The 225,775-nt window shown below is 67.7% G+C and carries 215 protein-coding genes, 3 tRNA genes and 2 riboswitches (2 of these 220 running past the window's edge); of the genes, 119 read left to right on the forward strand and 99 right to left on the reverse strand.

The window, feature by feature from the left end; translation table 11 throughout:
• Both ASE58_RS11225 and ASE58_RS11230 read left to right on the forward strand, forming a co-directional pair.
• Nucleotides 1-20 carry the final stretch of a hypothetical protein gene (locus tag ASE58_RS11225; protein ID WP_235511812.1) on the forward strand. The gene continues 184 nt to the left of window position 1, outside the view, so 20 of the gene's 204 nt are visible here — the last part of the coding sequence; its start codon lies beyond the left edge, outside the window; it ends in the stop codon at nucleotides 18-20.
• Nucleotides 21-39: 19 nt separating this feature from the next.
• Entirely contained in the window at nucleotides 40-234 is a 195-nt protein-coding gene (locus tag ASE58_RS11230; RefSeq protein ID WP_055757897.1) for a hypothetical protein, read from the forward strand.
• A gap of 69 nt (nucleotides 235-303) precedes the next feature.
• On the opposite strand, the gene ASE58_RS11235 is transcribed toward ASE58_RS11230, so the two are convergent.
• Nucleotides 304-1,956, reverse strand: coding sequence for an aminotransferase class III-fold pyridoxal phosphate-dependent enzyme (locus ASE58_RS11235; protein WP_055821272.1), 1,653 nt, complete (start codon nucleotides 1,954-1,956; stop codon nucleotides 304-306).
• Nucleotides 1,957-1,991: 35 nt separating this feature from the next.
• On the opposite strand from ASE58_RS11235, the gene asd reads away from it, so the two are divergent.
• The 4 genes from asd to ASE58_RS11255 all read left to right on the forward strand — a co-directional run bounded on the left by asd (nucleotide 1,992) and on the right by ASE58_RS11255 (nucleotide 6,706).
• On the forward strand, nucleotides 1,992-2,903 hold the full coding sequence (gene asd, locus ASE58_RS11240; protein WP_235513599.1) for an archaetidylserine decarboxylase: 912 nt from the start codon (nucleotides 1,992-1,994) through the stop codon (nucleotides 2,901-2,903).
• A 97-nt stretch (nucleotides 2,904-3,000) separates the two neighbouring features.
• A complete protein-coding gene (locus ASE58_RS11245; protein ID WP_055821276.1) occupies nucleotides 3,001-3,825 on the forward strand; it encodes an amidohydrolase family protein in 825 nt (274 codons plus the stop codon).
• Nucleotides 3,826-3,947: 122 nt separating this feature from the next.
• Complete coding sequence (locus ASE58_RS11250; protein WP_055821279.1) at nucleotides 3,948-5,813, forward strand: M61 family metallopeptidase; 1,866 nt, start codon at nucleotides 3,948-3,950, stop codon at nucleotides 5,811-5,813.
• Nucleotides 5,814-5,818: 5 nt separating this feature from the next.
• Nucleotides 5,819-6,706 carry an ROK family protein gene (locus ASE58_RS11255; protein WP_055821282.1) on the forward strand — a complete coding sequence of 296 codons (888 nt, stop codon included), beginning with the start codon at nucleotides 5,819-5,821 and terminating at the stop codon, nucleotides 6,704-6,706.
• Nucleotides 6,707-6,790: 84 nt separating this feature from the next.
• Here ASE58_RS11255 and ASE58_RS11260 read toward each other — a convergent pair whose 3' ends face one another.
• From ASE58_RS11260 to ASE58_RS11275, 4 genes are all read right to left on the reverse strand, one after another.
• A complete protein-coding gene (locus ASE58_RS11260; protein ID WP_055757880.1) occupies nucleotides 6,791-7,123 on the reverse strand; it encodes a hypothetical protein in 333 nt (110 codons plus the stop codon).
• A 135-nt stretch (nucleotides 7,124-7,258) separates the two neighbouring features.
• Nucleotides 7,259-7,993, reverse strand: coding sequence for a GDSL-type esterase/lipase family protein (locus tag ASE58_RS11265; RefSeq protein ID WP_055821286.1), 735 nt, complete (start codon nucleotides 7,991-7,993; stop codon nucleotides 7,259-7,261).
• Complete coding sequence (locus ASE58_RS11270) at nucleotides 7,990-9,486, reverse strand: carboxylesterase/lipase family protein (protein WP_162233526.1); 1,497 nt, start codon at nucleotides 9,484-9,486, stop codon at nucleotides 7,990-7,992. Before ASE58_RS11270 ends, ASE58_RS11265 begins: the two co-directional genes overlap by 4 nt.
• Before the next feature lie 183 nt (nucleotides 9,487-9,669).
• Nucleotides 9,670-12,177 carry a glycoside hydrolase family 3 protein gene (locus tag ASE58_RS11275; protein ID WP_055822296.1) on the reverse strand — a complete coding sequence of 836 codons (2,508 nt, stop codon included), beginning with the start codon at nucleotides 12,175-12,177 and terminating at the stop codon, nucleotides 9,670-9,672.
• Nucleotides 12,178-12,402: 225 nt separating this feature from the next.
• On the opposite strand from ASE58_RS11275, the gene ASE58_RS11280 reads away from it, so the two are divergent.
• A complete protein-coding gene (locus tag ASE58_RS11280) occupies nucleotides 12,403-13,596 on the forward strand; it encodes an ROK family transcriptional regulator (RefSeq protein WP_055821292.1) in 1,194 nt (397 codons plus the stop codon).
• 3 nt (nucleotides 13,597-13,599) lie between these two features.
• Here ASE58_RS11280 and ASE58_RS17945 read toward each other — a convergent pair whose 3' ends face one another.
• Nucleotides 13,600-13,749 carry a hypothetical protein gene (locus ASE58_RS17945; RefSeq protein WP_156347716.1) on the reverse strand — a complete coding sequence of 50 codons (150 nt, stop codon included), beginning with the start codon at nucleotides 13,747-13,749 and terminating at the stop codon, nucleotides 13,600-13,602.
• A 75-nt stretch (nucleotides 13,750-13,824) separates the two neighbouring features.
• Between ASE58_RS17945 and ASE58_RS11285 the strand changes: the two genes are divergently transcribed.
• Nucleotides 13,825-14,274, forward strand: a complete 450-nt coding sequence (locus tag ASE58_RS11285) for a DUF4440 domain-containing protein (RefSeq protein WP_055821295.1) — start codon at nucleotides 13,825-13,827, stop codon at nucleotides 14,272-14,274.
• 99 nt (nucleotides 14,275-14,373) lie between these two features.
• Nucleotides 14,374-15,309 (forward strand): ROK family protein, encoded by a 936-nt coding sequence (locus tag ASE58_RS11290; protein ID WP_235513600.1) that lies wholly within the window; start codon nucleotides 14,374-14,376, stop codon nucleotides 15,307-15,309.
• A 59-nt stretch (nucleotides 15,310-15,368) separates the two neighbouring features.
• Here the strand turns inward: ASE58_RS11290 and ASE58_RS18145 are convergent, their stop codons facing one another.
• The 3 genes from ASE58_RS18145 to ASE58_RS11305 all read right to left on the reverse strand — a co-directional run bounded on the left by ASE58_RS18145 (nucleotide 15,369) and on the right by ASE58_RS11305 (nucleotide 18,632).
• Nucleotides 15,369-15,704: a DUF3060 domain-containing protein gene (locus ASE58_RS18145; RefSeq protein WP_055821298.1), complete on the reverse strand. Its 336-nt coding sequence runs from the start codon at nucleotides 15,702-15,704 to the stop codon at nucleotides 15,369-15,371.
• Nucleotides 15,705-15,777: 73 nt separating this feature from the next.
• Entirely contained in the window at nucleotides 15,778-17,127 is a 1,350-nt protein-coding gene (locus tag ASE58_RS11300; protein WP_055821301.1) for an MFS transporter, read from the reverse strand.
• Nucleotides 17,128-17,240: 113 nt separating this feature from the next.
• Nucleotides 17,241-18,632, reverse strand: coding sequence for a glutamate ligase domain-containing protein (locus tag ASE58_RS11305; protein ID WP_055821304.1), 1,392 nt, complete (start codon nucleotides 18,630-18,632; stop codon nucleotides 17,241-17,243).
• 48 nt (nucleotides 18,633-18,680) lie between these two features.
• On the opposite strand from ASE58_RS11305, the gene ASE58_RS11310 reads away from it, so the two are divergent.
• The gene (locus tag ASE58_RS11310; RefSeq protein ID WP_055821308.1) at nucleotides 18,681-19,496 is read left to right on the forward strand and encodes an LD-carboxypeptidase; all 816 of its coding nucleotides are present in this window, start codon (nucleotides 18,681-18,683) and stop codon (nucleotides 19,494-19,496) included.
• Nucleotides 19,497-19,500: 4 nt separating this feature from the next.
• Here ASE58_RS11310 and ASE58_RS11315 read toward each other — a convergent pair whose 3' ends face one another.
• Both ASE58_RS11315 and ASE58_RS11320 read right to left on the reverse strand, forming a co-directional pair.
• The gene (locus ASE58_RS11315; RefSeq protein ID WP_055821311.1) at nucleotides 19,501-20,139 is read right to left on the reverse strand and encodes a DUF3601 domain-containing protein; all 639 of its coding nucleotides are present in this window, start codon (nucleotides 20,137-20,139) and stop codon (nucleotides 19,501-19,503) included.
• Nucleotides 20,140-20,143: 4 nt separating this feature from the next.
• Nucleotides 20,144-21,337: a penicillin-binding protein activator gene (locus ASE58_RS11320; RefSeq protein WP_055757850.1), complete on the reverse strand. Its 1,194-nt coding sequence runs from the start codon at nucleotides 21,335-21,337 to the stop codon at nucleotides 20,144-20,146.
• 13 nt (nucleotides 21,338-21,350) lie between these two features.
• Between ASE58_RS11320 and rsmI the strand changes: the two genes are divergently transcribed.
• Nucleotides 21,351-22,187 (forward strand): 16S rRNA (cytidine(1402)-2'-O)-methyltransferase, encoded by an 837-nt coding sequence (gene rsmI / locus ASE58_RS11325; RefSeq protein WP_055822302.1) that lies wholly within the window; start codon nucleotides 21,351-21,353, stop codon nucleotides 22,185-22,187.
• A gap of 122 nt (nucleotides 22,188-22,309) precedes the next feature.
• Here the strand turns inward: rsmI and ASE58_RS11330 are convergent, their stop codons facing one another.
• The 3 genes from ASE58_RS11330 to ASE58_RS11340 all read right to left on the reverse strand — a co-directional run bounded on the left by ASE58_RS11330 (nucleotide 22,310) and on the right by ASE58_RS11340 (nucleotide 23,628).
• The gene (locus ASE58_RS11330) at nucleotides 22,310-22,507 is read right to left on the reverse strand and encodes a hypothetical protein (protein WP_156347717.1); all 198 of its coding nucleotides are present in this window, start codon (nucleotides 22,505-22,507) and stop codon (nucleotides 22,310-22,312) included.
• 144 nt (nucleotides 22,508-22,651) lie between these two features.
• A complete protein-coding gene (locus tag ASE58_RS11335; protein WP_055821313.1) occupies nucleotides 22,652-23,011 on the reverse strand; it encodes a GntR family transcriptional regulator in 360 nt (119 codons plus the stop codon).
• A gap of 38 nt (nucleotides 23,012-23,049) precedes the next feature.
• On the reverse strand, nucleotides 23,050-23,628 hold the full coding sequence (locus ASE58_RS11340; protein ID WP_055821315.1) for a nitroreductase family protein: 579 nt from the start codon (nucleotides 23,626-23,628) through the stop codon (nucleotides 23,050-23,052).
• A 217-nt stretch (nucleotides 23,629-23,845) separates the two neighbouring features.
• Between ASE58_RS11340 and ASE58_RS11345 the strand changes: the two genes are divergently transcribed.
• Entirely contained in the window at nucleotides 23,846-25,417 is a 1,572-nt protein-coding gene (locus ASE58_RS11345) for a peptide MFS transporter (protein WP_082457022.1), read from the forward strand.
• 94 nt (nucleotides 25,418-25,511) lie between these two features.
• A tRNA-Val gene (locus ASE58_RS11350) sits at nucleotides 25,512-25,587 on the forward strand.
• Nucleotides 25,588-25,862: 275 nt separating this feature from the next.
• On the opposite strand, the gene ASE58_RS11355 is transcribed toward ASE58_RS11350, so the two are convergent.
• From ASE58_RS11355 to ASE58_RS17560, 7 genes are all read right to left on the reverse strand, one after another.
• Entirely contained in the window at nucleotides 25,863-26,786 is a 924-nt protein-coding gene (locus tag ASE58_RS11355) for a winged helix DNA-binding protein (RefSeq protein WP_055894772.1), read from the reverse strand.
• A gap of 151 nt (nucleotides 26,787-26,937) precedes the next feature.
• Complete coding sequence (locus ASE58_RS11360; RefSeq protein WP_055821319.1) at nucleotides 26,938-28,446, reverse strand: NAD(P)(+) transhydrogenase (Re/Si-specific) subunit beta; 1,509 nt, start codon at nucleotides 28,444-28,446, stop codon at nucleotides 26,938-26,940.
• A 5-nt stretch (nucleotides 28,447-28,451) separates the two neighbouring features.
• Entirely contained in the window at nucleotides 28,452-28,730 is a 279-nt protein-coding gene (locus ASE58_RS11365; RefSeq protein ID WP_055757824.1) for an NAD(P) transhydrogenase subunit alpha, read from the reverse strand.
• Nucleotides 28,731-28,733: 3 nt separating this feature from the next.
• A complete protein-coding gene (locus ASE58_RS17555) occupies nucleotides 28,734-29,126 on the reverse strand; it encodes an endonuclease domain-containing protein (protein WP_082467985.1) in 393 nt (130 codons plus the stop codon).
• A gap of 158 nt (nucleotides 29,127-29,284) precedes the next feature.
• Nucleotides 29,285-29,653: a PH domain-containing protein gene (locus tag ASE58_RS11375; protein ID WP_055821325.1), complete on the reverse strand. Its 369-nt coding sequence runs from the start codon at nucleotides 29,651-29,653 to the stop codon at nucleotides 29,285-29,287.
• Nucleotides 29,654-29,670: 17 nt separating this feature from the next.
• Nucleotides 29,671-30,798 (reverse strand): Re/Si-specific NAD(P)(+) transhydrogenase subunit alpha, encoded by a 1,128-nt coding sequence (locus ASE58_RS11380; RefSeq protein ID WP_055821327.1) that lies wholly within the window; start codon nucleotides 30,796-30,798, stop codon nucleotides 29,671-29,673.
• Between the two features lies 1 nt (nucleotide 30,799).
• Entirely contained in the window at nucleotides 30,800-30,925 is a 126-nt protein-coding gene (locus tag ASE58_RS17560) for an aa3-type cytochrome c oxidase subunit IV (protein ID WP_082456971.1), read from the reverse strand.
• 190 nt (nucleotides 30,926-31,115) lie between these two features.
• Between ASE58_RS17560 and ASE58_RS11385 the strand changes: the two genes are divergently transcribed.
• Nucleotides 31,116-32,546 carry a sigma-54-dependent transcriptional regulator gene (locus tag ASE58_RS11385; RefSeq protein ID WP_055821329.1) on the forward strand — a complete coding sequence of 477 codons (1,431 nt, stop codon included), beginning with the start codon at nucleotides 31,116-31,118 and terminating at the stop codon, nucleotides 32,544-32,546.
• A gap of 236 nt (nucleotides 32,547-32,782) precedes the next feature.
• Here ASE58_RS11385 and ASE58_RS11390 read toward each other — a convergent pair whose 3' ends face one another.
• Entirely contained in the window at nucleotides 32,783-33,331 is a 549-nt protein-coding gene (locus ASE58_RS11390; protein WP_055821333.1) for a pseudouridine synthase, read from the reverse strand.
• A gap of 108 nt (nucleotides 33,332-33,439) precedes the next feature.
• Between ASE58_RS11390 and fghA the strand changes: the two genes are divergently transcribed.
• Nucleotides 33,440-34,279: an S-formylglutathione hydrolase gene (gene fghA, locus ASE58_RS11395; RefSeq protein ID WP_055821336.1), complete on the forward strand. Its 840-nt coding sequence runs from the start codon at nucleotides 33,440-33,442 to the stop codon at nucleotides 34,277-34,279.
• 123 nt (nucleotides 34,280-34,402) lie between these two features.
• Here the strand turns inward: fghA and ASE58_RS11400 are convergent, their stop codons facing one another.
• Nucleotides 34,403-35,113, reverse strand: a complete 711-nt coding sequence (locus tag ASE58_RS11400; RefSeq protein ID WP_055821338.1) for a FadR/GntR family transcriptional regulator — start codon at nucleotides 35,111-35,113, stop codon at nucleotides 34,403-34,405.
• A 101-nt stretch (nucleotides 35,114-35,214) separates the two neighbouring features.
• Here ASE58_RS11400 and ASE58_RS11405 point away from each other — a divergent pair, with 101 nt between their 5' ends.
• The 4 genes from ASE58_RS11405 (at nucleotide 35,215) to ASE58_RS11420 (ending at nucleotide 39,205) form a co-directional block, all read left to right on the forward strand.
• Nucleotides 35,215-36,795, forward strand: coding sequence for a sodium/sugar symporter (locus ASE58_RS11405; RefSeq protein ID WP_055821341.1), 1,581 nt, complete (start codon nucleotides 35,215-35,217; stop codon nucleotides 36,793-36,795).
• Entirely contained in the window at nucleotides 36,786-37,655 is an 870-nt protein-coding gene (locus ASE58_RS11410) for a 2-dehydro-3-deoxygalactonokinase (RefSeq protein ID WP_055821344.1), read from the forward strand. Before ASE58_RS11405 ends, ASE58_RS11410 begins: the two co-directional genes overlap by 10 nt.
• Nucleotides 37,652-38,290 (forward strand): 2-dehydro-3-deoxy-6-phosphogalactonate aldolase, encoded by a 639-nt coding sequence (locus ASE58_RS11415; RefSeq protein WP_055821348.1) that lies wholly within the window; start codon nucleotides 37,652-37,654, stop codon nucleotides 38,288-38,290. Before ASE58_RS11410 ends, ASE58_RS11415 begins: the two co-directional genes overlap by 4 nt.
• Before the next feature lie 120 nt (nucleotides 38,291-38,410).
• Complete coding sequence (locus tag ASE58_RS11420; protein ID WP_055821351.1) at nucleotides 38,411-39,205, forward strand: hypothetical protein; 795 nt, start codon at nucleotides 38,411-38,413, stop codon at nucleotides 39,203-39,205.
• Between the two features lie 7 nt (nucleotides 39,206-39,212).
• On the opposite strand, the gene nadA is transcribed toward ASE58_RS11420, so the two are convergent.
• The 5 genes from nadA to ASE58_RS11445 form a co-directional block, all read right to left on the reverse strand.
• On the reverse strand, nucleotides 39,213-40,208 hold the full coding sequence (nadA, locus tag ASE58_RS11425; RefSeq protein WP_055821354.1) for a quinolinate synthase NadA: 996 nt from the start codon (nucleotides 40,206-40,208) through the stop codon (nucleotides 39,213-39,215).
• 90 nt (nucleotides 40,209-40,298) lie between these two features.
• Nucleotides 40,299-41,015 (reverse strand): DUF4230 domain-containing protein, encoded by a 717-nt coding sequence (locus ASE58_RS11430; protein ID WP_055821357.1) that lies wholly within the window; start codon nucleotides 41,013-41,015, stop codon nucleotides 40,299-40,301.
• Nucleotides 41,000-41,857 carry an MBL fold metallo-hydrolase gene (locus ASE58_RS11435; RefSeq protein WP_055821360.1) on the reverse strand — a complete coding sequence of 286 codons (858 nt, stop codon included), beginning with the start codon at nucleotides 41,855-41,857 and terminating at the stop codon, nucleotides 41,000-41,002. The genes ASE58_RS11430 and ASE58_RS11435 overlap by 16 nt, the downstream gene beginning before the upstream one ends.
• Nucleotides 41,858-41,968: 111 nt before the next feature.
• Nucleotides 41,969-43,600 (reverse strand): M56 family metallopeptidase, encoded by a 1,632-nt coding sequence (locus tag ASE58_RS11440; RefSeq protein WP_055821361.1) that lies wholly within the window; start codon nucleotides 43,598-43,600, stop codon nucleotides 41,969-41,971.
• A complete protein-coding gene (locus ASE58_RS11445; RefSeq protein WP_055757777.1) occupies nucleotides 43,597-43,965 on the reverse strand; it encodes a BlaI/MecI/CopY family transcriptional regulator in 369 nt (122 codons plus the stop codon). Before ASE58_RS11445 ends, ASE58_RS11440 begins: the two co-directional genes overlap by 4 nt.
• Before the next feature lie 346 nt (nucleotides 43,966-44,311).
• Between ASE58_RS11445 and lgt the strand changes: the two genes are divergently transcribed.
• The 11 genes from lgt to ASE58_RS11500 all read left to right on the forward strand — a co-directional run bounded on the left by lgt (nucleotide 44,312) and on the right by ASE58_RS11500 (nucleotide 56,271).
• On the forward strand, nucleotides 44,312-45,211 hold the full coding sequence (gene lgt, locus ASE58_RS11450; protein ID WP_055821364.1) for a prolipoprotein diacylglyceryl transferase: 900 nt from the start codon (nucleotides 44,312-44,314) through the stop codon (nucleotides 45,209-45,211).
• Nucleotides 45,211-46,260 (forward strand): class I SAM-dependent methyltransferase, encoded by a 1,050-nt coding sequence (locus ASE58_RS11455; protein ID WP_055821368.1) that lies wholly within the window; start codon nucleotides 45,211-45,213, stop codon nucleotides 46,258-46,260. The genes lgt and ASE58_RS11455 overlap by 1 nt, the downstream gene beginning before the upstream one ends.
• Nucleotides 46,230-46,766, forward strand: a complete 537-nt coding sequence (locus tag ASE58_RS11460) for a GNAT family N-acetyltransferase (RefSeq protein WP_235515919.1) — start codon at nucleotides 46,230-46,232, stop codon at nucleotides 46,764-46,766. The genes ASE58_RS11455 and ASE58_RS11460 overlap by 31 nt, the downstream gene beginning before the upstream one ends.
• A complete protein-coding gene (gene pgeF / locus ASE58_RS11465) occupies nucleotides 46,763-47,530 on the forward strand; it encodes a peptidoglycan editing factor PgeF (protein ID WP_055821374.1) in 768 nt (255 codons plus the stop codon). The genes ASE58_RS11460 and pgeF overlap by 4 nt, the downstream gene beginning before the upstream one ends.
• A 92-nt stretch (nucleotides 47,531-47,622) precedes the next feature.
• Nucleotides 47,623-48,942 (forward strand): cystathionine gamma-synthase family protein, encoded by a 1,320-nt coding sequence (locus ASE58_RS11470; protein ID WP_055821378.1) that lies wholly within the window; start codon nucleotides 47,623-47,625, stop codon nucleotides 48,940-48,942.
• A gap of 77 nt (nucleotides 48,943-49,019) precedes the next feature.
• The gene (gene tgt / locus ASE58_RS11475; RefSeq protein WP_055821381.1) at nucleotides 49,020-50,153 is read left to right on the forward strand and encodes a tRNA guanosine(34) transglycosylase Tgt; all 1,134 of its coding nucleotides are present in this window, start codon (nucleotides 49,020-49,022) and stop codon (nucleotides 50,151-50,153) included.
• A gap of 23 nt (nucleotides 50,154-50,176) precedes the next feature.
• Nucleotides 50,177-50,371 (forward strand): hypothetical protein, encoded by a 195-nt coding sequence (locus tag ASE58_RS11480; protein WP_055757764.1) that lies wholly within the window; start codon nucleotides 50,177-50,179, stop codon nucleotides 50,369-50,371.
• 111 nt (nucleotides 50,372-50,482) lie between these two features.
• Nucleotides 50,483-53,329, forward strand: a complete 2,847-nt coding sequence (locus tag ASE58_RS11485) for a M16 family metallopeptidase (protein WP_055821384.1) — start codon at nucleotides 50,483-50,485, stop codon at nucleotides 53,327-53,329.
• 164 nt (nucleotides 53,330-53,493) lie between these two features.
• Nucleotides 53,494-54,471, forward strand: coding sequence for a cell wall hydrolase (locus ASE58_RS11490; protein WP_055821387.1), 978 nt, complete (start codon nucleotides 53,494-53,496; stop codon nucleotides 54,469-54,471).
• A 68-nt stretch (nucleotides 54,472-54,539) separates the two neighbouring features.
• Complete coding sequence (gene gshB, locus ASE58_RS11495) at nucleotides 54,540-55,493, forward strand: glutathione synthase (RefSeq protein WP_055821391.1); 954 nt, start codon at nucleotides 54,540-54,542, stop codon at nucleotides 55,491-55,493.
• Between the two features lie 172 nt (nucleotides 55,494-55,665).
• Nucleotides 55,666-56,271 (forward strand): DedA family protein, encoded by a 606-nt coding sequence (locus ASE58_RS11500; RefSeq protein WP_055821394.1) that lies wholly within the window; start codon nucleotides 55,666-55,668, stop codon nucleotides 56,269-56,271.
• A gap of 19 nt (nucleotides 56,272-56,290) precedes the next feature.
• On the opposite strand, the gene ASE58_RS11505 is transcribed toward ASE58_RS11500, so the two are convergent.
• Both ASE58_RS11505 and ASE58_RS11510 read right to left on the reverse strand, forming a co-directional pair.
• A complete protein-coding gene (locus ASE58_RS11505; protein WP_082467987.1) occupies nucleotides 56,291-57,244 on the reverse strand; it encodes a phytase in 954 nt (317 codons plus the stop codon).
• Between the two features lie 68 nt (nucleotides 57,245-57,312).
• Nucleotides 57,313-60,108 carry a TonB-dependent receptor gene (locus tag ASE58_RS11510; RefSeq protein ID WP_055821400.1) on the reverse strand — a complete coding sequence of 932 codons (2,796 nt, stop codon included), beginning with the start codon at nucleotides 60,106-60,108 and terminating at the stop codon, nucleotides 57,313-57,315.
• A 250-nt stretch (nucleotides 60,109-60,358) separates the two neighbouring features.
• On the opposite strand from ASE58_RS11510, the gene ASE58_RS11515 reads away from it, so the two are divergent.
• Complete coding sequence (locus ASE58_RS11515) at nucleotides 60,359-62,851, forward strand: TonB-dependent receptor domain-containing protein (protein WP_055821403.1); 2,493 nt, start codon at nucleotides 60,359-60,361, stop codon at nucleotides 62,849-62,851.
• A gap of 56 nt (nucleotides 62,852-62,907) precedes the next feature.
• On the opposite strand, the gene ASE58_RS11520 is transcribed toward ASE58_RS11515, so the two are convergent.
• On the reverse strand, nucleotides 62,908-65,292 hold the full coding sequence (locus ASE58_RS11520; protein ID WP_055821406.1) for a TonB-dependent receptor: 2,385 nt from the start codon (nucleotides 65,290-65,292) through the stop codon (nucleotides 62,908-62,910).
• 124 nt (nucleotides 65,293-65,416) lie between these two features.
• On the opposite strand from ASE58_RS11520, the gene ASE58_RS11525 reads away from it, so the two are divergent.
• Entirely contained in the window at nucleotides 65,417-67,063 is a 1,647-nt protein-coding gene (locus ASE58_RS11525) for an alkaline phosphatase D family protein (RefSeq protein WP_055821410.1), read from the forward strand.
• 146 nt (nucleotides 67,064-67,209) lie between these two features.
• Nucleotides 67,210-69,618, forward strand: a complete 2,409-nt coding sequence (locus ASE58_RS11530; RefSeq protein WP_082467988.1) for a ligase-associated DNA damage response DEXH box helicase — start codon at nucleotides 67,210-67,212, stop codon at nucleotides 69,616-69,618.
• Between the two features lie 277 nt (nucleotides 69,619-69,895).
• Here ASE58_RS11530 and gyrB read toward each other — a convergent pair whose 3' ends face one another.
• On the reverse strand, nucleotides 69,896-72,364 hold the full coding sequence (gene gyrB / locus ASE58_RS11535) for a DNA topoisomerase (ATP-hydrolyzing) subunit B (protein ID WP_055821413.1): 2,469 nt from the start codon (nucleotides 72,362-72,364) through the stop codon (nucleotides 69,896-69,898).
• Between the two features lie 250 nt (nucleotides 72,365-72,614).
• Between gyrB and ASE58_RS11540 the strand changes: the two genes are divergently transcribed.
• Together ASE58_RS11540 and ASE58_RS11545 are read left to right on the forward strand one after the other, a co-directional pair.
• The gene (locus tag ASE58_RS11540; RefSeq protein ID WP_055821416.1) at nucleotides 72,615-73,010 is read left to right on the forward strand and encodes a glycine zipper 2TM domain-containing protein; all 396 of its coding nucleotides are present in this window, start codon (nucleotides 72,615-72,617) and stop codon (nucleotides 73,008-73,010) included.
• A 173-nt stretch (nucleotides 73,011-73,183) separates the two neighbouring features.
• Nucleotides 73,184-75,691, forward strand: a complete 2,508-nt coding sequence (locus ASE58_RS11545) for a hypothetical protein (RefSeq protein ID WP_055821419.1) — start codon at nucleotides 73,184-73,186, stop codon at nucleotides 75,689-75,691.
• A gap of 118 nt (nucleotides 75,692-75,809) precedes the next feature.
• Here ASE58_RS11545 and era read toward each other — a convergent pair whose 3' ends face one another.
• Complete coding sequence (gene era / locus ASE58_RS11550; RefSeq protein ID WP_055757737.1) at nucleotides 75,810-76,712, reverse strand: GTPase Era; 903 nt, start codon at nucleotides 76,710-76,712, stop codon at nucleotides 75,810-75,812.
• A gap of 152 nt (nucleotides 76,713-76,864) precedes the next feature.
• Here era and ASE58_RS11555 point away from each other — a divergent pair, with 152 nt between their 5' ends.
• The 5 genes from ASE58_RS11555 (at nucleotide 76,865) to hslU (ending at nucleotide 81,699) form a co-directional block, all read left to right on the forward strand.
• Entirely contained in the window at nucleotides 76,865-78,472 is a 1,608-nt protein-coding gene (locus ASE58_RS11555; protein ID WP_055757735.1) for an alpha-N-arabinofuranosidase, read from the forward strand.
• A gap of 231 nt (nucleotides 78,473-78,703) precedes the next feature.
• Nucleotides 78,704-79,255, forward strand: a complete 552-nt coding sequence (locus ASE58_RS11560) for a glycoside hydrolase family 108 protein (RefSeq protein ID WP_055821422.1) — start codon at nucleotides 78,704-78,706, stop codon at nucleotides 79,253-79,255.
• Between the two features lie 31 nt (nucleotides 79,256-79,286).
• Nucleotides 79,287-79,694, forward strand: coding sequence for a holin family protein (locus ASE58_RS11565; RefSeq protein ID WP_055757731.1), 408 nt, complete (start codon nucleotides 79,287-79,289; stop codon nucleotides 79,692-79,694).
• A 144-nt stretch (nucleotides 79,695-79,838) separates the two neighbouring features.
• Entirely contained in the window at nucleotides 79,839-80,390 is a 552-nt protein-coding gene (gene hslV / locus ASE58_RS11570) for an ATP-dependent protease subunit HslV (protein WP_055757729.1), read from the forward strand.
• 10 nt (nucleotides 80,391-80,400) lie between these two features.
• Nucleotides 80,401-81,699 carry an ATP-dependent protease ATPase subunit HslU gene (gene hslU, locus ASE58_RS11575; RefSeq protein WP_055821425.1) on the forward strand — a complete coding sequence of 433 codons (1,299 nt, stop codon included), beginning with the start codon at nucleotides 80,401-80,403 and terminating at the stop codon, nucleotides 81,697-81,699.
• A gap of 289 nt (nucleotides 81,700-81,988) precedes the next feature.
• Here hslU and ASE58_RS11580 read toward each other — a convergent pair whose 3' ends face one another.
• The 7 genes from ASE58_RS11580 to ASE58_RS18210 form a co-directional block, all read right to left on the reverse strand.
• Nucleotides 81,989-82,384 carry a hypothetical protein gene (locus tag ASE58_RS11580; RefSeq protein WP_055821428.1) on the reverse strand — a complete coding sequence of 132 codons (396 nt, stop codon included), beginning with the start codon at nucleotides 82,382-82,384 and terminating at the stop codon, nucleotides 81,989-81,991.
• Between the two features lie 20 nt (nucleotides 82,385-82,404).
• Nucleotides 82,405-83,127 (reverse strand): hydroxyacylglutathione hydrolase, encoded by a 723-nt coding sequence (gene gloB, locus ASE58_RS11585; protein WP_055822311.1) that lies wholly within the window; start codon nucleotides 83,125-83,127, stop codon nucleotides 82,405-82,407.
• Nucleotides 83,124-83,543 (reverse strand): VOC family protein, encoded by a 420-nt coding sequence (locus tag ASE58_RS11590; RefSeq protein ID WP_055821431.1) that lies wholly within the window; start codon nucleotides 83,541-83,543, stop codon nucleotides 83,124-83,126. Before ASE58_RS11590 ends, gloB begins: the two co-directional genes overlap by 4 nt.
• A 61-nt stretch (nucleotides 83,544-83,604) precedes the next feature.
• Nucleotides 83,605-84,357, reverse strand: a complete 753-nt coding sequence (locus tag ASE58_RS11595) for a tetratricopeptide repeat protein (RefSeq protein WP_055821434.1) — start codon at nucleotides 84,355-84,357, stop codon at nucleotides 83,605-83,607.
• Nucleotides 84,357-85,067 carry an alpha/beta hydrolase gene (locus ASE58_RS11600; RefSeq protein ID WP_055822315.1) on the reverse strand — a complete coding sequence of 237 codons (711 nt, stop codon included), beginning with the start codon at nucleotides 85,065-85,067 and terminating at the stop codon, nucleotides 84,357-84,359. The genes ASE58_RS11595 and ASE58_RS11600 overlap by 1 nt, the downstream gene beginning before the upstream one ends.
• Before the next feature lie 39 nt (nucleotides 85,068-85,106).
• Nucleotides 85,107-86,066 carry a glycoside hydrolase family 5 protein gene (locus ASE58_RS11605; protein WP_055821437.1) on the reverse strand — a complete coding sequence of 320 codons (960 nt, stop codon included), beginning with the start codon at nucleotides 86,064-86,066 and terminating at the stop codon, nucleotides 85,107-85,109.
• 73 nt (nucleotides 86,067-86,139) lie between these two features.
• Complete coding sequence (locus ASE58_RS18210) at nucleotides 86,140-86,277, reverse strand: hypothetical protein (RefSeq protein WP_200909354.1); 138 nt, start codon at nucleotides 86,275-86,277, stop codon at nucleotides 86,140-86,142.
• A 112-nt stretch (nucleotides 86,278-86,389) separates the two neighbouring features.
• Between ASE58_RS18210 and ASE58_RS11610 the strand changes: the two genes are divergently transcribed.
• Nucleotides 86,390-86,464, forward strand: a tRNA-Thr gene (locus ASE58_RS11610).
• A gap of 89 nt (nucleotides 86,465-86,553) precedes the next feature.
• Here the strand turns inward: ASE58_RS11610 and msrB are convergent.
• Both msrB and ASE58_RS11620 read right to left on the reverse strand, forming a co-directional pair.
• Complete coding sequence (gene msrB / locus ASE58_RS11615; protein WP_055757715.1) at nucleotides 86,554-86,997, reverse strand: peptide-methionine (R)-S-oxide reductase MsrB; 444 nt, start codon at nucleotides 86,995-86,997, stop codon at nucleotides 86,554-86,556.
• 55 nt (nucleotides 86,998-87,052) lie between these two features.
• Nucleotides 87,053-87,763 carry a dienelactone hydrolase family protein gene (locus tag ASE58_RS11620; protein WP_055757713.1) on the reverse strand — a complete coding sequence of 237 codons (711 nt, stop codon included), beginning with the start codon at nucleotides 87,761-87,763 and terminating at the stop codon, nucleotides 87,053-87,055.
• Nucleotides 87,764-87,891: 128 nt separating this feature from the next.
• On the opposite strand from ASE58_RS11620, the gene ASE58_RS11625 reads away from it, so the two are divergent.
• Nucleotides 87,892-88,743 (forward strand): glycoside hydrolase family 16 protein, encoded by an 852-nt coding sequence (locus tag ASE58_RS11625; protein WP_055821440.1) that lies wholly within the window; start codon nucleotides 87,892-87,894, stop codon nucleotides 88,741-88,743.
• On the opposite strand, the gene ASE58_RS11630 is transcribed toward ASE58_RS11625, so the two are convergent.
• From ASE58_RS11630 to ASE58_RS11680, 11 genes are read right to left on the reverse strand one after another with little or no spacing between them, the layout of a single operon-like run.
• Nucleotides 88,725-89,264, reverse strand: a complete 540-nt coding sequence (locus tag ASE58_RS11630) for a histidine phosphatase family protein (protein WP_235511807.1) — start codon at nucleotides 89,262-89,264, stop codon at nucleotides 88,725-88,727. The genes ASE58_RS11625 and ASE58_RS11630 overlap by 19 nt on opposite strands.
• Nucleotides 89,261-90,034 carry an adenosylcobinamide-GDP ribazoletransferase gene (gene cobS / locus ASE58_RS11635; protein WP_235513602.1) on the reverse strand — a complete coding sequence of 258 codons (774 nt, stop codon included), beginning with the start codon at nucleotides 90,032-90,034 and terminating at the stop codon, nucleotides 89,261-89,263. The genes ASE58_RS11630 and cobS overlap by 4 nt, the downstream gene beginning before the upstream one ends.
• The gene (gene cobT, locus ASE58_RS11640) at nucleotides 90,024-91,028 is read right to left on the reverse strand and encodes a nicotinate-nucleotide--dimethylbenzimidazole phosphoribosyltransferase (protein WP_055821445.1); all 1,005 of its coding nucleotides are present in this window, start codon (nucleotides 91,026-91,028) and stop codon (nucleotides 90,024-90,026) included. The genes cobS and cobT overlap by 11 nt, the downstream gene beginning before the upstream one ends.
• Nucleotides 91,025-92,482: a cobyric acid synthase gene (locus tag ASE58_RS11645; RefSeq protein WP_055821448.1), complete on the reverse strand. Its 1,458-nt coding sequence runs from the start codon at nucleotides 92,480-92,482 to the stop codon at nucleotides 91,025-91,027. Before ASE58_RS11645 ends, cobT begins: the two co-directional genes overlap by 4 nt.
• A complete protein-coding gene (gene cbiB / locus ASE58_RS11650; protein ID WP_055822318.1) occupies nucleotides 92,470-93,339 on the reverse strand; it encodes an adenosylcobinamide-phosphate synthase CbiB in 870 nt (289 codons plus the stop codon). The genes ASE58_RS11645 and cbiB overlap by 13 nt, the downstream gene beginning before the upstream one ends.
• Complete coding sequence (locus tag ASE58_RS11655; RefSeq protein WP_055821451.1) at nucleotides 93,339-94,109, reverse strand: ABC transporter ATP-binding protein; 771 nt, start codon at nucleotides 94,107-94,109, stop codon at nucleotides 93,339-93,341. Before ASE58_RS11655 ends, cbiB begins: the two co-directional genes overlap by 1 nt.
• On the reverse strand, nucleotides 94,106-95,068 hold the full coding sequence (locus ASE58_RS11660) for a FecCD family ABC transporter permease (protein ID WP_055822321.1): 963 nt from the start codon (nucleotides 95,066-95,068) through the stop codon (nucleotides 94,106-94,108). The genes ASE58_RS11655 and ASE58_RS11660 overlap by 4 nt, the downstream gene beginning before the upstream one ends.
• Nucleotides 95,065-95,871, reverse strand: coding sequence for an ABC transporter substrate-binding protein (locus tag ASE58_RS11665; protein WP_055821455.1), 807 nt, complete (start codon nucleotides 95,869-95,871; stop codon nucleotides 95,065-95,067). Before ASE58_RS11665 ends, ASE58_RS11660 begins: the two co-directional genes overlap by 4 nt.
• Nucleotides 95,868-96,479, reverse strand: coding sequence for a cob(I)yrinic acid a,c-diamide adenosyltransferase (gene cobO, locus ASE58_RS11670; protein WP_055821457.1), 612 nt, complete (start codon nucleotides 96,477-96,479; stop codon nucleotides 95,868-95,870). Before cobO ends, ASE58_RS11665 begins: the two co-directional genes overlap by 4 nt.
• Nucleotides 96,476-97,429, reverse strand: coding sequence for an aminotransferase class I/II-fold pyridoxal phosphate-dependent enzyme (locus ASE58_RS11675; protein WP_055822324.1), 954 nt, complete (start codon nucleotides 97,427-97,429; stop codon nucleotides 96,476-96,478). Before ASE58_RS11675 ends, cobO begins: the two co-directional genes overlap by 4 nt.
• Before the next feature lie 4 nt (nucleotides 97,430-97,433).
• Nucleotides 97,434-99,362, reverse strand: a complete 1,929-nt coding sequence (locus ASE58_RS11680) for a TonB-dependent receptor plug domain-containing protein (RefSeq protein WP_055821460.1) — start codon at nucleotides 99,360-99,362, stop codon at nucleotides 97,434-97,436.
• A 132-nt stretch (nucleotides 99,363-99,494) separates the two neighbouring features.
• A riboswitch (cobalamin riboswitch) is annotated at nucleotides 99,495-99,696 on the reverse strand.
• A 25-nt stretch (nucleotides 99,697-99,721) separates the two neighbouring features.
• Here ASE58_RS11680 and cobU point away from each other — a divergent pair.
• Nucleotides 99,722-100,240 (forward strand): bifunctional adenosylcobinamide kinase/adenosylcobinamide-phosphate guanylyltransferase, encoded by a 519-nt coding sequence (cobU, locus tag ASE58_RS11685; protein WP_055822327.1) that lies wholly within the window; start codon nucleotides 99,722-99,724, stop codon nucleotides 100,238-100,240.
• A gap of 84 nt (nucleotides 100,241-100,324) precedes the next feature.
• On the opposite strand, the gene ASE58_RS11690 is transcribed toward cobU, so the two are convergent.
• The 3 genes from ASE58_RS11690 to ASE58_RS11700 all read right to left on the reverse strand — a co-directional run bounded on the left by ASE58_RS11690 (nucleotide 100,325) and on the right by ASE58_RS11700 (nucleotide 104,387).
• Nucleotides 100,325-101,206, reverse strand: coding sequence for an NmrA family NAD(P)-binding protein (locus ASE58_RS11690; protein WP_055821463.1), 882 nt, complete (start codon nucleotides 101,204-101,206; stop codon nucleotides 100,325-100,327).
• An 87-nt stretch (nucleotides 101,207-101,293) separates the two neighbouring features.
• Nucleotides 101,294-102,757 (reverse strand): hypothetical protein, encoded by a 1,464-nt coding sequence (locus ASE58_RS11695; RefSeq protein ID WP_055821466.1) that lies wholly within the window; start codon nucleotides 102,755-102,757, stop codon nucleotides 101,294-101,296.
• Between the two features lie 22 nt (nucleotides 102,758-102,779).
• Nucleotides 102,780-104,387, reverse strand: coding sequence for an inorganic phosphate transporter (locus ASE58_RS11700; RefSeq protein ID WP_156347718.1), 1,608 nt, complete (start codon nucleotides 104,385-104,387; stop codon nucleotides 102,780-102,782).
• 270 nt (nucleotides 104,388-104,657) lie between these two features.
• Here ASE58_RS11700 and ASE58_RS11705 point away from each other — a divergent pair, with 270 nt between their 5' ends.
• The 7 genes from ASE58_RS11705 (at nucleotide 104,658) to ASE58_RS11735 (ending at nucleotide 113,182) form a co-directional block, all read left to right on the forward strand.
• Entirely contained in the window at nucleotides 104,658-105,014 is a 357-nt protein-coding gene (locus tag ASE58_RS11705; RefSeq protein WP_055757689.1) for a hypothetical protein, read from the forward strand.
• Nucleotides 105,015-105,088: 74 nt separating this feature from the next.
• Complete coding sequence (locus ASE58_RS11710) at nucleotides 105,089-105,532, forward strand: DUF2147 domain-containing protein (RefSeq protein WP_235515920.1); 444 nt, start codon at nucleotides 105,089-105,091, stop codon at nucleotides 105,530-105,532.
• Nucleotides 105,525-108,149 (forward strand): bifunctional lysylphosphatidylglycerol flippase/synthetase MprF, encoded by a 2,625-nt coding sequence (gene mprF, locus ASE58_RS11715; RefSeq protein ID WP_055821472.1) that lies wholly within the window; start codon nucleotides 105,525-105,527, stop codon nucleotides 108,147-108,149. Before ASE58_RS11710 ends, mprF begins: the two co-directional genes overlap by 8 nt.
• Nucleotides 108,146-108,892: an AcvB/VirJ family lysyl-phosphatidylglycerol hydrolase gene (locus tag ASE58_RS11720; protein WP_055757683.1), complete on the forward strand. Its 747-nt coding sequence runs from the start codon at nucleotides 108,146-108,148 to the stop codon at nucleotides 108,890-108,892. The genes mprF and ASE58_RS11720 overlap by 4 nt, the downstream gene beginning before the upstream one ends.
• A 132-nt stretch (nucleotides 108,893-109,024) precedes the next feature.
• Entirely contained in the window at nucleotides 109,025-110,155 is a 1,131-nt protein-coding gene (locus tag ASE58_RS11725) for an HlyD family secretion protein (RefSeq protein ID WP_055821475.1), read from the forward strand.
• A 1-nt stretch (nucleotide 110,156) separates the two neighbouring features.
• On the forward strand, nucleotides 110,157-111,716 hold the full coding sequence (locus tag ASE58_RS11730; protein WP_055757679.1) for an MDR family MFS transporter: 1,560 nt from the start codon (nucleotides 110,157-110,159) through the stop codon (nucleotides 111,714-111,716).
• A complete protein-coding gene (locus ASE58_RS11735) occupies nucleotides 111,716-113,182 on the forward strand; it encodes an efflux transporter outer membrane subunit (RefSeq protein ID WP_055821478.1) in 1,467 nt (488 codons plus the stop codon). The genes ASE58_RS11730 and ASE58_RS11735 overlap by 1 nt, the downstream gene beginning before the upstream one ends.
• Here the strand turns inward: ASE58_RS11735 and ASE58_RS18445 are convergent.
• Nucleotides 113,124-113,705, reverse strand: a complete 582-nt coding sequence (locus ASE58_RS18445; protein WP_055821480.1) for a TetR/AcrR family transcriptional regulator — start codon at nucleotides 113,703-113,705, stop codon at nucleotides 113,124-113,126. The two genes, ASE58_RS11735 and ASE58_RS18445, sit on opposite strands and share 59 nt — an antisense overlap.
• Before the next feature lie 231 nt (nucleotides 113,706-113,936).
• Between ASE58_RS18445 and ASE58_RS11745 the strand changes: the two genes are divergently transcribed.
• The 4 genes from ASE58_RS11745 (at nucleotide 113,937) to ASE58_RS11760 (ending at nucleotide 118,467) form a co-directional block, all read left to right on the forward strand.
• Nucleotides 113,937-115,328 (forward strand): MATE family efflux transporter, encoded by a 1,392-nt coding sequence (locus ASE58_RS11745; RefSeq protein WP_055821483.1) that lies wholly within the window; start codon nucleotides 113,937-113,939, stop codon nucleotides 115,326-115,328.
• A 136-nt stretch (nucleotides 115,329-115,464) separates the two neighbouring features.
• A complete protein-coding gene (gene groES, locus ASE58_RS11750; RefSeq protein WP_055757672.1) occupies nucleotides 115,465-115,752 on the forward strand; it encodes a co-chaperone GroES in 288 nt (95 codons plus the stop codon).
• Between the two features lie 79 nt (nucleotides 115,753-115,831).
• Nucleotides 115,832-117,478 carry a chaperonin GroEL gene (gene groL / locus ASE58_RS11755; protein ID WP_055821486.1) on the forward strand — a complete coding sequence of 549 codons (1,647 nt, stop codon included), beginning with the start codon at nucleotides 115,832-115,834 and terminating at the stop codon, nucleotides 117,476-117,478.
• A 227-nt stretch (nucleotides 117,479-117,705) separates the two neighbouring features.
• On the forward strand, nucleotides 117,706-118,467 hold the full coding sequence (locus tag ASE58_RS11760) for an EAL domain-containing protein (RefSeq protein WP_235513603.1): 762 nt from the start codon (nucleotides 117,706-117,708) through the stop codon (nucleotides 118,465-118,467).
• Between the two features lie 3 nt (nucleotides 118,468-118,470).
• Here ASE58_RS11760 and ASE58_RS11765 read toward each other — a convergent pair whose 3' ends face one another.
• Together ASE58_RS11765 and ASE58_RS11770 are read right to left on the reverse strand one after the other, a co-directional pair.
• A complete protein-coding gene (locus ASE58_RS11765) occupies nucleotides 118,471-118,881 on the reverse strand; it encodes a DUF2147 domain-containing protein (protein ID WP_055821489.1) in 411 nt (136 codons plus the stop codon).
• On the reverse strand, nucleotides 118,878-119,159 hold the full coding sequence (locus ASE58_RS11770; RefSeq protein ID WP_055757665.1) for an ETC complex I subunit: 282 nt from the start codon (nucleotides 119,157-119,159) through the stop codon (nucleotides 118,878-118,880). Before ASE58_RS11770 ends, ASE58_RS11765 begins: the two co-directional genes overlap by 4 nt.
• Before the next feature lie 305 nt (nucleotides 119,160-119,464).
• On the opposite strand from ASE58_RS11770, the gene mdh reads away from it, so the two are divergent.
• The 9 genes from mdh to ASE58_RS11815 all read left to right on the forward strand — a co-directional run bounded on the left by mdh (nucleotide 119,465) and on the right by ASE58_RS11815 (nucleotide 130,910).
• The gene (gene mdh / locus ASE58_RS11775; RefSeq protein ID WP_055821492.1) at nucleotides 119,465-120,427 is read left to right on the forward strand and encodes a malate dehydrogenase; all 963 of its coding nucleotides are present in this window, start codon (nucleotides 119,465-119,467) and stop codon (nucleotides 120,425-120,427) included.
• A 100-nt stretch (nucleotides 120,428-120,527) separates the two neighbouring features.
• Nucleotides 120,528-120,815 (forward strand): GIY-YIG nuclease family protein, encoded by a 288-nt coding sequence (locus tag ASE58_RS11780; RefSeq protein WP_055757659.1) that lies wholly within the window; start codon nucleotides 120,528-120,530, stop codon nucleotides 120,813-120,815.
• 38 nt (nucleotides 120,816-120,853) lie between these two features.
• Nucleotides 120,854-121,738 carry a succinate--CoA ligase subunit alpha gene (gene sucD / locus ASE58_RS11785; protein ID WP_055821494.1) on the forward strand — a complete coding sequence of 295 codons (885 nt, stop codon included), beginning with the start codon at nucleotides 120,854-120,856 and terminating at the stop codon, nucleotides 121,736-121,738.
• Nucleotides 121,739-121,811: 73 nt separating this feature from the next.
• A complete protein-coding gene (locus ASE58_RS11790) occupies nucleotides 121,812-124,784 on the forward strand; it encodes a 2-oxoglutarate dehydrogenase E1 component (RefSeq protein ID WP_082467990.1) in 2,973 nt (990 codons plus the stop codon).
• 42 nt (nucleotides 124,785-124,826) lie between these two features.
• The gene (odhB, locus tag ASE58_RS11795) at nucleotides 124,827-126,083 is read left to right on the forward strand and encodes a 2-oxoglutarate dehydrogenase complex dihydrolipoyllysine-residue succinyltransferase (protein WP_055821501.1); all 1,257 of its coding nucleotides are present in this window, start codon (nucleotides 124,827-124,829) and stop codon (nucleotides 126,081-126,083) included.
• A 17-nt stretch (nucleotides 126,084-126,100) separates the two neighbouring features.
• Nucleotides 126,101-126,598 (forward strand): YfbM family protein, encoded by a 498-nt coding sequence (locus ASE58_RS11800; protein WP_055821503.1) that lies wholly within the window; start codon nucleotides 126,101-126,103, stop codon nucleotides 126,596-126,598.
• Nucleotides 126,599-126,613: 15 nt separating this feature from the next.
• Nucleotides 126,614-128,014 (forward strand): dihydrolipoyl dehydrogenase, encoded by a 1,401-nt coding sequence (gene lpdA / locus ASE58_RS11805; protein WP_055821507.1) that lies wholly within the window; start codon nucleotides 126,614-126,616, stop codon nucleotides 128,012-128,014.
• Nucleotides 128,015-128,163: 149 nt separating this feature from the next.
• The gene (locus ASE58_RS11810) at nucleotides 128,164-129,708 is read left to right on the forward strand and encodes a CpaF family protein (protein ID WP_235511802.1); all 1,545 of its coding nucleotides are present in this window, start codon (nucleotides 128,164-128,166) and stop codon (nucleotides 129,706-129,708) included.
• 32 nt (nucleotides 129,709-129,740) lie between these two features.
• Complete coding sequence (locus tag ASE58_RS11815; RefSeq protein ID WP_055757644.1) at nucleotides 129,741-130,910, forward strand: aspartyl protease family protein; 1,170 nt, start codon at nucleotides 129,741-129,743, stop codon at nucleotides 130,908-130,910.
• A 69-nt stretch (nucleotides 130,911-130,979) separates the two neighbouring features.
• On the opposite strand, the gene ASE58_RS11820 is transcribed toward ASE58_RS11815, so the two are convergent.
• Nucleotides 130,980-131,171 carry a hypothetical protein gene (locus ASE58_RS11820; protein ID WP_055821510.1) on the reverse strand — a complete coding sequence of 64 codons (192 nt, stop codon included), beginning with the start codon at nucleotides 131,169-131,171 and terminating at the stop codon, nucleotides 130,980-130,982.
• Between the two features lie 27 nt (nucleotides 131,172-131,198).
• Between ASE58_RS11820 and ASE58_RS11825 the strand changes: the two genes are divergently transcribed.
• Nucleotides 131,199-131,999 (forward strand): class I SAM-dependent methyltransferase, encoded by an 801-nt coding sequence (locus ASE58_RS11825; RefSeq protein ID WP_055821512.1) that lies wholly within the window; start codon nucleotides 131,199-131,201, stop codon nucleotides 131,997-131,999.
• A 37-nt stretch (nucleotides 132,000-132,036) separates the two neighbouring features.
• Here the strand turns inward: ASE58_RS11825 and phaR are convergent, their stop codons facing one another.
• Complete coding sequence (phaR, locus tag ASE58_RS11830) at nucleotides 132,037-132,630, reverse strand: polyhydroxyalkanoate synthesis repressor PhaR (protein WP_055821515.1); 594 nt, start codon at nucleotides 132,628-132,630, stop codon at nucleotides 132,037-132,039.
• A gap of 30 nt (nucleotides 132,631-132,660) precedes the next feature.
• On the opposite strand from phaR, the gene ASE58_RS11835 reads away from it, so the two are divergent.
• The 15 genes from ASE58_RS11835 to ASE58_RS11905 all read left to right on the forward strand — a co-directional run bounded on the left by ASE58_RS11835 (nucleotide 132,661) and on the right by ASE58_RS11905 (nucleotide 147,811).
• Nucleotides 132,661-133,728: an alpha/beta fold hydrolase gene (locus tag ASE58_RS11835; protein WP_235513605.1), complete on the forward strand. Its 1,068-nt coding sequence runs from the start codon at nucleotides 132,661-132,663 to the stop codon at nucleotides 133,726-133,728.
• Nucleotides 133,729-133,743: 15 nt separating this feature from the next.
• Entirely contained in the window at nucleotides 133,744-134,916 is a 1,173-nt protein-coding gene (locus ASE58_RS11840) for an acetyl-CoA C-acetyltransferase (RefSeq protein WP_055821518.1), read from the forward strand.
• Nucleotides 134,917-135,144: 228 nt separating this feature from the next.
• On the forward strand, nucleotides 135,145-138,342 hold the full coding sequence (locus ASE58_RS11845) for a TonB-dependent receptor domain-containing protein (RefSeq protein WP_055821521.1): 3,198 nt from the start codon (nucleotides 135,145-135,147) through the stop codon (nucleotides 138,340-138,342).
• 135 nt (nucleotides 138,343-138,477) lie between these two features.
• Nucleotides 138,478-139,743 carry a glutamate-5-semialdehyde dehydrogenase gene (locus ASE58_RS11850; protein ID WP_055821524.1) on the forward strand — a complete coding sequence of 422 codons (1,266 nt, stop codon included), beginning with the start codon at nucleotides 138,478-138,480 and terminating at the stop codon, nucleotides 139,741-139,743.
• Nucleotides 139,744-139,774: 31 nt separating this feature from the next.
• Nucleotides 139,775-140,035, forward strand: coding sequence for a hypothetical protein (locus ASE58_RS11855; protein WP_055821528.1), 261 nt, complete (start codon nucleotides 139,775-139,777; stop codon nucleotides 140,033-140,035).
• Complete coding sequence (locus ASE58_RS11860) at nucleotides 140,023-140,322, forward strand: type II toxin-antitoxin system RelE/ParE family toxin (RefSeq protein ID WP_055821531.1); 300 nt, start codon at nucleotides 140,023-140,025, stop codon at nucleotides 140,320-140,322. Before ASE58_RS11855 ends, ASE58_RS11860 begins: the two co-directional genes overlap by 13 nt.
• Nucleotides 140,319-140,942 (forward strand): nicotinate-nucleotide adenylyltransferase, encoded by a 624-nt coding sequence (locus ASE58_RS11865; protein ID WP_055757625.1) that lies wholly within the window; start codon nucleotides 140,319-140,321, stop codon nucleotides 140,940-140,942. The genes ASE58_RS11860 and ASE58_RS11865 overlap by 4 nt, the downstream gene beginning before the upstream one ends.
• 35 nt (nucleotides 140,943-140,977) lie before the next feature.
• Complete coding sequence (gene rsfS, locus ASE58_RS11870) at nucleotides 140,978-141,331, forward strand: ribosome silencing factor (protein ID WP_055759176.1); 354 nt, start codon at nucleotides 140,978-140,980, stop codon at nucleotides 141,329-141,331.
• A gap of 12 nt (nucleotides 141,332-141,343) precedes the next feature.
• Complete coding sequence (locus ASE58_RS11875) at nucleotides 141,344-141,766, forward strand: 23S rRNA (pseudouridine(1915)-N(3))-methyltransferase RlmH (protein ID WP_055757623.1); 423 nt, start codon at nucleotides 141,344-141,346, stop codon at nucleotides 141,764-141,766.
• Complete coding sequence (locus tag ASE58_RS11880) at nucleotides 141,763-142,917, forward strand: murein hydrolase activator EnvC family protein (RefSeq protein WP_082467992.1); 1,155 nt, start codon at nucleotides 141,763-141,765, stop codon at nucleotides 142,915-142,917. The genes ASE58_RS11875 and ASE58_RS11880 overlap by 4 nt, the downstream gene beginning before the upstream one ends.
• Before the next feature lie 104 nt (nucleotides 142,918-143,021).
• Complete coding sequence (locus ASE58_RS11885) at nucleotides 143,022-144,848, forward strand: methyl-accepting chemotaxis protein (RefSeq protein WP_055821534.1); 1,827 nt, start codon at nucleotides 143,022-143,024, stop codon at nucleotides 144,846-144,848.
• Nucleotides 144,849-145,010: 162 nt separating this feature from the next.
• Nucleotides 145,011-146,360: a S41 family peptidase gene (locus ASE58_RS11890; RefSeq protein ID WP_055821537.1), complete on the forward strand. Its 1,350-nt coding sequence runs from the start codon at nucleotides 145,011-145,013 to the stop codon at nucleotides 146,358-146,360.
• 4 nt (nucleotides 146,361-146,364) lie between these two features.
• Nucleotides 146,365-146,844: a disulfide bond formation protein B gene (locus ASE58_RS11895; protein ID WP_055821540.1), complete on the forward strand. Its 480-nt coding sequence runs from the start codon at nucleotides 146,365-146,367 to the stop codon at nucleotides 146,842-146,844.
• Nucleotides 146,841-147,380 (forward strand): demethoxyubiquinone hydroxylase family protein, encoded by a 540-nt coding sequence (locus ASE58_RS11900; RefSeq protein ID WP_055821543.1) that lies wholly within the window; start codon nucleotides 146,841-146,843, stop codon nucleotides 147,378-147,380. Before ASE58_RS11895 ends, ASE58_RS11900 begins: the two co-directional genes overlap by 4 nt.
• A 32-nt stretch (nucleotides 147,381-147,412) precedes the next feature.
• Nucleotides 147,413-147,811 carry a hypothetical protein gene (locus ASE58_RS11905; protein WP_055757614.1) on the forward strand — a complete coding sequence of 133 codons (399 nt, stop codon included), beginning with the start codon at nucleotides 147,413-147,415 and terminating at the stop codon, nucleotides 147,809-147,811.
• Between the two features lie 197 nt (nucleotides 147,812-148,008).
• On the opposite strand, the gene ASE58_RS11910 is transcribed toward ASE58_RS11905, so the two are convergent.
• Entirely contained in the window at nucleotides 148,009-149,301 is a 1,293-nt protein-coding gene (locus tag ASE58_RS11910; RefSeq protein ID WP_055821546.1) for a homoserine dehydrogenase, read from the reverse strand.
• 104 nt (nucleotides 149,302-149,405) lie between these two features.
• Nucleotides 149,406-150,359, reverse strand: coding sequence for an isopenicillin N synthase family dioxygenase (locus tag ASE58_RS11915; protein WP_055821551.1), 954 nt, complete (start codon nucleotides 150,357-150,359; stop codon nucleotides 149,406-149,408).
• 35 nt (nucleotides 150,360-150,394) lie between these two features.
• Here ASE58_RS11915 and ASE58_RS11920 point away from each other — a divergent pair, with 35 nt between their 5' ends.
• The 4 genes from ASE58_RS11920 to ASE58_RS11935 are packed head-to-tail and all read left to right on the forward strand — an operon-like array spanning nucleotide 150,395 to nucleotide 153,156.
• The gene (locus ASE58_RS11920) at nucleotides 150,395-151,732 is read left to right on the forward strand and encodes a multidrug effflux MFS transporter (protein WP_235513607.1); all 1,338 of its coding nucleotides are present in this window, start codon (nucleotides 150,395-150,397) and stop codon (nucleotides 151,730-151,732) included.
• Nucleotides 151,733-151,787: 55 nt separating this feature from the next.
• Entirely contained in the window at nucleotides 151,788-152,129 is a 342-nt protein-coding gene (locus ASE58_RS11925; protein WP_055821554.1) for a hypothetical protein, read from the forward strand.
• A complete protein-coding gene (locus tag ASE58_RS11930; protein ID WP_055821557.1) occupies nucleotides 152,126-152,761 on the forward strand; it encodes a hypothetical protein in 636 nt (211 codons plus the stop codon). Before ASE58_RS11925 ends, ASE58_RS11930 begins: the two co-directional genes overlap by 4 nt.
• Nucleotides 152,758-153,156 (forward strand): acyl-CoA thioesterase, encoded by a 399-nt coding sequence (locus ASE58_RS11935; protein ID WP_055821561.1) that lies wholly within the window; start codon nucleotides 152,758-152,760, stop codon nucleotides 153,154-153,156. Before ASE58_RS11930 ends, ASE58_RS11935 begins: the two co-directional genes overlap by 4 nt.
• Nucleotides 153,157-153,211: 55 nt before the next feature.
• On the opposite strand, the gene ASE58_RS11940 is transcribed toward ASE58_RS11935, so the two are convergent.
• The gene (locus tag ASE58_RS11940) at nucleotides 153,212-153,934 is read right to left on the reverse strand and encodes an SIMPL domain-containing protein (protein ID WP_055821564.1); all 723 of its coding nucleotides are present in this window, start codon (nucleotides 153,932-153,934) and stop codon (nucleotides 153,212-153,214) included.
• A 193-nt stretch (nucleotides 153,935-154,127) separates the two neighbouring features.
• Between ASE58_RS11940 and ASE58_RS11945 the strand changes: the two genes are divergently transcribed.
• From ASE58_RS11945 to pdeM, 4 genes are all read left to right on the forward strand, one after another.
• Nucleotides 154,128-155,336 (forward strand): efflux RND transporter periplasmic adaptor subunit, encoded by a 1,209-nt coding sequence (locus ASE58_RS11945; protein WP_055821567.1) that lies wholly within the window; start codon nucleotides 154,128-154,130, stop codon nucleotides 155,334-155,336.
• Nucleotides 155,337-155,340: 4 nt separating this feature from the next.
• Nucleotides 155,341-158,538: an efflux RND transporter permease subunit gene (locus ASE58_RS11950; protein ID WP_055821570.1), complete on the forward strand. Its 3,198-nt coding sequence runs from the start codon at nucleotides 155,341-155,343 to the stop codon at nucleotides 158,536-158,538.
• 140 nt (nucleotides 158,539-158,678) lie between these two features.
• Nucleotides 158,679-159,944 (forward strand): DUF445 domain-containing protein, encoded by a 1,266-nt coding sequence (locus ASE58_RS11955; protein WP_235513608.1) that lies wholly within the window; start codon nucleotides 158,679-158,681, stop codon nucleotides 159,942-159,944.
• 236 nt (nucleotides 159,945-160,180) lie between these two features.
• Complete coding sequence (gene pdeM / locus ASE58_RS11960; RefSeq protein ID WP_055821576.1) at nucleotides 160,181-160,843, forward strand: ligase-associated DNA damage response endonuclease PdeM; 663 nt, start codon at nucleotides 160,181-160,183, stop codon at nucleotides 160,841-160,843.
• Between the two features lie 249 nt (nucleotides 160,844-161,092).
• Here the strand turns inward: pdeM and ASE58_RS11965 are convergent, their stop codons facing one another.
• The gene (locus tag ASE58_RS11965) at nucleotides 161,093-161,923 is read right to left on the reverse strand and encodes a zinc-ribbon domain-containing protein (RefSeq protein ID WP_055821579.1); all 831 of its coding nucleotides are present in this window, start codon (nucleotides 161,921-161,923) and stop codon (nucleotides 161,093-161,095) included.
• Nucleotides 161,924-162,108: 185 nt separating this feature from the next.
• Between ASE58_RS11965 and ftsE the strand changes: the two genes are divergently transcribed.
• From ftsE to ASE58_RS11990, 5 genes are all read left to right on the forward strand, one after another.
• Complete coding sequence (ftsE, locus tag ASE58_RS11970; RefSeq protein WP_055821582.1) at nucleotides 162,109-162,795, forward strand: cell division ATP-binding protein FtsE; 687 nt, start codon at nucleotides 162,109-162,111, stop codon at nucleotides 162,793-162,795.
• Nucleotides 162,792-163,673, forward strand: a complete 882-nt coding sequence (locus ASE58_RS11975) for a cell division protein FtsX (protein ID WP_055821585.1) — start codon at nucleotides 162,792-162,794, stop codon at nucleotides 163,671-163,673. Before ftsE ends, ASE58_RS11975 begins: the two co-directional genes overlap by 4 nt.
• On the forward strand, nucleotides 163,670-164,209 hold the full coding sequence (locus ASE58_RS11980; protein WP_055757588.1) for a YdcF family protein: 540 nt from the start codon (nucleotides 163,670-163,672) through the stop codon (nucleotides 164,207-164,209). Before ASE58_RS11975 ends, ASE58_RS11980 begins: the two co-directional genes overlap by 4 nt.
• The gene (locus ASE58_RS11985) at nucleotides 164,209-164,928 is read left to right on the forward strand and encodes a lysophospholipid acyltransferase family protein (protein WP_055757586.1); all 720 of its coding nucleotides are present in this window, start codon (nucleotides 164,209-164,211) and stop codon (nucleotides 164,926-164,928) included. The genes ASE58_RS11980 and ASE58_RS11985 overlap by 1 nt, the downstream gene beginning before the upstream one ends.
• Nucleotides 164,929-164,973: 45 nt before the next feature.
• Nucleotides 164,974-165,048, forward strand: a tRNA-OTHER gene (locus tag ASE58_RS11990).
• Nucleotides 165,049-165,365: 317 nt separating this feature from the next.
• Here ASE58_RS11990 and ASE58_RS11995 read toward each other — a convergent pair.
• Nucleotides 165,366-167,453: a malate synthase G gene (locus ASE58_RS11995; protein WP_055821587.1), complete on the reverse strand. Its 2,088-nt coding sequence runs from the start codon at nucleotides 167,451-167,453 to the stop codon at nucleotides 165,366-165,368.
• Between the two features lie 195 nt (nucleotides 167,454-167,648).
• Here ASE58_RS11995 and ASE58_RS12000 point away from each other — a divergent pair, with 195 nt between their 5' ends.
• The 4 genes from ASE58_RS12000 (at nucleotide 167,649) to ASE58_RS12015 (ending at nucleotide 171,560) form a co-directional block, all read left to right on the forward strand.
• On the forward strand, nucleotides 167,649-168,575 hold the full coding sequence (locus ASE58_RS12000; protein ID WP_055821590.1) for a LysR family transcriptional regulator: 927 nt from the start codon (nucleotides 167,649-167,651) through the stop codon (nucleotides 168,573-168,575).
• Nucleotides 168,576-168,607: 32 nt separating this feature from the next.
• Nucleotides 168,608-169,666 carry a 4-hydroxyphenylpyruvate dioxygenase gene (gene hppD / locus ASE58_RS12005; RefSeq protein ID WP_055821594.1) on the forward strand — a complete coding sequence of 353 codons (1,059 nt, stop codon included), beginning with the start codon at nucleotides 168,608-168,610 and terminating at the stop codon, nucleotides 169,664-169,666.
• A gap of 248 nt (nucleotides 169,667-169,914) precedes the next feature.
• A complete protein-coding gene (hmgA, locus tag ASE58_RS12010) occupies nucleotides 169,915-171,204 on the forward strand; it encodes a homogentisate 1,2-dioxygenase (RefSeq protein WP_055821596.1) in 1,290 nt (429 codons plus the stop codon).
• Nucleotides 171,201-171,560 carry a Rieske (2Fe-2S) protein gene (locus ASE58_RS12015; RefSeq protein ID WP_055821599.1) on the forward strand — a complete coding sequence of 120 codons (360 nt, stop codon included), beginning with the start codon at nucleotides 171,201-171,203 and terminating at the stop codon, nucleotides 171,558-171,560. The genes hmgA and ASE58_RS12015 overlap by 4 nt, the downstream gene beginning before the upstream one ends.
• On the opposite strand, the gene ASE58_RS12020 is transcribed toward ASE58_RS12015, so the two are convergent.
• Nucleotides 171,557-172,591, reverse strand: coding sequence for a patatin-like phospholipase family protein (locus ASE58_RS12020; protein WP_055821601.1), 1,035 nt, complete (start codon nucleotides 172,589-172,591; stop codon nucleotides 171,557-171,559). The two genes, ASE58_RS12015 and ASE58_RS12020, sit on opposite strands and share 4 nt — an antisense overlap.
• Before the next feature lie 153 nt (nucleotides 172,592-172,744).
• On the opposite strand from ASE58_RS12020, the gene ASE58_RS12025 reads away from it, so the two are divergent.
• Nucleotides 172,745-173,362: a YbhB/YbcL family Raf kinase inhibitor-like protein gene (locus tag ASE58_RS12025; RefSeq protein WP_055821604.1), complete on the forward strand. Its 618-nt coding sequence runs from the start codon at nucleotides 172,745-172,747 to the stop codon at nucleotides 173,360-173,362.
• A gap of 135 nt (nucleotides 173,363-173,497) precedes the next feature.
• On the opposite strand, the gene ribH is transcribed toward ASE58_RS12025, so the two are convergent.
• The 7 genes from ribH to gltX all read right to left on the reverse strand — a co-directional run bounded on the left by ribH (nucleotide 173,498) and on the right by gltX (nucleotide 179,277).
• On the reverse strand, nucleotides 173,498-173,920 hold the full coding sequence (ribH, locus tag ASE58_RS12030; RefSeq protein WP_055757568.1) for a 6,7-dimethyl-8-ribityllumazine synthase: 423 nt from the start codon (nucleotides 173,918-173,920) through the stop codon (nucleotides 173,498-173,500).
• 1 nt (nucleotide 173,921) lies between these two features.
• Nucleotides 173,922-175,052 carry a 3,4-dihydroxy-2-butanone-4-phosphate synthase gene (gene ribB / locus ASE58_RS12035; protein WP_055821607.1) on the reverse strand — a complete coding sequence of 377 codons (1,131 nt, stop codon included), beginning with the start codon at nucleotides 175,050-175,052 and terminating at the stop codon, nucleotides 173,922-173,924.
• Complete coding sequence (locus ASE58_RS12040) at nucleotides 175,042-175,644, reverse strand: riboflavin synthase (protein ID WP_055821610.1); 603 nt, start codon at nucleotides 175,642-175,644, stop codon at nucleotides 175,042-175,044. Before ASE58_RS12040 ends, ribB begins: the two co-directional genes overlap by 11 nt.
• A 10-nt stretch (nucleotides 175,645-175,654) precedes the next feature.
• The gene (gene ribD / locus ASE58_RS12045; RefSeq protein ID WP_327196340.1) at nucleotides 175,655-176,674 is read right to left on the reverse strand and encodes a bifunctional diaminohydroxyphosphoribosylaminopyrimidine deaminase/5-amino-6-(5-phosphoribosylamino)uracil reductase RibD; all 1,020 of its coding nucleotides are present in this window, start codon (nucleotides 176,672-176,674) and stop codon (nucleotides 175,655-175,657) included.
• A complete protein-coding gene (locus ASE58_RS12050; RefSeq protein WP_055822379.1) occupies nucleotides 176,632-176,979 on the reverse strand; it encodes a hypothetical protein in 348 nt (115 codons plus the stop codon). The genes ribD and ASE58_RS12050 overlap by 43 nt, the downstream gene beginning before the upstream one ends.
• Nucleotides 176,980-177,034: 55 nt before the next feature.
• Nucleotides 177,035-177,709: a TonB family protein gene (locus ASE58_RS12055; RefSeq protein ID WP_055821614.1), complete on the reverse strand. Its 675-nt coding sequence runs from the start codon at nucleotides 177,707-177,709 to the stop codon at nucleotides 177,035-177,037.
• Nucleotides 177,710-177,957: 248 nt separating this feature from the next.
• Nucleotides 177,958-179,277, reverse strand: a complete 1,320-nt coding sequence (gltX, locus tag ASE58_RS12060; protein WP_055821618.1) for a glutamate--tRNA ligase — start codon at nucleotides 179,275-179,277, stop codon at nucleotides 177,958-177,960.
• Between the two features lie 121 nt (nucleotides 179,278-179,398).
• Here gltX and ASE58_RS12065 point away from each other — a divergent pair, with 121 nt between their 5' ends.
• Nucleotides 179,399-180,334 carry a ribose-phosphate pyrophosphokinase gene (locus tag ASE58_RS12065; protein WP_055759168.1) on the forward strand — a complete coding sequence of 312 codons (936 nt, stop codon included), beginning with the start codon at nucleotides 179,399-179,401 and terminating at the stop codon, nucleotides 180,332-180,334.
• Between the two features lie 200 nt (nucleotides 180,335-180,534).
• Here the strand turns inward: ASE58_RS12065 and ASE58_RS12070 are convergent, their stop codons facing one another.
• From ASE58_RS12070 to ASE58_RS12095, 6 genes are all read right to left on the reverse strand, one after another.
• Nucleotides 180,535-181,035: an Mpo1 family 2-hydroxy fatty acid dioxygenase gene (locus ASE58_RS12070; RefSeq protein ID WP_055821621.1), complete on the reverse strand. Its 501-nt coding sequence runs from the start codon at nucleotides 181,033-181,035 to the stop codon at nucleotides 180,535-180,537.
• A gap of 111 nt (nucleotides 181,036-181,146) precedes the next feature.
• Nucleotides 181,147-181,626 carry a hypothetical protein gene (locus ASE58_RS12075; RefSeq protein WP_055821624.1) on the reverse strand — a complete coding sequence of 160 codons (480 nt, stop codon included), beginning with the start codon at nucleotides 181,624-181,626 and terminating at the stop codon, nucleotides 181,147-181,149.
• A gap of 339 nt (nucleotides 181,627-181,965) precedes the next feature.
• Nucleotides 181,966-182,595 (reverse strand): hypothetical protein, encoded by a 630-nt coding sequence (locus tag ASE58_RS17950; RefSeq protein ID WP_156347719.1) that lies wholly within the window; start codon nucleotides 182,593-182,595, stop codon nucleotides 181,966-181,968.
• 114 nt (nucleotides 182,596-182,709) lie between these two features.
• Nucleotides 182,710-183,456 (reverse strand): sulfite exporter TauE/SafE family protein, encoded by a 747-nt coding sequence (locus ASE58_RS12085; RefSeq protein ID WP_443024662.1) that lies wholly within the window; start codon nucleotides 183,454-183,456, stop codon nucleotides 182,710-182,712.
• A 4-nt stretch (nucleotides 183,457-183,460) separates the two neighbouring features.
• A complete protein-coding gene (locus ASE58_RS12090) occupies nucleotides 183,461-183,844 on the reverse strand; it encodes a hypothetical protein (protein WP_055757546.1) in 384 nt (127 codons plus the stop codon).
• Nucleotides 183,841-184,395: a sterol desaturase family protein gene (locus ASE58_RS12095; protein ID WP_235511800.1), complete on the reverse strand. Its 555-nt coding sequence runs from the start codon at nucleotides 184,393-184,395 to the stop codon at nucleotides 183,841-183,843. The genes ASE58_RS12090 and ASE58_RS12095 overlap by 4 nt, the downstream gene beginning before the upstream one ends.
• A gap of 192 nt (nucleotides 184,396-184,587) precedes the next feature.
• Between ASE58_RS12095 and sucC the strand changes: the two genes are divergently transcribed.
• The 3 genes from sucC (at nucleotide 184,588) to ASE58_RS12110 (ending at nucleotide 187,664) form a co-directional block, all read left to right on the forward strand.
• Nucleotides 184,588-185,787, forward strand: coding sequence for an ADP-forming succinate--CoA ligase subunit beta (sucC, locus tag ASE58_RS12100; protein ID WP_055757544.1), 1,200 nt, complete (start codon nucleotides 184,588-184,590; stop codon nucleotides 185,785-185,787).
• A 201-nt stretch (nucleotides 185,788-185,988) separates the two neighbouring features.
• Complete coding sequence (locus tag ASE58_RS12105; RefSeq protein ID WP_055821631.1) at nucleotides 185,989-186,738, forward strand: electron transfer flavoprotein subunit beta/FixA family protein; 750 nt, start codon at nucleotides 185,989-185,991, stop codon at nucleotides 186,736-186,738.
• Nucleotides 186,735-187,664 (forward strand): electron transfer flavoprotein subunit alpha/FixB family protein, encoded by a 930-nt coding sequence (locus tag ASE58_RS12110; RefSeq protein WP_055821634.1) that lies wholly within the window; start codon nucleotides 186,735-186,737, stop codon nucleotides 187,662-187,664. Before ASE58_RS12105 ends, ASE58_RS12110 begins: the two co-directional genes overlap by 4 nt.
• Before the next feature lie 165 nt (nucleotides 187,665-187,829).
• Here the strand turns inward: ASE58_RS12110 and ASE58_RS12115 are convergent, their stop codons facing one another.
• Nucleotides 187,830-188,342, reverse strand: coding sequence for a hypothetical protein (locus ASE58_RS12115; protein WP_055821638.1), 513 nt, complete (start codon nucleotides 188,340-188,342; stop codon nucleotides 187,830-187,832).
• A gap of 86 nt (nucleotides 188,343-188,428) precedes the next feature.
• Between ASE58_RS12115 and ASE58_RS12120 the strand changes: the two genes are divergently transcribed.
• The gene (locus ASE58_RS12120) at nucleotides 188,429-189,661 is read left to right on the forward strand and encodes a dipeptidase (RefSeq protein ID WP_055757536.1); all 1,233 of its coding nucleotides are present in this window, start codon (nucleotides 188,429-188,431) and stop codon (nucleotides 189,659-189,661) included.
• A gap of 54 nt (nucleotides 189,662-189,715) precedes the next feature.
• Here the strand turns inward: ASE58_RS12120 and dapD are convergent, their stop codons facing one another.
• The 3 genes from dapD to mnmA form a co-directional block, all read right to left on the reverse strand.
• On the reverse strand, nucleotides 189,716-190,534 hold the full coding sequence (dapD, locus tag ASE58_RS12125) for a 2,3,4,5-tetrahydropyridine-2,6-dicarboxylate N-succinyltransferase (RefSeq protein WP_055757534.1): 819 nt from the start codon (nucleotides 190,532-190,534) through the stop codon (nucleotides 189,716-189,718).
• Nucleotides 190,531-191,193, reverse strand: coding sequence for a pyrimidine 5'-nucleotidase (locus ASE58_RS12130; RefSeq protein ID WP_055821642.1), 663 nt, complete (start codon nucleotides 191,191-191,193; stop codon nucleotides 190,531-190,533). The genes dapD and ASE58_RS12130 overlap by 4 nt, the downstream gene beginning before the upstream one ends.
• 174 nt (nucleotides 191,194-191,367) lie before the next feature.
• Nucleotides 191,368-192,462: a tRNA 2-thiouridine(34) synthase MnmA gene (mnmA, locus tag ASE58_RS12135; protein ID WP_055821644.1), complete on the reverse strand. Its 1,095-nt coding sequence runs from the start codon at nucleotides 192,460-192,462 to the stop codon at nucleotides 191,368-191,370.
• Between the two features lie 113 nt (nucleotides 192,463-192,575).
• Between mnmA and ASE58_RS12140 the strand changes: the two genes are divergently transcribed.
• The 3 genes from ASE58_RS12140 to ASE58_RS12150 all read left to right on the forward strand — a co-directional run bounded on the left by ASE58_RS12140 (nucleotide 192,576) and on the right by ASE58_RS12150 (nucleotide 193,608).
• Nucleotides 192,576-192,845, forward strand: coding sequence for a hypothetical protein (locus tag ASE58_RS12140; protein WP_200909355.1), 270 nt, complete (start codon nucleotides 192,576-192,578; stop codon nucleotides 192,843-192,845).
• A gap of 99 nt (nucleotides 192,846-192,944) precedes the next feature.
• Nucleotides 192,945-193,247 (forward strand): CtrA inhibitor SciP, encoded by a 303-nt coding sequence (gene sciP, locus ASE58_RS12145; RefSeq protein ID WP_055757528.1) that lies wholly within the window; start codon nucleotides 192,945-192,947, stop codon nucleotides 193,245-193,247.
• Between the two features lie 109 nt (nucleotides 193,248-193,356).
• Nucleotides 193,357-193,608 carry a GlsB/YeaQ/YmgE family stress response membrane protein gene (locus tag ASE58_RS12150; protein WP_055757526.1) on the forward strand — a complete coding sequence of 84 codons (252 nt, stop codon included), beginning with the start codon at nucleotides 193,357-193,359 and terminating at the stop codon, nucleotides 193,606-193,608.
• Between the two features lie 67 nt (nucleotides 193,609-193,675).
• On the opposite strand, the gene ASE58_RS12155 is transcribed toward ASE58_RS12150, so the two are convergent.
• Together ASE58_RS12155 and msrA are read right to left on the reverse strand one after the other, a co-directional pair.
• A complete protein-coding gene (locus tag ASE58_RS12155) occupies nucleotides 193,676-195,661 on the reverse strand; it encodes a GAF domain-containing protein (RefSeq protein WP_055821647.1) in 1,986 nt (661 codons plus the stop codon).
• A 107-nt stretch (nucleotides 195,662-195,768) separates the two neighbouring features.
• Nucleotides 195,769-196,311: a peptide-methionine (S)-S-oxide reductase MsrA gene (msrA, locus tag ASE58_RS12160; RefSeq protein WP_055821650.1), complete on the reverse strand. Its 543-nt coding sequence runs from the start codon at nucleotides 196,309-196,311 to the stop codon at nucleotides 195,769-195,771.
• 64 nt (nucleotides 196,312-196,375) lie between these two features.
• Between msrA and galE the strand changes: the two genes are divergently transcribed.
• From galE to ASE58_RS12185, 5 genes are all read left to right on the forward strand, one after another.
• Complete coding sequence (gene galE, locus ASE58_RS12165) at nucleotides 196,376-197,371, forward strand: UDP-glucose 4-epimerase GalE (RefSeq protein ID WP_055821652.1); 996 nt, start codon at nucleotides 196,376-196,378, stop codon at nucleotides 197,369-197,371.
• 69 nt (nucleotides 197,372-197,440) lie between these two features.
• On the forward strand, nucleotides 197,441-198,019 hold the full coding sequence (gene pdxH / locus ASE58_RS12170; protein ID WP_055821654.1) for a pyridoxamine 5'-phosphate oxidase: 579 nt from the start codon (nucleotides 197,441-197,443) through the stop codon (nucleotides 198,017-198,019).
• Nucleotides 198,016-198,972 (forward strand): cation diffusion facilitator family transporter, encoded by a 957-nt coding sequence (locus ASE58_RS12175; RefSeq protein WP_055757515.1) that lies wholly within the window; start codon nucleotides 198,016-198,018, stop codon nucleotides 198,970-198,972. The genes pdxH and ASE58_RS12175 overlap by 4 nt, the downstream gene beginning before the upstream one ends.
• Before the next feature lies 1 nt (nucleotide 198,973).
• Nucleotides 198,974-199,759, forward strand: a complete 786-nt coding sequence (locus ASE58_RS12180) for a PhzF family phenazine biosynthesis protein (protein ID WP_055821657.1) — start codon at nucleotides 198,974-198,976, stop codon at nucleotides 199,757-199,759.
• Nucleotides 199,760-199,825: 66 nt separating this feature from the next.
• The gene (locus ASE58_RS12185; protein ID WP_055757511.1) at nucleotides 199,826-200,812 is read left to right on the forward strand and encodes an LLM class flavin-dependent oxidoreductase; all 987 of its coding nucleotides are present in this window, start codon (nucleotides 199,826-199,828) and stop codon (nucleotides 200,810-200,812) included.
• A 115-nt stretch (nucleotides 200,813-200,927) separates the two neighbouring features.
• Here ASE58_RS12185 and ASE58_RS12190 read toward each other — a convergent pair whose 3' ends face one another.
• From ASE58_RS12190 to ASE58_RS12200, 3 genes are read right to left on the reverse strand one after another with little or no spacing between them, the layout of a single operon-like run.
• On the reverse strand, nucleotides 200,928-202,295 hold the full coding sequence (locus ASE58_RS12190) for a sensor histidine kinase (protein WP_055757510.1): 1,368 nt from the start codon (nucleotides 202,293-202,295) through the stop codon (nucleotides 200,928-200,930).
• 10 nt (nucleotides 202,296-202,305) lie between these two features.
• Nucleotides 202,306-202,995, reverse strand: a complete 690-nt coding sequence (locus ASE58_RS12195) for a response regulator transcription factor (RefSeq protein ID WP_055757508.1) — start codon at nucleotides 202,993-202,995, stop codon at nucleotides 202,306-202,308.
• Nucleotides 202,996-203,016: 21 nt separating this feature from the next.
• A complete protein-coding gene (locus tag ASE58_RS12200) occupies nucleotides 203,017-203,319 on the reverse strand; it encodes a hypothetical protein (protein WP_156347720.1) in 303 nt (100 codons plus the stop codon).
• A gap of 98 nt (nucleotides 203,320-203,417) precedes the next feature.
• On the opposite strand from ASE58_RS12200, the gene ASE58_RS12205 reads away from it, so the two are divergent.
• On the forward strand, nucleotides 203,418-205,184 hold the full coding sequence (locus ASE58_RS12205) for an ABC-F family ATP-binding cassette domain-containing protein (protein ID WP_055757503.1): 1,767 nt from the start codon (nucleotides 203,418-203,420) through the stop codon (nucleotides 205,182-205,184).
• A gap of 134 nt (nucleotides 205,185-205,318) precedes the next feature.
• Here ASE58_RS12205 and ASE58_RS12210 read toward each other — a convergent pair whose 3' ends face one another.
• The 5 genes from ASE58_RS12210 to ASE58_RS12230 all read right to left on the reverse strand — a co-directional run bounded on the left by ASE58_RS12210 (nucleotide 205,319) and on the right by ASE58_RS12230 (nucleotide 213,042).
• Nucleotides 205,319-206,128 carry a DUF815 domain-containing protein gene (locus ASE58_RS12210; protein WP_055757500.1) on the reverse strand — a complete coding sequence of 270 codons (810 nt, stop codon included), beginning with the start codon at nucleotides 206,126-206,128 and terminating at the stop codon, nucleotides 205,319-205,321.
• A 73-nt stretch (nucleotides 206,129-206,201) separates the two neighbouring features.
• Nucleotides 206,202-208,259: a tetratricopeptide repeat protein gene (locus ASE58_RS12215; RefSeq protein ID WP_055821660.1), complete on the reverse strand. Its 2,058-nt coding sequence runs from the start codon at nucleotides 208,257-208,259 to the stop codon at nucleotides 206,202-206,204.
• Entirely contained in the window at nucleotides 208,243-209,598 is a 1,356-nt protein-coding gene (gene prsR / locus ASE58_RS12220) for a PEP-CTERM-box response regulator transcription factor (protein WP_055821664.1), read from the reverse strand. The genes ASE58_RS12215 and prsR overlap by 17 nt, the downstream gene beginning before the upstream one ends.
• A complete protein-coding gene (prsK, locus tag ASE58_RS12225; RefSeq protein ID WP_055822385.1) occupies nucleotides 209,595-211,649 on the reverse strand; it encodes an XrtA/PEP-CTERM system histidine kinase PrsK in 2,055 nt (684 codons plus the stop codon). The genes prsR and prsK overlap by 4 nt, the downstream gene beginning before the upstream one ends.
• Before the next feature lie 4 nt (nucleotides 211,650-211,653).
• The gene (locus ASE58_RS12230; protein WP_055821667.1) at nucleotides 211,654-213,042 is read right to left on the reverse strand and encodes a TIGR03013 family XrtA/PEP-CTERM system glycosyltransferase; all 1,389 of its coding nucleotides are present in this window, start codon (nucleotides 213,040-213,042) and stop codon (nucleotides 211,654-211,656) included.
• Nucleotides 213,043-213,305: 263 nt separating this feature from the next.
• On the opposite strand from ASE58_RS12230, the gene ASE58_RS12235 reads away from it, so the two are divergent.
• From ASE58_RS12235 to ASE58_RS12250, 4 genes are all read left to right on the forward strand, one after another.
• A complete protein-coding gene (locus ASE58_RS12235) occupies nucleotides 213,306-214,772 on the forward strand; it encodes a S41 family peptidase (RefSeq protein WP_055821671.1) in 1,467 nt (488 codons plus the stop codon).
• Nucleotides 214,773-214,938: 166 nt separating this feature from the next.
• Nucleotides 214,939-215,247, forward strand: a complete 309-nt coding sequence (locus tag ASE58_RS12240; protein ID WP_055821674.1) for an alkylphosphonate utilization protein — start codon at nucleotides 214,939-214,941, stop codon at nucleotides 215,245-215,247.
• The gene (gene ung, locus ASE58_RS12245; protein ID WP_055821677.1) at nucleotides 215,244-215,975 is read left to right on the forward strand and encodes a uracil-DNA glycosylase; all 732 of its coding nucleotides are present in this window, start codon (nucleotides 215,244-215,246) and stop codon (nucleotides 215,973-215,975) included. The genes ASE58_RS12240 and ung overlap by 4 nt, the downstream gene beginning before the upstream one ends.
• 44 nt (nucleotides 215,976-216,019) lie before the next feature.
• Nucleotides 216,020-216,298, forward strand: coding sequence for a hypothetical protein (locus ASE58_RS12250; RefSeq protein WP_055757484.1), 279 nt, complete (start codon nucleotides 216,020-216,022; stop codon nucleotides 216,296-216,298).
• Nucleotides 216,299-216,574: 276 nt separating this feature from the next.
• Here ASE58_RS12250 and ASE58_RS12255 read toward each other — a convergent pair whose 3' ends face one another.
• The 5 genes from ASE58_RS12255 to dinB all read right to left on the reverse strand — a co-directional run bounded on the left by ASE58_RS12255 (nucleotide 216,575) and on the right by dinB (nucleotide 222,227).
• Nucleotides 216,575-217,486, reverse strand: coding sequence for a hypothetical protein (locus ASE58_RS12255; protein WP_055821679.1), 912 nt, complete (start codon nucleotides 217,484-217,486; stop codon nucleotides 216,575-216,577).
• 118 nt (nucleotides 217,487-217,604) lie between these two features.
• Nucleotides 217,605-218,150 carry a Swt1 family HEPN domain-containing protein gene (locus ASE58_RS17565; RefSeq protein ID WP_200909356.1) on the reverse strand — a complete coding sequence of 182 codons (546 nt, stop codon included), beginning with the start codon at nucleotides 218,148-218,150 and terminating at the stop codon, nucleotides 217,605-217,607.
• Nucleotides 218,151-218,178: 28 nt separating this feature from the next.
• The gene (locus tag ASE58_RS17955; RefSeq protein ID WP_156347721.1) at nucleotides 218,179-218,835 is read right to left on the reverse strand and encodes a DUF5343 domain-containing protein; all 657 of its coding nucleotides are present in this window, start codon (nucleotides 218,833-218,835) and stop codon (nucleotides 218,179-218,181) included.
• A gap of 138 nt (nucleotides 218,836-218,973) precedes the next feature.
• Entirely contained in the window at nucleotides 218,974-220,860 is a 1,887-nt protein-coding gene (thiC, locus tag ASE58_RS12260; protein WP_055821682.1) for a phosphomethylpyrimidine synthase ThiC, read from the reverse strand.
• A gap of 27 nt (nucleotides 220,861-220,887) precedes the next feature.
• A riboswitch (TPP riboswitch) is annotated at nucleotides 220,888-220,997 on the reverse strand.
• A gap of 141 nt (nucleotides 220,998-221,138) precedes the next feature.
• A complete protein-coding gene (dinB, locus tag ASE58_RS12265) occupies nucleotides 221,139-222,227 on the reverse strand; it encodes a DNA polymerase IV (RefSeq protein WP_156347722.1) in 1,089 nt (362 codons plus the stop codon).
• 52 nt (nucleotides 222,228-222,279) lie between these two features.
• Here dinB and ASE58_RS12270 point away from each other — a divergent pair, with 52 nt between their 5' ends.
• From ASE58_RS12270 to ASE58_RS12285, 4 genes are all read left to right on the forward strand, one after another.
• Nucleotides 222,280-223,710, forward strand: coding sequence for a tyrosine-type recombinase/integrase (locus ASE58_RS12270; protein ID WP_055821687.1), 1,431 nt, complete (start codon nucleotides 222,280-222,282; stop codon nucleotides 223,708-223,710).
• A gap of 131 nt (nucleotides 223,711-223,841) precedes the next feature.
• Nucleotides 223,842-224,909 carry a hypothetical protein gene (locus tag ASE58_RS12275; RefSeq protein ID WP_055821690.1) on the forward strand — a complete coding sequence of 356 codons (1,068 nt, stop codon included), beginning with the start codon at nucleotides 223,842-223,844 and terminating at the stop codon, nucleotides 224,907-224,909.
• A 185-nt stretch (nucleotides 224,910-225,094) separates the two neighbouring features.
• Nucleotides 225,095-225,301, forward strand: coding sequence for a helix-turn-helix domain-containing protein (locus ASE58_RS12280; protein WP_055821693.1), 207 nt, complete (start codon nucleotides 225,095-225,097; stop codon nucleotides 225,299-225,301).
• Between the two features lie 116 nt (nucleotides 225,302-225,417).
• Nucleotides 225,418-225,775 carry the 5' portion of a hypothetical protein gene (locus ASE58_RS12285; protein WP_055821695.1) on the forward strand. It continues 311 nt past the right edge of the window, so only the first 358 of its 669 coding nucleotides appear in the window; it begins with the start codon at nucleotides 225,418-225,420; its stop codon lies off the right edge, out of view.

The raw sequence follows: 225,775 nt of genomic DNA on the forward strand, positions 1-225,775 counted from the left end.
CGTGGGTGCGCAACGGCTGACCCGGCGAGCGATCCCCCGATGACCCGCGACACCCCCGCCCTTGCCCGCGCAGTCGAACTGGCTGCGTCCGGTGACTTTTCTTCGGTGAACCAGATTCGGCAGGCATTGCGCCGCGAGGGCTATGCCACGCTGGCGCAGGACCTGTCGGGCCATCAGGCGAACCGGGCAATCATCGAGGCGCTGCACGCGGCAGCCGACGCCCGGCGGGGGTAAGCAGCAGTCGCGATCGAGGTGCGGCCGGCAACGATCCGGCCGTCCCTTGGCCTATGGCGGGGGGAGCGGCTATCCCCGCCCCAGCCGCCGCGACAGGGTTTCCTTCAGCACCTGTCGCCGCAGCATCTTGTTGGTGGTGCCGGGCGCGGTCCACCACCAGCCGTCGCTCCGCATCGCCCGTGCCGCCTGCACGAACCGCGCGACCACTTCGGCGAAGGCGGCGTCGTCGTAATTCAGGCTGAAGATGAGGCGGCCGGTGCCGACCCAGCTCAATGCCAGCCCTTCGGCGCGGGCATAATATTGCAGCATCCAGTTGTAGCGCGACGGTATGGTGTAGGTGATCGTCCACACCGTTTGCATGCCGGCCGCGCGTACGGGCAGGTCGGCGGCGGCCATCGCCGCGTTGAATTGCGCCAGCCGCGCATCCCAGCGGGCGTCGACGCACGAATACATCGCCTGCACCTCGGGGCTGTCGAGCCGTTCGAGGAACACGTCCATCGCCCCCATCACATAGGGGTGCGCGTTGAAGGTGCCGCGCGCGAAGCAGATGTCGGCGGGGTTTTCCGGGCGGAAGCGCCGCATCAGGTCGGCGCGGCCGCACACGACGCCTACGGGCAAGCCACCGCCCAGCGTCTTGCCATAGGTTACCATGTCGGGCTGGACGCCGAACGCCTCGGCCATGCCGCCCTTTGCCAAGCGGAAGCCCATGAACACTTCGTCGAAGATCAGGACGATGCCGGCCCGCGTGCACACATCGCGCAGCCTGACCAGCCAGTCGCGGTAGGCAGCGCGGTCGAGATGCGCGGTGCGGCTGCTGTCGATCATCGTGCCGTCGGACGGCGCGCCCTTGTTCGGGTGCATCGCCTGTAGCGGGTTGACGAGGACGCAGGCGATATCCTTGCGCGTGGCGAGGACGTGGAGCGTGCGGTCGGACAGTTCGGACAGGGTGAGCGTATTGTCGGCCGGGGTTGGGTTGCCGATGCCCGGCTGCACATCGCCCCACCAGCCATGATAGGCCCCGGCGAAGCGCACGACGCGGCGGCGGCCAGTGTGATAGCGTGCGAGGCGCACCGCCTGCATCACCGCTTCGGTACCGGACATGTGGAACGACACCTCGTCCATGCCGCTGATCGCCTTCAGCCGCGCGACATTGGCAGCGATGACCGGGTGGTAGCTGCCGAGCACCGGGCCGAGATCGGCGACGCGCGCGCTCCCTTGCGCAATGCAGTCCTTGTAGAAATCATGGCCGAACAGGTTGACGCCGTAGGAGCCGGCCAGGTCGTAGAAGACATTACCATCGAGGTCGGTGACGGTGACGCCCGCCGAGGATCGGTAGAAGGCGCCGGTCGACAATTGCTCGCGGACCTTCGCGCTGAACTGGAACGGTACGCGGTAGCGGCCGGTGAATTGCAGGTCGGACAGCCCCTCGCGCAGCTCTTTGGTCGCGGCGACGGTGTTGGGAAAGCGGGTGGCGTAGAGCGCGGAGAGGCGTTCGAAGCCGGCGCGGCGCTGTTCGGCGATGTCGGCGGGGGCATCGTCGGCGGCGAAGAAGCGGGCGTCGTCATAGTCGTAGAACGCGATCTGGCGCGCGATGCGCTGGCCCCAGCGGACATGGCCGGTCAGCGAGCCGTGCTTGGCGCGGCTGAGCGCCAGGCGGGCGCGGCCCTTGGTGGCGGCAAGACCGGCGACTCCGGCGGCGAATGCGAGGGCGAGAGGCATCATGGCTGACGCAAATATGACCCGATAAGGAAATATTGATGACGGTCATGGACCGCACCGCCCCCTCGCCCACACCCTCCCGCCTCAACCGCGTCATCGCCCGGCTGACCGATATCGAATCGCTTAACTATGCCGCGACCAACTGGCTGCCGCGCCGGACGCTGACCCGCGCGATGGGGTGGTTCAGCAAGGTCGAACAGCCATTGGTGGCCAAGGCGTCGATCGCGGTGTGGCGGAGCTTTTGCGATGTCGACCTGTCCGATGCGGCGGAAACGCGCTGGCCATCGATGCATGCCTGCTTCATCCGGCGGCTGCGGCCCGGTGCGCGGACCTTTGCGGCGCGGGGGCATCAGGTGGCGTCGCCGTCCGACGGGATCATCGTCGCCAGCGGAAGCGTAACCGGCGATTCGATCGTGCAGGCCAAGGGGAAGCGCTATTCGATCGCCGAGCTGACCGGGGGCGAGGGCGAGGCGTATCTCGGCGGGAGCTTCGTCACGCTGCGGCTGACCGCCGGCATGTACCACCGGTTTCATGCGCCGCAGGACGGGCGGGTCGAGCGGGTGCGCTATTTCCCCGGCGATTGTTTCAACGTGAATCCGCCGGCGCTGAAGCGGGTCGACCGGTTATATTGCCGCAACGAGCGGGCAACGGTGCGGATGCGGCTGGGCGACGGGACGCCGATCCTGCTGGTGCCGGTGGCGGCAATTCTGGTCGCGGCGATCCGGCTGACCTTCCTCGATACGGTCAAGCTGTTGCGCGAACGGGCGGAGCCGGTGGCCGATATCGATGTGGCGGTGCGTCAGGGCGAGGAGATGGGGTGGTTCGAACATGGTTCGACCATCGTGCTGCTGACGTCGGCGCCGTTCGTGCTGGCGGAGGGCATGCAGACCGGCGACCGGGTGCGCGCGGGCGACGTGTTGTTCGAGCGGGTGGTGATCGAGGATATTTAGCGGCCGGCTGCAATGCGTCGGGCTTGATCCGGGGTGACGCGTGGGGTTGCGTTGCGCCCCTACCCCGCGCCACTCTGTCGGCGAAAAGGGAGACGGGATGAGCGGCATCGTCGATGCGCATCTGCATGTGTGGCGGATCGGTGCACCGTTCCATGGCTGGCCGGCGGTGACCGATGGCGCACTGTATCGCAGCCAAAGCCTGGCCGATGCGCGCGCGGCGATGGGGGATGCGCCGGTCGAGCGGGTCGTGCTGGTGCAGGCGCAGACCGATGACCGCGAAACCGACTGGCTGCTGGAAATGGCCGAGGCCGATCCGTGGGTCGCGGGGGTGGTCGGCTGGGTCGCGCTGGACGGCCCCCAGGCGCCCGAGCGGATCGCGGCGCTGGCGGCGAAGCCCAGGCTGCTGGGCCTCAGGCCGATGGTGCAGGCGATCGCCGATACCGGCTGGCTGCTGCGCGACGATGTGGCGCGCGGGGTGGCGGCAATGGTCGCGCACGGGCTGCGGTTCGATGCGCTGGTGCAGCCGCGGCATCTGGGCGTGTTGGCGACCCTGGCCGATCGCTGGCCGGACCTGAAGATCGTGATCGATCATGCGGCCAAGCCGGTGCCGCCGGGCGATGCCGACTGGTGCAAGGGGATGGCGGCGCTGGCGGCGCGGCCGTCGGTGTGGTGCAAGCTGTCGGGGCTGCGCACAGAACAGGCGGCGGGGGCCGATCCGCTGGCGCTTGGCGGCATGGTCGAGCGATTGGTCGGATGGTTCGGGGAGCGGTTGCTGTGGGGTAGCGACTGGCCGGTGCTGTCGGTGGCGGGGGATGGCTATGGCGACTGGCTGGCGACGGTGCGGGCGCTGACTCCCGCATTGTCGGAACGCGAGCGGGCGCGGTTGATGGGTGGCGCGGCGCGGGCGTTTTACGGGATCTGACCGCCATGTGCCGTATCCCCGCGCAGACGGGATACGAGGGGTCGTCGGGAAGTGGCGCGCTCCACCCTTCCAATCCGCCCCGCCTGCCCGCTACAAGCAGCCCAACTCGAAGGGGAATTGCCATGGTTCGTTCGCTGGTCGCCGTGTTGCTGGCCTCCTGCCTCGCCCTGCCCGCCGCCGCGCAGACCGCGCCGGTTGCACAGACCGCCGCGCGCGATCCGGGGGCGAATGCGCCGGTCAGCTATGCCGTGTCGTTCCCGCAGGCGCAGCATCACCGCGCGCGGATCGTCGCGACGTGGCGATCGGTCCCCGCCGGCCCCTTGCGCGTGCAGATGTCGCGCTCGTCGCCCGGCCGCTATGCGATCCATGAATTCGCCAAGAACGTCTATGACGTCAGCGCGACCGACGGCGCCGGGCGGCCGCTCAAGCTGACGCGCACCGATCCCTATGGCTGGAGCGTGGCGGGCCATGACGGCACGGTTATCGTCTCCTACACGCTGTATGGCGACCGCGGTGATGGCACCTATGCACAGATCGATGCGACCCACGCCCATCTGAACATGCCCGCGACGTTTATGTGGGCGAACGGCTATGACGCGCAGCCGATCAGCGTGCGCTTCACCAGCCCCGATCCGACCTGGAAGGTCGCGACGCAGCTGCCCGCCGGCACCGCGCCCGGCAGCTATTGGGCGCCGAACCTGCAATATTTCATGGACAGCCCGACCGAGCTGTCGGACCATATGGTCCGCGAATGGCAGGAGGCTGGCAAGACGTACCGCCTGACGCTGCACCATGGCGGGACCGCCGCCGACATGGACCGCTTCACCGCGAAGGCGAAGAAGGTGGTAGCGGAGGAGATCAAGATCTTCGGCGCGCCCGCACCCTATGATTTCGGCACCTATACCTTCATCGCCGACTATCGGGCATCGGTGAACGGCGACGGGATGGAGCATCGCAACTCGACGATCATCACCGACAAACGGTCGCTGGCCGAGGCGAAGGACGACCAGCTCGGCACGCTGGCGCATGAGTTCTTCCACAGCTGGAACGTCGAGCGGCTGCGCCCGCGCGAGCTGGAGCCGTTCGACTTCACCCGCGCCAACCCGACCCCCTCGCTGTGGCTGGCCGAAGGGTTCACCAGCTATTACGGGCCGCTGGCGATCCGCCGTGCCGGGCTGTCGTCGGTCGATGAATGGCTGGACGAGATGGGCGGCATGGTGAACGGGGTGGTGAACAGCCCGGCGCGCATCGCCGCGCGGATCAATGCCTCGCCACAGGAAATGAGCCTGCGCGCGCCGTTCGTCGATGCGGCGACCACGATCGATCCGGTCGAGCCGAACATCTTCGTCTCCTATTACCCCTATGGCGCGGTGATCGGCCTGTCGCTCGACCTGCAGCTGCGCCAGCGGTTTCCGGGCAAGACCCTCGACGATTACATGCGGCTGTTGTGGCAGACGCACGGCGCGACCGAGCGGTCCTATACCCCGGCCGACCTGCGCGCGGCGCTGACCACGCTGACCGGGGACAAGGCGTTTGCCGACCAGTTCTTCGACCGGACGGTCGAGGGCAGCTTCCTGCCCGACTTCACGCCGCTGCTGGATCAGGCCGGGCTGGTGCTGCGCGCGGCGGCACCGGGTACCGGCTGGATCGGGCGGGCCAATGCGACGCAGGAAGCGGACGGGGTGACGCTGGCGCTGTCGCCGGCGCAGAACACGCCGCTGTTCGCCGCCGGGGTGGATCGCGGCGACGTGCTGCTGTCGCTGGGCGGGCAGCCGGTCGGCAGCGTGGCGGCGTGGACGGCGGGCGTCGCGGCGCTGAAGCCCGGTACGCCGGTCGAGCTGCGGTATCGCCAGCGCGGGATTGAGCGCGTGGCGACGCTGACCCCGGTGGCCGATCCGACGCTGCAGATCGTGCGCGGCGAGACGGTCGGGCGCGCGCCGACCGCACAGCAGCGCGCGTTCCGGCTGAAGTGGCTGGGCGCGGAATAGGCGCGATGCGGCTGTGCGCCGATGTCGGCGGCTCGTTCGTCGACATCGCCGCGTTCGACGACGCAGCCCGGATCGTGTGGCGGCGCAAGACCCGCACCCCTGTCGATGATTGGGCGGGGTTCGTCGCGACCTTTGCGGAGGCTGCGGAGGCGGTTCCCTGCGCGGCCGTGTCGATCGCGACCGCCGGGCTGGTCGATCCGGTCGGCGGGGTCGTGACCAGTGCGAACATCCCGTGCATCGATGGTCGGCGGCTGGCGGACGACCTGCGCGCTGCGCTGGCGCTGCCGGTGACCGTGGTGAACGATGCCGATGCGTTCGTGCTGGCCGAGGCGACGCTGGGCGCGGCCAAGGGGCATGAGCGGGTGTTCGGCATCATCCTGGGCACCGGGGTCGGTGGCGGGCTGGTCGAACGCGGGCGGATCGTCAGTGGTGCTGGCGGGATCGGCGGCGAATGGGGACACGGACAGGTGATCCATGCCAGCCCCGTGGCGCCCGAGGCGATGCCGGTCTTTGCGTGCGGTTGTGGGCGGCGGGGGTGCCTCGACACGATCGGCAGCGCGCGCGGGCTGGAGCGGCTGCACCGGTTCCTGCACGGCGTGGAGGCGGATAGCATCACGATCACGCGCGGGGCGGAGGCGGGCGATGTGCAGGCGGCGGCGACGGTCGCGTGGTTCTGCGACCTGCTCGGCGGGCCGATCGCGATGCTGCTGCACGCCATATCGGCGACGATCGTGCCGGTCGGCGGCGGGCTGGCCAATGCAACCGGGTTGATCGCGGCGCTGGACGCGCGGGTGCGGGCGAACCTGCTCACCCCGGTCACGACGGCGGTCGTCGTGCCGGGGCAATTGGGCGACGAAGCCGGATTGATCGGGGCATTCGTCGCGGGAGGTTAGTCTTCACCCTCACCCTTCCCACCCGGCTGCGCCGGGCGGGCCCCTTCCCTCTCCCGGCGGGAGTGGGAGGGAGCGGCGAAGCCGTTAGCGGCGATGACCCGGGCGGCCGTTGCGGTCGTGCTTGTCGACGCGGACCTTGTACGCCAGCGCGTCGAAGCGGCGGTCGAGGTCGCGGCGTTCCTGCATCGACAGGCCGTTCGAGCGGCGATAGCGCTGTTCGAGATTGGCGATCTGGCGGAATTCGGCGCGCAGGTTCACCGCTTCACGCCGGCTGAGCGAGCCGTTGCGGATGCCCTGATCGATGCGGCGCTCGATCTGCGCCTGGCGCTGGTTGACCGACTGCCACGGCTGGGCGGCGGCAGGCAGGGCGGTCAGCGCAACGCCAAGACCGGCGAGCATCAGTGCGAACTTCTTCATCCCTTTTCTCCTTTGTCGAACCATCGGGGTCGAAGGTGAAAATGGCGAACGCGTGTCGCAGGGGTTTGTCGCAAAGGGCGGAAAATTGTGTCGGATTGTCGCGACTTGGCCGGGTTCGTTCAGCTTTGGGTGGGTTCAGGCCGGCAACCCCTTCGCGCGCAGGATCGGGGTCAGCACCTTCTCCATCGCGGCATAGCCGGCGGGCGTCGGATGCACGCCGTCATTCGCAAAGCCCGGCCGCATCGCACCGGCGGGCGTCGCCAGTGCCGGGGTGTAGTCGACGAAGGTGACGCGGTTCTTCGCCGCATAGTCCCTGATCCACGCATTGATCGCGCGGATCGGGGCGACGGTCGGCAGGCCAGGTTTCCACGGGAAACCGTCCGCCGGCGGTACGCTCGCCAGCAGCACGCCGATGCCGGCTGCCCGCGCGATCATCACCATCATCGCGAGGTTGTCGTGGGTCTGCGCCGGGGTCATCGGCCCGGTATTGCCGGCGATGTCGTTGGTGCCGGCTATGATGTGGACGAACTTCGGACGGTGGGCGACGACGTCGGCCATCATGCGCAGCACCATTTGCGGCGTCGTCTGGCCGCTGATCCCGCGTCCGACGCGGCCGGGGCGGAAGAAGTCGGGGCGGCTGCCGCGCCACCCTTCGGTGATCGAATCGCCCATGAACACGATGTCGGTCTTCGCCCCCGACGCGGCGAGCGCGGCATTATCGGCGGCATAGCGCCCCAGCCACGGCCAGTCGGTCGCGAGCTGGCGCTGGTGCTTCACCTCCCAGCTTTCCTCCTGCGCGGCACAGGCGGCGGCGGGTAGCAGGGCGGAAGCGGCGGCAAGGCCGAGGAAATGGCGACGATCAGGGGTCATAACGATCCTTGCAGGCGGCAGATTTCGGGGCGGATATCGCCGTCGCGCGGGGTCGCACCGCGCGCGTCGAACAGGATGTTGGCGGGTTTGCCCCGCGCGCTGCGGGTCCAGGCCGGGCGGCCATCGCCATTGGGATCGCCGGTGGTGGCAAAGGCGACCCAGTAATCCTGCAGCCACACCGGCCCGGCGCGGCGGTCGTTGAAGATATAGTCGATTTCGGCCGCATGGGTCGTCGGCCCCGCCCCGCCATCGCGCGCCAGGTCGAATTCATAGCGCCACACCGGCCAGTTGCGGGTGGCGAGCAGGGTGGCGAGGTTGCCGGCCGGGCAGCGGAAGGTCGCGTCGGTCGCGATCTGCTGGTCGCGGGTGCCCAGGCGCGGATGCGGCAGCGGGTCGGCATCGTCCAGCCGGTAGAAGGTCCGCGCGCCCTCCGCATTGGGGCCGAACGACAGGTCGACGAACCCGTCGCGTGCCGGGCGATCGCCGGGCAGGTCGAGTTCGAGCATGTTGCTGCCGAGGAGGACCGGCCGCTTGGGCGCGGTGACGAACAGCCGGTCGGGCGTATCGGGCAGCACCGCGCCGTCGATGGTGGTGCGCAGGTACAGATAATCGTCGGCGGTCAGCTTCGCATCGTGCAGCTTCAGGTCGGCCGCCAGCAGCGCGGCGGGCGATGCGGTGCGAAGGGCTGCGCTGCCACGGGTGCCGAGCAGTACGTCGAGCTGGTCGCCGATGCGGAACGCTTCCTTGAGCGGCCGCCAGGGCAGGCCGAAGCCGGGGGTGCCCGATTCCATCGCAGCCTTCGCAAACAGCCCGCGGGCGAGCGGCGAGGCGAGGAGCAGCGACACGTCCTGCGACCCCGCGCTTTCGCCGGCGATCGTGACGTTATCGGGGTCGCCACCGAACTTCGCGATATTGTCGCGGACCCAGCGCAGCGCCGCGATCTGGTCCATCAGGCCGTAATTGCCGCTCTTGCCATCGGCCTCCGCTGCCAGCGCACGGTGCGGCAGGAAGCCGAAGAGTCCCAGGCGATATTGGAGCGCGACGACGACCACGCCGCGCTTGCCGATCGACGACAGCGCCATGTCGCCCGCCGACCCGGCGCGGTTGCTGCCGCCGTGAATCCACACGATCACCGGGCGTTTGCCGGTCAGCGCCGGCGTGCCGACGTCGAGCGTCAGGCAGTCTTCGCTGGCGAACACATGGTCGGCGCGGTTCCAGCCGTAATTGTTCTGGAGGCAGGCGGGCGCCCGAGCGGTCGCCGCGCGGATGCCGGTCCATTCGACCACCGGCTGCGGTTCGCGCCAGCGGTTCGCGGCGAGCGGCGGCGCGGCGAAGGGGATGCCGCGAAAGACGGTGCGGTCGGCCTCTGCCCTGCCCTCGACGATGCCGCCGGACACGGAGACGCGTGGGGGTGTGGAGGTGGCGGGGGTGGCTTCCTGCGCGGTGGCGGGGGTGGCCGTGGCGAGGAGTAACGCTGCCCAGATTGCCTTCATCGCCGTGCCCCTGTGTGTTGTCGTCCGGCGAGTAGCAAATCCTCCCCGGCACGGGGAGGGGGACCGTCGCCGAAGGCGATGGTGGAGGGGGGACGCCTCACCACGCAACCGTTCCGTATGCGGGACGCCCCCCTCCACCATCCTGCGGATGGTCCCCCTCCCCGCGCAGCGGGGAGGAGCTTTTTACTTCGGGCAGGTCAGCTTTACGTCTGCCGTCGTGCCGAGCGCCACGCGTGCGACGCTGACGGTCAGCGCGCCATCGGTGGTCAGGACGAAGGGCGTGTCGACCTTTGCCATGTTCACATTGCCGCCGAAGCATTTGAGCGGCACGCCCAGCGTCTTCCACTGGCCGACGCCCAGCTGCTCCATCCGGCCGAGCGCGACCTGGCCGCCGCCCGGACCACTGCGCAGCGCCAGCGCGACCGGCTTGGTGGGCGCGGCATCGACGCGCATCGTCGCGGTCAGCATGACGTCGCCATTGGTCTGGCGGGTCAGGTCGACCGGTGACTGGGTGCTGAGCAGGATCTGCGCCGGGCCGGTGCCATCGACGACGAAGCGGCGCGCCCCTTCCTGAACACCATGGTCGGTCGCGGTGACCTTGACCCGGCCGGCACCCGACTGCGCGGGGACGGTGGTAATGCGGGTGTTGCCGCCGGTGCCGGCGCCACCGACCTCCAGCGACCACGCGGTCGCGGGCAGGCCCTTGTCCATGAACACATCGCCGGCATCGACTTCGGCGACCTTCGGGTCTTCCGACAGGGTGGGCACGGTCGTCTTGCTGGCGCCGGTCAGGCCATAGCCCAGCGGGAACTGGGTCGGGCCGGTGGCGTCCGCCGTGGCGGGCCAGGCGAACGACAGCGTGCCCGAAAAGTCGCGCTTTGCCTTGCCGCTGCGATCCTTCAGCAGTGCGTCGGCGACGCCCGCCCCTTCCGATCCGGGCAGCCAGGCGACGACGAACGCGTCGGCGGCGTTGATCGCGGCGTTCACGAACAGCGGCCGACCGGTCAGCATGACGGCGACGACGGGAATGCCCTGCGCCTTCAGCTTCTTCATGGTTTCAATGGGGGCACGCAGTTCGGGGCGCAGCTGCAGCGTCTTGATGTCGCCCTGGAACTCGGCATAGGGCGTTTCGCCGAACACGACGATCGCCGCGTCGGGCTTCGCGCCGGTGAAGCTGCCATCCGCCGACAGCGTGGCCGAACCGCCCGCCGCCTTCGCCGCTGCTTCCAGCCCCTGATAGATCGAGGTCGCGCCGGGGAAATATTTCGGGTCGATCCCCGTCCCCTGCCACGTCAGCGTCCAGCCGCCCGACTGGCGCGCGACGTCGTTCGCACCGTCACCGGCGACCAGCACGCGCGCGCCGGCCTTGATCGGCAGCAGCGAGCCGTTGTTCTTGAGCAGCACCAGCGACTTCGCCACCGCTTCGCGCGCGATGGCGCGGTGCTGCGGGCTGCCGAGCAGGTCGAACTGGCCCGACAGCGGCCGCGACGACGGCTTGCCCGCTTCGAACAGCCCGGCGCGCAGCTTGACGCGCAGGACGTTCGACACCGCGTCGTCGAGGCGGCTCATCGGCACTTCGCCCGACTTCACCTGCTTGACCAGATTTTCCCAGATCGGCTTCCAGCTGTCGGGCGCCATGTACATGTCGAGGCCGGCATTGATCGCGCGCGGGCACGATGCGTTGGTGCAGCCCGCGACCTGGCCATGCGCGTTCCAGTCGCTGACGATGAATCCGCCAAAACTCATGCGCTTCTTCAGCACGTCGGTCATCAGGCCCTTGTGCCCGGTGATCTTTTCGCCGTTCCAGCTCGAAAAGCTGGCCATGACCGTCTGCACGCCGGCGTTGATCGCCGAGACATAGGGCGTGCCGTGAATGTCGCGCAGCTGGGTTTCGGAAATCTTCGCGTCGCCCTGATCCTGCCCGCCGAAGGTGCCGCCGTCCGCGAGGAAATGCTTGGTCGAGGCGAGGACGTAGGGACCCTTCAGCTGGTTGGTCGAGCCGGGCGTGCCCTGCAGCCCTTCGATGAACTGGGTGACGTAGCTGGCAACCAGCTTGGGGTCGGACGAATAACCTTCATAGGCGCGGCCCCAGCGCAGGTCCTGCGGGACGGTGATCGTCGGCGCAAAGGTCCATTCGATGCCGGTCGCGCGGATTTCGGCCGCGGTCGCCTGCGCGATCTTTCGCATCAGGGCCGGGTCGTGCATCGCGCCCAACCCGACATTGTGCGGGAACAGCGTCGCGCCGACGATGTTGCTGTGGCCGTGCACCGCATCGGTGCCCCAGATGACGGGGATGCCGACGCCGCCGCCCGACGTGTCGACCGACGCCGCATAGAATTTGTCGGCGAGCTTCAACCATTCGGCCGCGGGCGCGAATTCGTCGTTGTTCGGGGCCGAGTTGCCACCGTTCAGCACCGAGCCGAGGTGATAGCGCTTCACGTCCTCGGGCGTCAGGCTGGCGATATCGCCCTGCACGACCTGCCCCACCTTTTCCTCCAGCGTCATCCGCTTGAGCAGGTCGGCGATGCGCGCCTCGATCTTGGGATCGGTCTTGTACGGCCAGTTCGCCTGCGGCCAGAGTTCGGGATGGACGGTCGCGGCGGGGGCCGGCGCGGGCACGGTCTGTGCGGCGGCGGGCAGCGCGCCCAGGACCAGGGCGGTGCCCAACAAGAACGTCGTAACCGGTTTCATCGCATCGCTCTCCCCGACGCGGCCCTCGCGACGCGCGTTCCTCTTCACGCTCCGTTCGGCAATTCCGACAGCGTTGTCAACGCTCAAACCGCCCTTTTCGATAGTGATTTTCGGATTGAACCGCCCGGACGGCTGGTCCACGCTGTTGTCCGACAAACCGGCGGCAGGACCGTCGTACAGGGAGATTTGCGTTTTGCCCCCCATCCTTGCGGCCGCTTGCCGGCGATGACCGAGCGCGCGCCCATCCGCCTGTCGGGCACCAACCTCGAACGGGCGGCCGACCATAACCAGCGGGTGACGCTGCATGCGATCCGCGTGTCGGGATCGCTGACGCGGATCGAACTGGCCAACATCACCGGGCTGACCCCGCCGGCGATCGCCAACATCACCCGGCGGCTGCTGGGCGAAGGACTGGTGCTGGAGGCCGGGCAGCGGCGCGGCGGGCGCGGGCAGCCGCCGACGAAGCTGGTGGTGAACCCCGCCGCCTGCTTCGCGATCGGCATCAATATCGACCGCGACCATGTGACGATCGTGCTGGTCGATTTCGCTGGACAGACGCTGGCGCGCGCCACCCGCGAGGTCGATTTCGCGATGCCCGACGACGTGGCGGCCTTCTATCGATCGGCGGTCGACGGGCTGATCGCCGAGGCGGGGATCGAACGGCAGCGCATCGTCGGCATCGGCGTGGCGCGGCCCGACGATCTGGGCACGGTCGACCTGCCCGGCCGGCCGGAGAGCTATACCGCGTGGGAAGCGGTCGACATGGCCGCGCTGTTCGCCCAGCCGATCGACCTGCCGGTATTCGTCGAAAACGACGCCGCCGCCGCCGCGATGGGCGAGCTGCAGCTGGGCCATGGCCAGCATCAGGCCAGTTTCTTCTATGTCCTGATCTCGTCCGCGCTGGGCGGCGGGCTGGTGCTCGACGGCAGCTATTATCGTGGAGCGCAGGGGCGTTCGGGCGAGCTGGGCTTCCTGCTGGGCAGCGACGGCCGGGGCGGGCAGACGCAGATCCAGCATACCGTGTCGCTGTCGGGGCTATCGCACCCGTTGCGCGATGCGGGCTTTACGCTGGCCGACATGCTGGGCGCGCGCGGCGACGATCCCGCGCTGCTGGCGGTGGTCGATGCGTGGATCGACGCATCGGTCGAACGGCTGGTCGAACCACTGGTCGCGATCAACTGCCTCATCAATCCGGCGGCGGTGTTCGTCGGCGGGCGGCTGCCGGGCGCGCATGTCGACACGCTGGCCGAGCGGCTGAACACGCGAATGCAGGCAGTGACCAATGTACCCGCGCTGGCCCCGGTACGGCGCGCGATGCTGGCGGAGGATGCCCCGGCGGTCGGTGCGGCGATCCTGCCGTTCAGCCATTTCCTGCTGCCCAGCGCCACCGCACTGTGGAAGGCGGAGGACGCCGGCTGAAGGTCAGCCGCGCGGCAGCGGCGGGTATGGTGCCAGCGGCATCGCCCCGCCCTTGAACGCGGCGACCAGCGCCAGTTCGAACCGCGCGCCGCAGCCGGTCGCAGAGGAGCGGGGTGGCGCGATCGGATCGGGGGACTGGGCATCGTGGTGCATGGCGTCGCCTTCAGGGCTGGATCGGCCATTATCGTGACGGATGGTTAAATCGCGATTAGCGACAAGGGAGGGACAATGATCGGACGAAACGGCGCCCTGGGCGGCATCCTCGCGGCGGCGACGATGGTCGTCGGCGCACCGGCGGTCGCCGCGCCGCAACCGGCAGCGGCGGTCGAGGCGTTGGTCGACCGGTTCGATGCGGCGCGGGCCGCCTTCGATCCCGCCGCCCTCGCCGCCACGCTGGCGGACGATTATGTCGAGATTTCGCCCGTAGGCACGGTCGATTCCCGTGCGGCGGTGCTGGGCTTCTACACCCCCGACCATCGCAACCCGGTGCCACCGATGCGCCAGGACGAGCGCGTCGTGCGCGTGACCGGTGCCTTTGCATCGATGACCGAACGCAAGCAGCTGACCCTGCCCAATGGCACCGTTCGGGCGATCCGCGTCGGCTATGTCGCGCGCCGGATGGGCGGTGGATGGCGGCTGGTGTCGGCGCAATATACCCCGATCCCGCCGGCACGCTGAGCCTTCCTCCGATCGGCGGTATAATTCCGATTTCAATTTGCCTTTTTCGTCAAATCCTGCGACGCTGCGCGCCTTTCACAAGTAAAAAGGTTTTGGGGGATGAACATGGCTTTCGATCCGGCGGTGCAGGGGACGCATGGCATTTTGCCGATGGCCGGGATCGAACTGGGCGGCACGAAATGCGTCTGCACGCTGGCGCACGGGCCGGGCCGGATCATCGCGCAGGAAACCGTCCCGACCGAGCATCCGTCCGTCACCCTGCCCGCCATCGCCGCGATCCTGCAACGCTGGTGGGACACCGGCGGGTTCGCGGCGCTGGGTATCGCCAGCTTCGGCCCGGTCGACCTCGACCCCGCGTCGCCGACCTGGGGCCATATCCTGGCGACGACCAAGCCCGACTGGCCGATGACCGATGTCGCGGGTCCGCTGTCGCAGGGGTTCGACGTACCGTGCGCGTTCGATACCGACGTCAACGGCGCCGCCTTTGCCGAAATGCTGTGGGGCTGCGCGCAGGGGCTGGACGATTTCGCCTATGTCACGATCGGCACCGGCGTTGGCGTCGGGCTGCTGGTCAACGGCAAGCCGACGCGCGGGATCGGCCATGCCGAGATTGGCCATCTGCGCGTCCCCCGGCTGCGCAGCGACACGCTGCCCAGCGGCTGCCCGTTCCATGACGATTGCGTCGAGGGGCTGGCATCGGGGACGGGGATCAAGGCGGCGCTGGGCGACGTCCATGTCTCAACGCTCGCCGAGGATCATCCGGTGTGGGATCGGGTGGAGGCGGCGATCACCGCCATGTGCCATGCGATGGTGTGCACGACGGGTCCGAAGCGGATCGCGATCGGCGGCGGGGTGATGAACAAGCAGCCGCATCTGCTGGCCCGGATCGAACCGGCGCTGCGCGCCAGCATCAACGGCTATCTGCCGCTGCCGGAGCGCGACTATGTCGTCGCCCCCGCGCTTGGCGATCAGGCGGGGCCGCTGGGGTCGATCGCGCTGGCGCAGGTTGCGCTGGGCGAACGGGTGGTGGCGTAGGCGTCCCGCCGGAGCGTCCGTCACCCCGACCGTGATCCGGGGTGACGGATGGATACGTCCTATCGCTGGAACGACACCCGATTGCCCGCGCCGGCGATGTTGACGCGCGCCTTGCTGCCATCGGGGGTGCGGTAGAAGACGGTATTGCTGGCGCCTTCGATCCGAACCGATGCGCGTGGCGCGAGGTCGATGACGACGCGGTTGCCGGCCCCCTGGATCACCAGCGCGCTGCACCGCCCGGTGATGCGCATGGTGTTGCCGGCACCCTCGACGGTGGCGACCCCGCCGTCGCAGTCCAGTTCCTGCGTCGCCCCCGCCCCCTGCTGGCGGACCTGTGCCGGCAGCGTGGCCGGCAGTGCGAGGGCGGATAACAACAGGACAACGCGAACGACCATGATCTCTCTCCCGTGAACGTCAGGCGGCGAGCCTAACCATGTCGGGGCCGGGAGACCATGGCCGCTGCGACGATCAGTGCAGGCTCTTGGTCGACGCGGCGTTGCGTGGGGCCGTGCGGCCCGCCGCGATGGCGAAAGCGCAGAGCGCTCCGTAGCACAACGCCGGCACGACAAACGCCGCGCCATGCCCGACCGCACCCGACACCAGCCCGACGATCAGCGGAATGACCGCGCCACCAAAGATCGCGGTGCACAGCAGGCCGGAGGTCGCCGCCTCGCTGGCGGTCGAGCGTTCGAGGGTCAGGGTGAAGATCACCGGGAACATGATCGAGTTGAACAGCCCGATGCCGAGCGCCACGAAGCCCGCACCGACCCCGCCGACCAGCGCGACGTACAGGCACATGGCGACGGCGATGCCGGTGAACAGCGCCAGCAGCTTGTGCGCCTTCACCTTCGACAGCAGCACCGACCCGATCGCCCGGCCGATCATCGCGCCCAGCCAGTAGAAGGCGACCGCCTTGCCCGCTTCCTGCAGCGAAACGCCGGGAACCCCGTCGCTGCCCATGGCGAGGCCGAGCAGCGGCACGCCGAACGCCGCGTCCGATGCGCCCCACACGGTATCGCCGTTCAGGAACAGCGCCATCTGCGTGCCGATCGCGACTTCCGCGCCGACATAGATGAAGATCGCGGCGGCCCCCAGGATCGCCCAGCGCGACGAGAAGGCATCGCGCAGCAGGGCGGCGGGCGACGGCGTGTTCGCGGGCGCTTCGGGCACGGCGGCCGACACGACCTTGCGGCTGAGGAAGAAGAACACCGCCAGCGCCGCGATCAGCCCGGCGATCCAGAAATAGGCGCGGTCGATGCCGGCCAGCGCGCCGGCGCGCACCGCCTGCGTCAGCACCGTGCCGTCCTTCACCTCGACGCCCTCAAGGAACAGGCTGGCACCGAGCAGGGGGCCGAGGAACGTGCCGAACGAGTTGAACGTCTGGCTGAGCGTCAGGCGGAAATGGCTGAGCTTCGGATCGCCCAGCGCCGCGGCCAGCGGGTTCGCCGCGACCTGCAGGATGGTGATGCCCGAGGCGAGGATGAACAGGCCGAGCAGCACGATCGGGAAGACCGCGAGGTTCGCCGCGACCAGCATCGTCAGGCAGCCGACGACCATGGTGATGAGCGCGAACAGGATCGAGGGCACTGCCTTCAACCGGCCGAGCAGGATCGCGGCGGGCATCGAGATCAGGCCATAGGCGAGGAAGAACGCCGACGCGGCAAACTGCGCCTCGAAATCACTCAGCGTGAAGATGCCCTTCACCGCCGCGACCAGCGGGTCGATCAGCGAGGTGATAAAGCCCCATGCGAAGAACAATGTCGTGACGGCGGCGAACGCCAGCCCGGTGGTGGCGGAACCCGCCCGTGTCTGTGCCAAAGCGGCCTCCCCTTCTCAGCGCTTGTCGGACTAATTCGACAATTTGCTTGCGATATTGGTCGGTCGCCGAGCGGGGCAGCGTTGTCAAGAAATTGGTAAGGTTTCGCCCGACGTCACCCCAGCCGCGCCACCATCCCCGCCGCCAGCTCCGACAGCGTATCGTCGCGCGCGCCCATCACCACGATGCGATCGCCCGGCCGCGCCTGTTCGACCAAAAACGCCGCCGCATCCGCGCGGTCGGCGATGTGGCGTGCCGGCGCGCCCAGCGCGGTCAGGTCGGCGACGATATCCACGCTGGTCACCTCACGCGTGACCGTGCCGCCGCGATAGACCGGATCGGGCAGCACCAGCAGGTCGTCCGCCGCCAGCCGATCGGCGAACATCGCCACCAGTTCGCGGCGCATGACCTTCAGCGGGCCATAGCCGTGCGGCTGGAACAGCAGCAGCAACCGGCCCGGCGCGCTGCGCAAGGTAGAGATGCTCGCGGCGATCTTGTCGGGGTTGTGGCCGAAATCGTCGATCACGGCGACGCCACCCGCCTGCCCCACCAGTTCGAACCGGCGCTTGAGGCCGGAAAAGCCGGCGATCGCCCGCACCGCATCGGCGATCGGCACGCCGATGGCGGCAACCGCGCCGATCGCGGCAAGGGCGTTGGCGACATTGTGGCGGCCGGGTACGGCAAGCCGCACGTCATGGGTCGCGCCGTCCGCGACCAGTTCGAACCGGCTGGCAAAGGGATCGAGCACCAGCGCGCGGGCGGTGAGGTCGGCAGTGCCCTCGACCGCGAAGGTCGTGCGCTTGTCCGCCGGGATCGTCGCGGCAAGCGCCGCCGCCTCGGCATCGCCGATATTGACGACCACCCGCCCCGCCCGTTCCGCAAAGCCACCAAACAGTGCGCGCAGTTCGTCGAGCGACTTGTGGTCGAGGCTGACATTGTTCAGCACCGCGACGCTCGGGCGATAAAAGGCGATCGACCCGTCGCTCTCGTCGACCTCGCTGACGAACGCATCCCCCTGCCCCACCAGCGCGCTGGCGAAGGGGCGGTTGGGGGCCGCGAAATCCTTCATCACCGCGCCGTTCATCACGGTCGGATCGCGGCCGAGCGTGTGGAGGATATAGCCGATCATCCCGGTCACGGTCGATTTGCCGCTGGTCCCGGCCACCCCGATCGACAGCGGTGCGGCGTTGAACAGCTCGGCCAGCAGCTCGGCGCGGCCCATCCGCTTGGCACCCACCCGTTCGGCAGCGACGATATCGGCGACGGTCGGCTCGATCGCGGCGGAGGCGACGACGATCTGGTCGGCGGACACGATGCCGCTGCCATCCTGGGGGTACAGCGCGATGCCGAGCGTGCGCAGCGCGTCGAACTTGGCGGGCAGGCTCGCCTGATCCAGCGAACGGTCGGAGCCGGCGACGGTCGCGCCGCGTCCGGCAAGGATCATGGCGAGGGGCATCATGCCCGACCCGCCGATCCCGACGAGGAAGAAGGATTTGCCGTACAGCATCGCCCGGCGCTATCGAGCTTGGCCTGAAGTGGCAAGCGGGGTTGCGTGATGCGTATTGGAGTCGTGGCACCGGCGCGGCGGGTGGATGAGGACCAGATGGCCCGGACACAGGGCTATGCCGCGCTCACCTATCCGACGCTCGACCTGGTGGTGCATCCGCAGTGTTTCCTCGACGTCGGGCATTTCGCGGGCACCGACGAACAGCGTGCGGCGGCGTTCCTCGAATTCGCCAATGATCCGGGGTTTGACGCGATCTGGTTCGCGCGCGGCGGATACGGGTCGAACCGCATCCTCGACAGGGTGATGCCGCAGCTCAATCGCGCGGCGGCGGCGAAGAGCTATCTCGGCTTTTCTGACATGGGGTTCCTGCTGGCGGCGCTCTATGCCCGGCGGATCGGGCGGCCGATCCACGGGCCGATGGCGGCGCAGGTCGGCAAGGCCGGCGGCACCAACAGCGCGGCGCGCGCGCTCGCCTGGCTGGTCAATCGCGACCGCACGATGCTGGCGCCCGAGCTGGACGGACGGCCGACCGTCGCGTTCAACCTGGTGATCCTGTGTGCGCTGATCGGTACGCCTTGGCTGCCCGACCTGACCGATCATGTCGTGATCGTCGAGGAAGTGGGCGAGGACCTGTACCGCATCGACCGGCTGTTCTGGCAGCTAAGCGAGGCGACGCAGTTGAAGGGCATCGCCGGCATCCGGCTGGGCGCGGTGACCGACCGCCATCCCGACGATACGGGCTTTGGCGAGACCGAGGACCAGATCGTCGCCAAATGGGCGAAGGCGATGGGCTTGCCCTATCTGGGACGCGCGCATGTCGGCCATTATGCCGATAACATGGTGGTGCCGTTCGGGGTGGCGTGAGGGGTTATTGGCCGGTCAACGCCGCGATGACCGTCTGCGCATCGCGTTGCTGCCAGTAGCGCACGTCGATCCGTTCAAACGCCTCGGCCCGCGCGGTCAACGGATCGTGACCCACCGCGCGCACAAACCGTAGTCCCCAGCGGTCGCCAAAAACCACGCGGTCACGGCCCATTGCGATCGACCAAGTGGTGTGCCCCGCCACGCCGGCGAGGCAACCGCTCGATAGCAACGCACGCGCGACCCCGGTCGCATCTGCATCACGCGGAACGTCGACCACGCAAGCGTGCGGCGCATCGACGTCATCGGCAAGACAGACGCTGTCGCGCGTGATCAGCAACGGCCAGTCCTCGCCGGACCGTGCGGTGGGCAGGACATGGTCGTCCAGATATTCGAGAACGCCATGCTCGTCATACGGCCGACGCTGCAACCGGATCTGCAGTTCCGATCCATCGGGCATCGCGACGAACCAAGATATACCCTCGTCCTGCAGAGAGGCTTCGCAGCGCAGGAAAGTCCAGGTTTCGCCGACCGGATGCAGCAGGCCATCGAGGTCCACAAAGGCCCTGATCACCCGGTGCAGCCGGCCCGGTCGCAGATACTGATAGGCTTTCGGACGGTCACGCTGGCCGAACCATCCGAACACTGCCCTACTCCCCGAACGTCCGCGCCGCCGGGCTGACCGTCACCGCGCCGCCGGCACGCACCTCCTGCACCTCCAGCGCGCGCTCCGCCACGCCATCGCGGCCGAAGCGGAAGGCGCCGTCGAGGCCGGCAAAGCCGTCCTCGGCGCGCAGGCGGCTTTCGGGGAAGTCGCGGCCGATCGTCCAGTCGCGGGCGATGCGCACCGTCAGCAAGACCGAATCATAGCCAAGGCTCGACAGGCGATACGGCGCGGCGTTGAAGCGGGCGCGGTACTTGGTCGCGAACTGGCGATAGAGGCTGTTCGACACGCTGGCATACCACGCACCGTTCAGCGCCGGCATCGATCCCAGCCCGGTTTCGGTATTCCACAGCTCGGTACCGAGTACCTTGGCCGAACGGCTGGTGGACTTGCGGATCGCAGGGACCGCCAGCGCGGCCTGTCCCGCCTGATCGGCGATCAGCACCGCTTCATAGGGCGAGGTCTTCGGCAGCTTGGCGACCGCCGCGCCGATTCCGCCGCGCGCATAGGTCTGGATCGAGACGACCTGTCCGCCCGCCTGCTCCACCGCGCGCAGGAAGCTGGTCGAGGCGCGCTGGCCATAAACGCCGGCAGGCACGAGGCCGGCGAACCGGGTCATGCCGTTGGTGCGGGCATAGCCGACGACGCGATCGATCGACTGCGCCGGGGTATAGCCCAGCAGATAGGCACCGCCCCCGGCGACCGACACGTCGTTCGAATAGCTGATGACCGGCACCTTCGCCGCGCGCGCGATCGGCGCGACCGCGCGCACATCGTCGGCGAGCAGCGGGCCGAGGATCAGCCGGTTGCCCTCCTCGATCGCCCGCTGTGCGGCGGCGGCGGCCCCCAATGCGGTATCATAGGTGGTGATTCGCACCCGTTCGCTGCGCGTGTCGAGCAGGGCGAGCTGCGTCGCATTGGCGATCGAGCGGCCGACGCCGCCATTGGGCCCGCTCAGCGGCACCAGCAGCGCGACGCGGTGGCGCTGCGTATCCTCCGGGATGCCGCCGGTCACCGGGCCGGGCCGGGTCGGCTGCGGACGGGTGGTGGTGGGTGGTGCCTGTTCGACCGGCCCCTTGGGCACGAGCGTCGCGCAACCGGCGAGCAATGCCGCGCCGATCAGCGCCGTGGCGCGCGCGATGTGGTGCCGCCATTGCCGTGGCGCTATCGTGTCTGCCATGGACCTCCCCCTGATGACCGAAAAACTTGCCCCCGGCCTCTACATCGTCGCGACCCCCATCGGCAATCTCGGTGACCTGACTATCCGTGCCGCCGATATTTTATCGCGCGCGGATGTCATCGCCGTCGAGGACAGCCGGGTGACCGCCGGGCTGCTGCGCCATATCGGGGCGAAGCGGCCGATGATCCCGTATCACGACCACAATGCCGAGGGGATGCGCCCCGGCCTGATCGCGCGGATGGGGTCCGAAGCGGTGGCGCTGGTATCCGATGCCGGTACGCCGCTGATTTCCGATCCGGGATACAAGCTGGTGCGCGATGCGCGCGCGGCGGGCCATGCGGTCGTCACCATCCCCGGCCCGTGCGCCGCGATCGCCGCGCTGACGCTGGCGGGGCTGCCGACCGACCGGTTCCTGTTCGCCGGCTTCCTGCCGTCCAAGGCGCATGCCCGCGCCGATGCCATCGCCGAAATTGCGGGCATCCGCGCGACGCTGGTCTTCTACGAAAGCGGGCAGCGACTGTCGGCGACGCTCGCCGCGCTGGCCGAGGGGCTGGGGAATCGCGACTGCGGCGTGGCGCGGGAGATCACGAAGCGGTTCGAGGAATGCGTGACGGGCACGCTGTCGGTACTGGCGGAACGCTATGCCGATGCGCCGCCCAGGGGCGAGATCGTGATCGTCGTCGCGCCCCCCGGCGCGCCGCCACCCGCGACGCAGGACGATGCCGATAGCGCGCTGCGCGAGGCGCTGACCCGATTGCCCGCGTCGAAGGCGGCGGGCGAAGTGGCCAAGGCGCTGGGGCTGGACCGGCGTGAGCTGTACGCGCGGGCGATGGCGATGAAGGGGGAATAGCGGACCCTTCCGCACTCTTCGCGTCACCCCGGACTTGATCCGGGGTCCCGCTTCTTCTCGACCCCCGGCAAGGCAGCGGGACCCCGAGTCAAGCCCGGGGTGACGAAAAAACTTGGATGGATTTACGCCGCGATGTTGCGCAACGCGGTCATCTGCGTCGGCCGGACGGCATGGTTGATCGGCAGGGTATCGCCACAACAGGCGCACTCGGCGATCACGCGCCCGACAAACCATTGCGAGGCACCGCAGGTCGGGCAGCTGTTGCGCCCATGCAGCGCATAAAGGGGTACGCGGGTCGGCATCGATACGGTTCGTTCCACGGCAGTCTCCCTAGACAACAGGGAACGCCACCACCGCATCACGGTTCCGCTACGAAAGGTACCAACGACCGACGAGGACACGAAAGGTTCCAGACTGCAAGCGACGCCCGACCATGCCCACTACCGGTTCGCCGCAGTTCCGGGTCAGGCCGGCGCGCGTTCGTCCAACAAGGTGGGCGCGTCAAGTCCCAGCAGTTCGATATGCGCCCGAATCCGCGGCCAATGCCCGGTCAGGAACCGCTCGCGCTCCGCCGTGCGCAGCCGTTCGACCGCGCCCGGCAGCACGAACATGCCGACGCCGCGCCGCACCTCGACATAGCCATCGTCCTGAAATGTCTGATACGCCTTGGCCACGGTCAGTGGGTTAGCGCCATGTTCGGCGGCAAAGGCGCGTACCGAGGGCAGCTGGTCCCCGGTGCGATATTCGCCGCGCAGGATCGCGGCGGCGATCAACGCACGCAGGCGAAGATATACGGGCGTGTCTTCGTGATCGATCGCTGTCATGCTGACTTAATACAGCAAGCGGCGAAAATGTCCATCTTTCACCCGTCCCATCGCGTACCGATCCGCGCCAGATCGGGACGAGGCCGTTCGTCGAGCGGACGGCCAGGCGAACCGATGAAGACGAAGCCGGCAACGCGCTCGGTCGGGGATCCGAACGCGTCGCGCACCGTATCGCTATACGCCATCCATCCGGTCAGCCAGCTGGCGACATAGCCCATGGCGTGGGCGGCATGCAGCAGGTTCATCGTCGCCGCACCCGCCGACAATTCCTGTTCCCAGCGCGGAATATGGCTGTCGACCGGCGCGGACAGCACGACGATCAGCGCATCGCCTTCGTTGGCGAAGCGATCCGACGCCTCCAGCTGCGCCTCCGTCACCGCCGGGTTTTCCGCCGCCTGCGCCTGCCGCAGCAGCGCCGCGAACGCCTGGCGCTTGTCGGCGGGCACCACGACGAAGCGCCACGGGGCGAGCTTGCCATGGTCGGGCGTGCGCGCGGCGATGGCGATCATCGCGTCGATCGCGGCATCGTCGGGTCCCGGCGCCACCATGTCGCGCGGCTTGCCCGACCGACGCGTCTGGAGGTAGCCGAGCAGCGAGGAGCGGTCGTTGAAGGTCATGGGCGGGGATGTAGGCGTCGCCTTGCCCCACGCCAAGCATCGTCACATTCGCAACAATCCGGCTTGGCATCGCGATTTTCGCCGTTAGGCTCGTTCGATCCGCGCGCACCGCCCGCCAAGGGGCCGGGCGCGCCAGTTTTTTCCGGGGGATGCATCCTTGTTCGGCCTACCCATCATTCCATCGATCGCGGCGGGGTTCCTGATCCTGCTGCTCGTCATGGGCGGCGTCGCCGCTGCCAGTAAGGGCGACGAATTCGCCGGCCATCCCAAGGGGCTGTACGTCCTGTTCTTTGCCGAGATGTGGGAGCGTTTCTCCTATTACGGCATGCGCGCGCTGCTGATCTTTTATCTCACCAAGCACTGGCTGTTCGGCGACGGTGAATCCAACCTGATCTACGGCGCGTATACGTCGCTGGTGTACATCACGCCCGTCCTCGGCGGCTATCTCGCCGACCGCTATCTGGGGCAGCGCAAGGCGGTGCTGTTCGGCGCGGTGATCCTGACCATCGGCCACCTGCTGATGGCGTTCGAGGGGCAGACCGGCATCACCGACCCCCTCGTCAAACAGGCCGATCCCGCGATCAACATCTTCTGGGCGGCGCTGGCGTGCATCATCGTCGGGTCGGGCTTCCTGAAGGCCAACATCTCGGTGATCGTCGGGCAGCTCTACAGCCGCACCGACCTGCGTCGCGACGGTGCCTACACCATCTTCTATGTCGGGATTAACGTCGGCGCGGCGCTGGGCGTGATCTTTGCCGGTTTCCTCGGGGAAACCTATGGCTGGGCGTACGGCTTCGGCGCGGCGGGGATCGGCATGCTGCTGGGCCTGGTCGTGTTCGTGCTGGGCAAGCCGCTGCTGAAGGGCCAGGGCGAGGCCCCGCGTCCGCTGTCGAAGGCGACCGAATGGGGGCTGTACGGCCTTGGCGTCGCGTCGATCGGTGTCATCTGGGCGCTGATCCAGTATCAGTCGGTGATCGAGACGCTGCTCATCATCTCGGGCGTCGCACTGCTCGCCTATGTCCTGTTCGAATCGTTCAAACTGCCCAAGCAACCGCGCGAACGCATGTTCGCCATCCTGTTCCTCATCGCGCTGAATCCGGTCTTCTGGGGCCTGTTCGAACAGGCGGGTGGGTCGCTGAACCTCTACACCGACCGCTTCGTCGATCGCGGCGGCGTGCCCGCATCGCTGTTCCAGTCGATCAACGCGATCTACATCGTGCTGCTCGGCCCGATCTTTGCGGCCTTGTGGGTGGCGCTCGCCAAGCGCAATCTCGAACCCTCGGCCCCGGCCAAGTTCGCGCTGGCGCTGTTGCAGGTCGGCTTCTCGTTCCTAGTGTTCGTGTGGGGCGCCAAGACCGTCGGCCCGGAAATCGCGACGCCGGTGCTGTTCGTGTTCCTGATCTATTTCTTCCAGACCACCGGCGAACTGTGCCTGTCGCCGGTCGGCCTGTCGGCGATGAACCGGCTGGCGCCCAAGCACCTCGCCTCGCTCATCATGGGCGCATGGTTCTACATGACGGCGGTCGGCAATTTCGTGGCGGGCAAGATCGGCGAGGCGACCGGCGGCCATGACGGCGAAATGACCAAGGAAGGCACGCTGTCGGTCTATAACAGCATCGGGTGGTGGACGATCGGCATCGGCGTCGTCGTGCTGCTGCTCTCCCCGATCGTGAAGCGGTGGATGCACCTCGACACGCTGGCCGACGAAACCGACCACAGCCTGGCGGGCCAGGCCGAAATCGGCGAGCCCAAGGCCGCGGGCGTCGATGTGTGGAAGGAAGAGAAGTAATCTTCCCGCACGACCGGGCGGTGATCACCACCCGGTCGTGCAAATTTTGTTGCATGTCCCGAAAACCACGGTATTCCGCCGGTCTTCCCTTCGGGGGCGCTTAGCTCAGTTGGTAGAGCATCTCGTTTACACCGAGAGGGTCGGCGGTTCGAGCCCGTCAGCGCCCACCACCGCGCAGCGCAGGATGTGCTGCAAGCAGCACAAACCATGCGCCAGCGCGGCCAGCGGGTCGAAGCTCACGCCATAAGGCGTGGCTTCGCCACGACTGACGGCGTGGGCGGGCGCGATCTCCGCCATATCCTACGTTACGACCCACGCGGCGCACGACCCGCCAATTAATGGGGAGACCCCGGCCTTAGGTGGGGCGACGTATGCGGCGGGGGCTACATCAGCCTGAGTCTGGCTACCTGCCCGCCGCGTCTACCGCCACACGCCCCCCGTGTCCCTACGCCCAGCCCAGCCCAGCTTTCGCCACCGCCTGCCCATAGCCTTCCAGCCCCGCCACTGCGCGCGCGGTAAGGGTGACGAAGGCGCGGCGGCGGTCGTTCGGGTCTTCGCGGCGCATCAGCAGCCCGGCATCGGTCATCGCGGTGATCCAGCGCAGCGCCGTGGTCGGCGGCACGGCGGAGGCGATGCACAGGCTCGATACCGAGACGGTCAGCCCCTCCAGCCGCGCGGCGAACAGGTCGAGCAGCATGTCCCATGCCGGGTCGGCGAACAGGCCGTCGGCGAAATACTGGTCGCGCAGCCGGCGCGCGCGGATCGCGCCGCGCACGGTGGCGGCGGTGATCTCGACCGGGATGCTGTCCTCCGCCAGCGGGGCCACGAAATCCGATCCCCGGTCGCGCACGCCGTCGCCACCCGTACCGTCGCGGCCGAGCTTCAGCAGTGCCTCGGCGACACGGACGATCTCGGCATTCAGCCGTCGCAATCGTTCGGCATCGCGCTCGGCAGCGTGCAGGCCGCCGCTGGCGCCGGCGCCGAGCGCAATGGCGGCGACGCGTTCCTCGGGGCCCGCAGCGCACAACAAGGTCGCCGGGCCACCGAGCAGATGCAGCGACACGAGGTCGAGCGCGTCGAGCGGGAAGCTGACCACGATCTGCGCCCGGTCCCGCTGCGCCCGCCGGGCGAGCACGGGCAGCGCATCGTCGAGCGCGGCCAGCACCACGCCCGCGGCTTCGATGAGCAACAGGTCGGCATGCGGCAAGGCGTCGAGCGCATCGGCAATTCCGGCAAAACCGATCGTGTCACCGATGGTCACCCCGGCCGCGCGGGCCGCGACCGCCGCATCGTCCGCCGCAATTCGATCATCCGCGACGATGATCGCCCGCCGCACCGACTGCCCGCCAAACCCAACGAAATCCGTCAATCCGTCCCCCTGTCACGACCGTATACCGGCGCGATAGGACGGTTGCGGCGGGTTGGCGAGCCTTTCGGCAGCGCCCGGCGCAGGAGTGGCCCCGGCTGCCCCATCGTCATGCCCGCGCCGCGACGATGATCCGGCCGGGTCCGGTCCCGCGCTACTCCATCGACTTGACGATCTCCTCGACCATCTTCTTGGCATCGGCCAGCAGCATCATGGTGTTGTCGCGGTAGAAGACCTCGTTATCTACCCCGGCATAGCCGACGCCGCCCATCGACCGTTTGATGAACAGCACGGTCTTGGCCTTTTCGACGTCGAGCACCGGCATGCCGTAGATGGGGGAGGTCTTGTCGGTCTTGGCCGCCGGATTGGTCACGTCGTTGGCACCGATGACGAAGGCGACATCGGTCTGCGCGAATTCGGAATTGATATCCTCCAGCTCGAACACGTCGTCATAGGGCACGTTCGCTTCGGCCAGCAGCACGTTCATATGCCCCGGCATCCGCCCCGCGACCGGGTGGATGGCATATTTCACGCGGACGCCATGCGCCTTCAGCTTGTCGCCCATTTCCCTGAGCGCGTGCTGCGCCTGCGCCACCGCCATGCCGTATCCGGGGACGATGATGACCTGTTCGGCCTGTTGCATCAGGAAGGCGGCATCCTCGGCCGAACCGCGCTTCCACGGCCGGTCGATCGCCGCCGCCCCGCCCCCGCCACTGTCGGTCGCGCCGAAGCCGCCGGCGATCACGCTGATGAAGCTGCGGTTCATCGCGCGGCACATGATGTAGCTGAGGATCGCGCCCGACGACCCGACCAGCGCGCCGGTGACGATCATCGCGGTGTTGCCGAGCGTGAAGCCCATCGCCGCCGCTGCCCAGCCTGAATAGCTGTTGAGCATCGACACGACGACCGGCATGTCCGCCCCGCCGATCGGGATGATGAGCAGGAAGCCGATCGCGAACGACAGCACGACGATCGCCCAGAACGGCCAGGCGTCCTGCGTATGCGCGAACTGCGCGACCAGCAGCAGGATCGCGGCCAGCACGCCCAGGTTGATAACATGTCGGCCGGGCAGCAGGATCGGCTTGCCCGACATGGAGCCATTGAGTTTCAGGAAGGCGATGACCGATCCGGAAAAGGTGATCGCACCGATCGCGACGCCCAGGCCCATTTCGACCTTGCTGACGGGGTTGATGACCGCGAACGGCTGTCCGATCATCGGGATCACCATCGATGCGATGCCGAACGCCTGCGGGTTCAGGTACGCGGCAATGCCGACCAGTACGGCGGCGAGGCCGACAAGGCTGTGGAACGCGGCGACCAGCTGCGGCATCGCGGTCATCGCGATCCGCTTGGCGGTGGTCAGGCCGATAACCGCGCCGATCGCGATGGCGATCAGGATTTCGGCGAAGGTGATGCTGTCGATGCGAGTGAACTGCGTCCAGATGTCATAATCGGCGGTCTGTTCGACGACCGTCACTTCCATCAGTGGCAGGTGCGTGAAGATCGTGGTCAGCACCGCGATCCCCATGCCGACCATGCCGAGGCGATTGCCCCGCCGGCTGGTCGCGGGCGACGACAGCCCCCGCAGCGCGAGGATGAAGCACACCCCCGCCACCAGATAGGCGAAGGCGACCCATGGATTGACCGGAGCAGCTTCGTGCATCGCCCTCACCCCTTCTTCTTGTACATGGCGAGCATGCGTTCGGTGACGGCGAACCCGCCGAAGATGTTGATGCTGGCCAGCACCACGCCCAGCAGCCCGAGCCACTTGGCCCCCGGCACCCCGGCGGCGGCAGCGGCGATCAGCGCGCCGACGATGATGACCGAGGAGATGGCGTTGGTCACCGCCATCAACGGCGTGTGCAGCGCCGGCGTCACCGACCAGACGACATAATAGCCGACGAAGCAGGCGAGGACGAAGATCGACAGGATCGAGAGGAAGTCCATCGGCTACTCCGCTGGATGAAGGACGTTCAGGTCCTCCCCGGCACGGGGAGGGGGACCAGCCGCAGGCTGGTGGAGGGGGGTGGCCACAAGCGCTGCGATCGCGTCGGCCACCGCATCGACGTCTGCGATGACACGTTGGGCGGCGATGCGAACGATGCGGTAGCCCTGTTCGTGCAGGAATCGCAGGCGGGTTTCGTCACGCCTTGGACGATCTGCGCGATCGTGCGCCTCGCCGTCGATCTCGATAATTAGGCGCGCTTCCCGACAATAAAAGTCGACGACATACGGCCCGATTGGATGCTGGCGGCGAAATTTTGCACCTGCCGCTCCGGCGCGTAGCTGCTGCCATAGCATCGCTTCTGGTGGTGACAGGTCGCGGCGCAGGCGGCGGGCCATGGCCGTTTCGGGCCGTAGCTTGCGTGGAAGCCCCCCTCCACCGGCTACGCCGGTCCCCCTCCCCGTACCGGGGAGGATATGCACAGCCCCTCCACCACGCTGCGCGTGGTCCTCCTCCCCATGCGCCGCATGGGGAGGAACTGAAGGAGCCCCTTCCCTCACCGTTTCGCCAGCACCTGTTCGGCCAGCAACCGCTGGATCGCGGCCGGGTCGGCGTTGCGGCTGACCTTCAGCACCATTGGTGTCGCCTGTCCGGTGACCCAGAGGTGCAGATCGCTGTCGAGGTCGAAGGTGCCCGCGCTTTCGACCGAAAAGCTGGTGATCGAGCGATACGGCGCGCTGCGAAACGCGATCTTGGAGCCGGTGATCCCCTGCACGTCGACCAGCACGAAGCGCAGGTTGGTCAGGAACGCGGTATCGCGGAGTGACCGGAACGCCGCCAGCACCTGTTCCCCGTCGATCAGGGCGTGGCCGTATTTTTCGTGGATTTCGGCCGGATCGACCTCGTGGCTGCTGAACAGGCCCATATTTCGTCTCCCTCGTATCAGGCGGTCAGGCGCGGGTTCACCACTTGCCCGTTCTGCGTCAGGCGGATCGCCTGCGTCACTTCGTCGTCGGCGGGCAGGACCGGGCGCCCGGCGTCCTTGTCCCAATAGGCCGACAGGAAATTGAACAGGTTGCGCGCGAACAGCGCCGATGCGTCGGCGGCAAGACGGCCGGGCACGTTGCGATGGCCGACGATCTTCACGCTGTGCCGTTCGACCACATCGCCCGCGACCGCGCCCTCGACATTGCCGCCCTGTTCGACCGCGAGGTCGACGATGACGCTGCCCGGTCGCATCGAGGCGACCTGTGCGTCGCTGACCAAGCGCGGCGCGGGCTTGCCCGGAATCAGCGCGGTGGTGATGACGATATCCTGTTTGGCGATATGCGCGGAGACCAGTTCGGCCTGGGCCGCCTGATATTCGGCGCTCATTTCGCCGGCATAGCCGCCCGCGCCCTCGCCCTCGATCCCCGCCACTTTTTCGACGAAGATCGGTTTCGCGCCGAGCGACTGGATCTGTTCCTTCGTCGCCGATCGCACGTCGGTCGCGCTGACCTGCGCGCCCAGCCGGCGCGCGGTCGCGATCGCCTGCAGCCCGGCGACGCCGACGCCCATCACGAACACGCGCGCCGCGCTGATCGTGCCGGCCGCCGTCATCATCATCGGGAAGGCGCGGCCATATTCGGCCGCCGCGTCCAGCACCGCCTTGTACCCCGCCAGGTTCGCCTGCGACGACAATATGTCCATCGACTGGGCGCGGGTGATGCGCGGCATCCATTCCATCGCCAGCGCCTCGACCCCCAGCGCCGCATAGGCGTCGATCCGCGCGCGGTCGCCGAACGGGTTGAGTGCCCCCACCAGCCACGCGCCCTGCTTTGCCCCGGCCAGGCTGTCGGGCACAGGCGCCGCGACGCCCAGCAAGATATCGGCATCGGCCAGCACCTGCGCACGCGTGCCGATCGTCGCTCCGGCGGCGGCATAGGCGGTATCGTCGATCGACGCGCCGGCGCCCGCCCCCGCCTCGACGGCGACCTCGGCCCCCAGGCTGATCAGCTTCTTGACCGTTTCGGGCGTCGCGGCGACCCGGCGTTCGCCGGCGGCCTGTTCGGCGAGCAGCGCGACCTTCACGTCAGGCAGCGATCAGATAGATGACCAGTGCGGCGAGCGCGGCGCAGACCACCGCGCCCCAGGTGAACCAGCGCAGGAAGCTGGTGTAGGTCCCGGCATGGGCGGGCGTGCGGCCTTCGACTGCCATTCGATCTCCCCTCGATCGTTTTTCTTGGGGGCAAGCGTAGCGCGCCGCCGCCGACCCGCCAACCCTGCTTGCGACATCGTGATCGTTACGGCCGCGCAAATATCGATCCTGCTGCCGGCTTAAGCCGAATTTTACGAACGATAGCGCATGGTTGCACCGTTACGGGACGATAGGGACACACAGGCAGCATATGACGCGCGACGGGCAAAGGCTGTTGATGGTGATCGACGACGAACCGGCCCAGCGCCGGCTGGTCGCGGCGATCGCAGGGCGTCGCGGGTGGCGCACGCTGTTCGCGCGCGATGGCGAAACCGCGCTGGCGATGCTCGGCACGCCCGACGGCATGGCGCTGGACGCGGTGCTGCTCGACCATTGGTCGCCCGACAGCGATCCGACCGCGCTGATCGCCGAGCTGCGGCGCAACCGCCCGGCGCTGCCCATCCTGCTGCTGACCGCCAATGAATCGGTCGCGGGCGCGGTGGCGGCGATGCGCGCCGGGGCAAGCGATTTCCTGGTCAAGCCGATCGCCGCCGAACAGCTGCTGACCGCGCTGGAAGCGGCAGCAGGCGGCGCGACGCGGGGCGAGCTGCGCCCGCTGACCGAAAAACTGTCGATGACGCTGGCATTCGACGAGATCGTCGGGTCGGCCCCGTCTTTCCGCGCGGCGCTGGCCATCGCGGCGAAGGCAGCGCGGGCGCGCGTGCCGGTGTTGATCGAGGGCGAAAGCGGCGTGGGAAAGGAAGTGGTCGCCGAGGCGATCCACGCCGCCAGCCCCCGCGCACGCAAGCCGATGGTCCGGGTAAACTGCGGCGCGATCCCCGCCAACCTGGTCGAAAGCGAGCTGTTCGGCCACGAAAAGGGCGCGTTCACCGGCGCGTTCGAACGCAAGATCGGCCGGTTCCAGGAAGCGGACGGCGGCACGATCTTCCTCGACGAGATCGGCGAGATGCCGTTCGAGACGCAGGTGAAGCTGCTGCGCGTGCTGCAATCGGGCGAAATCCATTCGGTCGGCGCGCGCCATCCGCGTGAGGTGGACGTCCGCGTAATCGCGGCGACCAACAAGACGCTGACGCAGGAGGTGGAGGCCGGGCGTTTCCGCGAAGACCTCTATTACCGACTGAACGTCGTGCAGGTCACCATCCCCCCCTTGCGCGACCGGATCGGCGACATTCCCGCACTCGCCCGCCACCTGATGGGGCGGATCGCGCAGCAGCCGGGGCTCCGGCCGCTGGGCATCACCGACGAGGCGATCGCGCTGCTCGGCACCTATCCGTGGCCGGGCAATGTGCGGCAGTTGCAGAACGCGTTGTTCCGCGCGGCGGTGCTGTGCGACGGCGATGCGCTGACCCGTGCCGATTTCCCCGAAATCGCGCAGATTGCAGAAGGGGGGGCGCCGCAACCGGTCCTGCCCGTCCATCGGCAGGACGTGGGCGGCGGGGTCACGCTGTTCCGGCCCGACGGAAACTTGCGCGCGCTGGAAGAGATCGAGGCCGACGTCATCCGCCTCGCGATCGGCCATTATCGCGGCCGCATGACCGAGGTCGCCCGGCGGCTGGGGATCGGGCGCTCGACGTTGTATCGGAAATTGGGCGAGTTGGGGATCGACCAGAACGCGGCGTGAGGGGGAGCTGGCGCTGCATTTCCGTATCGTCACCCCGGACTTGATCCGAGGTCCCGCTTCTAATTACGGCAGAAGAAGAAGCGGGACCCCGGGTCAGGCCCGGGGTGACGAGTCGGGTTGGTGGTTTGACCGGCAACAAGCCGTATCCCCGCGAAGGCGGGGATCCAGAGCCACGGGCGTCGCGCTTTGCAACCCTGGATCCCCGCCTGCGCGGGGATACGGAGTTGGGCGGCAGGCTACGCCACCACCTCCCGCCACGCCCCCGGTGCCAGCCCCTCGACACTCCATGCCCCCACCCGCCAGCGGACCAGCCGAAGCGTCGGCAGGCCGACCGCCGCCGTCATCCGCCGCACCTGCCGGTTGCGGCCTTCGCGGATCGTGATCGACAGCCAGTGATCGGGCACCGATTTGCGGAACCGCACCGGCGGCACCCGCTCCCATAATTCCGGCGGATCGATCGCCGCCACCTCGGCCGGGCGGGTCGGGCCGTCGTTCAGCACCACGCCCTGCCGCAACCGGTCGAGCGCTCCCTCGTCCGGCGCGCCCTCCACCTGCACCCAATAGGTTTTCGGCAGCTTGAACCGGGGATCGGCGATCCGCGCCTGCAGGGCGCCGTCGTCGGTCAGCAGCAACAGCCCCTCGCTGTCGCGGTCCAGCCGCCCGGCGGGATAGACGCCGGGCACCGCGACATGATCCGACAGCGTGGCCCGCGCGCCATCGGTCCCGCGGTCGGTGAATTGCGACAGCACGCCGTACGGTTTGTTGAGCAGGATCAGCCGGGCCATGGCACCCTGTCGGCGATCCGCCCCGCGCTGTCGAGGGGGATGGAACCGGCTATCCCCGCCGGCCGTCCCTTGGGTATAGCGCAGCGCGACCATCGATGGAGAGCGTCCATGAAGACCGTTTCGACCGCCCGCGCCCATGGCGGCACGCAGGGCGTCTATACCCATGAATCGACCGCGACCGGCACCACCATGACGTTTTCGGTGTTCGTACCGCCGCTGAAGGAGGGGCAACGCGCGCCGGTGCTCTGGTATCTCTCCGGCCTGACCTGCACCCATGCCAATGTCACCGACAAGGGCGAGTTCCGCGCGGCCTGCGCCGAACACGGCATCGCCTTCATCGCGCCCGACACCTCACCGCGCGGCGACGGGGTGCCCGACGATCCGGACGGGGCGTGGGATTTCGGCCTTGGCGCGGGTTTCTATGTCGATGCGACCGAAGCCCCCTTCGCCAAACACTATCGGATGCGGTCCTATGTCGAGGAGGAGCTGCCCGCGCTGATCGCCGCCGAATTTCCGATGCTCGACGGCGCGCGGCAATCGATCACCGGCCATTCGATGGGCGGGCATGGCGCGCTGACCATCGGCCTGCGCAACCCGGATCGCTTCCGCTCGATCTCCGCCTTCGCGCCGATCGTCGCGCCGTCCCAGGTACCGTGGGGGCAAAAGGCGCTCGGCGGCTATCTCGGCCCCGATCGGTCGGCATGGCGCGCGGCCGATGCGGTGGCGATGATCGAGGATGGCGCACGGGTGAAGGAACTGCTGATCGATCAGGGCGATGCCGACGCGTTCCTGACTGAACAGCTACGCCCGGAATTGCTGGCGAAGGTGTGCGCCGATGCCGGGATCGACTGCACGCTCCGGATGCAGCCGGGATACGACCACAGCTATTATTTCATCTCGACCTTCCTGGCCGATCATGTGCGCTGGCATGCGGAGCGGTTGAAGTAAGCCTGGCCTGCCGTACCCCCGCGCAGGCGGGGGTCCAGGGCCCAGCAGAACAACGATCCGCGATTATGACTCTGGATCCCCGCCTGCGCGGGGATACGCCTCACCGGAAAACAACGAAGGCGGTTACCCCTCGCCCCGATCCTCGATCAGATCGAGCACGTCGCCGATCAGCGCGCGCATCGCCGTCCGCGCGGCATGCGGGTCGCGCGCGGCGATCGCGTCCGCGACGGCGGCATGCTGTTCGACGCTGGCCGATCGGCCGACGATGGTGTTGGTGAAGCGGATCGAGGTGTTGAGCGCGGTCGCCACCATCTCGCGGAACTGGGCGTAGAACGGGTTCTTCGCCGCCAGCAGGATCGCGACGTGAAAGTCGATATCGGCGTCGAGGCCGTCATCCTCGCCACGTTCGGCCGCCGCCATCCGCGCCAGCCCCTGTGCGATGCGCGCCAGATCCTCGTCGTCCGCCGCGACCGCCGCCAGCGCCGCCGCCTCCGGCTCGATCGCCACACGCAGCTGGTTGAACTGGCGCAGCAGCTCGACCGAGAATTTGCGGTCGAGCAGCCAGTGCAGCACATCGGGGTCGAACAGGTTCCACGCCGATGCCGGGCGCACCACCGTCCCCTGCCGCGGACGGGCGCTCACCAGCCCCTTGGCGGTCAGCATCTTCACCGCCTCGCGCGTGACCGACCGGCTGATGCCGTGCGCCTTGCCGATGTCCGCCTCGGTCGGGAACGGGCGGTCGTCATATTCGCCGGTAACGATCGCGCGCCCGAGCGTGTCGAGCGTCGCCCGCGTCAGATTGCCGCCGGGCATCCCGGTCATCCGCGCCGCCATGATCCGCTTCTCTCCCTCGTCTGTGCCGCTTCGTGCTGGACACTCGCCATTCGTCGTATAATTGTCCCGTCCAAAGCGCCAGTGGGCGGGGGAGGAATAGCATGCGTCTGTCGACGATCGACCTGATCGTGGTCGTGATCTACGCGATCGGCATTTTCGGTCTGGCCCAATGGGTCAGCCGCGACAAGGGCGGGCAGGAGAAGGATTCGTCCGATTATTTCCTGGCGTCCAAATCGCTGCCGTGGTGGGCGATCGGAGCATCGCTGATCGCGGCCAACATTTCTGCCGAACAGATCGTCGGCATGGCGGGATCGGGCTATCAGATCGGCCTGGCCATCGCGTCCTATGAATGGATGGCGGCGCTGACCCTGTTGATCGTCGGCAAATTCTTCCTGCCGATTTTCCTCCGCAACGAAATCTACACGATGCCGCAGTTCCTCGAACAGCGGTACGGCCCGTCGATCCGCACGCTGATGGCGGTGTTCTGGCTGGCGCTGTACGTGTTCGTGAACCTGACCAGCATCATCTGGCTCGGTTCGATCGCGGTAACGAAGGTCGCGGGTGTGGACCAGACGGTGGCGCTGGTCGCGCTCGGCCTGTTCGCGCTCCTCTATCAGCTGCGCGGCGGGCTGAAGGCGGTGGCGCTGACCGATATCGTGCAGGTGACGTTGCTGGTGTTCGGCGGGCTGACCATCTCCTACCTTACCCTGTCGCAGATCGGCGGCGATGCGGGCGTGCTGGGCGGCTTTGCCGAACTCAGCCGCCGCGCGCCCGAAAAGTTCGACATGATCCTGACCGCCGACAATCCCTTCTACAAGGATCTGCCCGGCCTCTCGGTCCTGATCGGCGGCATGTGGATCGCGAATCTCAGCTATTGGGGGTTCAACCAGTATATCATCCAGCGCGCGCTGGCCGCGAAATCGCTGCCCGAGGCGCAGAAGGGCATCGTCTTCGCCGCGTTTCTCAAGCTGCTGATGCCGCTGGTCATCGTGGTCCCGGGCATCGCCGCCGTCGTGCTGGCCCCCGACCTCGCCAAGCCCGACGAAGCCTACCCCACGATGATGCGGCTGCTGCCCTCCGGGCTGTTGGGCCTCGTCTTTGCCGCGCTGATCGCCGCGATCATCGCGTCGACCGCGTCGAAGATCAATTCGATCGCGACGATCTTCACCCTCGACCTCTATGCCAAGCGCACCAGCGAAAGCGGCGCGATGGACAAGGCGACCGAGCGCAAGCTGGTCCGCATCGGCCGCATCGCCGCCAGCGTCGCGATCCTGGTCGCCATCATCGCGGCAAAACCGCTGCTGGGCGGCGCGGACCAGGCGTTCCAGTTCATCCAGGAATTCTCCGGCTTCTTCACGCCAGGGATCACCGTAATTTTCCTGCTGGGCCTGTTCTGGAAACGCGCCACCGAAGCCGGCGCGATCGGCGCGGCGATCGCTTCGGTCGTGCTGTCGTGGCTGTTGCGCACCGTGGCGCCGGGCATCCCGTTCATGGACCGGATGGGCATCGTGTTCGTGCTGAGCCTCGGCCTCGCCATCGTCCTGTCGCTGGCGATCAAGGGCCGCGGTGATGCCGACCGGATCACGATGGAGGGTGTGCGCTTCAACACCTCGACCGGGTTCAACATCGCCAGCGTCGGCGTCGTCCTGATCCTCATCGCGCTGTACGCGACATGGTGGTGAGCCCGTTCATCGCGATCGACTGGGGCACGACCAACCGCCGCGCCTACCGGGTCGAGGACGGACGGATCGCCGCCACGCTGCGCAGTCCGCAGGGGGTGTCGACCACCCCTGCCGATGCCTATCCGCACGAACTGGCCGCGATCCGCGCGGAACTGGGCGACCTGCCCGTGCTGATGGCGGGCATGGTCGGCTCGACCATCGGCTGGCGCGTTGCCCCGTACGTCGCGGTGCCGGCGGGGATCGGGGAGATCGCCGCAGCGCTGACCCGGATCGACGACCGCACCGCGATCGTGCCGGGGCTGTCGTTCACCGACGGCACGCAGGGTGACGTAATGCGCGGTGAAGAGGTGCAGTTGCTCGGCGCGGCGCTCGCCGGACAGGTACCGGCGGATGCGTTGCTGTGCCAGCCGGGCACCCATTGCAAATGGGTCGAGCTGCGCGGCAACAAGGTCACCGCCTTCACCACCGCGATGACCGGCGAGCTGTTCGCGCTGCTGCGCGGTGGCGGCGTGCTGGCGCCGCAGCTGACAGCACCCGTCGCTGCCGGAGACGCATTTCGCGACGGCGTGCGCGAAGGGTCGAAGCGCGACCTTGCCGCCAGCCTGTTCGGCATCCGCGCCGCCCATGTCCTGGGCCTGCGCGACGAATCGCAAGCCGCGTCCTATGCCAGCGGCGTGCTGATCGGCAACGACGTCGCCGTGCGGATCGATGGCGGGCGCGACGTCCATCTGGTGGCCGATGGCGACCTTGCCACGCTGTACGCCACCGCGATCGAAACCCTGGGCGGTCGTGCCCTTGTCAGCGGGTGCGAGGCTGCCTTTATCGCCGGCATCACCCAAATCCGAAAGTTGTCCGCATGAGCCACCTGACCGCCTTCGACGCCGCCTTTGCCCGCTGCCCGCTGGTCGCGATCCTGCGTGGGGTCCAACCGCACGAGGTGGAGGATATCGGCGACGCACTGGTCGATGCCGGCTTCACCATCGTCGAAGTGCCGCTCAATTCGCCCGATCCGTATGAAAGCATTACCCGCCTGTCGAAGAAGCTGGAGGGCTATGCCGTCGTCGGCGCTGGGACCGTGCTGAACGTCGATCAGGTGGCGCAGGTCGAGGCGGCGGGCGGCACGCTCATCATCTCCCCCAACGCCAATACCGCCGTCATTTCGGCGGCGGCGGAGCGCGGGCTGGTCGCGATGCCCGGCATCGCCACCCCGACCGAGGCCTTTGCCGCGCTGGACGCGGGCGCGGCGGCGCTGAAGCTGTTCCCCGCCGAAGCCGCCAGCCCCGTGGTGATGAAGGCGATGCGCGCCGTCCTGCCGCGCGACGTGCGGATGCTGCCGGTCGGTGGCATCGTGCCGTCGGTGCTGGAGGAATGGCACAAGGCCGGCGCGGCGGGGTACGGCCTCGGCTCGGCGCTGTACGTGCCGGGGATGGATGCCGCGACGGTCGGCGAACGCGCGCGGGCGTTTGTCGCGGCGTGGCAGGCGCTGGAGGGGTAGGACGGCACGATACCCCATTCGTCCCTCCCGCCTGCGCGGGAAGGATGGGTCTGGCTGTTTTCGAACGCGACCAATCCGTTGCGCCCCGCAACCGAACGCGGGCTGGCGAGTTCCTCGGCCATGCCGACCCGAGCCATCCGAACCCGCGACGCTTCGCGCCTCGCCCGCGCCCTGCCCATGCTGTGCGCGATTTCGCAGCTGCTGACCCCGTTGTTGCCGGGCATCGGCATCGGCCGCAGCATCGGCGAACAGTCGAACATGGTGCGTACGCTGGTGACACCGGCGGGCTGGGCGTTCGCGATCTGGGGCGCGCTCTATACCGGCACGCTGGTCTTCGCGGTGTATCAGGCATTGCCGAAGCAGCGCGGCAACCCGCTGCTCGCCCGGCTACGCCTGCCGGCGTCGGGTGCGTTTCTCGGCAATGCGCTATGGGCGGCCTATACGCAGGTTTTCGGGCTCGGCTTCCCTTCCGCGATCATCATCCTGTTCACGCTCATCTTCCTGATCGCGACGCTGCGCACCTTTTCCGGATGGCCGCACGGATTTTCGGCCGGCGAGCGCTGGTGCGCCGCACTGCCGCTAACGGCGCTCACCAGCTGGCTGACGGTCGCGTCGATCGTCAACATCACCGCATCGCTGCGTTTCCACGGGATCGACGGCGGCGCGGCAACGCCGATGATCGCGGCGCTGTTGCTGCTGGTCGCCGGTGCGATCGCTGCGGTGGCGCTGATCGCAACGCGCGGCTGCCCGCCATTCGCGCTCGTCTTCCTGTGGGCGCTCGCCGCGATCTGGGCGGCGGGCGGTCAGGCGTCGACACTGGTCGCGCTCGCCGTCCTCGCCGCCGCGCTGCTGGTAATCGTCGGCACGCTGACCGGCCTGTCGCGCGGCGGGGTGCGGCACTGGCTGGGGCGGTAGCGGCGCCTTACCCCGCGCGCAGCGGCCCCAGATCGCCGAGGCCCACCGTACCACTCGCCATCGCCAGCATCCGGTCGAGCGAGACCTTCGCCTTCAGGCGCAGACCCTCCTCGATCTCGATACGCGGGCTCAGGTCGCGCAGCGCGATGTAAAGCTTTTCCAGCGTGTTGAGCGCCATGTACGGGCAGATGTTGCAGTTGCAGTTGCCGTCCGCACCCGGCGCGCCGATGAACGTCTTGTTCGGCAGCGCCTTTTCCATCTGGTGGATGATGTGCGGTTCGGTGGCGACGATCAGCGTGTCGCCGGGAAATTCGCTGGCATAGGCCAGGATGCCGCTGGTCGACCCAACATAATCGGCATGGTCGAGGATGATCGCCGGGCATTCGGGATGCGCCGCGACCGGGGCGTCCGGGTACTGCGCCTTGAGCTTCAGCAGCTCGGTCTCGCTGAACGCCTCGTGCACGATGCAGACGCCCGGCCACAGCAGCATGTCGCGGCCGGTCTTGCGCATCAGGTAGCCGCCCAGATTGCGGTCGGGCCCGAAGATCACCTTCTGGTCGGCGGGCAGCTGCGCCAGGATCTTTTCCGCCGACGACGAGGTGACGATGATGTCGCTGAGCGCCTTCACCTCGGTCGAACAGTTGATGTAGGTCAGCGCGATATGGTCGGGATGCTGCGCACGGAACGCGGCGAACTGTTCGGGCGGGCAGCTGTCCTCCAGCGAACAGCCGGCGTCCATGTCGGGCAGGATCACGGTCTTGTCGGGCGACAGGATCTTGGCCGTTTCCGCCATGAAGCGCACGCCGCAGAACGCGATGACATCGGCATCGGTCGCCGCCGCCTTGCGGCTGAGGTCGAGGCTGTCGCCGACGAAATCGGCGAGGTCCTGAATCTCGGGCTTCTGGTAATAATGGCCGAGGATGACGGCGTTGCGCTCACGGCGCAGCCGGTCGATTTCGGCCAGCAGATCAGTGCCGGTGGGCAATTCGGTGCGCGCGTTCATCATCGTCTCCCTGTGACCCTGCCCCTAGGTCGGTCCCGGTGTGTCCGCAAGTCGCTCTCTCCCCTCCCCGCCTCAGGCAGGGGAACAGGCTCACCGCCGATTACCCAGCACTTCGGCCGGCGGCGTCGACACGTCCCAGCGTTCGCCGTTCCGGCTCCCACGCTCCGCTGGGAAGGTCACGACCACCCGCACATCGCCCTCCCCCGCCGCCGCCAACGGGGCGGCCAGTACGCGGGCAAGGCTGGCGCGCGCCAGTTCGCGCGCCTGCGCCAGCCGTTCGGGGCTGCGTGCCTCGCGCTCGGCGCGGCCCTGCGCCACCGCCGACACGCGCTGCGCCAGCGCGGCCGCGGCGTCTCGGGTGACGATCAGCCCATGGGTTTCGCTGAGCGTCCGCCCCGCTTCGTCGATATTGGGTTTGGCGACGGTCACGTCGGGCGCATCGACCACCAGCGTCCGGGTATCGGCCGACCAGCTCAGCTGCCCCTCGCCGATGCCGCCCAGATCGACGAAATAATCGACCAAATAGGGCATCTTCACCACCTGATCGGTGCGCAGCCAGCCGAAACCGCGCGTATCGTTCGCCGTCGCCTGCAACGTGCCCGACAGCGACGCGACCTTCAGCGCACTCGCCCCCGACAGGCGCGCGGTGATGATCCGGGTCACCGCCTGTCCGCTATCGGGTTCGGTGGTGATGGTGTAGCGCTCCTCGTACCGCTGCCACACCATCCAGCCGCCGACCGCCAGCGCCAGCAGCACGACGAGCGCCACGCCCAGCCGAAGTGCCTGCGGCCTTACATGCGATGCCATGCCGCGCCCTCCTGCCGCACGATCCCGCGCCGTTCCATGTCGATCAGGTGCGCCAGCACCGACCGTTCCGCCGCGCCCAGCAGCTTCGGGTGCAGCCCGACATACATGCCTGCGACCATCGCCGGAATGTCGTGGGTGCCGCGTTCGATCGCACGCGCGATCTGCCCCTCGCGCTGCTTGCGATGGCCGAGCATGCCCCGCACCAGACGCCGGGGATTATCGACCTGATCGCCATGCGCGGGATAATAGACCCGGTCCTCACGCCCCAGCAGCTTGTCGAGGCTGGCCATATAGTCGCCCATGTCCCCGTCGGGCGGCGACACGATCGTCGTCGACCAGCCCATGACATGATCGCCGCTGAACAATGCGCCGCTTTCGGTGAGCGCAAAGGCAAGGTGGTTCGACGTATGCCCCGGCGTCGCGACCGCGACCAATGTCCAGCCATCGCCCGCCACTGCCTCGCCATCGGCCAGCACCCGGTCGGGGCGATAGTCGATGTCGAACGCGGCATCGGCGCGGGGGCCGGCATCGTCCATCGTCAGCGCCGCGCAACCGATGATCGCCGCGCCGGTACGCTCGGCCAGCGGCTTTGCCCCCGGACTATGGTCGCGGTGGGTGTGGGTGCACAGGATCGCCGCAACGTCGCGCCCGCCGACCGCCGCCAGCAAGGCATCGAGATGGGCGTCATCGACCGGCCCCGGATCGATGATCGCCACCGCGCCGCTGCCGCCGACGATGAAGCTCTGCGTACCGGTATGGGTATAGGGCGATGCGTTGCGGGCCAGCACGCGCGTCACCAGCGGTTCGAGCGGCTGGGCCATGCCGGGGGGAAATTCAGCCATTGCCGTGCGAGATGGCGGCTGTTGTGACGGGATGCAAGACGATGGGCCGGCCGGCGCATTGCCGACCGGCCCTGTCGCGAACGAACGGGGCAGAACGTCCGCGAACCCGGGTTAATCCTTTTCGGCCATCTCCGCCTGCACTTCGCGGATGCTGTCGTCGATGCCTTCCAGCGCGCTCGCACGCGCCTCCGCCGGCATGTCCGCATTCATCGCGATCGACGCACGGGCCGAACGCAGCCCGGCCAGCGCCGCCTGCATGCCCTGCCGGGCATAAGCCTCACCCTGCTGCGCCTGCACCTGCCCCTGCGCGGCGCGGGCGGCACCCATCGCGGCCAGCTTTGCGCCCTGTTCGGCACGGAACTGGGCATCGCGGGTGATGATGCGGATGCGATCGGAACAGACGACCGTGACCTGCTTGCCGCCTTCGGTGCGGGTCATGGTGGTCTGCGTGCCCGGACCGCAATTGGCATTCGTGACCTGGATTTCGGGAAGGTCGTTGACCGTCTGCCCCAGCAGCTTGCCATTGGCGTCGAAGCGCTGGATGACGATCTTGCGCACCTCGCCATTGGCCGGGGCCGGGGTTGGCACGCGGACGACCTTGATCGCCGCGGGCATGGCGGGATTGGCGGGCAACGCCGGCAGCGCGGGCTTTGCCGGGTCGGTCGGCTGCGTCATCGCCGCCGGCTTGGCGACGATCACCGGCAGCGTCGCGGCCTGTGCCGGCACGATTGCCGCGACCGGGGCCAGCGCTTCGGCCGCCTGCGCTTCGACCCGCGCGATATCGACGCCGGTCGCGGTCTCCACCTTCGACCGGATCGTCTCGGCGGCCTTCGTTCCCGATGCGGTCATCCCCAGACCGATGATGGCGAGGGTCAGCGTGGCACCGCCGGCGATACGGCGGGTGGCGGGCGACATCACCCGATGCTTCGACAACATGATGAGTCTCCCTTTCAGTTCATGGACGCCGTGCAGGTGGCAGGCGGCGGACAGCGCCTGGCCGTGCGCGGACTTGACGATGGCGGTGGCATAGGCGTGGCGGACACCCGGCGTGGCGCGGGCCAGCACCATCGCGTCGCACGCCATTTCCTGGTCCGCCCGGAACGCACGGAAGGCACGCCATGCGACCGGATTGAACCAGTGGCAGCCGAGCACGACCAGCGCGACCCAGTTCGCCAGCAGATCGCCCCGCGCATGGTGGCCCAGTTCGTGCGCCAGCGCCAATGCCTGTTCGCGCTCGTCATAACGGTCCCGAAAATCGACCGGCATCGCGACGTAGCGGCGCACCACCCCGAAGGCGAGCGGCCCTGCGGCATGGCGGCTCTCGATCATCTGGACATGGCCGCCCGCCACCCCCTTGGCCCGGCCCGATGCCAGCACCTTTGCGCAGAAGCGGCTGTGCTGCACGATATGCCACGCAACGAACGCGATCGCGCCCAGCAGCCACAGCGCGACGACGATCAGCGGCACGTCCGCCATGCCCCAGCCTTGCGGCAGCGCGGGCACCTCCGCAACCGGCACGCCCAACATGATGACGCCGGGTTCGGTCGCGGCACCGATCGGTGCGAACTCCACCGGACGCCACGCATCGGGGATCGGCGGCAGGATCATGCGCAGCGCGGGCAGCGCCCACAGTGCATATGCCGCCTGCGGACCGAAACGCCGCGCAACGGGACCGCGCAGGCCCAGCACCAGCAGCATCAGCAGCGTCGTCGCCGCGATCGTCTCCACCGCCCATCCGATCATTGTTTCAGCGCCTTTAACAGAGCCTCGATCTCGTCGATTTCCTTCGCGCTCAGCTGGTCGCGTTCGGCCAGATGCGCGACCAGCGGCGTCAGGCTGCCGCCGAACAGCTTGTCGATGAACCGCTGCGATTCACCCGCGACATATTCCTCGCGCGCGACCAGCGGGCGGTAGCGATAGCGTCGCCCGTCCTCCTCCGCGCCGACGGCATCCTTCGCCAGCAGCCGCCCGAGCAGGGTCTTGACGGTGTTCGCGGTCCAGCCCCGCGCCGGGGCGACACGTTCGACCACCTCCTGCGCAGTGAGCGGGTTCTTGTCCCAGAGCACTTCCATCACGGCGTGCTCGGCATCGCTGATTCGTTCGGCCATAGCGAATGACTACACCCGTGGTCATTACGTTTACAAGCGTAATCTTTGAGCGCGAGTCGCCTGTCGGAATTGCTTACACCCGACCTCAGGCGGTTTCCGGCATTAACCATTGGAAACCCCGCAATCGGGCCATTGCGGAAACTGGCACACGGCCTGCAAGGTTGTGTGTGTGTCCGACGCGTTCGCGCTTCAATACGGGCGAACCGGCAGCATCCCCCCCCTGCGCCGGTTCGCCCACCCCGGACTTCCCACCGCAACAGCCGCAACGCGCCTGCACAGGATCGGTGGTTCCCCTCACCCGCCAACCCCGATATTACGCGCGGCACCACAGCCGGAGCGTACCCCCTTGATCCTATCCACCCTCGCCGCCGCCACCGGTGACGTCGGCATGGCCGCCGGCCATATCCGCTATGTCGATCTGGGCCTCGATCCGGTCGCGCTGAACCTCGGCTTCTTCCAGCTGAAATGGTATTCGCTGGCGTATATCACCGGCATCCTCGCCGGGTGGTGGTATCTGCTGAAGCTGCTCGACCAGCCGGGCGCACCGATGGCCAGGCGCCATGCCGACGATTTCGTGTTCTATGCGACGCTCGGCATCATCCTTGGCGGGCGGCTGGGCTATGCGATCTTCTACGCGCCCGAGATGTTTTCCGATCCGATCAAGATCCTGCGGCTGTGGGATGGCGGCATGTCGTTCCATGGCGGCATGGTCGGGCTGATTCTCGGCATCTGGTGGCTGGCGCGCAAGCACGGCCTGCGCCCGCTGCGGGTCGCGGATTACGTCACCTGCGTCGCGCCGATCGGCCAGTTCCTGGGCCGCATCGCCAATTTCGTGAATGGCGAGCTGTGGGGCAAGCCGAGCGACGCGCCGTGGGCGATCGTGTTCCCGCGCACGGTTGCCGGCGGCCTTGATCCCGCGCGCCATCCCAGCCAGCTGTACGAGGCACTGGGCGAAGGGTTGATCCTGTTCCTGATCCTGTCCTTCCTCTTCTGGCGCACCGATGCGCGGTACAAGCCCGGCTTCCTGCTCGGCACCGGCATGGCCGGGTTCGGCGTCGCGCGCTTCATCATCGAATTCTGGCGCGAGCCTGACGCGCAGCTGGTCGCCTTTGCCCAGGCGACGGGATTGCACATGGGCCAGTGGCTGACGCTGCCGATGATCGCGATCGGCATCTACCTGATGGTCACGTCGAAGCGCCGCCGCGTCCGCGTCGAACCGATCGCGGGGTCGGAGAGCGTGGCGTGATGGCAACCCATATCCTCCCCGAACGCCTCGCCCGCGCGATCACGCTGGCCGGGCCGATCAGCCTTGCCCAGTTCATGGGCGCGGCCAATGCGCATTATTACGCGACGCGCGATCCGCTGGGCGCGAATGGCGACTTCACCACCGCGCCCGAAATCAGCCAGATGTTCGGCGAGCTGATCGGCCTGGGGCTCGCCGACAGCTGGGACCGCGCCGGGCGGCCGGCGGCACGCTATGTCGAGTTCGGGCCGGGCCGCGGGACGCTGGCCGCCGATGCGCTGCGCTCGATGGCGTCGGCGGGCTGCACGCTCCCGGTCCATCTGATCGAAACCAGCCCGACGCTGCGCGCCGAACAGGCCAAGCGCGTGCCGCAGGCGGAATGGGCGGTCGACACCGTCGGCCTGCCCGAAGACGGCGCGCTGCTGGTCGTTGCCAACGAATTCTTCGACGCACTGCCGATCCGCCAGCTGGTCAGGACGGCGGACGGCTGGCGCGAGCGGCTGGTCGCGTGCCAGGATACGCTGTTCCTGCCGGTGATGGGCCAGCGCGGCTTCGATCCGATCATCCCGCTTGCCTTCCGCGATGCGCCGATCGGATCGGTACTGGAAACCGCCCCCGCCGCCGTCGCCATCATGCGGCAACTGGCCAAGCGGATCGTGGCGCAGGGCGGCTGTGCGATCATCATCGACTATGGCTATGCCGGCCCGGCGCTGGGCGACACGTTGCAGGCGGTGCGCGGCCACGGCTTCGTCAACCCGTATGACGATCCGGGCGAGCAGGACCTGACCGCGCATGTCGATTTCGGCACGCTGATCGAGGCCGCGCGCGCCGAGGACGCGGTAGCCTATGGCCCGGTCGATCAGGGTGTGTTGCTGAAGGCGCTGGGCATCGATGCCCGCACGCAGGCACTGGCCGCCCGCAGCCCGGAGCGCGCCGATGCGCTGCGCGCCGATCGCGACCGGCTGGTTGAGGAGGAGCAGATGGGCACACTGTTCAAGGCGATCGCGATCACCTCGCCCGGATGGCCGGTGCCGCCGGGGTTCGCGGCATGACGCCGGTGCTGCGCGATGCCACCGTCGCCGATGCCGCGCTGCTGGTGAAGATCGGCACCGAGACGTTCGCCGACACGTTCGGCCACCTCTACCACCCCGACGACCTTGCCGCGTTCCTCGCGCGCTTCACGGTCGCGGCGTGGGAGGCGGAACTGACCGACCCGCGTTTCCATATCGTGCTGGCGATGACCGGCGACGAAGCGGTCGGTTATGCCAAGCTCGGTCCGCCGTCGCTGCCGTTCGAGCCGACCGGCCAACCCATCGAACTGCGCCAATTCTATCTGCGCAAGGCAGCGCAGGGCACCGGCCTTGCCGCGACGCTGATGGAGCATATGCTGGCCAAGGCGCGCGCGACCGGTGCCGACGAACTCTATCTGTCGGTCTTCGTCGACAATCACCGCGCCCGGCGCTTCTACGAACGCTATGGCTTCGAACGGGTCGGCACCTATGACTTCATGGTCGGCAACCACCGGGACGAGGATGACGTAATGCGGGTGGCGCTATGACGGTCGAAGTATTGCGCGCGCACGCGCTGGACGGTGTGGCCCACGGTTTTCTCGGGCGGCGCGGCGGCGTGTCCAAGGGCATCGTGTCGGGCCTCAACACCGGTCTCGGATCGGGCGACGATCCCGCCGCCATCGCCGAAAATCGCGCGCGCGTCGTCGACGCGGTGCTGCCCGGCGCGGCGCTGTGTGGGCTGTACCAGATTCATTCGGCGTCGGTCGTCCGCGTCCTGACCGCCTTTCCCGATGGCGAACGGCCGCAGGGGGATGCGATGGTCACCGAACGCCCCAACATCCTGCTCGGCATCCTGACCGCCGACTGCGCGCCGGTGCTGCTCGCCGACCGGGAAGCCGGCGTCGTCGGCGCGGCCCATGCCGGGTGGAAGGGCGCGCTGGCCGGCGTGACCGACGCGACCATTGCCCAGATGGAAAAGCTCGGCGCCCGCGCCGACCGCATCGCCGCGGCCGTCGGCCCGTGCATCGCGCGGGCGAGCTATGAGGTCGATATGGGCTTCGTCGAACGCTTCTGCGCGACCGATCCGGCCAACGAACGCTTCTTCGCCGAAAACCGCCCCGGCCATGCCCGGTTCGACCTCGAAGCCTATGTCGTCCACCGCCTCGCCGCAGCGGGCGTCCGGCGGATCGAGGCGCTGGGGCAGGATACGTACGCACAGGAGGACCGCTTCTTCAGCTTCCGCCGCGCGACGCATCGTGGCGAGGCGGATTACGGGCGGCAACTGTCGGTGATCGGGCTGGCGCAGCCCTAAGGGCCTCGCCGGAATGATGGGTGGGCACGGTCGCCCGATTTGGTTTCTTTCGTAACTATCGTTAGGCTCTCCCGAAAATAGGAGAGATTCGCGTGACCGACGAAACCGAAGCCGACCTGACCGGCGTTCCCCCGCGCCGCCGCCCCAAGCCCCCGGTCGATACCGTCGGCGGCCGCCGGCTGAAGCCCGCGACGCTGATGATGGGCCATGGCTATGACCCGGTACTGTCCGAAGGATCGTTGAAACCGCCGATCTTCGCGACCTCGACCTATGTCTTTCCCAACGCGGCGGCGGGCAAGCGCCATTTTGAGGGCGTGACCGGCAAGCGTCCGGGCGGGGCGGAAGGTCTTGTCTATTCGCGCTTCAACGGCCCGAACCAGGAAATCCTCGAAGATCGCCTCGGCGTCTGGGAAGCCGCCGAAGACGCGCTGGTGTTCTCCAGCGGCATGTCGGCGATCGCCACGCTGTTCCTGTCGATGGTCCAGCCCGGTGACACGATCATCCATTCCGGCCCGCTCTATGCCGCGACCGAAACGCTGATCGGTCGCGTGCTCGGCCGCTTCGGAGTCAAGTATTTCGACTTCCCCGCCGGCGCGACGCAGGGCGAGATCGAAGCGGTGCTGCGCCAGGCCGAGGGCCGCGTCCCGCTGATCTACCTCGAAAGCCCGGCGAACCCGACCAACGCGCTGGTCGATATCGAAGCGGTCGCGGCCGCCCGCGACGCGGTGTTCGGCACCGGCGACGACAAGCCGCCGATCGCGATCGACAACACCTTCCTCGGGCCGTTGTGGCAACAACCGCTGCAACATGGTGCCGATCTGGTCGTCTATTCGCTGACCAAATATGCCGGCGGGCATAGCGATCTGGTCGCGGGCGGCGTGCTGGGGTCGAAGGCGCACATCAACACCATCCGGTCGATGCGCAACACGATCGGCACGATCTGCGACCCGAACACCGCGTGGATGCTGCTCCGCTCGCTGGAGACGCTCGAACTGCGCATGAGCCGCGCGGGCGAGAATGCGGAAAAGGTCTGCGCCTTCCTCCGCGACCATCCCAAGGTCGAACGCGTCGGCTATCTCGGCTTCCTGAAGGATGCGAAGGGCATGGAGCGGCAGGCCGACATCTATGCCCGCCACTGCACCGGCGGCGGATCGACCTTCTCGCTCTACCTGAACGGCGGCGAGCGCGAGGCGTTCGCGTTCCTCGATGCGCTGGTCATCGCCAAGCTGGCAGTGAGCCTGGGCGGAACCGAGACGCTGGCCAGCCATCCGGCGGGGATGACGCACCTTTCGGTGCCCGATGCGCGCAAGGCGGCGCTGGGGATTACCGACAACCTCGTGCGCATCTCGATCGGGGTCGAGGACGCCGACGACCTGATCGCCGATTTCGAACAGGCACTGGCAGCAATCTGATCGAACGATCCTCCCCGCTCCGCGGGGAGGATCTTGAGTCGACAGCGGAGAGAACGTCCGGCATGACCGCTCGCCTTATGCCGCCCCGTTTCGCCTTCACCGTCACCGCCACGTCCGGCCGCGCCCGCACCGGCACCATCGCCATGCAGCGTGGCGAGATCCGCACGCCCGCCTTCATGCCGGTCGGCACCGCCGCCACCGTGAAGGCGATGAAGCCGCAGGACGTGCGCGCGTCGGGGGCCGATATCCTGCTCGGCAACACCTATCACCTGATGCTGCGCCCCAGCGCCGAGCGCGTCGCGCGGCTGGGGGGCCTGCACAAGTTCATGGGCTGGGACCGTCCGATCCTGACCGACAGCGGCGGGTATCAGGTGATGAGCCTGTCCGAACTGACCAAGCGATCGGAGGATGGCGTCGAATTCAAAAGCCATCTCGACGGCACGCGTCATTTGATGAGCCCCGAACGCTCGATGGAAATCCAGCGGCTGCTCGGCTCCGATATCGTGATGGCATTCGACGAACTGGTCCCGACCACCTCGACCCGCGAGGTACAGGCCAAGGCGATGGAACGCTCGATGCGCTGGGCGCGCCGCAGCCGCGCCGGCTTCGATTCGGGCGAGGAACACGCATCGCGCGCCGCGCTGTTCGGTATCCAGCAGGGCGCGCTCGACGAAGGCTTGCGCAAGGCCTCCGCCGACGCACTGATCGACATCGGCTTCGACGGCTATGCGGTCGGTGGCCTCGCGGTGGGGGAAGGGCAGGCGGCGATGTTCGGCGTGCTCGACTATGCGCCGCAGCAGCTGCCGGTGGACAAGCCCCGCTATCTGATGGGCGTCGGCAAGCCCGACGATATCGTCGGCGCGGTGGAGCGCGGCATCGACATGTTCGACTGCGTGCTGCCCACCCGGTCGGGCCGCACCGGACAGGCGTTCACCCGTTCAGGCCCGATCAACATCCGCAACGCCAAATTTGCCGAGGATCTGGGCCCGGTCGACCCCGACTGCGCCTGCCCGGTGTGCCACGGCCACAGCCGCGCCTATCTCCACCATCTCGTCCGCGCGGGCGAGATTCTGGGGGCGATGCTGATGACCGAGCATAACCTGTATTTCTATCAGGCGCTGATGGCCGACCTGCGCGCGGCGATCGCGAACGATACGCTTGCCGGTTTTGCCGACGATTTCCGGGCACGCTACAACGCCCCCAAGCATTGAACCCCGGCAAGAGGGAGAGGATTATGACCGACAAGACCGACCTGAACGAAGTGACCGCCGCCGCCAAGGAAGTGAAGCGCGTCGCCGACGCCGCCGCCGACACCCGGCAGCCGTCCAAGGGACAGGGCTGGCCGGTGGTGCCGATCAGCATCGGCATCGGGTCCGCCGCGCTTGCCGCCGCGCTGCTCTATGCCAATTCGGGGCGCAAGAAGGGCTGATACCGGGCGGGGCGCCGGCGAAGCGCCCCCTTCGTAACCGATGATACGTTGACACTCCGGGGGGATGCGGCCCACACCTTGCCGCATCATCCGTTCCGGAGAATGTCCCCCATGCGTTTCGGCCTTGCGCTGCTGATCTCGACCGCCCTGCTTAGCCCGGCCCATGCGCAGCAGCGCCCCGCCCCGGCGGCCCCCGCCGCCAGCGCGACCGTGCCGCCGATCGCCTATACCGAACGCACGCTCGCCAACGGCCTGCGCGTCTATGCCATCCGCGATACCTCCAGCGCGAACGTATCGGTGCAGGTGTGGTACGATGTCGGGTCGAAGGACGATCCCGCCGGCCGGTCGGGCTTTGCGCACATGTTCGAACACCTGATGTTCAAGGCGACGCGCAACCTGGTGCCCGAACAGCTCGACCGGCTGACCGAGGATGTCGGCGGGTACAACAACGCATCGACCGCCGACGACTACACCAATTATTACGAGGTGGTGCCCGCCAACCACCTGCAGCGGCTGCTGTTCGCCGAGGCCGACCGGATGGCGACGCTGGTCGTCGATCCCAAGACCTTCGCGTCGGAGCGCGAGGTCGTGAAGGAGGAATTGCGCAGCCGCATCCTCGCCCAACCCTATGGCAAGCTGTTTGGCCTGTACGCGCCGATGGTGTCGTACAGCCGCCACCCCTATGCCCGACCGGGCATCGGATCGATCGCCGATCTGGATGCGGCGACGATCGACGATATCCGCGCGTTCCACGCGACCTATTACCGGCCCGACAATGCGGTGCTGGTCGTCGCGGGCAATTTCGATCCCGCGCAGCTGAACCGCTGGGTCGACCAGTATTTCACGCCGATCGCGAAACCGAACCGCCCGATCCCGCGTGTGACCGTCGACGAACCGGTCCGCCAGCAACCGGTGACGAAGACGGTGTACGAAGCGAACACGCCGCTGCCCGCGATCCTCATCAGCTATCCGCTGCCGCCCGCCAACCATCCCGACCAGGCGGCGCTGAAGGTCCTCGACGCGATCCTGTCGGGCGGCGACAATTCGCGGTTGCACCAGAGCCTTGTCTATCGCGACCAGATCGCGCAGGATGTCGGCGTGCAGCTGGATGCGAAGCAGGGTCCGGGCATGCTGTCGCTCTATGCGATCCTGGCGGGCGGCAAGTCGGTGGCGGACGGCGAAGCGGCCCTGAAGCGCGAGGTCGCGAGCATCATCGCCACCCCGCCGACCGCAGCCGAACTGGCCGAGGCGAAGAACGAGATCACCACCGCCGAACTGCTCTCGCGCGAGACGGCGGAAGGAAAGGCGTCGGCGCTCGCTCAGGGCGTGATCGTCGAGCGTGACCCGCAAGCCGCCGACAAGGCACTGGCGGCGATCGGCCGCGTCACCGCCGCCGACGTACAGCGCGTGGCGAAGACGTGGCTCGCCGCCAGCCGCGCCGCCACCGTCCGCTACCTGCCCGATACGCCCAAGCCGGCGGGTGCGGCCAGCGACATGATCGCAGTCGCCAACAGCGTGGTCACCGCCCCGCTGGCCGTGCCGCCGGGCATCACGATCCACACGCCCGCCGCAGAGGGCCAGCGCATCCTGCCGCCCGCGCCGGCTGCGCCGGTACAGGTCGCGATTCCGGTGCCGGTCGAACGCCGCCTGCCCAACGGCATGCGCGTCGTGCTGGTCGAAAAGCGCGGGGTGCCGGTCGTCACCGCCGCACTGGTCGCGGGCGGCGGGGCCGCCGCCGATCCCGACAACCGTGCCGGGGTGGGCGAACTCACCGCCGGGCTGCTGACGCAAGGGACCAAGACGCGTTCGGCGACCGAAATCGCGCGCGCGGTCGAATCGCTCGGCGGCAGCATCGGCAGCGGCGCGGGCTGGGATTCGCAGAACGTCACGCTGACGGTCGGGTCGGCGCAGGTGGCACCGGCGCTCGGCATCCTCGCCGACGTCGCGCGCAATCCGGCGTTTGCCCAAGGTGAGATCGACCGGCTGCGCACGCGGACGATCGATGGCGTCAGCGTCGCGCTGACCGATCCGGGGCAGCTGTCGAACCTCGTCGCCGATCGCGCGGTGTTCGGCGGCGCACCGTACGGCCACCCGGCCAGCGGCACGCCGACCACGCTGAAGGCGATCACCCGCGCCGACATCACCGCCGCCTATGCCCGCGCATGGCAGCCGGAGCAGACGACGCTGGTGCTGGTCGGCGACATTACGCCGGATGCGGGCATGCAGTTGGCGACGCAGCTGTTCGGCGACTGGCGCGGACAGCCGCAAGCGACGCCGTCCCGCCTGCCGGAGGTCGCACCGCCCGCCCCGCGCGTGATCCTCGTCGATATGCCGGGTGCCGGACAGGCCGGCGTGGTCGTCGCCCGGCCGGGTATCGCCCGCAGCGACGCGGCCTATTTCCCCGCCGCCGTCGCCAATGCAACGCTGGGCGTCGGCTTTTCGTCGCGGCTGAACCAGGAAATCCGCATCAAGCGCGGACTGGCCTACGGCGCCCGATCCGAACTGGACGCGCGCCGCAATGGCGGCGCGGTCGGCGCGTCGACCCAGACCAAGAACCCGTCCGCGCCGGAGGTGGTGAAGATCATCACCGACGAGATGCGCCGCATGGGTGCCGAACCCGCCCCGGAAGCCGAACTGGCGACGCGCAAGGCGGTGCTGACCGGCAATTTCGGCCGCACCATCGAACGCACCAGCGGCATCGCGGGCACGATCGTCACCTATGTATCGGACGGCGTGCCGCTGGCGCGCATCGCGACCTTCCTCCCCTCGATCGAGGCGGTCGGACCGGCGGCGGTGCAGCAGGCGGCGGCGAAGGTCATGGACCCGAAGGCGGCAAGCATCGTCGTGGTCGGCGATGCGAAGCAGTTCCTCGAACCGCTCCGCGCCGCCTATCCGCAGCTGGTGGTGATCCCGGCGGCATCGATCGATCTGAGCCGCGCGGACCTGGGGGTGAAGTAAAACGCTCTCGTCACCCCGGACTTGATCCGGGGTCCCGCTTCTCCTTCTTCGACGGTCGTTAAGAAGCGGGACCCCGGGTCAAGCCCGGGGTGACGGGATAGGTTTCCGTTAACCCATCCCAAATCTTGCGACTTTCGACACCTTTTCCGGCTAGGTCCTGCGACATGGCGGCCCTCCCCCCCCTCAACCGGCGCACGCGCAGGATCGCCGGTGCAGCCCTGCTGCTGATCGTCGGCGGGGCGATCGCCGTGCGGGCGGGGATCGCCGCGCGTGACCATCGCGATCCGCCCGCGCCGCCGCCGGCCGCCGCCACCGGATACGAAGCCGACGACCATTTCCCGGGCGCAGCGCAGCTGCTGGCCGACGCGCCGGTACGGCGGGGAGAGACCGGCACCGCGCCGCTCCCTGCGCTCCCGGCGAATGTCGACGCCGATGTCGGCGACGCCTCGATCCAGCCGGCGCGGCCGTTCGTGCTGCGCGGCAGCCAGCTCGACCGGGCGCGCGCGCTGCAATGCCTGACCACCGCCATCTATTACGAGGCCGGCAACGAACCCGATGCCGGGCAGCGCGCGGTGGCGCAGGTCGTGCTGAACCGCGTGCGCCATCCCGCCTTTCCCGCCACCGTGTGCGGCGTGGTGTTCCAGGGGTCGGATCGGCCGGTCTGCCAGTTCAGCTTTGCGTGCGACGGAGCGATGGCGCGGGTGCCGGCGCCATCGGTCTGGCTGCGGTCGCGCCGGGTCGCCGCGCGCGCGCTGTCGGGCGACGTGTTCGCACCGGTGGGGCTGGCGACACATTACCACACCTATGCCGTTACCCCGTCGTGGAACCGCGCGCTGGTGATGACCGGCGTGTTCGGCGCGCATTTCTTCCATCGGTGGAAGGGGTGGTGGGGCACCCCCGCCGCGTTCAGCGACCGCTATATCGGCATGGAGCCGATGCCGGGACCGCTGCGCCCCCTGCCCGCGCCATCGACGCCAGAAGCCGTCGTGCCAGTGCAGACCATGCCGCTAATGCCCGCGCCGGTCGTCGCGCCGCCGATGCCCGCCGCCAGCCCGACACCCCTGCCCGAGCCGAAGGACACGCTGCCCCCGGAATCGCAGGTGCTCGACAAGTGGAAGGATTCGGGCAAGCCGCTGCGGTAGGTCGCTCCCCCCGTGACTTTCCCCCGCCAGCCCCCTACCTGATCGGCAACCAACCGGAGTGTGCCCCCATGTCGCTGACCGTCGCCGTCCAGATGGACCCCCTTGCCGGCATCAACATCGCGGGCGATTCGACCTTTGCGCTGATGCTGTCGGCGCAGGCGCGCGGGCACCGGCTGTTCCATTATGCGCCCGAGGACCTCAACCAGTCGGGCGACCGGGTATGGACCCGTGCCCATCCGGTCACGGTACAGCGCGTCGTCGGCGATCACTTCGCGTTCGGGGAGCCGGTCAGCCTCGATCTGGGCGAGCAGGCCGATGTCGTGCTGATGCGGCAGGACCCGCCCTTCGACCTCGGCTACATCACCGCGACGCATCTGCTGGAGCGGATCAGCGACCGGACTTTGGTGGTCAACGACCCGGCATCGGTGCGCAATGCGCCCGAAAAGCTGTTCGTGCTGGACTATCAGCGCTTCATGCCGCCCACCCTCATCACCCGCTCGGTCGACGAAGCGCGCAATTTCCTGAACGAACATGGCTCGATCGTGGTGAAGCCGCTGCACGGCAATGGCGGCAAGGCGATCTTCAAGATCGATGCCGATGCGCAGAACCTGTCGTCGCTGATCGAGGTGTTCAACACCGCGTACCGCGAACCGCATATGGTCCAGGCGTTCCTGCCGGCGGTGGCAAAGGGTGACAAGCGCATCGTGCTGGTCGATGGCGAGGTCGCGGGCGCGGTCAACCGCCTGCCCGGCGCGGGCGAGATCCGATCGAACCTGGCGGTCGGCGGCACCGCGGCCAAGACCGAGCTGACCGACAAGGAACGCGAAATCTGTGCCGCGCTGGGGCCGGAACTGAAGCGGCGCGGGCTAATCTTCGTCGGGATCGACGTGATCGGCGGCGAATGGCTGACCGAGATCAACGTGACCTCACCCACCGGCATCGTCGCGATCGAGAAGTTCGACGGGACCGACGTCGCCGGCATGATCTGGGACGCGATCGAGGCACGGGTGGCGGCGCGCTAAGATTTGATCCGCTCACGCGGATGCGGCACCGGCCCGCTCCCCCCACCCGACCACCCAATCAGGATACGCTGTGGGTGGTCGGGTGGGGGAGCGGGCCGGTGCCGCGCTGATCCAGCAGCGCTGGATCAGACAATGAAGGCACGAAACCCCGCGCCGCACGTTCCCCATCCCCATGACGACCTTCATCCTCGATGCGATCACGCGCGGTGGCTATCTCGGCATCTTCCTGCTGATGGCGCTGGAAAATGTGATTCCGCCGATCCCGTCGGAGGTCATCATGGGCCTGGGCGGCATGGCGGTGGCGCGCGGCGACATGGCGATGGTGCCGCTGCTGCTGTGGGGCACCGCCGGGACCACCGCCGGCAACTACTTCTGGTACGCGATCGGGCGGCGCTTCGGCTATCAGGGGCTGAAGCCGTTCGTCGACCGCTGGGGCCGGTGGCTGACGGTCGAGTGGGAGGATGTGGAAAAGCTGCATCGCTTTTTCCGCAAACATGGCGGTGCCACGGTCTTCCTCTTCCGCTTCATGCCGACGTTCCGCACCATGATCTCGCTGCCCGCGGGCATGGCGTGCATGCCGCGCTGGCGCTTCTTCCTCGCGACCTTCACCGGCAGCATCATCTGGAATGCGGTGCTCGCCTATGCCGGGCTGTGGCTGGGGTCGAACTTCGAACAGCTCGACCATTATGTCGGGCCGGTCGCCATCGCGATGTCAGCGGCGATCGTGGTCGGCTATATCTACCGCGTCATCACGTGGAAGCCGCGCGCGCAGCGGTGACTGCCGCGCGCGGGCCACGTCAGCGGAGCCGCAATGCCTTCAGCACGTCGGCCCACGACACATATTTGAAGTTCTGCGTGTCGGGCGCGTTGTCGCTGTCCTGCGCGACCATCAGCCCCTTTGGATATTTCGGCCCGAAATTGCCGGGGATCAGCTCGATCCCGTCGGTCTCGCTGGTCCCGTCGATCGCGCCGCCACCGATGCGGAAGCGCCCGGCATAGGTGACGCCGGGCAGGCGGTAGAGCGTGTAGGCGTTGTCGCCCTGGCTGCTGGCAACCAGATAGCCGCCGTCGCGCCCGGCGGGGGCCAGCGCCAGCCCCTCGGCATCGGCGACCAGCGTCGTGCCGTCGACCGTCGCGATCGCGGTCCCCTCGACCGGGGCGGCGGGATCGGCGGCGAAGCGCCACAGTCCGACATCCTCCTCCGCAACATACAGGATGCCGGTGCGGTCATCGACCACGCAGCCCTCGGCCTGTGTCCCGACCTTCATCGACCGCACGGTGCGCACCACAGGCGTCGCGCCGGCCAGATCGATCGACACCTGGTCGATTCGCCCGTCCTTCAGCACGACAAAGCCGAACAGCGCCTTGTCGCGTGCACGCGTCCACAGGCACATGCCATAGGCTTCACCCGCGCCGACCGGATACCGGCCCATCGGCACCAGCTTCTTCGCCACCGTGTCGAGCGTGAACAGCGCGAAATGCGCCTGGCGCTCGTCGGCCCGGTCGCTCGCCGCCGCGATCACCCGCCCGCCGATCTCGCGCAGGTCGACATTGTTGAGCCGTGCGGCAGGCGTGAAGCTCAGCCGCTTGCCCGACAGGTCGTACACATGGATGCCGGCCTTCTTGTCCGTCCCGATCACCAAGCTGGCGGCCGGATCACGCCGGTTGCGCCAGATGGCGGGATCGTCGGCGGCATCGGCGGCGGTGTCGACCGGATCGGTCTCCGCCACCGCCGCGACCTGTGATGCCATGGGAGCCGTAGTCGGCGGGGGCGTTACCGCACACCCGCCAAGCAACACCGCGAACGCTACCCGCCGCATCAGAAATTCACCCGCACGCCGGCCTGATAGCGGCGACCGAACGTCTCGCGCTCGATGGTATAGCGCGTGTCGCGGACATAGCGCCGGCCCGGCCCGCCCAGCAGGTTGCTGAAATTGCCGAACAGTTCGACATTGCGGTTGATCGCATAGCGCATCGACGCGTCGAGTTCGTTGTCCTTTGCCCAATAGAAATCGCCGCCGTCGACGCCGCGATTGACGCCGTTGATGACCTGGAAATCGCCCAGCTCGTCCAGCCAGCGTGACCGGTTCTGATACTGGGCCCGCGCCGAGAAGCCGTATTTCTCGTAATAGACGCCCAGATTGTAGACCGCATTCGACGCACCGGGCAGAGGCACGCGGCGGCCATCCGGCGTCTCCGCGCGGCTGCGGTTCAGCGTCGCGTTCAACTGCACGCCGAACCCGCCCATCCAGTCGGGCAGGCCAAGGTCGCCGACGAACGGGTCGAGCTGCTGCTGGATCGCGCCTTCGATGCCGACGATCGACCCGCTGCCACCATTGTCGATGGTCGAGAAGATATACTGCGACCGGTCGGCCCCACCGAAGTTCAGGATGTCGCTGCCAAACGTCCGGCTGGTGTCGAACAGCACGTCACGCAGCCGCTTGTAATAGGCACCGAACGACAGGAAACCGGCAGGCGCGACATAATATTCGACATAGGCGTCGACGCCCATCGCCTTTTCGGGCTTCGCATCGGGATTGCCGCCGGAAATCGTCAGGTTGGCGTCGTTGTAGCTCAGGTTCGGGCGCAGCTGGTCATAATCGGGCCGCGCCGCGCCGGTGTTGAACGACAACCGCGCCTTCATCTGCGGCGTCACGTCGTAATTGATGTGCAGGCTGGGATAGATCAACGTCATGTCGCGATCGACGCTCAGCGGAGTGAACGTCTTGCCGTCGGTGACGAACGCCGACGACTTGTTGCGGATATGCTCGATCCGCGCGCCGCCGATGATGTTGCCCCAGCCGGTCGTGACCGTCGCCATGCCGTACGCCGAATAGATGCGCTCGTTCACGTCGTACAGGTTGGCGCGCTGGTCGACATAGCTGCCGACCGTCTTCGCCCGGTCGACCAGATCGAGGATCTGATCCTTGCCGAAATACTGGAAGGTGTAGCCGAGCGGCAGCTTGCCCTGGAACCCGCCGGGGATCGCGATCTGGCCGTAACCGGTCGGGATGCCCGCCGCGCTGAACTGCGCCGTGCTGTTGAGTTCGAGCAGGCGTTCGTCGACCGATTTGGTGCGATCGTCGAAGCGCAGGCCGAAGGCGAACGTCGTCTTGTCGCCGAACAGGCCGTCGACGTCGTGCTGCAGGTCGATCCGCGCGGTATAGGCATCGGTCGTATCGGCAGCGAGCAGCGAGCGCAGACGGGCGAGCGAGCGCGGGAAATCCTCGATCGCGGTCACCCGGTCGCCGCGGGCGAGGGTGCCGTTGGCGTTGCGGATCGTGCGGTACAGTTCGATCTTCGCCAGCTGCGGATCGGTGAAGTCATAGCCGACGGTCAGGCGGTTGGCGGCGTTCGCGCCGTTGGTGCCGAACGACGGGCTGTCATAGTTCAGCTGCGCCGGCTGCGTCCGGTCGTCGATCGAGCGGGTATAGTTCGCCCGCCACGACACGCGCCACGTATCGAGGTCGTGGTCGCCGCCCAGCGTGTTGGTGAACACCGACTGCTTGTAAGCGCGCACCGTGAAGTTCGAATTCAGGTCGATGCCGTACACCGTCCCCTTGAACGGGGTATTGCCGGTGCAGATGTCGGCATAGCCGGTGGTGCCGGCCGCCGGGGTCGCATTCACGGTGCAGGCGGCGGTGCCGGTGGGCGTGCGCGACTGCTGATCGTCGAGGTCGACGATATAGTTGTTGCGCTGTTCATCGTCCTGGAACGCCGAATAGATGGTTTCGGCAAACAGGCGGTGGCCCGGCGCCGGCTTCCAGTCCAGCCGGGTCGACAGCGCGTAATTCTTACGGACCAGGCGATAGAGCTTGTTCTCGGTCTCGCGCGCCCAGATGCGGTCGGCGAAACCGGGGCGGCGGTCCTGATCGACGCTTTCCCAGTCGGTTTCGAAATTGTCGGTCACCATGCCGCGCCGGTACAGGCTGGCCGAGGACGCGATGGCGAATTCGCCGATGCCGGTGTCGAACCGGTCGGACACGACCAGCGACCCTTCGAACTCACGCCGGTCGCCCAGCTCGACGATGCCGTAGCCGGCCTTGCCCGCGACATGGAACCCGTTCTGGTCGAAACCCGAGCGGGTGATGATGTCGACGTTACCCGAAATCGTCTCCCCCACCATGTCGGGCGTCACCGCCTTGCGCACGATGATCTGCTTCGCAATCGCCGAGGGGATCGAATCGAAGCGCGCGGCGCGCCCTTCGGGGCTGACGACGTTCACGCCGTCGAACGACAGCGTGGTCCAGCGCTTGGGCGCGCCGCGCAAATTGACATAGCGGGCCTGGCCCTGGTCGCGTTCGACGCCGACACCGGGCAGGCGGCTGATCGCCTGCGCGACGTTCTGGTCGGGCAGGCGGCCCACCGCGTCGGAGGCGATGACCGACACCAGCGCCGGGCTGTTGCGCTGGATTTCCAGCGCGGCGGCCTCGGATTCGGCGATCGGGCGGCTGCCCTGCACGACGATCTCCTGCCCCTCGTCGTCGCCCGGCGCGGCGGCGACCGGCGTTTCCTCCGGCGGTGCGGCGAAGGCGGCGGTCGGCAGGATCGCGGCACCGCCGAGCAATGCGCGCACGAAGACGGCCCGCGTCGCGCGGGTGAAAATAGCAACCATGTCTGTTCCCCCTCGGAAGCGCCTGGCTTCCCGTGTGGCCAGCCCCCTGCCGGGCGGCGGTGGCAGGTTGGTTACGCCCACGTTACCGATCGATGACGCTACCCGTTGCGTCCATTGGGTGTGACCGTATGGCAACACCTTTGCAATCCATTGCAATTGTTATGGCAGACAACTTTGCAATCGTTTGCAGTAGCGGTAATGTGCGAGTCGTACACCGGTAACGGCCGGGCCATATCCCAAGGAGGGGACCATGAAGGCGTTCCATATTCTGCTCGCATCGACCGCACTTGCCCTGCCGCTGCCTGCCCTTGCGCAGAGCGCCGACGCACCCGCGACCGATACCGCCCAGCCTGCCGACGACACCGCCGCCGCCGATGCCGACATCATCGTCACCGGCGTCGCGCGCGGGCAGAACCGGCTCGACAGCTCGGTCTCGGTCAGCTCGCTCGACCAAGCGACGCTCCAGACCACCGCGCCGCGATCGGTCGCCGAACTGTTCCGCAACATCCCCGGCGTACGTTCGGAAAGCTCGGGCGGCGAAGGCAACGCCAACATCGCGGTGCGCGGCCTGCCGGTCGCATCGGGCGGGTCGAAGTTCCTGCAGCTGCAGGAAGACGGCCTCCCCATCCTCGAATATGGCGACATCACCTTCGGCAATGCCGACATCTTCCTGCGCGCCGACCTGAACGTCGCCCGTGTCGAGGCGATCCGTGGCGGCTCCGCCTCGACCTTCGCCTCGAACTCGCCCGGCGGCGTCATCAACCTGATCTCCGACACCAGCGAACGCGAAGGCGCGGTGGTGCAGGGGTCGACCGGCATCGACTATCGCGATTTCCGCACCGATTTCTCGTACGGCAAGAAGCTGTCGGATAGCTTGCGCGTCCATGTCGGCGGCTTCTACCGCTTCGGCACCGGCCCGCGTCAGGCGGGCTATGACGCCAATCGCGGCGGGCAGATCAAGCTGAACGTCACCAAGGAATTCGCCGGCGGCTATGTCCGCGTCTATGGCAAGTATCTCGACGATCGCGCCATCGCCTACCTGCCCAACCCGATCCGGGTCAGCGGCACCAACGACGATCCGAAGTTCAGCGAGATCGCCGGCTTCTCGATCAACCGCGACACGCTGCATTCGCCCAACATCACCCGCAACCTGACGCTGGACGGCGGCAACAACCCGGTCGTCAACGACATCCGCGACGGGCAGCATCCGGTGGTGAAGGCGGTCGGCTTCGAAACGAAGTTCGATCTGGCCGAGGGGTGGAGCGTCACCAACCGCTTCCGCTATTCGGACATTTCCGGGCGCTTCATCTCGAACTTCCCGGCCAATGTCGATTCGGCGGCGACCATCGCCACCGCGCTGGCCGGCGCAGGCTCGACGCTCAGCTACGCAACCGGCCCCAATGCCGGCCGCGTGATCGCCAACCCCGCCGCACTCAACGGCAACGGGTTGCTTGCCGAAATCGTGGTGTTCGACACGAAGCTCAACAGCCTCGACAACATCACCAACGATTTCCGCCTGACCCATGACATTGCGCTGGGCGGCGGGACTCTCGGCCTGACCGCCGGCTTCTACAAGTCGCGCCAGACGATCGACACCGACTGGCTGTGGACGTCCTTGCTGTCCGACGTGGTGGGTGGCGGCAATGCGGCGCTGGTCAATGTCCGCAACGCGGTCGGCACGTCGATCACGCAGAACGGCGTGTACGGCTATGCCGCCAGCTATTTCGGCGGATGCTGCCGCCGCAGCTACGACCTGAACTACGACACCAACGCGCCCTTCGCCTCGCTCAACTGGTCGGGCGGTGCGCTGACGCTCGACGGGTCGGTGCGCTATGACTTCGGGCAGGCCAAGGGCACGGTGTCGGGTGCCGATCTGGGCGGCGGGCGCGTCGGCACGGTCACCCGCGACATCAATGGCGACGGCGTGATTTCGGATGCCGAACGCCGCGTCGCGGTGATCCCGCTGAACAGCCCGGCGCCGGTCGATTACGACTTCAACTACTGGTCCTATTCGCTCGGCGCGAACTATCGCCTGAGCAGCGACCTTGCGGTGTTCGGCCGCTACAGCCGCGGCGGGCGCGCCAATGCCGACCGGCTGCTGTTCGGACCCGCCGTCAGCACCACCACCGGCGGCCTGCTCAACCGCGACGCGGCGGTCGATATCGTCCGCCAGGCAGAGGCCGGCATGAAGTATCGCGCGAACGGCGTCGCCTTCTACGCCACCGGTTTCTGGGCACGCACCGAGGAGCAGAATTTCGAGGCGACGACCCAGCGCTTCTTCGACCGCAACTACCGCGCCTATGGCGTCGAGCTGGAGGGCAATATCAAGCGCGGGCCGTTCAGCCTGACCGCCGGCGGCACGTGGACCGATGCGAAGATCGTCAGCGACGCGGTGAACCCAGCGACCGTCGGCAACCGCCCGCGTCGCCAGGCGGAATTCGTCTTCTCGGCCACGCCGCAGATCGAGGTCGACCAGTTCACGGTCGGCGCCAACGTCATCGGCACCACGTCGAGCTATGCGCAAGACAGCAACCAGCTGAAGCTGCCGGGCTATACCCAGGTCAACGCCTTCGTCCAGTTCCGCTCGGCGGAGCAGGTCCAGTTCTCGGTCAATGCGAACAACCTGTTCGACACGATCGGCCTGACCGAAGCGGAAGAAGGCGCGATCCCTGCGAACGGCATCATCCGGGCGCGTTCGATCAACGGCCGCACCATTTCGGCGACCGCCCGCTTCAGCTTCTGATCTCCCAGTACCTTACGCCGGTGCCACTCCCCGTGGCACCGGCGTTTTTTTGCCCGTCAGAACCGCGCACCCAGCTCCAGCCCGTAGAAGCGCGGCTCGCCCCGGATATAGGTCGGCACGCCAAAGCCGCCGCCGGTATTGCCCGCATCGATCAGATAGCGCTCGTCGGTCAGGTTGCGCGCAAAGCCGCCGATCGTGAACCGCTCGCCCAGCTCCACGCCCGCACGCAGGTTGACCAGCGTATAGCCCGGCGTCGAGATCGCCTCGCGGTTCGGCAGTTCGAAGAACACCTTCGACCGGTAGGTCAGGTTCGGCACGGCATAGAAGGTTGCCGATCCGACGGGCACCCGCAGGTTGGCACCCGCAGAGGCGGTCATGTCGGGTTGCAGGCGGAAGCGATTGCCCGCGAATACCCCATTGGTCGCATCGTCGCCGATCCCGCCGTCGAGATAGGCGAAGGTCCCGAACAGCGACAGGACCTGCCCGACGCGGAACGTGCCCTCCAGCTCGACGCCCAGATTGTCCGCCGACCCCGCCGAACGCGAGGTGGTGACGCCGTTTTCGGTCACCGACACCTGGAACCCGTCATAGCGCTGATAGAAGACCGACGCCGCGCCGGTGAACGGACCCACCCGCCCCTTGATGCCGCCTTCGTAATTCCACACCAGTTCCTCGGGCACGACCTGCAGGTTCGGGATCACGCCGGCGGTGGCGCTGCTGCCGGTACGCGCCGCGGCCAGCTGCACGACCGGCGAACGGCGGCCTTTGCTGACCGTCGCGTACAGGTTGACCGCATCCGACAGGCGCAGCAGCGCGTTGAAGCGCGGCAGGACGGCGGCAAAGCTGCGCTGCGCCTCGAACTTCGCGCCGTTCGTATTGGCGGTGCCGAGCAGGCTGGTGAACACCCCCGCCCCGGCGAGCAGCCGCGAGAAGGGCTGGATGGAGCTATAGCCCGACTGGCGATCCTCGATCAGCACGCGGGCACCGGCGGTCAGTTCGAGCGCGGGGACCGGAATCCAGGTCGCATCGGCGAACATCGAATAGGTGTCGTTGTTGCCGAAATTGGTGAACTCCGCCGCATAGGGCAGCTCGGTCAGGGCGCCCCGCGACAGCACCGCCGTCGCCCGCGCGCCCGGCACCGTGCCGTTGGCCGCGACGCAGTTCGGCCCCGTGGGAATGCCAGCCTGGTTCAGCGCCGCGCGGATCGGCGCGAAACCGGCGCTCACCGAACAGGCGAGATAGGTCCCTTCCTCGCTCGAGAACGGCACGCGCTGGAAACCGTTCTCGAAGAAGGCGTTCCACCCGAACGATGCCCGCGCCTTGTCCCCGGTGAAGTTGAAGCGGCCTTCATGGCTCCACTGGTCGCCCTTCGCATCCTCGGCGAATTCCAGATACCATGCCGGGCCGCCATCGGCGTCGAACGTCTCCAGGCTGTTGAACCGGCGATAACCGTTGACCGTGGTGAAGGTGACGCCGCGCCCCAGATCGACCGAGACGGTCAGGTTGGCATCATACACATCGCGGTCGAGGCCCAGCTTGCGCTTGCCCAGCACCTCGCGGCTGTAGGGCGAACCCGACAATTCGGCAGTTCCGTAATCGCCGGTCTGCCCGCCGGTGGGGGCAAAGGCGCGGCTCTTGAACGCGGTGCCCGGATTGCGCTGGCCGTCATAGGTCAGCACCAGGTCGGCGGTGACCGCGTTGGTCGGCGTCCAGCGCAGCGATCCGCGAATCCCGCGCTGGTCCTGCCCGTTCAGGTCGTCCTGATCGACGCGGCCCTGATTCTGGTTCGGTACGTCGGCATCGCCCGCGATGTTGCGGACATAGCCGTCGCGATATTTGTAGGCGAAGGTGAGGCGCGCGGCGAGCGTGTCGCCCCCGGCATTGACCATGCCCGACACCTGCGTCCGGTTGAAATTGCCGTAGGAGCCGGCGAGGTCGGCGGCGAAGCCGGGGTTGGGCTTGGCCGACAGGATCGACACCGCACCGACCGCGGCGGCGGTGCCGAACAGCGTCGCCTGCGGCCCCTTCACCGCCTCGATCCGCTCAAGGTCGAACAGGTCCTGATACGCCCCGCGCGAGCGGCTGATATCGACGCCGTTGTAATAGAAGGTGACGCGCGCGCCCTGTTGCGCCGATCCCGAATCCGACGTGATGCCGCGAATGACGAAGCCGGGATTGTTCGCGCTCTGCTCCTGCACGACCAGGCCCGGAATATATTGGGCGACATCGGCCAGCGTCGAGACGCCGAGGTCGGCCATCTTCTGTCCCGTCACCGCCGTCACGGTGACCGGCACGTCCTCGATCCGCTGTTCGACCTTTTGCGCGGTGACGACGATTTCGTCCGCATCGTCGCCCTGCGGCTGGACATTGGCCTGGGCGAAGGCGGTGGTCGAGCATGTGATCGCGAGCATGGCGATGGTCGAGCGCAGACAGGTTTTCATGCAATATCCCCCTATTGACGGCGCGGCCTCTAGGGGGCGGGAATGACAGGTCGATGACGTCACGGACCTGTCGCATGCCGGGCATAGGACGCCGCGCATATCGTTTCGACAAAGGCCGTGCCCCATGACCCTGAACCGCCGCGACGCCCTCCGCCTGATGGGCAGCAGCGCCGCCCTGACCCTGCCGACGATCGCCGAGGCAGCACCCGCCACCCGGTTCCTGCACGGCGTGGCCAGCGGCGATCCGGCGGCCGACGGCGCGATCCTGTGGACCCGCGCGACGCCGGCTTCGGACGACCGCGGCGACATCGCGCTCGACTGGCATGTCGCGGGAAGCGAGGGCGGCGCGGCGCTGGCCACCGGCCGCACCACCGCGCGGGGCGCGCGCGACTTTACGGCGAAGGTCGAGGCGACCGGCCTGAAGCCCGGCACCGAATACTGGTACTGGTTCACCGCGCCCGACGGCACCGCCTCGCCCAAGGGCCGCTTCCGCACCCTGCCGCGTGGGCGCACGACAGACGTCGCGCTGGCGGTCGTCTCCTGCCAGCTCTATCCCGGCGGCTATTGGCACGCATACACCGCGATCGCCGCCGAACCGCGCGTCGATGCGGTGCTGCATCTGGGCGACTATATCTATGAATATGGCGCGGAGGGGTATGGCGCGGAGATCGGCCGCAAGCTGAACCGCCTGCCCGAACCCGCCCACGAAATCCTGACCCTCGCTGATTATCGCACCCGCCATGCGCAGGTGAAGCGCGACGCGGCGATCCAGGCGGCGCACGCCCGCGCCGCGTTCATCTGCGTCTGGGACGACCATGAAACCGCCAATGACAGCTGGGTTGGCGGCGCGGAGAATCACGACGCCGCGACCGAGGGCGACTGGGCCACGCGCAAGGCGGCGGCGATGCAGGCCTATTTCGAATGGATGCCGATCCGCGATCCCAAACCCGGCCAGCCCTGGGCCGCGATCAACCGTAGCTTCGATTTCGGCGACCTCGCCACGCTGGTGATGGTCGAAACCCGCCTGCTCGCGCGATCGGAACAGGCCGCGCCCAAGGGTGCCGGGATCGAGCCGGAGGATTACGCCGCGATGATGGCGATCCGCGCGCAGCCCGACCGGGAGCTGCTGGGACGCGGGCAGCAGGATTGGGTCGAGCGCGAACTCGCCCGGTCGGTCAAGGCAAAGCGCCCGTGGCAGGTGCTGGGCAATCAGGTGGTGATGGCGCGGGTGCCCGGCCCCGATCTTGTCAGGAACATGGGCGCGCAGGGCTTTGCCGACCTGCTCAACCGCCTGCCCGCCGCCTATGCCCCGCGCATCGCCGCCGGGCAGCGGTCGTACCGCGCCGGGTTGCCGTTCAATTTCGACAGCTGGGACGGCTATCCCCCGGCCCGCGAGCGGCTCTACGCCGCGTTTCGCCGGGCGAAGTCGCGGCCGATCGTGCTGTCGGGCGACAGCCATGCCGGCTGGGCCAACGACCTGCACGACGATAGCGGCCGGCTGGTCGCCAACGAATTCGGCGCGACCGCGATCTCCAGCCCGTCCTATGGCTCGCTGCTGCCCGGCCTCGGCAAGGTGATCGAAAAGGACGCCCCCGAAGTCCGCTACTGTGACCAGGACTGCAAGGGCTACCTGCTGCTCACCCTGACGCCGAGCCATGCCGATGCGCAGTTCCGCACCGTGTCGAGCGTGACGACGCCGGACTTCACGACCGAAACGACCGCGCGCTGGCGGGTCGCGGCGGGCAAGCCCGCGCCGATGACGGCGGTGTAAGGCCGACCAAGCAACGACCGTACCCCGTGCAGGCGGGGGTCCAGGGCCGCAGACGCCGTCGTTCGCGGCTCTGGATCCCCGCCTCCGCGGGGATACGGCAGACGGTCTGCGTTGCGCCCGCCCCCCGCCGCCCTACATTGGCCGTAGTGCGCGACCTCCCCGCCCCCTTGACCGACTGGTTCGCCGCACGCGGCTGGTCGCCGCGCCGCCATCAGCGCGACATGCTCGACGTCGCCCGCGCCGGCAACCACGCGCTGCTGGTCGCCGCCACCGGCGCCGGCAAGACGCTGGCCGGGTTCCTGCCGACGCTGACCGACCTGATCGAGCATCCGACCGACGGCCTCCACACCCTCTATATCTCGCCGCTGAAGGCATTGGCGGTCGACGTGCAGCGCAACCTGCTGACCCCGATCGCCGAGATGGACCTTCCCATCCGCGTGGAGACCCGCACCGGCGACACCCCGTCCGACCGCAAGGCGCGCCAGCGCAGCAAACCGCCGCACATCCTGCTGACGACGCCCGAATCACTCAGCCTGCTGCTGTCCTATCCCGATGCCGACCGGCTGTTCGCGACGCTCCGCACGATCATCATCGATGAGGTCCATGCCTTTGCCACCGACAAGCGCGGCGACCTGTTGTCGCTGTGCCTGACGCGCCTGCAACGCTTCGCGCCGACCCTGCGCCGCGTCGCGCTGTCGGCGACGGTCGCCGATCCGGACGGCTATCGCGCATGGCTCGCGCCGTACGGTGATATCGATGCGGTGACATTGGTGCAGGGGGAGCCGGGTGCCGACCCCGATATCCGCATCCTGTTGCCGCAGGACCGCATCCCGTGGTCGGGCCATTCGGGCCGCTATGCCGCCGCGCAGGTGATGCGCGAGATCGCACGCAACCGCACCACCATCGTCTTTTGCAACACCCGCAGCCTCGCCGAGCTGATCTTTCAGGACCTGTGGCTGGCCAACGACGCGCAGCTGCCGATCGGCATCCACCACGGCAGCCTCGACCGCGAGGCACGGCGCAAGGTCGAGGCGGCGATGGCCGATGGCAAGTTGCGCGCGCTGGTCGCCACCGCCAGCCTCGATCTGGGCGTCGACTGGGGCGATGTCGATTGCGTGATCCAGATGGGCGCACCCAAGGGGTCGTCGCGCCTGCTCCAGCGCATCGGCCGCGCCAATCACCGGCTGGACGAGGTGTCGAAGGCGCTGCTGGTGCCGGGCAACCGCTTCGAATTTCTGGAGGCACAGGCGGCACTCGACGCGGTGGAGGCGGGCGAACTCGACCGCGAGGTGTTCCGCCCCGGCGCGCTCGACGTGCTGGCGCAGCATCTGATGGGCTGTGCCTGCGCCGAACCCTTTGCTGCTGCCGAGATGCTGGCGGAGGTGCAGGCTGCCCTGCCCTATTCCGCACTGGACGCCGACACGTTCGACCGCGTGCTGCACTATATCGCCGAGGGCGGCTACGCGCTGAAGGCCTATGACCGGTTCAAGCGGCTGCGGTTGGGCAGCGACGGGTTGTGGACCGTCACCAAGCCCGCGTTCATCGCGCAGCATCGCCTGAACGCCGGGATCATCGTCGACGCGCCGACGCTCGACGTCCGGTTCAAGAACGGCCGCCGGCTGGGCACGGTCGAGGAATATTTCGCCTCCACCCTGTCGCCGGGCGATACGTTTTTCTTCTCCGGCATGAGCCTGGAGGTCGAAAAGATCGAGCTGACCGATCTGGTCGTGCGCGCCAGCAGCAAGCCCGCGCGCATTCCCAAATATGGCGGCGCGCGGATGGCGCTGTCGACCAATCTCGCCGACCGGGTGCGCGGTTTCCTCGCCGATCCGTCCGAATGGTCACGCTTTCCCGACGATGTGCGCGAATGGCTGGAAATCCAGTCGCGGCGATCGGTCCTGCCCCGCCCAGGCGAGCTGCTGGTCGAAACCTTTCCGCACGAGGGGCGCCATTACATGGTCGCTTACAGCTTCGAAGGGTGGAACGCGCACCAATCGCTCGGCATGTTGATAACCCGGCGGATGGAGGCATTGGAGCTGAAACCCATCGGCTTCGTGTCGAACGACTATGCGCTGTCCTGCTACGGCCTCGAACCGATTACCGACCCCGCCGCGCTGTTTTCGCCCGACATTTTGGAGCATGAATTCGTCGACTGGGTACAAGGGTCGGCACTGCTCAAACGCGCGTTCCGCGAGGTCGCGGTGATCGGCGGGCTGGTCGAGCGCCAGCATCCCGGCAAGCGCAAGACAGGCAAGCAGGTCACCTTCTCCACCGACCTGATCTACGACGTGCTGCGCAAATACGAACCCGGCCACCTGCTGTTGCAGGCGGCGTGGGAGGATGCGCGGGCGCGGATGACCGATGTCGGACGGCTGGCAAAGCTGCTGGAGACGGCGCAGGCGCGCATCCGGCATGTGACGCTCGATCGGGTCAGTCCGCTTGCCGTTCCGGTGCTGGTGCTGATCGGCCGCGAACGAGTGACGCAGGGGTCGGCCGATGATGCGCTGTTGATCGAGGCGGAAGCGCTGGCAGCGGAGGCGATGGCGCTGGATTGAGGGGCTGCCTCGCCCGCCCCGTTTGCTTCGAGCGCAGGTTCGAGCCTGTCGAGAACCGAAGTAGAGAAGGGGGTGCCCCGAACACAGGGTTCTCGACGGACGCTTCTCGACAAGCTCGAAGCTGCTCGAACCGAACGGGATCGGGGAAGATGTACGGCGTGGGGTCGGACGACTCCCGTCCACCAAAGACCGTATCCCCGCGCAGGCGGGGATCCAGAGCCAGAGGCGTTACGCTCCGTAACCCTGGATCCCCGCCTGCGCGGGGATACGGCACGCCTCAAACGTCCAGGTTCGCCACGTTCAGCGCATTTTCCTGAATGAAGTCGCGCCGCGGTTCGACCACATCGCCCATCAGCCGCGTAAAGATTTCGTCCGCCACGTCCGCCTGGTCGATCGCGACGCGCAGCATCGACCGGTTCGACGGGTCGAGCGTGGTTTCCCACAGCTGTTCGGCGTTCATCTCGCCCAGCCCCTTGTAGCGCTGGATCGACAGGCCCTTGCGCCCCGCCGCCAGGATCGCGTCGAGCAGCTGGCTGGGTCGTGCGACCAGCGTCTCGCCCTTGGCGGCAACCGCCGGGGCTTCGTCCTCGGGCTCGGCCAGCGGATCGGCGGCGCTGCGTGCGCTCACCAGCTTCGATACACCGGTATAGCTCGCCGCTTCCTCACCCGCCAGGCTGTGCAGCTTGCGCCCCTCGGCCGACAACAGGAACGCCGGTTCGATGGTGTGGGTATCGGTCACCCCGCGCCAGCGGCGCTGGAACTGCAACCCGCCATCCTCGGTCACGCGCGCGGTCCACTGCGCCTCGGTATCGGTGCGGCCGATGCGCGACACCGCATCGTCCAGCCGCGTCTGGCGATCGGCATCGTTGATCTGCGGGTCGAGCACGCCGGCCAGCGCCAGCACCTCGACGATGCCCATGTCGTAGCGACGCGGGACATAGCGCATCAGCGTGCGCATCCGCCGCGCATGGCCCAGCAGCGCCTTCAGATCATCGCCGCTGCGTGCACCGCCTGCGCTCTCCAGCACATAGGCGTTGACCCCGGCCTCGACCAGATATTCGTCGAGCGCGTTGTCGTCCTTCAGGTACACCTCCGACCGGCCCTTCGTCGCCTTATACAGCGGCGGCTGGGCGATATAGAGGTGCCCGGCCTCGATGATCTCGGGCATCTGGCGATAGAAGAACGTCAGCAGCAGCGTGCGGATATGCGCGCCGTCGACGTCGGCGTCGGTCATGATGACGATCTTGTGGTAGCGCAGCTTGTCGAGGTTGAAATCGTCGCGGATACCGGTGCCGAGCGCGGTGATGATCGTCCCGATTTCACGGCTGGCGAGCATCCGGTCGAACCGCGCGCGCTCGACGTTCAGGATCTTGCCGCGCAAGGGCAGGATCGCCTGGAAATGGCGGTCGCGGCCCTGCTTGGCCGAACCACCGGCCGAGTCACCCTCGACGAAGAACAGCTCGGACTTGGCGGGATCGCGCTCCTGGCAATCGGCCAGCTTGCCCGGCAGCGACGCGATGTCCATCGCGCCCTTGCGACGGGTCAGCTCGCGCGCTTTCTTCGCGGCTTCGCGCGCGGCGGCGGCGTCGATCACCTTCTGGATGATCGCCTTTGCATTGGCCGGATTTTCCTGCAGATACTCGGCCAGCTTGTCGGCCATCAGCGCTTCCAGTGGCTGACGAACCTCCGACGACACCAATTTGTCCTTGGTCTGCGACGAGAATTTCGGATCGGGCAGCTTGACCGAAACGATCGCGGTCAGCCCCTCGCGCATGTCGTCGCCAGTGAGGCTGACCTTTTCCTTCTTCAACATGCCCGACTTGTCGGCATAGTTGTTGAGGGTACGGGTCAGCGCCGCGCGGAACGCCGCCATGTGCGTACCGCCGTCGCGCTGCGGGATGTTGTTGGTGAACGCCAGGACGTTCTCGTAATAGCTGTCGTTCCATTCCAGCGCGACGTCGATGCCCACGTCATCGCGAAAGCCGTGGATCGCGATCGGATCGGGCATCAGCGGCGTCTTGGTGCGATCCAGATATTTCACGAACGCGGCGATCCCGCCTTCGTAGAACAGCTCCACCTCGCGCGGCTCCTCATGCCGAGCATCGACCAGCACCAGCCGGACGCCCGAATTCAGGAACGCCAGCTCGCGGAAGCGGTGTTCCAGCTTGTCGAAATCGAACTCGATGATCTTGAACGTTTCCGGCGACGGCAAGAACGTGACGCGGGTACCGCGCTTGTCCGACGGCCCCACGACCTTCAGCGGCGCTTCGGCATCGCCCCGGCGGAAGCGCATGGTGTGCTCTTGGCCCTCGCGCCAGATCGTCAGGTCGAGAAAGTCGCTGAGCGCATTCACCACCGACACGCCCACGCCGTGCAGGCCGCCCGACACCTTGTACGCATTGTCGTCGTTGGTATTTTCGAACTTACCGCCCGCGTGCAGCTGGGTCATGATGACCTCGGCCGCCGACACGCCCTCTTCGCTGTGGATGCCGGTCGGAATCCCGCGCCCGTTATCCTCGACCGAGACCGATCCATCGGCGTTCAGCGTGATGAGGATGCGGTCGCAATGCCCGGCCAGCGCCTCGTCGATCGCATTGTCGCTCACCTCGAACACCATGTGGTGGAGGCCCGAGCCGTCGTCGGTATCGCCGATATACATGCCGGGACGCTTGCGCACCGCGTCCAGGCCCTTCAGCACCTTGATCGAGTCTGCGCCGTAGTCGTTCTGATTGGGGTTCGTTGCCATAGCGAGTATATAGGGTTTTGCGCGGGGGAACTAAAGCAAAACCCGCAGGGGCGGCGGGTCGTTTCGATCCGCCACCATAGCCTGCATCGTCACGCCGGACCCGATCCGGGTGACGGCAAGCGCACCCAACCGTTCCGCCAGAATAATGAACGGCAGCTAACAGGCGCATTCAGTATCCGCTCAAGCGAATCGGCGCATACCCCAAATCACAGGCAGACATCCTGCCGCAAAGTTTTGAGGGAGAAGACCCATGTTCAAGAAGCTGACGCTTGCCGCCGCCGCGCTTGCCACGGTCGCCACCGCCGCCGCTCCGACCGCCGCTTCGGCGCAGAGCTGGCGCGGGGACCGCTACGAGCGGGACTATCGCGACAGCCGGTATGATCGCGGGTATCGCGACGACCGGGGCTATCGTTCGTATCGCGGCGACCGCGGTTACTATCGTGATCGCTATGCCAACACCCGTGGCGAGCGTTGCGAGAATGGCGATGGCGGCACCGTGATCGGTGCGATCGCCGGCGGCCTGCTCGGCAACACGGTGGCCGGCCGCGGTGACCGCCTGCTCGGCACCATCCTGGGCGGTGGCGTCGGTGCGGTTGCCGGCCGGGCGATCGATAAGGCCGATGCGCCGCGCTACTGCCGCCGCTAACCGGTTTCCGGCACCTCCGGTGGCGTAACGGGGTGTCGGACATGGGGTCGGTCCTTTCCGTAAAGGGGAGGGCCGGCCCTTTTTGCATGGCCGCCCGGCGCGCGCCGCTTTTCGCCACGTTTCGGTCGGAAACTGCCCCTAGTCCCGGTGGCTTAACGACGACGGAGCGGCGGATGAGGACGGCAGTGGGGCGAACGCTGGCCGGAGCCGCGATCTTGTCGATGCCGTTGCCCGCCGCCGCGCAGGAGGATGCCGAACCCCGCGACGACGAGATCGTCGTGACCGGCAAGCGCCCGCCCGGCTCGGCGATCGGCGACGCCGCCCCGGTCGCGGTGCTCGACGCCGCGGCGCTCCGCGCGCTGGGCGCGACCAGCATGGAGCAGCTCGCCAGCCTCCTGAAACCGCTGACCAGTTCGGCCAGCGGCGGCGATCCCGTGTTTCTGCTGAACGGTCGCCGCGTGTCGGGCTACCGCGAAATCTGGACGCTCCCGCCCGAGGCGCTGGAGCGCACCGAGGTCCTGTCGGAACAGGACGCCGCCCGATTCGGCTTTGCGCCCACCGTGCGCGTCGTCAATTTCGTGCTGAAACAACGCTTCCGCGCGCTGGTGTTCGATCAGGGCGCGGGCACCACCACCGACGGCGGCGGCGGCACCGAACGGCTGGAACTGGGATCGACCCGCATCGCCGGCGACCGCCGCACGCTCCTGACCATCAACTTTGACCGGCAGAATCCGCTGCGCGCATCGCAGCGCCCCTATCTGCCCGACAGCGACAGCCCGTTCGACCGGATCGGCAACCTGCGCGCGCCGGGCGGGGGCAGCATCGATTCCGCGCTCGACCTGCTGGCCGGGCGGGCGGTGACAGCCACCGCCGTACCGATCGATCCGGCGTCGCGCGGCACGCTGGCCGCCTATGCCGCCGGCACCCCCCGCGCGACCGATCTTGCGCCCTTCTTTTCGATGCGCAGCCGCAGCGCGCTGAAGGTCGATGCCACCCATGCCCTGCCGATCGGCAGGACGCTGACCGCCGCGATCAACCTGACGATGGAGGCCGATCGCGGCCGCGCGCTGGCCGGGTTGCAGGGGGCGACGCTGACCCTGCCCGCCGCGACCGCGCTGCCCTTTGCCGGCCCGGTGCTGCTCGACCGCTATCTGGACGAAGGGCCGGTGCTGACCCAGCGCAACGACAACCTGACGCTCCATGCCGCATCGACCGTGCAGGGCGGCATCGGCCGCTGGCTGTGGAACGTCACCGGCAGTTACGATCGGGTGCGTGCGCGGGCGGCGGTCGATCGCGGGGTCGCGGCCGATGCACTGCAGGCGGCGGTCGATGCCGGCGCGAATCCGTTTGACCTGTCCCCGGTGATCGCCGCCCAGCCGCGGATCGTCACCCGCAGCCGCACCGTCACCGGCACCCTGACCGCAAAGGCGACCGCGAACGGCCCGGTCCTGCAACTGCCCGCCGGCCCGGCCCAGCTGACGCTGAACGCCGATCTGGCCCGCTCGGGCAGCAGCGGGCGATTGGCCGACGATGCCGGCGCGGCCAGCACGCTGACCCGCACCGTAACCGGTGGCAGCGCCAGCCTCGACCTGCCGATCGCCTCGGTCGATCGCAAGGTCCTGTCGGCGATCGGATCGCTGTCGGCCAATTTCCTGTTCGGGCTGACCGACGTGTCCGATTATGGCAGCCTGGCCAGCAGCAACATCGCGCTCACCTGGACGCCGTGGCGACCGGTGCAGATCACCGCGTCGATCAACACCGCGCGCACCCCGCCGGCGATCGCCACGCTGACCTTTCCGGTCGTCACCGTGCCCAACACGCCGTTCTTCGACTTCGTGACCGGGGCCAGCGCGCCGATCGCGGTCACCGGCGGTGGCAATACCGACCTTCGGCCCGAGGAGCGGCAGATCCGCACGCTCGGCATCGGCTGGCGCCCGATCAAGGACAAGCAGCTGAATCTCGGCCTCAGCTATATCGACACGCGCATCACCGATCAGGTCGCCAATCCGGGCAGCGCGACGGCGGCGTTGCAGGCCGCGTTCCCCGAACGCTTCGTCCGCGACGATGCCGGCCGGTTGCTCCGCGCCGATATCCGCCCGGTGAACCTGTTCCGCGAGGTCGAACGCAAGCTGAAGGCGGAAATCGGCCTGTTCACCCCCATCGGCCCCACCCCGCCGCCGCCGGCCAAGGACGCCCCCCCGCCACCCGACCGGCCGCAGCTGTGGAGCTTCCTCACCGTGACCGCGCGGCTCGACGACCGGCTGACGCTGCGCCGGGGGCAGGACGAACTCGACCTGCTCGATGGCGAGACGCTGGACGGCACCGGCGGGCGGCCGCGCTATGACGTGATGGGCAATGTCGGCGGATCGGTCGGCGCGTTCCGGGCGGGCGTCTATGGCAACTGGCGCCCCGCCACCCGCATCCGCAGCACGCTCGCCGCTTCCGACCTGCGCTTTTCGGGGCTGACGTTCCTGGGGCTCTATTCGCAGATACAGGCCGACAAACTTGCGCCGAACGCCCCATGGGCGAAGCGGATGGTGCTCCAGTTCGAGGCACAGAACCTGCTCAACGACCGCGTCGACGTCCGCGATCGTACCGGCGCGATCCCGTATCGCTTTCAGCCGTCGTTCCTCGACCCTTACGGCCGGATCGTGCGGCTGTCGGTCAGGAAGCTGTTTTAGGGCACTCCACCAACACGAAGCCGTACCCCCGCGCAGGCGGGGGTCCAGAGCCACAAGCGAAACGGCGGCGTTTGGAACCCTGGACCCCCGCCTGCGCGGGGGTACGGACCCGCGTGGTTTACTCCACCCAGTCCAGCCCGATATCCCGGTACAGCATCCGGTCCTCTTCCCAGTTCGGCTTGACCTTCACATGCAGGTACAGGTGGACGCGCACGCCCAGCAATTCCTGCAATTCCTTGCGGGCGGTCGCGCCGATTTCCTTGATCTTCTGCCCGCCCTTGCCCAGCACGATCGCGCGCTGCGTATCGCGCGCGACATAGATCTGCTGGTGGATTTCGACCGACCCGTCCTCGCGCTCCAGATAGCGTTCGGTGTCGACCGCGCTGGCATAGGGCAGTTCCTCGTGCAGCTGGTGGTACAGCTGCTCGCGGGTCACTTCGGCCGCCAGCATCCGGTCGGTGGCGTCGCTCACCTGATCCTCGGGGAAATGCCACGGCCCCTCGGGCATCCGCTTGGCCAGCGCCGCCTTCATCTCCGCCAGCCCGTCACCGGTCGTGGCGCTGACGAAGAACGTCTCCTCGAACGCCGCCATTTCGTGCAGCCGCGCGGCATGGTCCAGCAGGCGCGGCTTGTCGGCGATGTCGACCTTGTTCAGGATCAGCAGCTTGGGTTCCTTGCGCTGCGCCAGCGGCTCGACGATCGCGCGGACCTTCGGCCCGATGCCGCCCCGGCCATCGACCACCACCGCGATCGCGTCGGCGCCCGCCGTACCTTCCCACGCCGCCGACACCATCGCCCGGTCCAGCCGGCGCTTCGGTTCGAAAATACCCGGCGTATCGACCAACAGCAGCTGGGTATCGCCCTCGATCGCGATGCCCATCAACCGGGTGCGCGTCGTCTGCGCCTTGGGGCTGGTGATCGCGACCTTCTGTCCGACCAGCGCATTGACCAGCGTCGACTTGCCCGCATTCGGGGCGCCAAGAACCGCGACAAGGCCGCACGACTGGGGAGATGATGTCAAAAGAACAATACCTGCCTGAAGATGGGAATGACTGGCGTCCCTCTTACCCGCCCCGCCGCCTGCTGCAAAGCGTCCCGATCCGCGCTTGATCGCCCGCCGCGGTATCGCTACGCATTAGTCCGACAATAATCATAAAGGGGGGAACCTGTCCCATGCTGAACGGCCACACATCCACGCGCCACACGCTGCGCCAGCGCGCACGCGCCCTGGTGCTCGGCACCGCATCGCTGCTGATCGCCGCGACTGCGACTGCCCAGAGCGCACCGACGCCGCAACCGGGCGAGCCGGCCCAGATCACGATTCGCGGCGACCAGGCCGGCCCGACCTACGACCGGCGCATCTTCACCCAGTTCGCCGAGCATCTGGGCAACGGCATCTATGGCGGCCTGTGGGTCGGCAACGACCGCAAGATTCCCAACACCCGCGGCTTTCGCAACGACGTCGTCGCCGCGCTGAAGCGCCTGGGCGTGCCCGTCATCCGCTGGCCCGGCGGCTGCTTCGCCGACGAATATCACTGGCGCGAAGGCATCGGGCCGAAGGCAAAGCGCCCGGTCAAGATCAACACCAACTGGGGCGGCGTGACCGAGGATAACGCGGTCGGCACCCATGAATTCATGGACCTGACCGAACAGGTCGGCGCCGAAGCCTATATCTCGGGCAATGTCGGCAACGGCTCCCCCCGCGAAATGGCCGAATGGGTCGAATACATGACCCAGCAGGCGGGGACGCTCGCCGACGAACGCGCGAAGAACGGCCGCAAGGCCCCGTGGAAGGTCCCCTATTTCGGCATCGGCAACGAGCTGTGGGGCTGCGGTGGCAACATGCGCCCCGAATATGCGGCGGACGAGACGAAGCGCTTCGCGACCTTCATCAAGTCGCCCGAGGGCAGCCGCGTGCTGAAGATCGCATCGGGTGCCAATTCGGAAGACTATAACTGGACCGACGTGATGATGCGCGACGCGATCAACCAGATCGATGCCGTGTCGCTCCATTACTACACCGTCCCCGGCGGCGGCTGGCCGCCCAAGGCGTCGCCGACCGACTTCGACGAATCCGCCTGGGCCGAAACGCTCGGCCGTACGTGGAAGATGGAGGAACTCATCACCCGACATTCGGCAATGATGGACAAATATGACCCGCAAAAGCGCGTGTGGCTGGCCGTCGACGAATGGGGCACGTGGTATGCGCAGGACCCCGGCACGCATCCGGGCTTCCTGCGGCAGCAGAACACGATGCGCGACGCGCTGGTCGCCGCGATCAACCTCAACATCTTTGCCAAGCACGCCGACCGGGTAAAGATGACCGCCATCGCCCAGATGGTGAACGTGCTGCAGGCGATGATCCTGACCGACGGGCCGAAGATGGTCCTGACGCCGACCTATCACGTGTTCGAGATGTACAAGCCGTACATGGACGGCACCGTCCTGCCGATCACCATCGCCAGCCCGTGGTATTCGCGGAACCAGTGGGCGATCCCGGCGGTGTCGGCCTCGGCCGTGCGTGGCAAGGACGGCGTAGTGCATATCGCGCTGTCGAACGCCGATCCGAACCGCCCGGCGCCGATCACCGCCGCGCTGACCGGCATCGCGGGCGCAACCATCACCGGCCGCGTGCTGACCGCCCCGACGATGACCGCGCACAATACCTTCGACAATCCGAACGCGGTGGTGCCGGCGACCTTTACCGGCGCGCAACTGGCAAACGGCACGCTGTCGGTGACGCTGCCGGCCAAGTCGGTGGTGATGCTCGACATCAAGTAAGGCCTGCGGGGGCGGCGTACGCGTCGCCCCCTTTCCTCCTTCCGTTCGCTTCGAAGCAGATGCCGCGTACCCCCGCGCAGGCGGGGGTACGCGGCATACGCGGCCCGCATCGCATCAAACCCTGGCCCCCCGCCTGCGCGGGGGTTGGATCGCACGGCCTGACGGCCGCGCGATCCAACTTTCCTACAACAAGCCGTTCTGGTTACGTTCTACCTCCAACAGGAGGACGAAATGGACGCAACCACCCTGATCAACGACGTGATCGACCGCGAAGGCGGCTATGTCGACCATCCCGCAGACCGCGGCGGCCCGACCCGCTACGGCATCACGCAAGCCGTCGCCCGCGCCGAGGGGTACACCGGCCCCATCCGCGACCTGCCCCGCCCGCTCGCCGCGCGCATCTATCGCGCCTGCTATTGGCACGCGCCGAACTTCGCAGGCGTCGCCACCCGCGCGCCGCGCCTCGCCGCCGAACTGTTCGACACCGGCGTCAACATGGGTCCGGCGGTCGCCGCGACCTTTCTCCAGCGGGTGCTGAACGCGCTCAACCGCGAACAACGCGACTGGCCCGATCTGGCGGTCGACGCCACCATCGGCGCGCGAACGCTGCACGCGCTCGACACCCTGCTCGCCACGCGCGGCGCATCGGCCGAGGCGGTATTGGTCAAGGCGATCAACGCCTTGCAGGGCGAACGCTATCTCCACCTCGCCGAGACGCGCCCGGCCAACGAAGCCTTTCTCTACGGCTGGCTCGCGACACGCGTCGATGCGCCACGAGTGTGAACTTAGTGAACTTTGACATTTGGGAGGCCCTATGATCGATTCCCTGATCGCGCCGATCGCGGCGCTGCTCGACAAGCTGATCCCCGATCCCAAGGCCCGCGATGCGGCCAAGCTCGAACTGCTGAAACTCGAATCGACCGCCGACCTCGACCGGGTAAAGGCGCAATTGTCGGCGATCGTCGCGGAGGCACAGTCGACCGATCCCTGGACCTCGCGCGCACGGCCCGGCTTCCTCTACGTCATGTACGCCCTGCTGCTCTGGGCGATCCCGATGGGGCTGATCTCGGCAGTACAGCCCGACATGGCCGCCGGCATCGCACGCGGCATGACCGCCTATCTGCGCGGCATCCCCGAGGAACTCTACGCCCTCTTCGGCACCGGCTACCTCGGCTACACGGCGGCCAGGGCGTGGGGAAAAGCCAAGGGCGTCGAACGCTAAAAATCCTCCCCGGCACGGGGAGGGGGACCAGCGAAGCTGGTGGAGGGGGGTGTCCGCATACAAGCCGGTAGCGTTCGCGGCCCGCCCCCGCCCCGTGCCGGGGAGGACCTTGCGCCGTCCTCACCCCTCCCCATATCCGCGCCCATGAGCAAAGAGACGGTGTGGCACGGCACCACGATTGTATCCGTGCGTCGCGGCGGTCGCGTAGTGATCGCAGGGGACGGGCAGGTTTCGGCCGGGCAGACGGTCATGAAACCCAATGCGCGGAAGGTCCGCCCGTTGGGCGATGGCAAGGTGATCGCGGGCTTCGCCGGCGCCACCGCCGACGCCTTCACCCTGTTCGAACGCCTTGAGGCAAAGCTGGAGCGCCATCAGGGCCAGCTGCTGCGCGCCGCGGTCGAACTGGCCAAGGACTGGCGCACCGACAAGTTCCTGCGCAATCTCGAAGCGATGCTGATCGTCGCCGACAAGGACGTGACGCTGGTCGTCACCGGCAATGGCGACGTGCTCGAACCCGAAGCCGGCATCGCCGCGATCGGCTCGGGCGGCAATTTCGCGCTGGCCGCCGCCCGTGCCCTGTCCGATTATGAAGGCGACGCCGAAAAGGTCGCGCGCAAGGCGCTCGCCATCGCCGCCGAACTCTGCGTCTACACCAACGATCGCGTCACCCTCGAAGCGCTCGACAGCGCGAACTGACGGACATCCCATGCAAGACAATCTGACTCCGAAGGCGATCGTCGCCGCATTGGACGCGCACATCATCGGACAGCAGGACGCCAAGCGCGCCGTCGCCGTCGCCCTGCGCAACCGCTGGCGCCGGCAACAGCTCTCGCCTGACCTGCGCGACGAGGTGTCCCCGAAGAACATCCTGATGATCGGGCCCACCGGCTGCGGCAAGACCGAGATCAGCCGCCGCCTCGCCCGCCTCGCCGACGCACCGTTCGTGAAGGTCGAGGCGACGAAGTTCACCGAGGTCGGCTATGTCGGCCGCGACGTCGAACAGATTGCCCGCGATCTGGTCGAGGAAGCGATCCGGCTGGAACGCGAACGCCGCCGCGTCGCGGTAAAGGATAAGGCGGAGGAAGCCGCCATGGCCCGCCTGCTCGACGCGCTGACCGGCAAGGGTGCCAGCGAAGCGACCCGCGAGGCGTTCCGCCAGCGCTTCGCCGACGGGCATATGGACGACAAGGAAATCGAGATCGAGCTGGATGCCCAGCCGCAGATGCCCTTCGAAATCCCCGGCGCGCAGCCGCAGATGCTCGACCTGTCGGCGATGATGGGCAAGGCATTCGGCGGCGGGCAGCAGAAGCGCCGCAAGCTGACCGTCCGCGCCGCATGGGACAAGCTGGTCGAGGAAGAGGCCGACAAGCGCCTCGATCAGGACGAGGTGAGCCGCGCCGCGCTGGCCGATGCCGAGGCGAACGGCATCGTCTTCCTCGACGAAATCGACAAGATCGCGGTCAGCGACGGCCGCGGCGGCGGATCGATCAGCCGCGAAGGCGTGCAGCGCGACCTGCTCCCGCTGATCGAGGGCACGACCGTCGCGACGAAGTACGGCCCGATGAAGACCGATCACGTCCTCTTCATCGCATCGGGCGCGTTCCACGTCGCCAAGCCCAGCGACCTGCTGCCCGAGCTGCAAGGCCGCCTGCCGATCCGGGTCGAGTTGAAGGGCCTGACCGAAGCCGACTTCATCGCCATCTTGTCGGATACGAAGGCGTCGCTGCCGGCCCAGTATCGCGCGCTGCTCGGCACCGAATCGGTCGAGGTGACCTTCACCGACGACGGCATCGCCGCCATCGCCCGCATCGCGGCAGAGGTGAATGCCGAGGTCGAGAATATCGGCGCCCGCCGGTTGCAGACGGTAATGGAAAAGCTGCTGGAAGAGGTCAGCTTCGACGCCGAGGACCGCGCCGGGCAGGCGGTGACGATCGACGCGCCCTATGTCGACAAGCAGCTGGCCAGCATCGCGCGGAACACCGACCTCAGCCGCTACGTGTTGTAACCGCCCCGAACTCCGTCCCGTTCGTGCTGAGTAGGGACTGAGCTTGTCGAAGGCCCGTATCGAAGCACCCGCGATGGTCCTTCGATACGCCGCTTCGACAAGCTCAGCGGCTACTCAGGACGAACGGCTGGGGGGAGGTCAGACCCTGCCCCTACCCCTACCCCCACCCGTTCGGTTCGAGCAGCTTCGAGCTTGTCGAGAAGCGTCCGTCGAGAACGCCAGGTTTGTGCCACCCCGTTCTCGACAAGCTCGAACCAAGCAAGAGGAAGTGGGGGGAGGCGGTGATGCCTCACCCCACCTTGTCATACGGCACGAACGCGCCAAACGTGCAGTCCGCCGACGCAATCGGCGACCCGCGATCGACCAGCCGGAACCGGTCGTTGCGGCATACCTGCGCGCCATACAGGATCGACACCACGATCTGGTCGTCGCGCAGGAACGGGCAGCGATCGCGAACCTGCGTCCGCCACAACCGCTTGCCGGTCTGGCGATAGACCAGCGAATCGCCCACCACCTGCGGCCCGTCGATGAAGCCGGTCGGGATGCAGTTCTCGGGCTTGCCCGCGACCCGCCCCTCCAGCATCTTCGCCAGCTCGCGGTCGCCCCTGGCCTGCGTCTCCGCCATCTGCTGCGGGGTCGCACATGCGCCCAGCAACAGCGCCGCCGTCCATGCCCATCGCTTCATGCAGCCTCTCCTCTTGCCGATCAGAACGCGTCCTTCGCCGCGCGGTGCCGCGCCAGTTCCTCGGCCGAACGGCTGCGCAGGAACGGGTTCGTCGCCAGCTCGGCACCGATCGTCGTTGGCACGGTCGGCTCGCCCTTTTCGCGCAGTGCCTCGACCGCCGCCATCCGCTCGACGATCGCTTGATTGTCCGGCTCGGCGGACAGTGCATAGCGGCCGTTCGACAGGGTATATTCGTGCCCGCAATAGACCCGCGTGTCGGCGGGCAGCTCGGCATAGCGACGCATATTGCCGTACATCTCCGCCGCCGTCCCCTCGAACAGCCGGCCACAGCCCATGGCGAACAGCGTGTCGCCGCTGAATAGCACGGCATCGTCGGCGAAGTGGAACGCGATATGCCCGGCGGTATGCCCTGGCACCGCCCACACCGTCGCCTGCGCGTCGCCAACCGACAGCATCGCGCCCTCGCCCACGCCATTGTCCATGTCGGCGATCTTGCCGCGCTCCGCCTCCGGCCCGGTCACCGTGGCACCGGTCGCGGCCTTGATCGCCGCATTGCCGCCGACATGATCGGGGTGCCAGTGCGTGTTCCAGATGGCGGTGATCGTCCAGCCACGTTCCGCGGCGGCGTCCAGCACCGGCTGCGCCGCGCCGGGATCGATCGCCACCGTCTGACCGCTTGGCCCGTCATGCAACAGCCACGCATAATTGTCCGACAGGACGGGCACCTGGACGATCTCCATCACCACGTCCCCGTGTTCGGCATCGACGCCCACGGCTCGGCCGGCTCCAGCGATCCGTCCTGCAACAGCTCGATCGAGATGCCGTCGGGCGTCTTCACGAACGCCATATGCCCGTCGCGCGGCGGGCGGTTGATCGTGACACCGGCGTCCATCAGCGTCTGGCAGGTGGCGTAGATATCGTCGACCCGGAACGCCAGATGCCCGAAATTGCGCCCGCCCGCATACGGTTCGGGGTCCCAGTTGTGGGTCAGCTCGACCTCGGCCACGCCCTCCTGCCCCGGTGCGGCAAGGAAGATCAGGGTGAAACGCCCCTTCTCATTCTCCATGCGTCGGACTTCCTTCACGCCCAGCATGTCGAAGAACGCGATGGTCGCGTCCGGGTCGGTCACCCGGATCATGGTGTGGAGATAGCGGGTCATCGACGGCTCCCTATAGGTTGGCCCGGCATATCGGGTCGGCAGGGGCACGTCGCAACCGGCATCAGGCCGGCGGAAGCGTGTCGAGCGCCGCGTCCGCTGCCTTCGCCTGCGCGCTGCCCGGCACCAAGCGCTGCACCGCCTCGAACGCGGCGCGCGCGGCCTTGGTGTCGCCCGACAGGCCGGCGATGTTGCCCGCCTCCAGCTGCACCGACGCATCGTCGGGCGATCGGCGCAACGCCTCGGCAATGTCGGCCTTTGCGCGGGTCAGGTCACCGGTTCGCCGCGCCAGCGTCGCCGACAACAGCCACACCAGCGGGTCCGCCGGCGCATCCTTCACCGCGCGGTCGAGATCGCCGCGCGCCCCGGCCAGGTCGCCCCCCGCAACCCGCACCCGCGCCCGGTCGAGCTGCGCCTCACCGCGCGCGAGGCCCGTCAGCGACCCGCTCGCCAATGCCGCGTCCAGCGCGGTGCCCGCCGCGATCGTATCGCCATCGGCCAGCCGGGCATTGCCCGCCTGCGCCCAGTAATTGGCGGCCCGGGCGTCCTTCGCCACCTCCGCCTCGCGCGCGGCCTGTTCGAACGCCTCGGCCGCCGCGGTCCAGCGCTGGCGCGTGGCATAGCTCATGCCAAGGCACTGCCGCGCGAGGAACCCGCCACCGACCAGCCGCCATTGCCCCGCCAGCTTCTCCGCCTGTTCGGGCGCGGTCGTCGCGGCATCGACACAGGCGTCGTAACGCGCCTCGGGCGTGGACCCGGCGGGCAGTTGCGGGCCGGCAGCGGCCTGCAGCGCGAGGAACAGCAGCGGAGACAGCATCAGGGCAACACATCCTCGATGGCGCGCAGGATCAGCGCGATATCGCCGTCACGCGACAGGCGATGGTCGCCATCCTTGACCAGGATAGTCTGCACATCGGCTGAACGGATGCGCGCGGCGAGGTGGACGGTGCGCTCCCACGGCACATCGGCATCGCGCTGCCCCTGCACCAGCCGCACCGGCACGTCGATCGGCAGCTCGGCGTGCAGGATCCGGTTCGCCTCGCCCGACGACCAGAAGGCGCGGGTAAAAACGGTCGGCGTATCGGCATAGGGCGACGGCCGCTCGATCCGCCCTTGGGTCAGCAGCGTCATCTTCTCCGCCTGGGTAAAACCCCAGTCGGTGAAGTCGGGCGCCGGCGCGATACCGACCAGCCCGGCGATCCGATCGGCCCGCGCCCGCGCGGCGAGCAGCGCGATCCACCCGCCCATCGACGACCCGACCAGGACCACCGGCCCCTCGATCGCGCCGTCGATCATCGCCAGCGCATCGTCGACCCACCCGGCCAGCGTCTGTTCCTCGAACGCGCCGGGGCTCTCGCCGCACCCGGCATAATCGAACCGCAGGAACGCCCGTCCCGTCTCGCGCGCCCAGGCTTCGATCGCCAGCGCCTTGGCCCCGCTCATGTCGGACGCATAGCCCGGCAGGAACAGGATGGTCGGGCCGGAACCGGGGGTATGGCGATAGGCGAGCGGGCGGGAGTCGGTCATGCCCGCCTCCATGCCATGCACCCGGGGCGGGCGATAGGGTCAGCGCATCGTCCGCAGATGCGCCCGGACCAGCCGCCCCGATTCGGTCAGGTCCGCCTCGCTCCACCCCGACAAGCCCTGCGTCGCGGGTTTCAGGATCGCCGACGCCTCGTCCTTGTTGCCGACCGACCAGTTCAGGGTGCTGATGCCGTACTTCGCGCACCAGTCCCACCAGGTCTGCGTTTCCTTCGCATCGATCGGCGCGTCACCATTGGCGGCGGTGGTGCCATATTCGGTGACGAACAGCGCGATGCCGCGCCGCATCGCGTCTTCCGCCTTCGCACGCAGCTCGCCCTTATGCGTCGCAGCGTAATAATGCAGCGTATAGGCGACGTTGGCGAAGGGCAGCGGATCGGCCGCCGCCTCGTCGACATCCTGCGACCAGCTGCGCGTGCCCGCCACGACAAAGGCACCCGGATCGATCGCCCGGATCGCGCCGATCACCCGTACATGATAGGGTTTCAGCACCTTGGACCAGCCATATTCGGGCAGCGGTTCGTTATAGGTTTCGTAGATCAGGTTCGGCACGCCGCGATATCTGGTGGCGATATGGCGGAAGAACCGGATGGCATCGTCGGGCCGCGGCTGATGCGCGTGCCAGTCGACCACGACATAGATGCCCTGCGCGATCGCCGCGTCGATCACCGTCTCGGCGCGCTTCGTCTCCGCCTCGGGCTGCGCATCATAGCCGCCCTGCTGCGCTCCGATCGCCGCGCGCACCGCGCTCACCCGCCAGTCGCGCACCAGCCACGCGACCGTCGCCGGATCATAATAGCGCGGCTGCCACTGGCTCCAGAACAGCGACATGCCATGCACCGCATAGGGCCGCCCCTGCGCATCGACCACCTGCGCACCCCGCACCGCCAGCCGGCCATGCTCGGCCACCGGCGATCCGACCGGCGCGGCCCATGCCACCGGTATCGACAATATCGCGACCAGCAACAGCCACCAGCGACGCATCCACCCCTCCACCCTTGATTCTCAGGGTGAAAGGTGTCGCCCGCCGTCAACGCTGTCAACAACGGCCGCGCGATTACTCCGCCACGGGATCGGCGGGCCCGCGATCGGCGGGGCGGTCGGCCGCCGCCTCGGCCCGCGCCTGATCCTTGCGCCGCCGTAGATTCTGTCGCAGCGCCTGTGCCAGCCGCGCCTTGCGTTCCGCTTCACTCATCGCGACTTTCTACGCAATTCGCACGCAATCTGGCAACGGCCGCTTGACTTCATCGCAAATGCCTGCACATAGGCCCCTCCCGCCGCCGAGGGGTTTCCCCACGGCTCGGAGTGCTGCCGTAGCTCAGTGGTAGAGCGCATCCTTGGTAAGGCTGAGGTCGTGAGTTCAATCCTCACCGGCAGCACCATTTTCTTCGAAAATCCGACGCGATAGCTGACCCCTGACGGGGCGCCATCGGCTGGCACGCCACGCCGCGGTCGGCGTGGCGCGTGCGTCCTATCCCTCGACCTGATCGAGATAGTCGCCATATCCTTCGGCCTCCATCGCCTCGCGCGGGACAAAGCGCAGCGACGCCGAATTGATGCAGTAGCGCAGGCCACCCCGGTCGCGCGGGCCATCGGGAAAGACATGGCCCAGATGGCTGTCGCCCCCGGCCGAGCGGACTTCGGTGCGGACCATGCCGTGCGTCGTGTCGCGCAGTTCGGCGACATTGGCCGGCTCGATCGGCTTGGTGAAGCTCGGCCAGCCGCAATGCGAATCGAACTTGTCGGCCGATGCGAACAGCGGCTCGCCCGACACGATGTCGACATAGATGCCGGCGCGCTTTTCGTGCAGATATTCGCCGGTGCCCGGCCGCTCGGTCCCGCTCTGCTGCGTGACATAGAACTGCTCGGGCGTGAGGCGGGCCAGCGCCTCCTCGGTCTTGCGATAGTCGGTCATGTCTCGTTCCTTTGCTGCCGTCTACATGGGGCCGGACCGGCCCCATGCAACCGGATCAGAACAGCTCGGCCAGGAACGCGGTGACCGATTCCCACGACCGGCGATCGGCATCAGCGTCATAGGCCATGCCCTTTTCAGGCGCGGCGGCATGGGCGTTGGTAAAGGCGTGCATCGCCCGGCCGTGCGCGTGCAGTTGCCAGTCGGCGTCGCGCGCGCCCATTTCCTCGGCAAAGGCCAGCACCTTGTCCGGCGCGGCCATCGGATCGCGCCAGCCATGCTCGACCAGCACCTTCGCCGCGATCGGCCCGTCGGTCGACAGATCGTTGCCATCCAGCATCCCGTGCAGGCTGACCACGCCCCGCACCCCGTCCGCGCCGCCGCGTGCCAGGTCGAGGACGCACAGCCCGCCGAAGCAATAGCCGATCGCCGCGAGTCGGCCCGCATTGACCCGGTCGAGCGTCGCGGCAAAGGTCACCGCCGCGCGCACCCGCTGCAACAGCGCCGCGCGATCCGACAGGAACGGGCCGATCAGGTGGCTGTTGTCACCCGACGGGTCGCCCTTCACGTCCTTGCCGAACATGTCGATCGCGATCCCGACATAGCCGAGCTCGGCCAGCTTCTCGGCGGTCTTGTGCTCCCCCTCGCCGCGCCCGGCCCATTGGTGGACGATCAGCACTGCGGGCGCCTTGCCCTCTCCGGCGGGAAAGGCCACGCCGGCCTGCAACACGGTGTCGGCATCGGGATAGTCGAAGAGGTCGATCGTCATGCGTCTGCTCCATATCAGGGTCTCGCGCAGAACGGCCGATGCCCGGCAGGGGTTGCGCGACCCCGTGCCCCGTCCGTACCATGCGATCCTGTCGCGCAGAAACCGGCGCGATTGCAGGAGCGTACCCAATGAGTAAGGTGATGTTGGTGCTGGCGACGGCAGGACTGGCCGCGGGCGTGCAGGCGCAGGACAAGCCGGCGACGCTCGGCGCGGCGAATTACGGGGTCGACACCCGCATCGCCCCGCCGACGACCGCCCCCACCTTTGCCGACGAATTTTCGGGCAAGCGGATCGACCCGGCCAACTGGCGCTTCGACACCCACCGCAACAAGGCCGGCTGGTACAATAACGAACGCCAATATTACGCGCCGGCCAACACCCCGGCCAATGCGCGGATCGACAATGGCAAGCTGGTGATCGAGGCGCGGCGCGGGCGGCCGACCGGCCCGGATGCGGGGGGGCAGGGCTATACCTCCGCCCGGATCGTGTCGACGCGGGCGATGGGCTATGGTTTCTACGACATCCGCGCCAAACTGCCGTGCGGGCGTGGCATCTGGCCGGCCTTGTGGCTGGTTCCGCCGACCGGCGGCTGGCCTGCCGGTGGCGAAATCGACATCCTCGAACTGGTCGGATACGAACCGGGCCTGATCCACGCGACGGTGCACAGCGCGCTGTTCAACCATGCGCGCGGCACGCAGCGCGGCGGTTCGCTCAAGATGAGCGACGCCTGTGGCCAGTGGCATCGCTACCAGCTCGACTGGCGCCCCGATTCGATCACCATCGGCGTCGACGGGCGCGGCTATATGCAGGTCGACAACAACCAGCCCGGCGGACAGGCGGCATGGCCGTTCGACCGGCCGTACAACCTGATCCTGAACGTCGCGGTCGGTGGCGACTGGGGTGGCAAGATGGGGATCGACGACACCAAGTTCCCGCAATCGATGCAGGTCGATTATGTCCGCTACTGGCAATATCGCTGAACGCCGACGACCTCACCGCACGCCGGAATGAAGTCCACCGCGCGGGTGAGCGGCTGGCCGGCCCGGATCGCGCGCAGCGTGGCGATCGGCCCGCCATGGGCGATCACCAGCACGGTGCCGCGTGCGGGCAGCGCGTCCCACGCCGCCTGCACCCGGTCGGCGAGCTCGCGCCCGGTCTCCCCGCCGCCGGGGCGATAGGTTTCCGGCGCGGTCATCATGCCGTCCATCTCCGCGCCGCTCTCCCGCCAGATCGCGTCCCAGCTGCGCCCCTCCCACCGGTCGAAGTCCCGCTCCAGCCAGCGCGGGTCTTCGCCGACCGGCACGCCCTGCGCGACCATTGCCGCCAGCCGACGGGTACGCAGTGCGCCCGAATGCACCACCGCATCGACCGGCGGCAGGTCGCGGGCGATCCGCCGCGCCATCGCCCAGCCTTCGCGGCTCCACCCCATGTCCGACCGGCCATAGCAGCGCCCCTTCCACGCGAGCGCCACCGGCGGATGGCGCAGCAGCAGGACGCTCACCGCGCCGCGACCGCCAGTAACAGCGCCAGCTGCCCCATCGCGGCCGCAAAGCCCAGGCAGTCGCCGGTACTCCCACCGATCCGCCGCCGCAGGAACCGCGCGAGCCACGCCAGCAACACTGCCATCGCCACCAGCGCGACGACCACCGCCATGGGCCGCAGCCACAGCAGCGGCGCGATCCCGGGCACCGCCAGCACTCCGGCCAGTGCGAGCCGCCCGATCGGCATCCGCCCGGCGCGCACCGCCATCCCCGCGCCACTCCCGACCGGCGCGACCAACGCCGCCAGCGTCACCGCGCACAGCCGCCCCAGCGTCGCCGCCGCGACGATCGCCGCCATCGCCAGCACCGGCGGCAATGCGACCATCGCCGCGATGCGCAGCAGCACGACCAGCCCCAGCCCCAGCGCGCCATAGCTGCCGATCCGGCTGTCCTTCATGATCGTCAGCGCGCGGTCGCCGCTGGCCACCCCGCCGAACGCATCGCAGAAATCGGCGACGGCATCCTCGTGGAACGCCCCGGTCAACAGCGCCTCGACGATCAGCGCCAACACGGCGGCGACCAGCGGTGGCCACCAGAACTGGGCGATCAGGAAGGTCGCGCCGGTCACCGCCCCGATCAGCGACCCGACCGGCGGCAGCCACGCCATCGCCTGCTCCAGCCCCGCCGCCGCCTGCTCCCCCGTCAACCGGTGCAGCACCGGCACGGGCAGGCGCGTCAGAAACTGGACCGCCAGCAATGGCGGCGCCCAGCGGGGACCGTCAGTCGGCACGATCCGCCCCGATCTGGTCGAGCCGCACGACATCGTTGAGGAGCGCCGCCGCCGCATCAAGCAGTGGCAGCGCGGTCAGCGCCCCGCTGCCCTCGCCCAGCCGCATCTCCCAGTCGAGCACCGGCGTCAGCCCCAGCGCCGCCAGCGCCGCGCCATGCCCCGGCTCGGCCGAGCGATGCGCGGCGATCATCGACCGCACGCTGCCCGGCGCCAGGCTTTCCGCGATGAGCGCGGCGGCCGTCGCGACATAGCCGTCGAGCAGCACCGTCACCCCGCGCGCCGCACCTGCGGCATAGAAACCGGCCATCGCCGCGATCTCAAAGCCCGCGACCGACGCGATCGCCGCCCGCCGATCCGGCATCGCCGCCGCCCGCGCCACCGCAGCCGTCACGACCCGGCGCTTGACGACCAGCACGGCATCGTCCGCCCCCGCCCCGCGCCCGACCGCAGCGTCCGGTTCGATGTCGGCGAGGAGCGCAGTCAGGCAGGCGGCAGGTGTCGTGTTGCCGATCCCCATCTCCCCCGCGATCAGCAGCACCGCGCCCGCGTCGATCGCCGCATCGGCTTCCTCGACGCCCACGCCCCATGCCGCGTCGAACTGCGCGACGTCCATCGCCGCCCTTTGTCCCAGCGGTTGCGTGCCTTGCGCCACGCGCGCGTCGCGAAAATGGGGATGGGGCGCCAACTTCGGCGCGATCATGCCAACATCCACGACCCGAAGCGGACAGTTCGCGGCCGCCGCCAGCGCATTGCTGGTCGCCCGCCCAGAGAGGATCGTCGTGACCATCATCTGCGTCACCGCGGACGGCCACGCCGACACCCCCTCCTCCACGCAACCATGGTCGCCGGCGAACAGCACCGCCTGTCGCGGGGAGGTGCGCGCATCGATCCGCCCCTGCGTCAGCGCCAGCTCTTCGGCCAACGCCTCCAGCCGCCCCATCGCCCCACGCGGCTTGGCCAGCGCGTCCAGATGCGCGCGAATGTCGTCGATCATGCAGCCTCCCCGGCAATGTCCAGCAATGCGTCGATATCCAGCACCGCTTCCAACGCGGCGGCAACCTCGTCCAGCGCGGCGTCGACCGCCTCATGCCGATCCAGCGGATCGGCAGCAGCCCCGATCCCCGCCAGCAGCGCGGCCCGCGCGCTAGCCCGGTCGAACAGGCCATGGACGTAGCACCCGGCAATCTGCCCGTCGCGCGCCGTCGCCCCGTCCGGCGTGCCATAGGCAAAGCGCAGCAGCGGCGGCGTGCCGGGCGCGACCCGCGTCACCCCGGCATGGATCTCGTACCCGGCAAAGGCCGCGCCCCCGACCAGCTCGCCCGTCACCGGCCGCGTCGTCTTGGCACCGGCGATCACCGTCTCGACCGGCAACAGCCCCAGCCCGGCGGCGCTCCCCGCCGGTCCCTCTATCCCGTCCGGATCGGCGATGCGGGTACCCAGCATCTGGTATCCGCCGCAAATCCCCAGCACCCGCCCGCCCCGGCGCACATGCCCCGCGAGATCGATATCCCACCCCTGTTCGCGCAGGAACGCGAGGTCGGCGATCGTCGCCTTGGTCCCCGGCAGGATCACCAGCGCGGCGTCGCCGGGCAACGGCTGGCCCGGCGGGATCATCCGCAACCGCACCGCCGGATCATGGGCCAGCGCGTCGAAATCGTCGAAATTGGCGATGCGCGACAGCATCGGCACCGCGATCAACGGCCCCCCGCCACCCTCGACACCGCGCCCCAGCGCCACCGCATCCTCGGCGGGCAGGCGCGCGGCATCGACCAGCCACGGCACCAGTCCCAGGTCGCGCCATCCCGTCCGCGCGACGATCGCGGCGCGGCCATCGTCGAACAGCGCCGGATCGCCGCGGAACTTGTTGACCAGAAACCCGCGGATCATCGCCGCATCGGCCGGGTCGATCACCGCCTGCGTACCCACCAACGCCGCGATCACCCCGCCGCGATCGATATCGCCCGCCAGCACCACCGGCACCCCCGCCGCCCGCGCAAAGCCCATATTGGCGATATCGCCGGCGCGCAGGTTGATCTCGGCCGGCGATCCCGCCCCCTCGACCACGACGATATCGGCCCCGGCCGACAGGCGGCGATGGGCGGCCAGCACCTCGGCCAGCAGCTCCGGCCGACGCGCCCGATAATCGCCCGCGCGCATCACCCCGGCCACCCGCCCGCCGACGACCAGTTGCGAGGTCCGGTCGCTCTGGGGTTTCAGCAGCACCGGGTTCATGTCCGTCGTCGCAGCCACGCGACACGCCATCGCCTGCAACGCCTGCGCCCGGCCGATCTCCCCGCCGTCCGCACAGACGGCGGCATTGTTCGACATGTTCTGCGCCTTGAACGGCCGCACGGCCATGCCCCGGTTCGTCAGCAATCGGCAAATTCCGGCGACCAGCACCGACTTGCCGACGTCCGATCCGGTGCCCTGAATCATCACCCCAGCCATGGGATGATCCCGACCAATATCCACAGGAGCAAGCAGGCGGTGCGATAGATGGTCAGCGCCCGCTCCAGATCGCGCGCATCGGGTGCCGGCCCGTCGCCCAGCACCGCGCGCTGCGCCACCTCGCCATCATAGCTGACCGTCCCGCCCAGCCGCCGCCCGAGCGCCCCGGCCATCGCCGCCTCCGGCCAGCCGCCATTGGGCGAAGCGTGGGCGGCGGCATCGCGCCGCATCTCCCGCCAGCCACCCCGCCCGGCCAGCGCGATCAGCACGCCCGCGATCCGCGCCGGCACGAAATTGACCACATCGTCCGCCCGCGCCGCCGCCCAGCCGAACGCAGACAGTTCCGGCGTACGATGCCCGATCATCGAATCGGCGGTGTTGATCGCCTTCACCACGAACAGCCCCGGCAGGCCGAACAGCGCAAGGGCCAGCGCCGGCGCGACGACCCCGTCGCAGAAACTCTCGGCCAGGCTCTCGATCGCCGCCGTCGCCACCCCGGCTTCATCGAGCGTATCGGTATCGCGCCCGACGATCATCGCCACCGCGCTGCGGGCCGCGCCCAGCTCGCCCGCCAGCAACGGCCGCGCCGCCGCCGCGACGTGATCGTGCAGGCTGCGCTGCGCAAGGCCGGTGGTCGCGACCAGCACCGTGGCGACCGTCCCGAGCCATTGGATCGCCTGCCCCAGCGACACCGCCAGCGCGAACAACACCAGGACCAGCGCCACGCCCTCCCGCCGTCGCCGCCGGTTCCACGCCTGCTCGATCCCCTCGATCAGCGCGCCGACGCCCATCACCGGATGCCACCAGCGACGCGGATAGCCGACCGCCGCCTCGACGATCAGCGCGGCGAGCGCGATCACCGCGCGACCGGCAGAATATAGCGATGGCCCTGCGGCGTATGCCCGATCTCGACGTCGATCCCATAGGCTTCGGCGATGGCCGGCGCGGTCAGCACGTCCTCCGCCGCACCGCTCGCCACGACGCGCCCGTCCTTCAACAACACCGCATCGTCCGCCACCCGCGCCGCCAGATGCAGGTCGTGCAGCACCAGCACCACGCCCCGCCCGCCGCCGGCCACCCCGCGCAACCGCGCCAGCACGTCGAGCTGGTGCGCGGGGTCGAGGCTGGCGAGCGGTTCGTCGGCCAGCAGCCAGTCCGGCTCCCCGGCCAACACCCGCGCCAGCAGCGCGCGACCCCGCTCGCCGCCCGACAGCCGCTCGACACCACGGGCCGCAAACGCGGTCATGTCGGCCGCCGCCAGCGCCGCCGCCACCGCATCGCGATCGGCCTGCGTCTCGCCCCAGCGTCCGCGATGCGGAAACCGGCCCAGCCCGACCAGCGTCGCCACATCGATATCCCAATGCACATCGGCCGACTGCGGCAGCAACCCGATCGCCCGTGCCCGCACCCGGCGGTCGATCGCTTGCACGTCGTCCCCGCCCAGCCGCGCCGCCCCCGTCTCCGGCCGGCGCAGCGCGGCAAGGCAGGCGAGCAGGCTCGACTTGCCCGCCCCGTTCGCGCCCAGCAGCACCGTCACCCGCCCCGGCCGGAACGCGAAGGATATGTTGTCCAGCACGCGCTTGCCGCCCAGCGTCAGGCCGATCGCATCGGCCACCAGATCGGTCATGCCAGCCGCCTCCGCATCGTGATGAGCAGATAGAGGAAGAACGGCCCGCCCAGCATCGACATGGCGATCCCCAGCCGCAATTCGCTGACGGTCGGGGCCAGCCGCACGAGGCTATCGGCCAAGGTCAGCAGCACCGCCCCGGCCAGCGCCGACGGCCGCAGGATAGCGGACGGGCGGTTGCCCGCCAGCGGCCGGACCAGATGCGGCACGATCAGCCCGACGAACCCGATCATCCCCGCCGTCGCCACCGACGCGCCGACGGTCAGCGCGACGCCGGCAATGACCAGCCGCTGCAGCCGCGCCGGATCGACCCCCATCGACCGCGCCGCCGCCTCGCCCAGCGTCAGCGCATCCAGCGACCGCGCGGTCAGCGCCAGCACGCCCATGCCGAGCAGGATTAGTGGTGCTGCGACCAGCACATCGTCCCAGCTGCGATCGGTGAGCGCCCCCAGCAGCCATGTCACGATCTGCGACGATACGAACGGCGTCGGCGCAAGGCTGATGGCAAGCGAGGTAAGTGACCCGGTGATGCTGGTCAGGATCATGCCGCCGAGTGTAAACAGCAACAGGCTTCCCGACCGCCCGGCGATCAGCGCCAGCAGCGACATGGTGACCGCGGCCCCGACCAACGCAAAGCCCGGGAGCAGCCACATCTGCGCGGCATAGCCGAAATACAGCGCGATCACCGCGCCGAACGCTGCGCCCGACGACACGCCGAACAGCCCTGGATCGGCCAGCGGATTGCGCAGATAGCCCTGCATCACCGCCCCCGACAGCCCCAGCGCGCCACCGACCAGCAGCGCCAGCACGGTACGCGGCAGGCGCAGTTCGACGATGATGATCGAGCGCGGATCGTCGGCGCTCCACGCGTCGAGCGGCACCCACACCTTGCCCGCCGCGACCGACAGCGCGGCGGCGAGCAGCAGCAGGACGAGCAGGCCGATGGTCAGCCGCTTCACGACGCCACCTGCGCGCGCACCCGCCGCAACCGCGCCATCGCCGCGATGATCGTCGGCCCGCCGCAATTCATCAACCGCGTGGGATATGCGGCAACGGTGATATGCTGCGCCAGCCGCCGCACCGCCGGGTGCCCGGTCATGCGGTCGTCCTGCGCGCCCTCCGGCGCGGTCGACAACAACACGCGCGGCGGATCGGCGACCAGATATTCGAGCGGCAGGACGTCCCATTGCTTCAGGCCGTATGCCGCGCTCATGTTGCGAAACCCGGCGCGCGTCAGCAGGTCGTCGGTCAGTGTACCGCTACCGGGCACCAGTCCATTGCCCTGCCACACCAGCGCGCCCACCGGCCGCGCGGTCGAGGGGGCCGCTGCGGCCGCGATCCGCGCCGCCAACACATCGCCGCGATCGGCATGGCCGGTGGCCGCCGCGATCTCGCCGACCTGCGCCATGCTCTCCGCGACCGACGCAGGCACCGGATATTGCACCAACCTGATCTTCAGCCGCTTGAGCGCGGCAATCGTCGCCGGTTCGACATGCGCCCCGGCCAGCACCACATCGGGGCGCAATGCCACGACTTCCTCCGCCGTGCCCGACGTCGCCTTGAACCGGTTCGCCCAGCCGAGCGGGACCGAGGTCGCGCGTACATCCTGCGAATAATGGCTGATGCCGACGATCTGCGCCGGATCGGCGACGCGGGCCAGCACCGCATCGACGCACGGATTGATCGACACGATCCGGGGCAGGCGCGGCGCGGCCGACATCAAGGCTGGCGCGGCGAGCATCAAGGCGAAGGAGCGGATCAATATTCGACACCCTTCTGCGCCTTGAACCCGGCATGATAGGGATGCTTCACCTCGCCGAATTCGGTGATCAGGTCGGCGATCTCCAGCAGTTCGGGTTTCGCATTGCGGCCGGTGATGCAGACATGCTTGGTCAGCGGGCGGTCCTTCAGGAATTCCACGATCTCCGCGACCGGCAGCGTATCGTCGCGCAGCACGATGTTGAGTTCGTCGAGGATCACGAAATCGATGGCGGGATCGAGGATCATCTCCTTCGACCGCTCCCATGCAGCGCGCGCGGCGGCGATGTCCTGCGCGCGGTCCTGCGTTTCCCAGGTGAAGCCCTCGCCCATCACCTCGAAGCTCGCAAGGTCGGGATGCGCGTCGAAGAAGTTGCGCTCGCCGGTCTCCCACTTGCCCTTAACGTACTGAAGGATCGCGACCTTCATGCCCCAGCCGATGCTGCGGATCGCCATGCCGAACGCGCTCGACGACTTGCCCTTGCCATTGCCGGTGTGGACGATCAGCAGCCCGCGTTCCATCGTGCGGCGCGCCTGCATCTTTTCGCGCGCCACCGCCATGCGCTGCATCCGGGCATTGTGGCGGGCGTGATCGTCGGGGGTCTCGGTCATCGCGGATACTCCGATAGGGCATGGGTCAGGCGGGCGAGCGCCACGCCATCGGCGGGCAGGCCGATGCGCAGGCGATCGCCCCGCTCGGCGAAGGGCCGGGTCAGGATGGCATGGTTGCACAAATGACGGAACAGGCCGTGCGCGTCCGCCGCGCCGACCAGCCGGAACAGCGGCGCGGCCCCGACCGGCTCGAACCGCGACAGGACGGGATCGAGCAGCGCCCCGACCGTCGCGATCCGCTCCGCCTGTTCGCCCCGCCAGCCCGCGTCGCGATAGGCAGCCGTGCCGATCGTGATCGCCGGCAGCGACACCGGCCAGTCGCCCAGCAACTGCCGCAGCGCATCCGCAACGCGCGGCCCGGCGATGACGAACCCCAGCCGGACACCGGGCAGGCCATAGAATTTGCCGAAGGACCGGAGCACGATCAGCCGGTCGGACGCCTCGCCGCACAGGCCGGGGGCGGGATCGGCATAGGCTTCGTCGACCACCACCGTCATCCGCCCGGTCAGCGCGCGCAACTGTTCGGGCGGCGTCACCCGCCCATCGGGATTGGCCGGCGACGCCAGCACCAGCAGGTCGGCATCGCCCGGATCGGTGAGCGGAGCGACGCCGCGCGCCGCGCGCCACGCCGCCGCATGCCCGGCATAGCCCGGCCGCACCACCGCCGGCCGCTCCGCCCCCAGCACGACCGCCAGCAGCCGCAGCGCGAGGTCGGTGCCGGGCACCGCCACCACCTGCGCCGGATCGGCGACGCCGAACGCCTCGGCCGCCGCCGCCTCCACCGCCGCCAGCTCACCCGGTTCGGGCAGGCGGGTCAGGTCGAGGGTGCCATGGGGATAGGCCCAGGGCGCGATCCCCGTCGACAGGTCGATCCAGTCAGCCCCGCCGAACGCACGCGCAGCGGCGGCCACCCGGCCACCATGCGCGCAAAATTCGGCGAGGGACTGCATCGGATCAGTAGCGGACGCGGACACCGCCATAGGCGGCGCGGCCCGGCGTGCCGTACTGGAAGATGGTCTGGTAACGTTCGTCGAACAGATTCTCGACCCGGCCATATACCTCGACCCGCTCGGTGACCGGGAATGCCGCGCGCAGGTCGGTCAGGACATAGCCGTCCAGCCTGCGCGCGTTCGACGCATTGTCGAAACTGTCGCCGATCATCGTGACCGTCGCCCCGGTCGACAGCCCGAACGCCCAACGATAATCGGCATTCACCGTCATGCTGTTCGCCGGCCGCCGCGCCAGCTTGCGCCCGAAATTGGCGGTGCCCACCGAACGGTTCTCGGCATCCAGCCACGTATAGGCCGCCGCGACCGTGAACGCCTCGACGGGTTTGAGCTTCAGCGCGAATTCCAGCCCCTTCGCCTCGGCGCGCTGGATATTGTCATAGGTGCCGAACGGCCGATCGGCGCAGATGCCGGTGCCGTTGGCGGGGCAGGAGATGAACGCGATCAAATCCTTCGACGTGCGGTCGAACCACGTCGCGCTGGCTTCCACCGCACCGTCCAGCCCACGCTGGGTGATGCCGGCATCCCAGCCCTTCGAACGCTCCGGGGTCAGCTGCGCGTTGCCGTATTCGCTCTGCAACTGGTACAGCGTCGGCGCCTTGAACCCTTCGGAATAGCTGGCGCGCAGCAGCGTGTTGCCGCCGTTGGGCGACCACACCCCGCTCCCCGAAAACACCGTCGCCCCGCCGAACACATTGTGATCGTCATGGCGCACACCGCCGGTCAGCGTCAGGTTCCGAACCAACGTTACCGCCAGCTGGCCATAGACCCCCAGCAGCCGCGCACGACCGGTCGTCGCCGGCCCGCCGAAGCTCGCCGTGGTGAAGCGCGATACCTCGCGCTCGACGCCGAAGGTCGCGAACACGGCATCGGTGACGTCGAACGACCCCTGGTAATCGGTCCGGTCGTTGCGCCCCTTGCCGCGGAAGGTCTCGGTCGGCGTGCCGTCGGGATCGTTGTTGGTGCGGTTGCTCTGGGTATGGGCATAGCCGATGCGGTTGCGGAACCGCCCGTCGAACAGCGCGGCGTTCAGCCCGGTATAGCCGGTCCACTGCTCCGCCTTGCCCACTTCGCGCGTATCGCCGAAGCTGAACGTCGGTGCCGGAAAGCCGTCGATCTCCGTCCGCCCATTCGAATAGAAACCGCGCACATCGACCGACACGCTGTCGGCCAGCGCGACCGACACGCTGCCGTTCGCACCATAGTTACGATATCCGTCCTTCTCGCGGCCCGGCGCATAGGCGGAGATGCCGTCGGTGGTGAAGAACCCGCCGCCGATGCTGGCCGACACCGGCCCGGCCTTGCCCGACACATTGGCGACGGCCTGACCGGTGCCGAACGATCCGCCCTCGGCCCGCGCGTTGATCGCCAGCGCCTCGGTCGGCTGGCGGGTAATCATGTTGACGACGCCGCCGATCGCCTGGCTGCCCCACAGTACCGACTGCGCGCCGCGCAGCACTTCGATGCGCGCGATATTGCCGATCAGCAGGTTGCCGAAATTGAACCCGCCGCCCGGCGACGACGGATCGTTGAGCTTTACGCCATCGATCAGCGCCACGGTCTGGTCGCTGTCGCCGCCGCGGATGTTGACGCTGGTCGTCGTGCCGGGGCCACCATTGCGGGTCACGGTCACGCCCGGCGTCTGGCGCAGCAGGTCGGACACGACCACCGCCTGACGCTGTTCGATGGTCACGATGTCGAGCACGGTAACGGCCTGGCCGACGGTATCGACCGGCCGCGCCTCGCGGTTGGCGGTCACGACGATCTCGTCGTCGCCGGCCGCCACGCGCTCAAGGCCGCTGGTCGACTGCGCGCTCTGGGCAAAGGCCGGGGTCGCCGCCAACAGGCACGGCAGCAACAGGAAACGGGTCTTCATTCGGGCATCCCCCCTTGGTCAACAACGGGGACGCGACGGAATTACGGCGGACAGCCTGTCCCCCGCGCGCACGACCCCAACAACGTCGTCACGCGAGGAAACCCTCGATCACCCGGCACACCCCGTCCGCGCGAAGGACAACCGCGACGGGCAGGTCTCCTGGCTCGCGGGTCATCGCCTTGCCCGGCCTTCCCGGACCTGGGGTCCAGTGGCGCACGGAGGAGCAGGGCTCGCCGGTCACAGTTGCGGGGGCAGCCCCGGATGGCGCGTAATGCACGCGCTTCCGGGTTCCCTTTTCATCCCATTTCTGGGAACCTGTCGCATCCGCGCCCTTAGAGCGCTTGGGGGCACAGGACAAGATGGCGACGACAACCCTGTTCGTGGGCGGCGCGCGCTCGGGCAAGAGCCGGCTGGCGCAGGCCGCGTGTGAGGCACTGCCCGGCCCCTGGACCTACCTCGCCACGGCCGAAGCATGGGACGACGAGATGGCCGACCGCATCGCCCGCCACCGCGCCGATCGCGGCCCCGGCTGGCACACGGTCGAATGTCCGGTCGACCTGGCCCCGGCGATCCGCGCGGGCAAAGGCCCGGTGCTGGTCGACTGCCTGACGCTGTGGCTGACCAATGTGATGCTCGGCGGCCATGACGTGACGCGGCACAGGGCCGCGCTGATCGCCGCGATCCGCGACGCGCGCCATCCGCTGCTGCTGGTCAGCAACGAAGTGGGCCTCGGCATCGTCCCCGAACACCCACTGGGCCGCGCCTTTCGCGACGAAGCGGGGCGACTGAATCAGGCGGTGGCGGCGGCGGTCGATCGCTGCTGGTTCGTGGTGGCGGGGATGGTGCTGCCGCTGGAGCGGTTCACACCCGAACGCTGACCGTACCCCCGCGGAGGCGGGGGTCCAGAGCCAAAAGCGCTGCGCTCGGTTACCCTGGATCCCCGCCTGCGCGGGGATACGTCATTACTGGGCCAGCACCGCCCTCAACGGTGTCCACGCCACATCATAGCGCGCATTGTCCACCGGTCCGCTGGGCGCGCGGCCATCGAACATGTTGTGGAGATACTGCATCCCCTGCCACGCCGGAAACACCTGGTCGCGCGCGGGGAACAGCCGCCGCGTGACGCCGATCATCCGGGCGAGCGTGCCGAGCGACCCGGCGCGCAGCAACCCGTACGGCTTGCCCGTCACCTCGCCCATCAACGCCGCCAGATCGCGTGCGCTGACCTGTGCCCCGGCGATCTGCAGGTTGCGCGGCGCGGCGGGATCGAGCGCGGCGGCGGCGGTATAGGCCGCCACGTCATCCTTGGTCGTCAGCGCGAATTTCGTATCGGCATCGCCCCAGTACAGCACGCGCCGCACCCGCCGCTGGATCAGCGGCATCTCGCCGTTCAGCATGTCAGCAAACGCCCCGTTGAAGATCGAGGTGGCCAAGATCGGCGCGGTGTCGATCCGCGTGCGGAACGCGCGGCGCAGGTCGAAATTACGGTTGGTGCCAGTCGGCAGCGCGCGATAATCGATCGAGAAGTCGGACGGAATGAACCGCGCCGCGCCACCGCCCAGCGCGGCATCGAGCAGTCGGGTCTGGGTCCCGAGGATCGTGTCGCCAAGGCCGTTCAGCGCCGACACGACGCACACTACCCCGCGACACGCCTGCGCCAGCGCCTGCGCATCCTCGAAATCGACCGGATGCGGATCGGCCCCGATCGCCTCCAGCGCCGCGATCCGTTCAGGCGCGGTGCCGGCGCGCACCAGCGCGCGCACCTTCGCCCCGCGCGCCACCGCCGCCTTCGCGATCCGGTTGCCGAGGTCGCCGGTGGCCCCTGCGACGATAATCGTGTCCATGGTCGTTCCCTGCTGCCCTTCCCCGGCGGACTGCCGTCCCCGTCGTGCGGCCCCGGTGGCGGCAACGCAAGGGGGGTCATCAACCTCTCAGATCGCCACCCCGCCGGGCACGGGCCGTGCCTCGGCCTTCGCCCGCCGCACCAGCCCCGCCAGCGCGATCGTCAGCATGGCCGCCACGACCGCCCAGATCGCCAGCCCCTGCCACGGGGTGAAGCCCAGCCATTCATCGGCGACGGTGCGCAGATAGCCCGGATCGAACCGGTCGCGGAACACCGCCACCGCCAGCGCGCGCGGCTCGCTGCCCGGCGCGGTGATCTCGGCGCTGGCGATCGCCATGTTGAGCACGACCGACCCCGCCAGCATCGCCGCGACCGCGGCCCGCGACCAGCGCGTCGCCCGTGCCCAGAAGGCACCGATGCCGATGCACAGGTACCCGACCGCCGGCAACGCATGGCGCGGGCCGGTCGCATTGCCGCCGTCCCAGTAATAATAGCTGGCGTTGATGAGGAACGGCACCACCGCCCCGGCAACCGCCAGCCAGCCGATCGCGCGCGTCGCCGGATCACGCAGCAGCGCGGCGATGCCGAACGGCGCGACGATCAGGATCGGCGCGACCCACAGCATCCCCCGCCGCTCGCCAAAGGTCAGTTCGTAAAGCACATAGGGCTTCGGGTAGGTCAGCCCGAACAGCCCCTCCTGCATGCCCGCAAAGTCGGTGACCCCGGAATAGCCCAGCCGAAACACCGTCCCGAACGCGATCAGGTTATAGCCGACCAGCACGACCAGCGCGCTCGCCCCCGTCGCCAGCGCGATCCCGACCGTTCGCACCGCCGCCGCGCGGGGCAGGGCACGCAACCGCCACAGCGCGAACCCGGCGACCGGCAGCCCGGCGATCAGCGCCGAATGCTCGATCAGCACCGCCCAGCCGAGCGCGAGGCCGGCGAAGACCGCATGCCCCCACGACCGCCCCGGCCCGGTGCCACGCCACACGGCCCACGTCGCGATCACCAGCAACGCGGCGACCGGCGCATGGCCAAAGATCGTCGTCGACCACCCCCAGACGGTCGTGCCGAGGCCATAGGACAAGGCGGCGACCGCCCCCGCCTCGCCGTCACTGGTTACCCCGCGCACCAGATCGTAGAGCAGCATCGCCGCCAGCGCGGTCAGCAGCGCGCAGACGGTGGCCGCGACCAGCCGGATGCGGATTTTCAGGAAGCGATTGAACTCGCGATTCTCGAATCCCGGCACGAAATCATGCGCGGTCTGCCCCGACACGGCGTCCGCCAGCGCGACGGCGGGGATGCCCAGCACGGTGATGCCCGGCGCCTTGTCCGAATAATAATGGTCGCCGAAATGCGCCTTGTCGATCGTCAGCGCGGCATATTCATCGATGGTGGCGTCACCGTCCTCGACCAGCGACAGCGTGGCGAACATCCGGACGGCATTGTTGGGATTGAACTCCCACGACCCGAACCACGCGCACGAAAACCACACGAGGATCAGGATCGCCCACGCCACGGGATCGCGGCGCAGCGGCGGGGTGGTCGGCATCGCTCGCACCCCGCCGCCGAAATCAGAAGATGCGATTGAGCAGCAGGTACAGCGACCCCGACAGCAGCACCGACACCGGCAGCGTCAGCACCCATGCCATCAGCAGGTTGCGCACCGTCGACACCTGCAGCCCCGACCGGTTCGCCGCCATCGTGCCGGCGACGCCCGACGACAGGACATGCGTGGTCGATACCGGCAACCCCAGGCTGTCCGCGCCGAAGATCGTGCCCATCGCCACCAGCTCGGCCGATGCGCCCTGCGCATAGGTCAGGTGGGTCTTGCCGATCTTTTCACCGACGGTGACGACGATCCGCTTCCACCCGACCATCGTGCCAAGGCCCAGTGCAAAGGCGACCGCGACCTTCACCCACAGCGGGATGAAGCGCGTGCCGGCGTCGAGCGACCCGCGATATTCGGTCAGCACCTTCTTGTCGGCTTCGGTCAGCGACAGCGACGATTCCTTCGACAGCCGCTTCACCGCTTCCGACGTCAGGTACATGTCGTTGCGCATGTTGCCGCTAACGGCGGCCGGCACCTTGGCCAGCGTGCCATATTCGCGGACCTGCTGCTCGATCGCGCCGACCATGGTGGTCACGGCGGGCACGGTATCGGGGGCCAGCTTGCGTTCGGTGATATAGCGCTGCGCCTGGGCGCGGGCGGTCGCGTCGTCGGGGGTCGCGCCCTCGCCCTGCGGCATCAGCACGCGCACGGCGGCGGCGCTGTTGGTGGCGAATTGCGCCTCATATTGCGCCGGCACCGCACGGTTCAGCGCATAGGCGGTGGGCACCGTGCCGATCAGGATCAGCATGATGAGGCCCATGCCCTTCTGCCCGTCGTTCGACCCGTGGGCGAAGCTGACGCCGGTGCAGGTAAAGATCAGCAGGCAGCGGATCCACAGCGGCGGCGGCGTGTCGCCGACCGGCGCCTCGTACAGCGCCTTGTTGCGCACCAGCGCCTTCATCGCGAGGAACAGCAGCGCCGCGACCCCGAACCCGATCATCGGCGAGATCAGCAGCGCCTTGCCGATTTCGGTCGCCTTGTCCCAGTCGACGCCGGCCGAGCCGTTGCGCCCCTGCAGGATCGCATTGGCGACGCCGACGCCGATGATCGACCCGATCAGCGTGTGCGACGACGACGACGGGATGCCCAGCGCCCAGGTGGCAAGGTTCCACACGATCGCCGCGATCAGCAGCGCAAAGACCATCGCGAAGCCCGACGACGACCCGACCTGCAAGATCAGTTCGATCGGCAGCAGCGAAATGATGCCGAACGCGACCGCGCCGGTCGACATCAGCACGCCAAGGAAGTTGAAGATGCCGGACCAGACCACCGCGACGTGCGCGGGCATCGAGTTGGTGTAGATGACGGTCGCGACCGCGTTGGCGGTGTCGTGGAACCCGTTCACGAATTCGAAGCCCAGCGCTATAATCAGCGCGAGCACCAGCAACGCGAACGGCATCAACGTCAGGGGATCGACGCTGGCCGCCGATGCGTCGTGATACACGTTGTAGACGACGTAGCCGAGTGCGGCGACGATCGCCGTGGCGAATCCAAACGTACCGGCGCGACCGAAGCCGTCGTCCAGTTTCGGGCCGGGGCGTCCATCCCGCTCCAGCGCTGCGCTCGTCATCGAAATTCCCCTGCCGAATGAACCTGTCGCCCTATCGGCGAAGTGTGACAGCTTGGGGAGCGTCGCACACCGGCCGCGTCGGCATCGCGGTTCGGCGAAGCGGCCCATAGCGAACCGAATGTGCTTTGGCGATATGATGCATGAAATCCCCGTTTTCGGCCACCGGCGTTGCACCGCCGCCACATGCGACCATCGGATCAGTCCGCGCTTTCCCGCTTGACGCCGTGGGTTCGACCGATGCTGTGCGGGGCGGCACAAGGAGTCGCCGCCATGGACCATCGCAACGAACCGGCTCGGGCACGCCACCGGGCGCGGATCGCGCTCGACGAACGCACCTGCCGGATGATCTGCCCGATCGCCTCGGCGATGGTCGGCGTCTGCCTGACCGGCATCGGCCTGCTGCACGTCACCATCACGCTGCGCGCGCGCCAGACGGTGGCCGACGACCTGTTGTCGGTCGACGCGCTGCTGTTCCTGATCGCGACGCTCAGCAGCTATTTCGCGCTGCGCGTACAGGGCACGGCGCGGCTGCACTGGCTGGAGCGAATCGCCGATGCGACCTTCATCGCCGCGATGCTGCTGCTGACCGCCGCCTGCTTCATCATCACCTATGCGTTGAACCGGTAGCGGCCCGCCAACATTACCGATTGTTCAGCGCGCGCTGAACCCCCGGCAATTCGCCGTAAGCTATTTCCCCGGACATGAAGGGGAATCGAACGATGCGGGTGTGGAGCGGGATCGTGGCGGCGCTCGGCATGGCGGTGGCCCTGCCCGCCAGCGCATTTGCGCCGGGGGTGTCGCCCGCCGGCCTGTGGCTCAGCCCGCACAGCAACGTCGCGGTGCGCACCGCCCCGTGCGGCGCACGGCTGTGCGGCTGGGTGGTATGGGCCAGCCCCGCTGCCCGCGCCGATGCGAAAGACGGCGGGGTAGAACGGTTGCTCGGTACCGAACTGCTCGAAAACTATGCCGCCGATGGCAGCGGCGCGTGGACCGGCACGGTGTTCGTGCCCGACATGGGCCGCCGCTTCGCCTCGCGCATCGACCTGCCCAATGCCGACACGCTGCGGATTCGCGGCTGCCTGTGGGGCGGGATGCTCTGCCGCAGCCAGAACTGGTCGCGCATCGCACAGGTGCCCCATGGCTGAGCTGCGCCGCCTGCTCGATCGCTATCGCACGCCGATCGGCGTCCTCGTGGTGCTGGCGCTGATCGCGCTGGGCTTCGCCGCGCTCCAGCATCTGACACAGGAGATCCGCTTCGCCGATGTGCGCAGCGCGCTGCACGACCTGTCCGCGGCAAAGGTCGTCCTTGCGCTGCTCGCCACCGCCGGCAGCTATCTGGCGCTGACCTTCTACGACCTGCTGGCGCTCCACACCATCGGCCGCCCGCTGCCGTGGCGCACCGCGGCGCTCGCCTCCTTCACCAGCTATACGCTCAGCCACAATCTCGGCCTCGCCCTCCTGACCGGCGGGTCGGCGCGCTACCGCATCTACAGCGCCGCCGGCCTCGACGGCCCCGACGTCGCCCGCGTGGTCGCGATCGCCAGTGGCACCTTCTGGGCCGGGGTCGTCAGCGTCACCGGAGTCGCCCTGCTGCTGCACCCCGGGGCGCTCGACCTCGCCGGCCTCACCCTCTCGGCGACCGAGGTGCAGGTCGCCGGCTGGGCCATCGCCGCGCTGACCGTGGCGCTGCTCGGTGCCTGCGCGATCGTCCGCGCGCCGATCCGCCTGTTCGGCTTCACCCTGCCGCTGCCGGGACCGGGCCTGCTGCTGCTGCAGATCGGCATCGCGCTGGTCGATATCGCCTGCGCCAGCGCCGCGCTGTTCGTCCTGATCCCCGGCGCTGCCCCTGTGCTGCTGCCCGCCTTCATCCTCGCCTACACCCTCGGCATCGTCGCGGCGGTGGTGACCCATGTCCCCGGCGGCATCGGCGTGTTCGAAGCGGTCGTGCTGGCGGTCGTGCCCGTCGATCGCGCCACGCTGTTCGCCGCGCTGATCGCCTACCGCGTGCTCTATTACCTCTTGCCGCTCGGCTGCGGCGTACTGGTCCTCGCATGGCACGAAGGGGCACGCCAGCGGCGGCGGTCGAGCCGCTTCCTGTCGGGCATGCGCGCGGTTGCGACCGGAGTCGCCCCGCTGGCGCTCAGCGTCGCGACCTTCATGGCCGGCGCGATGCTGCTGCTGTCGGGTTCACTCCCCTCGGTCCGCGCCCGCATGGGGGACCTCGCCGCGATCCTGCCGCTACCGATGATCGAGGGCAGCTCGATCGCCGCCAGCCTGACCGGCACCGCGCTGCTGCTGCTCGCCCCCGCCCTCTATCGCCGGCTCGACGGCGCGTTCCTCGCCACCCGCATGCTGCTGATCGCTGCGGCGCTGTTCTCGATCGGCAAGGGGCTGGATTATGAGGAGGCGACCGCCTGCCTCACCGTCGCCGCCCTCCTGCAATGGACCCGCAGCGCCTTCTACCGCCGCACCGCGCTGACCGGGCAACCGGTCGGCCCCGGCTGGGTCGCGTCGGTCGCCGCCGTCATCGCGCTGACGATCTGGGCGGGTTTCTTCGCCTATCGCCACGTCGATTATTCCGAAAATCTGTGGTGGAAATTCGCGCTGCACAGCGACGCCCCCCGCTTCCTGCGCGCGACGCTCGGCGTCATCGTCATGCTGGCGGGCGCGTGCGTGTGGCGGCTGATGTCGCCGACCGCCGCGGCGGCGCGCAGCGCGCTGTCGGCGGTCGATTCGGCGACGATCCGCCGCATCCTGGCCAACGCCAACCGCACCGACACGATGCTGGCGCTGACCGGCGACAAACGGTTCCTGCTGTCCGACGCCGGCGACGCCTTCGTCATGTACCAGGTCCACGGGGCCAGCTGGGTGGTGATGGGCGATCCGGTCGGCCCGCGCGACGCATGGGGCGAACTGCTGTGGAATCTCCGCGACCTCGCCGACCGCGATCAGGGGCGGCTGCTGCTGTACCAGATTTCGTCGCCGGTCCTCGACATCGCGATCGGCATGGGGCTCAGCATCGTCAAATATGGCGAGGATGCGGTGGTCGACCTCACCACCTTTACCCTCGACACCCCCCGGCTGCGCGCGCTGCGCAAGTCGGAACGCGCAGTGGAGCGCAAGGGCGCGCGGATGCACATTGTCGGGGCATGCGAAATCGGTTCGGTGATGGCCGAACTCGAATCGGTCTCCGACGAATGGCTGGAGGCCAAGGCGCAGCGCGAAAAGGGGTTTAGCCTCGGCCATTTCGACCGCGCCTATCTGTCGTGCTTCGACGTGGCGGTGGTGACGATCGACGACCGCATCGTCGCCTTCGCGAACCTCTGGCTGACCGATAACCGCAAGGAAGCCTCGGTCGACCTGATGCGCCATCGCTCCGACACGCCGCCGGGCACCATGGACTTCCTGCTCGTCAACCTGATGCTGTGGGCGCAGGCGCAGGGTTACGCCCGCTTCTCGCTCGGCATGGCGCCCTTGTCGGGGATCGAGGATCGCCGCCTCGCCCCCGCCTGGGCCAAGGCGGCGGCGTTCATCTTCCGCCATGGCGAACGCTTCTACGGTTTCCGCGGTCTTCGGACCTACAAGGAGAAGTTCGCGCCGGGGTGGGAGCCGCGCTACATCGCCGGCCCCGGCGGCATCGGCCTGCTGCGGGGGCTTCGCGACCTGTCCCGCCTGATCGCCCGGCCCCAGCCCGCGCTCTACCTGCCCCCCGCCCCTGCTGCCGACCGGCTTGGCGTCGAACCGAAAGTACCCCAGTCATGAACCGTATCGACCGTCGTCGCCGCCTGCGCCGTCGCCTTGGCATCGGCGCGCTGCTCGCCGGGCTGCTGGTGCTGCTCGGCCTTGCCGCGCCGGCGCTGCACCTGATCGACAGCGAGTCGCTGCGCCTGTTCGACGGGGGGAAGAAGCATCCGTCGGTCGTCGCGGTCTATATCTCGGGCGACATGGGACTGCGCTTCGGCCTTGGCAGCGAAGTCGTTCCCGCGCTCGCCGCCCACGGCATACCGGTCGTCGGCGTCAGCTCGCCGGTGAATTTCGGCACGCGCAAGACCCGCGAACAAGTCGACGCCATCGTCACGAACGCGATCCGCACCGCCATGGCGCGCACCGGGGCGCAGCGGGTGATCCTGATGGGCCAGTCGTTCGGCGCCGACATGGTGTCGGCCACCGCCCCCGACCTGCCCGCCGACCTGCGCGCGCGAATCGCCGCGATCAGCGTCGTCGTACCCGCGCAGACCGTCTATTTCCGTTCCGACCCCACCGGCATCCTGTACCACGGCACCCCTGACGCCCGGCCGACCGCGACGATGCGCGCGCTCCACTGGGCACCGGTCATCTGCATCTACGGCCGCGAGGAAGAGGAAAGCCTGTGCCCGACGCTGCGCGGCAGCCATGCGCAGGTCGTCGGCCTGCCTGGCGGCCATTTCCTGCACCATGACGACCAGCTGGTGATCGCCACCATCCTCGCCACGCTGCGCATGGCCGACCCCGGCATTCTGACCTGATTGTCTTGGCCTGATTATCTTGGCCTGATTTTTTGTGCAGCGCACCCAAGATCGCCTTGATCCGGACAAAACGTCCACTTAATAAGGATCGCGCCGCGACAGGGACGGCGCGAGACTGCGGATCAGCGACCGATGAGCGAGCAACAGCACGACGACCAGCCGGCACAGGACACCGCCGCGCCCAAGCGCGGGAACGGCCGGGCCAAATATATCCTGATCGCGCTGGTCGTGGTCGCGGCGGTCGTCGGCATCTGGTGGTATCTCGATTATCAGAACAACGGGAAATTCCTGCAGGAAACCGACGACGCCACGGTCCAGGCCGACATGGTGACCATTGCGCCCAGGGTATCGGGCTATGTCGCCGAAGTGCTGGTGGGCGAAAATCAGGATGTGAAGGCTGGCCAGCCGCTGGTCCGCATCGATCCCCGCGACGCCCGCGCGCAGGCGGCACAGGCCGAGGCGCAGATCGCGGTCGCCGGCGCGCAGGCCGACACCGCCCGCGCGCAGATCACCGAACAATATGCCGCGATCGACCAGGCCCGCGCCCAGCTGGCCGCCGCGCGCAGCAAGGCCGCCTATTACGCGGGTGAGGTCGCGCGCTATCGCCCGCTCGCCGCATCGGGTGCCGAAACCCGCCAGACGCTGGCCCAGCTGGAGGTGACCGCGCGCCAGTCGGCCGATAACGTCCGCGCCGCCGAAGCCGCGGTGGCCGCGCAGCAGCGCCGCGTCGGCTCGCTCCAAAGCCAGGTCGCGCAGGGCCGCGCACAGGGACAGGCCGCCCGCGCACAGCTCGCCGCCGCCAGCGTAGATGTCGGCGCGACCCAGCTGACCGCACCGATCGCCGGGCGCATCGGCGACAAGACGGTGACCATCGGCCAATATGTGCAGGCCGGCACGCGCCTCATGTCGGTCGTGCCGCTCGACCGGCTCTATATCACCGCCAATTTCAAGGAAACGCAGCTCGCGCTGATGCGGCCGGGCCAGCCGGTTGAGATCGAGGTCGACGCGCTGGACGGCGTGCCGATCGAGGGCCGCGTCGAAAGCCTGGCGCCGGGCACCGGCGCGCAATTCTCGCTGCTGCCGCCGCAGAATGCGACCGGCAACTTCACCAAAATCACGCAGCGCGTGCCGGTGCGCATCTCGATCGCCGCGACGCCGGAGGCGCGCCGCCTGCTAGTGCCCGGCCTGTCGGTATCGGTGACGGTCGACACCCGCACGGCGCGCGACGACCTGAAGAAGCTGCGCGAGCAGGCGGAGCGCTGATATGGCCAGCGCGGGCGTGACCACCGCCCCGCCGCCGCAGCAGCGGGCCGACCTCGCGGCATGGCTGGCGGTGATCGCGGGCAATCTGGGCGCGCTGATGGCGACGCTCGACATCTCGATCGTCAATTCCGCGCTGCCGACCATCCAGGGCGAAATCGGTGCCAGCGGGACCGAGGGGACGTGGATAGCCACGGCGTATCTGGTCGCCGAAATCGTCATCATCCCCATGGCCGGCTGGTTGCAGCGGATGCTGGGGATGCGGACCTTCCTGCTGATCGCCGCCGCGCTGTTCACGCTGTTCTCGGTGGTGTGCGGCATAGCCACCACCCTGCCGATGATGATTGTCGGCCGCGTGGGACAGGGGTTCACCGGCGGGGCGATGATCCCGACCGCGCAGACGATCATCGCCCAGCGCCTGCCCCCGCACCAGCAGCCGGTCGGCATCGCCGTGTTCGGCGTGACCGCGATCCTGGGGCCGGTGCTCGGACCCTTGGTCGGCGGCTGGCTGACCGAGAATATCAGCTGGCACTATGCCTTCTTCCTCAACATCCCGATCTGCGCGATCCTCGTCACCCTGCTGCTGGTCGGGCTGCCGCATGAAAAGGCGAAGCTGCACCTGTTCCGCGAGGCGGACTGGCTGGGCATCGCCGGCCTTGCGCTGGGCCTCGGCGGCCTGACCGTGTTCCTCGAGGACGGGCAGCGCGAACAATGGTTCGATTCCGAACTCATCCGCTGGATGGCGTTCACCAGCGCGGTCGGCTTCGTCCTGCTGTTCTGGGGACAGGCAACCGCGAAACGCCCGATCATCAAGCTGAAGCTGCTGCTCGACCGCCAATTCGGCGCGGTCGCGCTGATGGGCATCGTGCTGGGCGTCGTCCTGTACGGCACCAGCTATGCCATCCCGCAGTTCCTGGCCGCGCTCGCCGACTATAATGCGTTGCAGGCGGGGAAAGTCGTGCTGCTGTCGGGCATCCCCAGCCTGATCCTGATGACGATGGTCCCGATCCTGCTGAAGCGGATCGACATCCGCATCGCGGTGTCGATGGGCCTGCTCATCATGGGCACCGCCGCGCTGCTCGACGCCAGCCTCACCGCGCAATCCTCCGGCCCCGACTTCACCGTATCGCAGCTGCTGCGCGGCGTCGGCCAGATCCTGTGCATGCTGTTCCTCAGCCAGGCCTGCGTCCGATCGGTCCCGCCCGAGGATGCCGGCGACGCGTCGGGCCTGTTCAACGCGTTCCGGAACCTCGGCGGCAGCTTCTCGCTCGCCGGCATCTCGATCCTGCAGGACCAGCGGATGTATTTCCATTCGCGCCGGATGGAGGAGACGCTGAACGCCAACAGCCCCGATGTGCAGCACTATATCGCGCAACTGGGGCAGGCGGTCGGCGACCCGGCGGTCGGGTTGCGGCTGCTCGCGCAACAGATTTCGGCCGAGGCGCTGACGATGACCTACAACGACATCTTCTGGATCATGGGCATGGGCACCTTCTGCGTCCTGCCCCTCGTCCTGTTCCTGCGACCTCTGCCAAAAGGCGCCAAACCGGCGACGGTGCATTGATGACGACGCGAAGCCTTTCCCTGACCGCCCTGCTGCTGCTCGGCGCCTGCACCGTCGGCCCGGACTATGCCGGCCCGCCCGCCACCGCGTCGGACGCGGTTGCGCGCGGGACATTCGCCCGCGCGGCCGACCCGGCCTTCACCCCCGCCCCCGGCCTGGCGCGCTGGTGGGAGGGGCTGAACGACCCGCTGCTTGACCGGCTTGTCGACGATGCGCTGGTGCACAGCCCCAGCATCGACCTGGCCGTCGCCCGCGTACGCGAAGCGCAGGCCCAGCTGTCGCAGCAGCGCGCCGCGCTGAAACCCAGCGCCAGCGCCAACGCCACGGTCATCGGCGCCGAACTGCCCCCGATCCAGCCGGGCAGCGGCAGTACGCAGGTCGAATTCTACAATGTCGGCGCCAACGCCAGCTGGGAGCTCGACCTGTTCGGCGGGGGCCGCCGCAGCATCGAACAGGTCCGCGCGACCGGCGACGCACGCCTAGCCGATCTGGCCGATGTGCAGGTGTCGCTGTCGGCCGCCGTCGCGCAGGCCTATGTCGCGCTGCGCGACGTCCAGGCCCGCATCGCCTTGAGCGACGCGACCACCCGCCTGCAACAGCAGCAGCTGACCCTCACCCGCCAGCGCCTTGCCGCCGGCACCGCGTCGCAACTGTCGGTCGAACGGCTCCAGACCCAGCTGGAAAATACGCAGGCCCAGGCGATCCCGCTCGCGGCACAACGCGACGAATATCTAAACCAGCTGGCGGTGCTGACCGGCCGCACCCCCGGCGCGCTCGATGCGACGCTGAAGCCCGTCGCGCCCGTGCCGCTGCCCCCGGCGCAGGTCGCGGTCGGCGACCCCGCATCGCTGATCGCGCACCGCCCCGATGTGCGCGCCGCCGAACGCCAGCTCGCCGCCAGCACCGCCGGGATCGGCGTGGCCAAGGCGCGCGCGCTGCCCGGCATCCGCTTCCTGGGGCTGCTGGGCCTTGGCGGCACCTCGCCTGGCGACATCTTTGACCTCGGCAACATCGCCGCCATCGCCGCGCCGTCGCTCAGCTGGTCGTTCCTCGACTTCGGCAAGAACCGCGCCGCCACCCGCGTCAGCGAGGCGCAGCGCGATCAGGCCGACGCGACCTATCGCAAGACCGTGCTCGACGCGTTGCAGGACGCCGAGACCGCGCTGTCGCGCTACGGCAACAGCCGCAAACAGCTGGGCCAGCTGGTGCAGGCGGAGGCGACCGCGAAGCGCGCCACCGCGCTCAACCGCCAGCGGGTGACGGCGGGCACCACCACGCTGATCGACCAGCTCGACGTCGAACGCCAGCAACTGTCGGCGACAGCTGCGGTGACGCAGGCCCGCGCCCAGCTGACCCAATATTATATCGCGGTGAACAAGGCGCTGGGCCTAGGCTGGACCGATCCGGTCAGCGCGGACGCAGGCCGTTCAGCAACAGCCGCAACGCCGTCTGCACCTGCGCGCTGACTTCGGCGTCCGACAGGAACGGGTGCACCAGGCTGCTCGCCATGCGGATCGTCAGCACCAGGTCGCGCGGCGAAATATCGTCGGCGACCTCGCCGCGCGCCTGCGCCGCGATCAGCGCGGGGGCGAGGATGCGCTCCATCCGCCCGCGCAGCTCCTGAAACCGGTCGATATTGGCGTAGTCGAGGTGCAGTTCGGCAGCGATCCGCGCGAACAGCGCCAGCGATTCCGCCCCTGCGCGCACCAGCCGCTCGATCGTCTCGGCGATCGGCAGGTCGGGGTCCAGCATCGCCTCGAACCGATCGGCCCCGCGCGAAAAGATCGCCAGCGCCAGCGCCGCCCGATCGGGAAAATTACGATACAGCGTCGCACGCCCGACGCCCGCGGCGGCGGCGATCGTCTCCAGCGGCACGCCATAGCCATGGGTCGTGAAGCAATCGGCGGCAGCGGCGATCAGCGCATTGCGGCGAAGCGCGGCATCGCGGCGCGGCGCGCGGGTCGGCCGGGGATCGGCAGCGTGGGTCATCGCGTGGCTGTATCGGGAAATGGCAGCGACGTCATGGGGCCGTGCTTGCTCCCCCGCCCCTTTCGTCACTCCCGCGAAGGCGGGAGTCCATAAACGCTGACGTTTCGGCAGGATTCGCAGCGGCTGCGTTTATGGGTTCCCGCCTGCGCGGGAACGACGAGTGGGGGAGCCCCCGCCCCCCCCCACCGCCCCGAACTGGCATCCCCCGCACCAACCGACTACACGCCGCCCATGCCCCACGCCGCCGCCCCCGCAGCACCCGCGACCGCCCGCGCCGAACTGGCCGCGACGCTGCGCCTTGCCGCGCCGCTGGTCGGCGCGAACCTGTTGCAGATGGCGGTCTATGCCGTCGACGTGGTGTTCGTCGCGCGGCTGGGCGAGGTCGAACTCGCCGCCGCGACGCTGGGCGTCTATGTCTACAGCGTCATCCTGTTCGCCCTGTCCGGGCTGGTCGGCGCCGCCGCGCCGATCATCGCCGCCGAACTGGGCCAGCGCCGTCATGCCGTGCGTGAGGTGCGTCGGTCGTTCCGCATGGCCGCCTGGATCGCGGTCGTCGGCAGCATTCCGTTCATGGCACTGATGGCGCATGGCGAATCGCTGCTGCTGCTCGCCGGACAGGATGTGCGGGTCGCGGCCCGTACCGACGCGTTCCTAGATATCCTGCTCTGGGCATTGATCCCCGCGCTGGCCGGCACGGTCATGCGGATCACCGCCTCGGCACTCGGGCGGCCCGGCTGGGCGATGGCGATCACCGCGATGGGGCTGGGCGTCTCGATCTTCGTCAACTGGCTGCTGGTGTTCGGCAATCTCGGTTTCCCCGCGCTGGGGCTGGAGGGGTCGGCGATCGCCAGCCTCGCGACGGCGAGCACGATGATGCTCGCCTATGCCGCCGTCCTCGTCATCGACCGGCGGCTGCGGCGCTTCCGCCTGTTCGGCAACTGGTGGCGCGGCGAAGGCGTGCGGCTGCGCCAGATCTTCGTGCTGGGCGTGCCGATCGCCGCGACGATGACGTTTGAAGGGGCGCTGTTCTCCGCCGCCGGGTTCCTGATGGGCCGGATCGGCGTGACCGAGGTCGCGGCCCACGCCATCGCGCTGCAGATCGCGGCGTTCCTGTTCCAGGTGCCGTTCGGTATCGCGCAGGCGGCGACGATCCGCGTGGGGCTGGCCTATGGCGCGCGCGACCGGTTGTGGATTTCCCGCGCGGGCTGGTCGGCGCTGGCGGTCGGCACCGGCTTCATGGGGTTCACCGCGCTGACCCTGTGGCTGTTCCCGCGCGCGTTCCTGTCGGTCTATGTCGATGTCGATGCGCCGGCCAATGCGGCAATGATCGCGCTGGCGCTGCAATATCTGGCGATCGCCGCGATCTTCCAGCTCGCCGACGGGGCGCAGGCGGTGGCGGCGGGCGTGCTGCGCGGGGTGCAGGATACGCGGCTGCCGATGGTCATCGCGCTCATCGGCTATTGGGCGGTCGGCTTTTCCGTGTCGGTGGCGCTCGGCTTCTGGACGCCGCTCGCCGGGGTCGGCATCTGGATCGGCCTCGCCTTCGGGCTGCTGGTCGTGGCGCTGTTGCTGGTCGATCGCTGGCGCCGGCGCGAGAAACTGAGGCTGGTTCGGCCCGTCTGAACCCGGCCACGCTCCGGCTGCAAAATTGTTCCACCGCGCCTTGACGCTCGCTGAACGCCTCCACATATCCGGGGCGCTGGCACTCCCTTGGGGCGAGTGCCAAGACCTGTTCAGTTAACGCAAAAGGGAATCGCGCATGAACTTCCGTCCGCTGCACGACCGCGTGCTCGTCCGCCGCGTCGAAGCCGAAGAGAAGACGCTCGGCGGGATCATCATCCCCGACACCGCCAAGGAAAAGCCGCAGGAAGGCGAAGTCGTCGCCGCCGGCGCCGGTGCCAAGAACGACAAGGGCGAGGTTTCGCCGCTCGACGTCAAGGCCGGCGACCGCATCCTGTTCGGCAAGTGGTCGGGCACCGAGGTCAAGGTGAACGGCGAAGACCTGCTGATCATGAAGGAATCGGACATTCTCGGGATCGTCGGCTGAACGACCGACCCTGATCCGGTCGCACTTGCGTGGCGAGTGTGACTTTTGTGAACTTTGACATTTGGAAAGGGTAGCCACCATGGCAGCCAAGGACGTAAAATTCGGTCGTGACGCCCGCGAACGCATCCTGCGCGGCGTCGACATCCTCGCCGACGCGGTGAAGGTGACACTTGGGCCGAAGGGCCGCAACGTCGTCATCGACAAGTCGTTCGGCGCGCCCCGCATCACCAAGGACGGTGTGTCGGTCGCCAAGGAAATCGAACTGAAGGACAAGTTCGAGAACATGGGCGCGCAGATGGTGCGCGAAGTGGCCTCGAAGACCAACGACATCGCGGGCGACGGCACCACCACCGCCACCGTGCTGGCGCAGGCGATTGTCCGCGAAGGCATGAAGTCGGTTGCCGCCGGCATGAACCCGATGGACCTGAAGCGCGGCATCGACATCGCCGTGACCAAGGTGGTCGAGGACGTGAAGTCGCGCTCGAAGCCCGTGTCGGGTTCGGCCGAAGTCGCGCAGGTCGGCATCATCTCGGCCAATGGCGACCGTGAAGTCGGCGAAAAGATCGCCGAAGCCATGGAAAAGGTCGGCAAGGAAGGCGTCATCACCGTCGAAGAGGCCAAGGGTCTCGAATTCGAGCTGGACGTCGTCGAAGGCATGCAGTTCGATCGCGGCTACCTGTCGCCGTACTTCATCACCAACCCTGAAAAGATGCAGGTCGAACTGAACGACCCGTACATCCTGATCCACGAGAAGAAGCTGTCGTCGCTGCAGGCGATGCTGCCGATCCTCGAAGCGGTGGTGCAGTCGGGTCGTCCGCTCCTGATCATCGCCGAGGATATCGAAGGCGAAGCGCTGGCGACCCTGGTCGTCAACAAGCTGCGCGGCGGCCTGAAGGTCGCAGCGGTCAAGGCACCGGGCTTCGGCGATCGTCGCAAGGCGATGCTGGAAGACATCGCGATCCTGACCAAGGGCGAAGTGATCTCGGAAGACCTCGGCATCAAGCTCGAGACCGTGACGCTCGGCATGCTCGGCACCGCCAAGCGCGTGACGATCGACAAGGACAACACCATCATCGTCGACGGTGCCGGTGAAGCCGACGCGATCAAGGGCCGCACCGATGCGATCCGTCAGCAGATCGAAGTCACCTCGTCGGACTATGACCGTGAAAAGCTGCAGGAGCGTCTGGCGAAGCTCGCCGGTGGCGTCGCGGTCATCAAGGTCGGCGGTGCGACCGAGGTCGAGGTGAAGGAGCGCAAGGACCGCGTCGACGACGCGCTGCACGCAACCCGCGCAGCCGTCGAAGAAGGCATCGTCCCCGGTGGCGGCACGGCATTGCTGTACGCGACCAAGGCGCTCGACGGCGTGACCGGCGCGAACGACGACCAGACGCGCGGCGTCGACATCGTCCGCAAGTCGCTGACCGCGCTGGTGCGTCAGATTGCACAGAATGCCGGACATGACGGTGCGGTCGTCTCGGGCAAGCTGCTCGACCAGGACGACACCTCGTTCGGCTTCAACGCATCGACCGACGTGTACGAGAACCTCGTCGCCGCCGGCGTGATCGACCCGACCAAGGTCGTCCGCACCGCGCTGCAGAACGCGGCCTCGGTCGCCGGCCTGCTCATCACCACCGAAGCGACCGTTTCGGAACTGCCGGACGACAACAAGAGCGGCGCAATGCCCGCCGGCGGCGGCATGGGCGGCATGGGCGGCATGGACTTCTGATCGAATGTGGCCTGCGCGAGCGATGGCTCGCGCAGGACGCACATCGATCCGGCCGGCGGGTGCCTGTCACCCGACCGACGCGCGGCGGCTTTGCCGTCGCGGGATCAAGCCTCAAGAAAAAGGCCGGAAGGGACACCCCTTCCGGCCTTTTTCACGTCAACCATATCCAGGTTAACGACCCGGCAATCCCAAGCGGTTACGCCGACCGCGAAGGGATTTCCACGACGATGCGACCAGGATGCAAGGGCTGCCGCGAAGACCAGCCCGATTTCGCGATCGCCATGGCGTTCCAGCCGATCGTCGATGCCGACACCGGCCTCCCCTTCGCGTTCGAGGCACTGGTGCGCGGCAAGGGCGGCGAAGGCGCAGCACAGGTGCTGGCGCAGGTCACGCCCGACAATCGCTACGCCTTCGACCAGCAATGCCGGACAGCTGCGATCGAGGGCGCTGTCGCGGCCGGCATCCTGTCGACCGGCGCCCGACTGTCGATCAACTTCCTCCCCAACGCCGTCTATTCCCCCGTCGCCTGCATCCAGGCAACCCTGGCGGCGGCGCGCACCTCCGCCTTTCCGACCGACCGGCTGATCTTCGAATTCACCGAGAATGAGGAGATGGGCGACACCGACCATGTCCGCAACATCGTCGAAACCTATCGCGCGATGGGCTTTGCCACCGCCCTGGACGATTTCGGTGCGGGCCATGCTGGACTCGGCCTGCTCGCCAATTTCCAGACCGACTATCTGAAGCTCGACATGGATCTGATCCGCGGCATCGACGTCAGCGTCCCCCGCCGGCTGATCGTCGAGGGGATGGTGCGGATCGCGACCTCGCTCGGCATGGACGTCATCGCCGAGGGGATCGAGACGCCGGCAGAATATGCCGTGCTGCGCGACCTCGGCATCCGCTATATCCAGGGCTATCTGCTCGCCCGCCCCGGCTTTCGCGTCCTGCCCGATATCCTGCTGCCGGCAACCCCGCTCGCCGCCTGATCGCTACCGCGCCGGCTTCCACAGCTGCGTCTGGCAGAAGAACGCGATGCAGCCCTGCACCTTCAGCGACCCGTCGGCGTTCCTCGACACGATCGACTTGTAGCTCTTGCCGTTGCGCGGATCGTAGATGCGCCCGCGCCAGTCGCTACCGGCATCGGCAAAGCCCGACAGGATTGGCATGCCGAGGATCGGCCGCGTCCGCAGCGCCGGGTCGCTGTTGTTCACATCGGTCGTCGGCGCGCCGGGGGTAGCCTTCACAATACGGACCAGCCGCCCGCACAATTTGTCACCGCAACGCGTGACCTCGATCACGCCCGCGCCATCCTCGGTCAGATAGCGTCCGGTGATCGGCGTCGCGGCGAGCGCCGGGGCCGCCAGCGCGACCGCCGTTACCGCCAGCGCGCGAGCGATCACTTGAAATTGTCCGCATAGGCCTGCAGCTTCAACGTCCGCTCGGGTGCCGGAATGACATGGAATGCGATCCCCTCGCGCGTCGCATAGTCGGTGGCGGCGTCGAGCGACGGGAACTTCAGCTTCACCTGCTCGCGCGTATCGCCCGATCCCGCCCAGCCGGTCAGCGGATCAGCCTGCTTCGGCTCGGCCGGCTCGAACTCCAGCATCCAGGTGTGCGTCTTGGCGCGACCCGACTGCATGGCGTTCTTGGGAATCTGGTAGATACGGGCGTTGGGCATGGACGATACCTCGTAAGCGATCGCTGGTTCGCGCCCTGCATAGCAAAGCCCACGCCGCTTTCCAGCAGAGTCGCGCACGCAGATCATGCGAATCATTGTTTGCTGGCGGAACTGACGGCGGTGGTGGTGGATTTTTTAGCGGTTGCTCGGCCACAGGCCAGCATTTCCGCCAAGTCCGCCCGCTATTGCACTTGCGATCTATTATCAATAAAGGTCGCTTTAGGGTTGTTTCTCGCAGGAAAAGGCCGTAAAGCCCCGCGCGTCGCGGCAGGACCGCGTCCGAACTTGCTACGGAGAGAGACGTCTTGGCTCGCAAGAAGATCGCGCTGATCGGCGCTGGCAACATCGGCGGGACCCTCGCCCACCTCGCCGCCCTCAAGGGGCTGGGCGATATCGTTCTGTTCGACGTGGTGGAAGGCGTGCCGCAGGGCAAGGCGCTCGACCTGTCGCAGTGCGGACCCGTCGAAGGGTTCGACGCGACGATCACCGGCACCAACGACTATGCCGACATCGCGGGCGCAGACGTCATTATCGTCACCGCCGGTGTCGCGCGCAAGCCCGGCATGAGCCGTGACGACCTGCTCGGCATCAACCTGAAGGTGATGAAGGCCGTCGGCGAGGGCATCAAGAACAACGCCCCCGACGCATTCGTCATCTGCATCACCAACCCGCTCGACGCGATGGTGTGGGCGCTGCGCGAGTTCAGCGGCCTGCCGCACAACAAGGTCGTCGGCATGGCCGGCGTCCTCGACAGCGCGCGCTTCAGCCACTTCCTGGCGGACGAGTTCAAGGTGTCGGTGAAGGACGTCAACAGCTTCGTGCTGGGCGGCCACGGCGACACGATGGTCCCTGTCCTCGAATATTCGACCGTCAGCGGCATCCCGGTCACCGACCTGATCGCGATGGGCATGTCGACCCAGGAGCGCGTCGACGCGATCGTCAAGCGCACCCGTGGCGGCGGCGGCGAGATCGTCGGCCTGCTCAAGACCGGCTCGGCCTTCTACGCGCCCGCCACCAGCGGCATCGCGATGGCCGAAGCCTATCTCTACGATCAGAAGCGCGTCCTGCCCTGCGCGGCGCACCTGTCGGGTGAATATGGCGTCGACGGCCTGTATGTCGGCGTGCCCGTCGTGATCGGTGCCGGCGGCGTCGAGAAGATCGTCGAGGTGAAGCTGGGCGATGAAGCCAAGGCGAACCTTCAGGTCTCGGTCGATGCGGTCAAGGAATTGCTGGTTGCCTGCAAGGGGATCGACGAGAGCCTCGCCTGACAAATACCGTACCCCCGCGCAGGCGGGGGTCCAGGGTGACGGAGCGTAATGCTCGTGGCTCTGTATCCCCGCCTGCGCGGGGATACAAGAAGGGCGGCGGATGAAGGCCGGGTTCGTCTACATCGTCGCCAGCCGACGGAACGGAACGATCTATACCGGTTCGACCAGCAACCTGATCCAGCGCGTTCATCAGCATCGTAGCGGTACGGTTGAAGGATTTACGAGCGAACACGACTGCACCCTTCTGGTCTGGTACGAATGCCATGACGATCTGCAGGAAGCGCGGCTTCGCGAACGGCGGATCAAGAAATGGAACCGTGACTGGAAGTTGCGGCTGATCGAAGAGAATAACCCCGGCTGGCACGATCTGTTCGGACAGCTGACCTGATTTTCGCTCCGGCAACGGGGCACGCAAGGGAAACGAAGATGAGCATCCTCGTCAACAAGAACACCAAGGTCATCACCCAGGGGATGACCGGCGAAACCGGCAGCTTCCATACCAAGGCGGCGCTGGAATATGGCACGCAGATGGTCGGCGGCGTGACGCCGGGCAAGGGCGGTTCGGAGCATCTGGGCCTGCCGGTCTACAACACCGTCGCCGAAGCCAAGTCGAAGACCGGTGCCGACGCCTCGGTCATCTACGTTCCGCCGCCCTTCGCCGCCGATTCGATCCTCGAGGCGATCGACGCCGAAATCCCGCTGATCGTCGCGATCACCGAAGGCATTCCGGTGCTCGACATGGTGAAGGTCAAGCGCGCGCTGTCGGGGTCGAAGTCGCGGCTGATCGGCCCGAACTGCCCGGGCGTGCTGACGCCGGGCGAGTGCAAGATCGGCATCATGCCGGGTTCGATCTTCAAGAAGGGTTCGGTCGGCGTCGTCTCGCGCTCGGGCACGCTGACCTATGAAGCGGTGTTCCAGACCTCGAAGGCCGGCCTTGGTCAGACGACCGCCGTCGGCATCGGTGGCGATCCGGTCAACGGCACGAACTTCATCGACGTGCTCGAACTGTTCCTCGCCGACGACGAAACCCAGTCGATCATCATGATCGGCGAGATCGGTGGCGATGCGGAAGAACAGGCCGCGCAGTTCCTGATCGACGAGGCCAAGCGTGGCCGCAAGAAGCCGATGGCCGGCTTCATCGCGGGCCGCACCGCCCCTCCGGGCCGTCGCATGGGCCATGCCGGCGCGATCGTGTCGGGTGGCAAGGGCGACGCGGAAAGCAAGATCGCGGCGATGGAAGCAGCAGGCATCAAGGTCGCGGCATCGCCCAGCGAACTCGGCTCGACGCTGCTCGAAGTGCTGAACGGTTGAACGAACGTGCCCTGCGCGGCGTTCGCGCGGGGCACGTCCCGGTTGGACCGGGACTGAACGACAGGAAGTGACCATGGGCTACGAAGGCCAGGATTTCGACATCGCCGCCGGCGTCAGCCCGGCATTCGTGGAAACGCTCTATGGTCGCTACCGCGAGGACCCCTCGTCGGTCGACGCCGGCTGGCGCCAGTGGTTCGACGGGTTGGAGGGTGCCACCCAGCACCCCAGCTGGCAGAGCAAGCGCTGGCCGCTGAGCGACACCGACGAGCTGACTGCCGCGCTCGACCCGACGCAGATGGAGCCGGCGCCCAAGCCCGCGCGTGGCGGCAAGCCCGCCCCGGCCGCCGCTGCCCCTGCCGCCCCCAAGGTCGATGTGGCCAAGGCCGCCGGCGACGCGATCCGCGCGCAGCTGCTGATCCGCACCTATCGCGTGCGCGGCCACCTTGCCGCCAATCTCGATCCGCTGGGCCTCGCCCGTCGCGAGCTGCCCGACGATCTGCGCACCGAATATTACGGCTTCTCCGACGCGGAAGTCGACACGCCGGTGTATCTCGGCGGATCGCTTGGTCTGGAATGGGCGACGCTGCGCGAAATCGTCGACATCCTGCGCGCCAATTACTGCGGCAATGTCGGCCTCGAATATATGCACATCGCGGACGTGGAGGAGCGCAAGTTCCTGCAGGACCGGATGGAAGGCCGCGACAAGGCGATCCAGTTCAGCCCCGAAGGCAAGCGCGCGATCCTCGCCAAGGTCATCGAGGCGGAACAGTGGGAGAAGTTCCTCGGCCGCAAATATGTCGGCACGAAGCGCTTCGGCCTCGACGGCGGTGAATCGATGATCCCGGCACTCGAAGCGGTCATCAAGTACGGCGGCCAGCTTGGCGTGCGCGAGATCGTGTACGGCATGGCGCACCGTGGTCGCCTGAACGTGCTGACCAACGTGATGGCCAAGCCGTTCCGCGTGCTGTTCCACGAATTCGCCGGCGGCAGCGCCAACCCGGACGATATCGGCGGCTCGGGCGACGTGAAGTATCACCTCGGCACCTCGACCGACCGCAGCTTCGACGACGTGTCGGTGCACATGTCGCTGGTCGCGAACCCAAGCCACCTCGAAGCGGTCAATCCGGTCGTACTGGGCAAGGTGCGCGCGCAGCAGACCTTCCGTGGCGACCTCGAAAAGCACGAGCAGGTCCTGCCCGTCCTGATCCATGGCGACGCGGCATTCGCGGGCCAGGGGATCGTGTGGGAATGCCTCGGCTTCTCCGGCATCCGTGGCTACAACACCGGCGGCTGCGTCCACTTCATCATCAACAACCAGGTCGGCTTCACCACCAGCCCGCAGTTCGCGCGCTCGTCGCCCTATCCATCGGACGTGGCGAAGGGCGTGCAGGCGCCGATCTTCCACGTCAACGGCGACGATCCCGAGGCGGTGACCTTCGCCACCAAGATGGCGATCGAGTTCCGCCAGCAGTTCAAGCGCGATATCGTCATCGACATGTGGTGCTATCGCCGCTTCGGCCATAACGAAGGCGACGAACCGTCCTTCACCCAGCCGCTGATGTACGCCAAGATCAAGGGCCATCCCGGCGTCAGCGAAATCTATGGCAAGCGGTTGCAGGAAGAAGGCGTGATCGACGGCGAGTTCGTCGCCGCCAAGACCGCCGAGTTCACCCAGCTGCTGGAAGGTGAGTTCGAAAGCGCCAAGAGCTACAAGGCGAACCGCGCCGACTGGTTCGCCGGGCGCTGGTCGGGGCTGCACGCACCGATGGATGCCGAAGGATCGCGCCGTTCGGTCGATACCGGCATCGAACAGAAGCTGTTCGATTCGATCGGCCGCACGCTGACGACCGTTCCCGACGACCTGCAGGTCCACAAGACGCTGACCCGCGTGCTCGATGCCAAGCGCGGCATGTTCACCAGCGGCGAGGGCTTCGATTGGGCAACGGCCGAGGCGCTGGCGTTCGGTTCGCTGTTGTCGGAAGGCTTCGGCGTCCGCCTGTCGGGGCAGGATTCGGGTCGCGGCACCTTCTCGCAGCGGCACGCAGTGTGGGTCGACCAGAGCGACGAGCACAAGTTCGTGCCGCTCCAGACGATCGAGCATGGCAGCTTCGAAGTGCTTGACAGCCCGCTGTCCGAATATGGCGTGCTCGGCTTCGAATATGGCTATGCACTGGCAGACCCCAAGGCGCTGGTGATCTGGGAAGCGCAGTTCGGCGATTTCGCCAACGGTGCGCAGATCATGATCGATCAGTTCATCGCGGCGGGCGAAGCCAAGTGGCTGCGCGCCAACGGCCTCGTGATGATGCTGCCGCACGGCTATGAAGGCCAGGGTCCGGAGCATAGCTCGGCGCGTCTCGAACGCTTCCTGCAGCTGTGCGCGGGCGACAATATGCAGGTCGCCAACGTCACCTCGCCGGCGAACCTGTTCCACCTGCTGCGCCGGCAGATGCACCGCAACTTCCGTAAACCCCTGGTCATCATGACGCCCAAGTCGCTGCTGCGACACAAGATGGCGGTGTCGAAGACCGAGGACTTCCTGCCGGGTACGCACTTCAAGCGGCTGCTGTCCGATCCGTCGGCCCCGGCGGATGCGAACACGACCCGTCTGGTGCTGTGTTCGGGCAAGGTCGCGTTCGACCTGATCGAAGCGCGCGACGCGGCAGGCGATACGTCGACGCAGATCGTGCGCGTGGAACAGATTTATCCGTTCCCATCGGACGCGCTGGTCGCGCGGCTGCGCAAGCTGCCCAACCTGACCGACGTGGTCTGGGCACAGGAAGAGCCGAAGAACAACGGTTCGTGGTTCCTGACCGAACCGGCGATCGAGGAAGCGCTGGCCGAGGCCGGATCGCCGGTCGCCCGCGCCCGCTACGCCGGTCGTGCGGCAGCGGCATCGCCCGCCACCGGCCTGATGAAGCGTCACCAGGCCGAACAGGGCGCGCTGGTCGCCGATGCGCTCGGCCACAATGTGCGCGACGAAATCCGTCGTACCCGCCAGTCCGAAAGCGCAGCCGCCGCCGATAAGGTCGCGAAGGCCGCGTCGTAACCCAATGTGCTCGCCCCGGGTGGGGCAGAGGAGAAATATCCGATGGCTACCGAAGTTCTGGTCCCCACGCTGGGCGAATCGATCACCGAAGCGACGCTGGGCGAATGGTTGAAGAAGCCCGGTGAGGCGGTCGCCGCCGACGAACCGATCGCGTCGCTCGAAACCGACAAGGTGTCGGTCGAAGTGCCCTCGCCGGTCGCCGGCGTCATGGGCGCGCACGCGGTGCAGCCGGGCGACACCGTGTCGGTCGGCGCGATGATCGCGACGATCGAATCGGGCGACGGCGCCGCCGCTGCCCCCGCCGCCGCGCCGAAGGCCGATGCCGCGCCGGCACCCGCCGCCGCCCCTGCCCCGGCCGCTGCACCGCAGGCCCCGGCCGCCGGCGACACCAATGTCGACGCCGCCGCTTTGTCGCCGTCGGTGCGCCGCGCGATCCTGGAGCATGGCGTCGACCCGGCCAAGGTGAAGGGCACCGGCCGCGACGGTCGTATCACCAAGGAAGACGTCGTCGCCGCCGCGGGTGACAAGTCGGCCGCCGCCGCACCTGCCGCTGCGGCTGCTCCGGCCGCCGCCGCGCCTGCCGCCGCCGCTGCGCCGACCCGTGGCGAAGAGCGCGTGAAGATGACGCGCCTGCGTCAGACGATCGCCCGCCGCCTGAAGGAAGCGCAGGATACCGCAGCACTGCTGACCACGTTCAACGACGTCGACATGACGGCGGTGATCGAGGCGCGCGCGAAGTACAAGGACCTCTTCGAAAAGAAGCACGGCGTCCGCCTCGGCTTCATGGGCTTCTTCGTGAAGGCCGCGACGATGGCGCTGAAGGACATCCCATCGGTCAACGCATCGATCGAGGGCGATGAGATCGTCTATCGCGACTATGCCGATATCTCGGTCGCCGTGTCGGCACCGGGCGGCCTGGTCGTCCCCGTCATCCGCGACGCCGACAAGCTGTCGGTCGCAGGCGTCGAAAAGACGATCGGCGACTTCGGCAAGCGCGCCAAGGACGGCACGCTGAAGATGGACGAGATGAAGGGCGGCACCTTCACCATCTCGAACGGCGGCGTGTTCGGGTCGCTGATGTCGACCCCGATCATCAACCCGCCGCAGTCGGCGGTGCTCGGTCTCCACCGCATCGAGGAACGCCCGGTCGTCCGTAACGGTCAGGTCGTGGTGCGCCCGATGATGTACCTGGCACTCAGCTACGACCATCGCCTGATCGATGGTCGCGAGGCGGTGACCTTCCTCGTCGCGCTGAAGAACGCGATCGAGGACCCGACGCGCCTGCTGATCGACCTGTAAGGAACGGACGAGCACCGATGGGCATGGTGATCTATCTGCGTCGGGCCGGCGATGCCGACATCGACCGGCTGGTCGCCGACCCATCGGTGTTCGAGGATTTCCTGTTCGAGGAAGGCGTCGAGAATCTCGACTTCCTCGATCTGGGCGAAGCGTGGCACGCGGTCCATTATCTGCTGACCGGATCGGCCGACGATATCGGCCACACGCTGGGCATCATCATCGCCGCGTTGCCCGAACTGGGCGCGGACGAGCATGGCGAAGGCGGGATCGGCCTGATCGCGCCGCCGCTGATGAAGGCGTTCGCCGACGCACTCGACAAAGTGGACGATACCACCCTCGCCCGCCGTTTCGATGCCAGGGCAATGTCGAAGGCCGATGTCTATCTGGCCGACACCTTCGGCAGCGCGGATGCGCTCGATTATGTGATGCAGGGCATTCCCGCCCTGCGCCAGTTTGCGGCACAATGCCGCCGTACCGGCGACGGCGCGATCCGCGTGATCGCCCACAACGACTAGGACGGGATAGAGATTATGGCTGAATATGACTTCGACGTCCTCGTGATCGGTGCCGGCCCCGGCGGCTATGTCGCCGCGATCCGCGCTGCGCAGCTGGGCCTCAAGACCGCCTGTGCCGAAGGGCGCGAGACGCTGGGCGGCACCTGCCTGAACGTCGGGTGCATCCCGTCCAAGGCGCTGCTGCACGCGTCCGAACTGTATGAGGAGGCGACCGGCGGTCACCTCGCCAAGTTCGGCGTCGAGATCCAGGGTGCGACTCTCAACCTCGACCAGATGCATGCCGAAAAGAAGAAGGCGGTCGGCGAGCTGACTGGCGGCATCGAATATCTGTTCAAGAAGAACAAGGTCGAATGGCTGAAGGGCTATGCCGCGTTCGAAAACGACAACACGGTCAAGGTCGGCGGCCGCACCGTCACCGCACGCGACATCGTGATCGCAACGGGGTCGAGCGTCACCCCGCTGCCCGGTGTGCAGGTCGACAATGATGCGGCGATCATCGTCGATTCGACCGGTGCCCTCGCCCTGCCCAAGGTGCCCGAGCATCTGGTGGTGATCGGCGGCGGCGTGATCGGCCTCGAACTCGGCAGCGTGTGGCGTCGCCTGGGTGCCAAGGTCACCGTGGTCGAATATGCCGACCAGATCCTGCCCGGCTTCGATGGCGAAGTCCGCAAGGAATCGGCCAAGCTGTTCAAGAAGCAGGGCTTCGACCTCAAGACCTCGACCAAGGTTACCGGCGCATCGGTCGATGGCGGCACCGCCACGCTGACCGTCGAACCGGCGGCGGGTGGCGAAGCGACGACGATCACGGCCGACGCGGTGCTGGTGTCGATCGGTCGCCGCGCGAATACCGAAGGCCTCGCGCTCGACAAGGCGGGCCTGTCGGTCAACCAGCGCGGGCAGGTCGATATCGACGACGAGTTCCGCACGAAGGTCGACGGCATCTGGGCGATCGGCGACGTGGTCCATGGCCCGATGCTGGCGCACAAGGCCGAGGACGAAGGCGTCGCGGTCGCCGAGTTCATCGCCGGGCAGACCGGCATCGTGAACCACGACGTCATCCCGTCGGTGGTCTACACCATGCCCGAAATCGCCGGCGTCGGCCTCACCGAAGAGGCTGCCAAAGAAAAGGGCGAGATCAAGGTCGGCAAGTTCCCCTTCGCCGCCAACAGCCGCGCCAAGACCAATCGCGACACCGACGGCTTCGTGAAGGTCATTGCCGACGCAAAGACCGACCGCGTGGTCGGCGTGTGGATCGTCTCCAGCCTTGCCGGCACGATGATCGCACAGGCGGCACAGGCGATGGAGTTCGGCGCGACCAGCGAGGACATCGCCTATACCTGCCACGCACACCCGACCCACGCCGAGGCGCTGAAGGAAGCGGCGATGGCGGTGCAGGGCAAGCCGATCCACATCTGATCCGACACGCTTCGGCAGGTATCGGGGGGCGGGGCATGGCGACATGCTCCGCCCTTCCCATGTCAGGACACGCGCCGCCCTGCGTGGTTAGGAAGTTGTAAAATCTTGTCGCCTAGGCTGGCCCCCAAGGATTCGATGGGGTGGCAAGCGTGAACGCATTCGGACGGCGCAGCGGAGTGGGTGGATCGGGTGGCAGGCCATCGTTCGGCGTCGCCCGCCCCATGCAGGGATCGGGACCGGCGCGTCCGGCCGATCTGGACATCGCACCCCAATTCCCGCCGCTGGGCCAGGTGCCGCTGCCCGGCGGCGACCTCGAACCGATGCCGGGCGAACAGTCCGGTGCGATGCCACAGGGCGTCGGCGACGCGATGCAGCGCCTCGCCGACCGGCAGGCGCTGTCGGGTGAGGCAGGGAACAGTCGGGTTGAGGGGTTCGAAACCTCGATCCACCGGATCAAGGAACAGGTGCTGCCCCGCCTGCTCGAACGCGTCGATCCCGAAGCCGCCGCGACGCTGACCAAGGACGAACTGGCCGAGGAATTCCGCCCGATCGTGGGCGAGGTACTGGCCGAACTTAAACTGACACTCAACCGGCGCGAGCAGTTCGCGCTGGAAAAGGTGCTGGTCGACGAGCTGCTGGGCCTGGGGCCGCTCGAGGAATTGCTGGCCGATCCGGCGATCAGCGACATCATGGTCAACGGCCCCGAACAAACCTTTGTCGAGCGCAAGGGCAAGCTGGAACTGGCCAACATCGCGTTCCGCGACGAGGAGCATCTGTTCCAGATCGCGCAGCGCATCTGCAACTCGGTCGGCCGCCGCGTCGACCAGACGACGCCGCTGGCCGACGCCCGGTTGAAGGACGGCAGCCGCGTCAACGTGATCGTACCGCCCCTGAGCCTCAAGGGCACCGCGATCTCGATCCGTAAATTCTCGGCCAAGCCGATCACCATCGACATGATGGCCGGCTTCGGATCGATGAGCACGAAGATGGCGACCGCGCTGAAGGTCGCCGGGGCCAGCCGCTTCAACATCGTGATTTCCGGCGGTACCGGCTCGGGCAAGACGACGATGCTCAACGCCCTGTCGAAGATGATCGACCCCGGCGAGCGCGTGCTGACGATCGAGGACGCCGCCGAACTGCGCCTGCAACAGCCGCACTGGCTGCCGCTCGAAACCCGCCCGCCGAACCTCGAGGGGCAAGGCGAGATCACGATCCGCGATCTGGTGAAGAACGCGCTGCGTATGCGCCCGGACCGGATCATCCTGGGCGAAATCCGTGGGTCGGAGTGTTTCGACCTGCTCGCCGCGATGAACACCGGCCACGACGGATCGATGGCGACGCTCCACTCCAACTCCCCGCGCGAATGCCTCGCGCGTATGGAGAACATGGTGATGATGTCGGACATCAAGGTGCCGAAGGAGGCGATCAGCCGCCAGATCGCCGATTCGGTCGACCTGATCGTGCAGGTGAAGCGCCTGCGCGACGGGTCGCGCCGCGTGACCAACATTACCGAGGTGATCGGGATGGAAGGCCCGGTGATCGTGACCCAGGAACTGTTCAAGTTCGAATATCTGGACGAGAGCGCCGACGGCAAGATCATCGGCGAATATCGTTCGATGGGGATGCGCCCCTACACGCTGGACAAGGCCAAGCAATATGGTTTCGACCAGGCGCTGCTGGAGGCTTGCCTGTAGCGTCAGCCATCTGGCCGCCCTACAGTCCACGCGTGATCCTCCGCCTGCTCCTCGCGCTGCTGCTGTGCGCGCCCGTCGCCGCCCCTGCGCAGGGCCTGCTGGCCGCCGATGCGGAGGCGCGCTGGGTGCCCTTCACGCTCACCAGCGCCAATCACCTGCGCTTTGCAATGACGATCGATGGCGTCGCGGCGCAGGCGCTGCTCGACACCGGCCTCAACCACAGCGCGGTCAGCCGCGAGTTCGCACGGCGCGCAAAGCTGTCCGTCGATACGCAGGATGCGGCGTCGGGCATCGCGCTGGGCGGCGCGATCCGCGTCGACTGGGCCGCGACCAAGACGGTCGCGTTCGGCGCGTTCAGCCGCAGCGGCGGCCGGGTGGCGGTGATCGACCTGCCCAAATTGCTGGCCAGCGCGTCGGGCGATGCCGAGGTGCTGGTCGGCACCGACCTGATCGCGCCCAATGCGATCGACATCGACTTCGCCAATCGCCGCTTCCGCCTGTTGCCGAGCGGTCGGATGCCCTTTGCGGGAACGCGCGTGCCGATGACGTTGCAGGCGGGCAGCGGGCTGTACCTGACCGAAGCGACGCTGGGGAAGCACCGGGTCCGCCCGCTGCTGGTCGATACCGGCGACGGCGGATCGCTCAGCATCGCGCGGAACCAATGGCGTGCGGCCGGGATCAAGGGTGCGCGCGTCACCTCCACCATCGCGTTCGGCGCGGGCGGGGTGGTCGATGCCGGGCTGACCGTGACCGACCAGGTGGCGCTGGGCGGCGTGCCGACCGGGCCGATCGAACTCCGGATCGAGGGCGATGGCGGGTTCACGAAGCAGGTCCGCGTCGCCGGGCGGGTCGGTACCGGGCTGCTGCTGCGCTACCGCGTGCTGCTCGACCCCGCCGCCGGGCAGATGGTGGTCACCCCCAACCCCAATGCCCCGGCCCCGCCGCTCAAATCGACCAGCGGGCTGCTGCTCGGCTACGACCGCGCCCGGTTGCGCGTGCTGCATGTGATGGCGGGCGGCCCGGCGGCGAAGGCCGGCTGGAAGGCGAACGAACTGATCTGCACCGTCGACGGCAAGCCCGTATCGCTTACCCCCGATGGCGGGGTCGATGTCCGCTGGGGCACGGATACGCCCGGCCGGGTGGTGAAGCTGGCGCTGTGCGACGGGACCGAACGGTCGCTGACACTGGCCAGCTTTTATTGACGTTCGGCCCGGCAGGGCACGAACCGCGTGAGGCGTCAGCATTCCTTGGTTGACGTCGTACGAGACCGGCTATTTCAACGCCATCGCCGCCGCGAATACGACCACGAGCACCGCGATCAGCTGCACCAGCGTCCACGGCACCCAACCGACCCGATCGGGATTGCGGCGCAGCGTACGGCGGCGTTCCGCCAGTATCGACACCGCAAAGAGCATCGCCGCCACGCCCGCAATCGTCCATAACAGCCTGTGTGCGTCGTCCACCCGTTCCTCCCGTCAAGGAATTTCCCCATGCGTCGAACCGCCCTGTTGCTGCCAGCCCTAAGTGTCGCGCTGGTCGCTCTCTCCCCCGCCCCGGCACAGGCACCGCGCGGGGCGCTGGCCGGCGCGATCGCCTCACCGCTGCGCAGCCCGGCCAATGTCGCGCGCGATCGCTATCGCCATCCGGCCGAAACGCTGGCGTTCTTTGGCGTGAAGCCGACCGATACCGTGGTCGAAATCTGGCCGGGCAATGGCTGGTACAGTGAAATCCTGGCACCGATGCTGCGCGAAAAGGGCCGCTATATCGCTGCCGGCCCGCTGCCGCGCACCGCCGAAATGGTAACGAAGCTGCAGGCACGCGATGCGACCGCCTTTGGCAAGGTACAGGTCGTGGCCTTCCCGGCCGCTGCCGGAACGGCTGGCGTGCCCGATGGCGTGGCGGACAAGGTGCTGACCTTCCGCAACGTCCATAACTGGCGCTTCGGCGGCACCGATCAGGCACAGGCGGCCTTCAACGCAATGTTCCGCATGCTGAAGCCGGGCGGCCTGCTGGGCGTGGTCGAACACCGCCTGCCCGAAGCGCGCGACGCGGCGGCCGAGGAGAAATCGGGCTATATGAAGGAAAGCTCGGTCATCGCCTTTGCGACCAAGGCCGGGTTCAAGCTGGCGGGCAAGTCGAACGTGAACGCGAACCCGAAGGACACCGCCGACTGGCCACAAGGCGTCTGGACGCTGCCGCCGACCTATCGGCTGGGCGACACCGATCGTGCGAAATATGCCGCGATCGGCGAGAGCGACCGGATGACGCTGCGGTTCGTCAAGCCGAAGTGAGGGCGGGGGGGCGGGGCACCACCCCGCCCCGCCCCGTTCATCCCAGCTTGTCCACCTTGTCCTGCAACCGGGCGAGTTCGGCGCGCAACGCGGCCATCTCATCGGTCTTGGCCGGCGCTTCGGCCGTGCCGGTCGCCGGGGTCGGCGCGGCGCCTGCTGCACCGGCTGCTCCGGCCGCACCTGCCGCGCCGGGCTGGAACGCATGGGCTGCCGCTTCGAACATCGCGAGGTTGCGCTTGGCGATCTCGGCGAAGGGCGAATGGGCGAACGCACCTTCGACCGCGGTCTTGAACTGTTCCTGGTTGCGGCGGAAGCTGTCCATCGACGCCTCCAGATAGCCCGGCACCATCGCCTGCATCGAATCACCGTACAGCGTGATGAGTTGCCGCAGGAAGCTGACCGGCAGCAGCGTCTGCCCCCGGCTTTCCTCTTCCATGATGATCTGCGTCAGCACATTATGGGTTATATCGTCGTCGGTCTTCGCATCGACCACCTTGAAGTCGCGATGCTCGCGCGTCATCGCCGCCAGATGTTCGAGCGTGATGTAGGAGGACGTCTCGGTATTGTAGAGCCGGCGATTGGCGTATTTCTTGATGATGACGGGGCTGCCGTCGGCCGCTGCCTTCTTCATGGGAAAAACCTTTGCGCGAAAGATGACAGGATGGGTACACCGCTTGATACCGCGCCGCAACACGGGCCACGCCCGCTGCCGCTCTTTCTGTCGATGCTGCGCAGCGAAACGCTGAACGACCCCGATCGCCGCGCCCGCGCACTGGCGGGATTGCGAGCATACCAGGACGCACCGCGCCTGCCGGCGACGCCGATGCCGGACGCCGTGGCGCGCGACGGCCGGATCGTGCTGCGCGACTATGGCGGGGCCGGGCGACCGGTGGTGGTGATCCCGTCGCTCATCAATCCGCCGTTCGTCCTCGACCTGGCACCCGACAATTCGCTGCTGCGCTGGCTGGCGGGACAAGGGCTGCGGGTGCTGATGGTCGACTGGACCACGCCGGTGCCGGGCGACCGGGCGATGGACCTTGCCGATCATGCGCAGGCGGTGGCGCGGCTGTGCGCGACGCTGGACGAACCGCCGTTGCTGGTGGGCTATTGCCTGGGCGGGACCATTGCGCTCGCGGCTGCAGCGTTCGTGCCTGTGGCCGGCATTGCGCTGATCGCGACGCCGTGGCGCTTCGACGGGTTTGGCGATGCCGGGCGTGCCGCGATCGCCAAGGTGTGGACCGCCGCCCAGCCGACCGCCGAGCGGCTGGGGCTGCTGCCGATGGAATTGCTGCAGTCGATGTTCTGGCAGATCGATCCGGCGCGAACGGTCGAAAAGTTCGTGCAGTTCGCCGATCTCGACCCCGTCGCCCCGGCGGGGCAGGCGTTCGTCGCGCTGGAGGATTGGGCCAATGGCGGCGCGCCGATCCCCTATGCCGCAGCGCGCGAGCTGTTCGACGATCTGTTCGATGCCGACCTGCCCGGCCGGGAGCGCTGGTGCGTCGATGGCCGGATCGTCGCGTCGCGCCCGCCGGTGCCGATGGTCGAATTCGTCGCCGAGAACGACCGCATCGTCCCCGCCGCCAGCGCGATCGGCCTGCCCGACCGGCGGATCGTGCCGGCGGGACATGTCGGCATGATCGTCGGCCGCCGCGGCCGTAGCGTCCTGTGGGAACCGCTTGCGCACTGGCTAAGCGGCGTGCCGCGCAGTAGAGAGCAGCCAAACCCTTAGGGAAAAGGATTGCCCATGTCCGAAGTCGTCATCGTTGCCGCCAAGCGCACTCCCGTCGGCAGCTTCCTCGGGGCCTTTGCCACCGTGCCCGCGCACGAGCTGGGCCGGCAGGCGATCGCCGCCGCGCTGGATCAGGCCGGTGTCGCCCCGGAGGATGTCTCGGAAGTGATCCTGGGCCAGGTGCTGACCGCCGGGCACGGCCAGAACCCGGCGCGGCAGGCATCGATGGCAGCCGGCCTGCCCAAGGAAGTGCCGGCATGGGGCATCAACCAGGTCTGCGGATCGGGCCTGCGCGCGGTGGCGCTGGCGGCGCAGGCGATCCAGACCGGCGATGCGACTATCGTGGTCGCCGGCGGACAGGAGAGCATGTCGCTCGCCGCGCACGCGGTGCAGCTGCGCGCCGGTACCAAGATGGGCGACGGCACCATGGTCGACACCATGATCAAGGACGGCCTGACCGACGTCTTCAACGGCTATCACATGGGCATCACTGCCGAAAACCTTGCGGCGCAGTATGAACTGACCCGCGGCGAGCAGGACGAATTCGCCGTCCGCTCGCAGAACCGTGCCGAAGCCGCGCGCAGCGAAGGCCGCTTCGCCGAGGAGATCGCCCCGGTCACGATCAAGGGGCGCAAGGGCGATACGATCGTCGACCAGGACGAATATATCCGCGCCGGCGCGACCATCGACGGCGTGTCGGGCCTGCGCCCCGCGTTCAAGAAGGACGGCACGGTGACCGCCGCCAACGCATCGGGCCTGAACGACGGCGCCGCCGCGCTGGTCGTGATGTCGGCCGACGAAGCCGCCAAGCGCGGCCTCGAACCGCTGGCAACGATCAAGAGCTGGGCAACCGCCGGCGTCGATCCGTCGATCATGGGCATCGGCCCCGTCCCCGCCTCGCGCAAGGCGCTCGAAAAGGCCGGCTGGAGCGTCGACGACCTCGATCTGGTCGAAGCGAACGAAGCCTTTGCCGCACAGGCGCTGGCCGTCGGCAAGGACATGGGCTGGACCGCCGACAAGGTGAACGTGAACGGCGGTGCGATCGCCATCGGTCACCCGATCGGTGCTTCAGGCGCCCGCGTGCTGACGACGCTGCTGTACGAGATGAAGCGTCGTGACGCGAAGAAGGGCTTGGCGACGCTGTGCATTGGTGGCGGCATGGGTATTGCGATGTGCTTGGAGCGGTAAAGGTAGCGTAACAAACTGTTGCTGCGCAGCATTATTATAACGTTCATTAGACATATTGTTGTTTAGTGTCAGTGCTGCGCAGCACTGTTTCATTCATGTGACATTCATGCAACTGCAGCTCAACTGTATTGTATCGGTGCGCGCCGCCCCCTTGCGTGGTATCCAATAATCCATTGTTCTGTCCCTGTCGGATCGGGTTTTCCCGATGCACATAACGGGGCCAAAATCATGAAAATCCACCGCTGGTTCGGTGCGACGACGCTCGCGTCGTGCGCGCTTATTCCTCACATTGCGTTCGGGCAGACCACCGAAGCTGGTCGCCAGGCCGATCCAACCGAAGTCTGCGCTCCGGGCGATACCGCCTGTCTGGCGGAAGAGCGCGCGAAGGAGTCGGCCAGCAACGTCGACACGATCGTTGTCACCGGATCACGTATCCGCAACCCGAACCTGACCTCGCCGGAACCGATCACGACGTTCAGCAGCGCGCAGCTTCGCGAACGCAACTTCACCAACGTCGCAGACGCGCTGAACGAACTGCCCGGTGTGCGCGGCAGCATCACGCCGCAGGGCGGGCAGGGTTTTGGTCAGGGCACCAATTTCATCAACATCCTGAACCTCGGATCGAACCGCACCCTGACGCTGTACAACGGCCGCCGGTTCGTCAGCTCGAACGTCGCGACGATCTTCACCAATGCTGCCGCCGGAACGCAGGTCGACACCAATATCATCCCCAGCATCCTGGTCGACCGCATTGACCAGTTGAGCATCGGCGGCGCGCCGATCTATGGTTCGGATGCGATCGCCGGAACCATCAACATCACGCTGCGGTCGCGGTATGAGGGTCTGGAGCTGAGCGCCACCAGCGGGATTTCGGAGCAGGGCGACAACCAGAATCTGAACTTTTCGGGCATCGCGGGACGCAGCTTCCTCGATGATCGCCTGAACATAACCGTTGCCGCATCGCACGACGATCTCAAGGGCATGGTCTACAACGACCGTGAGTTCCTGCGTCGTCGCATTGGCGGTGCCACCAACCCATCGGCGGCGCAGTCTGCGGCGCTGCGTCCTGGCGGGATCGGGCCGGGGGGCGACGGTCGTCTGAACCCCAATTACGGCTTCAACAACAGCCAGACCGACGGCAATCCCGGTACGGTGCTGATCCGTAACGTCAACATCCCGTTCCTGACGCCAGGCGGCCTGATTACGGCCACCAACCTTGCAACCGGTAACCCACTTAATCCGGCGGTTCCGTTTGGGGTGGCGACTGCCAATGGCCTGCAATTCTCGGCGAACGGCAACCTTGTGCCCTTCAATCAGGGTATTGTGTTCCCTGGCACGTCGGGTTCGGGCGGCGACGGTTTCCGGTTCTCCGACTATACGCAGATCACCTCCGATCTGCGCCGTACGACGCTGAACGGTTTCATCACGTTCAAGGCCACTGATCAGGTCGAACTGTTTGCAGAAGGAACTTATTTCAAATCGCGCGCCGACGAGCTCACGCAGCAGCCAACGTTCAACTCCTCGCTGTTTGGCGGGTTGGCTGCTCCGGTAACCTATAGCGTCAACAATCCGTTCTTGAACGATCAGGCGCGGGCGCAGCTGACCTCGCGTGGCGTCACCACTTTCCAGGTCTCGCGCGCATCGGACGATCTTGCCGATCTTACCGGATATAATGAAACCGACGTCGCTTATGGCGTGGCCGGCATTCGCGGCAATTTCCGCTTCCTTGGCGGCGATTTCGATGCCGAGGTCTATGGTTCCTATGGCCGAACGCGCAGCAACGATTACGGTCAGGATCTGAACGCCCAACGCTTCATCAACGCAACGAACGTTGGGCGCGATGCAGGCGGCAACATCGTCTGCACGACAGCAGCGACCCGTACCGGCGGCAACGGCTTTGCCGCCCCCGGCGGCACGCCGATTGCTGATTCGGCCTGCGTCCCACTGAATCTGTTTGGTCGCGGTGCCGCATCGCAGGCAGCCCGCGACTATGTCATCGAACAGTTCGTGACGCGCAGCCGTCAGGAACAGACGGTGTTTAACTCGAGCATTTCGGGTACGACCGGCGACATCTACGGATCGGGCGGCATCGGCCTGAACGTCGGTTACGAATACCGGCGTGAAGAAGCGAGTTTCACGCCGTCGGATTTCCAGCAGCAGGGTCGCGGCCGCTCGGTGCCGATCACCGCTCTGTCCGGATCATATGAGCTAAACGACATCTTCGGCGAAGTCGTTCTTCCGCTCGTCTCACCGGAACTCGGCTGGTCGTTCCTGCATCAGGTGCAGTTGACCGGACGCGGGCGGTATTCGAACAACTCGATCAACGGCGGCTTCTTCGCCTATACGGGTGGTGCCAACATCGCACCGATCGAGGATGTCATGTTCCGCGGTACCTATACGCGGTCGTTCCGTTCGCCGGGCATCACCGAACTGTTCTTGCCGCAGGTCAACACCTTCTCGACCGTTCCCGACCTGTGCCAGCCGGCGAGCCGCAATGCCGGCCCGGCTCCTGCGGTTCGTGCCGCCAATTGCGCAGCGTTCATCGCGGCGTTCCCCAACACCGACTTCAACACGCCGGACCCGGCGTCGCTGGCGACGGTTTTCGCGCGGTCGGGCGGCAACCCCAACCTGGAGAATGAAGAAGCCCGCAGCTTCAGCTACGGCGTCGTCCTCCAGCCACGGTTCCTGCCGCGCTTCTCGATCACGGCGGATTATATCAACATCTCGCTCCGCGGGCCGATCGCCAACCTGTCGGTCGCGCAGATCGTGTCGGGCTGCTTCGACAATCCGTCGTTCAACGCCAGCGACGTGTTGAATGCCAACAGCTTCTGCTCGCAGGTTCTGCGTGATCCGACCACCGGTCGCGTGGTCAACAATCCGTCGACGCCGGCCGTGACCAGCGGCTTCGTCAACGGACAGCGGCTTGAAGTCAGCGGCATTCAGGGCACGCTGAACTATTCTCTGCCGATGTCCGGCGTCGGCCTGGACGGAACGCTGAGCTTCGGTACCGACCTGACCTATGTCGATCGCCGTCTGAACGACGTTACCGGCGTCGGTGCGGCGAATTCGCAGGGCGTCATCGGTGATCCGCAGCTCGCTGGGCAGCTGCGGGTCCGCTATGTCGAGCGGAACTTCGGTTTGAATACCACGGTCAACTTTGTCGGCCAGCAGCTGTTCAATCGACTGAACCGTGCGCAAGGCGTTGCGGGTAGCGGAACCGACGCCCGCGAACTGGACAAGCTCGACGCTTATGCGGTCGTCAACATGGGTGTGTTCTTCGACCCGGCGGACAATTTCCGCTTCACGGTCGCCGTCAACAACCTGTTCAATCGTCAGGGTCAGGAATATTATGGCGAGCTGCACCCCAGCTCGTACAACGACCTGATCGGCCGCCGCTTCAACGCGAGCGTGCGCGCCAACTTCTGATCCTCCACAATAGGATCCGAACAACGGGGCCGCCTCCTTGTGGGGCGGCCCTTTTTTTGTGTTTCCCGCGCCGTGGTGGCAAAGACCCGCTCGGCCGCTATGACGATGCGGCGAGCCACAGGGGGAAGAGCGGACATGACCATCGACCGACTGGTGCCCGACCAGGAAATCGCAACGATGGGTCGCGCCGCCCGCTCCGCCGCGCAGGCGCTCGCTACCACGCCGACCGCCGCCAAGGCCGCAGCGCTGCGAGCCGCCGCCGCGGCGATCCGGGCCGATGGCGATGCGATCCTTGCCGCCAATGCGCAGGATGTTGCTGCGGCAGAAGCGAACGGCCTGTCCGGCGCGATGCTCGATCGGTTGCGGCTCGATCCCACCCGGCTGGAGGCGATGGCGGCGGGGGTCGAGGCGGTGGCAGGGCTGTCCGATCCGGTTGGCGACGTGATCGATCGCAGCGAACGACCGAACGGACTCACGCTGTCGCGCGTGCGTGTACCGATCGGGGTAATCGGCATCATCTATGAAAGCCGCCCCAACGTCACCGCCGATGCCGGCGCGCTGGCGGTGATGGCAGGCAACGCCGCGATCCTGCGCGGCGGTAGCGAGGCGATCCACAGCAACCGTGCGATCCATGCCGCGATGGCGCGCGGGCTGGCCAGCGCCGGCCTGCCCGATGGCGCGGTACAGTTGATCCAGACGACCGATCGCGCGGCAGTCGGCGCGATGCTAACGGCGGAGGGGGTGATCGACCTGATCGTGCCGCGCGGAGGCAAGAGCCTGGTCGCGCGGGTGCAGGCCGAGGCGCGGGTGCCGGTGCTGGCGCATCTCGACGGGCTGAACCACAGCTATGTCGACCGGTCCGCCGATCCGGCGATGGCGGAGGCGATCGTCATCAATGCCAAGCTGCGGCGCACCGGCGTATGCGGCGCGACCGAGACGCTGCTGATCGACCGCGCCTATGGCGACCCGCTGCCGGTCCTGACCGGGCTGATCGCTGCCGGATGCGAACTGCGCGGCGACGCCGAGGTGCAGGCGCTCCATCCCGATATCCTCGAGGCGAACGCCGACGACTGGGACACCGAATATCTCGATGCCATCCTGTCGGTGAAACTGGTCGATGGCGTCGACGACGCGATCGCGCATATCGCCGCACACGGCTCGCATCACACCGATGCGATCATCACCGAGGACGCCGCGACCGCCGAACATTTCCTGGCGCGGGTCGATTCGGCGATCGTGATGTGGAACGCCTCTACCCAATTCGCCGATGGCGGCGAGTTCGGGCTGGGCGCGGAGATCGGCATTGCGACCGGGCGGCTGCACGCGCGGGGGCCGGTCGCGCTGGAGGGGCTGACGACATACAAATGGATCGTGCGGGGGAGCGGCCAGACCCGCCCTTGATGGCGGCGGGTGCGGGGCATAGGTTGTGGGCATGGAAAAAACCTCGCTGACCGCAACCATCGACGTCGCGACTGCCGCCATCGTGCAACGGCTGGCAACGGCGCGCGGTCAATCGATCGGCGATGTGGCCGCCACGCTGTTGCACGATGCCGCGATGTCCGAAGAGCGGTTGCTGGACGCAGCACAGGTCGGGCTGGACGACCTGCGGCATGGCCGGACGATCCCGCATGAGGTCGTGATGCGGGAACTGGATGCGATGATCGCCCGCCACCGCGCGCGATGCCCGGACTGATCTGGACCGCTTCGGCGCTCCGCGACCTGGCCGATCTCGACACCTATCTGATCGAGCAGGATGCCGGTTCGTCGGCGGTTCGAATCCTCGATAGTGTTTCCGCCGCGGCCGGTCGACTGTGCGAATATCCCGGCATCGGCCGGTCGCTCGGCGAGAATGTCCGGGTCTGGCGGGTCTTTGGCACCCCCTATGTGCTTCTCTATACCATCGAGCAGGAGGAGGTGGCCATTGTGCGCGTCTTGCACGAACGCCGAAACTGGCGGGACGACGGGTTTTCACGGGCATGAGCCGCATCGGCCTGCTCGGCGGATCGTTCAATCCCGCGCACAAGGGGCATCGCCGGGTGTCGCTGGCGGCGAAGCGTGCGTTGGCGCTGGACGAGGTGTGGTGGCTGGTGTCGCCGGGCAATCCGCTGAAACCCGCCGCCGGCATGGCGCCGCTGGCCGCGCGGCTCGCCTCGGCGCGGCGCGTCGCGCGCCACGCGCCGATCCGCCCGACCGCGATCGAGCGGCGGCTGGGCACGCGCTATACCGTCGACACCTTGCGCAAGCTGGTGCGGCTGTACCCGCAGCATCGCTTCGTCTGGTTGATGGGCGCGGACAATCTGGCGGACTTTCACCGCTGGCGCGACTGGCGCGGAATCGCGCGGACGGTGGCGATTGCGGTGATCGCGCGTCCGGGCTATGAGGGTAAGGCCCTCGCTAGTCCTGCGATGGGTTGGTTGCGGCGCCATGCGCGGCCCGCAGGCCAGGCGAAACGATGGACGATGTGGAGTTTGCCGGCACTGGTCCGTTTGCGCTTCCGTCCCGATCCGACGTCGGCGACCGCAATCCGCGCCGCCGATCCCGCCTGGCACCGCCGGATGATCCCGTCCGACCGGTCCGGCGCACAGGCCCCTGAAAGCTGATGAACTTGCCGACCCCTACCGACCCGACCGATGCCATGACCGAGACCGAAGCGCTGCATCGCATGGTGCTCGCCAGCCTCGACGACGACCAGGCGGTCGAAACGGTGTCGATCCCGCTCGCCGGCAAATCGAGCATCGCCGATTACATGGTGATCGCCAGCGGCCGGTCGAGCCGGCAGGTGGCGTCGATGGCGCAGAAGCTGGCCGAACGGGTGAAGGCCGAATTCGGCCGTCCGTCGCGCATCGAAGGGCTGCCGACCGCCGACTGGGTGCTGATCGACACCGGCGACGTGATCGTCCACCTGTTCCGCCCCGAAGTCCGCACCTTCTACAATCTGGAGCGGATGTGGGCGTTCGGCGATACGCTGAACCCGACCGCGCACGCCTGATCCCGGTCGCCCGTGCTGCTGCATATCGTCGCGCGCGGGCGGATCGGGCGTAGTCCCGAGGGGGAGCTGATCGACCGCTATCTGAAGCGGGTCAGCTGGCCGACAAAGATCACCGAACTGCCCGATACCGGGGGCAGGATGCCGCCGGTCGAACCCGGCACGCGCATCGTGATGCTGGATGAAAAGGGCCGCGACCTGCCGTCGCTGGCGTTCGCGACACAGCTGGGCCGCTGGCGCGACGATGGCGTGCGCGAGACGCGGTTCCTGCTGGGTGCGGCGGACGGCTTCGACGATGCGCAGCGGGCGCAGGCCGACCTGTTGCTGGCGTTCGGCAAGGCGACATGGCCGCATCTGATGGCCCGCGCGATGCTGGCCGAACAATTGTGGCGCGCGGCCAGCATCCTTGCCGGCCACCCATACCACCGCGAAGGATGAGGCGCGCGGTCGCCCTGATCGCCGCACTCGCCGCGCTGGCCGGGGCGGCGGCGTGGGGGCGGGACGATCCGGTCGCCGCCGGGCGCGAGCGACTGTCGGCCGCCCGCCGCGACGCGGCCGAGGCCGCCATACGGTCCCGGCGACTGGAGCAGGCGGCCCGTGCCGCCCGCGCGGGGGCGGAACGGACCCGGGCGGCGCAGGCCGCGCTGGCGGCGCGAATCGCCGCGGCGGAGGCGGACGCACGGGCGGCACGGGCGCGGGTCGCGCTGGTCGGCGAACTACTTGACCGGCGCCGTTCCGATCTGGCGGCGGGGCAGGCGCCGGTCGCGCGGCTGGTAGGGGCGCTGCAATCGCTCGCCACGCGGCCGGCATGGCTGGCGGTGGCGCAGCCGGGATCGACCGACGATCTGGTCCATGTCCGTGCGGTATTGGGGACGGTGGTGCCGGTGATGCAGCAGCGTACCGCCGCCGTCCGCGTGCGCGTGGCCGATGCCGCGCGGCTGCGGTCGCAGGCCGGCATCGCGCTGTCGGCGCTGGCCGCCAGCAATGCGCGGCTGGAGGGCGAACGCCTGTCGCTGGTGCGGGCGGAGGCGGCGCAGCGGTTGCGATCACGCGCACTGGCCCGCGGGGCGATGGTCGAATCGGATCGCGCGATCGCGCTGGGTGAACAGGCGCGCGATATCGTCGACCGGCTGGAGGAACTGGGCGAGGCGAGCGACACGCGCGCCGCGCTGGCCGCGCTGCCCGGCCCCCTGCCCCGCCCCGAAGGCACGTCGTCGCCCCTGCCCCCGCCCGCCTATCGCCTGCCAGTGCGGGGCACGGTCGCCACCGGATTTGGCGAAATCAGCGACAGCGGGGTGCGGGCGCGCGGGCTGACGCTGACCGTCGCCCCCGGTGCGCTGGTCCTCGCCCCTGCGCCGGGCCGGATCGCGTTCAGCAAGCGGTTTCGCGGGTATCGCCGGGTCGTGATCCTCGACCATGGCGATGGCTGGACGACCACCGTCACCGGGCTGGCGGCCAGCGTGGGCCCGGTCGACGGGCGGGTGGTCGCCGGCACGCCGATCGGTCGCGCGCCGATGGGTGACGCACCGCCGGTCACGATCGAGCTGCGCCGGCGCGGCGTGCCGGTCGATCTGGCGGCGATGCTGTAGGGCAGCCGACAACACTCCTCAGAAATGTCAACAGCCGCGTAACCGTATATTATCCGAATCCAGTCCATAGCGTACCGAACGACACGATTCGGAAGGACCGCAGCATGCACTCGATCAACCGGATGGTTTTGGCGGCAATCGCCGCCATTGCGCTGCTGGTACTCGGTTCCGCCGGGGCGAGTGTCTGGTCCAACGGACAGCAGGCGGACGCCCGTGCGAACATCACGCGCGGATCGGCGCTGCTGCGCAACCACATGACCGCCGACATGATGCACGACACGGTTCGCGGTGACGTGCTGTCGGTACTGCGCGCGGCATCGGCCGGCGACCTCGATCTCGCCGAGAACCGCCGGGCGCTGGTCGAGGATTCGGCTGCGCTGCGCAAGGCGTTGCAGGCCGATGCCGCCTATAGCGATGCTCCGGCGGTCGTGGCGCAGGCCCGCCGGATCACCCCGCTGGTCGATGCCTATATCGACACCGCCGGGCGTATCGCCGATGCCGCCGCCGTCGACCCGGCGCGGGCCTCCGCGCTGCTGCCGGGGTTTCTCGAAGCCTTCGATAAGCTGGAGGGCGGCATGAGCACGCTGTCCGACGCGATCGAATCGCACCTGCGCGACGTCGGTGAACAGGCGACCGCAACCGCAACCTTCGCCAAGCTGCTGCTGGCCGCCACCACCATCGCGACTTTCGGCGTCATCCTGGCCATCGGTTTTGCCACCCGCCGCTTCGTGGTGGCGCCGCTGCTCGCGCTGGTCGGCACGTTGCAGCGCATGACGTCGGGCGACATGGCCGTCACCATTCCCGTCAACGGGCGGCGCGACGAACTGGGCCAGCTGGCCGGCGCGACGCGCGACCTGCGCGACCAGCTGATCGCGGCCGAACGCGCCAAGGGGGAGCAGACGACGCTGATCGTCGACAGCTTCGGCACGGCGCTGGCACGGCTGGCCGAGGGGGATCTGGTCTCGCGCGTCGATGCCGACCTGACCGGCCCGTTCGCGCGGATCAAGGCGGACTTCAACGCCGCCGTCACCGCGCTGCAGACCACGCTCTCCACCGTGACCGAGGCGGCGAGCAGCATCAACAACGGCGCCGACGATATCCGCCAGGCGTCCGACGACCTATCGCAGCGCACCGAACAGCAGGCCGCCAGCCTGGAGGAGACGGCGGCGGCGATGGACGAGATCACCTCGACCGTCCGCGAAACCGCCGCCGGGGCGGCACAGGCCAACCGGATCGTCGGCGAGGCACGCCACGAGGCCGACCAGTCGGGCGAGATCGTCCGCCGCGCGGTCGAGGCGATGCGCGGCATCGAACACGCCTCTGCCGAGATCAGCGATATCATCAGCGTGATCGACGGCATCTCGTTCCAGACCAACCTGCTGGCGCTGAACGCCGGCGTCGAGGCCGCGCGCGCGGGCGATGCGGGCAAGGGTTTCGCCGTCGTCGCAAGCGAGGTGCGCGCGCTGGCGCAGCGATCGGCGGACGCGGCCAAGGACGTGAAGACCCGCATCACCGCGTCGTCGACCCAGATCGGCACCGGGGTGCAGCTGGTCGGCGAAACCGGCGAGGCGCTGGCCCGGATCATCAACCGCATCGGCGAGATCGACGGGCTGGTCGCCAACATCGCCGCCTCCGCCGAACGGCAGGCGACCGGCCTGCACCAGATCAATACCGCCGTGTCGGAAATGGACGGCATGACGCAGCAGAATGCGGCGATGGTCGAGGAAGCGACGGCGGCGGTGCGCAGCCTCGCCTCCGATGCCGATGGCATGACCCGGCAGATCACCAGCTTCCGCCTGGGCAACACCCCGCCGCGCGCTGCACCTGCCCGCCAGGCACCGTCCCGCCTGACGAGCGTGGTCCCGATGCGACCGCGCGTGGCGGGCAATACCGCGCTGGCCATGGAGGAGGATGACTGGTCGTCGTTCTAAAGCGCTGTTCGACGCTGGCGGCGCGCTGTCGGGGCGAACCCGGCCCTTTCCGGGGTGACGGCCAGTCCTGCGCGCGCCGTCAGACAGCGCTTTGATCGCGGCACGTTTTACCGCTAGTGTGGCAAACGTACCGCAGTCGAAAGTATCCTGACGTTTATGCGTATGTCCCGTTCGTTTCTTCAGGCCACCGCCATCGTCGGCGCGATGGCGCTGGTTCCCGTCGCCACCGGTGCGATGGCGCAGGCCGATGCCGGCAGCTTCCGCGAACTCGACAATTTCATGGACGTCTATAACCGCGTAAAGGCGAGTTACGTCGACAAGGTGGACGACAAGACGCTGATGGAAGGGGCGATGCGCGGGATGCTCGCCGCGCTCGATCCGCATTCCAGTTACCTGGATGCCAAGGATTTCGAGAATCTGCGCATCGCCACGACCGGCAATTATTCGGGCCTGGGCCTCTCGGTCACGCTGGAGGACGGCGCGGTCAAGGTCATTACGCCCACCGAGGATACACCGGCGGCGCGGGCCGGCATCAAGTCGGGCGACTATATCACCCATGTCGATGGCAAGCTGATCGTCGGCGGCACGCTGGACGAGGCGGTTGCGCAGATGCGCGGCCCCACGGGGTCAAAGGTCTCGCTGACCATCGTCCGCCCCGGCCGCGACAAGCCGATCGAACTGACGCTGGTGCGCAGCACGATCGTGCAGAAGCCGGTGAAGTGGGAGGTGAAGGACGGCATCGGCGTCATCAACATCAACACCTTCAGCGAGACGACCGGCGCCGATACCCGCGCCGCGATCGCCGGGATCGACAAGGCGCTGGGCCACAAGCCCGAGGGCTATATCATCGACCTGCGCGACAATGGCGGCGGGCTGCTGAACCAGGCGATCGAGGTGTCCGACACCTTCCTGGCGCGCGGCGAGATCGTGTCGCAGCGCGGACGCGACAAGGCCGATACCGAACGCTATTTCGCCGAGGAAATGGTGCCGGGCGATCTGGCGCAGGGGCTGCCGATCATCGTGCTGACCAATCCGGGCACGGCATCGGCGTCGGAAATCGTCGCCGGTGCGCTGCAGGACCATCACCGCGCGATCGTGATGGGCGAACGCAGCTTCGGCAAGGGATCGGTCCAGTCGATCTTCGACCTGTCGAAGAACACCGCCGTCCGCCTGACCACCGCGCGCTACCACACGCCGTCGGGCCGGTCGGTACAGGAAGGGGGCATCGACCCCGACCTGAAGGTGCCGCAGATTTCCGACCCCGATTACAAGAGCCGGCCGGTGTATCGCGAGGCCGATCTGCGCCGTCACCTGGTCAACGAAGCCGGGGTCGACGACAAGACGCTGACCGAGGATACGAAGGACGATCCGCGCTTCGCCGAAACCGCCGAATCGCTCAAGAAGCGCGGGATCGACGATTTCCAGCTCTATTATGCGCTCCAGACCATGGGCCGCGTCGGACCCACCACGCGGATGGCGGCAGCGCCGGCGGCCAAGCCGGGCAAGCGCTAATCCTATGCGCGCCAACGACCTGCCGCTCGCGCGCTGGATCGCGCTGCTCCTGCCGCTCACGCTGATCGGCGGGGCATTGGCATCGCAATATCTGGGCGGGCTGTACCCGTGCGAGATGTGCCATTGGCAACGCTGGCCGCATTATGCCGCCATTGCGCTGGCCGCGCTGTCGTTCGTGGTGCCGCGCACGTCGGGCAAGCGGGCGCTGATCGTGCTGGCCGGGGTGGCGATCCTCGTCAGCGGGATGATCGGCGTGTTCCATGCCGGCGTCGAATATCATTGGTGGCAGGGGATCACCGCCTGCGCCAACACGCTGGGCGCGACCGGCGGCGACCTGTTGGCGGCGATCGTGCGGCAACCGGTGGTGCGCTGCGACGTGCCGCAATGGACGTTCCTTGGCATTTCGCTGGCCGGATTCAACGCGATCCTTTCGATCGCTGGTGCGTTGGCAGTGCTGGTTCTCGCGACGAGGAAGCGGACATGAGCAAGTGGCGGCCCGGTGACCCCAGGCCCGATGGCATCCGGTCGATGATTCGCGTCGACCAAGCCGGCGAATATGGCGCGACCCGCATCTATGCCGGGCAGCTGGCGGTGATGGGCGATCGCAGTCCCATGTCGGCCGCGATCCAGGGCATGGCGTTGCAGGAGGCGGAGCACCGCGCCTATTTCGACGCGCTGATCGCCGAGCGCGGCGTGCGACCGACGTTGATCCAGCCCTTCTGGGACGTGGCCGGCTTTGCCTTGGGCGCGGTGACGGCGGCGATCGGGCCGGAGGCGGCGATGGCCTGCACCGCTGCGGTCGAAACCGAAATCGACAAACATTATGAGGATCAGCTCACCGAACTGGGCGCCGATCATCCTGAGTTAAGCGAAGCGATCGCAAGGTTCCAGGCAGAGGAACTGGAGCATAAGGAAGCGGCGCTGGCGCATGGTGCCGAACGCGCGCCCGCCTATCCGTTGCTGTCGGCGGCGATTCGCGCAGGGTGTCGCGTCGCCATCGCCGTTTCGAAACGTATTTGACCGACCGGGCGTTATCCGGACAGGAGGATTTGATGACCCGCATGCTTCTGGCCGGTGCCGCCGCCATCGCCGCTTTCACCCTGCCCGCCGCCCCTGCCGCCGCGCAGGTGCAGAACGGCACGCTGGTGATCTATGGCAACGACAAATGCCCGACCAATTCGAGCGGTGAGGAAATCGTGGTCTGCGTCCGTCGCAGCGAGCGCGAACGCTTCCGCATCCCCAAGGAACTGCGCGACGCCGAACCGACCCGCGACGGCGAAAGCTGGGCGACGCGGGTCGAGGATAATCTGAACGTCGGCGGCAGCGGGACCGGCAGCTGCTCGACCGCCGGCGTCGGCGGCCAGACCGGGTGCTTCGTGCAGCGCGCGACGGCGGCACGGGCGGAACGTCGGGCACGGGCGAAAGCGGAGTCGAGCATTCCGCTGCCTTGAGCGTTTTTGGTACCCCTGCGTCGGCGGGGGTCCAAGGCCAAATTGAAAGACCTGCGTTTGTGGCCCTGGACCCCCGCCTGCGCGGGGATACGGTCGGTGCTGAAGTTTAGCGCGTCACCGCTCATATGCGTCACCCCGGGCTCGACCCGGGGTGACGGGCGGAAAGCGGTGCGTTTACGTCCTCCCGCCCCGTCGGCTCACCCGCCCAGCACGTGCATCCACATCGGCTTGCCCAGCACGCTGGCCGAGCTTTCCAGCTTTTCCAGCGCCTGCGCGACGCAGCGTTCCGGCCCTTCATGGGTGACGATCGCGACCAGCACGCTGCCATCGGCATTGGCGCCGCGCTGCATCAGGCTTTCGATCGACACGCCGGCATCGCGCATCGCGGCGGCGATTTCGGCAAGCACGCCGACCTTGTCCGCGACCTGCAACCGGACATAGGCCCGCCCGCGTCGCTCGCTCGCCTGTTCGGGCGTTGCGGCGGTGAGCAGGGCGGCGGGCATCGCATAAGGGGGGCCGAATTCACCGCGCGCAATGTCGATCAGGTCGGCGACCACTGCGCTGGCGGTCGGGCCGTCTCCGGCGCCGCGCCCCTGGAAGAACAGCCGGCCGACGAAATTGCCCTCGGCCACCACGGCGTTGAGCGAGCCCGTCACATGCGCCAGCGGATGGTCGAGCGGCACGAGATGCGGATGGACCCGCTGGAATAGCCCGTGCGGCCCGGCCTCCCCCACGCCGACCAGTCGGATGCGATAGCCGAGCGCCGCCGCCTCGGCGATGTCGGCGGCCAGCACGTGGCGGATGCCGGTCACCGCCACCGCGCCGAACGCCGGCTGCGTGCCGAACGCTATGCTGGCGAGGATCGACAGCTTGTGCGCGGCATCGACGCCATCGATGTCGAAACTGGGATCGGCTTCGGCGAAGCCCAGCGCCTGCGCCTCGGCCAGCACTTCGGCGAAATCGCGGCCCTCGGCCTCCATCTTCGACAGGATGAAGTTGCAGGTGCCGTTGAGGATGCCGAACACCTGCGAGATTTCGTTGGCGGCGGCACCTTCGCGCAGACCCTTGATGACCGGTACGCCGCCGGCCACCGCCGCCTCGAACTTCAGTGCGACGCCGCGTGCCTCGGCGGCCTCAGCCAGTTCGAGGCCGTGATGCGCGATCATTGCCTTGTTCGCGGTGACGAAGCTCTTGCCCGCCGCCAACGTGCCGCGCGCCAGCGTCAGTGCCGGGCCGTCCGATCCGCCGATCAGCTCGACCACGACATCGGCGTCGCCGGTCGTCACCAGCGCCGCGGTGTCGTCGACCCATTGATAGCGCGACAGGTCGATGCCCCGGTCGCGCGTCCGGTCGCGTGCCGAGACGGCGACCACCTCGATCGGGCGACCGGCGCGACGGGCGATCAGGTCGCCATTGGTTTCGATCAGCCGAATGACCCCCGCACCCACGGTTCCAAGGCCGGCGATGGCGACGCGGAGCGGTTCGGTCATATCTTCCTCTTGTTGCACACGTAACAAAATTGCGGCCGGAGCAGTGCCCCGGCCGGTTTCATGTCTCTAGTCATTGGTTCGCCGCAGGGAAACCCCGCGCGGTGTCACTTCTTGATGAGGCCGATCTCGACCAGCCGTTCATACAGATAGTCGTGCGAGCTGATCGGCGTCGGATAGCGGTTCGGGCGCTCCTCGCTGACGCAGCCGGGCAGCGTCTCGATCAGGAAATCGGGCGCGGGGTGGAGGAAGAACGGCATCGAATAGCGCGAATGACCGCGACGTTCGGGGGCCGGGTTGACGACGCGGTGGGTGGTCGAGGGCAGGACATGGTTGGTCAGGCGCTGCAGCATGTCGCCGACGTTCACGACCATCGCCCCCGGCGGCGGTGCCACCGGCAGCCAGCGGCCGTCGCGATCGAGCAGTTCTAGGCCGGCTTCCTCCGCGCCCAGCAGGAGCGTGATGAGATTGATGTCCTCATGCGCACCGGCGCGGACTTCGGGGGCATCGGCGGCAACCGGCGGATAGTGCAGCAGGCGCAGGACCGAATTGCCGTCCTTCACCGCGCGGTCGAACCAGTTCGGCTCCAGCCCGAGATAGCGCGCGATCGCCGAAAGCAGCCGGTCACCGGCGGCATCCAGCGCGGCGAACAGGTCGAGGAACGCCTCGCGAAACCCCTCCGGCCGGTCGGGCCAGACATTGGCGGGCATGACGTCGCCATAGCGATGCCCGGCGGCCAGTTCGCGGCCGACATGCCAGAATTCCTTCAGGTCGACATGGGTCGCGCCCTTGGCGATCTCGGTCTTGAACGGGGTATAGCCCCGCGCGCCGCCGCCGCCTTCGACGAAATAGGCGCGCTTCTGGTCCTCGGGCAGGTCGAAGAACGCCTTGGTCATCGCCCAGGCGCGGTCGATCACGCCCTGGTCGACGCCATGGTCGGACACCATCGCGAAGCCGAAGCGTTGGAAAGAGCCGCCGAAATCGCGGGCGAAGCCGTCGGGGTCCTGCTCCGCCTGCGCCATCGAAATCAGCGGAACCTGCGAAAGCGGCGTGTCGGCCATGAGTCTCAACATCCTGAAAGATACGGGTACAAGCGATGAAGATAGACATGCGGCGGGCGGACGAACAGGGCCATCCTTTGCGTGACCCGGCGGACGACATGGGCCATGGAGGCACCGTCATGTCGCAGTCCCCCCAATCCCCCGCCGAACCGTCCACGCCCGCCCCGTCCGCCGACCGGTCGCCCCTGCCGTTCGGGGAATTCGTCACGCTGATCGCGGCGCTGATGGCGCTGACCGCGCTCGGCATCGATTCGATGCTGCCCGCGCTGCCCGCGATCGGCGCGGCGCTGGACGTCGCCGAACCCAATACGCGGCAGTTCGTCATCACCGCGTTCCTGATCGGCTTTTCGGTGGCGCAGCTGGCCTATGGTCCACTGGCCGACCGTTATGGCCGGCGACCGGTGCTGATCTTTGGCCTGGTCGCCAGCGCGATCACCAACCTGATCGCCGCGATCTCGGGCAGCTTCGTGCTGTTGCTGATCGCGCGCCTCGCCTCGGGCGCGGCGGTTGCGGGTGCGCGGGTGGTGACGGTGGCGTTGGTGCGCGACTGTTATTCGGGGCGGGCAATGGCGCGGGTGATGAGCCTGGCGTTCATCTTCTTCATGGCCGCCCCGGTGCTGGCGCCGTCGTTCGGCGAGCTGGTGCTGGCGTTCGCGTCGTGGCGCTGGATCTTTGGCGGGATCGCGATCGTCACCGCGATCATCCTCGCCTGGTTCGTGCTGCGCATGCCCGAGACGCTGCCGGAGACGGAGCGCCAGCCACTGGAGCCGGCGCGCATCCTTGCCGGCTATCGCATGGTGCTGCGCGATCGCTATGCAGTCGGCTATACCATCGCCGCCGCGCTGCTGTCGGGCGGGCTGTTCGGGTTCGTCGGGTCGATCCAGCAGATCATGGAGGTGACGTTCGAGCGGCCCAAGCTGCTGACCGTCGTCTTTGCCTGTGTCGCCGGCACGATGGCGGCGGGGTCGTTCTTCAATTCGCGGATCGTGATGCGGTTCGGCACGCGCCTCATCTCGCACGCCGCGCTGCTGGGGCTGGTCGCGGTTGCTGCCGTGCATCTGGCCGTGACGCTGGCGGGGATCGAATCGCTCGCCAGCTTCATCGTGCTGCAGGCGCTGATGATGGCGTGCTTCGGCCTTGCCACCTCCAATTTCTCGGCGATGGCGATGGAGAATATGGGGTCGATCGCCGGCACCGCGTCGTCGTTGCAGGGATTCGTGTCGATGCTGGCGGGCGCGGTGCTCGGCGCGCTCATCGGCCAGTCGTTCAACGGAACGACCGTGCCGCTATACGGCGGGTTCCTGGCGCTGGGGCTGATCGCGCTGCTCGTCGTGTTTCGTACCGAACACGGCCGGCTGTTCCGCCGCGGCTAGGAACCTGCCCCGCCGCCCACGGGTTTCGCCTGTCTGAAGCAACAGGAGACATGCGATGGGCGGGCATCAGGTAACCGGACAGGGCACCGGCGACGACGGTTATGACGAAGACGGCTATGACGAGAGCCAGCGCGCCGAAATCCTCGAAGCGACGCGTGACGGGCCAACCGACGGCACGATCCTGACCGACCTCGAACCCGATCTCGGCATGTCCGACGATGCGGATGAGGACGAGCTCGACATGGTGGACGACGAACTGGCCGGCGAGGACGACGATACGACCGTCACCGGACAGGGCGACCAGGAAGAGGACGAGCTGCAGGCGGATTTCGACGAGGACAATCTTGCCGAGGACGGTGACCTGAACGACAGCGATGCAAAGGCGATCGAGCCGTGAAGATCGTCGGCGGAGCCGCACTGGCGCTGCTGCTGGCGGGATGCGGCGGTGGCGAGCCGGCGGACAACGTCGCGGTGGCAAGCAATGCCACCGCGGCCGAACCCGTGCCCGCCGCCGGCGCACCGACGCCGGTAACGCCCGCAACCAGCATTCCGGCCGGTGAAGGCATTCCCGGCGTCAGCGCGCCGCCGCCCTCCCCGACCCCGGCCCCCGCGCCCGGCGACGCGATGGTCGAGCCGGGCGCCGACGCGGCGGCGCAGGTGCTGCGCGATTATTTCGCGGCGATCGGCGACCGGCGCTATGGCGATGCGTGGCGGCTGTGGGGCGGCAACGGACAGGCGTCGGGCATGTCGCAGGCAGCCTTTGCCCGGTCTTTCGCCAACTATGCCGACTATCGCGCGGCGATCGGCGCGCCGGGACGGATCGATGCCGGTGCCGGTCAGCGCTACATCCAGATTCCGGTGCGCGTGACGGGAAAGCTGCGCGACGGCACGCCGGTATCGATGGCCGGCCCGGTCACGCTGCATCGCACGGGTGATATCGATGGCGCGACCGCCGAACAGCGGGCATGGCGCATTTCGGACAGCGGCCTGAAGCCGCGTCCCGCTTCGGAGCCGATCGTCCCGCAATGACCGCCCCTCGTTTCACCCGTTCGATCACCGCCGGGCCCGACGATATCGATGAACTGGGCCACGTGAACAATGCGGTCTGGGTACGCTGGATTCAGGACGTCGCCGTCGCGCACTGGAGCGCGGTGGCGACGCCCGAGCAGCAGGATGCCTATGTCTGGGTCATCACCCGGCATGAGATCGATTATCGCGGCAACGTTGCCGCCGGGGAAACGGTCGTCGCCGAAACCTGGGTCGGCGAAGCGCCGCGCGGGGCGCGGTTCGACCGGCTGATGCGCTTCACCGGCGCGGACGGCCGGGTGAAGGTCGATGCGCGGACTACATGGGCAGTGCTCGACCGGCGAACCGGCCGGCTGGTGCGGGTGCCGGCCGATGTCGCGGATCGGTTTCTGGGGTAATCCTTCGTCGTTCTCGCGAAGGTGGCTCCCCGCGGTTCGGGGAGCCGCCTTCCGATCAGCGCAGCAGGAACCGTACCGAGACGGTAGCCCGCAAATCCTGCTCGCCCGCTGCCAGTGGGGTCGAATCGGCCATCTTAGCCGTGCGCAGCGACGCCACCATCGGCATCGGCATCGGCGGCTGGTCGCCGCCATTTTCGACGATCGACACGATCCGGTCGACGCGCATCCCGGCGGCTTTTGCATAGAGTTCGGCACGGGCCCGCGCGCGGCGGATCGCGTCGGTGCGCGCCTCGTCCAGTGCGGCATCGGCGGCATCGACCGACAGGTTCGGGCCATCGATCTGGTTCGCGCCCTGTGCCACCAGCGCGTCGAGAATCGACCCGCTCTTCGCCACGTCGCGGAACCGTACCGAGACGCTGTTGCTCGCCTGATAGCCGGTGATGACCGGTGGCTGGTTGTCGGCATAGCGATATTGCGGCTGCAGCTGAATCTGCGCGGTCTGGATATCGCGCTCGACCACGCCCGCCTTGCGCAGCGCCGCCACGACGCGGGTCATGCGCTGCGCATTGTCCGACAGCGCGGCGGCGGCGGTCGGCGACTGGCTGACGACGCCGGCGCGGATCGTCGCGATATCGGGCACGCGCGTCGCCTTTCCATCGGCAACGACGTCCAGCAGCGTCGCATCGGTCAGGATCGGCGCGGTGGTGGTCGCGACCTGCTGTGCAGCGGCGGGCAGTCCGCCACCGATGGCGGCCAGGATCAGGGCGGAACGGAGCATCGGCACATCCTTCTATAATCAAATCGCAATGACCGCTTGGTCGTTACGGGTTCGCGTCAAAACGCACGCTGAACGCAAACGATGCCAGGCTTGTCGTTCTTATCGAAAAACGCGATGTGTATGCTTGAGAACAGTGCTGTATTGAGATAATACAGCGCGGACGGGGCTGGGGGCCTCCAATGGGATGGGGTGGATGAACTACGAATCGACGTCGATCGCGGGCGACCGCCAGATGCTGACCGGGCCGGACGGTGCGCCGCGGTCGCGCCGCCGCGCGATGATTGTCGGGATCGTCGTCATCCTGCTGGTCTTCGTCGGCGCCGTCTGGGCATTCGGGCGCAAGAGCGCGAGCGCTCCAGCGGCCAAGGGGGCGCCCGCCGCCGCATCCGCAGGTTCCCTGCCCAAGGTGACGGTCGTCACCCCCGGCCGCGACACCGTGATGCGCACCGTCACGGGCACCGGGTCGCTCGCCGCGCGGCGTGAAATGCCGGTCGGCGTCGTTGGGGAAGGCGGTCTGGTCACCCAGGTCCTCGTCGAGCCGGGCAGCTGGGTAAGCGCCGGACAAGTCCTCGCCACGGTCGACCGGTCGGTGCAGGCACAGACCGCCGAGTCGCTGGCGGCGCAGGTCCGCGTTGCCCGTGCCGATGCCCAGATCGCGCAGACCGAACTGGACCGGTCGAAGCAGCTGGTCGAGCGCGGGTTCGTGTCGAAGGCCGATATCGACCGCAAGACCGCCACCCGCGACGCCGCCAACGCCCGGGTCGGCGTGGCGCAGGCGCAGCTGGCCGAAACGCAGGCGCGCAACCGCCGGCTCGACATCCGCGCCCCCGCCGCCGGCCTCGTCCTTACCCGCGCGGTCGAGCCAGGGCAGGTGATCGGCGGGGGCAGCGGCGTGCTGTTCCGCATCGCGATGGGCGGGCAGATGGAAATGCGCGCCCAGCTGTCGGAGGCCGATCTGGCCACCATCCGCGCGGGCGTGCCGGCAGAGGTGGTACCGGTCGGCGACACCCGCGTGTTCAAGGGGCAGGTGTGGCAGGTATCGCCGGTGATCGATCCGCAGACGCGACAGGGCATCGCCCGCATCGCGCTCAGCTATGATCCGGCACTGCGTCCTGGCGGCTTTGCCAGCGCCCGGATCGGCGCGGGCGCGTCGACCGCGCCGCTGCTGCCCGAATCAGCGGTGCTGAGCGACGAGAAGGGCAGCTATGTCTATGTCCTCGATGCGCAGGACAAGGCGGAGCGGCGCGACGTGCGCGTGGCCGAGGTATCGGACGAAGGCGCGCTGATCGGATCCGGCCTGATGGGCAACGAACGCGTGGTCGCCAGTGCCGGCGCGTTCCTCAATCCGGGGCAGCAGGTGGTGCCGGTCCGCGCCGCCGCGGCGCCTGCACGCAAGGAATAGCGCCATGGGCTTTCGCAACATATCGGCATGGTCGATCCGCAACCCGGTGCCGCCGCTGGTGCTGTTCCTCGCGCTGACGATCGCCGGGATCGTCAGCTTCATGCGGATGGACGTGAACCAGGACCCGGACATCGAATTCCCGGTCGCGATCGTCGTCATCAGCCAGCCCGGCGCCGCCCCCACCGAACTCGAAACGCAGGTTACCCAGCGGGTCGAGGCGGCGGTGCGCGCGCTCCAGGGCATCGACCAGATCGAATCGACCGTCACCGAAGGGTCGTCGCAGACCGTCATCCAGCTCGACATCGGCACCCCGATCGACCGCGCGGTCAACGACGTGCGCGAGGCGGTGAACCAGATTCGCAGCCAGTTGCCCGACGGCATCCTCGAACCGCAGGTGTTCCGCGCGAACACCACCGATTCGGACATCGCGTCGTGGACCGCGATCGCCGACGACATGACGCCGGAACAGCTCAGCTGGTACGTCGACAATACCGTCGCCAAGGAACTGCTGGCGATCGGCGGCATGGCGACCGTGGAGCGAGTCGGCGGCGTCGACCGTGAAATCCGCGTGACGCTCGACCCCGCCCGGTTGCAGGCGCAGGGGCTGACCGCGAGCCAGGTCAACCAGGCGCTGCGCCAGGTCAATCTGAACGCGGCGGGCGGCCAGGCGGAAATCGCCGGGTCGCAGCAATCGGTGCGCGTGCTGGGCAATGCCGCCACCGCCTATGCCCTGTCGCAGACGCAGGTGCCGGTCGCCGGTGGCCGCTCGGTGCGCCTGGCCGACATCGCCGACGTCCGCGACGCTTATGCCGAGCCCAAGAGCCGCGCCGAATATAATGGCCGCCCGGTGCTGGCATTCGATATCAAGCGCGCGAAGGGCGCGTCGGACGTCACCGTGTTCCACGAGGCGGAAAAGCGCCTTGCCGAACTGCAGAAGCGCAATCCACAGGTTCGCTTCGCGCTGCTGTCCAACTCGGTCGAGTTCACCGAAGTCCAGTATCATTCGGCGATGACCGCGATGTACGAAGGCGCGCTGCTCGCCATCATCGTCGTCTTCATCTTCCTGCGCGACTGGCGCGCGACGGTCATCTCGGCGCTGGCCATTCCGCTGTCGGCGATCCCCGCCTTCTGGTTCATGGACATGCTGGGCTTCACGCTCAACCAGATGACGCTGCTGGCGCTCAGCCTGGTTGCGGGCGTGCTGGTCGACGATGCGATCGTGGAGATCGAGAATATCGTCCGCCACATGCGCATGGGCAAATCCGCCTATCAGGCATCGATCGACGCGGCCGACGAAATCGGCATCGCGGTGCTGGCGACGACCATGGCGATCGTTGCCGTCTTCCTGCCGGTCGGTTTGATGCCGGGCATTTCGGGCCAGTTCTTCAAGAATTTCGGCCTGACCGTCGTCGCATCGGTGCTGATGAGCCTTGCCGTCGCGCGCCTCATCACGCCGATGATCGCTGCCTATTTCCTGAAGGCGCACGGTACCGCCAGCCATGGCGAAGGCTGGCTGATGGACCGGTATATGGGCGTGTTGCGCTGGACGCTGCGCCATCGCTGGTCGACGATCGTCGCGGGCGTCGTCGCCCTCGCGCTGACCGTCGTCATGTTCATGGTCCTGCCCCAGACGTTCCAGCCGCCGCAGGATCGCGAACGGGTGACCGCCACCGTCGAAATGGTGCCGGGCACCACGCTGGAACAGACCGCCGTCGTCGTGAAGCGCGTCGAAAAGCTGTTGCAGGGCCAGCCGATGGTGAAGTCGGTCTATTCGTCGAGCTATGCCGGCAATGGCCGCGTCACCGCCGAACTGGTCGACAAGCCGAAATTCGGCGACCGCGTGCGCCATTCCTTCGGGATGCTGGACGACCAGTCGTTCGATGCGATGCGGCAGGTAAAGAGCACCGAGTTCGAACGTGGCCTCGCCCCGCAGCTGGCCGCGATCCCCGATGCGCGGGTGTCGTTCCGGTCGCAGTTCGGCTGGGGCGGGTCGAGCCGCGACCTGTCGATCACGCTGGGCGGCGACGATCCGGTCAAGCTGAACGAGACCGCGAACAAGCTGGTCAAGGAGATGGAAAAGCTGCCGATGGTGGTCGCGCCGCGCGTGTCGGGCGACCTGAAGCGGCCGGAGATCATCATCCGTCCGCGCAGCGACCTGGCCGCCAGCCTGGGCGTGACCACCGCCGCGCTGTCGGGGGCGATCCGCATCGCGACGCTGGGCGATATCGATCAGAACAGCGCGCGCTTCTCGCTCAGCGACCGGCAGATCCCGATCCGCGTCGCGCTGTCGCGCGATGCGCGGTCGCGGCTGTCGACGATCCAGAACCTGCCCGTGCCGACCGCCAATGGCGGATCGGTGCCGCTGTCGGTGGTCGCCGACATCGGCTTCGGCGCGGGTCCGACCAAGATCGACCGCATCAACCAGCAGCGTCGCCTGGTCGTCGGGGCCGATCTGGCGCCGGGCGTCGTGACCGGCGTCGCGCAAAAGGCGATCCATGCCCTGCCGACGATGCAGAACCTCCCGCTGGGCGTCACCGAACTGACCGTGGGTCAGGCGAAGTGGCAGGGCGAGATGATCCAGAACTTCATCGTCGCGGTGATCTCGGGTATCTTCCTCGTCTTTGCGGTGCTGGTGCTGCTCTACAAGCGGGTGATGCCGCCGTTCGTGAACATGGGGTCGCTGTTCCTGGCCCCGCTGGGCGGGCTGCTGGCGCTGTGGGTGACGGGCAACCCGATCTCGATGCCGGTGTATATCGGGCTGCTGATGCTGCTGGGCATCGTCGCCAAGAACTCGATCCTGCTGATCGACTTCTCGCTGGAGGAGATGGAGAAGGGCGTCGAAAAGGAAGCCGCGATCCTCGACGCCGGGCACAAGCGCGCCCAGCCGATCGTGATGACGACGGTCGCGATGGTCGCCGGCATGGTGCCGACGGCCCTCGCGCTGTCGGGCGATTCGTCGTTCCGTGGCCCGATGGGCATCACCGTCATCGGCGGCCTGACGCTGTCGACGCTGCTGACGCTGCTGATCGTGCCGGGGGCGTTCAGCCTCGCGGTCGGCCTCGAACGCTGGGTCGGCCCGCGCCTGTCGCGGCGGCTGCTCACCTATCGTCCGGGCGATGCCGATGGCCTCGCGATCGACCACAAGCCCGGTGCGCCGCTGCCGCCTGCTGATGGACCGAAGTCGCTGCCGGCAGCGGAGTAAGCGCGCCTCCCCGTCCGGCGCGACCGGACGGGGAAGCCCCCTGACCAGATACGTCACCCCAGCGCAGGCTGGGGCGACGTCTTTGGCGGAGACCGCCTCTCCCTATTGAACTTTCCGTCCATCCGACGATTGTTTCGGGGATGGCATCCTCCCTCAGCATCGCCCGCGCCGGCGACGCGGTTCCCGCCCCCTTACGCCGAATGCGACGGCTCGCCACCTTCATGCTGGTGGCGATGGCCGCGCTGTTCGTGCTGTCGCGGCGCATGGAGGGGGTGCATCCCGCTTGGGGCTTCGTCCAGGCCTTTGCTGAGGCGGCGATGGTCGGCGGGCTGGCCGACTGGTTCGCGGTCACCGCGCTGTTCCGCCATCCGCTGGGCTTGCCCATCCCGCACACCGCGATCATTCCGCGAAATAAGGACCGGATCGGCGACACGCTCGCCGCGTTCCTGCGCGACAATTTCCTGACCGCCCGCGTCGTCGCGCGACGGATGCACCGCGTCGATGCGGCCGGTGTGGCAGGCAAGTGGCTGGCCGATCCGGCGGCGCGCAGCGGGCGGCTGCGCCACGGGGCCTCGCGACTGGCGGTCAACGTGCTGGAGGGCCTCGACCCCGATCAGTTCGGGACGATGGTGCGCGGCGCGCTGGCCAATCGCCTCCGCGCGATGCCGGTCGCGCCGGCACTGGGCCGCACGCTGGAGGCGGCGATCGCCGACGACCGGCATCTGCCGCTGGTCGATGCGATCATCCGCTGGACCGCCAAGACGCTGGACGCGAACGACGACCTGGTCCGTGCCATGGTCCAGAAGCGCGCGGGAGCGGTGCTGCGCTGGACCGGGCTGGACGAGACGCTGGCGACGTCGGTGGTGAAGGGCTTGCACAAGATGCTGGCCGAGGTCGCCGAAGACCCCGCCCATCCGTTGCGCGCCAAGGCGAACGAAGGCCTCGCGCTACTGGCGCACGACCTGCAGCATTCGCCCGACATGCAGGCGAAGGTCGAGCGGTTGAAGAACGACCTGATCGACAATCCGGCGCTGGCCGGCTGGTGGATGGGCGTGTGGGAAAAGATTCGCGGCGGGATGCTGCGGGCCGCGCGCGATCCGGACCGCGCGCTGGCCGGCCCGATCGGCGAGGCGATGCGGCAACTGGGCCAGACGTTGCAGTCCGATCCGGTGCTGAAGGCCAAGGTCAACCGATTCGTCCGCCGCGCGGTGGTGGGCGGCGTCGCCGATTATGGCGACGGCATCGTGCGGCTGGTCTCGGATACGGTGCGCGGCTGGGATGCGGAAACCATCACCGGGCGGCTGGAAAATGCGGTCGGCCGCGACCTGCAATATATCCGCATCAACGGGACGCTGGTAGGTGGCATGGTTGGGCTGGCGATCCATGTCGTGGACAGGTGGTTGTAGGCGGGCGATCGACCCGCCTTGCCCTTTGCGGGGTCCAAAGTTCACAAAGTTCACACTCGCCACGGTTTCGCGCGCATCCGATCGGGGGACATGCGCGGCAGGGGAAACGGCCATGAGAAAGAGCGGAAGCGACCATGACAGGTCATGGCCCTGTAGGACAGCAGCCGCGCGACGCATCAACCGATCGTTACGCCCCCATGGCTTGAGCGCCGCGCCGCCTGCGCTATAGCCGCTTCATGGTTCGCCTTTCGTTCGCCGGCCACGCCTTTGACGCCCTGTCCGCCGGTGCCCTGTTCTGGCCGGCGCGGCGGGCGTTGCTGCTGGCCGACCTGCATTTCGAAAAGGCCAGCTGGTTCGCGCAATTCGGGCAGATGCTGCCCCCCTACGACACGCTGGAGACGCTGGCGGGAATCGAGGCGGTGGTCGCGCGGACCCGGCCGGCGGAAATCTGGTGCCTGGGCGACAGTTTCCATGACAGCGCCGGGTGCGACCGGTTGTCGGCGGAGGCACAGGCGCGGCTGCGGGCGCTGACCGGCGGGGCGGACTGGACGTGGATCACCGGCAATCACGATCGGGTGGTCGCCGACCATTGTGGCGGGCGCGTGGTCGACGAAGCGGTGGTCGACGGCGTGGTGTTGCGCCATGAGGCCGATCCGGCCGAGACGCGCCCCGAATTGTCGGGCCATTTCCACCCCAAGCTGCGGCTGAAGCTGCGCGGACGCGGCGTGTCGCGGCGGTGTTTCGTGGCGACCGCAACCAAGCTGATTCTGCCGGCGTTCGGGTCGCTGACCGGCGGGCTGGACGCGCATCACCCGGAAATCGTGCGCGCGGTGGGGAGCGGCGCAGAAGCGCTGATCGCACTGGAGGACCGATTGCTGCGCTTTCCGATCGCGGCGTAGATCAGCCAGCGCGCGGACGCACCCCGGCGGAGGCCGGGGTCCAGTTACGGTGCGCTGTCGAAGGTGCCGCCGACGTTACCCAACCGGGTACCGGCCTTCGCCGGGGTACAAAAAGGGTTTGGCCAGACAACGAGCACATAAAACCCTAGCCCCGCGCAGGCAGGGGTCCAGAGCCACGAACGCCACCACTGGTTACCCTGAATCCCCGCCTGCGCGGGGATACGCGAAGCGGCGTGATTGCCCCGCCCCCTACAACCCCGACGCGAAGCTCAGTTCGAGTTCCTTGGCATTGGCGGGCACGTCCAGCGCGGCGCTGTTGAAGCTCAGGCTCCCGCTCGGCCCGATGACCCGCGTCTGCGGCTTGATCGTCCAGCTATAGACGTCGCGATTCTGGCTGTCCTTCAGCACGGCGCGAATGTCGGGGATGCGCTGACGACTGCCGGTTTCGTTGATGATCCGCCCCGACACCGCGAACAGTTCGTTGCCGCTCGACAGCAACCGGCGTTCGGGGGTGTTGATCGCGAATTTCAGCGCGTCGCTGGCCCCCGACGCGATCGGCAGGCCCAGCTGTTCGGCGATGCCGGGCGTGCCGGTGTAGAGGATGCCGCCACAGGCCGCGAGCATCGCCACCCCGGCGGCGACCGCCATCGCGGTGCGGCGGCGGGCCGGGTTGCGGCGCGGCACGAACGGCGCCTGATGGGCAAAGGCATTGATCGGTTCACCGCGCTCGGCCCGTTCGGCCTCCGGATCGACATAGCGGCGCGGTTCGGTGCTGCGTGCACGCAGCGGGGCGGGACGCGATGCATCGCCATAGGGAACATCGGGCGCTGCGGCGGTCGGGATGGGCGATGCGGTACGGGCGCGCGGCGTGTCGGCGACCGCCTCGGCCATCGCCGGCTGCGGCACGCGCGCCGGTTCGCTGGGCGGGGTCACCGCCGCGGTGGTGCCGAGGTCGAGCATCGCCGGCGGCTGGAACCAGCTATGCCGGCATCCCGCGCAACGCACCGTGCGCCCCGCCGGGCCGATCGCCGAATCGGCGACCAGATACCGCATATGGCATTGCGTACATTCGAGGATCATGTCGTCCCCTGCCCCCTGCATGGGCCGCGCCGGGCCGCCACGTGCGGAGCCAACTGGGCGCGACTAAACTCCAAGCCTTGAATCTACGGCGGGTTAGCGGTCGATGGCAAGGTGCGATTGCGTGGTGCTTGAGACAATTGCCCCCATGTGCGATGGGCCGAGGACCGGTGGAAGCAAGGGCGCCCGTGGCCAGCATCGTTCAGTTCGAAAATGTCGGTCTTCGGTACGGTCAGGGGCCGGAAACGCTGAGCGATGTCAGCTTTTCGCTGAGCGCCGGGACCTTCCACTTCCTGGTCGGCGCATCGGGCGCGGGCAAGACGTCGCTGCTGCGCCTGCTCTACCTGTCGCAGCGGCCCAGCCGGGGCGTGATACGCCTGTTCGGCGAGGATATGGTGACGTCGCCGCGCGGTCGCCTGCCGGGCTTTCGCCGCCGCATCGGCGTGGTGTTCCAGGATTTTCGGCTCGTGCCCCATCTGTCGGCGCGCGACAATATCGCGCTGCCCCTGCGCGTCGCGGGAATGCCGGAGGAGGACATCGCCGAGCCGGTGGGCGAGATGCTGGCCTGGGTCGGGCTGACCGACCGTGCCGATGCCCGTCCGCCGACGCTGTCGGGCGGCGAGCAGCAGCGCGTCGCCATCGCCCGCGCGGTCATCAACCGTCCCGAGGTGCTGGTCGCCGACGAACCGACAGGCAACGTCGATCCCGACATGGCCGAACGGCTGCTGAAGCTGTTTGCCTCGCTCAACCGGCTGGGCACGACCGTCGTGATGGCGACGCACGATCATCACCTGCTCGACCGGGTGCCGGACGCGCGGCTGATGCTGCTCGATCGCGGGCGGCTGGTCGATCCGGTCGCGGCGGGCTTCGCGTGAGCCAGCGGAGCCCCACGCAACCGTTGCTCGACGACCGGCAGGGGCGCCGGGCGATGGTGTGGATCATGGCGATCATGATCTTCCTGACGACGCTCAGCGCTGCACTCGGCCTGTCGACCCGCAATGCCGGTGGCGCACTCGACCGGCAGCTTGCCGCGCGGCTGACGGTGCAGGTGATCGAGGGCGATGCGGTACGGCGCGATGCGGAGGTCGTGCGCCTGCTCGCCCGGTTGAAGGCATCGGCCGACGTGACGCGGGCGGCAGAGGTCGATCGCGCGCGCCTCGCCGAACTGCTGAAACCCTGGCTGGGTGAGGCGGGGCTGGAAGCCGACCTGCCGATGCCGGCGATGATCGATGTCGATTTGCAAAGCGGCGACGACGCGGCAGTTGCGCGGGTCGAGGCACTGGCGAAGGGCGTCGGCGCAGGCATCCGGGTCGATCGCCATGCGACGTGGCTGGCCCCGGTGCGCAGTTTCGTCGGCGCGATCGGGCTCACCGCATTCGGCCTGGTGCTGGTGATGGCGAGTGCCACTGCCGCCGTCGTGCTGCTCGTGGCACGGGCGGGGCTTGATACGCATCGCGGAACGATCGACATTCTGCACATGCTGGGTTCGACCGACCTTCAGATCGCACGCCTGTTCCAGCGCCGCATCGGGCAGGATACGCTGACCGGCGGGCTCATCGGCGCGCTGGCCGGCGCGCTGGTCGTCGTGGCGCTGGGCGAGCGGATGGCGACGCTCGAATCGCAGCTGGTCGATGGTATCGCCCTGGCGCCGCTCGACTGGGCAGCGATCGCTGCGCTGCCGTTTGCCTTTACCGGCCTTGCCATGCTGGCGGCGCGGGTCGCGGTGCTGCGGCGATTGGCGCGGGTGCTGTGATGGGGCGGGTCTTCGCGGTAGCGCTGCTGCTCTATGCACTGGGCTTCGCGCTGTTCGCGGTGACGCTGCCGACGCCGCTCACCGACCCGCGCCAGACCGATGGCGTGGTGGTGCCGACCGGCGGGTCGGGCCGGATCGAGCGCGGGCTGGCGGTGATCGAGCGCGGCGAGGCGAAGCGGATGCTGGTCACCGGCGTCGACCCCGATGTGCGGCCGGGCGAGCTGGCCGCCGCCAACGGCGCGCCGCGCCGGCTGTTCCGCTGCTGTGTCGATCTGGGACATGAGGCGGTCGATACCCGGTCCAACGCCGACGAGACCGCCGATTGGGTCCGGCGCAACCGCTATCGGTCGGTACGGCTGGTCACGTCAAACTGGCATATGGCGCGGGCAGCAATGGAGCTGCGCCATGCGCTGGGCAATTCGGTCGAGATCGTGCGCGATCCGGTCAAGGCGAACCCCGGCTTCGCGCTGCTGTTCGGCGAATATAACAAATATATCGTGCGGGGATTGGTGATGCGGCTGGGGATCGACCTGTGATGGCGTGGGTGCGCACCCTGATCTTCCGCATCCTGTTCTATGCCGCGTCGGTGCCGATCGTGCTGAGCGCGCCGCTGTCCGCGCGGTTCGGGCAGCGGGCGATGCACGTCCATGCCCATGTGTGGATTCGCACCCACCGCTTCCTGGCGCGCTGGATATTGGGCGTGCGGGTCCGGGTGGAGGGGCAGCGCCCGCCCGGCACCTACCTGTTCGCGGTCAAGCACCAGGCCATGTTCGAGACGCTGGAGATGGCGCAGCGGATCGACGGTCCATTGATCGTGATGAAGCGCGAGCTGATCGACATGCCCTTCTGGGGCCGCACCGCCAAGGCGTATGGCGCGATCGGCGTCGACCGCGATGCGTCGTCCAAGGCGCTGCGCCAGATGCTGAAGGAAGCCGCCGTCGCCCGCGCCGCAAACCGGTCGGTGCTGATCTTTCCCGAAGGCACACGGGTCGAGGTGGGTGAGGCCCCGCCGCTGCGCTCAGGCTTTGCCGGGTTATACAAGGCGCTGAACATGCCCGTCGTGCCGGTGGCGCTCGACAGCGGCCACTGCATGCCGCGCAAGGGGGCCAGCCGGCCGGGGGTGATTACGATCCGGTTCCTCGATCCGATCCCGGCCGGATTGCCGCGCGAGGAGATCGAGGCGCGGGTTCACGCCGCGATCAATGTGCTGGAGCCGGCGGCGGGCGGTGTGGCGGGAAGTTTGGCGGCGGAGTGACTGTTCTTCGTGGAAAGCGGACGCCGGGTTCGCTACCATAACTGGGCAGCGGTAGCACAACTGGAGAGTGCGTCAGCCTAAGTGCTGAGAGTATGTGCGGTTCAAGTCCCACCCGCTGCGCATCGCTGCACTTGGTGGAACGCAATCATTCACTAATTTTTCCGGAAGCAAACAGAGCAAACAGGGATTGGCGAGAGCGCGAGTAAGACAAAGACGATGAGTCCGCTAAAATCGCCTCCAAAATCGAAGCCGAAGAATAAGAAAGTAAACCACACCATCGCCAGGATAACCAGCGTGTAGCTGATAGCTACAATGCGACCCGCGATGTTCACTGTTCCTTTCAGAGCATGACGATAACGGCCGCCGGAATGCCTGCAAGTGGGTGTAAGCAGACGTCGTTGGGCGAAGGAGTGTGAGGGGTGGTCTCTAGCGCCCCCTCACCCCGCCGCCTTCGCTACCGCCCGATACGCATGCAGCAACGGTTCGGTATAGCCGTTCGGCTGTTCCAGCCCCTCGAACACCAGCGCCCGTGCCGCCTGTAGCGCGATGCCGCCGGCCAGCGGGCGATAGGCCGGGTCGTTGGCATTCTGCGCATCGACCTTGACCGCCATCCGCTCGAATGCGGCATCGACATCGGCCGTCGTACAGACGCCGTGCAGCAGCCAGTTGGCGATATGCTGCGAGGAAATGCGCAGCGTCGCGCGGTCTTCCATCAGGCCGATATCGTGGATGTCGGGCACCTTCGAACAGCCGATCCCCTGATCGATCCAGCGCACGACATAGCCGAGAATGCCCTGGACGTTGTTGTCAAGTTCGCGCGCCACCTCTGCCGCATCCCAGTTACGCCCCAGTGCCAGCGGCAGGGTTAGCAGCCGGTCGAGCGACGCCACCGGCTCGGCCGCGCGTGCTGCCTGTCGCTGCGCAACATCGACGGCGTGGTAATGCAGCGCGTGGAGCGTCGCGGCGGTCGGCGACGGGACCCAGGCGGTGCTCGCCCCACTCATTGGATGCGCGATCTTTTGCGCCAGCATGTCGGCCATCCGGTCGGGCGCGGCCCACATCCCCTTGCCGATCTGCGCGCGGCCACCCAGGCCACAGGCGAGGCCGATCTGGACGTTGCGATCCTCATACGCCGCGATCCAGTCCGCCCCCTTCATCTCGCCCTTCGGAATCATCGGCCCGGCGTGCATCGCGCTGTGCAGTTCATCGCCGGTGCGGTCGAGGAAGCCGGTATTGATGAACACGATCCGGTGCCGCACCGCATGGATGCAGGCAGCAAGATTGGCGGAGGTGCGCCGTTCCTCGTCCATCACCCCGACCTTGATCGTGTGGCGCGGCAGGTGCAGCAGATCCTCGACCGCGTCGAACAGCCGGTCGGTAAAGGCGACTTCCTCCGGCCCATGCTGCTTGGGCTTGACGATATAGATCGATCCGGCGCGGCTGTTGGCGCGCGCGCCGTTCAGGTCGTGCAGCGCGATCAGGCTGGTGACGATCGCGTCGATCATACCCTCCGGCGCGTCCCCGCCATCGGGCAGGCGGACGGCGGGCGTCGTCATCAGATGCCCGACGTTGCGCACGAACAGTAGCGATCGGCCGGGCAGGACCAGCTCGCCGCCATCGGGCGTCGTATAGCGGCGGTCCTTGGCCAGCGTCCGCGTCACCTCGCGCCCACCCTTGGCGAACTGCGCAGTCAGCGTGCCCTGCATCAGCCCCAGCCAGTTGGCATAGGCGGCGACCTTGTCCGCGGCATCGACCGCCGCGACCGAATCCTCCAGGTCGCAGATCGTGGTCAGCGCGGATTCGAGCAGGATGTCGGCGAGGCCCGCCGGATCGCCGCTGCCGATCGGGTGGCTGCGGTCGATCACCAGTTCGATGTGCAGCCCGTGATGGCGCAGCAGCCAGTTGTCGCCGGCCTGCCCGACCAGCTGGGCCGGATCGGCAAGGGCGGGCGTGCCGCCGCTCCAGGCGCGCCAGCTGCCGGTGGCGAGCGGCACGGCTTCGTCGAGGAACGCCTTGGCCCGGTCGATCACCTGGGCCCCGCGCGCGGCGTCATAGCCGCCCGGTGCCGCCGCGCCGGGGATCGCATCGGTGCCGTAGAGCGCATCGTACAGGCTGCCCCAGCGGGCATTGGCGGCGTTGAGCAGGAAGCGGGCGTTGAGGATCGGCACGACCAGCTGCGGCCCCGCCAGCGTCGCGATTTCCGGATCGACATCGGCCGGGTGAACCGTGAACGGCGTCGGTTCCTCGACCAGATAGCCGATCTCGCGCAGGAACGCCGCCTGTTCCGCCGGGTCGATCGCCGTCCCCTGCCGCGCGACGAACCACGCGTCGAGCTGCGCCTGCAGCGTGTCGCGGCGCTTCAGCAGGTCGCGGTTTTCCGGCGCAAACCGGGCGAGGATCGCGGCGGTCCCTTCCCAGAACGAATCGGCCGGGATGCCGGTGCCGGGCAGCGCGTCGCGTTCGAGGAAGGTGGCGAGTTCGGCGGCGACCTGTAGCCCGGCGCGTTCGACGAAATTGTTGGTCATCCCATCCTCTCCTGTTCGTCATCCCGGCGCAGGCCGGGATCCACGGTCACGAAGCAAATCGAAAGAGTCGCCGAGCCCCGTTTCCATGGATCCCGGCCTGCGCCGGGATGACGGTTGTTGGGTCCAGACATACCGCCTCGCCTTTCCCATCGGAACCACCCATAATCGCAGCACAGCCATGCCGATGAGGAACGAATGCCGCTCGATCCCGACCACGAACTGTTCGCCGCGATTCTCGACACTGGCAGCATCGCCGCCGCCGCGCGGGTGCTGGGCATTTCCCCGGCGATGGTATCGAAGCGGTTGGCGCGGTTCGAGGCGCGGCTGGGCGCGCGACTGATCGAACGGACCACCCGGCGGCTGCATCCCACCCCGGTCGGGGCGCAATTGCACGCCGACCTTGCCCCAATCCTGTCGGCGCTGGCCGCCGCCGAAGCGCGGGTGACCGGGGCTGCCGCCGCGCCCGCCGGGCCGCTGCGCATCGCCGCGCCGACTTCGTTCGCGCGGCTGCATATCGCGCCGCATCTGGGCGCGTTCCTGCACGAGCATCCGGCGGTCGACCTCGAACTGCTGCTGTCCGACAGCTATGTCGATCTGGCGGCCGAGCGGATCGATTGCGCGATCCGCATCACCGCCGATCCGCCGAGCGGCCATGTCGCCCAGCGGCTGGCCGACAATCGCCGCGTGGTGTGTGCCAGCACCGCCTATCTCGCCGAACATGGTGTCCCGTCCCACCCCAGGGCACTGGCCGACCATCGGCTGCTCGCGGCTGATGGACAGTTGCCATGGACGTTGCTGCGCCCCGGCGGGCGAGTGCAGGTCGCCGGGCGCAGCCATGTCCGCACCAATTCCAGCGAGGTCGTCCGCGAACTGGCGCTGGCCGGGGTCGGCATCGCGCTGCGCTCGCTCTGGGATGTCGGGCAGGCGCTGGCCGATGGGCGGCTCGTGCGGGTGCTGCCGGCGTGGGAGGGACCGCGCGACCTGGCGATCCATGCGATCCACGCCGCCGATCCGCGCCCGGCGGTAACCGCCTTTGTGGACCACTTCGCCGCGCGCTGGTCGCCGCCGCCGTGGGAGACGCTTGACTCGCCATCGGGTTCGGATCAGATTGGTATCAATTGATACGAATTTGAGAGGATGCAGCCGTGGAACACATGGACGTCAACCCGATGGGTCTCGACGGGTTCGAATTCTGCGAATTCACCGCGCCCGACCTCGACCGCATGGCCAAGCAATTGGAACAGTTCGGTTTCGTCGCTGCGTCGAAGCATCGCACCCGTGACGTGGTGCGGTACAAGCAGGGCCGCATCAACCTGCTGCTGAACCGTATTCCCGATGCCCATGCTGCGGACTTTGCTGCGCAGCATGGACCGTCGGCGTCGGGCATGGCGTTCCGCGTCGCGGATGCAAAGGCGGCGTTCGACGCAGCGGTCGCGCGCGGTGCCAAGCCTGCCGATGCCTCGCGCGGCGTGCTGGGCGAAGGCTATGCGCTGGAGGGGATTGGCGGGTCGATGCTGTACCTCGTCGACCGGCACGGCGCGGCGGGCTCGCTGTACGACGACTGGGACGCGGTGCCGGGGGCAGCGGAAGCGGAAGCCGAGAACAATGTCGGGCTCGACCTGCTCGACCACCTGACCCACAATGTGAAGCGTGGGCAGATGCGCACGTGGTCGACCTTCTACAACCAGATTTTCGGGTTCGAAGAGCAGAAGTATTTCGACATCAAGGGCAAGGCGACCGGCCTGTTCAGCCAGGCGATGATTGCCCCGGACAAGGCGATCCGCATCCCGCTGAACGAAAGCCAGGACGACAAGAGCCAGATCGAGGAATTCATCCGCGACTATAATGGCGAAGGCATCCAGCACCTCGCCTTCACCACCGACGACATTTTTGAAACGGTCGAAAAGCTGCGCGCGCGCGGGGTCAAGCTGCAGGACACGATCGAGACCTATTACGAACTGGTCGACAAGCGCGTGCCGGGGCATGGCGAGGACCTCGAACGGCTACGCCGCAACCGCATCCTGATCGACGGCAATGTCGGTGACGAAGGATTGCTGTTGCAGATCTTTACCGAGCCGATGTTCGGGCCGATCTTCTTCGAGATCATCCAGCGCAAGGGGAATGAGGGCTTCGGCAACGGCAATTTCCAGGCGTTGTATGAGAGCATCGAGCTGGATCAGATTCGGCGGGGCGTCATCACGGTCGATGCCTGACCCAGACCGAAGCGAAAGCTTCGGTCGCGGTGCAGCGCGCAGGCGCTGCCATCGACCGGCCAGCGCGACGGAGCCGGGCCACAAGGCGCGGCTTCGCCGCGACTGACGGCCCGGCGGGCCGCAAAAACCAACGTCACCCCGGCGCAGGCCGGGGTCCATGGAAACAGGCCGTATCGAAAAAAGCGCGATGCCCCGCTACCATGGATTCCGGCCTTCGCCGGAATGACGAAGTGACGAGGGAGAGGGTCATGTCCGGTTCCACCTACCAGCCCGGTTTCGCCAACCACATCGCCACCGAAGCCGTCGCCGGCGCGCTCCCGATCGGTCGCAACAGCCCGCAGCGCGTGCCGTTCGGCCTGTACGCCGAGCAGCTGTCGGGCACCGCCTTCACCGCGCCGCGTGCCGAGAACCGCCGGTCATGGCTATACCGCCTACGTCCGACCGCCAACCACAGCGCATTCATGCCCTATACCGGCGCGCAGCACCTCAAGTCCGCACCCATAGACAACCCGCCCAGCCCCAACCGGATGCGCTGGGACCCGCTGCCGCTCCCGACCGAGCCGACCGACTGGGTCGACGGCCTCGTCACCTATGGCGCGACCGGCGACGTGGCGGCGCAGAGCGGGGTCGGCATCCACCTCTATGCCGCGACGAAGGACATGGAGCGCGCCTTCTTCTCCTCGGACGGCGAACTGCTGATCGTCCCGCAGCAAGGACGCCTGGCGATCGACACCGAGCTGGGCCGGATCGACATTGCCCCGCTCCAGATCGCATTGATCCCGCGTGGCGTGCGCTTCCGCATCCGCCTGCCCGATGGCGAGGCACGCGGCTATGTCTGCGAGAATTACGGCAGCCTGTTCCGCCTGCCCGACCTCGGCCCGATCGGGGCCAATGGCCTCGCCAATCCGCGCGACTTCGAAACGCCCTCCGCATGGTTCGAGGACAGAGACGCGCCGTGCGACGTGATCCAGAAATTCCAGGGCGGGCTGTGGATCACCACGCTCGACCATTCGCCGTTCGACGTAGTGGCGTGGCATGGCAACCTCGCCCCCTGCCGCTACGACCTGACCCGCTTCAACACGATCAACACCGTCAGCTTCGACCATCCCGACCCGTCGATCTTCACCGTGCTGACCGCGCCGAGCGAGACGCCGGGCACCGCCAATTGCGACTTCGTGATCTTCCCGCCGCGCTGGATGGTGGCGGAGGACACGTTCCGCCCGCCATGGTTCCACCGCAACGTGATGAGCGAATTCATGGGGCTGGTCACCGGTGCCTATGATGCGAAGGAAGGCGGCTTCGCGCCGGGCGGCGCGTCGCTCCACAACCAGATGAACGGCCACGGCCCCGATCAGGCGAGCTATGAAAAGGCGGTCGCCGCCGACCTGAAGCCGCACCGCATCGCCGACACCATGGCGTTCATGTTCGAGACGCGTCATGTCGTCCGTCCGACGCCGTGGGCGATGGCCACGCCGACGATGCAGCTCGATTACGACGATGTCTGGACCGGTTTCGCCAAGGCACAGTTGCCCGGATGAGCGACGAGCGCGTCTTCGCAACGCCGGCCGGGGTGACGATCGGCTCGCTCACCGACATCCCCGACGGCACCGCGCGCAATTACGTCCTGCAACTGCGCGCCGGACGGTTCCATGGGTTCGTCGTGCGCCAAGGGGAGGCGGTGTTCGGCTATGTCGACCGCTGCCCGCATATGGGGCTGCCGCTGGCGCAGACGCTCGATGCCTATCTGACCCCGGATCGCAGCGCGATCACGTGCAGCTGGCACGCGGCGCTGTTCGCGATCGCCGATGGCAAGTGCCTTGGCGGGCCGTGTCCGGGCCAGTCGCTGACGCCGTGGCCGGTCGAGGTCGTCGGCGGGGCGATCGTCACCGCCTAGGCCGCGACCCCTTCGGGCAGCGCGGTCAGCGTCGATCGCTGGCCCAGCTTGCCGCCATGGTCGCGCAGCCACGCATCCGCCGTATCGCGGCCCAGTTCGCGCAGCGCCTCCAGCTGTGACCGGCGGGTGTCGATCTTGCCGGTGGGGCCGCGGGTCGCGAGCGCCGGCGATGCTTCCATCAGATGCAGGTTGGTGTTGGCCAGCGCGGTGAAATTGTCGTCGATCGGCGGCGCGCGCCGGGCGATCGCCTGCACCTGCGTCAGCGCCTTCAGGTCGCGCAGCAGGCAGGCGTTGAAGCCGATATCGCTCATCCGTCCCATCACCTCGACCAATGTTTCCGGCGTGTCCTGCGTCGCGAAGGGCGTGATCTGCACGATCAGCAGGTCGCTCTGCCCATGCCCGCCAAAGATCAGCGGTTCGAGCGCAGGGTTCGCCGAAAATCCACCGTCCCAATAGGGTTCATCGTCGATCGTCACCGGCCCGAACAGGTCGGGCAGGCACGCCGACGCCATCAGCGCGTCGAGGGTGATCGCATCGTTATCGAACAACCGCGCCGCCCCGGTCGCGACCCGCGTGGCGGCGATCGACAGCGGGATGGCGCGGGGATCGGTCAACAGCGACAGATCGATGCTCTCCTCCACCACCCGACGCAGCGCGCGCATGTTGCGCAGCCCCGGCGACAGCGGCGCGACATAGCGCCCGACCAGCTTGCCGACCTCCAGCGAGCGGCGCAGCACCGGTTCGAACAGCGGCGGCGCCCACATGCCAAGGTCGAACGCCTGCAACGGCGACGTCCGCGACACCGTGTCCCACAGCCGCTCCAGCGCTTGCCGGGCACCCTGCCGCCCGCCCGCCGCCAGCCCGGTGACCAGCGCCGCACCGTTCAGCGCCCCCGCCGACGCCCCGCTGACCGCGACGATCGGCAAATCTTCCTCGAGCAGCCGGTCGAGCACGCCCCAGCCATAGGCACCATGCGCGCCGCCCCCCTGCAGGGCGAGCGAGAGGTGCGGCGGTTCGGACGATGCGGACATGGGCGGCTCCGTGGAAAAGGGTCGATGTTGCAACGCAGCAATGCCGCTTCGTATCCGGTGCGGCCGGGGCGATGCCGGCGATATTTCCGCGCCCGACGGACCCGTCCCGGCCCGTCGCCGGTTGTCGCCCCGACAGGCATCGAAAGGACCCTCATGCTCGAACATGTTCCAGGGTGGCTGGGCGGATTGCTGCGCAATGTCCGCGCGGGCGCGTCCAAGCTGACCATCGCCGATCCGGCGCTCGGCAGCTTCGACAGCCTCGATCTCGCCAGCCTCGCCTTTGCCGATGGGCAGCGGCTGCCCGATCGCTTCACCGCCGATGGCGCTGGGGTGTCGCCGCCGCTGCATTGGCGCGGGGTGCCAGCGGGTGCGACGTCGCTGGCGCTGATCGTCGAGGATGCCGATGCCCCCTCACCCCAACCGCTGGTGCATGCGATCCTGTGGGATATCGCCGCGGCAGACGGGCAATTGGAGGAAGGGGCGATCCGTCCCGATGGCGACGGCGACGCGACGCACGGCGATGTCGGCCGCAACAGCTATCTGCGCGAAGGCTGGCTGCCGCCCGATCCGCCGACCGGGCATGGCGAGCATCGCTATGCGTTCCAGATGTTCGCGTTGCAGGATGTGCCGCATCTCGACCCCAATCCGGGGCGCAGTGCGGTGGTCGAGGCGATGGCGGGCCGGGTGTTGGCGGCCGGGCTGCTCACCGGGGTTTATTCGCGTGGTGAGCCGGCGGACGTGGGTCCGGTCGGGGAAGTTGCTCCTGCTTAAGCTCCTCCTTGGCCCGATACTGGGGATCGCCGCGTAGCGGTGGTGGAGGCGGGCTTCCTCAAGCGATCCGTCTGCGGACAACCCCCTCCACCAGCCTGCAGCTGGTCCCCCTCCCCGTGCCGGGGAGGATTTGGCTTACACCGAAAACCGCTCGCGCAATTCCAGCATCGCCAGCGCAGCCTTGGCCGCCTCGCCGCCCTTGTCCTTTTCGTCCTTCTTCGCCCGCGTCAGCGCCTGCGCCTCGTCCTCGACGGTCAGGATGCCGTTGCCGACGGGTACCCCCTCAAGGCTCAGGTTCATCAGCCCGCGCGCGCTCTCGTTCGCCACGACCTCGAAATGATAGGTCTCGCCGCGGATGATGACGCCCAGCGCCACGAACGCGTCATAGGTTTCGGCGGCATCGGCGATGGCGATCGCGCCGGGCACTTCCAGTGCGCCGGGCACGGTGACCGTCTCATGTTCGTGCCCCGCCGCCTCGATCGCGGCGCGTGCGCCTTCCAGCAGCAGGTCGTTCAGATGGTCGTAGAAGCGCGCCTCGACGATCAGAATCTTCGCCATATCAATTCTCCGTGATCGGCCGTTCGCCGACGATCTTCAGTCCATAGCCGTCGAGCCCGACCAGCGTGTGGTGGGTGTTGGTCAGCAGCACCATGTCCTCGACGCCCAGTTCGTTCAGGATCATCGCGCCGACGCCGTAATCGCGCAGTTCCTCCATGTCCGGCACCGGCGCACCGCTGCGGGCATGAATGGCGAGGGTCAGGCCATCGGGACGCGGGCGGTTGATGACGACGACGACGCCGGCACCCTCCTCGGCGATGATCCGCATCGACTTGCGCAGCAATCCGCCACGCTCGCCCCCCTCGCCGAACAGGTCGGCGAACGGCGACAGCGCGTGCATCCGCACCAGCGTCGGCTTGCCCGGATCGATCAGCCCCTTGACCAGCGCGACCTGCTCGCTGCCCGTCGCCTTGTTCCAAAAGGTCATGGCGCGCCATTCGCCGCCCCATTCGCTGTCGAACACCGTTTCCGCGCGCTTGGTCACCAGATGGTCGTGGCGGCGGCGGTATGCGATCAGGTCGCGGATCGTCCCGATCTTGAGGCCATGGAGTTGCGAAAAGCCGACCAGGTCGTCCATCCGCGCCATCGTGCCGTCCTCGTTCATGATCTCGCAGATCACGCCCGAGGGGTTGAGGCCGGCCAACCGCGACACGTCGACCGCCGCTTCGGTATGGCCGGCGCGCACCAGCACCCCGCCTTCGCGGGCGACCAGCGGGAACACATGCCCCGGCGTCACGATCTCCGACGCTTCCTTCGACGCGTCGATCGCCACCGCGATCGTGCGTGCGCGGTCGGCGGCGGAAATGCCGGTGGTCACCCCGTCGCGCGCCTCGATCGACACGGTGAAGGCAGTTTCGTGCCGCGTCCCGTTGTTGCGCGCCATCAGGTCGAGGCCAAGCTGCTCGACCCGCCCTTTGGTCATCGCGAGGCAGATCAGGCCGCGCCCGTGCCGCGCCATGAAATTGACCGCATCGGGCGTCGCCATCTGCGCCGGGATGACCAAATCGCCCTCATTCTCGCGATCCTCGTCATCGACCAGGATGAACATCCGCCCGTTGCGGGCTTCGTCGATGATCTCTTCGGGGCTGGAGAGAAAGGCATGGCGGAGACCCGCCAGTTCGTCATTGGCCACGGACTTGTTCCATTCGCATCAGATAACGGGCGAGCACGTCGATCTCGATATTGACCGATCGGCCCACGGCAAGGGTCCCGAGCGTGGTCACCGCCTGGGTATGGGGGATCAGGTTGACGGTGAAGCGCGTGCCCTCCGCCGTGTCGGTCACTTCGTTGACGGTCAGCGACACGCCGTCGATCGTCACCGACCCCTTGGCCGCGACGAACGGGCTGAGCGTGCGGGGAATCGCAAAGGTCACGCGGGTCGAGTCCTGGTCTGCGGTCGTGTCGACCACCTGCCCCACGCCGTCGACATGGCCGGTGACGATATGCCCGCCCAGCTCGTCGCCCAGCTTCAGCGCACGTTCGAGGTTCAGCGGGCGCCCCGCGACCCATTGGTCGGCGGTGCGCGACACGGTTTCACCCGAGACATCGACCGCGAACCAGTTCGGCCCCTTTTCCACGACCGTCAGGCAGACGCCCGAACAGGCGATCGACGCCCCCATGTCGATGGTGGTCGTGTCATAGGCGCAGGCGATCCGCACGCGCAGGTCGCCCGGCCCGTCGATCGATTCGATGCGCCCTACGTCGCTGACTATTCCGGTGAACACTGCAAGCTCCTTATCTGGCGCGCTCGTAGACCTCCAGCCGGTCGCTGCCAAGCATCCGGGCATCGTGCAGCCGCCAGCGGCCGTGCGCCCGGGCCAGATCGGTGAGGCCGATATCGGGAAGCGTCCGGCCATGGCCGATCAGGATCGGCGCGCGGTACAGCAGCAGCCGGTCGACCGCATCGGCGCGCAGGAACGCCGCCGCCGTCGCCGCGCCGCCTTCGACCAGCACATGGTCGCCGGGCAGGTCGGCCAGCGCCGCGACACCCGGCACCATCGTGAAACCGGGCAGCGCCGCGCAATCCGCCGACAGCACCACCCGCTGCGGGCTGCGATCGGTCAGGCCGGGCAGGCGCACGTTCAGCGTCGGCCGGTCGATTTCCGCCGTGCCGCGCCCGACCAGGATCGCCTCGTGCCGGCTGCGCTCCAGATGGCCGTGCGCGCGCGCCTGCGGCCCGGTGATCCACTGGCTCTGCCCATCGCCGCGCGACACCGCCCCATCGAGCGACAGGGCGAGCTTCAGCGTGACGAACGGCCGCCCCAGCACCCGTCGGGTCAGGAACCCGGCCATGCCGCGCGCCGCCTCCTCGGCCCGAACGCCGCAGGTGACCGCGATTCCCGCGTCCCGCAGCCCGGCGATACCCTGTCCATTCGTCCGCGGATCGGGATCGGTCAGCGCGACGACGACCCGTGCCACGCCGCTGGCGATCAACAGGTCGGAACAGGCCGGCCCGCGCACCGATACATGCGCGCACGGCTCTAAAGTGACATAGGAGGTGGCCCCCCGTGCCTGCGCACCCGCCTGCGTCAGCGCCGCCGCTTCGGCATGGGGGCGCCCGCCCGCCTGGGTCCAGCCGCGCCCGACCACCCGGCCCTCGTGCACGATCACGCAGCCGACATTGGGATTGGGCGCGGTGCGTCCCCGCGTCCGCTCCGCCAGCGTCAGCGCCGCGCCCATCCAGCGCGCATCGTCGGCGGCAAGGGGATGGATCAGATGCCCCAGCTTTTCAGCTTGTCGTCGATCTTCTTCCATTCGGCCTGCCGCTTGGCGCGGTCGCGTTCGAATTCGGCGGTCTCGGCTTTTTCCTTGGCCAGGTCGATCTGCTGCTGGGCGATGATCTCTTCGTCGGTACGGTTCGCGGGCCAGCTTTCGACATAGATGATGTTCGGCTTGTATGCGCGTTCGAAGTGCGAATCGTGGACGAACCCCCAGCCGATCACCAGCACGACGCAGATCGACGCCAGCAGGAACCACCATTCATGTTTCTGGCGCGTGCGGGCAAAGCCCACGAAATCGCGGATGGCATGGACCGGCGAGAAAAGATGGCGGAGCTTCACGCCGGCCAAGATAGGCGCAGGGGCGACCAACCGCCAGCCCCCGCGCCCATCGCGCTCAGCGATCCTCCATCGTGAAGCGCACCGTCATCTCGCGCCAGCTTTCCACCGCCACGCCGTCGCGGGTCGCGGGGCGGAAGCGCCATTTCGACAGCGCGCGCCGCTTCGTCGCATCGAAGAACGCGTCGCTGGTCGCGCTGACCGGTTCGACGGCGGCCACCCGGCCATTGGGCCCCACCAGCACGCGGACGACGACCACGCCATCGCGCGCCTGGTTGCGTTCGAACGCGGGATAGTCGGGCTGGAAATCGGCGCGGTAGCGGGGGTCGACGCTGGCGCTGACCAGCACCGGCAGCGGGCTGGCGACCGTCACCGGGCTGCCGGTGCCCGTGCCGCCGGGTGCGGTGACGACCGGATCGGTGGGCGGGAGCGCGGTCGGCATCTCGGTCGTGGTGGCCATCGCCGGTCCCGGCACCGGGATCGGCGCGGGCGGGGCGAAGATCGGCTGGACCGGTGCGGGATCGGGCAGCGCCTTTTCGACCGGTTTGGGCATATCGACGGGGGGCGGCGGCGGTTCGATGGGGATGTTGATCGCATCCATCGGCTTCCACGGATCGACCCGCGTCACCACCGTCGTTGCCGTCAGGACCGCTACGGCCAGCAGGCCGCCATTGATCGCAATCGCAATGCCCAACCCCACCGGGTTCAGGCCACGTTGTCCCTGATATGCCATACCACCGTCCTTCTCGATTCACATCTCCTGCCGACCCATCGGCTGGTGGGATGAGATACCCGATCGAAGGCGGTGTAAAGCTGACGTGCGCGTCAGAGTCCGTTTGGAAACTCGCGATAGCGCGAGTTTACGGGCGGTGCCGGCCCGCTCCCCCACCCGGCCAACCATCGAGAGTACCGTGGGGGTGGCCGGGTGGGGGAGCGGGCCGGCACCGCCAAACGTGCGTCAGCACGTTTCCAGAGAGACCCTCAGCCCGTCAGCCGCGCGATCGCCCGGTCGCGCCCGATCAGCGGCAGCAGCGCCGCCATGTCCGGCCCATGGTCCATGCCGGTCAGCGCCCGGCGCAGCGGCAGGAACAGCGCCTTGCCCTTGCGCCCCGTCTCCGCCTTCAATGCACCAGTCAACTCGGCCCATGGATCGGCCCAGGGCAGGTTGGCGGCAACCTCCGCCGCCCGATCGAGGAACGCGCGATCCTCCGCCGCCACGGGCAGCGCCGCGACCGGCCCGGTCACCACCCGCCACCAGCCGGCGGCATCGCTCACCCGTTCCAGATTGCCGCGCACCGCCTCCCACGCCGCCGCGTCCATCCCCTCGGGCAGCGTGTCCGCCACGCGGTCAAACGGCAGCTGGTGGACGATCCGCGCATTGACCTGCGCCAGCTCGGCTTCGTCGAAGCGCGCCGGCGCCCGCCCGAACCGGCCGAAATCGAACGCGTCGACCAACGGCTGCGCATCGACCACTGCCTCGACCGGATCGCTCGTCCCCAGCCGCGCCAGTAGCGCGACGACCGCCTCCGGCTCGATCCCCTGCTCCCGGAAATGCTCGACGCCCAGCGACCCCAGCCGCTTCGACAATTTGCCTTCGTTGCCGACCAGCAGCGCCTCGTGCGCAAAAGCCGGCGGGGTCGCGCCCATCGCCGCGAACATCTGCATCTGCGTCGCGGTGTTCGACACATGGTCCTCGCCGCGCACGACGTGGGTGACCCCCATATCGGCATCGTCGATCACCGAGGGCAGCAGATACAGCCACGATCCGTCGGCACGCCGCACCACCGGATCGGACAGCAGCGCCCCGTCGAAGCGCTGCGGGCCCCGGACCAGATCGTCCCACTCGATCGGCTCGGCCTCCAGCCGGAACCGCCAGTGCGGCCGCCGCCCCTCACCCTCCAGCCGCGCCCGATCGTCGTCGCTCAGCTTCAGCGCAGCGCGATCATAGACCGGCGGCATCCCCCGCCCGGCAAGGATCTTGCGACGAAGGTCCAGTTCCTCGGGCGTTTCATAGGCCGGATAGATGCGCCCGCTCGCGACCATCGCGGCGAACACCGCCTCGTACCGGTCGAACCGCGCCGACTGCCGTTCCTCACCATCGGGCACCAGCCCCAGCCACGCGAGGTCGCGCCGGATCGCATCGACGAACCGTTCCTCGCTGCGCGCGCCATCGGTGTCGTCGATCCTGAGCAGGAACCGCCCGCCCGCCTTCTTCGCGAACATCCAGTTGTGGAGCGCGGTGCGCAGGTTGCCGATGTGCAGAAAGCCGGTCGGGCTGGGGGCGAAACGGGTGACGGTCATGGCCCAGCCCTCTCGCCCATTTGTCGCATCGGCGCAAACGCGGGCGTCACATGGGTTTCACAATTCGTCCGCGCGCTCTATGGCGCTCCCATTCTTTTTCATCATGGATACGGGCGCACCCATGAAGCTGCTGGCGGGCAATTCCAATCTTCCCCTGTCGACCGCGATCGCGGACTATCTGGAAATCCCGCTGACCAAGGCCAGCGTGCGGCGCTTCGCCGACGAGGAAATTTTCGTCGAGGTGCTGGAAAATGTGCGCGGCGAGGACGTGTTCGTTGTCCAGTCGACCAGCTATCCGGTCAACGACAACCTGATGGAAATGCTCATCATGATCGATGCGCTGAAGCGCGCGTCGGCGCGGCGCATCACCGCCGTCATCCCCTATTTCGGCTATGCCCGGCAGGACCGCAAACCCGGCCCGCGCACCCCGATCTCGGCAAAGCTGGTCGCCAATATCGTGACCGAAGCCGGCGCCGACCGCGTGCTGTGCGTCGACCTGCACGCCGGGCAGATTCAGGGCTTCTTCGATATCCCGACCGACAATCTCTACGCCGCGCCGGTGATGTCGGAGGATATCAAGACCCGCTTCGGCGAACATAACCTGATGGTCGTGTCGCCCGACGTCGGCGGCGTGGTCCGCGCGCGCAGCCTGGCCAAGCGCCTCCACAACGCCCCCCTCGCCATCGTCGACAAGCGGCGCGAGCGCGCGGGCGAATCCGAAGTCATGAATATCATCGGCGACGTCGAAGGGCGCTTCTGCGTCCTGATCGACGATATCGTCGATTCGGCCGGCACGCTGTGCAACGCCGCCGCTGCCTTGAAGCAGGCCGGCGCGGTCGGCGTCGTCGCCTATTGCACCCACGGCGTCCTGTCGGGCGGCGCGGTCGCGCGGGTCGAGGCGTCGTCGCTGGAAGAGCTGGTCATCACCGATTCGATCGGCAACCACGACGTGATCGCGCAGGGGAATAAGATTCGCCACCTGACCATCGCCCCGCTGCTGGCCGAGGCGATCCGCCGCATCGCCGACGAATCGTCGGTGTCGAGCCTGTTCGACTGAGAAGCTGTTTGAAAATGCGCTGAAGGCGCATTTCGGCGGTGCCGGCCCGCTCCCCCTCCCGGCCACCCACACGGTATTCTGATGGGCGGCTGAGAGGGGGAGCGGGGAGGGGGAGCGGGCTGGCACCGCCTGAAATTGGCTCTATGGCCAATTTCCAAACGAACCCTGAGCGATCGGGCGGGGCAGCCGCCCCGTCCTGCTTAGGCCGGGCGGTGGACGGCCTCCATCGCCTGCCGCACCGGTTGGCGCAGGCCGAGCATGAACGCCGCCTCTGCCACCACGAACATCGGCCCGACGAACAGGCTGGACAGATCGTCGACAAAGGCGGGTTTGCGGCCTTCGAAATAATGGCCGACGAACTGCAGCGTCCAGCCGACGACGAAGCTGCCCAGCCCGACCGACAGCCACGCGCCCGTCGACCCGCTGGCAATCCCGAACCCGGCCCAGCTGACAAGCGCCAGGAACGCGGCCAGCACCGCGCCGAACATCAGGTCGAGCCGCAGATACCCGATCGCCGCGATCACCCCGACCACCATCATCGGCGTCACGGCCACCCCCTCGCCCACCGCGATCGCCGGTCGCGACAGCAAAACGCCGATACCGAACAGGATCAGCGGGATGCCGACCATATGCGTCGCGACATTATGCCCGTTGCGATGATATTCGGCATAGGCCGACAATTGCCTGACCAGTCGCGACATCGACCCTCTCCCGTCCCCGCCGCCGAACGAGTCGTTCGTCCGTGTCGGCTGGGTCGGGGCCGATCCTGTCACGGCCGGCAGGGTTAGTCACCCCGGCAGCGTAGCGCTCGCCTATTGGCCACCTGCGCGAAAGGTTATCGGGCGCAGGCCATCGGGCATCGGCACCGCGAGCGTCACCGCATCGCCGATCGAAAGCGACGGCCCCTTACTACGGACAAACTCGATCTGGACCCGCGCCTCGCCACGCGCCGCGATTACCAATGGCGCCTCGTCCAGCAACGGGCGACCGATCGCATTGCCGGGAAAGGGTTTCGTCCGGTCCCATGCCGAGGTCGCCACACGGGCAGCGCCAACCGCTGCGCTGCGTATCGCGATGCGTACCGGTGCCGGGCCTGCGTGATACCGAATCTCGATCGTTTCGTTCCGGTCGGACCAGCGCCCGGTAACGTCGGCGGTAACGCCGCCGCCCGACAGACGCGCAGTGTCTTCCGGCAACCCCTCGGTCGATGCCAGCGTCACGCCCGGCCCGGCAAGGGGGGTCAGACTTCCATGTCCCGTCTGCGAACACGCCGAAAAGGAGGCCAGCATCATCAGCAGCGGGAAAGTAAAAACATTTGTTCGTATCGCTCTATCGCAGCACTGATTCCGGTGGACACGACCCGGGTGATCGCTCTGATAATTCAGCGTTAGAATATTCCGCTGTAAAAAATAATCTGCAAAACGATTTGCATGATAAGATAGGTAATCGTGAACTGTAGTATCCAAAACAAGGGAGACTGCCCGCGCCTCACTGCGATCGAATATGCCACAATCAATGCGACAGCGGCGCATAGCCATAGCCACGTCTTACCCGGAGGTGCCGTAAATTCGGTGCGCAGCAGGCGGGAAAGCAGCCACCCCACGATGCCGACCGCCAATGTTGCCAGAATTTCAAAGGCTGCTCGGCGGGATACCACGGAGGGCGAGTTCATCGGAAATCCTTTTCGTGTAAAACTCGTAATAGTCCTTTGATTTTCCAGCGAAGAAATTTGTCAGACCGATCGCAAACATTCCCATTGCAGTGCCTCTGGCAAATTTTCCTGCCGATAGGCTCTTTGCGCGGTTCACAAGAGCGGTCGATGCGCCACTCGCTCCACTCGACGAAAAGGGATCTGACATGAAGTCAGCGGCAAATTCGGAAGTGTCTACGATCTTTTTCAATTCTTGGTAAAACTGCCGACACAGCCGCTCAGGTAAGCATGCTGGAAATGCCCAAGGTTTTTCCCTTATCTGCGTAGTCAGGGACAAGAGCTTGGCACGGATGGCTATGTCATTTCGCTCTTTCAGGCGTCGGGAAATTTCACGACGTAACTGTTGCTCCTGCGACGGGAGCGCATGCACATAGAGCATATTGCGCAACAGATCGGTGACCACATGACTATCGGTGCCGGGCGGTGGCCTCGCAGTTGATAGCCATGCTGGCACGAACCAAGCCGATTTCCCGGTTTGCTGGGTCAGGTAAAAGATCGAGCGCAACTCGCCATCGCGCACCCGGCGATACGGTCCAAGGCCGGTCTGCATCAGACTTTCCACCTCCGTTACGATCGGACAACGCGATCCCCTTCAACGTGTTCCCCCACGTCAGCATCGACATCCTCAACCTGCCCCACTGATGGCAAGGGATGCATCTGCGCGTCAGGCCACCCCATCCCACACCAGCTTCACCCCCACCGCGATCATCAGCACATAGATCGCGGTGTAGAACCGGTTCGCCGACACCCGCCGCACCAGCCACACGCCGGCAACGGTCGATGCAATCGCCACCGGCAGCAGCGCCGCCGAGGTGGTGAGGTTCGCCCGCGTGAACTGGTCGAGCGCCAGATAGGCCGGCACCTTCAGCCAGTTGACCGCACCGAAGAACAGCGCGGTCGTGCCGACCAGCACATCGCGCGGCAGCTGGCGCGGCAGCACCCATAGCTGGAAGGGCGGCTGGCCGGCATGGGCGACTTGGCTGGTAAAGCCCGACGCGACGCCGAACAGCGTGCCGACCCAGCCCGGCGACCGGGTGGCGACCGGCATCCCGCGGCGTTCGATCCGCAGCCGCCACAGTCCGAACGCAACCGAAATCGCGCCGACCACCGCCAGCACCGCCGAAGGCCGCACCGTGCTGGCAAAGCCATAGCCCAGTACGATGCCCAGCCCCGCGCCCGGCAGCATCCAGCCGATCACCCGCCAGTCGATCGTCCGGCGGAATGCCCAGATGCCGACCACATCCTGCACGATCAGGATCGGCAACAGGATCGCCGCCGCGCGTACCGGATCGATCGCCAGCGCCAGCATCGGCAGCGACAGGGCGCCCATGCCGGAAAAGCCACCCTTGGCCAGCCCGAGCAGCATCACCGCCGGCACCGCCAGCGCATAGAAGAACGGGTCGACGATCACGGTGTCAGTCGCGCCGGTCCTGCAACGCCTGCGCAATGCGGAACAGCGCCAGCACGCCGACCGCCAGCACGGCGACCAGCGCCAGCACGGCATAGGTCAGCACCGCCAACCCGTCGGAGACGCTGCGCGTGGCGGCGGCCTGTTGCGCCATCGCGGCACTCTCCGCCGTTTCGACGCGCGGCGCGCCGGTGGTGAAGGGCGCAGGCGGCGGCAACGGCGCGCCGGTGCGCGGATCGACCCTTCCGGCGGCATCGGTGCCAACTTCCGCGCCCGAACGTGACGATCCGCCCTTGGTCGACATGGTTGCCACCGCACCGACCATCGCCAGCGTGGCGAAGATCGCCAGCACCCACGACAGCGCCCGCGCCTGCCACCCGCCGGCGGTCATGGATGCTCGACGGGGTCGCGGGTCTGCGCGGTCGGCGCGCGGACCCCGGCATTGCCGCGCCGCTTCAACTCGGCCTTCAGGTCCTCGGGCCTCGGCGCCCACAGGAACCCGAAGCTGACCGTGCCGCGCTTGCTCTCGACCGCATGGTGCAGCCGGTGGGCGGAAATGATCCGCTTCATATAGCGCGACTGCGGCAGATAGCGGTGGTTCAGCCGGCGATGCACGATGATGTCGTGGAACCCGAAATAGATCGCGCCATAGGCGGCGATGCCGGCCCCGATCCAGATCGTGCCCGGCCACCAGCCCCATTGCACCCCGCCCAGCAGCAGCACGATCGACGGCACCGCAAAGATCGCGGCGTACAGGTCGTTCCACTCCCAATTGCCATGGCGCGGCGCATGGTGGCTGGCGTGCAGGAACCAGCCCGGCCCGTGCATCAGCCAGCGATGCGCGACATAGGCGAAGCCTTCCATGAAGATCACGGTGGCGAGGAAGATCAGGATGCCGATGGCCCAGTGCATGGCGGCGATATAGCGGCTCGGCCGGGACATTGCGACGCCTTAGCGCGCGGTTCGCCCTTGTGGGCGCGCCCGGCAGCAATCCCCCTGCCGATTCCGATGAAGCATTTGCGACGCAATTGCATTACTGCGCTTTCGGACTGGATTCGCCTGCGCGCATGTGCTTTACGCGCGGCAACTTCGCAAACCTGCGTACAACCACCCGAGAGGCGGAAGGCGAATCCCATGAACATTCACGAATATCAGGCCAAGGAACTGCTCGCGAAGTTCGGCGTGCCCGTCCCCGCCGGCTATGCCGCGCTGACCGTCGACGAAGCCGTCGAGGCCGCAGGCAAGCTCCCCGGGCCGCTGTACGTCGTCAAGTCGCAGATCCACGCCGGCGGCCGTGGCAAGGGCAAGTTCAAGGAACTGGGCCCCGACGCCAAGGGCGGTGTCCGCCTCGCATGGAACCTCGACGAAGTGCGTGCGCACGCGACCGACATGCTCGGCAACACGCTGGTCACGATCCAGACCGGCGACGCGGGCAAGCAGGTCAACCGCCTGTACGTGACCGACGGCGCGAACATCGCCCAGGAATTCTACCTCGCGCTGCTCGTCAACCGCGCGACCGGTCGTGTCTCTATGGTTGCCAGCACCGAAGGCGGCATGGACATCGAAACCGTGGCGCATGACACGCCCGAGAAGATCCATTCGATCGACATCGACACCGCGACCGGCTTCATGCCGCACCACGGCCGCGCCATCGCCGCCGCGCTGGAGCTGAAGGGTGACCTCGCCAAGCAGGCCGCTAGCGTCGCATCGAAGCTGTATGACGCGTTCCTCGGCACCGATGCCGAGCAGATCGAGATCAACCCGCTGGCCGTTACCGAGGAAGGCCAGCTGGTCGTGCTCGACGCCAAGGTCGCCTTCGACGGCAACGCCATGTTCCGTCACAAGGACCTGATGGAACTGCGCGACACGACCGAAGAAGACGCGATGGAGCTGGAGGCGTCGAAGTACGACCTGGCGTACATCAAGCTCGACGGTGACATCGGCTGCATGGTCAACGGCGCGGGCCTGGCCATGGCGACGATGGACATCATCAAGCTGAACGGCATGTTCCCAGCCAACTTCCTCGACGTCGGCGGCGGCGCGAACAAGGAAAAGGTGACCGCGGCGTTCAAGATCATTCTCGCCGATCCGGCGGTGAAGGGCATCCTCGTCAACATCTTCGGCGGGATCATGAAGTGCGACATCATCGCGGAGGGCATCGTCGCCGCTGCGAAGGAAGTGAACCTGTCGGTGCCGCTGGTCGTCCGTCTGGAAGGGACCAACGTGCAGGCCGGCAAGGACATCCTCGCCAATTCGGGCCTCGCGATCGTTCCGGCCAACGACCTGGGCGATGCCGCCAAGAAGATCGTCGCGGAAGTGCAAAAGGCGGCCTGATCGCCCTCTGCCTGCGACGGAGAGAAGGGTCCGGGCGGAAACGTCCGGGCCCTTTTTCGTTTGGCCTGTGGGCGATTCGGGTTAGGGTCGCCACCTGCCGCTACGGCGTCCCGGCGTTTCCATACCGGACTTGCGAAAACCACGCAAAACCGCCACGGATATAGCCAACGCCATCGCGTAAAGTTTTGAGAGGGAGTGCCCATGAAGGTGCTGGTGCCGATCAAGCGTGTGCTTGATTACAATGTGAAGCCCCGCGTGAAGGCGGACGGGTCGGGCGTCGACCTGGCCAACGTCAAGATGAGCATGAACCCGTTCGACGAGATCGCGGTCGAGGAAGCCATCCGCCTTAAGGAAAAGGGCGTGGCGACCGAGATCGTCGTCGTGTCGATCGGCGAGCAGAAGGCGCAGGACACGCTGCGCACCGCGCTTGCCATGGGTGCCGATCGCGCGATCCTGATTACCAGCGAGACCAAGGTCGAGCCGCTGGGCGTCGCCAAGCTGCTGAAGGCGGTGATCGACGAAGAAGCGCCGCAGCTGGTGATCCTTGGCAAGCAGGCGATCGACGACGACAACAACCAGACCGGCCAGATGCTGGCCGCGCTCACCGGCTATCCGCAGGGCACCTTTGCCAGCAAGGTCGAGGTTGCCGGCGACAAGGTGAACGTGACGCGCGAAGTCGATGGCGGGCTGGAAACGGTTTCGCTCTCGCTGCCGGCGATCGTCACTACCGACCTGCGCCTGAACGAGCCGCGCTATGCGTCGCTGCCCAACATCATGAAGGCCAAGTCGAAGCCGCTGGCGGCCAAGACCGCCGCCGAGCTGGGCGTGGACGTCACCCCACGCCTGACGACGGTCAAGGTCGAGGAACCGGCCAAGCGCCAGGCGGGCGTGAAGGTCGCCGATGTCGACGAACTGGTCGGCAAGCTCAAGACGCTGGGAGTGGTCGCATGAAGACGCTGGTTTGGGTCGAACATGACGGCCAGTCGGTCAAGGACGCGACCTATGCGACCGTCACTGCCGCTGCGAAGCTGGGCGAGGTCGAGCTGCTGGTCGCCGGGCAAGGCGTTGATGGCGTGGCACAGGCCGCCGCGCAGATTGCCGGCGTGTCCAAGGTGCTGGTCGCCGACGATGCCGCCTTTGCCCATAATCTGGCCGAGAACGCTGCGCCGCTGGTCGTCGAATTGATGGGCAGCCATGACGCGTTCGTCGCGCCGGCGACCACGACGGGCAAGAACATCGCGCCGCGCGTCGCCGCGCTGCTCGACGTGATGCAGATCAGCGAAATCCTGTCGGTCGAGGGGCCGGACAGCTTTACCCGTCCGATCTATGCCGGCAACGCGATCGCCACGGTCAAGACGAGCGACCCGAAGCTGGTGCTGACGGTACGCGGCACCGCGTTCGACAAGGCGGAAGCAACCGGCGGGTCGGCCGCGGTCGAAGCGGTCGCGTCGACCGGTGACAAGGGTGTGTCGAGCTTCGTCGGTGCCGAGATCGCGGCATCGGAGCGGCCCGAGCTGACCAGCGCCAAGATCATCGTCTCGGGCGGTCGTGCGCTGGGATCGGAAGAGCAGTTCCATGCGCTGATCGACCCGCTGGCCGACAAGCTGAACGCTGCCGTCGGTGCCTCGCGCGCGGCGGTCGATGCGGGCTATGCTCCCAACGACTATCAGGTCGGCCAGACCGGCAAGATCGTCGCCCCCGAGGTCTATATCGCGGTCGGGATTTCCGGCGCGATCCAGCATCTGGCGGGTATGAAGGACAGCAAGGTCATCGTCGCGATCAACAAGGACGAGGATGCGCCGATCTTCCAGGTCGCCGATGTCGGGCTGGTGGGGGATCTGTTCACGGTGGTGCCGGAGTTGACCGCCAAGCTTTGAGCGAAGCAGCGTAAGCTGCTGAACGGTGCGCAAGGGGCAACGCCCCGAGCGCACAAAGCGGCGACGGCCGGCGTCGCCACAGCGACGACCGACGACGCGGGATTTACTCCCGCGTCGTTTTTCTGGGTGACTCCTCCCCGTGCCGGGGAGGACCGCCGCCGCCCCTTACTTCGCCGCGATCGGCAGCGGCACTGCCGGGTCGAGCGGGATCGCCACGCGCTTTGCCCGCTCCTTCTTCGACGGGCCGCCCTTCACCCCGCGGATGATGTCGCCGACCAGCTTGCCGACATCCTTGTATTCGCCCGGTTCCTCGCAGCAGCTGCCCGGATCGATCAGCTTGCCGATCGCGCGGATCGCGAAGACCCCGCCGCCGATCATGTCGACGCCGGTGGTGCAGCCCTCCGACCGGGTGGCGCAGGGATCGGCCGCCGCCAGCGCAGCACCGCGCCCGTCGGCATAGGGATTGGACGCCAGCGGCCGGTCGGGCGGCGTACGTTCTCCGGGCAGCGGAAGGCGCGGGTCACGCGCACCTTCGCCGCACACGACGATTTCGTCGTCCTGCGAATTGCGCCGGCGCGACACGCAAGGGTCGACGAGGATCGAGATACGCTCGGGCGGGGCGTTCAACGGTACGGCGGGCGTGGCGACCTGTCCCAGCAGCACCAGCATGGCATACATCGGCCCGTCTCCCATATCCGCGGCGCATGGCCGATGGCGTGCGTAGCACTTGTCGGGCCCATGGGCGACGGATTAGCGTGAGCCCCATGATCCTGCCGCTCCTGCTGCTCGCCGCCGCCCAGGCCCCTGCCCCGTCCGCACAGGACCGCGCGCGTGCCGAGCGCGTACTGGAGCGCGCGCCGATCATCGACGGGCATAACGACTTGCCGTGGGGCATCCGCGAACATCACCATGCCGCGGTCGAATCGGTCGACCTGACCAAGGACACCAGCCGGATCGACCCGCCGCTGCAGACCGACCTCGCCCGGCTGAAGCGCGGTCATGTCGGCGGGCAGTTCTGGTCGGTGTGGATTCCGGCGACGACCACCGGGCCGCAGGCGGTGGAAACTACGATCGAGCAGATCGATATCGTCCGCCGGATGATCGGTGCGAACCCGACGCGGATGGCGCTGGCGCGCGATGCGGCGGACATGGCGCGCATCGCGAAGAGCGGGCGCGTCGCCTCGCTGATCGGCGTGGAGGGCGGGCACCAGATCGCCGGGCGGCTGTCGGTGCTGCGTCAATATTATAACCTCGGCGTGCGGTACATGACGCTGACGCATACCAAGAGCGTCGGCTGGGCCGATGCGTCGACCGACACCCCGCAGGCGAACGGCCTGACCCCGTTCGGGCGGCAGGTGGTGCGCGAGATGAACCGGCTGGGCATGCTGATCGACATCGCCCATGTGTCCGACGCTACGATGGCGGCGGCTCTGGCGGAATCGAAGGCACCGGTGATCGCGTCGCACTCCAATGCCCGCGCGCTGGCCGACCGGCCGCGCAACATTCCCGACGACCTGCTGCGGCAAATCGGGGCGAAGGGCGGCGTGGTGATGGTCAATGCCTATCCCGCGTTCCTGTCGGCGCAGTGGAACGAGTGGGACAATCGGCGCGGTGCCTATGCCAAGGCGCAGGGGCTGCCCGGCAACCTGTATAACGCACAGGCCCCGGCGGCGATGAAGGCGTGGGAGGCGGCCAACCCCGCCCCGCGGGTAACGGCGGCAACCATGGCCGATCATGTCGAGCATATCGCCAAACTGGCGGGACGCGCGTCGGTCGGCATCGGCGGCGATTATGACGGGATTTCGGGCACCGGGCCGGAGGGGATGGGCGGCGTCGACGGCTATCCGCTGCTGTTCGCCGAACTGGCCCGGCGCGGATGGAGCGACGCCGATCTGGCGGCGCTGGCGCAGGGCAATGTGCTGCGCGTGCTGGGACAGGCCGAGGCGGTGGCGAAGGCGATGGCCGGTGCGCGCCCGGTCGACGCGACCTATCCCTGACAATCCTGACGGCCATTGCGGGACGGCAGGCACCGTCCCGCAATCGCGTCGCGATCAGTCGCGCAGCAAGTCGTTGATGCTGGTCTTGCTGCGGGTCTGGGCATCGACCCGCTTGACGATGACCGCGCAGTACAGCGCGGGCTTGCCATCGCCGCCGCCGATCGATCCGGGCACGACCACCGCATAGGGGGGGACTTCGCCGCGGAAGACTTCGCCGGTCGCGCGGTCGATGATCTTGGTCGATGCGCCGAGGTACACGCCCATCGACAGTACTGCGCCTTCGCCGACGCGCACGCCTTCGGCAACTTCTGCACGCGCGCCGATGAACGCGCCGTCGCCGATGATGACCGGATCGGCCTGCAGCGGCTCGAGCACGCCACCGATGCCGGCACCACCCGAAAGGTGGACGTTCTTGCCGATCTGCGCGCAGCTGCCGACCGTCGCCCAGGTGTCGACCATCGTGCCTTCGCCGACATAGGCGCCGATGTTGACGAAGCTCGGCATCAGGATCGCGCCCTTGCCGACGAATGCGCCGCGGCGGACGATGCTGCCCGGTACCGCACGGAAACCGGCTTCGCGGAAGCGGTGCTCGCCCCAGCCGGTGAACTTGCTCGGCACCTTGTCGAACCAGTTGGTGCCGCCGGGGCCGTCCATGATGGCGTTGTCGTTCAGGCGGAACGACAACAGCACCGCCTTCTTCAGCCACTGGTTCACCTGCCAGCCGCCCTCGACCGGTTCGGCCACGCGCGCCTCGCCCGAATCGAGCAGCGCCAGCGCGGCGTCGACCGCCTCGCGGACCTCACCCTGGGTGTGGACGGTCAGCTCGGCACGGTTTTCCCAGGCGGCGTCGATCTGGGCGGCAAGGTCGGTCATGATTCCTCCACGAAGCGTAGCCACGCGACGATGTCGTGCGTGGTGTAATCGATATGGTCGCGGGCCACCGGCGGCCCCTGTTCGGACCCGTTGTCGACCCAGACCGTCGTCATGCCCACCTGCTTGGCGGGCACGAGGTTGCGCGCCATGTCCTCGGCGAACAGCGCGGTCGTCGGATCGATTTCCCATGCCGCGCAGAGGCCATCATAGGCGCTGGTGTGCGGTTTGGGGCGATAGGCGGTGGCATGGATGTCGTGGATGCCGGCAAAGCTGTCGGACAGGCCGAGCTTTTCGAGCACCCGCCGCGCATAGGGCGCATCGCCGTTGGTGAAGACCAGCTTGCGTCCCGGTAGGCGGGCAAGCAGCCCCGGCAGGTCGGGATCGGGCACCAGCGGCGACAGGTCGATATCGTGAACGAAATCGAGGAAATGATAGGGGTCGACCGACTGTTCGGCCATCAGCCCCGACAGCGACGTGCCGTGGTTGTGGAAATGCATCTTCTGCACCCGATGCGCTTCTTGCGGATCGCAATCGAGCAGGTCGCAGATATACTGCCCCATGCGCGCCTCGACCTCGGCGAACAGGTTGGACGACGCCGGGTACAGCGTGTTGTCCAGATCGAAGATCCAGTCGCGGACATGGGATAGCGCGGGCAGCATCGGGTCGGGGCTGTAGGCGCAGGTTGCGACGCCCGCAAGTTCCTCCCCGGCACGGGGAGGGGGACCAACCGCAGGTTGGTGGAGGGGGTGGCCGCGCAACGCAACCGTCGTGGATGTCGACAGCCCCCTCCACCACCGCTGCGCGGCGGTCCCCCTCCCCGTGCCGGGGAGGATTCAGGCTGCCTCTGTCCCCTCGATCCAGCCGCCGCCAAGCACGCGGTCGCCGGCGTAGAGCACCGCCGCCTGTCCCGGCGCGACGCCATATTCGGGGGCGTCGAATACCAGCCGCTCGCCGTCCAGCCGCGCGGGCACCGGCTTTGCCATCGAACGCACCTTGGCGGTCAGCGGCCCGCCATGGTCGCCGCCGATCCAGTTGATATCCGACAGCCGGGCCGCGCCGACCGCCAGCGCGCTGCGCGGGCCGACCACCAGCCGCTTGGTCGCGGGTTCGAGGCGGACGACATAGAGCGGCTCGGCAAGGCCACCGATCTCCAGCCCGCGCCGTTGCCCGACGGTATAGCCGACCAGGCCGCCATGGCGGCCCAGCACATGCCCTTCGAGGTCGACGATCTCACCGCCCTCCTGTGCCTCGGGTCGCAGCTTGCGGACCAGCGAGGCATAGTCGCCATCGGGGACGAAGCAGATGTCCTGGCTGTCGGGCTTGCCCGCGACGCCCAGTCCCAGTTCGGTCGCGATCTCGCGCACGCGGGCCTTGGGCATCGCGCCCAGCGGAAAGCGCAGGAAGTCGAGCTGTGCCTGGGTCGTCGCGAACAGGAAATAGCTCTGGTCGCGCGCCGGATCGATCGCGCGGTGCAGTTCGGCCCCCGCCGGCCCCATCACCCGGCGGATATAATGGCCGGTCGCCAGGCAGTCGGCGCCGAGGTCGCGGGCAAGCGCGAACAGGTCGGTGAATTTCGGCCCCATGTTGCACTTCACGCAAGGGATCGGCGTGCGCCCGGCCAGATAGGCATCGGCAAAGTCGTCGATCACCGTTTCGCGAAAGCTGCTTTCATGGTCGAAGACATAATGGGCGATGCCCAGCTTGTCGCACACCGCGCGCGCATCGCGAATGTCGCGGCCGGCGCAGCACGACCCGGCCCGCCCGACGGCCGCGCCATGGTCGTAAAGCTGCAACGTGACGCCGATCGTCTCTGCCCCCGTCGCATGGGCGAGTGCCGCCACGACCGAACTGTCGACGCCGCCCGACATCGCGACGACGATCCGCCGCGCGGAAACGGGCGCATCCAGTTGAAATTCACCAAGGTCCATGTGCCGCCAGATAGGCGTTCCCGGCCCCGGTTGCAAAAATCCTGCGCCATTTACCGGACCTTCAACAGTGTCAGCCTATTAGCAGGGTCTAGGCCCTGTTGCTGGATGATGATTTGGATCTGAGCTTTGCCCGTTTCGACCGTGGTTCCACGGTCACCCCCCTGCCGACGGAGCTGGCCGTGCTGCTGGCCGCCGCGACGGGGCGGCAGGCGGCGACGCCGACGGCACGGTTGCAGACCCGGCTGGCATGGAACCGCGCGCCGGTATCCCTGCTCAATCCGGCGGACGGGGCGTTCAATGGGTGGACCGCCGCCTTGCTGCGGGGGTGCGTCGCGCCGGAATACCGGCCCGTCGCGAAGAAGTGGCAGGACACCAGCGGATGAAGACGATGTTTACCTAGCCGTTTTAGCCGATGTTCAACCGCGTTCGCGTATGACCGCGCAAGAAGGTTTCAGGGGAATTTCCCCGGCTCGAGGTCCAGTATGATTGAGAACCACAAGATCCGTCCGGCAAAAGTGATCGGTCCGCTCGGCGAGCCGCTGACGCTCGATTCGCTGCCGCCGCCCGAAACGACCCGTTGGGTCGTGCGTCGCAAGGCGGAAGTGGTCGCGGCGGTCAATGGCGGCCTGCTGAGCGTGGACGACGTGTGCCAGCGCTACAACCTGTCGGCGGAGGAATTCGCCAGCTGGCAGCGCGCGGTCGACCGGTCGGGCATGCCCGGCCTGCGCGTGACGCGGATTCAGCACTATAAATCGCTGTATGAGCGCCAGCAGCGCAAATATTGAGGCGCAGAGTTAAAACGGAGGCGGAACAAGCCAGTCCCTGAAGAGTCTTTCCCTTAGTACGCCCGGTACGAATTTCGCCGGGTTGCAGACAGCAATGGAGGGACGTCTCATGGGTATCATCATCTGGCTGGTCGTTGGTGGCGTGGTTGGCTGGTTGGCCAGCATTGTCATGCGGACGGACGCACAGCAGGGCATCATCCTGAATGTCGTCGTCGGCATCGTCGGCGCGGTCATCGCGGGCTTCGTGACGGGTGCCAACATCAACAACGGCATCACCGTCATGAGCTTCCTGTATTCGCTGCTGGGCGCGATTGTCCTTCTTGCGATCGTGAATCTCGTGCGTCGCGGTTCGGTGCGCTAAGCACCTGCCATCGACCAATACGATCGAACCGGGCCGTCCCTGCTGGGGCGGCCCGTTTTGCGATGGGTCAGCCGCCGGTCAGGTCGGACAGAGCGGCCCGCATCGACACCTGCACGCCGGCGGGATCATAGCAGATCACGCTGTCGCCGGTGCCGGCCAGGCCGAGGCGCAGCAGCTTCGACCCGAACCCCCGCCGCGCCGGCTGGCAGACCACGGGCCCGCCGCGTTCCTGCCACGTCAGCGACAACTGCCCCTCCGCCACGGACCAGTCGAGCGCCACCGTGCCGTCCGCCGTCGACAACGCCCCGTATTTGACCGCGTTGGTGCCCAGTTCGTGGAGGATCAGCGCCAGCGCCAGCGCCGCGCGCGCGCCCAGCGCCACATCGGGACCGGCCAGCGCGATGCGATCGTTGCAGCCGAATACGCCCATCACCTGACCGATGGTGGTCCGCATGTCGGCACCGACCCAGTTGCGTTCGACCAGCACGTCATGCGCGACGCCCAGCGCCTGCAACCGGCGTTCGAACGCATCGAGCGGCGCGCGGTCGACCGATCCGCGCAGCGTCTGCGACGCGATCGCCTGCACCATCGACAGCGTATTCTTCAGCCGATGGGCCAGTTCCTGGATCAACAGGCTCTGCCGCGCTTCCGATTCGACCTGCGCCATGCCGACCTCGACCCGATCGGCGACCTTGCGCAGGAACACGATCTCTTCGCTGTTCCAGCGGCGGGGACCGGCAGTGTGGACGAGGAACGCCGAGACGATTCGCCCGTCGCGGCGGACGGGCACGATCACGAACGCCCCGATCCCCCGCGCCGCCAGCGCATCGGCATGCCCGGCGGTACGCCGGTCGCTCCGCACATCGTCGACCGCGATCGCGTCCCCTTTGGCAAGGGCGTCGGCAAGGTCGCCGAAATCGTCGACCGCCTGCCGTCCGGCCAATGAGGTGCCGCCCTCCGCCGTCCAGTCGGGGCCGATCTCGATCTGGGTGATGCCCGCGTCGATCCGGCCGAAGCCTGCACAGGCGACGTCCAGCGTCCGCCCGGCCAGCGCCGATGCCGCCCGCGCCACATCGGCGACATCGTGACAGTCGCGCAGCGCGTCGCCCAGCTGGATCAGCGCCGACTGCCGCCCCTCCGCCGCGCGATCGAGCGTGATGTCGCGCAGGATCGCGCCGAAGCGGTCGCCATCGATCCGGAAACAATGCCCCCGGAACCAGCGTCCGATCGTGGGCACATGATGGACGAACCCGATCGGCGCGCCGTCCTCCAGCATGCCGTGCAGCCCATCGGCCCAGCGTTCGGGCGCGGCGGGATCGATCTGTCGCCCGGTCGCTGCCAGCATCCGGTCGCGATCGATCCCGGACAGCGCGAACCATGCCGGATTGGCATCGACGAATTGCCAGTCGATCACCCGCCCGTCGGCGTCGCGGATCGCCTCGCCCAGCACGAAGCCGTCGTTGATATTTTCGAACAGGCCCTGCCAGCGGCGTTCGTTGCCCGACAACGCCGCCTCGGTCTCGGCGATGCGGTGCAGCGTTTCGTCCCGCTCCGCCAGCAACCGCCGCAGTTCGAGCGTCGTCACCACATGTCGCGCGAGGCGCAGCAGCATGTCGCGCTGGACCGTGCTCAACCCCTCGGGCCGCGCCACCATGTCGAGCACGCACAGCGTGCCGACCGGCACGCCGTCGCCGATGCGCAGCGGAACGCCCGCGTAGAAGCGGATGTGCGGCTCCCCGAGAACGATGCCGCTCGCACGGGTGCGGGGATCGGCCGACAGATCGGGAATGACCAGAATATCGTCGACGTCCAGCGCATGGGTGCAGATCGCATCGTCGAGCGAGGTTCCGCACAGATCGGTCCCGACCTGCGCGACGAACCATTGCCGATCCGGCGCCAGCAAGGTGACGAGCGCAACCGGCGCTTCGCAGATTTCGGCAGCCAGTCGGGCAAGGTCATCCTGCGCCCCCTGGCCGATCGCCTCGATCAGCCGATAGTCGCGAATCGCGGCAAACCGCCGGTTCGATCCGGTCGTATCGATCGTCGCCCCCATGGTCGCCCTGCCCCTATGGCCATGATCGGGATAGCAATTCCCCCGCCATGGTACAAGGGGCGCACCAAGGTTGGCACGCCCCTTGCTAATTTAGTCCCGTGGCGGGATCAGGCCGTTTCGGCCGCCCGGCTGTGCGCGGCAAAGCTCTTGCGCAGCTTTTGCAGCTTTGGCGGGATGATCGCCAGGCAATAGGGATTCCGCTGCCCCTCGCCGTCCCAATATTCCTGATGATAGTCCTCGGCCGGATACCAGGTCGTCAGCGGTTCGATCGTGGTGACGATCTGCCCGCGCCCTTCGCCCGCACGTTCGATGCCCGCCCGCGCCGCCGCTTCCTGTTCGGGCGAATGCGGGAAGATCGCCGAGCGATACTGGGTGCCGACGTCGTTGCCCTGCCGGTTCAGCTGCGTCGGGTCATGCGTCGCAAAGAAAATGTCGAGCATGTCGTCATAGCTGATGACGGCGGGGTCGTAGGTGACGCGGATCGCCTCGGCATGACCGGTGTCGCCGCCGCACACCTGCTTGTAGGTCGGATGCTCGACCGTGCCGCCGATATAGCCGCTTTCGACCTGTTCGACGCCGATCACGTCGCGAAACACCGCCTCGGTGCACCAGAAACATCCGCCGGCGAAGGTCGCCTGTTCGGTAGCCATTGCGTAATCTCCTTCGGTCGAAGAGATAGGCGCACGAGACAGCGACGCAATCGGGGGTACGGTAATGGGCAAGGTTCTGGTCACGGGCGGCGCGGGCTATATCGGCAGCCATGCGGTGCTGGCGCTGCTCGATGCCGGCCATGCGGTCGTGGTGGTCGACAATCTGGTCACCGGCTTCGACTGGGCGGTCGATCCCCGTGCCGCGCTGGTCGTGGCCGATATCAGCGACGATGCGGCGGTGCGCGCGGCGATGCGCGACCATGACGTGCACGCCATCCTGCACTTCGCCGGATCGGTCGTGGTGCCGGAGTCGGTCGAGAACCCGCTCAAATATTACCGCAACAACACCGCCGCCTCGCGCAGCCTGATCGAAAGCGCCGTCGCCGAAGGGGTGAAGCATTTCATCTTCTCCTCGACCGCCGCGACCTATGGCATCCCCGAGGTCGTGCCGGTGCGCGAGGACAGCCCGAAACAGCCGATCAACCCGTACGGCATGTCGAAGCTGATGACCGAGATCATGCTGGCCGATGTCGCCGCCGCGCATCCGATCAACTATGCGGCGCTGCGCTATTTCAACGTCGCTGGCGCCGATCCGCAGGGGCGCAGCGGCCAGTCGACCGCCGGCGCGACGCACTTGATTAAGGTCGCTGTCGAGGCGGCGACCGGCAAGCGCGCGCATGTCGGCGTCTATGGCACCGATTTCGCGACGCCCGACGGGACCGGGGTGCGCGACTATATCCATGTCAGCGACCTGGCCGACGCGCATGTCCATGCGCTCGACCTGCTGATGGCCGATCCGGGCAAGAGCCACACCATGAACGCGGGCTATGGCCGCGGCTATTCGGTGCTCGAGGTGCTGGATGCGGTCGACCGGGTGACGAACCACACGATCGAGCGCAAGCTGGAGGGGCGTCGCGCCGGCGATCCCGACGCGCTGGTCGCCGACAACAGCACGATCCTCGCCACCCTGCCGTGGCGGCCGCAGCATGCCGATCTCGACCAGATCGTGCGTGACGCGCTGGCGTGGGAGCGCCAGCTGGCGGAACGGCGCAGCGGCTGATCCGGGGCGATGCGCCCCTGCCCTTCGGGTCGGGGTGAAATCGCGCGGCAAAGGGGCTATGTGCGGGCGATGACCGATCCCTTCGACCTGTTCGACCAATGGTTCGCCGAGGCCCGCGCCAGCGAGCCGAATGACCCCAATGCCATGGCGCTGGCCACCGCCGATGCCGCGGGGCACCCCTCGGTGCGGATGGTGCTGCTGAAGGGCCATGGCCGCGACGGATTCGTGTTCTACACCAATCGCGAAGGGCGCAAGGCCGCCGACCTGGCCGCCAATCCCAACGCCGCACTATTGTTCCACTGGAAATCACTGCGCCGCCAGATCCGGATCGAGGGGCCGGTGACGCTGGCGTCGGATGCCGAATCCGACGCCTATTTCGCCTCGCGCGGGCGCGATTCGCAGCTGGGTGCCTGGGCGTCGGACCAGTCGCGTCCGCTGGATGATCGTGCCACGTTCGAGGCGCGCTTTGCCGAGGTGCAGGCGCGGTTCGAAGGGCAGGACGTGCCCCGCCCGTCCTTCTGGGGTGGATACCGGGTGACGCCCCGGTCGATCGAATTCTGGCAGGACCGCGCGCACCGGCTGCACGAACGCCGCGTGTTCACCCCCGGCACCGACGGCAGCTGGAGCGAAGGGCTGCTGTTCCCATGACGGAGACCGAACGCAAGCGGGTGATCCCGCTCGCCACCCGCGCCGCCATCGCGTCGGTGACGATGGCGGTGTTCCTGCTGGGGCTGAAGGGATTTGCCGCATGGCATACCGGATCGGTGGCGATGCTGGGCAGCCTTGCCGACACCGCGCTCGACCTGCTCGCTTCGCTGGTGACGTTGTACGGCGTGCGCCTGGCCGCGACGCCCGCCGATCATGACCACCGTTTTGGCCATGGCAAGGCGGAGGCGCTGGCGGCGCTGTTCCAGGTCATGCTGATCACCGCATCGGCCGCGGGTATCGCATGGCGCGCGATCGCCGCGTTCGGCGCGCCGGGCGAGACGCAGGATGTCGAATTCGGCATCGGCGTGTCGGTGATCGCGATCCTCGCGACCTTTGCGCTGCTGGCGTATCAGAAATCGATCATCGACCGCACCGGATCGGTCGCGATCCGCGCCGACAATGTGCATTATCAGAGCGACCTGTTGCTCAATCTGGCGGTGATCGTGGCGATGGTGCTCGACCAGCTGTTCGGCATTCGCGGCGCCGACCCGGTGATGGGCATCCTGATCGCGCTGTGGCTGGCATGGGGCGCGTTCCAGGCGTCGAGCCAGGCGATCGACCAGCTGATGGACAAGGAATGGCCGGAGGACGAGCGCCATGCGTTCCTCGACGTCGCGGCACGGCAGCAGGGTCTGCGCGGCATCCACGACTTCCGCACCCGTCGTTCGGGCAGCCACGACTTCGCGCAGTTCCATATGGAGGTCGCACGCGACATGACCGTCGCCGAGGCGCATGATGTGGTCGAAGGCGTCGAGCGCGCGCTGCGCCAGGCATTTCCAAAGGTCGAGGTGCTGATCCACCTCGATCCCGAAGGCCATGTCGACACCGACAACCCGCTGGTCGAGGCGGACGTGACCCCGCACTGGTTCGGCAAGCGCGTGGGGAGCCTGTAGCATGACGATGCCGTTCACCGTGGTCGACGCGTTCGCCGACCGCCCGTTCGCGGGCAATCCGGCGGCGGTAATGCTGCTCGACGCCTGGCCCGACGATGCGCTGCTCCAGTCGATCGCGCTGGAGCACAACCTGTCGGAAACCGCGTTTGCGATGCCGGTGGGTGGTGGCGAGGCCGACTATGAACTGCGCTGGTTCACGCCCACCGTCGAGATCGCGATGTGCGGCCATGCCACGTTGGCGAGCGGCCATGTGCTGCTGGGGACACGCGACGCGGTGCGCTTCGCCACGCGCAAGGCGGGCATGCTGATCGTGCGGCGCGAGGGCGATGGCTATACGCTCGACCTGCCGGTGACGCGGGTCGCGGCAGCGCCGGATGCGGCGCTGTTGGCGGCGCTGGGCTGCGATGGCGAGGTATTCGCGAGTGTTGCGGGGGCACAGGAAACCAGCATCATCCTGTTGCCCGACGCGGCGGCGGTGCGTGCCTGTACGCCCGACATGGCGGCGCTGTCGGCATGTCATGTGATGGCGATCGTCACGGCGCCGGGCGATGTCGCCGATGTCGTCAGCCGCGTGTTCGTGCCGGCATGGGGCGTGGACGAGGACCCGGTGACCGGATCGGCCCATGCCGCGCTCACCCCCTTTTGGGCCAAGCGCCTGGGTCGGGACCGCTTCACCGCGTTCCAGGCGAGCGCGCGGGGCGGCCATCTGACCTGCACGCTGGCTGGCGACCGTGCGGTGCTGGGCGGGCGGTGCGTGACGGTGATGCGGGGCGAGCTGTTGCTGTAAGCCGGGCTTGGGGCGGGGAAAGCGGGATTGGGTAGCAATTCGCAACCCGCCACCCATCTATCTCCAATGACCCGCTATTCCATGCTCGATCTTGTCCCCGTCCGGCAGGGGGGCACCCCGGCCGAGGCGCTGGCCGCCGCCGCCGACCTTGCCGCCCATGCCGAGGCGGAGGGCTTTCACCGCTATTGGGTGGCCGAACATCACGGGATGCCCGGCATCGCCAGCGCGGCGACGGCGGTCGTGATCGGTCATATCGCCGCCGCGACGAAGGCGATGCGGGTTGGCGCGGGCGGCATCATGCTGCCCAACCATGCGCCGCTCAGCGTCGCCGAACAGTTCGGCACGCTCGACGCGCTCTATCCGGGGCGGATCGACCTGGGGCTGGGCCGGGCACCGGGATCGGACCAGATCGTCGCGCGCGCGATGCGCCGGACGCTGGACAGCGATCCCAACGCCTTTCCGCAGGATGTGGTCGAACTGCAGAGCTATTTCGCCGATGACGGCCGCACCGGCATTCGCGCGGTGCCGGGCGCGGGGGCGAAGGTCGATCTGTGGATTCTCGGATCGTCGCTGTTCGGTGCGCAGCTGGCGGCGATGCTGGGGCTGCCCTATGCCTTTGCCTCGCACTTCGCACCGGCCGCGCTCGACCAGGCGCTGGAGGTGTATCGCCGCAACTTCACGCCCTCGGCGGTGCTCGACAAGCCCTATGCCGCCGCCGCGTTCAACGTGCTGGCGGCGGACACCGATGAAGAGGCCCGACTGCTGGCCAGTTCGACCGAGCAGATGTTCGTCGCGATCCGCACCGGGCAGCCGATCGAGCTGCCGCCGCCGGTCGCGGGGTATCGCGCGCAGCTTGGCGCGCAGGGCAATGCAGTCCTCGACCATGTGCTGGAATGTTCGGCGATCGGTGGGCCGGAGACGGTTCGCGACGGGCTGGCGAAGTTCATCGCGCGGACGCAGGTGGATGAGGTGATCGTCACCGGCGCGATGTTTGATCCGGCGGCGCGCAAGCGGAGTGCGTCGATCGCGGCGGCGGCGATGCGGGGGCTGTGACCTCCGTCGGTGAGGTTCGAGCCTGTCGATAAGTAGTTACTTCAAACAGGGCGTTCTCGACGGACGCTTCTCGACAAGCTCGAAGCTGCTCGAACCGAACGGGGTGAGGGTTCGGTTACGCCGCCGGCAACCGCAGCCGTACCAGCAACCCGCCCAGATCCTCGCTCTCCTCCAGCGAGGCGGTGCCTTCGTAAATCTCCGCCACATCGCGGACAATCGCCAAGCCGAGGCCGGTGCCGGGCTTGCCCGAATCGAGCCGTACGCCGCGATCGAAGATGCGCAGCCGGTCCGATTCCGGGATGCCGCGCCCGTCATCCTCGACGAGCAGTTCGACGAAGCCGGCATCGGCGCGGGCGGTGACGAACACGCTGCCCCCGCCGTACTTGGCGGCGTTCTCGACCAGGTTGCCGAGGATTTCGTCGAGGTCCTGCCGCTCGATCCGGGCGATCAGGTCCTTCTTGCCGTCCACGTCGATGCGGACATTGGGATAGAGCCGGGCGACGGCGCGCTCGACCGCTTCTACCGACACCCACACATCCGCCCGGCTGTGCGCCGATCCGCGCCGCCCGACCGCGCGGGCGCGCGCGAGGTGGTGGTCGACCTGCCGCCGCATCGTTCGCGCTTCGCGGATGACGGTATCGGCGAGATCGTCCTGCCCGGCGGCCGACGCGTTCATGATGACGGTCAGCGGGGTCTTCAGCGCATGGGCAAGGTTGCCGGCATGGCGCCGCGCCTCTTCGGCCTGCTTGTCGTTATGTTCGACCAGCGCGTTCAGTTCCTCGACCAGCGGCGCGACCTCGGCCGGCATCGATCCCTCGACCCGCGCCGATTGACCGGCACGCAATCGGGCGATGGCGTCGCGCACGGCGCGCAAGGGCAGCAACCCGTACCAGGTCTGCAGCGTCGCCATGACGATCAGCCCCAGACCCAGCAGCGCGAACGAGCGTACCAGCGTCTTGCGCAGCGCCGCGATCAGCCCGTCGAGCACGTCGCGCGATTCGGCGACCTGAAACCGCCAGACGGTCGGCGATCCGGGCAGCGTCAGGTCGCGTTCGACGATCCGCAGCTTCTGCTCCGGAAACGGCCGCGCGTCATAAATATGGACGTCGGTATAGCGCTTGCCGTCGACCGGCAGCTTGCGGTCCCATAGCGAGCGCGACGGCCACGTCTCGTGCCCCGGCCCGCTCACCTGCCAATAGAGGCCGGAATAGGGTTCGAGGAACCGCTGGTCCGACAGCTGGCGATTGAACGTCACCTCGCCGGTCGAATCGATCTCGGCCGAGACAATCAGCGAGTTGAGGAGATATTCGAGACCGTCATCGGTGTTGCGCGTGACCGCCGATACCAGCACCCGGTCGAGCGCGAAGCCACCGCCCGCCAGCAGCAGCATGATCCACAGCGCCGCGACGAGGATCATCCGCCGCGACAGCGATCCCGTCACCCGGACATAGGTGCGCGGGGCAGGATCGGTGCCGCTCGTCATCGCGCCTGCCTCAGTCCTCCGCGCCCGCCGGCTTCGGCGCGCCCGGTTCGTCGAGGCTGTAGCCCAGACCCCGGATCGTCGTGATGACGTCGGCGCCCAGCTTCTTGCGGATGCGCGTCACGAACACCTCGATCGTGTTCGAATCGCGGTCGAAATCCTGATCGTAGATATGTTCGATCAGCTCGGTACGGCTGACGACCTTGCCCTTGTGGTGGAGCAGGTAGGACAGGAGCTTGTATTCCTGCGCGGTCAGCTTCACCGGCTCGCCTGCCCTGGTCACCTTGCCCGAGCGGGTGTCGAGGCGGATGTCGCCCGCCGTCAGTTCGGCCGAGGCATTGCCCGAGGCACGGCGGATCAGCGCGCGCAGGCGGGCGATCAGTTCCTCGGTCTGGAACGGCTTGGCGACATAATCGTCGGCGCCCGCGTCCAGCCCGGCGACCTTGTCCGACCAGCTGTCGCGCGCGGTCAGCACCAGCACCGGGGCGGTGCGCCCCTCCTTGCGCCAGCGGTCGAGCACGGTCAGCCCGTCGACCTCGGGCAGGCCCAGATCGAGGATGATCGCGTCATAGGTTTCGGTCGATCCCAGGAAATGCCCCTCCTCACCATCGGTGGCGAGGTCGACGGCGTAGCCCGCGCCCTCCAGCGTGGCACGCAGCTGGCGGCCGAGATTGGGTTCGTCCTCGACGATCAGGACGCGCATCGGCTGTTCTCCCCTATTCGTTTAACGGCTGCGGCCGGTGACCTGGCCGGTACGGCCGTCGACATCGACCCAGATGACCGCCCCATCGCGCAGGAATTTGAGCGTGTAAATCCCACGATCGGGATCATAGTCGAAGCCAAGATATTGTGCGCCGCGCATCTGCGGCACGACCCGGCGTTCGATCTCACGCAGCGGCAGGATGCGCCCCTCGGCGCGCGCCGCGCGCGCTGCTTCGTGATCGCGCAGCACCTGGTCGGGCAATGCCTGCGCATTACCCGACACCGCCAGCAATCCCAGCACAAGGAACCGAACGATCATCGACATAGGGCGTGGCATAGGGGCAATGCGTTGAACAGCCCGTGAATAGGGCAGACAGGCTGGCGTAACTTGCTTCGTTCGCGACTGCGGCTTACCTGCCACACATGGCTGCACCGATATTGTCCTATGAGGGCCTTGGATTGATCCAGGGCAATGGCTGGTTATTTCGCGGACTCGACATCCATGTCGGGCAGCGGGACCGCCTGGCGCTGATCGGGCGCAATGGCGCGGGCAAGACGACGCTGCTGAAGTTGATCGCCGGGTCGATCGATGCCGACGAAGGGCGTCGGACGATCGTGCCGGGCACGCATGTCGTGCTGCTGGAACAGGACCCCAAGGTCGATGGCTATGCCACGCTGCGCGACTTTGCGCTCAGGGGGCCACGTGCGCCGGCCGAGCATGAGGTCGACGCGATCGCCGACCAGCTGGGCATCGACCTGAACCGTGAGGCCGCAACGGCATCGGGCGGCGAGCGGCGGCGGGCGGCGATCGCGCGCGCGCTGGCCGAGAACCCGGACGTGCTGCTGCTCGACGAGCCGACCAACCATCTCGACCTGTCGGCGATCGAATGGCTGGAGGAATGGCTGAACCGCTATAACGGCGCGTTCATCGTCATCAGCCACGACCGGACGTTCCTGACGCGCCTCACCAAGTCGACGCTGTGGCTCGACCGTGGCGGTATTCGCCGAGCAGAAATCGGTTTCGGCGGGTTCGAGGCGTGGATGGAACAGGCCGCCGCCGAGGAGGAACGCGCCGCCCAACGCCTCGACGCGAAGCTGAAGATCGAGGAGCATTGGCTCCACCGCGGCGTCACCGCGCGGCGCAAGCGCAACATGGGGCGGCTGGAAAAGCTGCACGAACTGCGCGCGCAGCGGGCGGCGATGCAGGGGCCGCAGGGGACCGCCAAGATCCAGGTCGAGGCCGACGATACCAAGACCAAGGTCGTGATCGATGCCGAGCATGTGACCAAGGCGTTCGGCGACCGTACGGTGCTGAAGGACTTTTCGCTGCGCGTGCGGCGGGGCGACCGGATCGGCATCGTCGGCGGCAATGGCGCGGGCAAGACCACGCTGCTGCGGCTGCTGACCGGCGATCTGGAGCCCGACAGCGGCAAGATCATGCGCGCGCAGACGCTGGACGGGATCGTGATCGACCAGCAGCGCAAGCTGATGGCCCCGGAAAAGCGGGTGCGCGACGTGCTGGCCGATGGCGGCGACTGGATCGAGGTCAATGGCTCGAAGAAGCACGTCCATGGCTACCTCAAGGAGTTCCTGTTCGATCCGTCGATCGCCGAGGCGCGGATCGGCACGCTGTCGGGCGGCGAGCGGTCGCGGCTGTTGCTGGCGCGCGAGTTCGCGCGGCCGTCGAACCTGCTGGTGCTGGACGAGCCGACCAACGACCTCGACCTCGAAACGCTCGATCTGTTGCAGGAGGTGATCGGCGACTATGCCGGTACCGTGCTGATCGTCAGCCACGATCGCGACTTCCTCGACCGGACGGTCACGGTGACGCTGGGGATGGACGGCAGCGGCGATGTCGATGTCGTGCCGGGCGGCTATGCCGACTGGGTGGCGAAGCGGCGCGAGCGGACGGCGGCAAAGGTGAAGGCCAAGCCGGTCGAAGTGGCGGCGAAGCCCAAATCGACCAAGATGAGCTACAAGGACCAGCGCGACCTCGACATCCTGCCCGGCCGAATCGAGGAGCTGGAGGCGGCGATCGAACGCGACGAGGCGCTGCTGGCCGATCCGGCGCTCTATACCAAGGACCCGAAGCGGTTCGCGGCGCTGAATGCGCAGATCGAGAAGGCGCGCGCGGAAAAGGATGCGGCGGAGGAGCGCTGGCTGGCGCTGGCCGAGATGGCCGAGGCTTGAAGCTCCGCCCCGGCACGGGGAGGGGGACCAGCCGCAGGCTGGTGGAGGGGGTTATCCGCGTACGTTCCGGTGGTGGAAGCCCCCCTCCACCACCGCTGCGCGGCGGTCCCCCTCCCCGCTCGCGGGGAGGATCTTTAGACCGCCTTGCCGTGCCTTCCCGCCAACTCAGTCACATATTGCCACGCCACCCGCCCCGAGCGGCTGCCGCGCTTCGTGGCCCAGTTGATCGCCTCCTGCGCATCGAACGGCAGGTCGTAGGCGGCGCAGTAGCGCTCGACGATCGCGACATAATGATCCTGGTCGACGACGTGGAAGCCAAGCGACAGGCCGAAGCGGTCGGCCAGCGCCAGCGCGTCGTCGATGCCGTCGCGCGGGTTGATCGCGCTGTCCTGTTCCTTCAGGTCACGCGGCACGAGGTGGCGGCGGTTGGCGGTGACGATCAGCCGGACATTGCCCGGCCGCCCTTCCGCGCCGCCCTCCAGCAGCGAGCGCAGCGCACGACCGTCGGCGGGGGTGTCGAAGCCGAGATCGTCGACGAACACCACGAACGCGCGCGGGACGTCGGCCAGCAGCGCGAACAGGCGCGGGAGCCCGGCCAGCGCATTGGCCGGTGCCTCGACCAGCGCCAGTGCGCCGCCGGTCGCCTGCACCTGCCCGACCGCGGCCTTGACCAGCGCCGACTTGCCGGTGCCGCGCGCACCCCACAGCAGCACGTCATGCGCCGCCGCGCCGCCGGCGAGACGGGCGAGATTGTCGGTTAGTGCGGTCTTTTGCGCATCGATCCCGACCAGCCGGTCGAGCGCCAGCGGCCGGAAGCCCCGCGCAGCGCGCAAACCTACGCCGTCCCAGCCATAGGCGGGATGCGCCAGCGGATCGGCGGCCGGTGGCGGCGGCGGCGACAGGCGTTCGAGGGCGGCGGCGATGCGGATGAGCGGATCGGTCATGGCACCGGCCCTAGCGCAAACGCATCAGGCACGTCATCCCGGCACATGCCGGGGCGACATGCGCGGCCAAGCATCAGCTCCCGGCGATCAACGCCTGTGCCGCGGCCCGGTCGGCAAACGCCGTGTCGCGCAAGGCCGCCTGCGCATTGGCGATGGCGACCGGGCGGTTGCCGGCGGCATCGGCGATCTGTGCCATGTGCCAGCGGATCGCAGCGTCTTGCGGAGCCAGCCGCACCGCCTTCACCGCCAGCGGCACCGCTGCGCCGACATTGTCGCCGGCATAGAGTGTCCAGCCGAGCGCATCCGCCGTCATCGGTTTGGACGGAGCGAGGGCGTAGGCCGCGCTGGCATAGCCCTGCGCCGCCTCCGGCTCGCCCGCGCCGGCATAGGCGAAGGCGAGCAGCGCCAGCAGCGCGGGATCGCGGTCGCCGACGCGTTCGCGCAGGGACTCCAGCGTCTCGATCGCCGCGTCATGCTCGCCCGCCGCGACCTGCCAGTTGCCGAGCAGGCGCAACGCGGCGACATTGCCGGGGTTCTGGGTGAGGAACAGCGAGAGGGTAGCACCGGCCTGATCGCGTTGCCCGGCGCGGTCGCGGGCATCGACCAGCCGCAGCATCGTCGCTTCATCGAAGCGGGTGGTCGCGGCGCGGGCATAGGCGGTGGCGGCATCGGCCATCCGCCCCGCCCCGGCCAGCGCGTCGCCCAGCACCAGCTGCGCCGATGGCGACCCCGGATTGGCATCGGCCAGCGCCTGCGCCGCCGCCAGCGCACCGGCGGCATCGCCACCGGCCGACAGCGCGCGGATATAGGGGAGCGTCGCGCCCGGACTGCCGGGGGCCGCCGCCGCTTCGTTGGCGAGGGTCGCGAGGTTCTCTCCGGTCGCGAACGCGCCCGACCGACCCCGGCGCAGCGCGGCGGCACGGTCGAACAAGGGCGCGGCATTGGTACGGTCGCCGATCCGCTCCAGCGCGCGGGCGGCCAGCAGCAGCGTGTAGCTGTCGGCATCGCCGCGCGAGGCGACCGGCAGGATCATGTCGAACGCCTCGCGCGCCGAATCGCTTTGCAGCAGCGCCAACGCCAGCAGCTTGCGCGCGGTAATATTGGTGGGTTGCCGCGCGACGAGTTCGCGTAAAGGTATCGCCGCCTGCGCCGCTTCGCCGGCGGCAAGGCCGATCGATCCGCTGAGCAGTAGTGCGCCGGGCACACCGGCAAGGCCACGCCCGGCCTTGTCCAGCACGCTGCGCGCGGTCACCAGGTCACCGGCCCGCGCCGCCAGCACCGATTGCAGGTACAGCCCCTGCGCGCTGCCCGGCCGCACCACCATCGCGCGACGCACCGCCGCCAGCATGTCGCGCGCCCGCCCGGCATCGCCCAGCGTCGCGGCATACTCGATCAGCGTGTCATGGGCATAGGGGTCGCGGGCCAACGCCGCCTCGAACCACGGCAGTGCTGCGACCAGCCCATATTGGGTTCGCATCGTCTGCGCCCGCAGCCGGAGCGCGTCGGGTGAGGCGGGGTCGGCGCGCACCGCCGCAGTGCCGGCATTGATCGCGCCGACCATGTCGCCCGCGTCCTGCCGCAGCCGGCCGAGCGCGACCCAGGCAAACGCGTCGCCGGGCGCGGCGGCGACCCGTGCCTCCAGCGTCGACAGCGCGGCGCGGACATCGCCGCTGGCCGCCACCGCCTGCGCACGGATGGTCGTCGCATAGCCGCGATAGCGGGGGAGCGTGCGATCCGCCTCCGCCACCGCGCCCGCCGGATCGCCCTGCAACAGCCGGGCATGGGCATAGAGCTGGTGCGCGCGCGCCGGATCGAACCCGGCCTTCGTCGCGCGGTCGAGCGATGCCTGCGCCCCCGCCCCGTCGCCCAGCGCCAATTGGGTGCGCGCCAGCACCGCCTGCGCAAAGCCCGATGCCGGATCGGCTTCGGTCGCGGCGCGGGCGCGGTCGCGTGCAGCGGTCCAGTGCCCGCCCTGGAACTGCGCCAGCGCCTGCGCGACCTTCGTCCGTGCGTCCGCCGCATCGGCGCGCGCGGGCAGTACGCCGCCGAGCGACGCGAGCGCGACGGCGACGACCGCCAGCCCCCCCGCCCCCAGCAGCGCGCGGATCGAACGGTCAGGGTTGCAGGTCATAGCTCTTCATCAGATCGTAGAGGGTCGGGCGGCTGATGCCGAGCAGGCGGGCGGTGCCCGAGATATTGCCCTGCGCCTGCGCCAGCGCGGAGCGGATGGCGGAACGGTCCGCCGCCTCGCGCACCGCCTTCAGGTTGATCGGGCCGGCGCCCAAGTCGGGGCTGGCGAGGTCGAGGTCGGCGGCGGTCACCGCCTTGCCATCGGCCATGATCGCCGCGCGCTTCACCCGGTTTTCCAGCTCGCGGACATTGCCCGGCCAGCCCCACGCCTCGATCGCGGCCAGCGCGTCGGGGGCGAAGCGTTTCGGCCCCAGCCCCATCTGCGCAGCGTTGCGATCAAGGAAATGGCGCGCGAGCAGCGCGGGATCGCCCGGCCGCTGCGACAGCGACGGGATGCGCACCACGATCTCGGCGAGGCGATAATAGAGGTCCTCGCGGAAACGCCCCTCGGCCACCATCGCGTCGATATCCTGGTGCGTCGCGCACACGATGCGGGTGTCGACGGGGATCGCCTTGCGCCCGCCGATCCGCTCGATCACGCGTTCCTGCAGGAAGCGCAGCAGCTTTACCTGTAGCGACAGCGGTACGTCGCCGATCTCGTCGAGGAACAGCGTGCCGCCCGCCGCCTGTTCGATCTTGCCCTCGGTCATCTTCACCGCACCGGTGAACGCGCCCTTCTCATGGCCGAACAGCTCGCTTTCGAGCAGCGTTTCGGGGATGGCGGCGCAGTTGATCGCGATGAAATTGCCGCGCTTGCGCCGCGATGCGTCATGGACGCCGCGTGCCAGCAGCTCCTTGCCGGTGCCCGATGCGCCGAGCAGCATCACCGAGACGTCGGCCGGGGCGACGCGTTCGATCGTCCGCGTGACCTTCAGCATTTCGGGCGCGGCGGTAATCATGCCGCCGAGTACCGCCTGCCCCTCGATCCGCTCGGCCAGCCGGCGGTTCTCGGCCTCCAGCGCATGGACGTGGAAGGCGCGCGCGACGATCAGGCCAAGCGCGTCGATGTCGATCGGCTTGGCATAGAAATCCCATGCGCCCAGATCGATGGCGCGCAGCGCGCTGGAGCGGTCGCCATGGCCGCTGGCCACCACGATCTTGGTATCGGGCTTCATCGCCAGGATCGCTGCCAGCGTCGCGAAGCCTTCGCTGACGCCATCGGGATCGGGCGGAAGCCCCAGGTCGAGGGTGACGACTTGCGGCTCCTCCGCACGGACGGCGGCGATCGCCGCGTCGCGGTCGCCGGCGACCACGATGTCATAGCCTTCATAGGCCCAGCGCAACTGGCGTTGCAGCCCGGCATCGTCCTCGACGATCAACAGGCATTTGCGTGTCGTCATGCCGCCTGCTCCAGCGTGGGGGTCGCCGCCGCCAGCGTGACGCGGAACCGCGTGCCGCGGCCGGGGTGGCTCTCCACCTCGATCGTGCCGCCCATCGCCTGGGCCAGCTGCCGCGCCTCGAACGCGCCGATGCCGAAGCCGGTGGGCTTCGACGACACGAACGGGCGGAACAGGTCGTCGCGGACGAATTGCTGGGTCATGCCCTGTCCGGTGTCGACCACATCGATCCACACGCGATCGGCGGCATGGCCCAGGACCACGCGCACCGGGTCGCTGCCGCCGGCGTCCAGCGCGTTCAGGACCAGATGGTCGAGCACCTGTTGCAGCCGCGCCGGATCGGCGGCGGCGTGGGCGTCGCGATCGCCCTCGATCGCCACGACGCCGCGCGCGCGGAAGCGTGCGGCCGACTGCGCGGCGATGGTCGCCAGTGCGACGGCGCGTGGTGCCTCCATCCGGGGTGCCTCGCGTTCGGACAGGCGGGCGAGCAGGTCGTTCATCCGCGTGGCGGATTCGTTCAGCGTCGCGACCATGTCGGCGCGAAATGCGGGGTTGTCGGCATGGCGCGGGGCGTTGCGCGCGACGAGGCTCAGCTGGCTCACGATATTCTTCACATCATGCAGGATGAAGGCGAAGCGGCGGTTGAACTCCTCGAACCGCTGCGCTTCGGACAAGGCGGACTGGGCGCGTTCCTCGGCCAGGTAGCTGGCGACCTGTCGCCCGGCGATGCGCAGCAGGTCGAAATCCTCCCAGTCGAGCGCGCGGGCAAGGATCGGCCGGGCGAGCAGGATCGCGCCGATCAACCGCCCCAGATGCGGCAGCGGCACGACCACCCACGCATCGGGATGGGCCAGCATCGCCCCCGGCACCGCCGCCCGGTCGGGATCGTCGGGCCGTTCGCGTAAGGGATCGAGTTCGAGGATGCGCCCGGTCGTGCGCAGATAGGCGGCCAGCCGCGCGCTGCCGTCATCGTCGCCGGGCAGCGCCTGCCCGTCCCAGCACCATGACGCCTGCAGCGCCAGCGTATCGCCATCGGCGACCAGCAGGAGCCCGGCGGGCGCATCGATCAGGTCGCCGACCGCCTTGACCAGTCGTTCGTCGAGCGGGGCGCCGCCCTTCGGCTCGCCCAGCGTTTCGGTGAAGCGGGTCCATTCGGCGCGATAGTCGTAGCGGTGGCGGAACAGGTGCTTGACCAGCTTCACCTTGATCCACGCGCGCAGCCAGCCGGACGAGGCGGCGGTCAGCATCGCGACGGTCGATCCAAAGACGAACGCGGTCTGCGCGATGCGGGCATGGGCACCGCCCAGCACCTCGATCAAACTGGTCGCCATGATCGTGATCGCGAAATAGGCGACGAGGCCGAGCAGCGAGAGGGTGTGGAACGTCGCGGTGCGCGAGAATTGCACCCCGCCATCGCCCGGCCGCGACAGGGCCAGCGCGATCAGCACCGCCATGCCCGCCACCGCCGCGCCGCGCGCCGCGATCAGTTCGGCGGGCGCCCCGCCGACCAGGTAGCTGGCGATGCAGCTGTTGACGTCGATCAGCCAGAACGCCCCCGCCGTCACCAGCACCAGCCGCGTCGCAGCCGAGGTCGTGGTGCGGAACAGGCCGTGCAGCAGCAGCAGCGCGCCGAGCGCCGCCAGCATTCCCAGCACCGTCGCGACATCGCCGATCATGGTGGCGGCGACGGGGTTGCCGGCCGCTGCGCTGATCGAATCGAGCAGCAACGCCGCCACGTCGACGATCATCACCGCGCCGAACGCGAGGGTCCGGCCGAGCGCTTCGCCGCCGCGTTCGCCACTGCGCTGCTGGATCGCGAACAGCAGCGCCAGCCAGCCGAGCGTGCGCAAGCCGCCCAGCAGATGCGTGACCGGATGGCTGTCGGCGATCCCCGCCACCGCCAGCGCCCAGAGCGCCGTCAGCGCCAGCGCGACCGATAGGCCGCGGCGCGGCAGCGCGCCGTCGGCCGCACCGCGCCGCACGGTCCAGAAGGCCAGCCCGCCGAACAGCAGCGCGGCGATGGCATGGCCCCAGACGACGACCCCGGTCAGCATCGCATCACCGCGCCCCACCCGACCAGATCACGACCCGGATCGTCTGGAGCAGGATCAGCAGGTCGAGGAAGGGCGAGTAGTTCTTGGCATAATAGAGATCGTATTCGAGCTTCTGCCGCGCATCGTCCATCGACGCGCCATAGGGATAGTTGATTTGCGCCCAGCCGGTGATGCCCGGCTTCACCATGTGCCGTTCGGCATAATAGGGCAGCTTCTCCTCCAGCGCCGACACGAATTCGGGGCGTTCGGGGCGTGGGCCGACGAAGCTCATCTCGCCGATCAGCACGCTCCAGCATTGCGGCAGTTCGTCGATCCGCGTCTTGCGCAGGATGCGGCCGATGCGGGTGATGCGCGGATCGTTCTTTTCGGCCCAGACCGCCGACCCGGCAGCCTCCGCATCCGTGCGCATCGAGCGGAGCTTCGGGATGTCGAACCCGGTGCTGTAGAGGCCGACACGCCGCTGGCGGTAGAAGACCGGGCCACGGCTATCCAGCTTTACCGCGAGCGCGGCGAGCAGGATCACCGGGAGCGTCAGCGCGAGCAGCAGCAGGCTGGCGGCGATGTCGAACATCCGCTTGAACACGCTCGACACCACCCGCCCCGACGAGAAGCCGTCGGAAAAGATCAGCCACGACGGATTGACGCTGTCGAGGTCGACGCGCCCCGTCTCGCGTTCGAGAAAGGTCGAGATTTCGTTGACGTGCACGCCGGTCGTGCGGATGCGCAGCAGATCCTTCAGCGGCAGCGCGTTGCGCCGCTCCTCCAGCGCCAGCACGACTTCGGACGCGCCCAGCAGCACGACGTGATCGGCAAGGTTGTAGATCGCGTCGCGGGCGATCGCCTCGGGGATCACGCGATTCGCCTCGCTCATCGCGATATAGCCGACGACGACGAAGCCCGCGCCAGGGCGCTGGCCGAGATCCTTCAGCCGCTGCGCCCGCGGTCCCGCGCCCAGCACGATCACCCGCCGCTTGAACGCCTGCCCGCCCAGCAAGGTGCCGGTGACGACGCGCAGGAGCAGCAGCAGCACGGTCGCGAAGCCGACCGCGTAGAGCAGGTTCGATCGCCAGAAGGTGATGCCGGGCGCCAGGAAGAACAGCACCGCGAGGAAGATGACGCCGAGCAGGATCGCGACGATCAGGCGGGCCGCGGCGAACTTCACCGATTGCAGCGCGTCGGTGCCATAGACCCCGACCGCGACCATCGCGACCTCAAGGCTGAGCGCGAAGCTCATCAGCTGGGGCACGCGGGTATGGATGGGATCGATCGCCATGCCGATCTGCATCGCGCGCGTGATCCAGCCGAGTTCGGCGGCGACCAGCAGCGCGCACAGGTCGAGCATGCCGAGCAGCAGCACGGCATGCGGGATATAGTGTTTGAACAGCCGAATCATCGCGGCGATCCCGATACAGGTGTAAGGCAATCCGACACCGACCCGCTATGCCGCCAAAGCGCAAAGAAATACTGAACGCCCGGCGTAACGCCGTTCGCCATTGTTGTTCGATCGCAACAGTCGCTTGGGGCGATCCCGTCTGTTCAGCCGCCGATCACCAACGCGCCGGCATTGTCGCTGTTCGAACGGGAACGGACCAGCGAATCCCCCTTCCCTTCGGCCAACAGCCATCTAGGCTGGCGTCAGTACATGGAGTGGGTGTGATGCGGGTACGGATCGGTGCGGCGTTGGGCGTGTTGGCGATGCTGTCGGCATGCGGCGGGGGCGGTGGTGGCGGCGGCGGCGTGATCGGGGGCAGCCCGACACCGACCCCGACATCGACCGGCACCCCGACGCCGACCCCCTCCACCACGGCGGGCTGTTCGCTGCGCGAGCGGCAGGACTGGGCCCTGGCGCAGCTGCGCGAATGGTATCTCTTCCCCGAAACGCTGCCGAGCAATCCGAACCCGGCGGCCTTTTCCACGGTCGACGACTATATCGATTCGCTGACCGCCACCGCGCGGGCGCAGCGCAAGGACCGGTTCTTCACCTATCTGACGTCGATCAAGGAAGAGGACGCCTATTACAATTCGGGCGCGACCGCCGGGTTCGGCACCCGCTTCGCGCTCGACCAGACCGGGCGGCGGCTGTTCGTCATCGAATCGTTCGAAGGGGCCCCGGCGCTGAACGCCGGGATCGATCGCGGGACCGAAATCCTGCAGATCGGCACCTCGACCAGCAATCTGCGCAACGTGTCGGCGATCGTCGATGCGGAGGGGACCGCCGGGCTGAACACCGCGCTTGGCCCCGATACGCCGGGCACGGCGCGCGTGTTCCAGTTCCGCACGATCGACGGCACGACCACGACCGCGACGGTGACCAAGACCGACTTCTCGCTGCTGCCCGTCTCCACCCGCTATGGCGCCAAGGTGCTGAACGATAACGGCAAGAAGGTCGGGTACATCAACCTGCGCACCTTCATCTCGTCCGCCGAGACGCCGCTCAAGAATGCCTTTGCCAATTTCCGGGCGCAGGGGATCAGCGAGTTCATCATCGATTTCCGCTATAATGGCGGCGGCCTCATCAATGTCGCCGAGCTGATGGGCGACCTGCTGGGCGGGGGCAAGACGAGCAGCCAGGTGTATAGCTACACCACGTTCCGGCCCGAAAAGTCGTCCGAAAATACGGTCAAGTATTTCGCCCCGACCAACCAGTCGGTGACGCCGACCAAGATCGCCTTTATCGGCACCGGACGCACCGCATCGGCCAGCGAGCTCGTCATCAATGCGTTCGTGCCGTACCTCGGCACCAACATGGCGCTGATCGGCACCAACACCTATGGCAAGCCGGTCGGGCAGATCGCGGTCGACAAGAAAGAGTGCGACGACCGGTTCCGGATCGTCGCGCTGGCGGTGCAGAATTCGGCGCGGTCGGCGGCCTATTATGACGGCCTCGCCGCGACGGTGCCCAATACGTGCCAGGCGAGCGACGACATCAGCTATCCGCTGGGCGACAATCGCGAGCAGTCGGTCGCCCGCGCGCTCGACTTCCTTGCCGGGCGGACCTGTTCGCGCATCTCGGCATCGACCGGGGCCAGCGCGCAGGCGGGCGAGGGGCGGTTCGACGAACGCGCCCTGCTGCAACCCGCCCGGCCGAGCACCGCACAGCGCGAGGTGCCGGGGTTGTTCTGAGGCATGCAGGCCGTTCGTGCTGAGTAGGGATTGAGCGAAGTCGAAAGCCCGTATCGAAGCGCCCGTAGCAGTCCTTCGATACGCCCTTTCGACAAGCTCAATGGCTACTCAGGACGAACGGTAGTGCGTAAGGCCGCCCCAAGAACATACTGGGGAAGCGACCGCCATGAGCGACGACGACTATATCTATGACGAGGCGAGCGGCGAGTGGGTGCCGGCGTCGCAGGTGACCGCTGCCGCACCGGCCGAGGACGGGGGCGTCGTCGTGCGCGATGCGGTGGGCAATGTGCTGGCCGATGGCGATCAGGTGACGCTGATCAAGGACCTGACTGTCAAGGGCGCAGGGCAGACGCTGAAGCGCGGCACGCTGATCAAATCGATCCGCCTGACCGGTGATGACCAGGAGATCGACTGCAAGTTCGACGGGATCAAGGGGCTGGTGCTGCGCGCCGAGTTCGTGCGCAAGCGGACATGATCCCCGCCGCGATCGACCCGAGCTGGGCCGAGGCGCTGGGGCCGGTGTTCGAGCAGCCGGCGATGGCTGCCCTGCGCGATTTCCTGAAGGCCGAGAAGGCGGCGGGGAAGCGCATCCTGCCGCACAGTGCCGACTGGTTCACCGCGCTGGCACTGACCCCGCTGGACCAAGTGCGGGTCGTGATTCTCGGGCAGGACCCCTATCACGGGCCGGGGCAGGCGCATGGCCTGTCCTTTTCGGTGCGGCCGGGGGTGGCGGTGCCGCCGTCGCTGCGCAACATCTACAAGGAGCTGCACAGCGACCTTGGCATCGTGCCGCCCGCCCACGGATTCCTTGAGCATTGGGCGCGGCAGGGTGTGCTGCTGCTGAACGCGGTGCTGACCGTCGAGCAGGGCCGCGCCGCCGCGCATGCCGGCAAGGGCTGGGAAGCGCTGACCGATGCGGTCGTCCATGCGGTGGCCGAACAGGGGCGGCCGAGCGTCTTCCTGCTATGGGGCGCGCATGCCCAGAAGAAGGCGGGGTTCGTGCGCGACGTGGCCGCCGGCGGCCGGCATCTGGTGCTGAAAAGCCGCCACCCCTCCCCCCTGTCCGCGCATAGCGGCTGGTTCGGCAGCCGGCCGTTCAGTCAGGCGAACGCGTTTCTGGAGGCGCAGGGGCGCGGTGCGATCGACTGGGCGATCCCCCCGCTCGATACGCAGACGGAACCATCTGCGCGCCCAAACGATTGAACGGGCTTGTCCGCCACAGGGGCGGGATCAAAGAGGGAATTGCCATGAAGACGATGATGACGGCGACCGGTCTGGCCGCGCTGATGCTGCTGGGTGCGTGCGGTGGCAATGCCGACGACAAGGCCGCCGCCAATATCGAGGCGATGACCGAGAACAAGGCGGACGCGCTGGAAGACCAGGCCGACCTGACCAGCAACGAGCAGGTTTCGGACGCGCTGGAAGCGCAGGCATCGAACGTGCGTGAAATGGGCGAAGACGCCGCCGACAAGGCCGACGACGACGACAACGCGCAGGTCGAGCAGGCTGTAAAGAACGCGATGTAATTCGCGCCTTACGGCATTACGGACCAGAAGGGGCGCTGCGTGGGAACCACGCGGCGCCCTTTTTGCGTGTGGGCGCACGTTTCGTCACCGCGAAGGCGATGCCGCCCTGGCGAGTGTCGCGGAGGCGACCGCCCCCGCCCCGTGCCCCCGCATGCGCGGGGGTATGCCGAATGCCGAGTCCTCACGCCGACACCGCGCGTCACCCCGGCGCAGGCTGGGGTGACGCCCGTCGATAAAGGCGATGATCCCGCTCCGGCGTTCCAAAGTTCACAAAGTTCACACTCGCCGCTTGGCGCGACGCGCGCGGCGGTTGGGTTGTGGTTTGGGGCGGGGCACGACGATGCCGCGCTTGGCGAGTTCGAGTTCGACCTCGAACGCCGTGCCCAAGGGGCCGGGTTCGGGGATGTAGAGGTCGTCCTGCGCCGCCAGTGCGGCGGCAAGGGCATCGTGGAGCGGCGGTTCGTGCCGGTAGGGCGCGGGCACCGGTTCGGCGCGGTGATCGGGGTCGAGCCAGTGGGGCAGCCGGCCGTCGCTCAGGTCGGCGACCTCGATCGCGACGTCGAGATCGGCGGGAGCCATCAGCTTGTCCGGTTCGGGCGGGGTCGCGGGGGTGAGCGCGTCTAGCGCCTCGGCGACGCTGGGAGCCGGGGCGGGCGGCGGTGCCTCCGCCTCGTCGCGTGCCGGGCGGCGGCGATATTGCCTGCCGTAGCGGTCGGGATAATGGGCGGCGAGCAGGAACATGAGCATCCGGTCGCCGGGGCGATGGCGCGACCCGATGCGGCGGCCATCGGCATCGAGCACCGGTTCGACGGTGCCGTTGATCGCGCGGTCGAACGCGACATCGACCAGCATCCCCACGGCTTGCGCGACGGCCGCATCCCACGCGCGCGCGAACGCCTCGCCACCGGGCGAGCGGCGCAGGCGATAGGCGCTGCTGGCCGACATATGGACGGCGCGCGCCGCTTCGGCGACCGACCCGCCATCGGCGAGCGCCTCGATAAAGTCGCGTTGCTTGCTGTCCGACCAGCCATCGGCACGCGGTTTGCGGCGGACGGGGACCCATTGATAGTCGGCGGGGTCATAGCCGTTGGCGTCGAGATACGGCGTCTCGGACGGAACGGTCAGGTTCGAGGGGTCGAGCGCCTTAGGCGCGGGCGAAGGCTCCGGGAGCTGGGGGTCATTGCGCATGGGCGGGAGGGGAACATATTGGGAACTTGTAGGACAGTGGTTTTGGGGGTGGTTGGCATTGAACGCCAATAAATAAATAATTTGGGATGTCAGAAACGGAGAGGCGCGACGAAATCTATCATGACATAGCCCTAAACCAATCTTTGACTGTCAATAGTAGACGATCAACTTCATCCGCAGCTAGAGGACTACAATGAGCAATAGGACCTCGCAGCAAATTTAGACTACTCATAATTCTTTCTACCGCCCTCTTGCTTGAAAATATCGCACCAAATACATCCCAGTTCGAAGTCATTATCACCGACAATTCTCCGAAGTTGGTATAATCAAGTTGCCTGTCGGATCTCTGGCTGAATCCGCTATCGACTTCGCGTTGAATACGTGAGGCAACTTCTGCGACAATACGCTCTGGTACCGATGCTCCCCACCAATTGGTGCCGGATTTATCGACTAAGGTTCTAGTTATTAGCTGACGAATTGACTGCTCTAAGCAGTAAAAAAGCTCGTAATGAGCTGCCATTTCGGCTGCTTGCTTGCGGACCTGCAAATCAAATTGCGGATAATATCCCGACGGATCGCTTTCACTGGAAGGTATATGCCCTAGCGACAAACCGTATCGCCGCTCTATTGCGGACAGTTCGTCTGATATCTGAAACCCAGACATCCCAAACGATCGTATATGGTGATCGGCCTTAGACATCATCGCTTGACAACAGATTCTGCTTCAAACTTTTGAATATCGCATTGAATACTGCAATATCAGTTGTTGCGGGCAGGTTTAGGTTAATATTGTAACCTAAACTCAGTCCGATTGGGGCGCTGCCACTAGAGGTCGAGTGCTTCGCTGAGCTGCTAATCTGGCTAGGCATCATAGTTGGCATGTCTTCGAATATACCGGACATGTCCCGATCATCGTCCAAAACCTTGCTAAAATTAGCAAAAGATTTCATTGCCTTGAAGCATGAAAGTATATACGAAGCTACACTAGAGTCTGCAGCCTGACCAGTCTCTTCGATAATTATGCCCTTGATATCCTTATCGGATAACTCATGAGCATACTCATTCCGCTTATAAAGCGCAGCATATCCTAGGCGTATACTTTCAGCCGCTGCTTGCCCACGCGTCGCCTCGTTTCTGAACTTCTTATATATCGCCGTAGGCGTACCGTCTGTATTTGCAAATCCAACCTTCTTCAGGAAGGAAGTCATTTGATCACCCGAACCACCTGGAATCTTCAAAATTGTTTTTACGAAATTTCCGGTAACTGCATCCGGTGTCGGAGCAGCCGCTATCGCGTTCAGAGCTTTGGTCACGTTACCAGCTGATGTGACGTAAGGAAGATTTGCCATCAACATCCCCTTTTCGTCTGAATGGTATTTACGTTCTTTCCATAAGTAAACCGCGCTCGGGGTGCGGATCGTGGTTGAAGTCTTCGGCAAGATTCAGCCACCCCCCTCCCCGCACAGCGGGGAGGAGTTTAGGCCACCTCACTCCGCCGGCAGGTACACCTCGCTGCCCTTCTCGCGGAACTTCTCGCTCATTTCGGCCATGCCGGCGTCTGCCGCGACCGAGCCGCCGGCGAAGACCGCGCGGTCGGCGTCGGCGGCATCGGCGGCGAGGAACGTGTCGGCCGAGGCGTTCTGCTTGGCGGCGAAGTCGCGGACTTCCTGCGTGATCTTCATCGAGCAGAATTTGGGGCCGCACATCGAACAGAAATGCGCGGTCTTGGCGCCTTCTGCGGGCAACGTCTGGTCGTGGTAGCTTTCCGCCGTGTCGGGATCGAGCGACAGGTTGAACTGGTCGCGCCAGCGGAAGTCGAAGCGGGCACGCGACAGGGCGTCGTCGCGCATCTGCGCCGCCGGGTGGCCCTTCGCCAGATCGGCGGCGTGGGCGGCGAGCTTGTAGGTGACCACGCCGACCTTCACGTCGTCACGGTCGGGCAGGCCCAGATGCTCCTTGGGCGTGACGTAGCATAGCATCGCCGTGCCGTACCAGCCGATCATCGCCGCGCCGATGCCGCTGGTGATATGGTCGTAGCCGGGCGCGATGTCGGTGGTGAGCGGCCCGAGCGTATAGAAAGGCGCTTCGCCGCAGACCTGCAGCTGCTTTTCCATATTCTCCTTGATCTTGTGCATCGGCACGTGGCCGGGCCCTTCGATCATGACCTGCACGTCCTGTGCCCAGGCGCGGTGGGTCAGTTCGCCCAAGGTGAACAGCTCGCTGAACTGCGCTTCGTCGTTCGCATCGGCGATCGATCCGGGGCGGAGACCGTCGCCCAGCGAATAGGCGATGTCATACGCCTTCATGATCTCGGTAATCTCGTCGAAATGTTCGTAGAGGAACGATTCGCGGTGATGCGCCAGGCACCATTTCGCCATGATCGACCCCCCGCGCGACACGATGCCGGTGACGCGCTTGGCGGTCATCGGGATGTAGGGCAGGCGGACGCCGGCGTGGATGGTGAAGTAATCCACCCCCTGTTCGGCCTGTTCGATCAGCGTGTCGCGGAAGATGTCCCAGGTCAGTTCCTCGGCGATGCCGCCGACCTTTTCCAGCGCCTGATAGATCGGCACCGTGCCGATCGGGACGGGCGAGTTGCGCAAAATCCATTCGCGGGTGTCGTGGATGTTGCGGCCGGTCGACAGGTCCATGACCGTGTCGGCACCCCAGCGGATCGACCAGACGAGCTTGTCGACTTCGGCGGCGACGTTCGATGCGACCGCGCTGTTGCCGATGTTCGCGTTGATCTTGACCAGGAAATTGCGACCGATCGCCATCGGTTCGGTTTCGGGGTGGTTGATGTTGTTGGGGATGATCGCCCGGCCGCGCGCCACTTCGTCGCGGACGAATTCGGGGGTCACGAAATCGGGGATGCTCGCGCCGAAGCTCTCGCCGTCGCGGACATAGTCGCGCAGCATCTCGCGGCCGAGATTTTCGCGGGTGGCGACATATTCCATTTCCGGCGTGATGATGCCGCGGCGGGCATAGTGCATCTGGCTGACGTTCGCGCCGGGCTTGGCGCGGAGCGGCCGCTTGACGACGTTGGGGAAGGGCTGGACGCCGCCCGAGCGGTCGGGGCCGAGTTGGCCGTTATCTTCGGGACGGATGTCGCGGGCGTCGTAGCTTTCGACGTCGCCACGGGCCATGATCCAGTCGCGGCGCAGTTGCGGCAGGCCGGCCATGATGTCGATGCGGGCATTGGGGTCGGTGTAGGGGCCCGACGTGTCGTAGACGTTGAGCGGTGGTTCACCGGACGATGGGTCGAGGTCGATCGCGCGCATCGCGACGTTCAGGGGGCCGACGTGAATCTTGCGGCTGCCACGGATCGGGCCGGTCGTTACGCCGATTTCGGTCTTTGCGGGGATGTCTGCCATATTCCACTCCATGCGGAGGGGGCGGAACTTGTCTGGCCGCTCCCTCCCTACGCCGGTGTCAGCCGGATCAGGTTCAGCGGGTCGAAGGCTGCGGCCTTCCTCTCAAGCGTGACGGAACGCTCCCCCGGGGACGGGGTGGTTGTAGGCGGGTTGCGGGTGGGCGTCAAAGTGTTGGTGCCGTACCCCCGCGGAGGCGGGGGTCCAGAGCCAGGCAAACTGCCGTCGGTGCCTGTGACCCTGGGCCCCCGCCTGCGCGGGGGCACGGGCCGGGCGGGTCACTACAACAGGTCGAGCTGGCCGCTCGGCGGCTCCTCCGCGCCGAAGCCGGCCATCGTCACGCCGACCAGCCGGAGGCCGGTGCGCAACGGGTAGAGCGTCGCGATCAGGCTGCGGGCGGTGGCGTGGAGCGTCGCGCGGTCGCGGACGGGGTGGGCAAGCGTGCGGCTGCGCGTCACGATGCGGAAGTCTGCGTACTTCGCCTTTACCGTCACGGTGCGGCCGTGCTGGCCGGTCTTTTCGACCCACTCCCACACGTCGTCGGCCATCGCCAGTACCCGCTCCTCGATCGATTCGGGGTCGGTCAGGTCGCTGTGGAAGGTGGTTTCGGAGCCGGACGACTTGCGCACGCGGTTGGGGCGCACCGGGCGATCGTCCTGTGCGCGGGCGATGCCGTGGTACCAGCCGCCCGCCTTGCCGAAGGTGCGCTGCAGGTCGGGGAGGCTCCACGCGGCGAGGTCGGCGCCGGTGCGGATGCCGAGTGCCTCCATCCGCTCGACCGTTTTCGGGCCGATGCCGTGGAACTTGCCGACCGGCAGCGACGCGACGACGCGCGGGCCGGCTTTCACGGGGATCACGAACTGGCCGTTGGGCTTGTTCATGTCGGAGGCGAGTTTGGCGAGGAACTTGTTGTAGCTGATGCCGGCAGACGCGGTGAGGCCGGTGACGGCGAGGATGCGGGCGCGGATCTCCTCGGCGGTCGCGGTGGCGCTGGGCAGGTTGCGGCGGTTTTCGGTGACGTCGAGATAGGCTTCGTCGAGCGACAGCGGCTCGACCAGATCGGTATAGTCGAGGAAGATTTCGCGAATCTGCTGGCTGACCGCCTTGTACACTTCGAAGCGGGGGCGGACGAAGATCAGGTCGGGACAGCGGCGGATCGCGGTGACCGAGGGCATGGCGGAGCGCACGCCGAACACGCGCGCTTCGTAGGAGGCGGCGGCGACCACCCCGCGCCCGCTCGACCCGCCGACGGCCACGGGTTTGCCCTTCAGCTCGGGGGCATCACGCTGTTCGACCGACGCGAAGAAGGCGTCCATGTCTACATGAATTATCTTGCGGTTGGCTGGGGCTGGCTGCTGCTTGTAAAACAACGACTTAGACCTTCAGCTCCGTTGGCCGCCGTGGGGCGAAACACCCCATACCTTGCTGCATCAAGATTACCTGACGATTGCTCAGGATGCCAGCGTGAACAAGAACAAACCCCGAATCCACATCACCGTGAACAGCGTGCGGGCCCTCCGCCCGTCGCCCCCGAACAAGAAGCATTTCGACTGGGACGATGAGGTCCGGGGGTTCGGCGCATACCGGACATCACGTGGCGTCGTCGTCTTCGTCTATCAATACCGCATGCCGCACCAGCCGGCGCGTCGCGCGAAGATCGGCGAGTTCGGCGACCTGACGCCGGCGCAGGCCAGGGACATCGCCAGGACGTGGGCCGTGGAGCGTCGGCAGGACCGCGACCCGGTGGAGGAACGCAAGCGCAAGGCCCGCGAGGTGGAGGCCGCGAAGAGCCTGAAGCTGGCCATCTACGTCGACAACTACATCCAGCGCCGCAAGACTGAGGGGAAGCCACTGACCAAACAGCACGAGCGCATCGTGCGCGACGACATCGGCGGCCTCATGCCCGAAGTGCGCATCGACCGCATGACGGCCAGCGACATCGACGACTTCCTGGAACGTCTGCAGCAGAGATCGAAGTCCGCGCGGATCTGGGGACTGGTGTACCTGAAGGTCATCCTCAACGACGCCAAGGCGCGGGGGCACATCGCGGTATCGCCGGCCGACAGCTTCAAGCTACCGCCGCGCGCCGAGCGTGATCGTGTTCTCAAAACCGACGAAATCCAGCGCTTCCTTGAAGCAGCCTACGACATGGATGACGGGCACGGGACGGTGTTGGAGGTGTTGCTCCGGACGATGCGCCGCCGGGAGGAGATCGCGGGCATGTCGTGGGAGGAGATAGACCAGGACAGCTGGGTCTGGACCATTCCCGCCGAGCGCATGAAGAGCAAGCGCGAGTACGTGATGGATCTGCCGATGCAGGTCAGGGCGATTCTCGAGCAGCAGCAGCCCGATCCTCGTAAAAGGACCGGATGGGTGTTCACTCATGACGGCAAACGATCGATCACCATCGGTACGCAGTCGAAGGACTCGATCGATGCCCACATCCAACGCCGAATGGAATGCGCAGTAGCGGAGGGAAGGTCACCGCGCCGCATGGAGCACTGGACCATCCACGATCTCCGGACGACCGCCGGTACCCACTGCGGGGACGCCCCGCTCTCGATCCGCGAGGAGATCATCGAACTCTGCCTCGCCCATGCCACACCGAAGAATCGGAAGAGCAAGTATCAGCGCGGAGAGAAGCGGGCGCTGACGAAGCCGGCCTTCATCGCGTGGAACGATCACCTCGACCAGCTGATGGAGAGGTCCGACGCCTGGCCGGGCGGCCGGGACATTCCGCCGATGCCGTACGGCGAGATCAAGCGTCGCCAGCTTGATCTCCGGCGCGACTGGCCCAGTAGGCCGCGGCCGCAACGGAAGGCCGGGGAGAAGAAGGGAACGATGGATGAATGATGGGAAGGGGTTGCGTACGTAGCCGTCGTCTTCGATGATCCTGATCTCGTATCCGTCGGCCTGACGTCCGCATCGTGATCGAATGAGGAAACACCCGCGGCCCAGATGCCGCGAGTGGACGGAGTTGTGGCATGACGGACGTGACGAAGCTGGATTGGGCCCGCTGGTATCGGAAACAGTCCGGGTGGCCACTCCGTGCGAACGACCGGCTTTTCTTGGCGGAGGCTGTACTCCGGATCGCACCGCTACTGATCTTCCCCTGGGACGACATAATCCCGTTGGGTACGATGGCGAATGAGCAGCCGCTGCTGCCCGGAACCCTGGACGCCTTCGATTGGGACGGAAATCCTCGGCCCGAGGTTCATGGCGCGTGGGCGCCCGCGCTGCTCAACTACATGTCGGCGGCGGAATTCACATCACAGCGCATGGAGCGGCAGGATCCGGACGCATGGCTAGCAGCACATAAGTACGATCCGGTCAGCGGCGGCATGGTCTTCGATCCGGCGAAGGCGTACACATCTGGGACGGGCGTCTCGTTCGAACACTGGGATACGGCCTCCTTCCAAGCGGCGGAGATCAACGAACTGCGTCGGGTGGGCATGATCTGCATGCCGCTACTGGCCCGTGCGATAGCCGACATGGCAGTGGCAGGGGACATCCGGACGATTGCTCGACCGATTAACGGCGGAGCGGAGGTCGCGCTCACGGCCGAGCAATGGTTCGTCGATGACGCGTCATATCGCTTGGCTTCGTGCGGCCTCGACCTCGAAAATCCATTCGACGTCGACGCCACTCCTACGCATCTGATCTTCATCGACCTGAAGGGCTTCGACGAGCACGTGGCCTTGTACGCACGCCGGCACATGATCTCACTGATCGAGGAGGGCATCACGCCCGACGAGTTCGGCATCAAGTCGTTGAGCAAAAAGGCCCTGTACCCCACGTTGGTGGCCAAGGCGTACCCGTTGATGAAGGCACATGTGCAGGCTCATCCACAACAATACCATCGAAGCGTACTGCGTAAGATCGTGGAGAGTGAACTCGGGTCCGTTTCCGATGGCGTATTCGAAGCGGCGCGCGGCCTACTGAAGGTCGACTATCCTCACATCACGGACGGCGGAGCGCCGGTTGGAACCGCACGACGACGAGTGGTGAACATCACTCCCAAACTGGGCGTCATCAAGGGAGGGAAGTCGTAACCATCCTGACGTCCGGTTAGGATAACCCCCCCTACTTCCTCTGCTCTACGCACCGTAGTTATACCCAGATTGCGGGTCCGATCACATCCTACGCCAGCCGTCTCCGGTTGGTCATGTAGGAGAAAGAGCAAGTGCCCAGGTCCAACAACCACCAGCCGCCGGTCACCAGATCGGGCCGTCCGCTGATGACGACGCGCGAAGCCGCCACGTATCTCGGTCTCGCCAAGAACACCCTGGAGAAGATGCGCGTCCACGGTCGCCGCAACGACAACTCCCCGCGCTTCGTCAAGATGCGGGCCTCTGTCCGCTACGATCCGGATCAGCTCGACGCGTACATCCAGCGCAACAGCACCATCTCCACGAGCGAGTACGATCCGGACGGCTCGAAATGACCGCTGGCCGCCGCCGTACCGCGATGGCCTCCATGGGTCCACGCGACGACGACGGCCGATCAGAATGCGCGGCGTGAGGCTCGAAGCCTCCGCCGCCTTCCTAAGGGACCACCCTCATGAACGATTACCGCGAACCCGTCACCGGTCGCACCGGCCTGCTGTCGCCGGACAGCATCGGCATCCTCTACCATGCTTCGCTCGAATGCGAAGACCCCGTGGCCCGGCTGGTCACGCTGGCCGCGATCGTCCCGTGGGATGCGATCTCCGTGGCCGGCACCCCGATCGAGAATCTCGACAGGGGCGCCGGCACCCTTCGCGTCGTGTCCAAGGTCGGTGTTCCGAATCCGATCGCCCTCGGTTTCGAGGCGGCGTCGGCGTTGGACCTCGTCATCGGTCGCAGGCGCACGGGTTGCGTGCTGGTGGATGCCGGCGGCTTCATGATGAAGGACGATCGGGACACCTACGACTACATCC

The organism is Sphingomonas sp. Leaf9 (genome assembly GCF_001421355.1).
GTDB lineage: Bacteria > Pseudomonadota > Alphaproteobacteria > Sphingomonadales > Sphingomonadaceae > Sphingomonas.

Coding starts and splice junctions, on each gene's coding strand:
- ASE58_RS11230 (WP_055757897.1), top strand. CDS start 40: ATGACCCGCGACACCCCCGCCCTTGCCCGCGCAGTCGAACTGGCTGCG.
- ASE58_RS11235 (WP_055821272.1), bottom strand. CDS start 1,956: ATGATGCCTCTCGCCCTCGCATTCGCCGCCGGAGTCGCCGGTCTTGCC.
- asd (WP_235513599.1), top strand. CDS start 1,992: ATGACGGTCATGGACCGCACCGCCCCCTCGCCCACACCCTCCCGCCTC.
- ASE58_RS11245 (WP_055821276.1), top strand. CDS start 3,001: ATGAGCGGCATCGTCGATGCGCATCTGCATGTGTGGCGGATCGGTGCA.
- ASE58_RS11250 (WP_055821279.1), top strand. CDS start 3,948: ATGGTTCGTTCGCTGGTCGCCGTGTTGCTGGCCTCCTGCCTCGCCCTG.
- ASE58_RS11255 (WP_055821282.1), top strand. CDS start 5,819: ATGCGGCTGTGCGCCGATGTCGGCGGCTCGTTCGTCGACATCGCCGCG.
- ASE58_RS11260 (WP_055757880.1), bottom strand. CDS start 7,123: ATGAAGAAGTTCGCACTGATGCTCGCCGGTCTTGGCGTTGCGCTGACC.
- ASE58_RS11265 (WP_055821286.1), bottom strand. CDS start 7,993: ATGACCCCTGATCGTCGCCATTTCCTCGGCCTTGCCGCCGCTTCCGCC.
- ASE58_RS11270 (WP_162233526.1), bottom strand. CDS start 9,486: ATGAAGGCAATCTGGGCAGCGTTACTCCTCGCCACGGCCACCCCCGCC.
- ASE58_RS11275 (WP_055822296.1), bottom strand. CDS start 12,177: ATGAAACCGGTTACGACGTTCTTGTTGGGCACCGCCCTGGTCCTGGGC.
- ASE58_RS11280 (WP_055821292.1), top strand. CDS start 12,403: ATGACCGAGCGCGCGCCCATCCGCCTGTCGGGCACCAACCTCGAACGG.
- ASE58_RS17945 (WP_156347716.1), bottom strand. CDS start 13,749: ATGCACCACGATGCCCAGTCCCCCGATCCGATCGCGCCACCCCGCTCC.
- ASE58_RS11285 (WP_055821295.1), top strand. CDS start 13,825: ATGATCGGACGAAACGGCGCCCTGGGCGGCATCCTCGCGGCGGCGACG.
- ASE58_RS11290 (WP_235513600.1), top strand. CDS start 14,374: ATGAACATGGCTTTCGATCCGGCGGTGCAGGGGACGCATGGCATTTTG.
- ASE58_RS18145 (WP_055821298.1), bottom strand. CDS start 15,704: ATGGTCGTTCGCGTTGTCCTGTTGTTATCCGCCCTCGCACTGCCGGCC.
- ASE58_RS11305 (WP_055821304.1), bottom strand. CDS start 18,632: ATGCTGTACGGCAAATCCTTCTTCCTCGTCGGGATCGGCGGGTCGGGC.
- ASE58_RS11310 (WP_055821308.1), top strand. CDS start 18,681: ATGCGTATTGGAGTCGTGGCACCGGCGCGGCGGGTGGATGAGGACCAG.
- ASE58_RS11320 (WP_055757850.1), bottom strand. CDS start 21,337: ATGGCAGACACGATAGCGCCACGGCAATGGCGGCACCACATCGCGCGC.
- rsmI (WP_055822302.1), top strand. CDS start 21,351: ATGACCGAAAAACTTGCCCCCGGCCTCTACATCGTCGCGACCCCCATC.
- ASE58_RS11335 (WP_055821313.1), bottom strand. CDS start 23,011: ATGACAGCGATCGATCACGAAGACACGCCCGTATATCTTCGCCTGCGT.
- ASE58_RS11340 (WP_055821315.1), bottom strand. CDS start 23,628: ATGACCTTCAACGACCGCTCCTCGCTGCTCGGCTACCTCCAGACGCGT.
- ASE58_RS11345 (WP_082457022.1), top strand. CDS start 23,846: ATGGGCGGCGTCGCCGCTGCCAGTAAGGGCGACGAATTCGCCGGCCAT.
- ASE58_RS11360 (WP_055821319.1), bottom strand. CDS start 28,446: ATGCACGAAGCTGCTCCGGTCAATCCATGGGTCGCCTTCGCCTATCTG.
- ASE58_RS11365 (WP_055757824.1), bottom strand. CDS start 28,730: ATGGACTTCCTCTCGATCCTGTCGATCTTCGTCCTCGCCTGCTTCGTC.
- ASE58_RS17555 (WP_082467985.1), bottom strand. CDS start 29,126: ATGGCCCGCCGCCTGCGCCGCGACCTGTCACCACCAGAAGCGATGCTA.
- ASE58_RS11375 (WP_055821325.1), bottom strand. CDS start 29,653: ATGGGCCTGTTCAGCAGCCACGAGGTCGATCCGGCCGAAATCCACGAA.
- ASE58_RS17560 (WP_082456971.1), bottom strand. CDS start 30,925: ATGGCAGTCGAAGGCCGCACGCCCGCCCATGCCGGGACCTACACCAGC.
- ASE58_RS11385 (WP_055821329.1), top strand. CDS start 31,116: ATGACGCGCGACGGGCAAAGGCTGTTGATGGTGATCGACGACGAACCG.
- ASE58_RS11390 (WP_055821333.1), bottom strand. CDS start 33,331: ATGGCCCGGCTGATCCTGCTCAACAAACCGTACGGCGTGCTGTCGCAA.
- fghA (WP_055821336.1), top strand. CDS start 33,440: ATGAAGACCGTTTCGACCGCCCGCGCCCATGGCGGCACGCAGGGCGTC.
- ASE58_RS11400 (WP_055821338.1), bottom strand. CDS start 35,113: ATGGCGGCGCGGATGACCGGGATGCCCGGCGGCAATCTGACGCGGGCG.
- ASE58_RS11405 (WP_055821341.1), top strand. CDS start 35,215: ATGCGTCTGTCGACGATCGACCTGATCGTGGTCGTGATCTACGCGATC.
- ASE58_RS11410 (WP_055821344.1), top strand. CDS start 36,786: ATGGTGGTGAGCCCGTTCATCGCGATCGACTGGGGCACGACCAACCGC.
- ASE58_RS11415 (WP_055821348.1), top strand. CDS start 37,652: ATGAGCCACCTGACCGCCTTCGACGCCGCCTTTGCCCGCTGCCCGCTG.
- ASE58_RS11420 (WP_055821351.1), top strand. CDS start 38,411: ATGCCGACCCGAGCCATCCGAACCCGCGACGCTTCGCGCCTCGCCCGC.
- nadA (WP_055821354.1), bottom strand. CDS start 40,208: ATGAACGCGCGCACCGAATTGCCCACCGGCACTGATCTGCTGGCCGAA.
- ASE58_RS11430 (WP_055821357.1), bottom strand. CDS start 41,015: ATGGCATCGCATGTAAGGCCGCAGGCACTTCGGCTGGGCGTGGCGCTC.
- ASE58_RS11435 (WP_055821360.1), bottom strand. CDS start 41,857: ATGGCTGAATTTCCCCCCGGCATGGCCCAGCCGCTCGAACCGCTGGTG.
- ASE58_RS11440 (WP_055821361.1), bottom strand. CDS start 43,600: ATGATCGGATGGGCGGTGGAGACGATCGCGGCGACGACGCTGCTGATG.
- ASE58_RS11445 (WP_055757777.1), bottom strand. CDS start 43,965: ATGGCCGAACGAATCAGCGATGCCGAGCACGCCGTGATGGAAGTGCTC.
- ASE58_RS11455 (WP_055821368.1), top strand. CDS start 45,211: ATGGCAACCCATATCCTCCCCGAACGCCTCGCCCGCGCGATCACGCTG.
- ASE58_RS11460 (WP_235515919.1), top strand. CDS start 46,230: ATGGCCGGTGCCGCCGGGGTTCGCGGCATGACGCCGGTGCTGCGCGAT.
- pgeF (WP_055821374.1), top strand. CDS start 46,763: ATGACGGTCGAAGTATTGCGCGCGCACGCGCTGGACGGTGTGGCCCAC.
- tgt (WP_055821381.1), top strand. CDS start 49,020: ATGCCGCCCCGTTTCGCCTTCACCGTCACCGCCACGTCCGGCCGCGCC.
- ASE58_RS11480 (WP_055757764.1), top strand. CDS start 50,177: ATGACCGACAAGACCGACCTGAACGAAGTGACCGCCGCCGCCAAGGAA.
- ASE58_RS11485 (WP_055821384.1), top strand. CDS start 50,483: ATGCGTTTCGGCCTTGCGCTGCTGATCTCGACCGCCCTGCTTAGCCCG.
- ASE58_RS11490 (WP_055821387.1), top strand. CDS start 53,494: ATGGCGGCCCTCCCCCCCCTCAACCGGCGCACGCGCAGGATCGCCGGT.
- gshB (WP_055821391.1), top strand. CDS start 54,540: ATGTCGCTGACCGTCGCCGTCCAGATGGACCCCCTTGCCGGCATCAAC.
- ASE58_RS11500 (WP_055821394.1), top strand. CDS start 55,666: ATGACGACCTTCATCCTCGATGCGATCACGCGCGGTGGCTATCTCGGC.
- ASE58_RS11505 (WP_082467987.1), bottom strand. CDS start 57,244: ATGGCATCACAGGTCGCGGCGGTGGCGGAGACCGATCCGGTCGACACC.
- ASE58_RS11510 (WP_055821400.1), bottom strand. CDS start 60,108: ATGGTTGCTATTTTCACCCGCGCGACGCGGGCCGTCTTCGTGCGCGCA.
- ASE58_RS11515 (WP_055821403.1), top strand. CDS start 60,359: ATGAAGGCGTTCCATATTCTGCTCGCATCGACCGCACTTGCCCTGCCG.
- ASE58_RS11520 (WP_055821406.1), bottom strand. CDS start 65,292: ATGAAAACCTGTCTGCGCTCGACCATCGCCATGCTCGCGATCACATGC.
- ASE58_RS11525 (WP_055821410.1), top strand. CDS start 65,417: ATGACCCTGAACCGCCGCGACGCCCTCCGCCTGATGGGCAGCAGCGCC.
- gyrB (WP_055821413.1), bottom strand. CDS start 72,364: ATGGCAACGAACCCCAATCAGAACGACTACGGCGCAGACTCGATCAAG.
- ASE58_RS11540 (WP_055821416.1), top strand. CDS start 72,615: ATGTTCAAGAAGCTGACGCTTGCCGCCGCCGCGCTTGCCACGGTCGCC.
- ASE58_RS11545 (WP_055821419.1), top strand. CDS start 73,184: ATGAGGACGGCAGTGGGGCGAACGCTGGCCGGAGCCGCGATCTTGTCG.
- ASE58_RS11555 (WP_055757735.1), top strand. CDS start 76,865: ATGCTGAACGGCCACACATCCACGCGCCACACGCTGCGCCAGCGCGCA.
- ASE58_RS11560 (WP_055821422.1), top strand. CDS start 78,704: ATGGACGCAACCACCCTGATCAACGACGTGATCGACCGCGAAGGCGGC.
- ASE58_RS11565 (WP_055757731.1), top strand. CDS start 79,287: ATGATCGATTCCCTGATCGCGCCGATCGCGGCGCTGCTCGACAAGCTG.
- hslV (WP_055757729.1), top strand. CDS start 79,839: ATGAGCAAAGAGACGGTGTGGCACGGCACCACGATTGTATCCGTGCGT.
- hslU (WP_055821425.1), top strand. CDS start 80,401: ATGCAAGACAATCTGACTCCGAAGGCGATCGTCGCCGCATTGGACGCG.
- ASE58_RS11580 (WP_055821428.1), bottom strand. CDS start 82,384: ATGAAGCGATGGGCATGGACGGCGGCGCTGTTGCTGGGCGCATGTGCG.
- ASE58_RS11590 (WP_055821431.1), bottom strand. CDS start 83,543: ATGACCCGCTATCTCCACACCATGATCCGGGTGACCGACCCGGACGCG.
- ASE58_RS11595 (WP_055821434.1), bottom strand. CDS start 84,357: ATGCTGTCTCCGCTGCTGTTCCTCGCGCTGCAGGCCGCTGCCGGCCCG.
- ASE58_RS11600 (WP_055822315.1), bottom strand. CDS start 85,067: ATGACCGACTCCCGCCCGCTCGCCTATCGCCATACCCCCGGTTCCGGC.
- ASE58_RS11605 (WP_055821437.1), bottom strand. CDS start 86,066: ATGCGTCGCTGGTGGCTGTTGCTGGTCGCGATATTGTCGATACCGGTG.
- ASE58_RS18210 (WP_200909354.1), bottom strand. CDS start 86,277: ATGAGTGAAGCGGAACGCAAGGCGCGGCTGGCACAGGCGCTGCGACAG.
- msrB (WP_055757715.1), bottom strand. CDS start 86,997: ATGACCGACTATCGCAAGACCGAGGAGGCGCTGGCCCGCCTCACGCCC.
- ASE58_RS11620 (WP_055757713.1), bottom strand. CDS start 87,763: ATGACGATCGACCTCTTCGACTATCCCGATGCCGACACCGTGTTGCAG.
- ASE58_RS11625 (WP_055821440.1), top strand. CDS start 87,892: ATGAGTAAGGTGATGTTGGTGCTGGCGACGGCAGGACTGGCCGCGGGC.
- cobT (WP_055821445.1), bottom strand. CDS start 91,028: ATGATCGACGACATTCGCGCGCATCTGGACGCGCTGGCCAAGCCGCGT.
- ASE58_RS11645 (WP_055821448.1), bottom strand. CDS start 92,482: ATGGCTGGGGTGATGATTCAGGGCACCGGATCGGACGTCGGCAAGTCG.
- ASE58_RS11655 (WP_055821451.1), bottom strand. CDS start 94,109: ATGACCGATCTGGTGGCCGATGCGATCGGCCTGACGCTGGGCGGCAAG.
- cobO (WP_055821457.1), bottom strand. CDS start 96,479: ATGACCGAGACCCCCGACGATCACGCCCGCCACAATGCCCGGATGCAG.
- ASE58_RS11675 (WP_055822324.1), bottom strand. CDS start 97,429: ATGCAGTCCCTCGCCGAATTTTGCGCGCATGGTGGCCGGGTGGCCGCC.
- ASE58_RS11680 (WP_055821460.1), bottom strand. CDS start 99,362: ATGAAGACCCGTTTCCTGTTGCTGCCGTGCCTGTTGGCGGCGACCCCG.
- cobU (WP_055822327.1), top strand. CDS start 99,722: ATGGCGACGACAACCCTGTTCGTGGGCGGCGCGCGCTCGGGCAAGAGC.
- ASE58_RS11690 (WP_055821463.1), bottom strand. CDS start 101,206: ATGGACACGATTATCGTCGCAGGGGCCACCGGCGACCTCGGCAACCGG.
- ASE58_RS11695 (WP_055821466.1), bottom strand. CDS start 102,757: ATGCCGACCACCCCGCCGCTGCGCCGCGATCCCGTGGCGTGGGCGATC.
- ASE58_RS11700 (WP_156347718.1), bottom strand. CDS start 104,387: ATGACGAGCGCAGCGCTGGAGCGGGATGGACGCCCCGGCCCGAAACTG.
- ASE58_RS11705 (WP_055757689.1), top strand. CDS start 104,658: ATGGACCATCGCAACGAACCGGCTCGGGCACGCCACCGGGCGCGGATC.
- ASE58_RS11710 (WP_235515920.1), top strand. CDS start 105,089: ATGAAGGGGAATCGAACGATGCGGGTGTGGAGCGGGATCGTGGCGGCG.
- mprF (WP_055821472.1), top strand. CDS start 105,525: ATGGCTGAGCTGCGCCGCCTGCTCGATCGCTATCGCACGCCGATCGGC.
- ASE58_RS11720 (WP_055757683.1), top strand. CDS start 108,146: ATGAACCGTATCGACCGTCGTCGCCGCCTGCGCCGTCGCCTTGGCATC.
- ASE58_RS11725 (WP_055821475.1), top strand. CDS start 109,025: ATGAGCGAGCAACAGCACGACGACCAGCCGGCACAGGACACCGCCGCG.
- ASE58_RS11730 (WP_055757679.1), top strand. CDS start 110,157: ATGGCCAGCGCGGGCGTGACCACCGCCCCGCCGCCGCAGCAGCGGGCC.
- ASE58_RS11735 (WP_055821478.1), top strand. CDS start 111,716: ATGACGACGCGAAGCCTTTCCCTGACCGCCCTGCTGCTGCTCGGCGCC.
- ASE58_RS18445 (WP_055821480.1), bottom strand. CDS start 113,705: ATGACCCACGCTGCCGATCCCCGGCCGACCCGCGCGCCGCGCCGCGAT.
- ASE58_RS11745 (WP_055821483.1), top strand. CDS start 113,937: ATGCCCCACGCCGCCGCCCCCGCAGCACCCGCGACCGCCCGCGCCGAA.
- groES (WP_055757672.1), top strand. CDS start 115,465: ATGAACTTCCGTCCGCTGCACGACCGCGTGCTCGTCCGCCGCGTCGAA.
- groL (WP_055821486.1), top strand. CDS start 115,832: ATGGCAGCCAAGGACGTAAAATTCGGTCGTGACGCCCGCGAACGCATC.
- ASE58_RS11760 (WP_235513603.1), top strand. CDS start 117,706: ATGCGACCAGGATGCAAGGGCTGCCGCGAAGACCAGCCCGATTTCGCG.
- ASE58_RS11770 (WP_055757665.1), bottom strand. CDS start 119,159: ATGCCCAACGCCCGTATCTACCAGATTCCCAAGAACGCCATGCAGTCG.
- ASE58_RS11780 (WP_055757659.1), top strand. CDS start 120,528: ATGAAGGCCGGGTTCGTCTACATCGTCGCCAGCCGACGGAACGGAACG.
- sucD (WP_055821494.1), top strand. CDS start 120,854: ATGAGCATCCTCGTCAACAAGAACACCAAGGTCATCACCCAGGGGATG.
- ASE58_RS11790 (WP_082467990.1), top strand. CDS start 121,812: ATGGGCTACGAAGGCCAGGATTTCGACATCGCCGCCGGCGTCAGCCCG.
- odhB (WP_055821501.1), top strand. CDS start 124,827: ATGGCTACCGAAGTTCTGGTCCCCACGCTGGGCGAATCGATCACCGAA.
- ASE58_RS11800 (WP_055821503.1), top strand. CDS start 126,101: ATGGGCATGGTGATCTATCTGCGTCGGGCCGGCGATGCCGACATCGAC.
- lpdA (WP_055821507.1), top strand. CDS start 126,614: ATGGCTGAATATGACTTCGACGTCCTCGTGATCGGTGCCGGCCCCGGC.
- ASE58_RS11825 (WP_055821512.1), top strand. CDS start 131,199: ATGCGTCGAACCGCCCTGTTGCTGCCAGCCCTAAGTGTCGCGCTGGTC.
- phaR (WP_055821515.1), bottom strand. CDS start 132,630: ATGAAGAAGGCAGCGGCCGACGGCAGCCCCGTCATCATCAAGAAATAC.
- ASE58_RS11835 (WP_235513605.1), top strand. CDS start 132,661: ATGGGTACACCGCTTGATACCGCGCCGCAACACGGGCCACGCCCGCTG.
- ASE58_RS11840 (WP_055821518.1), top strand. CDS start 133,744: ATGTCCGAAGTCGTCATCGTTGCCGCCAAGCGCACTCCCGTCGGCAGC.
- ASE58_RS11845 (WP_055821521.1), top strand. CDS start 135,145: ATGAAAATCCACCGCTGGTTCGGTGCGACGACGCTCGCGTCGTGCGCG.
- ASE58_RS11850 (WP_055821524.1), top strand. CDS start 138,478: ATGACCATCGACCGACTGGTGCCCGACCAGGAAATCGCAACGATGGGT.
- ASE58_RS11855 (WP_055821528.1), top strand. CDS start 139,775: ATGGAAAAAACCTCGCTGACCGCAACCATCGACGTCGCGACTGCCGCC.
- ASE58_RS11860 (WP_055821531.1), top strand. CDS start 140,023: ATGCCCGGACTGATCTGGACCGCTTCGGCGCTCCGCGACCTGGCCGAT.
- ASE58_RS11865 (WP_055757625.1), top strand. CDS start 140,319: ATGAGCCGCATCGGCCTGCTCGGCGGATCGTTCAATCCCGCGCACAAG.
- rsfS (WP_055759176.1), top strand. CDS start 140,978: ATGACCGAGACCGAAGCGCTGCATCGCATGGTGCTCGCCAGCCTCGAC.
- ASE58_RS11880 (WP_082467992.1), top strand. CDS start 141,763: ATGAGGCGCGCGGTCGCCCTGATCGCCGCACTCGCCGCGCTGGCCGGG.
- ASE58_RS11885 (WP_055821534.1), top strand. CDS start 143,022: ATGCACTCGATCAACCGGATGGTTTTGGCGGCAATCGCCGCCATTGCG.
- ASE58_RS11890 (WP_055821537.1), top strand. CDS start 145,011: ATGTCCCGTTCGTTTCTTCAGGCCACCGCCATCGTCGGCGCGATGGCG.
- ASE58_RS11895 (WP_055821540.1), top strand. CDS start 146,365: ATGCGCGCCAACGACCTGCCGCTCGCGCGCTGGATCGCGCTGCTCCTG.
- ASE58_RS11900 (WP_055821543.1), top strand. CDS start 146,841: ATGAGCAAGTGGCGGCCCGGTGACCCCAGGCCCGATGGCATCCGGTCG.
- ASE58_RS11905 (WP_055757614.1), top strand. CDS start 147,413: ATGACCCGCATGCTTCTGGCCGGTGCCGCCGCCATCGCCGCTTTCACC.
- ASE58_RS11910 (WP_055821546.1), bottom strand. CDS start 149,301: ATGACCGAACCGCTCCGCGTCGCCATCGCCGGCCTTGGAACCGTGGGT.
- ASE58_RS11915 (WP_055821551.1), bottom strand. CDS start 150,359: ATGGCCGACACGCCGCTTTCGCAGGTTCCGCTGATTTCGATGGCGCAG.
- ASE58_RS11920 (WP_235513607.1), top strand. CDS start 150,395: ATGAAGATAGACATGCGGCGGGCGGACGAACAGGGCCATCCTTTGCGT.
- ASE58_RS11925 (WP_055821554.1), top strand. CDS start 151,788: ATGGGCGGGCATCAGGTAACCGGACAGGGCACCGGCGACGACGGTTAT.
- ASE58_RS11935 (WP_055821561.1), top strand. CDS start 152,758: ATGACCGCCCCTCGTTTCACCCGTTCGATCACCGCCGGGCCCGACGAT.
- ASE58_RS11940 (WP_055821564.1), bottom strand. CDS start 153,934: ATGCTCCGTTCCGCCCTGATCCTGGCCGCCATCGGTGGCGGACTGCCC.
- ASE58_RS11945 (WP_055821567.1), top strand. CDS start 154,128: ATGAACTACGAATCGACGTCGATCGCGGGCGACCGCCAGATGCTGACC.
- ASE58_RS11950 (WP_055821570.1), top strand. CDS start 155,341: ATGGGCTTTCGCAACATATCGGCATGGTCGATCCGCAACCCGGTGCCG.
- ASE58_RS11955 (WP_235513608.1), top strand. CDS start 158,679: ATGGCATCCTCCCTCAGCATCGCCCGCGCCGGCGACGCGGTTCCCGCC.
- pdeM (WP_055821576.1), top strand. CDS start 160,181: ATGGTTCGCCTTTCGTTCGCCGGCCACGCCTTTGACGCCCTGTCCGCC.
- ASE58_RS11965 (WP_055821579.1), bottom strand. CDS start 161,923: ATGATCCTCGAATGTACGCAATGCCATATGCGGTATCTGGTCGCCGAT.
- ASE58_RS11985 (WP_055757586.1), top strand. CDS start 164,209: ATGGCGTGGGTGCGCACCCTGATCTTCCGCATCCTGTTCTATGCCGCG.
- ASE58_RS11995 (WP_055821587.1), bottom strand. CDS start 167,453: ATGACCAACAATTTCGTCGAACGCGCCGGGCTACAGGTCGCCGCCGAA.
- ASE58_RS12000 (WP_055821590.1), top strand. CDS start 167,649: ATGCCGCTCGATCCCGACCACGAACTGTTCGCCGCGATTCTCGACACT.
- hppD (WP_055821594.1), top strand. CDS start 168,608: ATGGACGTCAACCCGATGGGTCTCGACGGGTTCGAATTCTGCGAATTC.
- hmgA (WP_055821596.1), top strand. CDS start 169,915: ATGTCCGGTTCCACCTACCAGCCCGGTTTCGCCAACCACATCGCCACC.
- ASE58_RS12015 (WP_055821599.1), top strand. CDS start 171,201: ATGAGCGACGAGCGCGTCTTCGCAACGCCGGCCGGGGTGACGATCGGC.
- ASE58_RS12020 (WP_055821601.1), bottom strand. CDS start 172,591: ATGTCCGCATCGTCCGAACCGCCGCACCTCTCGCTCGCCCTGCAGGGG.
- ASE58_RS12025 (WP_055821604.1), top strand. CDS start 172,745: ATGCTCGAACATGTTCCAGGGTGGCTGGGCGGATTGCTGCGCAATGTC.
- ribH (WP_055757568.1), bottom strand. CDS start 173,920: ATGGCGAAGATTCTGATCGTCGAGGCGCGCTTCTACGACCATCTGAAC.
- ribD (WP_327196340.1), bottom strand. CDS start 176,674: ATGGAAGAAGATCGACGACAAGCTGAAAAGCTGGGGCATCTGATCCAT.
- ASE58_RS12055 (WP_055821614.1), bottom strand. CDS start 177,709: ATGGCATATCAGGGACAACGTGGCCTGAACCCGGTGGGGTTGGGCATT.
- gltX (WP_055821618.1), bottom strand. CDS start 179,277: ATGACCGTCACCCGTTTCGCCCCCAGCCCGACCGGCTTTCTGCACATC.
- ASE58_RS12065 (WP_055759168.1), top strand. CDS start 179,399: ATGAAGCTGCTGGCGGGCAATTCCAATCTTCCCCTGTCGACCGCGATC.
- ASE58_RS12070 (WP_055821621.1), bottom strand. CDS start 181,035: ATGTCGCGACTGGTCAGGCAATTGTCGGCCTATGCCGAATATCATCGC.
- ASE58_RS12075 (WP_055821624.1), bottom strand. CDS start 181,626: ATGATGCTGGCCTCCTTTTCGGCGTGTTCGCAGACGGGACATGGAAGT.
- ASE58_RS17950 (WP_156347719.1), bottom strand. CDS start 182,595: ATGCAGACCGGCCTTGGACCGTATCGCCGGGTGCGCGATGGCGAGTTG.
- ASE58_RS12090 (WP_055757546.1), bottom strand. CDS start 183,844: ATGACCGCCGGCGGGTGGCAGGCGCGGGCGCTGTCGTGGGTGCTGGCG.
- ASE58_RS12095 (WP_235511800.1), bottom strand. CDS start 184,395: ATGTCCCGGCCGAGCCGCTATATCGCCGCCATGCACTGGGCCATCGGC.
- sucC (WP_055757544.1), top strand. CDS start 184,588: ATGAACATTCACGAATATCAGGCCAAGGAACTGCTCGCGAAGTTCGGC.
- ASE58_RS12105 (WP_055821631.1), top strand. CDS start 185,989: ATGAAGGTGCTGGTGCCGATCAAGCGTGTGCTTGATTACAATGTGAAG.
- ASE58_RS12110 (WP_055821634.1), top strand. CDS start 186,735: ATGAAGACGCTGGTTTGGGTCGAACATGACGGCCAGTCGGTCAAGGAC.
- ASE58_RS12115 (WP_055821638.1), bottom strand. CDS start 188,342: ATGTATGCCATGCTGGTGCTGCTGGGACAGGTCGCCACGCCCGCCGTA.
- ASE58_RS12120 (WP_055757536.1), top strand. CDS start 188,429: ATGATCCTGCCGCTCCTGCTGCTCGCCGCCGCCCAGGCCCCTGCCCCG.
- dapD (WP_055757534.1), bottom strand. CDS start 190,534: ATGACCGACCTTGCCGCCCAGATCGACGCCGCCTGGGAAAACCGTGCC.
- ASE58_RS12130 (WP_055821642.1), bottom strand. CDS start 191,193: ATGCTGCCCGCGCTATCCCATGTCCGCGACTGGATCTTCGATCTGGAC.
- mnmA (WP_055821644.1), bottom strand. CDS start 192,462: ATGGACCTTGGTGAATTTCAACTGGATGCGCCCGTTTCCGCGCGGCGG.
- sciP (WP_055757528.1), top strand. CDS start 192,945: ATGATTGAGAACCACAAGATCCGTCCGGCAAAAGTGATCGGTCCGCTC.
- ASE58_RS12150 (WP_055757526.1), top strand. CDS start 193,357: ATGGGTATCATCATCTGGCTGGTCGTTGGTGGCGTGGTTGGCTGGTTG.
- ASE58_RS12155 (WP_055821647.1), bottom strand. CDS start 195,661: ATGGGGGCGACGATCGATACGACCGGATCGAACCGGCGGTTTGCCGCG.
- msrA (WP_055821650.1), bottom strand. CDS start 196,311: ATGGCTACCGAACAGGCGACCTTCGCCGGCGGATGTTTCTGGTGCACC.
- galE (WP_055821652.1), top strand. CDS start 196,376: ATGGGCAAGGTTCTGGTCACGGGCGGCGCGGGCTATATCGGCAGCCAT.
- pdxH (WP_055821654.1), top strand. CDS start 197,441: ATGACCGATCCCTTCGACCTGTTCGACCAATGGTTCGCCGAGGCCCGC.
- ASE58_RS12175 (WP_055757515.1), top strand. CDS start 198,016: ATGACGGAGACCGAACGCAAGCGGGTGATCCCGCTCGCCACCCGCGCC.
- ASE58_RS12180 (WP_055821657.1), top strand. CDS start 198,974: ATGACGATGCCGTTCACCGTGGTCGACGCGTTCGCCGACCGCCCGTTC.
- ASE58_RS12185 (WP_055757511.1), top strand. CDS start 199,826: ATGACCCGCTATTCCATGCTCGATCTTGTCCCCGTCCGGCAGGGGGGC.
- ASE58_RS12190 (WP_055757510.1), bottom strand. CDS start 202,295: ATGACGAGCGGCACCGATCCTGCCCCGCGCACCTATGTCCGGGTGACG.
- ASE58_RS12195 (WP_055757508.1), bottom strand. CDS start 202,995: ATGCGCGTCCTGATCGTCGAGGACGAACCCAATCTCGGCCGCCAGCTG.
- ASE58_RS12200 (WP_156347720.1), bottom strand. CDS start 203,319: ATGTCGATGATCGTTCGGTTCCTTGTGCTGGGATTGCTGGCGGTGTCG.
- ASE58_RS12205 (WP_055757503.1), top strand. CDS start 203,418: ATGGCTGCACCGATATTGTCCTATGAGGGCCTTGGATTGATCCAGGGC.
- ASE58_RS12210 (WP_055757500.1), bottom strand. CDS start 206,128: ATGACCGATCCGCTCATCCGCATCGCCGCCGCCCTCGAACGCCTGTCG.
- ASE58_RS12215 (WP_055821660.1), bottom strand. CDS start 208,259: ATGACCTGCAACCCTGACCGTTCGATCCGCGCGCTGCTGGGGGCGGGG.
- prsR (WP_055821664.1), bottom strand. CDS start 209,598: ATGACGACACGCAAATGCCTGTTGATCGTCGAGGACGATGCCGGGCTG.
- prsK (WP_055822385.1), bottom strand. CDS start 211,649: ATGCTGACCGGGGTCGTCGTCTGGGGCCATGCCATCGCCGCGCTGCTG.
- ASE58_RS12230 (WP_055821667.1), bottom strand. CDS start 213,042: ATGATTCGGCTGTTCAAACACTATATCCCGCATGCCGTGCTGCTGCTC.
- ASE58_RS12235 (WP_055821671.1), top strand. CDS start 213,306: ATGCGGGTACGGATCGGTGCGGCGTTGGGCGTGTTGGCGATGCTGTCG.
- ASE58_RS12240 (WP_055821674.1), top strand. CDS start 214,939: ATGAGCGACGACGACTATATCTATGACGAGGCGAGCGGCGAGTGGGTG.
- ung (WP_055821677.1), top strand. CDS start 215,244: ATGATCCCCGCCGCGATCGACCCGAGCTGGGCCGAGGCGCTGGGGCCG.
- ASE58_RS12250 (WP_055757484.1), top strand. CDS start 216,020: ATGAAGACGATGATGACGGCGACCGGTCTGGCCGCGCTGATGCTGCTG.
- ASE58_RS12255 (WP_055821679.1), bottom strand. CDS start 217,486: ATGCGCAATGACCCCCAGCTCCCGGAGCCTTCGCCCGCGCCTAAGGCG.
- ASE58_RS17565 (WP_200909356.1), bottom strand. CDS start 218,150: ATGTCTGGGTTTCAGATATCAGACGAACTGTCCGCAATAGAGCGGCGA.
- ASE58_RS17955 (WP_156347721.1), bottom strand. CDS start 218,835: ATGGCAAATCTTCCTTACGTCACATCAGCTGGTAACGTGACCAAAGCT.
- thiC (WP_055821682.1), bottom strand. CDS start 220,860: ATGGCAGACATCCCCGCAAAGACCGAAATCGGCGTAACGACCGGCCCG.
- ASE58_RS12275 (WP_055821690.1), top strand. CDS start 223,842: ATGACGGACGTGACGAAGCTGGATTGGGCCCGCTGGTATCGGAAACAG.
- ASE58_RS12280 (WP_055821693.1), top strand. CDS start 225,095: ATGACGACGCGCGAAGCCGCCACGTATCTCGGTCTCGCCAAGAACACC.